General features: G+C 63.7%; 228 protein-coding genes, 7 pseudogenes and 1 riboswitch (2 of these 236 running past the window's edge). Of the genes and pseudogenes, 118 read left to right on the forward strand and 117 right to left on the reverse strand.

Annotated features, from left to right (window positions below; translation table 11 throughout):
* The 4 genes in view from V1293_RS29875 to V1293_RS29890 are tightly spaced (at most 47 nt apart) and all read right to left on the reverse strand, a layout consistent with a single transcriptional unit that may run on beyond the window.
* Nucleotides 1-215, reverse strand: the beginning of a protein-coding gene (locus tag V1293_RS29875) for a YbaK/EbsC family protein (RefSeq protein ID WP_334514566.1). It extends 271 nt beyond the left edge of the window; 215 of the gene's 486 nt are visible here — the first part of the coding sequence; it begins with the start codon at nt 213-215; its stop codon lies off the left edge, out of view.
* A gap of 1 nt (nt 216) precedes the next feature.
* Nucleotides 217-963 carry a haloacid dehalogenase type II gene (locus V1293_RS29880; protein WP_334514567.1) on the reverse strand — a complete coding sequence of 249 codons (747 nt, stop codon included), beginning with the start codon at nt 961-963 and terminating at the stop codon, nt 217-219.
* A 39-nt stretch (nt 964-1,002) separates the two neighbouring features.
* Nucleotides 1,003-1,797, reverse strand: a complete 795-nt coding sequence (locus V1293_RS29885; protein WP_334514569.1) for a dienelactone hydrolase family protein — start codon at nt 1,795-1,797, stop codon at nt 1,003-1,005.
* Nucleotides 1,798-1,844: 47 nt separating this feature from the next.
* Nucleotides 1,845-2,729: an amidohydrolase family protein gene (locus V1293_RS29890; RefSeq protein ID WP_334514571.1), complete on the reverse strand. Its 885-nt coding sequence runs from the start codon at nt 2,727-2,729 to the stop codon at nt 1,845-1,847.
* 106 nt (nt 2,730-2,835) lie between these two features.
* Here V1293_RS29890 and V1293_RS29895 point away from each other — a divergent pair, with 106 nt between their 5' ends.
* The 5 genes from V1293_RS29895 to V1293_RS29915 all read left to right on the forward strand — a co-directional run bounded on the left by V1293_RS29895 (nt 2,836) and on the right by V1293_RS29915 (nt 5,412).
* Nucleotides 2,836-3,330 carry a MaoC family dehydratase gene (locus V1293_RS29895; protein WP_334514573.1) on the forward strand — a complete coding sequence of 165 codons (495 nt, stop codon included), beginning with the start codon at nt 2,836-2,838 and terminating at the stop codon, nt 3,328-3,330.
* Nucleotides 3,327-3,776, forward strand: a complete 450-nt coding sequence (locus tag V1293_RS29900) for a MaoC family dehydratase (RefSeq protein WP_334514575.1) — start codon at nt 3,327-3,329, stop codon at nt 3,774-3,776. The genes V1293_RS29895 and V1293_RS29900 overlap by 4 nt, the downstream gene beginning before the upstream one ends.
* A 266-nt stretch (nt 3,777-4,042) precedes the next feature.
* A complete protein-coding gene (gene ykgO, locus V1293_RS29905; protein WP_002718645.1) occupies nt 4,043-4,168 on the forward strand; it encodes a type B 50S ribosomal protein L36 in 126 nt (41 codons plus the stop codon).
* 110 nt (nt 4,169-4,278) lie between these two features.
* Nucleotides 4,279-4,935 carry a tetratricopeptide repeat protein gene (locus V1293_RS29910; RefSeq protein WP_334514576.1) on the forward strand — a complete coding sequence of 219 codons (657 nt, stop codon included), beginning with the start codon at nt 4,279-4,281 and terminating at the stop codon, nt 4,933-4,935.
* Between the two features lie 201 nt (nt 4,936-5,136).
* A complete protein-coding gene (locus tag V1293_RS29915; RefSeq protein WP_334514578.1) occupies nt 5,137-5,412 on the forward strand; it encodes a hypothetical protein in 276 nt (91 codons plus the stop codon).
* 8 nt (nt 5,413-5,420) lie between these two features.
* Here V1293_RS29915 and V1293_RS29920 read toward each other — a convergent pair whose 3' ends face one another.
* A complete protein-coding gene (locus V1293_RS29920; RefSeq protein ID WP_108519921.1) occupies nt 5,421-5,600 on the reverse strand; it encodes a hypothetical protein in 180 nt (59 codons plus the stop codon).
* 262 nt (nt 5,601-5,862) lie between these two features.
* Here V1293_RS29920 and V1293_RS29925 point away from each other — a divergent pair, with 262 nt between their 5' ends.
* The gene (locus V1293_RS29925; protein ID WP_334514580.1) at nt 5,863-6,828 is read left to right on the forward strand and encodes an alpha/beta fold hydrolase; all 966 of its coding nucleotides are present in this window, start codon (nt 5,863-5,865) and stop codon (nt 6,826-6,828) included.
* A 188-nt stretch (nt 6,829-7,016) separates the two neighbouring features.
* Nucleotides 7,017-7,310 carry an antibiotic biosynthesis monooxygenase gene (locus tag V1293_RS29930; RefSeq protein ID WP_334514582.1) on the forward strand — a complete coding sequence of 98 codons (294 nt, stop codon included), beginning with the start codon at nt 7,017-7,019 and terminating at the stop codon, nt 7,308-7,310.
* Nucleotides 7,311-7,366: 56 nt separating this feature from the next.
* Here the strand turns inward: V1293_RS29930 and cycA are convergent, their stop codons facing one another.
* A complete protein-coding gene (gene cycA / locus V1293_RS29935; protein ID WP_334514584.1) occupies nt 7,367-7,759 on the reverse strand; it encodes a cytochrome c-550 CycA in 393 nt (130 codons plus the stop codon).
* Nucleotides 7,760-8,004: 245 nt separating this feature from the next.
* Here cycA and V1293_RS29940 point away from each other — a divergent pair, with 245 nt between their 5' ends.
* From V1293_RS29940 to V1293_RS29965, 6 genes are all read left to right on the forward strand, one after another.
* A complete protein-coding gene (locus V1293_RS29940) occupies nt 8,005-9,498 on the forward strand; it encodes an FAD-linked oxidase C-terminal domain-containing protein (RefSeq protein ID WP_334514585.1) in 1,494 nt (497 codons plus the stop codon).
* Between the two features lie 165 nt (nt 9,499-9,663).
* Nucleotides 9,664-10,902, forward strand: a complete 1,239-nt coding sequence (locus V1293_RS29945; protein WP_334514587.1) for an FAD-binding protein — start codon at nt 9,664-9,666, stop codon at nt 10,900-10,902.
* Nucleotides 10,899-12,221, forward strand: a complete 1,323-nt coding sequence (gene glcF, locus V1293_RS29950) for a glycolate oxidase subunit GlcF (RefSeq protein ID WP_334514590.1) — start codon at nt 10,899-10,901, stop codon at nt 12,219-12,221. The genes V1293_RS29945 and glcF overlap by 4 nt, the downstream gene beginning before the upstream one ends.
* A gap of 224 nt (nt 12,222-12,445) precedes the next feature.
* Complete coding sequence (locus V1293_RS29955; RefSeq protein ID WP_334514591.1) at nt 12,446-12,829, forward strand: histone; 384 nt, start codon at nt 12,446-12,448, stop codon at nt 12,827-12,829.
* 419 nt (nt 12,830-13,248) lie between these two features.
* Nucleotides 13,249-14,256: a TorF family putative porin gene (locus V1293_RS29960; protein WP_334514592.1), complete on the forward strand. Its 1,008-nt coding sequence runs from the start codon at nt 13,249-13,251 to the stop codon at nt 14,254-14,256.
* A gap of 67 nt (nt 14,257-14,323) precedes the next feature.
* Entirely contained in the window at nt 14,324-14,839 is a 516-nt protein-coding gene (locus V1293_RS29965; RefSeq protein ID WP_334514593.1) for an HPP family protein, read from the forward strand.
* A gap of 44 nt (nt 14,840-14,883) precedes the next feature.
* Here V1293_RS29965 and V1293_RS29970 read toward each other — a convergent pair whose 3' ends face one another.
* Nucleotides 14,884-16,629 carry an ABC transporter ATP-binding protein/permease gene (locus V1293_RS29970; protein WP_334514594.1) on the reverse strand — a complete coding sequence of 582 codons (1,746 nt, stop codon included), beginning with the start codon at nt 16,627-16,629 and terminating at the stop codon, nt 14,884-14,886.
* Nucleotides 16,630-16,928: 299 nt separating this feature from the next.
* Here V1293_RS29970 and V1293_RS29975 point away from each other — a divergent pair.
* The 3 genes and pseudogenes from V1293_RS29975 to V1293_RS29985 all read left to right on the forward strand — a co-directional run bounded on the left by V1293_RS29975 (nt 16,929) and on the right by V1293_RS29985 (nt 19,656).
* Nucleotides 16,929-18,593, forward strand: a pseudogene (locus V1293_RS29975) (L-lactate permease).
* Nucleotides 18,594-18,744: 151 nt separating this feature from the next.
* Nucleotides 18,745-19,161: an META domain-containing protein gene (locus V1293_RS29980; protein WP_442894300.1), complete on the forward strand. Its 417-nt coding sequence runs from the start codon at nt 18,745-18,747 to the stop codon at nt 19,159-19,161.
* A gap of 24 nt (nt 19,162-19,185) precedes the next feature.
* Nucleotides 19,186-19,656, forward strand: a complete 471-nt coding sequence (locus tag V1293_RS29985; protein ID WP_334514596.1) for a GNAT family N-acetyltransferase — start codon at nt 19,186-19,188, stop codon at nt 19,654-19,656.
* Between the two features lie 46 nt (nt 19,657-19,702).
* Here the strand turns inward: V1293_RS29985 and V1293_RS29990 are convergent, their stop codons facing one another.
* The 6 genes from V1293_RS29990 to V1293_RS30015 form a co-directional block, all read right to left on the reverse strand.
* The gene (locus V1293_RS29990; RefSeq protein WP_334514598.1) at nt 19,703-19,927 is read right to left on the reverse strand and encodes a hypothetical protein; all 225 of its coding nucleotides are present in this window, start codon (nt 19,925-19,927) and stop codon (nt 19,703-19,705) included.
* Between the two features lie 719 nt (nt 19,928-20,646).
* On the reverse strand, nt 20,647-21,651 hold the full coding sequence (locus V1293_RS29995) for a hypothetical protein (protein WP_334514600.1): 1,005 nt from the start codon (nt 21,649-21,651) through the stop codon (nt 20,647-20,649).
* Between the two features lie 29 nt (nt 21,652-21,680).
* Complete coding sequence (locus tag V1293_RS30000; protein WP_334514602.1) at nt 21,681-22,550, reverse strand: hypothetical protein; 870 nt, start codon at nt 22,548-22,550, stop codon at nt 21,681-21,683.
* A gap of 263 nt (nt 22,551-22,813) precedes the next feature.
* Nucleotides 22,814-24,013: a hypothetical protein gene (locus tag V1293_RS30005; protein WP_334514604.1), complete on the reverse strand. Its 1,200-nt coding sequence runs from the start codon at nt 24,011-24,013 to the stop codon at nt 22,814-22,816.
* Nucleotides 24,014-24,186: 173 nt separating this feature from the next.
* Nucleotides 24,187-25,833 (reverse strand): chaperonin GroEL, encoded by a 1,647-nt coding sequence (gene groL / locus V1293_RS30010; protein WP_334514606.1) that lies wholly within the window; start codon nt 25,831-25,833, stop codon nt 24,187-24,189.
* A gap of 306 nt (nt 25,834-26,139) precedes the next feature.
* On the reverse strand, nt 26,140-26,436 hold the full coding sequence (locus tag V1293_RS30015) for a co-chaperone GroES (RefSeq protein ID WP_334514608.1): 297 nt from the start codon (nt 26,434-26,436) through the stop codon (nt 26,140-26,142).
* 349 nt (nt 26,437-26,785) lie between these two features.
* Here V1293_RS30015 and V1293_RS30020 point away from each other — a divergent pair, with 349 nt between their 5' ends.
* Complete coding sequence (locus tag V1293_RS30020; protein ID WP_334514610.1) at nt 26,786-27,301, forward strand: hypothetical protein; 516 nt, start codon at nt 26,786-26,788, stop codon at nt 27,299-27,301.
* 50 nt (nt 27,302-27,351) lie between these two features.
* On the opposite strand, the gene V1293_RS30025 is transcribed toward V1293_RS30020, so the two are convergent.
* Together V1293_RS30025 and V1293_RS30030 are read right to left on the reverse strand one after the other, a co-directional pair.
* The gene (locus V1293_RS30025; RefSeq protein WP_334513204.1) at nt 27,352-28,350 is read right to left on the reverse strand and encodes an IS30 family transposase; all 999 of its coding nucleotides are present in this window, start codon (nt 28,348-28,350) and stop codon (nt 27,352-27,354) included.
* Nucleotides 28,351-28,576: 226 nt separating this feature from the next.
* Nucleotides 28,577-29,353, reverse strand: coding sequence for a protein phosphatase CheZ (locus tag V1293_RS30030; RefSeq protein ID WP_334514612.1), 777 nt, complete (start codon nt 29,351-29,353; stop codon nt 28,577-28,579).
* A 308-nt stretch (nt 29,354-29,661) separates the two neighbouring features.
* On the opposite strand from V1293_RS30030, the gene V1293_RS30035 reads away from it, so the two are divergent.
* Nucleotides 29,662-30,450: a L,D-transpeptidase gene (locus V1293_RS30035; RefSeq protein ID WP_334514614.1), complete on the forward strand. Its 789-nt coding sequence runs from the start codon at nt 29,662-29,664 to the stop codon at nt 30,448-30,450.
* A 214-nt stretch (nt 30,451-30,664) separates the two neighbouring features.
* On the opposite strand, the gene V1293_RS30040 is transcribed toward V1293_RS30035, so the two are convergent.
* From V1293_RS30040 to V1293_RS30065, 6 genes are all read right to left on the reverse strand, one after another.
* Nucleotides 30,665-31,495, reverse strand: coding sequence for a DUF2076 domain-containing protein (locus tag V1293_RS30040; protein WP_334514616.1), 831 nt, complete (start codon nt 31,493-31,495; stop codon nt 30,665-30,667).
* A 129-nt stretch (nt 31,496-31,624) separates the two neighbouring features.
* On the reverse strand, nt 31,625-32,467 hold the full coding sequence (locus V1293_RS30045; protein ID WP_334514618.1) for a ChbG/HpnK family deacetylase: 843 nt from the start codon (nt 32,465-32,467) through the stop codon (nt 31,625-31,627).
* Nucleotides 32,464-33,510, reverse strand: a complete 1,047-nt coding sequence (locus V1293_RS30050; RefSeq protein WP_334514619.1) for a glycosyltransferase family 2 protein — start codon at nt 33,508-33,510, stop codon at nt 32,464-32,466. The genes V1293_RS30045 and V1293_RS30050 overlap by 4 nt, the downstream gene beginning before the upstream one ends.
* A 75-nt stretch (nt 33,511-33,585) precedes the next feature.
* A complete protein-coding gene (hisG, locus tag V1293_RS30055; RefSeq protein ID WP_334514622.1) occupies nt 33,586-34,563 on the reverse strand; it encodes an ATP phosphoribosyltransferase in 978 nt (325 codons plus the stop codon).
* Nucleotides 34,560-35,738: an ATP phosphoribosyltransferase regulatory subunit gene (locus V1293_RS30060; RefSeq protein WP_334514626.1), complete on the reverse strand. Its 1,179-nt coding sequence runs from the start codon at nt 35,736-35,738 to the stop codon at nt 34,560-34,562. The genes hisG and V1293_RS30060 overlap by 4 nt, the downstream gene beginning before the upstream one ends.
* 149 nt (nt 35,739-35,887) lie before the next feature.
* The gene (locus V1293_RS30065; protein WP_334514627.1) at nt 35,888-36,655 is read right to left on the reverse strand and encodes a 16S rRNA (uracil(1498)-N(3))-methyltransferase; all 768 of its coding nucleotides are present in this window, start codon (nt 36,653-36,655) and stop codon (nt 35,888-35,890) included.
* A 203-nt stretch (nt 36,656-36,858) separates the two neighbouring features.
* Here V1293_RS30065 and V1293_RS30070 point away from each other — a divergent pair, with 203 nt between their 5' ends.
* Both V1293_RS30070 and ubiA read left to right on the forward strand, forming a co-directional pair.
* Complete coding sequence (locus V1293_RS30070; protein WP_334514629.1) at nt 36,859-37,515, forward strand: hypothetical protein; 657 nt, start codon at nt 36,859-36,861, stop codon at nt 37,513-37,515.
* Nucleotides 37,516-37,525: 10 nt separating this feature from the next.
* On the forward strand, nt 37,526-38,458 hold the full coding sequence (ubiA, locus tag V1293_RS30075) for a 4-hydroxybenzoate octaprenyltransferase (RefSeq protein WP_334514630.1): 933 nt from the start codon (nt 37,526-37,528) through the stop codon (nt 38,456-38,458).
* A gap of 189 nt (nt 38,459-38,647) precedes the next feature.
* Here ubiA and V1293_RS30080 read toward each other — a convergent pair whose 3' ends face one another.
* On the reverse strand, nt 38,648-39,175 hold the full coding sequence (locus tag V1293_RS30080) for a DUF6101 family protein (protein WP_334514633.1): 528 nt from the start codon (nt 39,173-39,175) through the stop codon (nt 38,648-38,650).
* A 287-nt stretch (nt 39,176-39,462) separates the two neighbouring features.
* On the opposite strand from V1293_RS30080, the gene V1293_RS30085 reads away from it, so the two are divergent.
* The 6 genes from V1293_RS30085 (at nt 39,463) to lpxK (ending at nt 45,036) form a co-directional block, all read left to right on the forward strand.
* On the forward strand, nt 39,463-40,863 hold the full coding sequence (locus V1293_RS30085; protein WP_334514635.1) for a TldD/PmbA family protein: 1,401 nt from the start codon (nt 39,463-39,465) through the stop codon (nt 40,861-40,863).
* Nucleotides 40,850-41,659, forward strand: coding sequence for an inositol monophosphatase family protein (locus V1293_RS30090; protein WP_334514638.1), 810 nt, complete (start codon nt 40,850-40,852; stop codon nt 41,657-41,659). The genes V1293_RS30085 and V1293_RS30090 overlap by 14 nt, the downstream gene beginning before the upstream one ends.
* Nucleotides 41,660-41,752: 93 nt before the next feature.
* On the forward strand, nt 41,753-42,001 hold the full coding sequence (locus tag V1293_RS30095) for a DUF4170 domain-containing protein (RefSeq protein WP_334514639.1): 249 nt from the start codon (nt 41,753-41,755) through the stop codon (nt 41,999-42,001).
* Nucleotides 42,002-42,013: 12 nt separating this feature from the next.
* Entirely contained in the window at nt 42,014-42,727 is a 714-nt protein-coding gene (locus tag V1293_RS30100; protein WP_334514641.1) for a lysophospholipid acyltransferase family protein, read from the forward strand.
* On the forward strand, nt 42,690-44,024 hold the full coding sequence (locus V1293_RS30105; protein WP_334514643.1) for a 3-deoxy-D-manno-octulosonic acid transferase: 1,335 nt from the start codon (nt 42,690-42,692) through the stop codon (nt 44,022-44,024). The genes V1293_RS30100 and V1293_RS30105 overlap by 38 nt, the downstream gene beginning before the upstream one ends.
* On the forward strand, nt 44,017-45,036 hold the full coding sequence (gene lpxK / locus V1293_RS30110; RefSeq protein WP_334514645.1) for a tetraacyldisaccharide 4'-kinase: 1,020 nt from the start codon (nt 44,017-44,019) through the stop codon (nt 45,034-45,036). Before V1293_RS30105 ends, lpxK begins: the two co-directional genes overlap by 8 nt.
* Here lpxK and V1293_RS30115 read toward each other — a convergent pair.
* Complete coding sequence (locus V1293_RS30115) at nt 45,033-45,260, reverse strand: DUF2093 domain-containing protein (protein ID WP_028351490.1); 228 nt, start codon at nt 45,258-45,260, stop codon at nt 45,033-45,035. The two genes, lpxK and V1293_RS30115, sit on opposite strands and share 4 nt — an antisense overlap.
* 187 nt (nt 45,261-45,447) lie before the next feature.
* Here V1293_RS30115 and V1293_RS30120 point away from each other — a divergent pair, with 187 nt between their 5' ends.
* Entirely contained in the window at nt 45,448-46,281 is an 834-nt protein-coding gene (locus tag V1293_RS30120; protein ID WP_334514648.1) for a dienelactone hydrolase family protein, read from the forward strand.
* 111 nt (nt 46,282-46,392) lie between these two features.
* On the opposite strand, the gene xseA is transcribed toward V1293_RS30120, so the two are convergent.
* Complete coding sequence (gene xseA / locus V1293_RS30125) at nt 46,393-48,015, reverse strand: exodeoxyribonuclease VII large subunit (protein WP_334514650.1); 1,623 nt, start codon at nt 48,013-48,015, stop codon at nt 46,393-46,395.
* Nucleotides 48,016-48,252: 237 nt separating this feature from the next.
* On the opposite strand from xseA, the gene V1293_RS30130 reads away from it, so the two are divergent.
* The 6 genes and pseudogenes from V1293_RS30130 (at nt 48,253) to purD (ending at nt 52,061) form a co-directional block, all read left to right on the forward strand.
* Nucleotides 48,253-49,146, forward strand: a complete 894-nt coding sequence (locus V1293_RS30130) for an alpha/beta hydrolase (RefSeq protein ID WP_334516975.1) — start codon at nt 48,253-48,255, stop codon at nt 49,144-49,146.
* A 10-nt stretch (nt 49,147-49,156) separates the two neighbouring features.
* A complete protein-coding gene (locus V1293_RS30135; protein WP_334514652.1) occupies nt 49,157-49,705 on the forward strand; it encodes a hypothetical protein in 549 nt (182 codons plus the stop codon).
* Between the two features lie 5 nt (nt 49,706-49,710).
* Nucleotides 49,711-50,013, forward strand: coding sequence for a winged helix-turn-helix domain-containing protein (locus V1293_RS30140; protein WP_334514654.1), 303 nt, complete (start codon nt 49,711-49,713; stop codon nt 50,011-50,013).
* 24 nt (nt 50,014-50,037) lie between these two features.
* Complete coding sequence (locus V1293_RS30145) at nt 50,038-50,586, forward strand: DUF6622 family protein (RefSeq protein ID WP_442894301.1); 549 nt, start codon at nt 50,038-50,040, stop codon at nt 50,584-50,586.
* Nucleotides 50,529-50,669: pseudogene (locus V1293_RS30150) on the forward strand (transcriptional regulator); the annotation flags it as partial. The gene V1293_RS30145 and the pseudogene V1293_RS30150, both read left to right, overlap by 58 nt.
* Before the next feature lie 108 nt (nt 50,670-50,777).
* Nucleotides 50,778-52,061, forward strand: a complete 1,284-nt coding sequence (gene purD, locus V1293_RS30155) for a phosphoribosylamine--glycine ligase (RefSeq protein ID WP_334514656.1) — start codon at nt 50,778-50,780, stop codon at nt 52,059-52,061.
* A gap of 127 nt (nt 52,062-52,188) precedes the next feature.
* Here the strand turns inward: purD and V1293_RS30160 are convergent, their stop codons facing one another.
* Together V1293_RS30160 and V1293_RS30165 are read right to left on the reverse strand one after the other, a co-directional pair.
* Nucleotides 52,189-53,421, reverse strand: a complete 1,233-nt coding sequence (locus tag V1293_RS30160; protein ID WP_334514658.1) for an acyl-CoA dehydrogenase family protein — start codon at nt 53,419-53,421, stop codon at nt 52,189-52,191.
* Nucleotides 53,422-53,550: 129 nt separating this feature from the next.
* Nucleotides 53,551-54,726 (reverse strand): IS481 family transposase, encoded by a 1,176-nt coding sequence (locus V1293_RS30165; RefSeq protein WP_334505689.1) that lies wholly within the window; start codon nt 54,724-54,726, stop codon nt 53,551-53,553.
* A gap of 239 nt (nt 54,727-54,965) precedes the next feature.
* Here V1293_RS30165 and V1293_RS30170 point away from each other — a divergent pair, with 239 nt between their 5' ends.
* Entirely contained in the window at nt 54,966-55,871 is a 906-nt protein-coding gene (locus tag V1293_RS30170) for an alpha/beta fold hydrolase (protein WP_334514661.1), read from the forward strand.
* A gap of 146 nt (nt 55,872-56,017) precedes the next feature.
* On the opposite strand, the gene V1293_RS30175 is transcribed toward V1293_RS30170, so the two are convergent.
* Nucleotides 56,018-56,464 carry a nucleoside deaminase gene (locus V1293_RS30175; protein WP_247517706.1) on the reverse strand — a complete coding sequence of 149 codons (447 nt, stop codon included), beginning with the start codon at nt 56,462-56,464 and terminating at the stop codon, nt 56,018-56,020.
* Nucleotides 56,465-56,629: 165 nt separating this feature from the next.
* Here V1293_RS30175 and V1293_RS30180 point away from each other — a divergent pair, with 165 nt between their 5' ends.
* Nucleotides 56,630-58,816 (forward strand): pseudouridine synthase, encoded by a 2,187-nt coding sequence (locus tag V1293_RS30180; RefSeq protein WP_334514663.1) that lies wholly within the window; start codon nt 56,630-56,632, stop codon nt 58,814-58,816.
* 7 nt (nt 58,817-58,823) lie between these two features.
* Nucleotides 58,824-59,387, forward strand: coding sequence for a 16S rRNA (guanine(966)-N(2))-methyltransferase RsmD (gene rsmD, locus V1293_RS30185; protein WP_334514665.1), 564 nt, complete (start codon nt 58,824-58,826; stop codon nt 59,385-59,387).
* A gap of 183 nt (nt 59,388-59,570) precedes the next feature.
* On the opposite strand, the gene mutL is transcribed toward rsmD, so the two are convergent.
* Nucleotides 59,571-61,382, reverse strand: a complete 1,812-nt coding sequence (gene mutL / locus V1293_RS30190) for a DNA mismatch repair endonuclease MutL (protein ID WP_334514667.1) — start codon at nt 61,380-61,382, stop codon at nt 59,571-59,573.
* Nucleotides 61,383-61,621: 239 nt separating this feature from the next.
* On the opposite strand from mutL, the gene V1293_RS30195 reads away from it, so the two are divergent.
* A complete protein-coding gene (locus V1293_RS30195) occupies nt 61,622-61,936 on the forward strand; it encodes a ribbon-helix-helix domain-containing protein (protein ID WP_334514669.1) in 315 nt (104 codons plus the stop codon).
* Between the two features lie 70 nt (nt 61,937-62,006).
* Here V1293_RS30195 and V1293_RS30200 read toward each other — a convergent pair whose 3' ends face one another.
* Genes V1293_RS30200 through V1293_RS30215 form a run of 4 tightly spaced genes read right to left on the reverse strand, consistent with a single transcriptional unit; the run spans nt 62,007 to nt 64,912 of the window.
* On the reverse strand, nt 62,007-63,575 hold the full coding sequence (locus V1293_RS30200) for a GMC family oxidoreductase (RefSeq protein ID WP_334514672.1): 1,569 nt from the start codon (nt 63,573-63,575) through the stop codon (nt 62,007-62,009).
* A 36-nt stretch (nt 63,576-63,611) separates the two neighbouring features.
* Nucleotides 63,612-64,160: a gluconate 2-dehydrogenase subunit 3 family protein gene (locus V1293_RS30205; protein WP_334514674.1), complete on the reverse strand. Its 549-nt coding sequence runs from the start codon at nt 64,158-64,160 to the stop codon at nt 63,612-63,614.
* Between the two features lie 35 nt (nt 64,161-64,195).
* On the reverse strand, nt 64,196-64,591 hold the full coding sequence (locus tag V1293_RS30210) for a VOC family protein (protein ID WP_334514676.1): 396 nt from the start codon (nt 64,589-64,591) through the stop codon (nt 64,196-64,198).
* Entirely contained in the window at nt 64,592-64,912 is a 321-nt protein-coding gene (locus tag V1293_RS30215) for a c-type cytochrome (protein WP_442894383.1), read from the reverse strand.
* A 572-nt stretch (nt 64,913-65,484) separates the two neighbouring features.
* Here V1293_RS30215 and V1293_RS30220 point away from each other — a divergent pair.
* From V1293_RS30220 to V1293_RS30230, 3 genes are all read left to right on the forward strand, one after another.
* Entirely contained in the window at nt 65,485-65,775 is a 291-nt protein-coding gene (locus V1293_RS30220; RefSeq protein ID WP_334514680.1) for a hypothetical protein, read from the forward strand.
* A gap of 194 nt (nt 65,776-65,969) precedes the next feature.
* Nucleotides 65,970-66,176: a YgaP family membrane protein gene (locus V1293_RS30225; protein ID WP_334514681.1), complete on the forward strand. Its 207-nt coding sequence runs from the start codon at nt 65,970-65,972 to the stop codon at nt 66,174-66,176.
* Nucleotides 66,173-66,706 (forward strand): RNA polymerase sigma factor, encoded by a 534-nt coding sequence (locus tag V1293_RS30230; RefSeq protein ID WP_334514682.1) that lies wholly within the window; start codon nt 66,173-66,175, stop codon nt 66,704-66,706. Before V1293_RS30225 ends, V1293_RS30230 begins: the two co-directional genes overlap by 4 nt.
* A 76-nt stretch (nt 66,707-66,782) precedes the next feature.
* Here V1293_RS30230 and arfB read toward each other — a convergent pair whose 3' ends face one another.
* The 8 genes and pseudogenes from arfB to V1293_RS30270 form a co-directional block, all read right to left on the reverse strand.
* A complete protein-coding gene (gene arfB, locus V1293_RS30235) occupies nt 66,783-67,202 on the reverse strand; it encodes an alternative ribosome rescue aminoacyl-tRNA hydrolase ArfB (protein WP_334514684.1) in 420 nt (139 codons plus the stop codon).
* A 180-nt stretch (nt 67,203-67,382) separates the two neighbouring features.
* Nucleotides 67,383-68,830 (reverse strand): annotated as a pseudogene (locus V1293_RS30240) (M16 family metallopeptidase).
* Nucleotides 68,752-70,143 (reverse strand): M16 family metallopeptidase, encoded by a 1,392-nt coding sequence (locus V1293_RS30245; RefSeq protein WP_442894302.1) that lies wholly within the window; start codon nt 70,141-70,143, stop codon nt 68,752-68,754. The pseudogene V1293_RS30240 and the gene V1293_RS30245 overlap by 79 nt, the downstream one beginning before the upstream one ends.
* Before the next feature lie 177 nt (nt 70,144-70,320).
* A complete protein-coding gene (locus V1293_RS30250; RefSeq protein WP_334514686.1) occupies nt 70,321-71,034 on the reverse strand; it encodes a hypothetical protein in 714 nt (237 codons plus the stop codon).
* 92 nt (nt 71,035-71,126) lie between these two features.
* The gene (lspA, locus tag V1293_RS30255; RefSeq protein WP_334514688.1) at nt 71,127-71,624 is read right to left on the reverse strand and encodes a signal peptidase II; all 498 of its coding nucleotides are present in this window, start codon (nt 71,622-71,624) and stop codon (nt 71,127-71,129) included.
* Between the two features lie 576 nt (nt 71,625-72,200).
* Nucleotides 72,201-75,185: pseudogene (gene ileS, locus V1293_RS30260) on the reverse strand (isoleucine--tRNA ligase); the annotation flags it as partial.
* A 195-nt stretch (nt 75,186-75,380) separates the two neighbouring features.
* The gene (locus V1293_RS30265; RefSeq protein ID WP_334516980.1) at nt 75,381-75,935 is read right to left on the reverse strand and encodes a sugar O-acetyltransferase; all 555 of its coding nucleotides are present in this window, start codon (nt 75,933-75,935) and stop codon (nt 75,381-75,383) included.
* On the reverse strand, nt 75,932-76,915 hold the full coding sequence (locus V1293_RS30270) for a bifunctional riboflavin kinase/FAD synthetase (protein ID WP_334514691.1): 984 nt from the start codon (nt 76,913-76,915) through the stop codon (nt 75,932-75,934). The genes V1293_RS30265 and V1293_RS30270 overlap by 4 nt, the downstream gene beginning before the upstream one ends.
* A gap of 240 nt (nt 76,916-77,155) precedes the next feature.
* Here V1293_RS30270 and V1293_RS30275 point away from each other — a divergent pair, with 240 nt between their 5' ends.
* Nucleotides 77,156-77,551, forward strand: a complete 396-nt coding sequence (locus V1293_RS30275; RefSeq protein ID WP_057835874.1) for a response regulator — start codon at nt 77,156-77,158, stop codon at nt 77,549-77,551.
* A gap of 173 nt (nt 77,552-77,724) precedes the next feature.
* Here the strand turns inward: V1293_RS30275 and V1293_RS30280 are convergent, their stop codons facing one another.
* The 8 genes from V1293_RS30280 to uvrC all read right to left on the reverse strand — a co-directional run bounded on the left by V1293_RS30280 (nt 77,725) and on the right by uvrC (nt 86,232).
* The gene (locus V1293_RS30280) at nt 77,725-78,579 is read right to left on the reverse strand and encodes a TIGR01459 family HAD-type hydrolase (protein ID WP_334514693.1); all 855 of its coding nucleotides are present in this window, start codon (nt 78,577-78,579) and stop codon (nt 77,725-77,727) included.
* A gap of 15 nt (nt 78,580-78,594) precedes the next feature.
* The gene (locus V1293_RS30285; protein WP_334514695.1) at nt 78,595-80,052 is read right to left on the reverse strand and encodes an EAL domain-containing protein; all 1,458 of its coding nucleotides are present in this window, start codon (nt 80,050-80,052) and stop codon (nt 78,595-78,597) included.
* Between the two features lie 256 nt (nt 80,053-80,308).
* Nucleotides 80,309-81,655: an aspartate aminotransferase family protein gene (locus tag V1293_RS30290; RefSeq protein ID WP_334514697.1), complete on the reverse strand. Its 1,347-nt coding sequence runs from the start codon at nt 81,653-81,655 to the stop codon at nt 80,309-80,311.
* A gap of 105 nt (nt 81,656-81,760) precedes the next feature.
* A complete protein-coding gene (gene prmB / locus V1293_RS30295; protein WP_334514699.1) occupies nt 81,761-82,726 on the reverse strand; it encodes a 50S ribosomal protein L3 N(5)-glutamine methyltransferase in 966 nt (321 codons plus the stop codon).
* The gene (locus V1293_RS30300) at nt 82,726-83,193 is read right to left on the reverse strand and encodes a molybdenum cofactor biosynthesis protein MoaE (protein WP_334514701.1); all 468 of its coding nucleotides are present in this window, start codon (nt 83,191-83,193) and stop codon (nt 82,726-82,728) included. The genes prmB and V1293_RS30300 overlap by 1 nt, the downstream gene beginning before the upstream one ends.
* 9 nt (nt 83,194-83,202) lie before the next feature.
* Nucleotides 83,203-83,454, reverse strand: coding sequence for a molybdopterin converting factor subunit 1 (moaD, locus tag V1293_RS30305; protein WP_334514702.1), 252 nt, complete (start codon nt 83,452-83,454; stop codon nt 83,203-83,205).
* The gene (pgsA, locus tag V1293_RS30310) at nt 83,451-84,065 is read right to left on the reverse strand and encodes a CDP-diacylglycerol--glycerol-3-phosphate 3-phosphatidyltransferase (protein ID WP_334514704.1); all 615 of its coding nucleotides are present in this window, start codon (nt 84,063-84,065) and stop codon (nt 83,451-83,453) included. The genes moaD and pgsA overlap by 4 nt, the downstream gene beginning before the upstream one ends.
* Before the next feature lie 100 nt (nt 84,066-84,165).
* Nucleotides 84,166-86,232, reverse strand: a complete 2,067-nt coding sequence (gene uvrC / locus V1293_RS30315; RefSeq protein WP_334514706.1) for an excinuclease ABC subunit UvrC — start codon at nt 86,230-86,232, stop codon at nt 84,166-84,168.
* 226 nt (nt 86,233-86,458) lie between these two features.
* Between uvrC and V1293_RS30320 the strand changes: the two genes are divergently transcribed.
* A complete protein-coding gene (locus tag V1293_RS30320) occupies nt 86,459-87,082 on the forward strand; it encodes an outer membrane protein (RefSeq protein WP_334514708.1) in 624 nt (207 codons plus the stop codon).
* A 177-nt stretch (nt 87,083-87,259) separates the two neighbouring features.
* Here the strand turns inward: V1293_RS30320 and V1293_RS30325 are convergent, their stop codons facing one another.
* Both V1293_RS30325 and V1293_RS30330 read right to left on the reverse strand, forming a co-directional pair.
* Nucleotides 87,260-87,475, reverse strand: a complete 216-nt coding sequence (locus V1293_RS30325; RefSeq protein ID WP_028350729.1) for a cold-shock protein — start codon at nt 87,473-87,475, stop codon at nt 87,260-87,262.
* Nucleotides 87,476-87,737: 262 nt separating this feature from the next.
* A complete protein-coding gene (locus V1293_RS30330) occupies nt 87,738-88,598 on the reverse strand; it encodes a 23S rRNA (adenine(2030)-N(6))-methyltransferase RlmJ (protein WP_334514710.1) in 861 nt (286 codons plus the stop codon).
* A gap of 159 nt (nt 88,599-88,757) precedes the next feature.
* On the opposite strand from V1293_RS30330, the gene V1293_RS30335 reads away from it, so the two are divergent.
* Nucleotides 88,758-89,924 carry a calcium-binding protein gene (locus V1293_RS30335; protein WP_334514712.1) on the forward strand — a complete coding sequence of 389 codons (1,167 nt, stop codon included), beginning with the start codon at nt 88,758-88,760 and terminating at the stop codon, nt 89,922-89,924.
* A 146-nt stretch (nt 89,925-90,070) separates the two neighbouring features.
* Here V1293_RS30335 and V1293_RS30340 read toward each other — a convergent pair whose 3' ends face one another.
* The gene (locus tag V1293_RS30340; RefSeq protein ID WP_334514714.1) at nt 90,071-90,751 is read right to left on the reverse strand and encodes a ribonuclease T2; all 681 of its coding nucleotides are present in this window, start codon (nt 90,749-90,751) and stop codon (nt 90,071-90,073) included.
* A 119-nt stretch (nt 90,752-90,870) separates the two neighbouring features.
* Complete coding sequence (locus V1293_RS30345) at nt 90,871-91,293, reverse strand: hypothetical protein (protein ID WP_334514715.1); 423 nt, start codon at nt 91,291-91,293, stop codon at nt 90,871-90,873.
* Between the two features lie 278 nt (nt 91,294-91,571).
* Between V1293_RS30345 and V1293_RS30350 the strand changes: the two genes are divergently transcribed.
* Nucleotides 91,572-91,892: a hypothetical protein gene (locus V1293_RS30350; protein WP_334514717.1), complete on the forward strand. Its 321-nt coding sequence runs from the start codon at nt 91,572-91,574 to the stop codon at nt 91,890-91,892.
* 109 nt (nt 91,893-92,001) lie between these two features.
* Nucleotides 92,002-92,535, forward strand: a complete 534-nt coding sequence (locus V1293_RS30355; RefSeq protein ID WP_334514718.1) for a DUF3617 domain-containing protein — start codon at nt 92,002-92,004, stop codon at nt 92,533-92,535.
* Between the two features lie 31 nt (nt 92,536-92,566).
* Here V1293_RS30355 and V1293_RS30360 read toward each other — a convergent pair whose 3' ends face one another.
* The 3 genes from V1293_RS30360 to V1293_RS30370 are packed head-to-tail and all read right to left on the reverse strand — an operon-like array spanning nt 92,567 to nt 95,255.
* A complete protein-coding gene (locus tag V1293_RS30360) occupies nt 92,567-93,955 on the reverse strand; it encodes an ATP-binding protein (protein ID WP_334514719.1) in 1,389 nt (462 codons plus the stop codon).
* An 8-nt stretch (nt 93,956-93,963) separates the two neighbouring features.
* Nucleotides 93,964-94,698: a response regulator transcription factor gene (locus V1293_RS30365; protein WP_334514721.1), complete on the reverse strand. Its 735-nt coding sequence runs from the start codon at nt 94,696-94,698 to the stop codon at nt 93,964-93,966.
* A gap of 2 nt (nt 94,699-94,700) precedes the next feature.
* Complete coding sequence (locus V1293_RS30370; RefSeq protein WP_334514722.1) at nt 94,701-95,255, reverse strand: MarR family winged helix-turn-helix transcriptional regulator; 555 nt, start codon at nt 95,253-95,255, stop codon at nt 94,701-94,703.
* Nucleotides 95,256-95,541: 286 nt separating this feature from the next.
* Here V1293_RS30370 and V1293_RS30375 point away from each other — a divergent pair, with 286 nt between their 5' ends.
* The 3 genes from V1293_RS30375 (at nt 95,542) to V1293_RS30385 (ending at nt 98,126) form a co-directional block, all read left to right on the forward strand.
* On the forward strand, nt 95,542-96,618 hold the full coding sequence (locus V1293_RS30375; protein WP_334514724.1) for a branched-chain amino acid aminotransferase: 1,077 nt from the start codon (nt 95,542-95,544) through the stop codon (nt 96,616-96,618).
* Between the two features lie 129 nt (nt 96,619-96,747).
* The gene (locus V1293_RS30380) at nt 96,748-97,638 is read left to right on the forward strand and encodes a branched-chain amino acid aminotransferase (protein ID WP_442894303.1); all 891 of its coding nucleotides are present in this window, start codon (nt 96,748-96,750) and stop codon (nt 97,636-97,638) included.
* A gap of 299 nt (nt 97,639-97,937) precedes the next feature.
* Nucleotides 97,938-98,126, forward strand: a complete 189-nt coding sequence (locus tag V1293_RS30385; protein ID WP_334514726.1) for a hypothetical protein — start codon at nt 97,938-97,940, stop codon at nt 98,124-98,126.
* A gap of 25 nt (nt 98,127-98,151) precedes the next feature.
* Here the strand turns inward: V1293_RS30385 and V1293_RS30390 are convergent, their stop codons facing one another.
* Nucleotides 98,152-98,370: a hypothetical protein gene (locus tag V1293_RS30390; protein WP_334514729.1), complete on the reverse strand. Its 219-nt coding sequence runs from the start codon at nt 98,368-98,370 to the stop codon at nt 98,152-98,154.
* A 233-nt stretch (nt 98,371-98,603) separates the two neighbouring features.
* Here V1293_RS30390 and hisS point away from each other — a divergent pair, with 233 nt between their 5' ends.
* The 3 genes from hisS to V1293_RS30405 all read left to right on the forward strand — a co-directional run bounded on the left by hisS (nt 98,604) and on the right by V1293_RS30405 (nt 100,952).
* Complete coding sequence (gene hisS / locus V1293_RS30395) at nt 98,604-100,076, forward strand: histidine--tRNA ligase (protein ID WP_334514731.1); 1,473 nt, start codon at nt 98,604-98,606, stop codon at nt 100,074-100,076.
* 125 nt (nt 100,077-100,201) lie between these two features.
* On the forward strand, nt 100,202-100,405 hold the full coding sequence (locus V1293_RS30400) for a tautomerase family protein (protein ID WP_025590867.1): 204 nt from the start codon (nt 100,202-100,204) through the stop codon (nt 100,403-100,405).
* A gap of 151 nt (nt 100,406-100,556) precedes the next feature.
* A complete protein-coding gene (locus V1293_RS30405) occupies nt 100,557-100,952 on the forward strand; it encodes a thioesterase family protein (RefSeq protein ID WP_334514732.1) in 396 nt (131 codons plus the stop codon).
* A 154-nt stretch (nt 100,953-101,106) separates the two neighbouring features.
* Here the strand turns inward: V1293_RS30405 and proC are convergent, their stop codons facing one another.
* The 3 genes from proC to V1293_RS30420 all read right to left on the reverse strand — a co-directional run bounded on the left by proC (nt 101,107) and on the right by V1293_RS30420 (nt 104,724).
* Nucleotides 101,107-101,928: a pyrroline-5-carboxylate reductase gene (proC, locus tag V1293_RS30410; protein WP_334514734.1), complete on the reverse strand. Its 822-nt coding sequence runs from the start codon at nt 101,926-101,928 to the stop codon at nt 101,107-101,109.
* A gap of 179 nt (nt 101,929-102,107) precedes the next feature.
* Nucleotides 102,108-102,608, reverse strand: coding sequence for a YbjN domain-containing protein (locus V1293_RS30415; protein ID WP_334514736.1), 501 nt, complete (start codon nt 102,606-102,608; stop codon nt 102,108-102,110).
* A 493-nt stretch (nt 102,609-103,101) separates the two neighbouring features.
* Nucleotides 103,102-104,724 (reverse strand): glycosyltransferase family 87 protein, encoded by a 1,623-nt coding sequence (locus V1293_RS30420; protein ID WP_334514737.1) that lies wholly within the window; start codon nt 104,722-104,724, stop codon nt 103,102-103,104.
* A gap of 178 nt (nt 104,725-104,902) precedes the next feature.
* Between V1293_RS30420 and V1293_RS30425 the strand changes: the two genes are divergently transcribed.
* Entirely contained in the window at nt 104,903-106,423 is a 1,521-nt protein-coding gene (locus V1293_RS30425; RefSeq protein ID WP_334514738.1) for a hypothetical protein, read from the forward strand.
* 15 nt (nt 106,424-106,438) lie between these two features.
* Here the strand turns inward: V1293_RS30425 and V1293_RS30430 are convergent, their stop codons facing one another.
* Both V1293_RS30430 and V1293_RS30435 read right to left on the reverse strand, forming a co-directional pair.
* Nucleotides 106,439-107,038, reverse strand: coding sequence for a class I SAM-dependent methyltransferase (locus V1293_RS30430; protein ID WP_334514740.1), 600 nt, complete (start codon nt 107,036-107,038; stop codon nt 106,439-106,441).
* Entirely contained in the window at nt 107,038-108,081 is a 1,044-nt protein-coding gene (locus V1293_RS30435) for a glycosyltransferase family 2 protein (RefSeq protein WP_442894384.1), read from the reverse strand. Before V1293_RS30435 ends, V1293_RS30430 begins: the two co-directional genes overlap by 1 nt.
* A 263-nt stretch (nt 108,082-108,344) precedes the next feature.
* Here V1293_RS30435 and V1293_RS30440 point away from each other — a divergent pair, with 263 nt between their 5' ends.
* Nucleotides 108,345-109,037, forward strand: coding sequence for a class I SAM-dependent methyltransferase (locus V1293_RS30440; RefSeq protein WP_334514744.1), 693 nt, complete (start codon nt 108,345-108,347; stop codon nt 109,035-109,037).
* A gap of 33 nt (nt 109,038-109,070) precedes the next feature.
* On the opposite strand, the gene V1293_RS30445 is transcribed toward V1293_RS30440, so the two are convergent.
* Nucleotides 109,071-110,051 carry a Bug family tripartite tricarboxylate transporter substrate binding protein gene (locus V1293_RS30445; RefSeq protein WP_334514746.1) on the reverse strand — a complete coding sequence of 327 codons (981 nt, stop codon included), beginning with the start codon at nt 110,049-110,051 and terminating at the stop codon, nt 109,071-109,073.
* Between the two features lie 186 nt (nt 110,052-110,237).
* Nucleotides 110,238-110,390: riboswitch (FMN riboswitch) on the forward strand.
* 78 nt (nt 110,391-110,468) lie between these two features.
* Here V1293_RS30445 and V1293_RS30450 point away from each other — a divergent pair.
* Both V1293_RS30450 and V1293_RS30455 read left to right on the forward strand, forming a co-directional pair.
* Entirely contained in the window at nt 110,469-111,053 is a 585-nt protein-coding gene (locus V1293_RS30450; protein ID WP_334514749.1) for a 6,7-dimethyl-8-ribityllumazine synthase, read from the forward strand.
* 133 nt (nt 111,054-111,186) lie between these two features.
* Nucleotides 111,187-111,996, forward strand: a complete 810-nt coding sequence (locus tag V1293_RS30455; protein ID WP_334514751.1) for an SDR family NAD(P)-dependent oxidoreductase — start codon at nt 111,187-111,189, stop codon at nt 111,994-111,996.
* Between the two features lie 108 nt (nt 111,997-112,104).
* Here the strand turns inward: V1293_RS30455 and V1293_RS30460 are convergent, their stop codons facing one another.
* From V1293_RS30460 to V1293_RS30485, 6 genes are all read right to left on the reverse strand, one after another.
* On the reverse strand, nt 112,105-113,058 hold the full coding sequence (locus tag V1293_RS30460; RefSeq protein WP_334516983.1) for a ribose-phosphate pyrophosphokinase: 954 nt from the start codon (nt 113,056-113,058) through the stop codon (nt 112,105-112,107).
* A 171-nt stretch (nt 113,059-113,229) separates the two neighbouring features.
* Nucleotides 113,230-113,847 (reverse strand): hypothetical protein, encoded by a 618-nt coding sequence (locus V1293_RS30465; protein ID WP_334514753.1) that lies wholly within the window; start codon nt 113,845-113,847, stop codon nt 113,230-113,232.
* A gap of 238 nt (nt 113,848-114,085) precedes the next feature.
* Nucleotides 114,086-114,853, reverse strand: coding sequence for a peptidoglycan editing factor PgeF (pgeF, locus tag V1293_RS30470; RefSeq protein ID WP_334514755.1), 768 nt, complete (start codon nt 114,851-114,853; stop codon nt 114,086-114,088).
* Nucleotides 114,850-115,977, reverse strand: a complete 1,128-nt coding sequence (locus tag V1293_RS30475) for a class I SAM-dependent methyltransferase (RefSeq protein WP_442894304.1) — start codon at nt 115,975-115,977, stop codon at nt 114,850-114,852. Before V1293_RS30475 ends, pgeF begins: the two co-directional genes overlap by 4 nt.
* Before the next feature lie 8 nt (nt 115,978-115,985).
* Nucleotides 115,986-116,831 (reverse strand): prolipoprotein diacylglyceryl transferase, encoded by an 846-nt coding sequence (gene lgt, locus V1293_RS30480; protein WP_334514757.1) that lies wholly within the window; start codon nt 116,829-116,831, stop codon nt 115,986-115,988.
* Nucleotides 116,832-116,843: 12 nt separating this feature from the next.
* Nucleotides 116,844-117,578 carry a dienelactone hydrolase family protein gene (locus tag V1293_RS30485; protein WP_334514758.1) on the reverse strand — a complete coding sequence of 245 codons (735 nt, stop codon included), beginning with the start codon at nt 117,576-117,578 and terminating at the stop codon, nt 116,844-116,846.
* 199 nt (nt 117,579-117,777) lie between these two features.
* Here V1293_RS30485 and V1293_RS30490 point away from each other — a divergent pair, with 199 nt between their 5' ends.
* The 4 genes from V1293_RS30490 (at nt 117,778) to ychF (ending at nt 120,912) form a co-directional block, all read left to right on the forward strand.
* Nucleotides 117,778-118,059: an accessory factor UbiK family protein gene (locus tag V1293_RS30490; RefSeq protein WP_334514761.1), complete on the forward strand. Its 282-nt coding sequence runs from the start codon at nt 117,778-117,780 to the stop codon at nt 118,057-118,059.
* 366 nt (nt 118,060-118,425) lie between these two features.
* Nucleotides 118,426-119,151 (forward strand): 50S ribosomal protein L25/general stress protein Ctc, encoded by a 726-nt coding sequence (locus tag V1293_RS30495; RefSeq protein ID WP_334514763.1) that lies wholly within the window; start codon nt 118,426-118,428, stop codon nt 119,149-119,151.
* 21 nt (nt 119,152-119,172) lie between these two features.
* On the forward strand, nt 119,173-119,787 hold the full coding sequence (pth, locus tag V1293_RS30500; protein WP_334514765.1) for an aminoacyl-tRNA hydrolase: 615 nt from the start codon (nt 119,173-119,175) through the stop codon (nt 119,785-119,787).
* 27 nt (nt 119,788-119,814) lie between these two features.
* On the forward strand, nt 119,815-120,912 hold the full coding sequence (gene ychF, locus V1293_RS30505; protein ID WP_334514767.1) for a redox-regulated ATPase YchF: 1,098 nt from the start codon (nt 119,815-119,817) through the stop codon (nt 120,910-120,912).
* Nucleotides 120,913-121,026: 114 nt separating this feature from the next.
* Here ychF and V1293_RS30510 read toward each other — a convergent pair whose 3' ends face one another.
* Complete coding sequence (locus V1293_RS30510; protein ID WP_025590606.1) at nt 121,027-121,320, reverse strand: DUF4282 domain-containing protein; 294 nt, start codon at nt 121,318-121,320, stop codon at nt 121,027-121,029.
* Nucleotides 121,321-121,523: 203 nt separating this feature from the next.
* Here V1293_RS30510 and V1293_RS30515 point away from each other — a divergent pair, with 203 nt between their 5' ends.
* The 3 genes from V1293_RS30515 (at nt 121,524) to V1293_RS30525 (ending at nt 122,792) form a co-directional block, all read left to right on the forward strand.
* Nucleotides 121,524-121,985, forward strand: coding sequence for a MaoC family dehydratase (locus V1293_RS30515; RefSeq protein WP_334514768.1), 462 nt, complete (start codon nt 121,524-121,526; stop codon nt 121,983-121,985).
* A 2-nt stretch (nt 121,986-121,987) separates the two neighbouring features.
* On the forward strand, nt 121,988-122,467 hold the full coding sequence (locus tag V1293_RS30520) for a MaoC family dehydratase (RefSeq protein WP_334514769.1): 480 nt from the start codon (nt 121,988-121,990) through the stop codon (nt 122,465-122,467).
* Between the two features lie 181 nt (nt 122,468-122,648).
* Entirely contained in the window at nt 122,649-122,792 is a 144-nt protein-coding gene (locus V1293_RS30525; RefSeq protein ID WP_212420990.1) for a hypothetical protein, read from the forward strand.
* A gap of 330 nt (nt 122,793-123,122) precedes the next feature.
* Here the strand turns inward: V1293_RS30525 and V1293_RS30530 are convergent, their stop codons facing one another.
* From V1293_RS30530 to V1293_RS30545, 4 genes are all read right to left on the reverse strand, one after another.
* Complete coding sequence (locus V1293_RS30530; RefSeq protein WP_334514771.1) at nt 123,123-123,539, reverse strand: hypothetical protein; 417 nt, start codon at nt 123,537-123,539, stop codon at nt 123,123-123,125.
* A 182-nt stretch (nt 123,540-123,721) separates the two neighbouring features.
* Complete coding sequence (locus V1293_RS30535) at nt 123,722-124,624, reverse strand: hypothetical protein (protein ID WP_334514773.1); 903 nt, start codon at nt 124,622-124,624, stop codon at nt 123,722-123,724.
* Nucleotides 124,625-124,904: 280 nt separating this feature from the next.
* A complete protein-coding gene (locus V1293_RS30540) occupies nt 124,905-125,354 on the reverse strand; it encodes a nuclear transport factor 2 family protein (RefSeq protein ID WP_334514775.1) in 450 nt (149 codons plus the stop codon).
* Nucleotides 125,355-125,436: 82 nt separating this feature from the next.
* Nucleotides 125,437-125,718, reverse strand: a complete 282-nt coding sequence (locus V1293_RS30545; RefSeq protein ID WP_334514777.1) for a hypothetical protein — start codon at nt 125,716-125,718, stop codon at nt 125,437-125,439.
* Nucleotides 125,719-125,838: 120 nt separating this feature from the next.
* On the opposite strand from V1293_RS30545, the gene V1293_RS30550 reads away from it, so the two are divergent.
* The 6 genes from V1293_RS30550 (at nt 125,839) to V1293_RS30575 (ending at nt 128,312) form a co-directional block, all read left to right on the forward strand.
* Complete coding sequence (locus V1293_RS30550; protein ID WP_334514780.1) at nt 125,839-126,018, forward strand: hypothetical protein; 180 nt, start codon at nt 125,839-125,841, stop codon at nt 126,016-126,018.
* Between the two features lie 682 nt (nt 126,019-126,700).
* Nucleotides 126,701-127,021 (forward strand): hypothetical protein, encoded by a 321-nt coding sequence (locus V1293_RS30555; protein WP_334514781.1) that lies wholly within the window; start codon nt 126,701-126,703, stop codon nt 127,019-127,021.
* Nucleotides 127,008-127,235, forward strand: a complete 228-nt coding sequence (locus V1293_RS30560; RefSeq protein ID WP_334514782.1) for a hypothetical protein — start codon at nt 127,008-127,010, stop codon at nt 127,233-127,235. The genes V1293_RS30555 and V1293_RS30560 overlap by 14 nt, the downstream gene beginning before the upstream one ends.
* A gap of 83 nt (nt 127,236-127,318) precedes the next feature.
* The gene (locus V1293_RS30565) at nt 127,319-127,537 is read left to right on the forward strand and encodes an SEC-C metal-binding domain-containing protein (RefSeq protein WP_334514783.1); all 219 of its coding nucleotides are present in this window, start codon (nt 127,319-127,321) and stop codon (nt 127,535-127,537) included.
* Nucleotides 127,538-127,717: 180 nt separating this feature from the next.
* Nucleotides 127,718-128,014 carry a type II toxin-antitoxin system RelE/ParE family toxin gene (locus V1293_RS30570; RefSeq protein ID WP_334514785.1) on the forward strand — a complete coding sequence of 99 codons (297 nt, stop codon included), beginning with the start codon at nt 127,718-127,720 and terminating at the stop codon, nt 128,012-128,014.
* A gap of 1 nt (nt 128,015) precedes the next feature.
* Complete coding sequence (locus V1293_RS30575) at nt 128,016-128,312, forward strand: addiction module antidote protein (RefSeq protein WP_334514788.1); 297 nt, start codon at nt 128,016-128,018, stop codon at nt 128,310-128,312.
* A 67-nt stretch (nt 128,313-128,379) separates the two neighbouring features.
* On the opposite strand, the gene V1293_RS30580 is transcribed toward V1293_RS30575, so the two are convergent.
* Nucleotides 128,380-129,402: a D-cysteine desulfhydrase family protein gene (locus V1293_RS30580; protein ID WP_334514790.1), complete on the reverse strand. Its 1,023-nt coding sequence runs from the start codon at nt 129,400-129,402 to the stop codon at nt 128,380-128,382.
* Between the two features lie 313 nt (nt 129,403-129,715).
* Here V1293_RS30580 and coaA point away from each other — a divergent pair.
* A pseudogene (gene coaA / locus V1293_RS30585) lies at nt 129,716-130,673 on the forward strand (type I pantothenate kinase).
* A gap of 173 nt (nt 130,674-130,846) precedes the next feature.
* On the opposite strand, the gene uvrB reads toward coaA, so the two are convergent.
* Nucleotides 130,847-133,855, reverse strand: coding sequence for an excinuclease ABC subunit UvrB (uvrB, locus tag V1293_RS30590; RefSeq protein ID WP_334516986.1), 3,009 nt, complete (start codon nt 133,853-133,855; stop codon nt 130,847-130,849).
* Nucleotides 133,856-134,051: 196 nt separating this feature from the next.
* Here uvrB and V1293_RS30595 point away from each other — a divergent pair, with 196 nt between their 5' ends.
* Nucleotides 134,052-135,473: a hypothetical protein gene (locus tag V1293_RS30595; RefSeq protein ID WP_334514792.1), complete on the forward strand. Its 1,422-nt coding sequence runs from the start codon at nt 134,052-134,054 to the stop codon at nt 135,471-135,473.
* 43 nt (nt 135,474-135,516) lie between these two features.
* Here V1293_RS30595 and V1293_RS30600 read toward each other — a convergent pair whose 3' ends face one another.
* The 4 genes from V1293_RS30600 to V1293_RS30615 all read right to left on the reverse strand — a co-directional run bounded on the left by V1293_RS30600 (nt 135,517) and on the right by V1293_RS30615 (nt 138,393).
* On the reverse strand, nt 135,517-135,702 hold the full coding sequence (locus tag V1293_RS30600; protein WP_334514794.1) for a hypothetical protein: 186 nt from the start codon (nt 135,700-135,702) through the stop codon (nt 135,517-135,519).
* A gap of 53 nt (nt 135,703-135,755) precedes the next feature.
* Nucleotides 135,756-135,968, reverse strand: coding sequence for a hypothetical protein (locus V1293_RS30605; protein ID WP_108522009.1), 213 nt, complete (start codon nt 135,966-135,968; stop codon nt 135,756-135,758).
* 279 nt (nt 135,969-136,247) lie between these two features.
* On the reverse strand, nt 136,248-137,498 hold the full coding sequence (locus tag V1293_RS30610; protein WP_334514795.1) for an NAD(P)-binding domain-containing protein: 1,251 nt from the start codon (nt 137,496-137,498) through the stop codon (nt 136,248-136,250).
* Nucleotides 137,488-138,393 carry a LysR substrate-binding domain-containing protein gene (locus tag V1293_RS30615; RefSeq protein ID WP_334514797.1) on the reverse strand — a complete coding sequence of 302 codons (906 nt, stop codon included), beginning with the start codon at nt 138,391-138,393 and terminating at the stop codon, nt 137,488-137,490. The genes V1293_RS30610 and V1293_RS30615 overlap by 11 nt, the downstream gene beginning before the upstream one ends.
* A gap of 341 nt (nt 138,394-138,734) precedes the next feature.
* Here V1293_RS30615 and V1293_RS30620 point away from each other — a divergent pair, with 341 nt between their 5' ends.
* From V1293_RS30620 to V1293_RS30635, 4 genes are all read left to right on the forward strand, one after another.
* Complete coding sequence (locus V1293_RS30620) at nt 138,735-139,496, forward strand: sulfite exporter TauE/SafE family protein (protein ID WP_334514799.1); 762 nt, start codon at nt 138,735-138,737, stop codon at nt 139,494-139,496.
* Between the two features lie 29 nt (nt 139,497-139,525).
* Nucleotides 139,526-139,762: a hypothetical protein gene (locus tag V1293_RS30625; protein ID WP_334514801.1), complete on the forward strand. Its 237-nt coding sequence runs from the start codon at nt 139,526-139,528 to the stop codon at nt 139,760-139,762.
* Nucleotides 139,763-139,885: 123 nt separating this feature from the next.
* Complete coding sequence (locus V1293_RS30630) at nt 139,886-140,593, forward strand: glutathione binding-like protein (RefSeq protein WP_334514803.1); 708 nt, start codon at nt 139,886-139,888, stop codon at nt 140,591-140,593.
* Between the two features lie 121 nt (nt 140,594-140,714).
* Complete coding sequence (locus V1293_RS30635) at nt 140,715-141,407, forward strand: glutathione S-transferase family protein (protein ID WP_334514805.1); 693 nt, start codon at nt 140,715-140,717, stop codon at nt 141,405-141,407.
* Nucleotides 141,408-141,464: 57 nt separating this feature from the next.
* On the opposite strand, the gene V1293_RS30640 is transcribed toward V1293_RS30635, so the two are convergent.
* A complete protein-coding gene (locus V1293_RS30640) occupies nt 141,465-142,313 on the reverse strand; it encodes a metal-dependent phosphohydrolase (protein WP_334514807.1) in 849 nt (282 codons plus the stop codon).
* A gap of 380 nt (nt 142,314-142,693) precedes the next feature.
* On the opposite strand from V1293_RS30640, the gene V1293_RS30645 reads away from it, so the two are divergent.
* A complete protein-coding gene (locus tag V1293_RS30645; RefSeq protein WP_334514809.1) occupies nt 142,694-142,870 on the forward strand; it encodes a hypothetical protein in 177 nt (58 codons plus the stop codon).
* 102 nt (nt 142,871-142,972) lie between these two features.
* On the opposite strand, the gene V1293_RS30650 is transcribed toward V1293_RS30645, so the two are convergent.
* From V1293_RS30650 to V1293_RS30660, 3 genes are all read right to left on the reverse strand, one after another.
* On the reverse strand, nt 142,973-144,313 hold the full coding sequence (locus tag V1293_RS30650; protein WP_334514811.1) for a serine hydrolase domain-containing protein: 1,341 nt from the start codon (nt 144,311-144,313) through the stop codon (nt 142,973-142,975).
* 92 nt (nt 144,314-144,405) lie between these two features.
* Nucleotides 144,406-145,074: an AraC family transcriptional regulator gene (locus V1293_RS30655; protein ID WP_334514814.1), complete on the reverse strand. Its 669-nt coding sequence runs from the start codon at nt 145,072-145,074 to the stop codon at nt 144,406-144,408.
* 540 nt (nt 145,075-145,614) lie between these two features.
* Nucleotides 145,615-146,406 (reverse strand): crotonase/enoyl-CoA hydratase family protein, encoded by a 792-nt coding sequence (locus tag V1293_RS30660; RefSeq protein WP_334514816.1) that lies wholly within the window; start codon nt 146,404-146,406, stop codon nt 145,615-145,617.
* A 90-nt stretch (nt 146,407-146,496) separates the two neighbouring features.
* On the opposite strand from V1293_RS30660, the gene V1293_RS30665 reads away from it, so the two are divergent.
* Complete coding sequence (locus V1293_RS30665; protein WP_334514817.1) at nt 146,497-147,096, forward strand: TetR/AcrR family transcriptional regulator; 600 nt, start codon at nt 146,497-146,499, stop codon at nt 147,094-147,096.
* 143 nt (nt 147,097-147,239) lie between these two features.
* On the opposite strand, the gene V1293_RS30670 is transcribed toward V1293_RS30665, so the two are convergent.
* Nucleotides 147,240-147,914: an HAD family hydrolase gene (locus tag V1293_RS30670; protein ID WP_334514819.1), complete on the reverse strand. Its 675-nt coding sequence runs from the start codon at nt 147,912-147,914 to the stop codon at nt 147,240-147,242.
* 302 nt (nt 147,915-148,216) lie between these two features.
* Here V1293_RS30670 and V1293_RS30680 point away from each other — a divergent pair, with 302 nt between their 5' ends.
* Nucleotides 148,217-149,779 (forward strand): DUF1800 domain-containing protein, encoded by a 1,563-nt coding sequence (locus V1293_RS30680; RefSeq protein ID WP_334514821.1) that lies wholly within the window; start codon nt 148,217-148,219, stop codon nt 149,777-149,779.
* Nucleotides 149,780-149,784: 5 nt separating this feature from the next.
* The gene (locus tag V1293_RS30685; protein WP_442894305.1) at nt 149,785-151,020 is read left to right on the forward strand and encodes a DUF1501 domain-containing protein; all 1,236 of its coding nucleotides are present in this window, start codon (nt 149,785-149,787) and stop codon (nt 151,018-151,020) included.
* Nucleotides 151,021-151,176: 156 nt separating this feature from the next.
* Here the strand turns inward: V1293_RS30685 and V1293_RS30690 are convergent, their stop codons facing one another.
* The 3 genes from V1293_RS30690 to V1293_RS30700 form a co-directional block, all read right to left on the reverse strand.
* Entirely contained in the window at nt 151,177-152,115 is a 939-nt protein-coding gene (locus V1293_RS30690) for an aldo/keto reductase (protein WP_334514825.1), read from the reverse strand.
* A gap of 287 nt (nt 152,116-152,402) precedes the next feature.
* Nucleotides 152,403-152,864, reverse strand: coding sequence for a GNAT family N-acetyltransferase (locus V1293_RS30695; protein ID WP_334514827.1), 462 nt, complete (start codon nt 152,862-152,864; stop codon nt 152,403-152,405).
* A 116-nt stretch (nt 152,865-152,980) separates the two neighbouring features.
* Nucleotides 152,981-153,793 (reverse strand): PAS-domain containing protein, encoded by an 813-nt coding sequence (locus tag V1293_RS30700; RefSeq protein WP_334514829.1) that lies wholly within the window; start codon nt 153,791-153,793, stop codon nt 152,981-152,983.
* A 199-nt stretch (nt 153,794-153,992) separates the two neighbouring features.
* On the opposite strand from V1293_RS30700, the gene V1293_RS30705 reads away from it, so the two are divergent.
* Complete coding sequence (locus V1293_RS30705) at nt 153,993-154,346, forward strand: DMT family protein (RefSeq protein ID WP_334514831.1); 354 nt, start codon at nt 153,993-153,995, stop codon at nt 154,344-154,346.
* A 42-nt stretch (nt 154,347-154,388) separates the two neighbouring features.
* On the opposite strand, the gene V1293_RS30710 is transcribed toward V1293_RS30705, so the two are convergent.
* The 4 genes from V1293_RS30710 to V1293_RS30725 all read right to left on the reverse strand — a co-directional run bounded on the left by V1293_RS30710 (nt 154,389) and on the right by V1293_RS30725 (nt 157,874).
* A complete protein-coding gene (locus V1293_RS30710; RefSeq protein WP_334514833.1) occupies nt 154,389-155,549 on the reverse strand; it encodes a PQQ-dependent sugar dehydrogenase in 1,161 nt (386 codons plus the stop codon).
* Nucleotides 155,550-155,614: 65 nt separating this feature from the next.
* Nucleotides 155,615-155,788, reverse strand: coding sequence for a hypothetical protein (locus tag V1293_RS30715; protein WP_334514834.1), 174 nt, complete (start codon nt 155,786-155,788; stop codon nt 155,615-155,617).
* Between the two features lie 206 nt (nt 155,789-155,994).
* Nucleotides 155,995-156,648, reverse strand: a complete 654-nt coding sequence (locus V1293_RS30720; RefSeq protein WP_334516988.1) for a glutathione S-transferase family protein — start codon at nt 156,646-156,648, stop codon at nt 155,995-155,997.
* Between the two features lie 212 nt (nt 156,649-156,860).
* Nucleotides 156,861-157,874, reverse strand: a complete 1,014-nt coding sequence (locus V1293_RS30725; RefSeq protein ID WP_334514837.1) for a phosphatase PAP2 family protein — start codon at nt 157,872-157,874, stop codon at nt 156,861-156,863.
* Between the two features lie 326 nt (nt 157,875-158,200).
* Between V1293_RS30725 and V1293_RS30730 the strand changes: the two genes are divergently transcribed.
* From V1293_RS30730 to V1293_RS30760, 7 genes are all read left to right on the forward strand, one after another.
* The gene (locus V1293_RS30730) at nt 158,201-159,403 is read left to right on the forward strand and encodes a pyridoxal phosphate-dependent aminotransferase (RefSeq protein WP_334514839.1); all 1,203 of its coding nucleotides are present in this window, start codon (nt 158,201-158,203) and stop codon (nt 159,401-159,403) included.
* Between the two features lie 234 nt (nt 159,404-159,637).
* Complete coding sequence (locus V1293_RS30735) at nt 159,638-160,153, forward strand: DUF992 domain-containing protein (protein ID WP_334514840.1); 516 nt, start codon at nt 159,638-159,640, stop codon at nt 160,151-160,153.
* Nucleotides 160,154-160,369: 216 nt separating this feature from the next.
* The gene (locus tag V1293_RS30740; RefSeq protein ID WP_334514842.1) at nt 160,370-160,852 is read left to right on the forward strand and encodes a DUF992 domain-containing protein; all 483 of its coding nucleotides are present in this window, start codon (nt 160,370-160,372) and stop codon (nt 160,850-160,852) included.
* A gap of 263 nt (nt 160,853-161,115) precedes the next feature.
* On the forward strand, nt 161,116-163,164 hold the full coding sequence (locus V1293_RS30745; protein WP_334514843.1) for an elongation factor G: 2,049 nt from the start codon (nt 161,116-161,118) through the stop codon (nt 163,162-163,164).
* A 144-nt stretch (nt 163,165-163,308) separates the two neighbouring features.
* Nucleotides 163,309-164,142: a shikimate dehydrogenase gene (locus tag V1293_RS30750; RefSeq protein ID WP_334514845.1), complete on the forward strand. Its 834-nt coding sequence runs from the start codon at nt 163,309-163,311 to the stop codon at nt 164,140-164,142.
* 86 nt (nt 164,143-164,228) lie between these two features.
* Nucleotides 164,229-164,855: a hypothetical protein gene (locus V1293_RS30755; protein ID WP_334514846.1), complete on the forward strand. Its 627-nt coding sequence runs from the start codon at nt 164,229-164,231 to the stop codon at nt 164,853-164,855.
* Nucleotides 164,856-165,076: 221 nt separating this feature from the next.
* Complete coding sequence (locus tag V1293_RS30760; RefSeq protein ID WP_442894306.1) at nt 165,077-165,703, forward strand: hypothetical protein; 627 nt, start codon at nt 165,077-165,079, stop codon at nt 165,701-165,703.
* A gap of 171 nt (nt 165,704-165,874) precedes the next feature.
* Here V1293_RS30760 and V1293_RS30765 read toward each other — a convergent pair whose 3' ends face one another.
* Nucleotides 165,875-167,011 (reverse strand): alpha-hydroxy acid oxidase, encoded by a 1,137-nt coding sequence (locus V1293_RS30765; RefSeq protein WP_334514847.1) that lies wholly within the window; start codon nt 167,009-167,011, stop codon nt 165,875-165,877.
* A 108-nt stretch (nt 167,012-167,119) separates the two neighbouring features.
* On the opposite strand from V1293_RS30765, the gene V1293_RS30770 reads away from it, so the two are divergent.
* The 11 genes from V1293_RS30770 (at nt 167,120) to V1293_RS30820 (ending at nt 179,061) form a co-directional block, all read left to right on the forward strand.
* A complete protein-coding gene (locus V1293_RS30770; protein WP_334514850.1) occupies nt 167,120-167,299 on the forward strand; it encodes a hypothetical protein in 180 nt (59 codons plus the stop codon).
* 214 nt (nt 167,300-167,513) lie between these two features.
* Nucleotides 167,514-168,860 (forward strand): phosphoglucosamine mutase, encoded by a 1,347-nt coding sequence (gene glmM, locus V1293_RS30775; protein ID WP_334516991.1) that lies wholly within the window; start codon nt 167,514-167,516, stop codon nt 168,858-168,860.
* Nucleotides 168,861-169,009: 149 nt separating this feature from the next.
* Complete coding sequence (locus tag V1293_RS30780) at nt 169,010-170,269, forward strand: MFS transporter (RefSeq protein WP_334514852.1); 1,260 nt, start codon at nt 169,010-169,012, stop codon at nt 170,267-170,269.
* 332 nt (nt 170,270-170,601) lie between these two features.
* A complete protein-coding gene (locus tag V1293_RS30785; RefSeq protein WP_334514854.1) occupies nt 170,602-171,438 on the forward strand; it encodes an outer membrane protein in 837 nt (278 codons plus the stop codon).
* A gap of 213 nt (nt 171,439-171,651) precedes the next feature.
* Entirely contained in the window at nt 171,652-172,476 is an 825-nt protein-coding gene (locus V1293_RS30790) for an outer membrane protein (protein ID WP_334514855.1), read from the forward strand.
* An 82-nt stretch (nt 172,477-172,558) separates the two neighbouring features.
* Nucleotides 172,559-173,149 carry a glutathione S-transferase family protein gene (locus V1293_RS30795; protein WP_334514857.1) on the forward strand — a complete coding sequence of 197 codons (591 nt, stop codon included), beginning with the start codon at nt 172,559-172,561 and terminating at the stop codon, nt 173,147-173,149.
* Nucleotides 173,150-173,166: 17 nt separating this feature from the next.
* Nucleotides 173,167-173,637, forward strand: a complete 471-nt coding sequence (locus V1293_RS30800) for a GNAT family N-acetyltransferase (RefSeq protein ID WP_334514859.1) — start codon at nt 173,167-173,169, stop codon at nt 173,635-173,637.
* A 258-nt stretch (nt 173,638-173,895) separates the two neighbouring features.
* Nucleotides 173,896-174,090, forward strand: coding sequence for a hypothetical protein (locus V1293_RS30805; RefSeq protein WP_334514861.1), 195 nt, complete (start codon nt 173,896-173,898; stop codon nt 174,088-174,090).
* Between the two features lie 79 nt (nt 174,091-174,169).
* Nucleotides 174,170-175,342 (forward strand): phosphoserine transaminase, encoded by a 1,173-nt coding sequence (locus V1293_RS30810; RefSeq protein ID WP_334514862.1) that lies wholly within the window; start codon nt 174,170-174,172, stop codon nt 175,340-175,342.
* A 266-nt stretch (nt 175,343-175,608) separates the two neighbouring features.
* Nucleotides 175,609-177,198: a phosphoglycerate dehydrogenase gene (gene serA / locus V1293_RS30815; protein ID WP_334514863.1), complete on the forward strand. Its 1,590-nt coding sequence runs from the start codon at nt 175,609-175,611 to the stop codon at nt 177,196-177,198.
* Nucleotides 177,199-177,375: 177 nt separating this feature from the next.
* On the forward strand, nt 177,376-179,061 hold the full coding sequence (locus V1293_RS30820) for a mucoidy inhibitor MuiA family protein (RefSeq protein ID WP_334514866.1): 1,686 nt from the start codon (nt 177,376-177,378) through the stop codon (nt 179,059-179,061).
* A gap of 258 nt (nt 179,062-179,319) precedes the next feature.
* Here V1293_RS30820 and V1293_RS30825 read toward each other — a convergent pair whose 3' ends face one another.
* The 4 genes from V1293_RS30825 to V1293_RS30840 are packed head-to-tail and all read right to left on the reverse strand — an operon-like array spanning nt 179,320 to nt 182,390.
* Nucleotides 179,320-180,126, reverse strand: a complete 807-nt coding sequence (locus V1293_RS30825; protein ID WP_334514867.1) for a heme ABC transporter ATP-binding protein — start codon at nt 180,124-180,126, stop codon at nt 179,320-179,322.
* Complete coding sequence (locus tag V1293_RS30830; RefSeq protein WP_334514868.1) at nt 180,123-181,214, reverse strand: FecCD family ABC transporter permease; 1,092 nt, start codon at nt 181,212-181,214, stop codon at nt 180,123-180,125. The genes V1293_RS30825 and V1293_RS30830 overlap by 4 nt, the downstream gene beginning before the upstream one ends.
* On the reverse strand, nt 181,211-182,164 hold the full coding sequence (locus V1293_RS30835) for a heme/hemin ABC transporter substrate-binding protein (protein ID WP_334514869.1): 954 nt from the start codon (nt 182,162-182,164) through the stop codon (nt 181,211-181,213). The genes V1293_RS30830 and V1293_RS30835 overlap by 4 nt, the downstream gene beginning before the upstream one ends.
* A 19-nt stretch (nt 182,165-182,183) precedes the next feature.
* Entirely contained in the window at nt 182,184-182,390 is a 207-nt protein-coding gene (locus V1293_RS30840) for a hemin uptake protein HemP (RefSeq protein ID WP_334514872.1), read from the reverse strand.
* Between the two features lie 323 nt (nt 182,391-182,713).
* On the opposite strand from V1293_RS30840, the gene V1293_RS30845 reads away from it, so the two are divergent.
* The 6 genes from V1293_RS30845 (at nt 182,714) to V1293_RS30870 (ending at nt 188,150) form a co-directional block, all read left to right on the forward strand.
* On the forward strand, nt 182,714-185,014 hold the full coding sequence (locus V1293_RS30845; protein ID WP_442894307.1) for a TonB-dependent hemoglobin/transferrin/lactoferrin family receptor: 2,301 nt from the start codon (nt 182,714-182,716) through the stop codon (nt 185,012-185,014).
* A gap of 128 nt (nt 185,015-185,142) precedes the next feature.
* The gene (locus tag V1293_RS30850) at nt 185,143-185,478 is read left to right on the forward strand and encodes an antibiotic biosynthesis monooxygenase family protein (protein WP_065753368.1); all 336 of its coding nucleotides are present in this window, start codon (nt 185,143-185,145) and stop codon (nt 185,476-185,478) included.
* 13 nt (nt 185,479-185,491) lie between these two features.
* Nucleotides 185,492-186,007, forward strand: coding sequence for a heme utilization cystosolic carrier protein HutX (gene hutX, locus V1293_RS30855; protein WP_334514881.1), 516 nt, complete (start codon nt 185,492-185,494; stop codon nt 186,005-186,007).
* A gap of 43 nt (nt 186,008-186,050) precedes the next feature.
* The gene (exbB, locus tag V1293_RS30860) at nt 186,051-186,854 is read left to right on the forward strand and encodes a tonB-system energizer ExbB (protein WP_334516993.1); all 804 of its coding nucleotides are present in this window, start codon (nt 186,051-186,053) and stop codon (nt 186,852-186,854) included.
* Nucleotides 186,855-186,871: 17 nt separating this feature from the next.
* Nucleotides 186,872-187,315, forward strand: coding sequence for a TonB system transport protein ExbD (gene exbD, locus V1293_RS30865; RefSeq protein ID WP_334514883.1), 444 nt, complete (start codon nt 186,872-186,874; stop codon nt 187,313-187,315).
* Between the two features lie 4 nt (nt 187,316-187,319).
* Complete coding sequence (locus V1293_RS30870; protein WP_334514885.1) at nt 187,320-188,150, forward strand: TonB family protein; 831 nt, start codon at nt 187,320-187,322, stop codon at nt 188,148-188,150.
* Between the two features lie 4 nt (nt 188,151-188,154).
* On the opposite strand, the pseudogene V1293_RS30875 reads toward V1293_RS30870, so the two are convergent.
* The 4 genes and pseudogenes from V1293_RS30875 to V1293_RS30890 form a co-directional block, all read right to left on the reverse strand.
* A pseudogene (locus tag V1293_RS30875) lies at nt 188,155-188,999 on the reverse strand (carbohydrate ABC transporter permease).
* 49 nt (nt 189,000-189,048) lie between these two features.
* Complete coding sequence (locus V1293_RS30880) at nt 189,049-190,005, reverse strand: carbohydrate ABC transporter permease (protein ID WP_334514888.1); 957 nt, start codon at nt 190,003-190,005, stop codon at nt 189,049-189,051.
* Nucleotides 190,006-190,153: 148 nt separating this feature from the next.
* Nucleotides 190,154-191,500 carry an ABC transporter substrate-binding protein gene (locus tag V1293_RS30885; RefSeq protein WP_334514889.1) on the reverse strand — a complete coding sequence of 449 codons (1,347 nt, stop codon included), beginning with the start codon at nt 191,498-191,500 and terminating at the stop codon, nt 190,154-190,156.
* 65 nt (nt 191,501-191,565) lie between these two features.
* Nucleotides 191,566-192,609 carry a C-terminal binding protein gene (locus tag V1293_RS30890; protein WP_334514891.1) on the reverse strand — a complete coding sequence of 348 codons (1,044 nt, stop codon included), beginning with the start codon at nt 192,607-192,609 and terminating at the stop codon, nt 191,566-191,568.
* Between the two features lie 252 nt (nt 192,610-192,861).
* Here V1293_RS30890 and V1293_RS30895 point away from each other — a divergent pair, with 252 nt between their 5' ends.
* Nucleotides 192,862-194,547 carry a methyl-accepting chemotaxis protein gene (locus V1293_RS30895; protein ID WP_334514893.1) on the forward strand — a complete coding sequence of 562 codons (1,686 nt, stop codon included), beginning with the start codon at nt 192,862-192,864 and terminating at the stop codon, nt 194,545-194,547.
* A 122-nt stretch (nt 194,548-194,669) separates the two neighbouring features.
* On the opposite strand, the gene V1293_RS30900 is transcribed toward V1293_RS30895, so the two are convergent.
* The 3 genes from V1293_RS30900 to V1293_RS30915 all read right to left on the reverse strand — a co-directional run bounded on the left by V1293_RS30900 (nt 194,670) and on the right by V1293_RS30915 (nt 197,639).
* Complete coding sequence (locus V1293_RS30900; RefSeq protein ID WP_442894308.1) at nt 194,670-195,647, reverse strand: Bug family tripartite tricarboxylate transporter substrate binding protein; 978 nt, start codon at nt 195,645-195,647, stop codon at nt 194,670-194,672.
* A 224-nt stretch (nt 195,648-195,871) separates the two neighbouring features.
* On the reverse strand, nt 195,872-196,810 hold the full coding sequence (locus V1293_RS30905) for a DMT family transporter (protein ID WP_334514894.1): 939 nt from the start codon (nt 196,808-196,810) through the stop codon (nt 195,872-195,874).
* A gap of 220 nt (nt 196,811-197,030) precedes the next feature.
* Nucleotides 197,031-197,639 (reverse strand): TetR/AcrR family transcriptional regulator, encoded by a 609-nt coding sequence (locus tag V1293_RS30915; protein ID WP_334514895.1) that lies wholly within the window; start codon nt 197,637-197,639, stop codon nt 197,031-197,033.
* A gap of 77 nt (nt 197,640-197,716) precedes the next feature.
* Here V1293_RS30915 and V1293_RS30920 point away from each other — a divergent pair, with 77 nt between their 5' ends.
* Complete coding sequence (locus V1293_RS30920) at nt 197,717-198,121, forward strand: hypothetical protein (protein WP_334514896.1); 405 nt, start codon at nt 197,717-197,719, stop codon at nt 198,119-198,121.
* 2 nt (nt 198,122-198,123) lie between these two features.
* On the opposite strand, the gene V1293_RS30925 is transcribed toward V1293_RS30920, so the two are convergent.
* The 3 genes from V1293_RS30925 to V1293_RS30935 form a co-directional block, all read right to left on the reverse strand.
* The gene (locus V1293_RS30925; RefSeq protein WP_334514898.1) at nt 198,124-199,128 is read right to left on the reverse strand and encodes a tripartite tricarboxylate transporter substrate binding protein; all 1,005 of its coding nucleotides are present in this window, start codon (nt 199,126-199,128) and stop codon (nt 198,124-198,126) included.
* Between the two features lie 62 nt (nt 199,129-199,190).
* Nucleotides 199,191-200,099 carry a VOC family protein gene (locus V1293_RS30930; protein WP_334514900.1) on the reverse strand — a complete coding sequence of 303 codons (909 nt, stop codon included), beginning with the start codon at nt 200,097-200,099 and terminating at the stop codon, nt 199,191-199,193.
* Between the two features lie 57 nt (nt 200,100-200,156).
* Nucleotides 200,157-201,152 carry a zinc-dependent alcohol dehydrogenase family protein gene (locus V1293_RS30935; RefSeq protein WP_334514902.1) on the reverse strand — a complete coding sequence of 332 codons (996 nt, stop codon included), beginning with the start codon at nt 201,150-201,152 and terminating at the stop codon, nt 200,157-200,159.
* 124 nt (nt 201,153-201,276) lie between these two features.
* On the opposite strand from V1293_RS30935, the gene V1293_RS30940 reads away from it, so the two are divergent.
* The 3 genes from V1293_RS30940 (at nt 201,277) to V1293_RS30950 (ending at nt 203,577) form a co-directional block, all read left to right on the forward strand.
* Nucleotides 201,277-201,978 (forward strand): FCD domain-containing protein, encoded by a 702-nt coding sequence (locus V1293_RS30940; RefSeq protein ID WP_334514903.1) that lies wholly within the window; start codon nt 201,277-201,279, stop codon nt 201,976-201,978.
* A 151-nt stretch (nt 201,979-202,129) separates the two neighbouring features.
* Complete coding sequence (locus V1293_RS30945) at nt 202,130-202,999, forward strand: fumarylacetoacetate hydrolase family protein (RefSeq protein ID WP_334514905.1); 870 nt, start codon at nt 202,130-202,132, stop codon at nt 202,997-202,999.
* On the forward strand, nt 202,996-203,577 hold the full coding sequence (locus tag V1293_RS30950) for an amino acid synthesis family protein (RefSeq protein ID WP_334514907.1): 582 nt from the start codon (nt 202,996-202,998) through the stop codon (nt 203,575-203,577). The genes V1293_RS30945 and V1293_RS30950 overlap by 4 nt, the downstream gene beginning before the upstream one ends.
* Before the next feature lie 4 nt (nt 203,578-203,581).
* On the opposite strand, the gene V1293_RS30955 is transcribed toward V1293_RS30950, so the two are convergent.
* The 3 genes from V1293_RS30955 to V1293_RS30965 form a co-directional block, all read right to left on the reverse strand.
* Entirely contained in the window at nt 203,582-204,808 is a 1,227-nt protein-coding gene (locus V1293_RS30955; RefSeq protein WP_442894309.1) for an alpha-hydroxy acid oxidase, read from the reverse strand.
* Between the two features lie 30 nt (nt 204,809-204,838).
* Nucleotides 204,839-205,654: an MlaD family protein gene (locus V1293_RS30960; protein WP_334514910.1), complete on the reverse strand. Its 816-nt coding sequence runs from the start codon at nt 205,652-205,654 to the stop codon at nt 204,839-204,841.
* 225 nt (nt 205,655-205,879) lie between these two features.
* Nucleotides 205,880-206,806 (reverse strand): DMT family transporter, encoded by a 927-nt coding sequence (locus V1293_RS30965; RefSeq protein WP_334514911.1) that lies wholly within the window; start codon nt 206,804-206,806, stop codon nt 205,880-205,882.
* Between the two features lie 96 nt (nt 206,807-206,902).
* Here V1293_RS30965 and V1293_RS30970 point away from each other — a divergent pair, with 96 nt between their 5' ends.
* Both V1293_RS30970 and V1293_RS30975 read left to right on the forward strand, forming a co-directional pair.
* Nucleotides 206,903-207,157 carry a hypothetical protein gene (locus V1293_RS30970; RefSeq protein ID WP_334514912.1) on the forward strand — a complete coding sequence of 85 codons (255 nt, stop codon included), beginning with the start codon at nt 206,903-206,905 and terminating at the stop codon, nt 207,155-207,157.
* A gap of 30 nt (nt 207,158-207,187) precedes the next feature.
* Nucleotides 207,188-207,364 (forward strand): hypothetical protein, encoded by a 177-nt coding sequence (locus V1293_RS30975; RefSeq protein ID WP_334514913.1) that lies wholly within the window; start codon nt 207,188-207,190, stop codon nt 207,362-207,364.
* A gap of 29 nt (nt 207,365-207,393) precedes the next feature.
* Here V1293_RS30975 and ybaK read toward each other — a convergent pair whose 3' ends face one another.
* Nucleotides 207,394-207,867 carry a Cys-tRNA(Pro) deacylase gene (ybaK, locus tag V1293_RS30980; RefSeq protein ID WP_334514914.1) on the reverse strand — a complete coding sequence of 158 codons (474 nt, stop codon included), beginning with the start codon at nt 207,865-207,867 and terminating at the stop codon, nt 207,394-207,396.
* Between the two features lie 340 nt (nt 207,868-208,207).
* Here ybaK and V1293_RS30985 point away from each other — a divergent pair, with 340 nt between their 5' ends.
* On the forward strand, nt 208,208-209,500 hold the full coding sequence (locus V1293_RS30985; RefSeq protein WP_334514916.1) for an adenylosuccinate synthase: 1,293 nt from the start codon (nt 208,208-208,210) through the stop codon (nt 209,498-209,500).
* A 37-nt stretch (nt 209,501-209,537) separates the two neighbouring features.
* On the forward strand, nt 209,538-211,163 hold the full coding sequence (locus V1293_RS30990; protein WP_334514917.1) for a hypothetical protein: 1,626 nt from the start codon (nt 209,538-209,540) through the stop codon (nt 211,161-211,163).
* A 185-nt stretch (nt 211,164-211,348) separates the two neighbouring features.
* On the opposite strand, the gene V1293_RS30995 is transcribed toward V1293_RS30990, so the two are convergent.
* Nucleotides 211,349-211,621, reverse strand: coding sequence for a hypothetical protein (locus tag V1293_RS30995; protein ID WP_334514919.1), 273 nt, complete (start codon nt 211,619-211,621; stop codon nt 211,349-211,351).
* Nucleotides 211,622-212,383: 762 nt separating this feature from the next.
* Between V1293_RS30995 and V1293_RS31000 the strand changes: the two genes are divergently transcribed.
* The 4 genes and pseudogenes from V1293_RS31000 (at nt 212,384) to V1293_RS31015 (ending at nt 215,178) form a co-directional block, all read left to right on the forward strand.
* Nucleotides 212,384-213,517, forward strand: a complete 1,134-nt coding sequence (locus V1293_RS31000) for a DUF2336 domain-containing protein (protein ID WP_334514920.1) — start codon at nt 212,384-212,386, stop codon at nt 213,515-213,517.
* Between the two features lie 213 nt (nt 213,518-213,730).
* Nucleotides 213,731-214,153: a DUF5413 family protein gene (locus V1293_RS31005; RefSeq protein WP_334514922.1), complete on the forward strand. Its 423-nt coding sequence runs from the start codon at nt 213,731-213,733 to the stop codon at nt 214,151-214,153.
* A 331-nt stretch (nt 214,154-214,484) separates the two neighbouring features.
* Nucleotides 214,485-214,607 (forward strand): annotated as a pseudogene (locus V1293_RS31010) (helix-turn-helix domain-containing protein); the annotation flags it as partial.
* A 34-nt stretch (nt 214,608-214,641) separates the two neighbouring features.
* Entirely contained in the window at nt 214,642-215,178 is a 537-nt protein-coding gene (locus tag V1293_RS31015; RefSeq protein WP_334514924.1) for a DUF4112 domain-containing protein, read from the forward strand.
* A gap of 82 nt (nt 215,179-215,260) precedes the next feature.
* Here V1293_RS31015 and V1293_RS31020 read toward each other — a convergent pair whose 3' ends face one another.
* From V1293_RS31020 to msrA, 5 genes are all read right to left on the reverse strand, one after another.
* Nucleotides 215,261-215,545: a hypothetical protein gene (locus V1293_RS31020; protein ID WP_212417802.1), complete on the reverse strand. Its 285-nt coding sequence runs from the start codon at nt 215,543-215,545 to the stop codon at nt 215,261-215,263.
* Nucleotides 215,546-215,770: 225 nt separating this feature from the next.
* The gene (locus V1293_RS31025) at nt 215,771-215,935 is read right to left on the reverse strand and encodes a DUF3309 family protein (RefSeq protein ID WP_334514926.1); all 165 of its coding nucleotides are present in this window, start codon (nt 215,933-215,935) and stop codon (nt 215,771-215,773) included.
* A gap of 255 nt (nt 215,936-216,190) precedes the next feature.
* Nucleotides 216,191-216,565 (reverse strand): hypothetical protein, encoded by a 375-nt coding sequence (locus tag V1293_RS31030; RefSeq protein ID WP_334514927.1) that lies wholly within the window; start codon nt 216,563-216,565, stop codon nt 216,191-216,193.
* A 123-nt stretch (nt 216,566-216,688) separates the two neighbouring features.
* Nucleotides 216,689-217,099: a peptide-methionine (R)-S-oxide reductase MsrB gene (msrB, locus tag V1293_RS31035; protein ID WP_247780755.1), complete on the reverse strand. Its 411-nt coding sequence runs from the start codon at nt 217,097-217,099 to the stop codon at nt 216,689-216,691.
* A gap of 107 nt (nt 217,100-217,206) precedes the next feature.
* Nucleotides 217,207-217,926, reverse strand: coding sequence for a peptide-methionine (S)-S-oxide reductase MsrA (msrA, locus tag V1293_RS31040; protein ID WP_334514928.1), 720 nt, complete (start codon nt 217,924-217,926; stop codon nt 217,207-217,209).
* Nucleotides 217,927-218,178: 252 nt separating this feature from the next.
* Here msrA and V1293_RS31045 point away from each other — a divergent pair, with 252 nt between their 5' ends.
* On the forward strand, nt 218,179-219,888 hold the full coding sequence (locus V1293_RS31045) for a caspase family protein (protein ID WP_334514930.1): 1,710 nt from the start codon (nt 218,179-218,181) through the stop codon (nt 219,886-219,888).
* Between the two features lie 142 nt (nt 219,889-220,030).
* Here the strand turns inward: V1293_RS31045 and V1293_RS31050 are convergent, their stop codons facing one another.
* Nucleotides 220,031-221,146, reverse strand: a complete 1,116-nt coding sequence (locus tag V1293_RS31050; protein ID WP_334514932.1) for an ATP-dependent DNA helicase — start codon at nt 221,144-221,146, stop codon at nt 220,031-220,033.
* 187 nt (nt 221,147-221,333) lie between these two features.
* Here V1293_RS31050 and V1293_RS31055 point away from each other — a divergent pair, with 187 nt between their 5' ends.
* On the forward strand, nt 221,334-222,213 hold the 5' portion of the coding sequence (locus V1293_RS31055; protein ID WP_334514934.1) for an LLM class flavin-dependent oxidoreductase. 329 nt of this gene lie beyond the right edge of the window; the window shows 880 of its 1,209 coding nt (coding positions 1-880); it begins with the start codon at nt 221,334-221,336; its stop codon lies beyond the right edge, outside the window.

Raw genomic sequence — 222,213 nt, forward strand, 5'->3', positions numbered from 1 at the left:
TTAACCTTCCTGTTGTCCATCCGCGAGGTGCCGGCGGCCACGATCAGCACCACGCGCTCGCCGATCCGCAAGCTCAGTGTTTTTGCGATCCGCGCTGGCTCGACGCCGTAAGCTTCAGCGGCGAGCGCGACGGTGGCGGAACTCATCTGGGATTCGATCACGGAGATATCGGGCGCCTTTTCTGCGAAGAAGGCGCGGACGGACTCAAGACTCATTTCAGGACCTTTGAGCAGACACCAGGGCGGGGAGCTCGGCGAGGCCGTGGATGCGGTGATCGGGCGTCACGCCGAGTTCATCCATCTGGGTACGCAACGCCCAAAACATCGTCAATGGCGGCAGCGTCTCGCTTTCGAGGCAGGCCAAGGCCATCGCTTCCGGCGTCACCCGCTCGATCCAGGCGACGTTGAGCCCGAACGCCTTGGCGCCGCAGGCGTCCCATGGATTGGCCGAGATGAACAGCACCTCGCTGGGCGGCACGTGCAGCACCTCCTCGATCAGCGCGTAGACTTCCGGACTGGGCTTGAAGATTTTCTTCGCGTCGACGCTGATGACCGCATCGAGCAGTTGGTCCAGCCCGCTGTTGCGCACCAGCGCGTTGAGCATATCGGGGCTGCCGTTGGACAGGATCGCGAGCTTGCGGTCCTTCATCGCCGAAAGCGTCGCGAGCGCGTCCGGATAGAGATCGAGATGCAGATATTTGTCGACGATGCGCGCAAAAGTGTCGTCGTCATATTGCAGCCCGAGGCTGCCGAGCGTGTAGGCCAGCGAGTCGCGCGTCACTTCGGAGAAATCCCGGTAGTGTCGCATCAGCGAGCGCAGCCAGGTGTATTCGAGCTGCTTGATGCGCCAGACCTGGGTAATGATTTCGCCATAGCCGGGAAACGCGTCCTCGGTAACGTCGGCCACCGACTGGACGTCGTAAAGCGTGCCATAGGCATCGAACACAACGGCTTTGATGGTCACTTGGCCTACTCCTTGTTGCCGATCGTCGTGTCGAGAAACTCATGCAGCGCCACGGCCGCTTGCTCTGCCGCCGACTGGTTGAATTCGAAATTGATGGCCCGAGAGGTCTCTCGGTGTCTTCAGGGCCGGTGCGTCGAAAGCGTGATAGGCGTCGGGATAGACGACGAGCTTGATCGGAATGTCGCGGTCCTTCCGGCGGGATATCCCCCAGCCGTCGCGTCCGGCCATCATGTTGCGGCACTCGTCCGCCGAATTCAAATCGTCGCGTTCGCCGATCAGGATCAGCGCGGGGACGGTCAGGTCGCCCTTTACATTCGCGCAAGGTGGGTAGAACGCAACCGCAGCTCGGAACTTGTCCGGCGAGGCTCGCTCGATCGTGCCGCGTTCGACCGCGCTGAGAATCGACAGGCCGCCCCACGCGAATCCGACTGCGGCAATGCGTGCGGGATCGATCGATGGATGCTGCGCCAGAAAGTGCAGGGCCCGGTAGGCGTCGACGTGGAAATCGTTCGTAGCGCTTTCACGGCAAGTCTTGATGCCGCGCGGACCAAAGCTGTCGACCGAAAGCGTTGCATAGCCCCAGGACGCGATCCGCTTGCCCCAACGTTCGTCGATGTGCCGCCAGTTTCCGTTGCAGCTATGCAGCAGGATGACCGCAGGCGAGGGGCCCGTCCCGGCCGAACGTCGCAGGTACCCCTGCAGCGGATGCGAACTCGCCAGCGGCGTTTCGAGTTCAACGGTGGTGCCGCCGGACTGAGATCGAGCCATCGGACATGCGAGCGCATGTCCGATCAGGAATGCACTGGTGAAGACGGCGATTTTGGCGAGCTTCATCACGCACCACTATCTTCGCTCTACGGCCAGCCCCCGGCGAAACCAACTTATATACCCAAAATCTTCCGTGCGTTGGCCTTCAATACTTTGGGCCGGATCTCCTCCCGAATGTCGAGCTTGGCAAAATCCGCCAGCCAGCGGTCGGGCGTGATCACCGGCCAGTCCGAGCCGAACAGCATCTTGTCCTGCAAAATGGAGTTGATGTAGCGCACCAGGATCGGCGGGAAATATTTCGGCGACCAGCCGGAGAGGTCGATATAGACGTTCGGCTTGTGGGTCGCGACCGACAGCGCCTCTTCCTGCCAGGGGAAGGATGGATGCGCGAGGATGATCTTGAGGTCGGGGAAATCCGCCGCCACGTCGTCCATGTACATCGGGTTGGAATATTTCAGCCGCATTCCCATGCCGCCGGGCATGCCGCTTCCGACGCCGGTCTGCCCGGTATGAAACAGCGCGATCGCGCCGCCGTCGTTGATCGCTTCATACAGCGGATAGGCCATGCGGTCGTTGGCGTAAAAACCCTGCATGGTCGGGTGGAATTTAAAGCCGCGAACGCCGTATTCCTCCATCAGCTTCCTCGCCTCGCGCACGCCAAGCTTGCCCTTGTGCGGATCGATCGAGACAAAGGGGATCAGGACGTCGAGATTGTCGGACGCGACTTCCAGCATTTCGTAATTGTTGTAGCGGCGGAAACCGGTCTCGCGCTCGGCGTCGACCGGGAAGATCACGGCGGCGATGTTCTTGGAGCGGTAATAGGCCGCGGTTTCCGGCACGGTCGGCGGATGCTTGTGCGGCGACTTGAAATAGTCGGCCATGCGCTCCTGGAAATCGTCATAGCCGTCGTCGCCATGCATGCCGCAGGGTTCTTCCGCATGGGTATGGATGTCGATCGCGACGACTTTCTCGATATCGGGCAGTTTGAGCTTGGGCATCTGGGTTTCCCGCCGGCTTGATTTTTGGGTCTGGAAAATTGATTATACTATATAACGAATTCCGCAAGGCGGCAGAAACAAAAGGCGGAAAATAAGGGAGTGGGACATGGCACAGGCCGAGGCCTTCGAGACCGATTTCTGGAAAGACGCCAATTTGCGCAAGGTCTGGGACGACATCGTCCCCGGCGAGCCGCGCAAGACCATTCCCTACACGCTGACCAGGGAAGCCATTGAGCTCTACTGCAAATCGGTCGGCGAGGATCACCCGATCTATTTCGACGAGGCCTTTGCCAAGACCACCCGCTACGGCGGGCTGATCGCGCCGCCCTCGATCCATATCCTCCTGATGTTCTCCTGCACGCCGGCCGATGACTGGATGCGCTCGCCGGGAACCGTCAATGCCGGACAGTCCTGGAGCTACAACATCCCGGCGCGGCCGGGCGACGTCATCACCCTGCAGGCCCGCGCGCTCGACAAGTTCATCAAGCGCGAGCGGCTGTTCGTGGTGCACGACAACGTCTTCTTCAACCAGAAGGGCGATGTAATCTGTTCCGGCCGCGGCTGGACGATTCGGCCGATGCGAGGGGAGCGCGATCAATGACTGCCACGTTCGACAATCTCTCCGCCGGCGACGTCATCGACGGCCCGAAATTCGCCGTCACACGCGAATCGATCCGCCTGTTCTGCGATGCTTCGCTCGACTACAACCCGCTGCATCTCGACGACGACTACATGAAGGGCAATTTCGGCAAGACCAATTTCGGCGGCATCATCATGCACGGCATGAACAATTTCGGGCTGATTTCGCGGATGATCACGGACTGGGCCTGCCCCGTTGGCGCGGTCCACCGCCGGCTGGAGACGCGGTGGGTCAAGCCGGTCCGGCCCGGCGATACCATCCAGCCCACAGGGATCATCAAGGCCAAGCAGACCACTGAAAAATCGCGCTGGGTTTTGATCGACGTGGTGGTGAAGAACCAGCTTGCGGAAAAGGTCGCGACCGGCGAGGCCCTGGTCGAATTCCCACGCGACCTGTTTTGCCAGTGATTCCGAGGCGTTCTGAGGGAAGCGGTGGCTTGACGGCGACGCCCCGCAGGCCGAACGCCAGGTATCAATTCACCCAACGTTAGGTCCGGAACGGGACAGATGGGCCCGAAAACGGGCCCATTCGGATTGACATCCGGTCCCGCCATGGCTTAGAAACCGCCCCGTCCCGGGCGGTTGGCCGCTTTCGGGATAAATCCCATTTTGCCACTTTCGGGTAGCTCAGGTTCGGCCTTCAACACGGCCTTTCAAAGCATCAGGATTGTCCCATGAAGGTCCGTAACTCGTTGAAATCGCTGCGTGGTCGCCACCGCAACAACCGTCTGGTCCGCCGCAAGGGCCGGGTTTACGTGATCAACAAGGTGCAGCGCCGCTTCAAGGCCCGCCAGGGTTAAGCCGCCAAGGTTTACGCCCAAGGCGCTGAGCCGGCTTTTTCTTTCTCGTTTCACAGGTCTTTGACGACGCGCCGCTTTGCGGCGCGATTTTGCGCGTCTAGACTTGCCGCATGGCTTTGAGATTCCCGAGCGCCCGCAACTGCCGGATCATGGTCCTCGCCGCGGTCCTGACGGCCGTGCCGGTGGCTGCTTTTGCCCAGAACAACGCGCAGGTCGTTCCCCCGCCGAAAGCCCAAAAGAAATTGCCGGAAGCGCCGAGCAAGCTTCCCAAGGTCGGAGCCGATCGCACCCGCGGGCTGGATTTCCTGTTCGGCGCACTGAAGGCCGCCCCCGATGAAGCCAGCGCCAAGCATGTCGAGGCGCGGATCTGGGCGCTGTGGATGCAGACCCCGAGCGACACGGCTGCGCTGTTGATGTTGCGCGCCAAGGCCGCGATGGAAGCGCAGAAGATCGATATCGCGCTGAAACTGCTCGATGCCGTCATCAAACTGCGCCCCGACTATGTCGAGGCATGGAACCGGCGCGCGACGCTGTATTACCTGAAGAACGACTACACCCATTCGCTGGAGGACATCCGGCAGGTGCTGATCCGCGAGCCCCGGCATTTCGGCGCGCTGGCAGGCCTTGGCATGATCATGCAGGACATCGGCGACGAAAGGCGCGCGCTCGAAGCGTTCCGCAAGGCGCTGGCCGTCAATCCGCACCTCGAGAAGGTGCCGGAGCTGGTCAAGACCCTCACCGAAAAGGTCGAAGGCCGCGATATCTGATTTCGAGCATGATCCGGTCCGAAGGGCCACGTCAGCGCAAAGCGGATACCGGTTTTCCTGAGGCAAATGCGAAGCATTTGTCCGAGATCAGGCTTGATCAAAAAGATCCCGGTTAACCCTGATTTCCGACCGCTTGCGTCAGGCAGGAACGTGGCGCTGCCAAAGCGCTATTATTGGCTGACTGCGTGACAGGAGTGAGCCATGAAATCATTGCCGCTGGCTGGCGCGATGATTGTCGCGACCGGAACCTGCGCTTTCGCGCAGGGCGGCTATTGGGTCGTAGGCGACCGCGCGACCAGCAAATGCGAGATCGTCACAAGCAACCCCGTCATTAACAGCCAGGTCGGTGGCAACGTCTATTTCGGAACCGGGCCGTACAAATCGATCGACGATGCCAAGCTGGCCCGTTCGACCATTCCCCAGTGCCCGATCATGCCGGAACCTCCTGCAGAAGCGCCGGATGAGGAGAAGCAATAGGCGCGGGTCTAGTGTATGGCGTTGCTGCCGCGCGCCATGCCGTCGAGACCTACCGCCGCGTAGAACTGCGCCAGTTCGGCCTCGAGTTGCTCGTTTACCCGCAGCAGAGCCTTGAGTGCGCCGCGGATATCGCCATTGCAACTTGCTACGATCTGATCGATGGCGGCTTCGCTTGCGTCGGAAATCATGGGTACTTCTCCGATTGTACGCTGGAACAATTTGTAGTGAGCGCCCTTGTTCCTGTGGATGTCGGGTACAATGCAGGCGCCCGGCTACCCCCCAATCAGGCACGCGCACACATGGCGAAAGTGGCAGCGGCACTGTACAAATTTGCTGATGGCAGCAGTATGACCCCGCTATCCACAGGTTCGAGGCCCTGTGGACAATCCCGAAACCCGCGCCGGTCCGGGCCGTAGCTCGCTGGTGCGCAAAATAGGCCGGAAGTTCTCGATGGCGATGGTGATTGTAGTGGCGGCGCTGGCGGTGCTGGCGCTGCTCACGCAAGTCGGCGTTTTTCGCGCGCAGCGCGCCCACCCAGCCCAGGGCAGGATGGTCGAGGTGGCGGGCGGGGCCCTCCACATCCTCGATATCGGCCCGCGCGATGCGGCCGGCCCGCCGATCGTGATGCTGCATGGCGCGAGTTCCAATCTCGAGGTGATGCGGCGGCCGGTCGGGGAACGGCTTGCCAGAAAGCACCGCGTGATCCTGATCGACCGTCCCGGGCATGGCTGGAGCACCCGCCTCCGGCTGGAGGATTCGACGCCCGAAATTCAGGGCCGGATGATCGGGGAGGCTTTGGCAAAGCTCGGAGTCGGCCAGGCGATCTTCGTGGTGCATTCCTGGGCGGGCGCCCTCGGCCTGCGCATGGCGCTGGATGAACCGCAAACTGTGGCGGGCCTCGTGATGTTGGCGCCGGTCGCCTATCCCTGGCCGGGCGGCGTCGGGCGATACAACAAGATCATCGCGACTCCGGTGATCGGCCCGCTGCTCGCCTATACAATCACGCTGCCGCTCGGCCATTTACTGGCCGAGCGCGGCGCGCGCGTCGTCTTCCTGCCGCAGACCATGCCGGAGGACTTTGTCAGGGACACTGCGACGCCGCTGCTGCTGCGACCGCGCGAATTTATCGCCAATGCGCGTGACTTCGTGACGTTGAAGGCGGCAGTGGCCGAGCAAGCGCCGCGCTATGCCGAGATCACGGCGCCGATCACGATCATCACGGGCGATGAATCCGACAAAACGGTCTCGACCCGCATCCATTCGCGACCGCTCGCTGCCGCTGCGCCGAATGCCAAGCTGATCGTGCTGCCCGGCGTCGGTCACATGATTCAGCAAGCGGCGCCCGATCTCGCGATCGCAGAAGTGGAGGCGATGATGGGCGCGATGACGCCGAGGGCGGCAGCGGCGGCCGAATGATGGGTACAGGAGCCCGGTATCTATCGACCCGCGTTTTTCCCGCGATCAGGGGCGACGGTAACGCCGCGCGTGGCCTGATGGCTCCGGATGGGATAAGATCGTTGCGCGCGGGATTCCGCTGCTCGTCCCGCCAGGGATGAACCCGACAAGTCGCGATATCGGGCAGCCGACCTTCGAGGGAGAGCGCCATGTACGCCGCCATTCGTCAGGGCAAGGCCAAGGCCGGCAAGGCCGAAGAGCTCATACGCAGGATCAAGGAAGGCGCTATACCGGTCATCAGCGGGGTCGAGGGTTTCATGGGCTATTACGTCGTCTATGCGCCCGACGACACCGTGATCGCGATCAGCCTGTTCAATAATTTTGCGGCGGCCGAAGAATCCAACAAGCGCGCGCTGGCGTGGATCGAGCACGATCTGGCGCCGCTGTTGACGGGTCCGGCCACCGCGATGGCCGGACCCGTGATCGTGCACACGTTGGCTTGATGAGTGCTCGCGTGGTCTCACCTTCCCCTTCAGGGGAGAGTGAAGAAACGCTGCTCTCACTTCGTCTTGCCGTCCTTGTCGAACGAGGAGACGTAGGCCCAGAGATCGTTGGACTCTTTCTCGTTCTTGATGCCGGCGAATACCATTTTGGTACCGGGAATCTTGCCCTTGGGATCCTTGATGTATTCGAGGAACACATCCTTGCCCCAGGTGATGCCGGAATTCTTGTTGGCGTCGGAATAGGAATAGCCCTCGACGGTGCCGGACTTGCGGCCGTCGAGCCCGTTCAGCACCGGGCCGACCTTGTTCTTGGCGCCTTCGCCGATCGCGTGGCAGGCCAGACATTTGTTGAACGAGGTCTTGCCGGCGGCAGCGTCCTGCGCCAGCGCGCCCGATGCCGCGGCCAGTGAGGTGACGACAACCAGCGCGCTCAAAGTCGATGTTTTCATGTGGTGCTCTTTGTTTCTTCCCAGGGAGAGAGGCGGATTTCTTGTGGCAGGCTCGCCCCAATCGGACAAGCCAAGAAACTTTGACAGGTTTCACCATTGCAGACTTGTCCCAGAGAGAACTGATCGCTTGAAGGATGGCAATCCAACCTTCGGATGGCCTACCCAAACCGTGGTAGACGTGCTTGATTTGCCACCACAATTCGTTATTCCGCGGGGCTTGAAGGAAGCGGCTTGGAGGGACACGCATGGCCATCATGATGCCGGCTGCCGATCACGCGGTTCTCAGCCGTCGCGGCGAAATTGTGACAGCGTTGCGCGCGATCGTGCCGGGTGAGGGCGTGATCGACAGCGCGGCCGAAATGCTGCCCTACGAGTCCGATGGCCTGATGGCCTACCGGCAGCCGCCGATGGTCGTGGTGCTGCCGGACACCACGGAGCAGGTCTCTCAAGTCCTGAAATACTGCTGCGAGCAGGGCATCAAGGTGGTGCCGCGCGGATCCGGCACCTCGTTGTCCGGCGGCGCGCTGCCGCTCGCCGATGCCGTGCTGCTGGGGCTCGGCAAGTTCAAGCGGATCCGCGAGATCGATTTCGACAACCGCGTGGTGGTGACCGAGCCCGGCGTCACCAACCTCGCGATCAGCCAGGCGGTGGCGCATGCCGGCTTCTATTATGCGCCCGATCCGTCGTCGCAGATCGCCTGCTCGATCGGCGGCAATGTCGCGGAGAATTCCGGCGGCGTGCATTGCCTGAAATACGGCATGACCACCAACAACGTGCTCGGCTGCGAGATCGTGCTGATGTCGGGCGAGATCCTGCGCATCGGCGGCAAGGCCGCGGAGAGCTCGGGCTACGACCTGATGGGCATCATCACCGGCTCCGAAGGCCTGCTCGGCGTCATCACCGAAATCACCGTACGGATCCTGCAGAAGCCGGAGACGGCCCGCGCCCTGATGGTCGGTTTCGCCGAGGTCGAGGCTGCCGGCGAATGCGTGGCACGGATCATCGGCAATGGCATCATCCCGGGCGGCATGGAGATGATGGACAAGCCCGCGATCCACGCCGCCGAAGCGTTCGTCCATGCCGGCTATCCGCTCGACGTCGAGGCGCTCCTGATCATCGAACTCGATGGTCCCAGCGTCGAGGTCGACGAACTGATCAAGCGCGTCGAGGCGATCGCGCAAGCCTGCGGCTCGACGACCTGCCAGATTTCGACGTCGGAGGCCGAGCGCAATCTGTTCTGGGCCGGCCGCAAGGCGGCATTCCCGGCGGTGGGCCGGATTTCGCCCGACTATCTCTGCATGGACGGCACCATTCCGCGCGGTGCGCTGCCGAAGGCGCTGGCGCGAATCCGCGACCTCTCGGCCAAATACGATCTGCGCATCGCCAACGTGTTTCACGCCGGCGATGGCAATCTGCACCCGCTGATCCTCTACGATGCCAACCAGCCCGGCGAGATCGAGCGGGCGGAGGCTTTCGGCGCCGATATCCTGCGCGCTTGCGTCGAATTCGGCGGCGTGCTGACCGGCGAACATGGCGTCGGCATCGAGAAGCGCGACCTGATGGGCGAGATGTTTTCGGAAGTAGACCTCAACCAGCAGCAGCGGCTGAAATGCGCCTTCGACGCGCAGGGCTTGCTCAATCCGGGTAAAGTGTTTCCGACGCTGCATCGCTGCGCCGAACTCGGCCGCATGCATGTGCATGGCGGCAAGCTGGCGTTTCCTGATTTGCCGAGATTTTGATGATGGCGCTTGCCAATTTTTCAACCGTCATACCCTGCGAAGGCGGGTATCCAGTACGCCGCGCCGTCGATTTTCGTCCTCGGCTCCTGCGATTACTGGATCGTTCGCTCCAGTGCGCAATTGCGCACAAGGCGGACGATGACGACAGAGTTCGGGGTTGAAAGCGTGGATACTCTCAAGGTACGTGACGCCAGGGATGTCGAAGAGGTGGTGCGCGCGGCGATCGCCGGCGAGCAGCCGCTCGAGATCATCGGCCATGGCACCAGGCGCGCGATCGGCCATCCGATGGCGACCAATGCCGTGCTTGATGTGTCTGATCTGAACGCGGTCACTTGCTATGAGCCGAACGAGCTGATCATCACGGTGCAGGCCGGCGCACCGCTCGCCGACGTGCAGTCGCTGATCGATTCCAAGAACCAGCAATTCGCCTTCGAGCCGATGGACACTTCTGCGCTGCTGGGCGTGTCGGGCAACGGCACCATCGGCGGCATGATCGGCGCGGGGCTCGCCGGTCCCCGCCGCATCAAGGCCGGCGGCGCGCGCGATCATCTGCTCGGCGCGCATGCGGTGTCCGGCTTCGGCGACAGTTTCAAGACCGGGGGCAGGGTGGTGAAGAACGTCACCGGCTACGATCTCTGCAAGCTGCTGACGGGATCGTGGGGCACGCTGGCCGTGATGACGGAGGTGACGCTGAAAGTGATGCCTAGACCTGAGAGCGAGCGTACGCTGGTGCTAAGCGGGCTGGACGATGTGAGCGCAAACCGGGCGATGACGGCGGCGCTGGGCTCGCCGTTCGACGTCTCGGGCGCGGCGCATTTGCCGAATTCGGCGTTTCGGCCCGCGACGGGCCAGCTCGCGGGTTTTTCGGCGCAGGGGCGAGCGGTCACGCTGCTGCGGCTTGAAGGCATTGCCGCCTCGGTGGCGGATCGCGCCAATTCGCTCGGCAAGACGCTCGCGCCATTCGGGTCCGTGGACATGCTGCAGGATGCGGCCTCGGCAACGGTCTGGGGTGCGATCCGCGACGTCGAGCCCTTCGCCGCCAGTGGCTCGCTCGGCGCGTGGCCGGTGTGGCGGATCGTCTGTCCGCCGGCTTCCGGCGGCGCGCTCGGCCAGGCGCTGGCGCGCGACACTGGGGGCGATGTGATCTATGATTGGGGCGGCGGCCTGATCTGGGCGGCGCTGCCGCCGAAACCGGACGCGCAGGCGGCCCTGGTGCGTCAGCGCGTCGAGGCGGCCGGCGGCCACGCGGCGCTGATCCGGGCGTCCGAGCAGACCAGGCGCAACGTCGACGTCTTCCACCCGCAGGCCGCTGGCATCGCCGCCCTGAGCCAGCGTGTGCGCAACAGCTTCGATCCCAAGATCATCCTCAACCGCGGCCGGATGCTGCTGATGACAGCGACATGAAAACCGAATTCTCGCTCGCCCAGCTCGCTGATCCTGATATCGCCGAAGCCGACAAGATCCTGCGCGCCTGCGTGCATTGCGGCTTCTGCACCGCGACCTGTCCGACCTATGTGCTGCTCGGCGACGAGCTCGATAGCCCGCGCGGGCGCATCTACCTGATCAAGGAGATGCTGGAAAAGGACAAGCCGCCGACGGCGGAGGTGGTCAAGCATATCGACCGCTGCCTGTCCTGCCTTGCCTGCATGACCACCTGTCCGTCGGGCGTGCACTACATGCACCTGGTCGATCAGGCGCGGGTCCGGATCGAACGGGATTTTTCGAGGCCGCTGACCGAACGGGCCCTGCGCGCGGTGCTGGCGCTGGTGCTGCCGCGGCCAAAGCTGTTTCGCGCCAGCATGATCATGGCGCGGCTCGCCCGGCCGTTTGCGGCCCTGCTGCCGGCGTCAAATGCGGCGGCGACGCCCGGCCTGTTGCGGCGGATCAAGGCGATGCTGGCGCTCGCGCCCAACAGCCTCCCGGCGCCGGGGGCCTCGGGCGGCAGCGTCTTTCCGGCCACGGGCGAGCGGCGCGGGCGGGTCGCGCTGCTGCAGGGCTGCGCCCAGCAGGTGCTGGCGCCACGCATCAACCAGGCCGCCATCAATCTCCTGACGCGCCATGGCATCGAGGTCGTCCTGGTCCGGGACGAGCAATGCTGCGGCGCGCTCACCCACCATCTCGGGCAGGATGGTGATGCGCTGGCGCGGGCCCGCGCCAACATCAATGTGTGGAAAAAGGAAGCGGAACAAGGCGGCCTCGACGCCATCCTGATTACGGCATCGGGCTGCGGCACCGTCATCAAGGACTATGGTTTCATGCTGCGCGAGGATCGCGATTTCGCTGGCCCCGCAGCGCAAATCTCCGCGCTGGCAAAGGATATCACGGAGTTTCTCGGCGGCATCGAACTCGCGCCAACGACGCAAAAAGGCGATGTCACAATCGCCTATCACTCCGCCTGTTCGCTGCAACATGGGCAGAAAATCACAGGCCTTCCGAAAGAATTGCTTTCCAAGAATGGATTCGTGGTGAAAGATGTACCCGAGAGCCATTTGTGTTGCGGTTCGGCGGGGACCTACAACATTCTCCAGCCCGACATTGCGAGCAGATTGCGCGATCGGAAGATCGCCAATATTGCGACAGTCAAACCGGACATGATCGCTGCGGGCAATATTGGGTGCATGGTGCAAATTGCCGGCGGTACGTCAGTTCCTGTGGTGCACACGATTGAGCTTCTCGATTGGGCGACAGGAGGTCCAAAGCCTGGATCGATCGGCCAGGATTGAATTGATCGATCGGCCTAACGGCGCGATCCGGAATGTCTGCCCCCGCGTGTGGATGGCGGGATCGGCATCCGGTTTCCTCGGGATAAACGCGAAGCGTTTGCCCGGAGATCGCGCCCGGACAAGGGATGGAGCGGGAGGGCACTTCGAAGAAGTGTCGTCCCGGTCTGGCCCACGGACTATTCGAAGCGCTCGACGGACATGGACAGCGGCAACAGGAGGACCAGATGGCGAAGAAGAGTAAGAAGGGCAAGAAGGCTAAAAAGGCCAAGAAGGCCAAGAAGGCCGTAGTGGCGAAGAAGAAGTCCGCCAAGAAGGCGTCGAAGAAGGCCGCGACGAAATCGGCGAAGAAGGCTGCCAGGAAGGGCGCAACGAAATCCGCCAAGAAGGCTGCCAAGAAGTCAAAGGCCGCCGCGCCGAAAAAGGCTGCAAAGAAGAGCCCGGCGAAGAAAAGGAAGGCGGCTGCCAAGTCCGCCGCTCCGAAGGCGGAGCCCGCGATGGCGGCGCCGGAGCCGGAGCCCGCGCCTGCACCGGCGTCGAGCTGGGCTACCCCGGAGCCGGCGACACCCTCATGGGGGTCCGGCTCGTCCAACGGCGGCGACCACAACTAGGACCACAACTAGACGGTCGCCCGCCCGGAGCAATTTTTCGGAGAGGCCGCAGCGTCCAGCGCTGCGGCCTTTTTTGTGCGCGCTGTCGCGGGGCGACCGGCGCCGTATTTTCACGGGGAGGTTGATTCGCAAAAAGAGCGTCCGCTGGTATGTCGCCGGTTCGGGCTTTTGCGGTTCTCCATGCTGTCGCCATGGCACGAAACCCGCAAAATTGTTGTGAGAATGCAACAGACGCGGAGAAGATTTATCGAAACGGCCAGAACGCCTAAAAAGGCGGCACATGCTTGCCTTTTTTGCTTCACGATCGTGACGCCGCAGACCACTCTGTGACCGCGTTAAGACATTTGGCCGCAGTCGGTTGTCGTTTGCCCTTGGGGGGCGCCGGAACGGGACTGTCAAGAAGGGTGATGGGGATCGTCATGAAGAAACTGGCTTTGTTAGCAACGGCGCTGGCATTGGTATCGGGTTCGGCTTTCGCTGCTGATCTGCGGGTGAAGGCTGTCAAGGCCCCGCCGCCGCCGGCCTTCGATCCCTGGGATATCGCCTTCGGCAGCGCGATCACCAACGACTACGTCTTCCGCGGTATCACCCAGTCCAACCACAAGCCGTCGGTCAGCGCCTATTTCGAGCCGCGCTACAACGTCACCAAGGACTTCCAGCTCTATGTCGGCCTGGGCGGTGCGAGCATCTCTTTCCCGAACCGTGCGGCGGCTGAAGTCGACGCTTACGGCGGCGCGCGCCTGACGGTTGGCCAATTTGCCTTCGACGTCGGCGCCTGGGGCTACCTCTATCCGGGCGGCACCTGCCACGCCGGTGTCCCCACCGATGCGGCTGGTGTTCCGCTCAGCGCCGAATGCCAGTTGAATGCGCTGGTCAACGGCAACTTCATCAAGAAAGACCTCAGCTTCTTCGAGGTCTACGGCAAGGTGAACTACACCTTCAACGACAACTTCTCGATGGGCGGCAACGTCTATTATACGCCGAGCTTCCTCAACAGCGGCGCCGAAGGCACCTACGCCTCGATCGTCGGCAAGGCGATTGCGCCGAGCACCTGGTTCGGCGCCAGCGGTATCGGCATGTATGTGTCGGGTGAGTTTGGCCGTCAGTGGCTGGGCACGTCAGACTCATTCTACGGCACCGCGCTGTTCCCGAACGGCATCAACTACGCCGACTACAACACCTGGAACGTCGGCATCGGCTTCACCTACAAGGTGTTCACGCTCGACTTCCGTTACTCCGACACCAACCTGTCGAAGGGTGATTGCAACGCCTTCACCAGCGACTTCTCAGCTCGCGGCAACCTCACGGTATCGTCGGGTACTTTCGTGACCCCGATCAATCCGTCGGGCGTCGGTTCGAACTGGTGCGGCGCGGCCGGTATCGTCAAGCTGTCGGCTGACCTGACCGCGATGACCAATCTGAAGTAAGATCTTCCTGTCGAAGACGAAGGGGCGGCAGAGCGATCTGCCGCCCCTTTTCTTTTGGGTGGCGCAGATGAAACGGGATTGGTGGTGGCGCGGGCTGCGGAATGCGATCTCCCGCAACGATCACCGCAGCGTCGTGGCGGGCGCGGTCGCCGGCCTCGGCGGCGCAATAGCCATCGGCGTGATGGAGCTGTGCTCGTTCGCCGCGCATTATCCGCTCGCGGTGATCCCGTTCGCCACCTCGATCGTGCTGGTGATCGGATCGCCGGACGTGGAGCCGGCGCAGCCGCGGGCTCTGATCGGCGGCCATCTGATATCGGCGCTGGTCGGCCTCGCCGTGCTGAAGCTGACCGGACCGCAAGCCTGGGCCGCGGCCGCCGCCGTCGGCCTTGCCATTCTGGCGATGTACGTAACCGGGACCTTTCACCCGCCGGCCGGCATCAACCCGCTGCTGGTGGTATCAGGCAATCTGCCGTGGACGTTCCTGCTGGCGCCGGTGCTGGCCGGCGCGGTGCTTTTGACCGCGTTCTCCTATCTCTGGCACCGCGGGGTGCGCCGTCAGCGATGGCCGCGGCGGTGGCTATAGATCCAGGAAATCGCGTACGCGGACGGAGCGAGCGGCCTGCAAGGCTACGACACTTTGGCATTCTCGCTGGCCTGCAGGACAAACCGATCGCCGTCACGCGTGAGCGCGACGTTGCGCTGGTGGAACGCATCGAGCGTCGAGCGGTGGCCGATCGAGACGATGGTGGTGGCCGGCAATTTCTCCTCGAGTAGACGATACAAGGCCTTCTCCGAGGGCTCATCGAGCGAGGCGGTAGCTTCATCGAGGAACAGGTACTGCGGCGCATGCAACAGCGCGCGCGCGATTCCAAGCCGCTGCTGTTCGCCGAGCGACAGCGTTCGATTCCAGTGCCCATGTTCGTCGGGCCGCGAGGCAAGATTGGGCAATCCCACCGCCTGAAGCGTGTCAGCGATTTGCATGGCCGTAAACGCACCCTCTTTGGCGGGGTATTCGACCGCGCCTTGTAGCGTTCCGACCGGGAAATACGGACGCTGCGGCAACATCATCAAGGTTGCTCCGGCCGGAACGGCGACGGAGCCGCCGCCGAACGGCCAGATGCCGGCAATCGCGCGGAACAGCGTCGATTTGCCGGAGCCCGACGGTCCCGTCATCAGCGTGCGCTCGCCTTTGCGGAAGCTGAACTTGCCTGCGTTCACCAGCGGCGTTCCATTGGGCAGGCGCAGCACCAGATTCTTGAGGCTGATGGCGCCATCGCCCTGCGTTGCGGTGACATGAATCCGATCGCTACGCTTGGCAAGATCTGTTGCCGCCGCAATACCGGCCTCGAAACCGTCGAGACGGTTCACCACGGCCTGCCATTCCGCCAATTGGCGATAGATGGTGACGAAGAACGATAGCGCGCCCTGAACGTTCGAAAACGCCGATGCGGTCTGCATCATGCCGCCGAGCTGGATCTTTTCCGCAAAGTAGGCCGGCGCCACCAGCACATAGGGAAAGATCACAGAGGCCTGATTGTAGCTCGCCGTGAACGCCGTTATCTTCTTGGTCCGGTTCATGATGGCGAGCCAGTTCTCGACCACACGTCCGAAGCGAACGAGCAAGCGTTCACGCTCAGCTTGTTCGCCTTGCAGCAGGGCGATCTGTTCGGAGTTTTCCCGTACGCGGACCAGGTTGAAGCGGAAGTCCGCTTCATATTGCTGCTGCTTGAAATCGATGCCCACCAGCGGCCAGCCGATCAGATGGGTTAGCACGGTGCCGAGCACCGAATAGATCAACGCGCCCCATACGAGGTAGCCGGGAATTACATATTCCTGGCCGAACAGGTGCAGCGGCGCGGCATTCGAAAGGCCCCACAGGATCGTGACAAAGGACGCGATCGTGACGATCGAGCTCAGCAGGCCAACGCCGATGTTGAGCGTGCGATCGACGAACAGCTTGACGTCGTCGGTCATGCGCTGGTCGGGGTTGTCGGCGGCGTCGCCCTGAAGCTGCATTCGGTAGTGGTTGGCCTGATGCAGCCAGTCACCGAGATATTGCGCGGTCATCCAGCGCCGCCAGCGGATCTGCAGCCATTGATTGAGGTAGAGCTGGTAGACCGCCAGCACGATAAAAACGGTGGCGAGAACGCTGAAATAGATAATCTCGCTGACGAAGCTGTCCCAGTTGCGGTCCTGCAGCGCGTTGTAGAAGCGGGCGTTCCACTGAGTGATCAGGACGTTGATGCCGACGATCGCAAGCTCAATAGCGATCACGGCGGCCAGCAGCATGCGTCCGGCCCATTTGTCCTCGGAATTGAAATATGGGGCGGAGATGCGCCATACGGTGGCGAGCGTCGAACGAAGATTTTTCACAGATTCACCGTCTCCGGAGGAAGGCCCACAAGGCCTTGAAGGGATGGAAGAATTACAAGCGTGCGACCAAGGTTTATGTGAATTCTAGCCTGCGGCAGCTTGTCGCAGCCACTGCTGAGAGCCTAGCATGGCCGGAACGGCGAGGGGCGCGGCAGCCATCGAACTTCGCGAGGTTGTGAGCGTTGGCGAGGCCAAGCACCCAACCTCGCCTTTGCAAGGCTGTTCCCCCAATCGCTCAACACGTGGCCGGCCCTCCACGCCGGCGGCCGCACTGAATAACAATGCCGGGAGAAACCGCAATGTGGGATCAAATCTATAATCCGCTTGGCAACGCCGCGCTGTCGACGATCGCCGCCGCCGTGCCTGTGGTCACGCTGCTGGTGCTGATCGCCAGCGGCAAGGTCAAGGCGCATCTCGCGGCCATCATCGCGCTGATCGTCGCCAATATTATCACGATCGCCATCTTCACCATGCCTGCCAACATGTCGATCCGCGCCTCGCTGCTTGGCGTCGTGATCGGCTTCTTTCCGATCGGTTGGATCGTGCTCAACGTCATCTTTCTCTACCGCATCACGGTCGAGACCGGCCGGTTCGAGCTGCTGCAGCGGGCGATCGGCGGCGTCACCACCGATCGCCGGCTGCAGCTGCTTTTGATCGCGTTCGCATTCGGCGCGTTCTTCGAAGGCGCATCGGGCTTCGGCACGCCGGTCGCGATCACCGGCGCCGTCCTGATCGGGCTCGGCTTCTCGCCGCTGGCGGCGTCAGGCCTGTCGCTGATCGCCAACACCGCGCCCGTCGCCTATGGCGCGCTCGGCACGCCGATCCAGGGGCTGGCGTCGGTGACCGGCCTCGATCCCTACGTCCTCGGCGCGATGGTCGGCCGGCAATTGCCGTTCTTCTCGCTGATCGTGCCGTTCTGGCTGATCTGGGCGTTCGCCGGCTGGCGCGGCATGATCACGATCTGGCCCGCCATTCTCGTCACCGGCGTCTCGTTCGCCGTTCCGCAATTCGTGATCTCGAACTACATCAATCCCTGGATCGTCGATATCGGCGCCTCGCTGATCTCGATGGGCTGCCTGATCCTGTTTCTCAAGGTGTAGCACCCCCGCGAGCTCTGGCTGTCGCCGGCGCTGCGCGGAAAAGATGAATCGGCTGCGACCATGGCGCCCGCCAAGCCGCTGGATACGGCCAAGCTCAGCCAGGCGCAGCTCTGGAGCGCGCTGCTGCCGTGGATCATCGTCTGCGTCGTGATGCTGGTCTGGGGCAGTGGCGCATTCAAGAACTGGGCGAATTCGATCTTCGTCTGGAAATATCAGGTGCCCGAGCTGCACAACATGATCAACAAGATGCCGCCGGTCGCCGCCAAGCCGACGCCCGAGGCCGCGCTGTTCGACTTCACCTATCTGTCCTTCACCGGGACGGGCATGCTGATCGCCGCCATCATCGCCGGCCTGCTGATGGGCTTCTCGCCCGCGAAGATGATCGGAGAATATGGCCGCACCATCAGGCTGTGCGCGATCTCGCTGATCACGATCTCCGCGATGCTCGCGATCGGCACGTTGACGCGGCTCTCCGGCGTCGACGCAACGCTCGGCCTCGCCTTTGCCGCCACCGGCGTGCTGTATCCCTTCTTCGGCACGCTGCTCGGCTGGCTCGGCGTGGCGTTGACAGGATCGGATACCGCTTCCAACGTGCTGTTCGGCAATCTGCAAAGGATCACTTCCGAGCAGCTCGGCCTGTCGCCGGTGCTGATGGCCGCCGCCAACTCTTCCGGCGGCGTCATGGGCAAGATGATCGACGCGCAATCGATCGTCGTCGCCTCGACCGCAACCAACTGGTACGGCCATGAAGGCTCGATCCTGCGTTACGTGTTTCTGCATTCGATCGTGCTGGCCTGCCTCGTCGGCGTGCTGGTGACGCTGCAGGCCTACGTCTATCCGTTCACGATGCTGGTGCTGAAATAGACGCCATCGACGGTCAGCCAACGATCCCCGCAGCCCGCCGCGGGGATTTTTTTGCCGGTGCGACCTTTGTGCTTCGAACCGGTCTAGCCAATGGCGGACTTGTTCAATAGAACAGCGCGCGGCGGTGGGGTCTAGTATTTCGAGAGGTTGCATGATTTCGTTCGCGAGCTTGTTTCGGCCGGGTGTCGCTTTGGTCTTGCTGATGACCGCCGCGTTGCATGTCAGCCCGGCTTTCGCCGATGACGGCTTTCCGTTCGGGACGGAAATGCAGCTCGACGTGAACCGCCAGCCCGGATCCAAGCGGATCCCCAATCTGGAGATCGGCGATGCCGGCGAGGTGGTGCTCGAACTCTGGTGCAAGGGCGGCAAGGGCCAGTTTTCGGTGGCGGGCAATACCGTGATCTTTGTCGCCGGCGCGATGGAAAACCGGCCCTGTCCGCCGGACCGGGCGCAGGCCGATGACGAGTTGATCGCGGCGCTGACGGAAGCGGGCACCTGGAAGCGTCAGGGCGATTTCGTGTCGTTCGTCGGCGCGAAGACGCTGCGGTTTCGTATCAATACGAACTAGCACTCGTCTGCAAAAGGGCCGAAGATGAGTAAGCCTGAGATCCGCATAGGGCCCGAAGATCCGAGGCAGGCGGACGTGAGGCGCATCTTCGCCGAATCAGGCGCATACCTGCAGGCGCTGTATCCATCCGAGAGCAATCACGCCGTGGACGTGGATGCACTCGCAGCACCCGACGCGGTCTTTCTCGCCGCGCGCCGTAACGGAGAACTTCTCGGATCGATCGCATTTCGGATCATCGCGCCTGGACACGCCGAAATAAAGCGCATGTTCGTGCGTGCGGAAGCCCGGGGCGCCGGGTTAGGTCGACGCTTGCTCCATGCACTGGAAGATGCTGCGCGGCAAAAGCACATCAGCCGTATCAGTCTGGAGACGGGCATAAAACAACCTGAGGCGGTCGGACTCTATCGCGCGTCTGGCTATCAAGACTGCCCGCCGTTCGGGACCTATACCTACGACCCGCTCAGCCTGTTCATGACCAAGCTTCTTCAGCCCTGAGGACGCGATGCATTGACCATCTGCAGGGGAGGGCGCTCTCGCTCGTTTACTGCGTCGCAATCAATCCGCTGGCGGTGGCAATGACCCAGCGGTTGCCCCAGCGCACGATGGACTCCACGCGTCCCAGTCCGGGAATTGTGTCGCCGCGTGCGGCCATCCGAATTCCGTCAGGACCTTCGAGCACGGCAGTGCCGTCCCTGACATCGACAACCGTCCAGCCGGGAATCGTTGCCGGCTTGGTTTCCGGCGCCGCCACCAGGGGCTGACGCATTGCGATCGCCGCGGCGGAAGGGCTTGCATTTGCCTGGGAGGCCGGGCTCGCAGACGGGCGTGCACCGCCCGGCAACACGGCGGATGGCTTGGGAATGCTTCCGACAATGGCGGGCGAGTCGGACGCGGATGCCGTCTTTCGAATGCCTTCCATCTTGCCGCTCGATCGGGCTTCAGAAATTCGCGGCGAGGGCGTTTCTTTTTGCGCAACTTCGACAAGACCGAGCTCGCTTGCGAATTGGGGCCAGTTCAGGCCGCCGGCCCATCCCAGCCCAAAGCTTGCCAGCACTGCTGCAGCGACCAGCAAGGCGGTGCGTGCTCGATCGCCAAATGGCTCCCGCACCATCAATACTTCGTCGCGATCAGGCTTGAAGAAATTCCAGGGGCTCGCGGGTTGCTCCGGCCGCTGGCCGCCAACCATATTCCCCGACCAAATCTCAAAGGTACTCGGCTCGCGGTCTTGCATGGCGTGACCCAGATTTCGACGAACCGATGATGTGCCTCTAAGCTGAATCGAATCTTAACAATCAAGCGGACTGTCGCAAAACGATGCCCGGTAGACAGGAGAGATGTCCGTCTTGGGTCATTTGCGTCGAACCATGCGCCATAACGGCAGGGGATTCCGCGCCGTTCGTCGGTGCGAAAGGCGCTGCGATTTCGCGTCAATACGAATAAGGGGGCAGACCCAGGCGGCGGTTGATAAGAAAGTCGTGGCTAAAGCTAAAAAGCCTTCCAATCGGAGGCTCGGTCCGGATCGCACTGGCTGACCTTCGTCTTCTTGCACACCTTCAGTGACGTGACCGGATGAATTTCCCACAGCGAGAAGCGCTTGGGCTGGCCCTGCATTGGATTATTCTCGTCTCCGTTGGCGAAGTGAAGATTGTCGTAGAACAGACCGCCTTCGATCAAGAGCACCTTCCCGTGCAACTGGTCGAGTTTGCTCGATGTCCAGTTCGCGGGCCGGTTCTGCGGGATCATCTCGACAACAACTCCCTCAAACTCGCTGCCGTCTTTTTTCTCCGTCACCGATATGTGAATGTCGTTGTTGGCTTGGCGTTTGAGGTTGCAGTTCACCGATTCGCCGGAGTTGGCGTGCGGCGTGCCCTCCGACAGAAACGCGACCAGGCGCACGCGCGATCCTTCGCCCACTGTGCCCTCGGTTGTCTCGATGCTCTTGATCTGGTCCCTCTCCGCGGGCGGAATCTCGACGCCTTGGTCCACCAGGTCCACGGCTGCGCTCTGCAACTGCGAGAAGGTGTCGAACGTCAGCGTGATTGGCGTTCCCGGTGGTGGAGCGGTTCTCTTCAATCGGTTGGCCAGGCCGTGAGCGCTGCCGGCTGCCGAACAGCCGGTCGGCTTGGTCGTGGTACAGGCGTTCAAGGTCTCCGGACTGACGCATGGCTGAGCGCTACCCTCGAGCGCAATGCTGGCCAGATCCGCTTCGGCGACCTTCCTGACGTCCGCCTCCAGCACCCAGCCGCTCGGGCCCTTCGGAATCATGACGCGCACGTACTTTCCTTTGCGACCGCCCATCACCCAGCGCAAGTCTGTGTTGGCGGCCACCGTCGTTGCCGCAGCCGCCTGCGCGTTCGGCGCGGTCTTGAGGGCGGTTTTCCTGGTCGTCGTCACTTTGCCGAAAACCGGGGTGTCCTCCAGTGCGACTACGGGTGACGTCACGAACAACGGCACGGTAACCAAGGCGGTAATCAAGAGGCGGCGTTTCATTCCGATATCCTCTTCCTGGCTGCAGGATTTCAGTTTGCTTCGGCGATTTTCTTGAGTTGCGCCCACAGATTGTCGGCATTCGCAACCCGGGCATGGTCGACCGCTGTCAGTTTCGGCTCTTCGACGCGAACTGTCTTGCGGAAGTCGGTTGCGGCGTTCAACCGCAGTCCGGCTCGCGAACCGCCCTTGATCACGGAATCGCGCCGATCGGACGAAACTCTGTCGGAAAATGCGCGCAGACTTTCGACTGCGAACGGGACCTCGCCCCTGTCGGCGATGGTCTTTTTCCTTCCGTCGACCTCGAGTTGAAACAGGCGGCGGGTCTGTGGATCGAACCACGACAGGTATCCGCCATCCAACACCTCGCGGGGGCCGCGCACCCGCCCCGAATAGCTGTAGCGGACGCCACTGCTCTTCACCGGGTCGAAATACTGCGGCGTATAGAAGTCGGAGACCATGACGGAATTCACGGAATAGGCGAATTTCGAGGCCTGGCAGGGATCGCACACCTCAATCAGGTACTCGACTCGACCCTGGCCGGATTTCAGCGAATCGCCCGCGCGCGTGAGCGTTCCCTGCGGGTCAACCAGCATTTCGAGCACTTCGTGGCTCATGAATACGGGCCAGTTCGTGGTCAAGGCTACCAGGGCGAAGGGTTGCTTGTTGTCATCGCGCTTATGCAGACCCGCGGCACCGCTTGGCAACTCGTCTTGCAGCAGCACGTGCCAATAACCAACGGGGACATCTTCCAATTTGTCGAAGGCATCGACGGTGGCCTCGATATTCCACATCGGACCGAAATCGCGCGAGACCTGCTTTTGAATGGCGGCAGCTACCGGCGCCAATTGCGCCAGTGTGACTTCCCTGGTGATGGAGACCAAAGCTATGTGAAGTAGCATGTGGTAGCAATTCCCCCGCAGGTAGCGTACGCTTGTTTTTCGCAAATATCCATACGGATGCTACGCGACGGAGGCAGCCACGAGCGATTGCGCGAACTGGAGCCTGATCCGGAAAAAACGGAAAGCCGGTTTTCCGAAAAGATGGTGCTCAAACGAGAATATGGCCGACCGGCATGATTGAACTCAGTCGAAGCATGCTCTTGTCGAAGCATGCTCGGGAGTGCGGCAAGCTCAGGCCCGGAACGACGATTGGGTCCGCCGCCCTACTTCCACACCGACTTGTCGGCGTCCCAGCGCTGGCCCTTGAACTCTTTTGCCAGCGCCTCGACGGAGCCATTGTCATCCTTCGGCTCGCCGCCTTCCTCGTCGCCGGTGGATTCTTCCGACAGGTTCAGCTTGGGGCCTGTGCCTTCATCCGCGGTCGTGATCACCGGGCTCGAGATCCACAGCATCAGCCGGTCAGACGCGCCCGGTTTGTCCGGCGAGACCAGCGCGGTGACTTCGATACTTTCGGTCAGCGCGAGCGGTGGATAGACCGGGCTCGGCCGCTTGAAGGTCAGTTTCAGTTTTCCGGTATTGGCGTTCCACTCGGTGCCCGCCGCCTTGGCGGCAAGCGTTTTGGCCAGCACGCCCGACGTTGCGGAAGCGATCTTGTCCTTGTTGATCTTGTCGCCGTCGCGCCATTCGGCCGCCGCAAAACGGATGGTGCGGTCCATCTCAACGCTGCCGCTGGTCCATCCCGCCGCGACCACGCCTGGCATCGATCTGGCCTTCGCGATCAGTGCAGCAGTGCGCTCCGGATCGGCCGTGAGGTTGATGGTCTGCTCGCCGGCGCGCAGCGCATCGCAGGAGATCGAAAGGCTCGAGAGCCCGACCTCGACGGCTTCGCCCTTCAGGCTTTTGAGGAAATCCAGCGCGGCGTCGAGCTTGACCCGTACGCCGAACGCCTCGGGCGAAACGTCGGTAAAATCCTTTGGCGCCGGGGTGATACCGTCGTCGCTGGTCTGGTTGTCCAAAAATTCCTTCTCGCTGAGATCGGAATTGTCGGTCGAGGTCACCTCCGTGACGGCCTGGCCGATCGTGATCTGGCCGCGGAATTCGAACGTGTCGCCGGTTGGCTTGCGCGCCAGCTTGACGGTGACCGGCAGCTTGTCACCAAGGCTCTGTGTGGTGCCGGTCAGGCTCTGGCCGTTGACGGCGAGGTTGGCGACGAAGCGATCCTTGCGGTCGGCGCCCTTTGCGGCGGGATAGCAGACGTCGAGCGTGGCCGCGGTGACGGTCTTGCCCTGCCGGGTTTCCTTCAGGATGACATCGGCGTTGCCGTCCATCAGGCCGTCGATGGCCGTGAAATAGCGCGTCTCGATGGCGCCGGGCGCCGTCTTGGACGGAAGTTTCATCTGGGCGAAAGCAAGGCTCGGGGAGATCGTGACGAGACCGAGCAGGAGAAGGAAGCGCGCGCGCATATGAAATTCCCTGAAACGATGGAATCGGCAGGGGTCGTAAGTAGCAAACCCCGGCCGCGTTTTCGAGCCAAGCGCGCCTTCTGAACTGATCGGGTCCGCACTATCGCCAAAAAGCCAAAAAAGAAGGCCGCCCGGAGGCGGCCTTCGATGGATTGATCGGAAAAAGCCGGGCTTTAGAAGCCCATGCCGCCCATTCCACCCATGCCGCCGCCACCGCCGGGCATCGGCGGGGCCGGTTCCCTCGGCAGTTCGGCGACCATGGCTTCGGTGGTCACCAAGAGGCCCGCGACCGACGAAGCGTCCTGCAGCGCGGTACGAACCACCTTGGCCGGGTCGATGATGCCCTTGTCGACCATGTCGACATATTCCTCGGTCTGGGCGTCGAAGCCGAAGGTCTCGGACTTGTTCTCCAGGATCTTGCCGACCACGATCGAGCCTTCGACACCGGCGTTTTCCGAGATCTGGCGAACCGGAGCTTCCAGCGCCTTCAGCACGATATTGATGCCGGCCTGGACGTCGGAATTGTCGTTGTTGATGCGGCCGACGGCCTTCTTGGCGCGCAGCAGCGCCACGCCGCCGCCCGGCACGATGCCTTCCTGGACGGCTGCACGGGTCGCGTTGAGGGCGTCCTCGACGCGGTCCTTCTTCTCCTTGACCTCGACTTCGGTCGCGCCGCCGACGCGGATCACCGCGACACCGCCGGCGAGCTTGGCCAGACGCTCCTGCAGCTTCTCGCGGTCGTAGTCCGAGGTGGTTTCCTCGATCTGCGCCTTGATCTGCGTGACGCGGGCTTCAATATCCTTCTTCTTGCCGGCGCCCTTGACGATCGTGGTGTTCTCCTTGTCGATCACCACCTTGCCGGCGCGGCCGAGCATGTTGATGGTGACGCTTTCGAGCTTCATGCCGAGTTCATCCGAGATCAGCTGACCGCCGGTCAGGATCGCGATGTCTTCCAGCATGGCCTTGCGGCGATCGCCGAAGCCCGGCGCCTTGACGGCGGCGACCTTCAGGCCGCCGCGCAGGCGGTTGACCACCAGCGTCGCCAGTGCCTCGCCCTCGACGTCCTCGGCGATGATCAAAAGCGGGCGGCCGGACTGCACCACGGCTTCCAGCACCGGCAGCATCGACTGCAGGCCCGAGAGCTTCTTCTCGTGCAAGAGCACGTAGACGTCCTCCAGCTCGGCGGTCATCTTCTCGGCGTTGGTGATGAAGTAGGGCGACAGATAGCCGCGGTCGAACTTCATGCCCTCGACGATGTCGACTTCGGTATCGAGCGACTTGTTCTCCTCGACCGTGATGACGCCTTCATTGCCGACCTTCTGCATCGCCTGGGCGATCATCTTGCCGATGGCGGTGTCGCCATTGGCCGAGATGGTGCCGACCTGGGCGACCTCGGAGGAGGCGGCGACCGGCTTGGCGCGCTTCTCGAGATCCTTGACGACGGCGTGGACCGCGATGTCGATGCCGCGCTTGAGGTCCATCGGGTTCATGCCGGCGGCAACCGCCTTGGCGCCTTCGCGCACGATCGCCTGCGCCAGCACGGTCGCCGTGGTGGTGCCGTCGCCGGCGGTGTCGTTGGTCTTCGAGGCGACTTCGCGCAGCATCTGCGCACCCATGTTCTCGAACTTGTCCTCAAGCTCGATTTCCTTGGCGACGGTGACGCCGTCCTTGGTGATGCGGGGTGCGCCAAAACTCTTTTCGATCACGACGTTGCGGCCCTTCGGACCGAGCGTCACCTTCACCGCGTTGGCGAGAACGTCGACGCCGCGCAGCATGCGGTCGCGGGCATCGCCGGAAAATTTAACGTCTTTGGCAGCCATTGTTTGGACTCCTGAATGAATGGATACGGTTGCTTGCCGCCTGTCATCGTCGGGTCTTCTTCCCCTCTCCCCTTGTGGGAGAGGGTGGATCGAATGAGCGATAGCTCATTCGAGACGGGTGAGGGGTCTGTCTCCGCGGATGGAGACCCCTCATCCGGCGCGCTTTGCGCGCCACCTTCTCCCACCCCAACTCGGGTTTACCCGAGTTGGGCATCTTAACTTGTCGAAGTCGGATAAATCCGACTTCGATGGGAGAAGGGAAGAAGTGACTGCGCCGACGGCGGTGGGCGGCGGCGAACGTTCGGCTTAAGCCAGCACGCCCATGATGTCGGACTCCTTCATGATCAGGAGTTCCTCGCCGTCGAGCTTGACTTCGGTGCCCGACCATTTGCCGAACAGCACGCGGTCGCCGACCTTGAGGTCGATCGGAATCAGCTTGCCGGCCTCGTCGCGGCCGCCCGGGCCCACGGCGGTGACTTCGCCCTGCGACGGCTTTTCCTTGGCGCTGTCGGGAATGATGATGCCGCCCTTGGTCTTCTCTTCGGCATCGATGCGCTTGACGACGACGCGGTCGTGCAGCGGACGGAATTTGGATTTGGCCATGACGTCTCCTCTTGAAGTTCCGTGGAAGGCGTGGTTTCAGGTCTGTGCCACGAAAATGGCTGATAATGCCGGCTATTCGACGCCGTCCCGGGCGGGACAGCACGACCTTAGCAATCGTTGTATTTGAGTGCTAAACGTGGGGCCGGGGAATATGGCTTGGCGCTGATCCTGTCAAGCAAACAAGGGGGGGTAAGGCCTTCTTGAGGCCAATATAGGATGGTCCCACGGAAGCCAAATCGGCGCAGCGGCGTAATTTTAACGGACGTCATTGCTCCGACAGGCTTTTTGCGGTTGGCTGCTTGACGGGAGCGGCCAAGGATTTGCCAAGGAATTTGCTCGGGGGAATACGATGATCAGCTCACGTAACGCGCGTACGGTTGCCAATCTGGCGATCGCATCGGCGCTCACGATCTTGCTGGCGGCGTGCAACAGCATGAGTCTGCCGTCGCTGTCGTCCAGTTCGGCGCCCGAGGCCGAACCCGGCGTGGCGCCCGATATGCCGGCCACCATCCGCTCCGACGAGATCGTCGGCCGCTGGGGCCTCGCCTCGTTCCAGAATCCCAACGACCGCGCCCGCACCGAAGCGGCGGCGCGCGGGCAGTGCAAGCAGCCCTATGTGATCGGCGCCGGCACCTCTGGCGGTGTTGTCATGCATCTGGCCGACCAGGCCACCCCGCAGGAACTGCGCCTCAAGGGCAGCCCGAGCGGCAAGAACTATATCGGTCCGCCCGGCCCGACGCCCGGTGAGCAGGACCGCGAGATCGTCTCGTTCGACGGTCGCGTGCTGATTACCCGCTTCATCGACAAGGATGCTTCGGTCCGTTACGGCAACATGGTCTATGTCCGCTGCGCGCCGCGGGCGTGAGGCAAACTGCATTCCCTTGCCGTCATGCCCCGCGAAGGCGGGGGATGGAGTCACGTTTGAAGTGCAACGATTGATTTGAGTGCGGAGAATGCCTCGGCGGGCGTCTTGAAGTCCAGGCATTTGCGTGGGGTATCGTTGAGGCGCTGAACGTGCCGCTTGAGGTCGGCTGCCGTGATGAGTTTGAGGTCAGTTTTGCGGGGCAGCAGGCGTCGTAAGCGCCCGATGGAGTTTTCCACGCCGCCTTTTTGCCAGGGACTATGGGGATCGCAGAAGAAGGTCTGGACGCCGAGGGTTTGGTGAAGCCTGTGATGCTCGGCGAATTCGTTCCCGTTGTCGAAGCTGACGGTTTTGCGCATTGCTTGGGGAAGTTTGCCGAGTTGACGGCCGATGGTCCGAGCGGTGCGGACAGCTTTTCGATCGAGTGGTCGGTGAACCATGTTGAAGCGGGTTTGCCGTTCGTGGAGAACAAGCAACCCTTGGCCACATCGGGCGAACAGCATGAAGTCGGCTTCCCAATGGCCCGGTGTCCCGCGGCCTTCGACCTCGGCGGGGCGTTCGGTGATCGAGCGCCGTTGTTTGATGAGGCTGGCGGGGCTGCGTCCTGGACGGTGCCCTCGTCTTCGTTTGCGGCGCGGCAGCAGGCGGTGCCAGCAATCCTTCTGAGCGGCACGATGATAGATGAAACGATAGATTGACTCATGGCTGATGATGACGCGACCATGTTCCAGCGCCAGCCGGCCAGCGATCTGCTCTGGGGAATGTCCCATCGCAAGGCGTTTGCCCACGCGGTTTCGCAGGTCCGGCTGGCGCGCCAGCTTGAAGCGGCCATCCCACCGTCGCCGACGCTCGGCCAATTGCTGAGCCCGGACAGGCTCGTAGCCCCCGGCCCAGACCTTGGTAGGCCGGGAATTGCGCCGCAGCTCCCGGCTGATCGTCGATGGCGCCCGGTCGAGCGCAGACGCAATTTCGTTTTGAGATTTACCGCCTGCATGCAGGCGGTAAATCTCAACGCGCTCTTCAAGGCTGAGCTGGCCATAACATTGTCCCATCGCCACAACACCCTAGCAGGTGTTGCACTTGTGTCGTGAGCCCAAGGGGCATCCAGTACGCCGCGGCTTCTCCGCTGAATCGCTGACGTCTCTGGAATACTGGATCGTCCGCCCCAGTGCGCAATTGCGCACAAGGCGGACGATGACAGTGGAGGACGGGCGACCCAAACAAAAAAACGCCGGCGTCTTGCCGGCGTTTCTGTTTATTCTGCGTTAACCAGTTCGATCAATCGAACAGGGCGTCGATGTCGTTCTGCGAGGCGTGACCGTCGTCGCCGTCCAGCTTCGGGCCGTTCAGCAGCTTGGCGTCGCCTTCGCGGGTATCGACGATCGGCGGGGCGTGCGCCTTGATGGCGTCGACGCCGCCCCAGATGTCCATCATCGCATTGATGTGCTGCTCGATGAACTTCATCGTGCTCATCACCTTGCTGATGCGCTGGCCCGTCAAGTCCTGGAAATTGCAGGCCTCGAAGATCGCGACGACGCGTTCCTGGATTTCCTCGCTGAGCAGCTTTTGCTGGTCGGGCGAGATGTTCTTGGACAATGCGGTGGCGGCCTGGTCGATCGCCTCGACGGCCTCGAGAATCTGCTGGGTGGCCTGTTCGGTGCCGCCGACGACGGCGCCGAGCTCGCCATTGACCTTGGCCATTTCCTGGCCGTCAAAGCTCTTGCCGTGCAGCGTGGCGATTTCGCGCTTGGTACGGTTGATGGCGTCGTGAATAAGGTCAAGCTCGACCTTGAGCTTCGCGCACTGCTCGATCTGGGCGCGATAGGTTTCCAGCAACGCGTGCGATTCGGCAATCTCGCGCGTGATCTCCGACTGCTCGGTCGAAGCGGCGGGGGTGTGGCCGAAGCCCGCCATCTGTACGCGGATCGCGCGCAACTCGGCCATGATCTCACGATGCATCGGACCGATCTCGCCGCCTTCGACGGCAGGCATGACAATTGGCGCGTCGCCCAGAAGGGCTTGTTCAATACGAAAACGTTTGCGATTGACCGACATGAGTTTTTCCCACCCCTTCACTTCCGTGTGTGTTCTAAACCGATGCGATTTAACGTGAGGTTCACGCCGGAACAGGTCGTGACAGCGGTTTGCCCGCGGCCGCACACCAACGATTAACCATGAGGGGGCGGCGTTCATGCAAAATAAACGCTACCTGACAAATCCGCGCGCGATCGCCGAAATGGTGAATCGAAACGGCTGATACGTTTACCAAACCGATTAGGTTTTGATTTGTATTGATCGCATGCAACGGCGTTCGTCGCGCCGTTGCCGCGAACCCGCAATGACGAACAGTACAGAGTACGTCGATGTCCGGAAAAATCTCCCTTGCGCTCCTCGCGAGCGCGTCTTGCCTTTGCTTCGCCAGTGAGGCCAGTGCGATCGACGCCTCGCAGATAACCGAACCCGCCGTGGTCTACGCCGGCCAGCCGGCGCCGGTGCGCATGGCTTCTGCCGAACGCTCCAACATGGGCGGCGGCTTCATCGAATTCCTGTTCGGCGATGCGCCGCAGGGCGGGCGCTATCAGCAACAGCCGGCCTATCAGCCGCAGCCCGATTACGGCTATGGCGGGCGGCGCGCGTTGCTGCCGCCGATGGATCCGCAGTCGATGCGCCGGGAGGAGGAGATGGCCGACCCCGCGCAGCATCCGCTCGATCCGAAATACGAAAAGCAGGTGGTCGAGTATCACGGCAAGGAAAGCCCGGGCACCATCGTGATCGACACCCCGAACAAGTTCCTGTTCCTGGTGCAGGGTGACGGCAAGGCGCTGCGCTACGGCGTCGGCGTCGGCCGGCCCGGCTTCACCTGGTCGGGCGTCAAGACCGTCTCCGCCAAGAAGGAATGGCCGGCCTGGACGCCGCCGCCGGAAATGCTGGCGCGTCGCCCCGATCTGCCGAGGTACATGGAAGGCGGCCCGCAAAATCCGCTCGGCGCGCGGGCGATGTATCTGGGTTCGTCGCTCTATCGCATCCACGGCTCCAACGAGCCCTGGACCATCGGCACCAACGTGTCGTCCGGCTGCATCCGGATGCGCAATGAAGACGTCATCGATCTCTACGGCCGCGTCGGCGTCGGCGCCAGGGTTGTGGTGATTTGATTTTTCCAGGATGGTCACGAAAACGGTGTCGTCCCTGCGAACGCAGGGACCCATAACCACCGATCTACGTCGCTGAAGAAGGTCGTCGACCAACGCGCTCTACAACTACGGCCGCGGAGTATGGGTCCCCTGCGTTCGCAGGGATGACGGCAAGGTGGAATCAAAACGGCCGCCCGATGAGGCGGCCGTTTGTCTTTTTCAACTCAGACGCCACTCATGCGTAATCGCTGCCGCCATCGCCATCGTCGCCGTCGAAGTCGTCGGAATCGTGGTCCGTGTCGTCATCATCATCCTGCGAGGCCTGATCGAAGAATCCCTGCCGCGAGCCGGAATCGTTATCGTTGTTGTCGGCGCGCCGGCTCGACGAACCGATGTCGTTGATCCCGGCATCGCGCGCCAGATCGCCGCCGGACTGGTCGCCCCACGGCCTGCGGTCTTCGACACCGCCGCTACGGCCTGCCGTGTCGCCGAACGCCTGGTGGTTGCCGCCGCCGCCCATCATCGAGCGGATGCTGCCGGCCAATAGCGATCCGCCGACCACGCCGGCCGCGGCTGCCGCCGCCGTTCCGAGGAACGAGCCGCCACCGCCGAACGCAGGCGGCTGTTGCTGCGCGCCGCCATAAGGCTGGCCGTAGGCCGGCTGCCCATATTGTCCGGGCGGCTGGCTCTGCTGTAGCACCTGTCCGGTGTTCCAGGTCGGACGTCCGCTGCCGGCCATGTCAGGCGCGCGAACGTTGGGCACGGAGCCTTGGTTTTGGCCATGCTGCTGGTTCTGCCCGAAGATCGCGTCACGCATCGAATCGAGGAAGCCGCCGGATTGATTTTGCTGACCCGCCGCCGCTTCCAATTCCTGGATGCGCATGTCGGCGCGCTTCAGCGCTTCGTCCTGCACCAGCGCGGTTTGCACCAGCGCATAGACCGCATTGGGCGCGTTGCGCAGGCCCTGCATAATCGCTGACATCGCGTCCGCATCGCGCGGGGCGTTCTCCAGCTTGGTGAGGCGGTCGAAAAGATCGTCAATCAGTTGGCGTTCTTGCGGTGTCATGGCCCTCTCCCTCGCGTCACATCGTCGTCAACGCGCGGGCAAGATGTAGGGCGGGCTTTGTGTCGCAAATAGTGGGTGGCCGAATTAAATTTTGGTATGCGACAAAACGCCGGGATTTGCCGAGTCTTATCAGCTCAATGTAACTTTATTCGCCGCCAGCAATGCCGGGAATCGATCGCTTGCGAGATACGCATGTTCCGCCTCGCGCTGGGTGGTGAGGGGGTCGAGACCCCTGAGCGTTTCGTCGACGAATCCAGGGTGGCACATCACCAGCCCGCCATCCGGCAATTCGGCAAGGAACTCATCCATCAGCACGGCGAAATCGGGTTCTTTCGAAAAATCATAGGCGCCGGCGAAGGCGGGATTGAACGCGATGCCGGCACGGGCGGCGCGCTTGCGGAATTGCGCGCTGAGGACGTCGAGCACCAGCGCCTTCGGCGCGCCGAGCAGCCCGGCCGGCGGCTTGCGGCGTCCGCCCTGGCGGACCCAGGCGGCGGGCGCGGCTTCCTTCACCGCGCGCAGGAAGGCGTCGCGCACCTGCGGAAACAGTTGCGCATGCTGGTGGCCGTCGACGAAATCGGGCGCGCGGCCGAACAGCTCCTTGAACGCCGCGAGCTGGGCCAAAACTTCGTCTTCGATCATTTCAGGGTCGAGCCGCCGCAGCAGGCCCGCGCGCAAGAGGTTCGGAAACGGTAGGAACAAGCCGCCATTGAGCGGCCGGAAGTGCATTGTCAGCGGACGAAACGGCGCGGTCAGCGTCGCGTGCAGCCCGATCGCGCAGCGCGGGCTGTTCGCTGCTGTGTCCTGCAACGCGGCTACCTCGGCGCGGCCGATCGCTGCGCCGACCACCATCACCGAGGTGGCGTTGAGGCGGCCGCGCGAGATCAAATCGCGGATGGCGCGGTTGACGCCATCGGCCAGCCCGTAATCGTCGGCGCATAGCCAGATGCGGCGCAGCGCAGCGTCGTTCATTCGGCGGCGGTCCGCTCAGCGGCGCTCGCCGTCGTCTCGCCATCGGCGCGTTTTTCGGAATGCTCGGCGACGAAGTAGATCGGACGCGCTTTCAGCTCGGAGAGGATCTTGCCGATATATTCGCCGACGATGCCGATCATGATGAGCTGCACGCCGCCGATCGTCATCAGGCCGATCACCAGCGAGGGATAGCCGGGGACCTGCTTGCCGGTGGTCCAGACCTCCCAGAGAATAGTCAGGCCGAACAGGAAGGCGCCGACGGCAAGCAGCACGCCGAACAGGCTCGCAAAGCGCAGCGGCGCCACCGAGAACGACGTCAATCCCTCGATGGACAGTCCCACCAGCCGGCCCGGGCTGAAAGTCGTGACGCCGTGCGCGCGCGGCGCCGGCTCGTAATCGACGCGGATTTGGCGGAAGCCGATCCAGCTCGCCAGTCCCTTGAAGAAGCGGTTGCGTTCGGGAAGTTGCCGCAGGGCTGCTGCGGCGCGCGGCGACAGCAGGCGGAAATCGCCAGCGTCCTCGGGGATCTTCTGCCGCGCGCCCCAGTTGATCAGCGCGTAGAAGCCGTGCACCGCCTGGCGGCGCAGGAACGATTCATTGTGGCGGTGTGCCTTTGCCGTATAGACGACGTCGTAGCCGTCATCGATCCAATGCGCGACCAGTTTTTCGACCAGGCTCGGTGGGTGCTGGCCGTCGCCGTCCATGAACAGCACCGCGCCGCGGCGGGCATGGTCGAGCCCCGCCATCAGGGCGGCTTCCTTGCCGAAATTGCGCGACAGCGACACCACCTGGACGTCGAGCGCATCAGCCGCAAGGCCGCGCGCAATCGCAAGCGTGGTATCGGCGCTGCCGTCGTCGACATAGACAACTTCGCTGGCGAGGCCGTAGCGCGCCTTGAGCGACCGGGCGAGGCCGATCAGCCGCTCGTGCAGCAGAGCGAGCCCCGCCGCCTCGTTGTACAGCGGCACAACGATCGACAGGCCTTGCGCCGCGGCGCTGGCCGTGGTCGTCGACAGGCGGGAAACGTCAGAGCCGAGCGTCATCGATCAGGTCCCAGATCATCCAACCGTATATGTTATCTGCTGCCACCTGTCGCAACGATGAACGAAACGGCAGGTTTATTGCCGCAAGAACGCCTCGAGCCTGGCAAATAACGGGTTTTCCCGGTCGAGCACATAGTCGAGCGAGGCGATCGACACCGTGTCGGCGCCGTGCTCGCGCAGAAAACTGCCGAGCGCGTAAAGCTGCATCGGTGGGCAGTGCAGCGTAATCATGCCCGACGAGGTCGGCCCGCCGAACGGCGCCACCACGCCAAAACGGTTATGCGCTTCCGCCAGCAGCGCATCGTTGCAGCCGGCGAAGCGTGTTCGCACCTCACGGTATTTGCTGGCGCGGGCGCGGGCAGCAATGTGGTCGAGGATGACGCGCGCCGTCTCGCGGGCATCAGTCGACCAGTCGGCATCGCGGGACGCCACGAGGTTGGCCTGGCTGCGCAGGATTACGCCGTCGTCCAGCACCTTGAGGCCATTGGCGGCAAGGGTGGCGCCTGTCGTGGTGATGTCGACGATCATTTCGGCGGTGCCGACGGCCGGTGCGCCCTCGGTGGCGCCGGCGCTCTCGACGATGCGGTAATCGACCACGCCGTGGGCGGCGAAGAAGTTGCGCGTCAAATTGATGTATTTGGTCGCGACCCGCATCCGCCGGTTATGCTTGGCGCGGAAGCCGGTGGTGACGTCGTCGAGATCGGCCATGGTGCGGACGTCGATCCAGGCCTGCGGCACCGCGACCACGACATTGGCGCTGCCGAAGCCGAGGCTGTCGATCAACAGCACGCGCTTGTCGGCATCGGGAATGCTTTCGCGCAACAGATCCTCGCCGGTGACGCCGAGATGCACCATGCCGCGTGAGAGCTGGAAAGCGATCTCGCTCGCGGAGAGATAGGCGATCTCGACATTGTCGAGGCCCGTGATGGTGCCGCGATAGTCGCGCGCGCCGCGCGGCTTCGCCAGCGAGAGCCCTGCGCGCGTGAAAAACGCCTCCGCGTTTTCCTGCAGGCGGCCCTTGGAGGGAACGGCGAGAACGAAGGGAGCGGTCATGCGGCGCTCCCTTGCGAGACGGGTTTTCCGAGTTGCGTCAGCGCCTCGATCCACACCGAGAAGCCGACCGCCGGGATTGGCGTGGGCGAACCGAGCTGCGTCATCAGGCCATCATAGCGTCCGCCCGCCACCAGCGGCTCGACGCCGTTGCCCCTGCCATTTCCCTTGGCGTGCAGCTCGAATTCGAAGCCGGTGTAGTAATCGAGCCCGCGGCCGAACGAGGTGGAAAACCGCGTCAGCTTGGTGTCGATGCCGCGCGCGGCCATGAAGCCGACGCGGCTTTCGAGCTGATCGATGGCGGCTGCGAGATCGAGCTTGGCCTCAGTGGCGAGCGCACGCAGTTGCGCGACCGATTCATCCGGGTCGCCCGATATCGCGAGGAAGCGCTTGATGATGGCAAGCGCGTCGCGCGGCAGCGCGCCGCCCTTCAGCGTCGATTGTTCAAGGAAGCGGTCGGCGATTTCGGCCACGGTGCGACCGCCGACATTGGTGGTGCCGGCGATCGACATCAGGTCGGTGACCAGCGCCAGCGCCGCCTTGCGGTCGGAGCCGGCGAGCGCCGCCAGCACGCCCTCATATTCGTTGCGGCCGGGCGCGGTGGCGAGCGTCAGCCGCTCGATGTCCTCGGTGAGGCTGACCTTGCGGTTGAAATCCTTGATCAGCCGCCGCCGCCACACCGGATAGAGATTGAGCGCGTCGATCAGCGCGGTGAAAAGCGCGACGTCGCCGGTGCGGATTTCGACGTCCTTCAATCCGAAGGCGGTGGTGGCTTCCAATGCCAGCGCCAGCATTTCCGCATCCGCCGCGGCGCGGTCCTGCCGGCCGAAGGATTCGATGCCGGCCTGCAGGAATTCGCTCGGCTGGCCGCCGTGATAGCGAAACACCGGCCCGAGATAGCTGAAACCTGCGGGCTGGCCGGCGCGCTCGGAGGCGAGATAGTCGCGCGCCACCGGAATGGTGAGGTCGGGGCGCAGGCACAGCTCCTCGCCGGAGGCGTCGGTGGTCAGGTAAAGGCTCTTGCGGATGTCCTCGCCGGAGAGGTCGAGGAACGGCTCCGCCGGCTGCAGGATGCCGGGGTGGGCCTGCACGTAGCCGCCTTGTGCAAACGACAACAGCAGCGCATCCGCCCAGGCGGCGGATCCGGCAGCACCTCTGATAGCGGCGGTCGCGGTCATTTCACGTCCAAATACCGGGAAAACCGGGTTCCAAGGGTTTTCGGGTTCCCCGGGGTTCCGGGGGGCCTCGTTGGCGGAGGCCTTAGCATGGCCGGGGCGGCGTTTCGACAGGCATTGGCCAACTGAATTAATGGGCGGTGGCTTAACGATTAGTCTTCCGTTGGCTGGCCCGGCTCCCGCCAGTCGCCCAGCGCGGCCTGCACCAGCGCCAGCGCGGCGACGCCTGCGGTATCCGCGCGCAGGATGCGGGGGCCCAAGGACAGCCGCAGCGTCCTGGGCTGCCGCAGCAGCAGCGCGCGTTCCTCTTCGGCGAATCCGCCTTCCGGTCCGATCAGGACGTCGATCCCCTCGGCTGCGGTTAGCCCCTGTTGCAGCGCCCCGATTGGATTGCCGATATCGGCCGCCTCGTCGCAGAACACCAGCAGGCGGCTGGTTTCACGCTTGTCGAGATAGCGGTCCAGCGCAACCGGCTCGGCAACCTCAGCCAAGGTCAGGATGCCGCATTGTTCGGCGGCCTCGATCACATTGGCGCGCATCCGCTCGCTGTTGACGCGCGAGACCTGGGTGTGCCGCGTCAGCACCGGCTGCAGCCTTGAGGCTCCCATCTCGACCGCCTTCTGCACCATGTAGTCGAGGCGAGCGTGCTTCAGCGGCGCAAAGACATAGGCAATATCGGGCAGGCGATCCTGCGGCCGCGTCCGCGCGACGATCGTCAGGCCGTCGGGCCGCTTGCGGCCCTCGATCTGCGCCTGCCATTCGCCGTCGCGGCCGTTGAACACCAGGATCGATTCACCGGCGGAGAGCCGCAGCACATTGCCCAGGTAATTGCTCTGGTTGCGCTCCAGCGCGACCTTTTCGCCCGGCCCCAGGGGAGCGTCGACGAACAGGCGAGGGGCGCGAAAATCGAGGTCAGGCATGGTAATGTTCCGTTTCCGGGCGCTTTTAGCCTAAAGCGCTAGAATCCGGAGGCTATTTTTGGCTTTCCAGCGGCCATGCGCCGTGCTGCTGCCCCAATCCACGGGTTGTTAAGCGTCGGCAGGAATCGTAAAAATGCCCGTTGCAAATCTGCTTCGTTTGGAAGACGCCCGGGCTGCCTGACCTCGCCGGAGAACCACCCTTGATGATCCGCCGCCTGATTGTGCCGCTGACCGCTGCCGTCGTGACCGTTCACGCGGGCCACGTCTTTGCGCAAGGCGCGTTTCCGGCGCCATTGCCCAACCAGAGCGCGGCACCCGCAAATGCTTCGCCGTTTCCGCCGGTGAATGGCGCTGCGCCGTCGGCCTCGGTCGGTGCCCCGTCGCCGTTCCCATCACAAGGTTCCGCCCCGGTGTCCAGCGGATTCAGTGGGCCGCCGCCTCAGGCCAGCGGTGGGGCAGACGGCTGCATGAAAGGTTTCGTTCCCCTGCGCGAGGAGGCCGAGAAGCGCGGCAAGCTGATCAAGGCCGCGAGCGACCGCAAGGCGCCGCCGGACGAGGCCTGCAAGCTGATAAAAAATTTCGGCCAGGCCGAAATGAAGATGATCGCATATGTCCAGACCAATTCGGCCAAATGCGGAATCCCGCCGCAGATCGCCGACCAGCTCAAGAACGGCCACAAGAACACCGAGAAGATGCAGAATCAGGTCTGTGCCGTCGCGGAGCAGGCGCGGGCACGTGGGCCGGCCGGTCCGAGCCTGAGCGAGGTGCTTGGCTCTTCGGCGGCGCTGCCCGAGGCGCAAACCGTGAAGAAGGGCGGCAGCACCTTCGATACGCTGAACGGCAACGTTCTCCAGCGATGACCCCGGCCCGATGAGCGACGCGACCACCCGCGTTGCCGATGCCACCGGCAACTGGGTCGATACGCGCGCGCCGTCCTGGTCGCGGCCCTATCTGCGGCTCTCCCGTTTCGACCGTCCGATCGGCTCGTGGCTGTTGCTGATGCCGTGCTGGTGGTCGGCGGCGCTGGCCGCCGGCGTCGCGCGCGACGTCTCGCAATTGCCGCTCGTGATCGTGCTGTTCTTGATCGGCGCCTTCGTCATGCGCGGGGCGGGGTGCGCGTGGAACGACATTACCGACCGCGATCTCGACGCCCGCGTCGAGCGGACGCGGTCGCGGCCCTTGCCGGCCGGACAGATCAGCGTGGTGCAGGCGTTTGCCTTCCTGGTCCTGCAGGCGCTGATCGGCTTGGCGGTGCTGCTGCAGTTCAACCGCTTCGCGATCATGACCGGCATCGCCTCGCTCGTCATCGTCGCGGTCTATCCCTTCATGAAGCGCATCACCTGGTGGCCGCAGGTCGTGCTGGGGCTGGCGTTCTCATGGGGCGCGCTGATGGGATTTGCCGTCACGCTCGGGCGGATCGATCTTACCGCGCTCGCGCTCTATGCCGGCTCGATCGCCTGGGTGATCGGCTACGACACGATCTACGCCCACCAGGACGCCGAGGACGACGCGCTGATCGGCATCAAGTCCACCGCACGCCTGTTCGGCGCACGCACCCATCGCGCGCTCGCGGTGTTTTATTCGCTTGCGGTGGTCTTGATCGGCGTGGCGCTGGTGCTGGGCGGCGCGCGCTGGCCGGCATGGATCGGGTTGATCGCGTTCGCCGCGCATCTCGCCTGGCAGATCAGGCGGCTGGACATCAGCGATCCCGCGCTATGCCGGCGCCTGTTCTATTCCAACCGCGATGCAGGGCTGCTGCTGTTCGCCGGATTGCTGGTTGATGCAGTGATGCGCGCGGGATGACGACGGAGCGTAGCCCGGAGAATGCTGTCGCACATTCAGCTGTCATCACCCGCCTTGTGCGCAATTGCGCACTGGGGCGGGTGATCCAGTATTCCAGAGACGTCAACGATTGAACCGAGAAGCCGCAGCGTGCTGGATGCCTCGCCTTCGCGGGGCATGACGACCGTTGTGCGGCGAGGCTTCAGGCCCTTAATCCCGCGCGATGATCTCGCGCTCGTCCCGGTGAACGGTGTCGGTATTGACCAGGTTACCGCCCCGGCGGCGGACCAGAAATTTCGGGCGGCGGGCGCGGATCGCGTTGTGACGGCGGCGGCGGGCGGCCGGTTCGCTGTGGTCATCTTCCGCCAATAGCGGCAGCGCGAAGATGTCGCTCCACATCTGCCAGGCGGTGGCGATCTCGTCGTGGTCGGAGCTCACGCACAAGGGAATGTTCAGCGAGGGATCGCGATGCGCCAGCACCAGCATCTGTGCGTCGTCGTCGAGACCGCGCAACGCGACGCCGAGAAAGTCGCTGACGCGGACGTTGATTGCCATCCGCATGCCCTTGACGGCACGGTGCAGCACCACGCGTTCGCGATGAAGTTCGATTTTTCGCACGCCGCCGTCTGCGCGGGTGTCGTGCGCATGGAAGCTGAGCGGCAGAGAAAGGGGGTCGAGCCGCAGTGCGCGGCTCGACCCGGCGGGATTGATCCCGCTTATTGCTGTTTGACGCCTCACGGCTCTCATCTCCCCGCCGGGATTATGTTCCCGGTCGATACGTGAGACCTTAGCCGAGCGATTTCCGTTTCGCCTTAAAAAGCCTGGTTAAGGAGAGGTCACCTGCCCTGGATCTCCTCGCATGATTGACAAGACCTTGGCACGCATGATTGACGAGACCTTGCACCAAAGCCGAAAATGTTTGGTATTCGGTGGCGCAAAATGCTTGAAATCCCTGTGAATCAGGCACATCTGGTGGGTCTGCCGATTTGCGCCCTAGCCCCCTTCAATTGTCAGGGATTTTGTTTGTGAACTCTTCACCATCCACCGCTTCGCCGCTTTCGCAGGCTTCCGCAACTTCCGACCTGTTCGACCAATCGGCGCTGTCGACGCTCGCGCAGCGACTGGTTGAGGCCGCCAAGCGCGCGGGCGCGGACGCCGCGGACGCGGTTGCAGTGCGCGGCGTCTCGCAAGGCGTCGAAGTTCGCGATGGCCGGGTTGAAGAGTCCGAGCGTTCCGAAGGCGATGACGTCGGATTGCGCGTATTGGTCGGACAACGCCAGGCCGTGGTCTCGACCAACGATATTTCCGGTGATGGCATCGGAAAGCTCGCCGAGCGGGCGGTCGCGATGGCCCGCGTCGCGCCCGACGACAAATATGTCGGTCTCGCCGATCCGTCGCTCCTGGCGCGCGAGTTCGCCGATCTCGATCTGCTCGACCGCGAAGTTCCCTCGACGGCCGAACTCGAACGCCGCGCCTGCGAGGCCGAAGCCGCGGGGCTTGCGGTCAAGGGCGTTACCAAATCAGGCGGCGCGTCCGCCTCGAGCGGCATCGGCGGCATGGTGCTGGTGACCTCGACGGGCTTCCACGGTTCCTACCTGCGCTCCAGCCACGGCGTCTCGATGACCGCGATATCGGGCGAAGGCACCGGCATGGAGCGCGATTACGATTTCACCTCGGCGCCGCACGCCTCCGACCTCGCTTCGCCCGAAAGCGTCGGCCGCAAGGCGGGCGAACGCACCGTGGCGCGGTCCAATCCGCGCAAGGTCGAAACCTGCAAGGTGCCGGTCGTGTACGATCCGCGGGTGTCGGCATCGCTGGTCGGCCATCTCGTCGGTGCCATCAACGGCGCCTCGATCGCGCGCAAGACCAGCTTTTTGAAAGACCGGATGGGCGAGCAACTGTTTTCGAAGAACATCCGCATCATCGACGATCCCTTGCGGGTGCGCGGCCTGCGGTCGCAGACCTTCGACGCCGAGGGCGTAAGAGTGAAGAAGCTCGCGCTCATCGACGAGGGGGTGTTGACCACCTGGCTGCTCGATTGCGCGACCGCGCGTGAACTCGGCTTGGTCACGACCGGGCATGCCCACCGCGGCGTCTCGTCCTCGCCGTCGCCGGGATCGTATAATCTGCACCTCGAGCCCGGCGAGATGACGCCGAAGCAGCTGATCTCCGACATCAAGCAGGGTTTTTACGTAACCGACCTGATCGGCTCCGGCGTCAACGGGGTGACCGGCGATTACAGCCGCGGCGCCTCCGGATTCTGGATCGAGAACGGCGAGATCACTTATCCCGTCAGCGAGGTTACGATCGCGGGTCACCTGCTGCCAATGTTCAAATCGCTCGTTGCCGCCAACGACCTGGAATTCCGCTACGGCGTCAACGCGCCGACGCTGCGCATCGAGGGGCTGACGCTTGGCGGACGCTGATATCGCCGACGTTGTCTGGGCGCGCGATGCCGCGCTGTTGCGGGACACCGTGCGCGAGGCCGGCGCGCTGGCCTTGTCGCTATTCCGCACCGAGCTGAAAAACTGGACCAAGGGCATCTCGTCGCCGGTCTCCGAGGCCGACATCGCCGTCAACGACCTCGTCGAGCGGCGGCTGCGCGCGGCGACGCCGGATTATGGCTGGCTGTCGGAAGAGAGCGTCGACGACGATTCCCGTCTCGGCAAGGAACTGGTCTGGATCGTCGACCCGATCGACGGCACCCGCGCCTATCTCGCCCATCGCGAAGACTGGTGCGTGAGCGTGGCGCTGGTCGCCGGCTCCTCGCCGGTGCTGGCGGCGGTGTTCGCTCCCGCCAGCGATGAATTCTTCTTCGCGGTCCGCGGCCAGGGCACCACGCGCAACGAAAGGCCGGTATCTGCGACGGCCGGCACGGAGCTCGATTTTTCCCGCATGGCCGGCCCGAAGCCGCTGGTGCAGCGGCTGAGTTCGTCACCGGATGAGATCACGCTGCATCCGCGGATCGGATCGCTGGCGCTTCGGCTGTGCCGGGTTGCCGACGGCAGCCTCGATGCCGCTTTTGCAGGCGGTCAGAGCCGCGACTGGGATCTTGCCGCGGCGAATTTGATCGTGCAGGAAGCGAATGGTAGAATGACTGCACTCTCGGGGGATGCGATTGAGTATAATCGCCGGGAGGTGGTGCACGGGGTGCTGGTGGCGGCGGGACAGGATCGACATGCGCGCATTGTCGAGCATTTCCGAAATCGTCCGCTGCCCTGAATCGGTCGAAATCCGTGCCACAATTCATCCCGTCCACGCCGCGATATCAGCTATCGCTCCTGCTTGCCGGGCATCTCGTTAGGAAAGACCATCATGTCAGATAGTGCCCCGCAGCAATTGCTGCACCTCGTCATCGGCGGCGAGCTGACCGATCTCGAACACACCACGTTCAAGGATCTCGACCAGGTCGATATCGTCGGCGTGTATCCCAATTACGCATCCGCACACGCGGCCTGGAAGGCGAAGGCGCAGCAGACCGTGGACAACGCCCACATGCGCTACTTCGTGGTTCACCTCCACCGGCTGCTCGATCCAGGTCAAGACACGAAGTCCTCCAGTTAAGAAGTCCTGCAGTTGAAACGGTTCCTCCGCGATTTGCTGCGCAGCAGCTGGGTTCAGCGCGCGCTGGGTGTGCTTGCGGCCGAATATCTGCGGCTGGTCTGGCTGACCAACCGCTTCAGCTACCACCCGGCCAAGGTTTATGAAATCGTCGAGCCGGAGATGCCGGCGATCTTCGCGTTCTGGCACGGCCAGCATTTCATGACGCCGTTCATCAAGACCAAGGAGAGCCACCGCGCCAAGGTCCTGATCTCGCGGCATCGCGACGGCGAATTCAACGCCATCGCCGCCGAGCGGCTCGGCATTGGAACCATCCGCGGCTCCGGCGATCACGGCGGCGCCTTTCACCGCAAGGGCGGCGTCGGCGCGTTCCGGGAGATGGTGCAGGCGCTTGAAGACAAGTGGAACGTCGCTACCACCGCCGACGTGCCGAAACGGGCGCGGGTCGTGGGGCTGGGCATTATCATGCTGGCGCGGGAGTCCGGGCGGCCGATCATGCCGTTTGCGATGGTGACCTCCAGGTTCATCCGGTTGAAGAACTGGGACTCTACCACCATCAATTTGCCATTCGGGCGCGGTGCCGTGGTAGGCATTGAACATGTCTACGTGCCCCCGGATGCCGATGCCGAGACTATGGAAAAGCTGCGTCTTCAGGTAGAATCTTATCTGAACGAAGCGACCCGTCGCGCCTATGCGGCGGTCGGGCGCCCGGAGGCCGCTCTTGGCTAATCCATTGCCGATGACGTTGCGCGTCTACCGGAAACTGTCGTCCGCGATGGTGCCGCTGTCGCCGGCGTTGATCAGCCGGCGGTTGAAACTCGGCAAGGAAGATCCCGCGCGCGTCGGCGAACGCCGCGGGCTGAGCGCCGATATCCGGCCTACCGGGCCGCTGGTGTGGATTCACGGCGCCAGCGTCGGCGAAGTGCTGGCGGCGGCGGCGCTGATCGAGCGGCTGCGGGCCTTGAACCTGCGCATCCTGCTGACCTCGGGCACGGTGACCTCGGCCGCGATCGTCGCCAAGCGCTTCCCCGCTGACGTCATCCATCAATACGTGCCGTATGATTCGCCGCGCTACGTGGCGCGGTTTCTCGATCACTGGCGGCCCTCGCTGGCGATGTTCATCGAGTCCGACCTGTGGCCGAACCTGATCCTGTCGAGCGCCGCGCGGCGGCTGCCGATGGTGCTGATCAACGGGCGGATGTCGCAGCGCTCGTTTCCGCGCTGGCGCCGGGTCGCAGGCACCATTTCGGCGCTGCTCGAAAAATTCGACGTCTGCCTGGCGCAGTCGCAGACCGATGCGGATCGCTTTGCCACGCTGGGCAGCCGCAACGTCGTGGTCACGGGAAACCTCAAGCTCGACGTTCCCGCCCCGCCGGCCGATGCCAACAAGCTGGATATGCTGATGTCGATGACGCGCGGCCGCCCGGTCGTGGTCGCAGCCTCGACGCATCCCGGCGAAGAAGAGATCCTGACGGAAACGCACCGGACGCTCGCCGGATTCTTCCCAAAGCTCCTGACCGTGATCGTGCCGCGGCATCCCGATCGCGGCGAGGCCATCGCGCGCATGATCGCAGCTTCCGGCCTCAATCCGACCCTGCGCTCGCACGAGGACTTGCCCACCGCCACGACCGATATCTATGTCGCCGACACCATGGGCGAACTGGGCTTGTTCTACCGGCTGGCGCCGATCGTGTTCATGGGTGGTTCGCTGGTCGAGCATGGCGGGCAGAATCCGATCGAGGCGATCAAGCTCGGCGCGTCGGTCATTCACGGCCCCCACGTCTTCAATTTCACCGATGTCTATGAAGCCCTCGATGCCGCCGGCGGCGCGCGGCGGGCCGATACGCAGGAAGCGCTGGTCAAGCAGTTCGGGCAGATGCTCGCCGATCCCAAGGCGCGCGAAGCCGTGCTGACCGCATCCGAGCGTGTGGTCGGCCAGCTCGGCGGCGCGCTGGAGCGCACGCTCTCCGCGCTCGAGCCGTATCTGCTGCAGTTGCGGATCGAGATGGGAGCCTCCAATGCGTGAGCCGGGCTTCTGGCACGGCCCGGCCTCGCTCAATTCGCATCTCCTGAAACCGCTCGCCGCACTGTATGGCGCCGTCGCCGCACAGCGCCTGAAACGCAAGGGATTGAATGCAGGCATTCCGGTGCTCTGCGTCGGCAATTATCACGTCGGCGGCGCCGGCAAGACGCCGACCGTGCTGGCGCTGGCGAAGCTGCTGCGCGAGCTCGGCGAGATGCCCGTCGTGCTCAGCCGCGGCTATGGCGGGAAGCTAGCCGGTCCGGTCGGGGTCGATCGCACCAGGCATACGGCGTCCGATATCGGCGACGAGCCCTTGATGCTGGCGGGCGCGCTGCCGGTCGTGGTGTCACGCAGGCGCGCGGACGGTGTGCCGCTGGCGCGCGCGCAAGGCGCGACCGTAATCCTGATGGACGACGGTTTTCAGAGCCCGGCGGTCGTCAAGGATGCGTCGTTGATCGTGATCGATAGCGAACGCGGATTAGGCAATGGACAGGTATTTCCCGCCGGCCCCCTGCGTGCGCCGTTGCGGCCGCAACTGGCGCGCACCGACGCGCTCATCATCGTCGGCAACGGCAATGCTGCCCAGTCGGTTGCGGCCGCGATCGCGGCGCAGGGCAAGCCGGTGTTGTCAGCGTATCTGAAGCCGGACGAGGCGCAGGTCGCGCAGCTTCGGGGCCGGCGCGTGCTGGCGTTTGCCGGCATCGGCGACCCCACGCGATTCTTCAACACGCTTCGCGCCAGCGGCATCGAAGTGGCCGGGCAGCGCGCCTTCGCCGATCACCATGCGTATTCGCAAGGCGAGATCGAAAGCCTGATCGCCGAGGCCAGACGCGATGGGCTTATCTTGGTGACGACGGAAAAGGATCTGGCGCGCTTGCGGCATGGCGAGAGCCTGCCGGATTGGGCGAGAGAGATCGTGCCGTTCGCGGTAACGCTCGAATTCGACGACGCGGCGCTGCTGCGCAAGTTCGTATCGGCGCGTCTGTTCAAGGCGCGCGAGCGGCAGGCCGGCTAACCCTGCGTCTTCAGCGCGCCGGGAAAGTGCCGCTGCAACACGGCGCCCGGGACCGAATAGGCTTCCTGCAGGTCGACGCTCCAGTACTTCAATTCGTCGAGCGGGATCCGCACGTCGGTGATGGCGCAGCGCACATAGGTTCCGGGCGAGATCACGCGGAAATCGCCATCCAGATATTGCACCTGCGCTTCGCCGTGGCCCGAGGGACCGAATTTATTGAGCACCGTCAAACTCTCCGATCGGCCGGCCCACGCGGGCTGGCCTTAAGTACATTTTCCAGATTCGATCTATCATAAATAGGTCGTACTGTCCGCCCCGGAAACTGACCTACTTGTGATGATTTTGTGCCCGCCTGCATGATAGCGTGAATTTTACCGTGCCCGCAGCGTCATACCGATCCGACAGAGACCGATGCGCCTGTTGTCAGCAACGCTATTCCTGACGCTCCTTGCTGCGGCCTGCACGGCCGGTGCCGCGCCGTTGCCGGCCCCGCGCCAGGTCGATATCCCGGCGAGCGGGCTGACCCTGCATGCCCAGCTCTACAAGCCTGAGGGGGACGGCCCGTTTCCCACCGTGATCGCACTGCATGGCTGCGGCGGATTGGGCGGGCAGTCCGAGCCGGTGCAGCCGCGCTACCGCGACTGGGCGGAGCAGCTGTTGAAGACCGGCCATGCGGTGCTGCTGCCGGACAGTTACGGTTCGCGCGAGTTCGGCCCGCAATGCCGCGTCAAGGAGCGTCGTGTGCTCGCCCGCCGCGAGCGGGTGGCCGATGTCAATGCGTCGCGGAAATGGCTGTTACAGCAGCCTTGGGCCGCGCGTGACCGGATCAGCCTGATTGGATGGGCGAACGGCGCCAGCGCCGTGCTGTGGGCGGTGCGCCCGCAATCTTCAGTGCGCGGTATCGAGCCGGATTTTCGCTCGGCTATCGCATTCTATCCGGATTGCCGGATCTCGTCCGGTCTCGGCTGGAGCACGCGGGTGCCGACGCTGCTGCTGATCGGCGCGCAGGACGACGTCAGTTCGCCAACGGCCTGCCGCCAGGTGGTGGAGGGGGCCCGCGGCCGCAGCGCGCTGGCGCAGATCGTGGTCTATCCCGGCGCATCCCACGATTTCGACCGCGCCAACCTTCCGCTGCGGGCGATCGCAGGCTCTGACGCCGCATTGCCTGAACGCGGGCATATCGGCACCGATGCGGACGCGCGCAAGGACGCGCAGCGGCGCGTCGCGGAGTGGCTGGCGCGCTGAGTTGAGTTCGTCATGGCCGGGCTTGTCCCGGCCATCCACGTATTGGTCGCCCTCAAGAAGGACGTGGATGCCCGGGACAAGCCCGGGCATGACGGCGAGAGGGTGAAATTCCTAAAACAGGCTGCCCTGATCAACCGGCTTCGCCACGCGCTTCGGCGCTGCCGGCTTTGCTTCGCGCGACGGAGTTGTTGGCGCGCTCTGGGGCGAAGGTGTCGCCTGCGGCCGATCTGCATCCGCGGTGGCGCCGACGCGGCCGTCGGCGAATTCGATCGACAGGTGCGCACTCGGTCCGACCGCGGCGGCGGCGTGCACCGCGTGCCCCTGTGCATCGCGCACCAGGGCAAAGCCGCGGGCGAGCACACCGCGATAGGACAGCGCCGACAACAATTGGCCGCTATGGGCGACGCGGGCGTCGAAACGCTGCAGAGCGGTCAGCAGCGCGCGGCGGGCGCGCTCGGCCAGCCGTTGCGCGCGCTCGCGATCACGCGCGATCGCATTGCGCTGGGCCTGGGCGTTGGAGAGCTTTGAGGCCTTCAGCCTGACCTCGAGCCCGGCAAAGCGGTCCCGCCGGTTGCGGAGCAGCGCGCGGGCGGACAGCCGGATGCGTTCGCCCGACACCGTGAGGCGGTGATTGGCTTGGGCAACCTGTCCGCGCAAGACCTTCAGCGTCAGGCCGGCGCTCAGATGCGAAAAGCGGCGGTGATGGGCGTGCGTATTGGCCTTCAATCCGCGGGGCAGGGCAGCGCCGAGATGATCCAGCCGCTGCCGGGGGATCGCCAGCAGTTCGCTTAAGCTTGGCAGCGCACGGGCGGCAGCGCGCAATTCGTTGCGGCGGCTCTCCTGGCCGCGCTGCCAGCACACCATCGTGCGCCGGGCGAGACTCTCGACCTCGGCGAACAACTCGCTGCGCACCGGGACCGCCATTTCGGCCGCCGCCGTCGGCGTCGGGGCGCGCTTGTCGGCGGCGAAATCGATCAGCGTGATATCGGTCTCGTGGCCGACGGCCGAGATCAACGGGATGATGCTGTCGGCGGCAGCGCGGACCACGATCTCCTCGTTGAACGACCACAGATCCTCCAGCGAGCCGCCGCCGCGCGCGACGATCAACAGATCCGGCCGCGGAATCTTTCCCGTCTCGGGCAGCGCATTGAAGCCGCGGATGGCCGCGGCCACCTGTTCGGCCGAGCCCTCGCCCTGCACCTTGACCGGCCACACCAGCACGTAGCGGGGGAAACGGTCCTGCAGCCGATGCAGGATGTCCCGGATCACGGCGCCGGTCGGCGAGGTGACGACGCCGATCACCTCCGGCAGCCAGGGCAGCAATTGCTTGCGCGCCTCGTCGAACAGCCCCTCTGCGGCGAGCTTCTTCTTGCGCTCCTCCATCAGCGCCATCAGCGCGCCAATGCCGGCGGGCTCCAGCGCCTCGATGACGATCTGGTATTTCGACGAGCCCGGATAGGTCGTGAGCTTGCCGGTGGCGATGACCTCGAGCCCTTCCTGCGGCTTGAACCGCATCCGGGCGTGGGCGAATTTCCAGATCACCGCCTCGATCTTGGCGCTCTCGTCCTTCAGCGCGAAATAGCAGTGGCCGGAGGAGTGCGGCCCGCGGAAGCCGGAGATTTCGCCGCGGACGCGGACATGCCCATAGGCGTCCTCCACCGTCCGTTTCAGGGCGGAGGACAGTTCCGAGACGGTGAATTCGGGCGCGTTGATCAGGTTTTCGGCAGCAGGCATCGGCAACTGATTCGGGTTTTTGGCTTAGCGCATCAACGTAGGGATTTCAGCCGTCAGCGCCAATCAAGCATTGCGCGGCTATATACTCTGTAATACAGAGTTCTCCATGAGATTGAGTCCTGCTAACCAGAGGTTTGCGCAATGACGGTCACCATAGTCTCAGGTGCCCTTAAGGCCGTTGTCTGGGCGCTTGCGGCGATCGGTTTGGCGACACTGGTGCTGGCGGGGTTGATCGCGGTGCCGGTATCCCGTCCGCCGGCCCTGGCGTTCATCTCAGATACCGTGCGCGCCGGTGACCGCGAGGGCATTCCGCCCTTGCTCTACTTTCAGGCACGGGACGGGTCGAATATTGCCTACCGGCATTATGCGCCGCCCGCGCCGATCGGCCGCGCGGCGGTGCTGATCCACGGCTCGTCAGGCTCGAGTCTCGCGGTACATCCGCTCGCGAAGATGCTCTCGGCCCGCGGCGTCGAGAGCTTCGTGCCTGATATTCGTGGGCACGGTGCGTCCGGCACGCGCGGCGATATCGGCTATATCGGCCAACTCGAAGACGACCTGGCGGACCTCGTCGATCACATCCGCGCTACCGGTTCGAAGGCACCGCTGACGCTGGTCGGCCATTCCTCCGGCGGTGGATTTGCACTGCGGGTGGCGGGTTCTCCGCTGCAGCAGCTTTTCACGCGCACTGTCCTGCTATCGCCATATCTCGGTAACAAGGCGTCGTCGAGCAGAGAAAACGCGGGTGGATGGGCAAGTCCGGATATGCCGCGAATCGTCGCTTTGTATGTTCTGCGTCGCATCGGCATCGAGTGCTGCAAGCAACTGCCGGTGATCGCGTTCGCGGTGCCCGCCAAGACGACCCGCATCCTCACCGCCGAATATTCTTTCCGGCTGCTGTCAAACTTCGGCGCACACCGTGACTATCGCGCCGATCTACAGGGTGCCAAAGGATCTCTCACGCTGATCGCCGGCGCCAATGAAGAACTGATGTTCGCAAACAAGTATGATGATGCGGTCAAGGGGACCGCTGCGAATATCGATGTCAAGATACTGGAGAGCGCCAATCACATGGATGTCGTTAGCACCGCGGCGGCCACATCCGTCATTGCTGACGATATCGCAAGCCGGTGAGGCCCGCATCATGATCGACAGCCATCAGGCGAGTTCCGCGCTTGCCGACATCACGGAAATCGGCCGCCGGGTGCGGCAGTCGCTGTTCTACCAGCGCGCCAGTTCGATGCTGATGCTGTGGGGCGCCGTGACCTTCATCGGCTATTCGCTGTCGTTCGGTGTACCATCGGCGGCTCGCTTGATATGGATCGCGGCCTTCATCGTCGGCATTGGCGGATCGGTCGCGGTCGGCGCCCTGACTAGGAAACGCGACGGTATCAACACGTTCGACGCCAGGAAGCTGGCGGCCTTCCTGGTATTCACTGCGTTCGGATGCATGTGGATCGTTGTCGGGCACTTCACCGGCCGCCAGATCGGTGCGTTCTGGACGACCTACTTCATGCTGCCGTATATCCTGGTGGGATTGTGGGTGGGCTGGGCCCTTGTCGCCATTGGATCAACCGTCATGACGTTGACGCTGATCGGATATTTTTTCTCCGGCGGCTGGTTCGATCTGTGGATGGCGCTGGTCAACGGCATCGGCCTTGTGATCGGCGGTTTCTGGATGCGCCGGAGCTAAGAGCGATGGCTGAGCTCGACGACATCATCCACCAGCCACTGCGGCTGCGGATCATGGCGGCGCTCATCGCGCTGCCGGATGCGCAGGGGCTTGACTTCACCCGGCTGAAGAAACTCACCGGTGCCACCGACGGCAATCTCGGCGCCCACATCGAAACGCTGGCGAAGGCAAGTTACGTCGCCGTGACGAAAGCCTTCGTTGGCAAGAAGCCGCAGACCACGGTGACCGCCACCGCCGCCGGGCGCGGCGCCTTCGCCCGCCACGTGGCAACGCTGCGCGAGATCATCGCGGCACACCCACCTGAATGAAACCGAGGAACCAGGGAGCCTGACTTGCGGACCGTCACTGCCATCATCATCAACACGCCACCATGGGTGTTCGCGCTGCTGGCCCTGCTAATATGGCAAGGATGCATGGCCCTGCGGCCAAGGTCGCTGCCGCTGCTGCGAATGCTGATCGTGCCCGCGGTGTTTTTCCTGATGGGCCTTTCCCGGCTGGCGCTGGGCGGAAAATCGATCGACTTGCTGTTGGTCTGGGTGGCCAGTGCGGCCGTGTTTGCGGCGTTGGCACTGTACACAGGGCCGCGGTCCGTGACGGTCGATAGCGAAACCGGCCGTATCCTGCGCCCCGGTAGCGCGGTTCCTTTGGTTCGCAACCTCACAGTCTTCGTGCTGCAATACGCCGTCGCGGTGGTGACGGCGATGAAACTGGAAGCCTATTGGGATGTGGTCACGACCGGTCAGGCGGTGTCAGGTGGCTGTGCCGGCTATTTCCTGGGCTGGACCATCGCGCTGCTGCGCAGTTATCGGGCGCGCATCGCTGCGCCGGCTACGTGGCGGTGGAAAAGGCCTTTGTCGGCAAGAAGCCACAGACCACGGTGACCGCGACCGCCGCCGGGCGGGGTGCTTTTGCCCGCCATGTCGCGATGCTGCAGGAAATCATCGCCGCCGCGGGCGGCAAATAGCGCCGAAACACCTCTGCACAACGGCTATTCTGCCAGTCGGTCCCCTTGCGGCGAGGGGGCGTTTTGTGCGACCGAAGCCGCATCTCATCCCCGCATCTGGCTCTTGTCATGAACATTCTTCTGCTCGGTTCCGGCGGCCGCGAACACGCTCTCGCATGGAAGATCGCCGCTTCCCCGCTGCTGACCAAGCTGTGGTGCGCGCCGGGCAATGCCGGGATCGCGCGGGAAGCCGAGTGCGTGGCGCTCGACATTGCCAATCATCCTGCGGTGATCGATTTCTGCCAGCGCAACGCTGTCGATCTGGTCGTGGTCGGCCCGGAGACGCCGCTCGCCGCCGGGATCGTCGACGACCTCGCGCAAGCCGGCATCAAGGCGTTCGGGCCAGGCAAGCAGGCGGCGCAGCTCGAGGGATCCAAGGGTTTCACCAAGGCGCTCTGCACCGAATTCAACATTCCGACCGGTGCGTATGGCCGCTTCACCACCGCTGACGATGCGCTGGCTTATGCGCGCGCGCAGGGCGCGCCAATCGTGGTCAAGGCCGATGGGCTGGCCGCCGGCAAGGGCGTCGTCGTCGCGAAGACTCTGGCCGAGGCCGAGGCGGCCATCGCCATGATGTTCGACGGCGCGTTCGGTTCGGCCGGCACTGAAGTCGTGATCGAGGAATTTCTGGCAGGCCGCGAGATCAGCTTCTTCGCGCTGTGCGACGGCGAAACCGCGATCCCGCTCGCCTCCGCGCAGGACCACAAGCGCGTGTTCGATCACGACGAGGGACCGAACACCGGCGGCATGGGCGCCTATTCGCCGACGCCGTTCGTGACGGCCGAAATTCACGACCAGATCATGGCGCGGATCATCCTGCCGACGGTTGCGGGCATGAAGGCGCGCGGCACGCCGTTTCGCGGCGTGCTTTATGCGGGTGTGATGCTGACGGAGCAGGGGCCGAAGCTTTTCGAATACAATGTCCGCTTCGGCGATCCCGAATGCCAGGTGCTGATGCTGCGGATGATGTCCGACATCGTGCCGGCGTTTCTGGCGTCCTGTGACGGAGAACTGAAACATTTCGACCTGCGCTGGTTTCCCGATCCGGCGCTGACGGTGGTGATGGCGGCGAAGGGGTATCCCGGCGACTACCAGAAGGGCACACGCATCGACGGCCTCGATGACGCCGCCGGAATCGAAGGCGTCGAAATCTTCCATGCCGGCACGGCGGCGAAGGACGGCGCCATTCTCGCCAATGGCGGGCGCGTGTTGAACGTCTGCGCGACGGGGAAGACGGTGCTGGAGGCGCAGCAGCGTGCCTATCAGGCCGTCGACCGCATCAAATGGTCTGATGGTTTCTGCCGCCGCGACATCGCTTGGCAGGCGGTGGAAGCGGAGAGGGCGAAGGGCTAGGCGCTCGCGCGCGCCGCGTTTTCCGCTCGTCATGCCCGGGCTTGACCCGGGCATCCATCATTCTTCGCAAGAGTTCTTCGAGGGATGGATTGCCGGGTCAAGCCCGGCAATGACACCTTTGATGCCGCTACAGCAAATCCCCGCCCACTGCGCTCGCCGTCGTGCCGTGCTCGCGGAACGCCTTGATGACGTTCTTGCCGATCTTCCACTTGTGCACCTCGTCCGGGCCGTCGACCAGCCGCTGCGCGCGCACCTGCGTGTACCATTTGGCCAACGGCGTATCCTGGCTGAAGCCGAGCGCGCCGTGGAGCTGGATCGCGGTGTCGATCACCTTGTGTACCATATGCGCATGGAAGATTTTTGCGATCGAGTTCTCCTGCCTGATATCGAGGCCCTTTTCCGCCTTGTAGGCGATGTGCAGCAGCATCAGGCGGCCGATGTAGAGTTGCTCGGCACAGTCCGCGAGCATGAACTGGACGGCTTGCCGGTCGGCGAGCAACTGGCCGAAGGTCGAACGCCTGGTGATGTGGGCGACGGCCATGTCGAGCGCGCGTTGCGCCTTGGCGACGTTGTGCATGCCATGGCGCAGGCGGCCATAGGCGAGACGGTGCTGGCCCATGGCAAAACCGTTGCCCTCGCCGCCGACCAGATTGTCGGCCGGCACTTTCAGGTCCCTGATCTCGATTTCGGAGTGGCCGCCGTGGATCACATCGTCATGCGGTCCCTCGATCGCCATGTTGGCGACATTGCGCTTGATCTTGTAGCCGGGGTTCGGCAGCTCGACGAGGAAGGTCGAGTACTGCTTGTGCCGCGGCGCGTTCGGATCGGTCTTGGCCATCACAAGCGCCATGTCAGCCACGCTGGCCGAGGACGAGAACCACTTCTCGCCGTTGAGGATGTAGTTCTCGTTGCCGTCCTTCACCGCCGTGGTCTGCATGCCGGTGGCGTCGGCGCCGGCGGCCTTTTCGGTCATCGAGAAGCAGATCCGCTTGTCGCCGTTGAGCAGGGGCTTGAGGAACTTCTCCTTCTGATATTCCGTGCCGTGGGCGAGGATCGTCATCATCGAGGCGTCGTCCGGCCCTTGCGTGTTCATCGACAGCGCGCCCAGCATGCTCTCGCCGAGCTCCATCTGCACCAGCGCGTTCGCCAGCGGACCGAGGCCCATGCCGCCATATTCCTTCGGCACCCATGGGCACCACAGGCCGCGCGCGCGGGCCTTGGCCCGCAGCGGACCGAGTACTTCGGCGAGCGGCTTGGTATCGAGTTCCTTCTCCGCGGGGATGCATTCGTCGTGCACCCATTGGCGGACTTTCTCGCGGATTGCCTTGGCCTCAGCCGGGATTTCGAAATCGATCGACATCGGTTTGTTTCCTCGCTTTTTGTTCCTGTTGGTCGGGCTTGAGGAATGGCTTAAACCTGCGGTCTGCCAGCGGCAACGGCAAACAAAGTTTGAAGCAATGACGCACAGCCGTCATACCCCGCGCAGTGTTTAGTCCGGAGACATGGCTGACACCTGTTCGGACACATCACTGACAGGTTGGTCATTGGTCAAGTCGATCGATGCGACCTGCCAACTGGCAAAGAAGATACCGTAGTGGCCGTCGCGATCGAGCGGGCGGATGGCAAGGCGCTCGCCGACGAAGGCTTTCGGAACTTTCCAGAACTGTCCCTTGAAAGAGATGTAGCTTCGGGTCGGCGAGACGGTCCGAACCGTCTCGCCGAGGTCGTATTGCACCTCCGGAATACGGGCCGGCATCGCACGTGAACTCGGCCGAAAGCGGTCGGCGGGGACGCTCATATCGAGGCCTTGGTGAGGCCGCTCCAGATTGTAGACCATGCGCCAGGCGTCGAGGGCGCGCTGGACCTCCGGCAGGGTGCGGAAGGGGCGCATGGCAAACACTTCGGCGTTGAGGGTGCGATGGAAGCGCTCGTTCTTGCCGCGGCCCTGCGGGTGGCACGGTCTGGCATGCACCACCCTGATGCCGAGCTTGAGCAGCCACACCTTCAGCCCGGTCCAGCGACCGCCGGACGTATCACCCCAAGGTGAGCCGTTATCGATATAGAAGGCCTCCGGCAGGCCATAGCGGCGGAACGTGGCCGTCAGATGCTCCTGCACCGTGGGACGCTGCTCGTTCTCACACGCCTTCAGGCACGGGACATAGCGCGAATGATCGTCGATCACCGTCAGCGGATGGCATCGCGTCCCGTTGGCGAGTGGCATGTGGCCCTTGAAGTCCATCTGCCACAACTGATTGGGAGCTTCCTTCTCGAAGCGATGGCCTGGATTGGGCGGCGCATTCTCGCTCGGCTTGATCCGGTCGTTCCGACACAGGATCCGATGCACGGTGGACGGCACTGGCACAGCCTGCCCATTGCGCTTCAGGCAATGGGCGATCTTGCGTGCTCCCCAAGCAGGATGCTTGTCGCGCACAGTTACGACCCGCGCCTCCACGGCAGCGGCGCTGCGCTTGGGCATCCGCTTCGGACGACGGGACTGATCCGAAAGCTCCCGATCGCCGGCCTGCCATCGCCTCAGCCATTTGTAGCCCACATCAGGACTGATCCCGAACCGCCGGCAGAGCTCCCGGCGGTTCGCTCCTTCCTGCAAGGCAAGTCGCACGAACTCGCGTCGCTGATCCATTACTGACACCTCGCTCCACGGCATGGACGGCTCCCGAATCGACCAATCCAGCCAATTTTGATGTGTCAGCTATGTCTCCGAACACCCGTCAGTGATCTGTCCGGGCTAAACAGCAGGCGGGGGATCCAGTACGCCGCGGCGGCTGTTGTTGATCGCGACGCTGGTGTTTACTGGATCATCCGCTGGAGCCTGTCATCGGGCGCGCATTCGCGCGACCCGTTGGCGGATGATGACAGACTGCGGATGACGAGAGAGTGTGACCCATGCCCGATCTTGCCGATCTGTTTCCCGGATACGCGTCCGAATGGATCAACACCTCGTCGGGCCGCATCTTTGCCCGCGTCGGAGGCAAGGGTCCGCCGCTGTTGCTGCTGCACGGATTTTCCTCGACACATGTGATGTGGCACCCGGTCGCGCCGCAACTGGCCGACAGGTTCACGCTGATCATCGCCGACCTGCCGGGCTATGGCTGGTCGGATATGCCCCGCAGCGACGAGAACCACACGCCCTACACCAAGCGCGCGATGGCAAGTGCGATGGTGGAGGCGATGGAGCAACTCGGCCATGTGCATTTCGCGCTCGCCGGCCACGACCGCGGCGGGCGCGTGTCGTACCGGTTGGCGCTCGATCATCCCGGCCGGTTGTCGAAGCTCGCCGTGCTCGATATCGCGCCGACCTATGATTACTGGGAGAAATTGAACCGGCTCTCGGCGCTGAAGATCTACCATTGGGCGTTTCTGGCGCAGCCTTATCCGCTGCCGGAGACGCTGATCTCGGGTCATGGAGAGTTTTTCCTCAAGGAGAAGATGGCGAGCCAGACCAAAAGCAAGACGCTCGACGCCATCGATGCGCGCGCGCTGGAGCATTACCTGGCGCCGTTCCGCGATCCCTCTCGTATTCACGCGATGTGCGAAGACTACCGCGCGGGCGCCTATGCCGATTACGAGATCGACAAGGTCGATTTCGATGCCGGCAAGAAGATCACGGTTCCGATGCTGGCGCTGTGGGGCGATGCCGGGGTTGCGAGTGCCGCAACGACGCCGCTCGATACGTGGAAGAAATGGGCGACGAATGTATCGGGTGCGCCGGTGGATTCCGGGCATTTTCTGACGGAGGAGAATCCGGACGTGACGGCGAAGTTGCTTAGAGAGTTTTTCCTGGATGCGTGAGAAATCTCGCCGCACATGAAGCTCGTCATACCCGCGCAGGCGGGTATCCAGTACGCCGCGGCTTCTCGGTCAATCCCTGCCGTCTCTGGAATACTGGATCATCCGCTTTCGCGGATGATGACAGCGGAGTTTGGGGCGCGACCCGCTTACCGCCTCACCTTGAAAAACTCCTTGAGCAGCGTCGCCGCCTCCGTCTCCCCGACCGCCGAATAAACCTCCGGCACGTGGTGGCAGGTCGGCTGGGCAAAAAACCGCACGCCGGAATCCACCGCGCCGCCCTTGGGATCGGCGGCGCCGTAATAGAGCCGGCGGATCCGGGCAAACGAGATCGCGCCGGCGCACATCGTGCAGGGCTCCAGCGTGACGTAGAGGTCGCAATCGACCAGCCGCTCGGTGCCGATGGCCTCGGCCGCCTGCCGGATCGCCAGGATTTCGGCATGCGCCGTCGGATCGCGGTCGGTCAGCGTCCGGTTGCCGGCCGTGGCGATGACCTCGTAACCCCTGACGATCACGCATCCGATCGGAACTTCGCCGGCTTTTCCGGCGTTTTCGGCGGTTTTCAGCGCCAAATCCATGAAAGAAGGGACAGTCATGCCTCGTATCATCGGAAGAAACCTGCTACTAGCTGCGCCTTCAGCAAACGTGGATGCCGGTTTTGCGTGAGAATGCGCCTTGAGCGAAGCGCGCGCGCGTTGCCGCTTTGACAGCCTATCCGCATCCGCCTGATAGCCATTTTACCTGCACCTGAGAGACCATTCATGCCCCGCGATAACGACAAAAACAATGATTCTCGCGGCCGGCGTGACCGGCCGTCCGGCGGTAAAGGCCGCTCCGGGGCGGCGAGGGGGCCTGAAAAGAAGCTCGCCAAGCGCGGGTTTGCCGGGAAGGACGACGGCGAGCGGCGTCCCTATGCCGGAAAGTCCGACAGTGCGAGGTCGTTTGGCAAGAAGCCTTATGCGGGTGGGGGCAAGCCCTACGCCGGCAAGCGCGACCGCGACGACGATCGTCCGCCGCGGCGCGATTTCGGCGACGCGCCGCGCCCGCGCGGCGATCGGCCGTTTACCCGGGATCGCAATCGCGACTCCGGGGATCGCAATCGCGACTCCGGGGATCGCAAGAGCGACTCTGGGGACCGCGGACCGCGTAAGGATTTTCGCCCGCGCGATGATGGCGGCGAGAGGCGTTCGTTCAAGCCGCGCGGCGACCGGCCGAATTTTAATCGCGACGACCGGCCTCCGCGCCGTGATCGCGACGACGCTCGCCCGGCGGGACGTTTCTCCGATCGGAAATTTGGCGACAAGAAGCCTTATACCCCGCGAGAAGGCGGCGGCGAGAAGCGGCCCTATACGCCGCGTGGCGAAGGTTTTCGTAAAGACGGCGACCGTCCGCGTGGCGATCGGCCCTTCAGTGCCCGGCCGTCGCGCGATGGCGATCGCCCCCGTGGCGACCGGCCCGAGAGAAAATTTGGCGGTGACAAGAAGTTCTCGCGCGGTGCTGCGGATCGCAAGAGCGACCGCGGCGATCGCGGCCCGCGCAAGAATTTTGGCGCCGACCGCGGCGACGCAAAACCGTGGCAGAAGCGTGAGGATCGCGGCGAGCGTGACTCCCGTCCCGCCCGTGACGGCGCGCGCAATTTCGACAAGCCGCGCTTTGACCGGCCGCGCGACGACCGCGGCGGCGAGGAGCGTCCGCGCTTTTCGCGTTCGCGTGAAGATCGCCCGAAATTCGATCGTCCCCGCCGGGATCGCGAGAGCGACCCTGGGAGGCCGGCCGGCCGCACCGACTGGCAGGAGCATCCGCGCAGCGAAGGCGACCGCCCGCGCCGCGACAATGAGGACGACAGCAGGATCTTTGCAAAGCGCCCCGCCTTTGGCGGCCGCGGCGCCTATCGCGAGCGCAAGCCTGAATTCGACAGGCGCGCGCCGCAGCCGCCGCGCGTCAAGAAATCCGGCGAGCGCATCGCCAAGGTGGTTTCCCGCGCCGGCCTCGCCTCGCGCCGCGACGCCGAGGAATGGATCACGCAGGGCCGCGTCACCGTCAACGGCCGCGTGATCAATTCGCCGGCGCTCGACGTCACTGCCAACGACGTGGTCGCGGTCGACGGCAAGATATTGCCGCCGCGCGAGCGCACGCGGCTGTTCATGTATCACAAGCCGCGCGGCCTGATGACCACGCATGCCGACCCCGAGGGGCGGCCGACGGTGTTCGACAATCTGCCGGAAGGATTGCCGCGGCTGATCTCGATCGGCCGGCTCGACTTCAACACTGAGGGGCTGCTGCTGCTGACCAATGACGGCGGGCTCGCGCGCGCGCTCGAACTGCCCGATACCGGCTGGCTGCGGCGCTATCGCGTCCGCGCCCATGGCGAGGTTACGCAGGCGCAGCTCGATGAACTCAAGAAGGGCGTCGAGGTCGACGGTGTCAAATACGGCTCGATCGATGCGACGCTGGAGCGCGACCAGGGCGCCAATGTCTGGCTGGTGTTTGCGATCCGCGAAGGCAAGAACCGCGAGGTGCGCAACGTCATGGCCCATCTCGGCCTCGAGGTGAACCGGCTGATCCGCGTCTCCTACGGCCCGTTCCAGCTCGGCGAACTCGCCGAGGGCGAGGTCGAGGAGGTCAAGACGCGGGTGCTGCGCGAGCAGCTTGGCGAGAAGATCGCAACGCTCGCCGGTGCCGATTTCAACCGGCCGATGCCCGGTGAAAAGTCTGACGAAAAATCCGACGACGATGAGACTGAAGCCCCGCGCGGCAAAAAACAGTTCAAGCCGGCTGGAAAAAGCGCGCTGATCGCCGACCGCAAGGGCCGCCGCGTGCTGGTGCAGCGTACCGGCAGCGAGGAGGCCCGCGCTCGCAACGAGGAAGAGGCCAATGGCTACGGCCCGCCGCGCCGCGCCAAGCGCGGCTATCACGGCAAGCGCGATTTGACGCCGCGGGACGAGTAGCTGGGCGATGCGTGTCGTCGGCGGACGATTGAAGGGCCGCAACCTGGCCTCGCCATCCTCGCAGGCGATCCGCCCGACGGCGGACCGGTTGCGCGAGTCCGTGTTCAATATCCTGATCCACGCCTATGACGATCCGATCGAAGGCGCGCGTGTGCTCGACCTGTTTGCGGGAACCGGCGCGCTCGGCATCGAAGCGGTATCGCGCGGCGCCGGCTTCACGCTGTTCGTCGACAATGGCGCCGAGGCCCGCGCGCTGTTGCGCAACAATGTCGAGGCGCTCGGCCTTGGCGGCGTGACAAAAGTCTATCGGCGCGATGCCACCAATCTCGGTCCGGCGCATCCAATGGAGCCATTCTCGCTGGCCTTCCTCGATCCGCCCTATGGCAAGGGACTTGCGGAGCAGGCGCTGGCCTCGCTGCGCGATGGCGGCTGGCTGACGGCGGGCGCGTTGCTGGTGGTGGAGGAGGCGAAGGCTGCGGCGTTTGCGGCGCCCGACGGTTTCGAGGAACTGGAGCGGCGGGCGTATGACGATACGGAGTTCGTGTTTTTGCGTGCCGGTGTCCAACCCTGAACCGTCATGCTCCGCCAACGGGTCGGCCGAACGGCCGCCCGATGACAGGCTCCGGCGGGGCATCCAGTACGCCGCGGCTTCTCGTCTGAATTGTTGATGTCTCTGGAATACTGGATCGCCCGCCCCAGTGCGCAATTGCGCACAAGGCGGGCGATGACGGTTGAATGTGCGGAAACGCTGTCCTTACCTTCTCCCGAACAGCTTCTCGATATCGCTCAACTTCAACTCCACATAGGTCGGGCGGCCGTGGTTGCACTGGCCGGAATTCGGCGTGTCTTCCATCTCACGCAGCAGCGCGTTCATCTCTTCCGGCTTGAGGCGTCTCCCGGCGCGGACCGAGCCGTGGCAGGCCATGGTGGCGGCGACATGCATTAAACGTCTCTCCAACGGCAGCGCCTCGTCCCATTCGGCCATGTGCTCGGCGAGATCGCGCAGCAGGCCCGCCGCATTGGCTTTGCCGAGCAGCGACGGCGTCTCGCGCACCGCGACCGCGCCAGGGCCGAAAGAATCGATCGCGAGCCCGAAGGAGCAGAGTTCCTCGGCGCGGTCCAGCAGCTTCTCGACCGTCGCCTCATCGAGTTCGACAATCTCGGGGATCAAGAGAATCTGCCGCTGCACGCCGTTCTTCGCCAGCGATGCCTTCAGCTTCTCATAGACAATGCGCTCATGCGCGGCGTGCTGGTCCACCACGATCAGTCCATCGCGGGTCTGCGACACGATATAGGTTTCGTGGATCTGTGTGCGCGCTGCGCCCAGCGGCCGGTCGAGCAAGTCGGCCGCGGGCTGTGCCTCGAAGCGCACGTCGGCGGTCGGCGCGCCGACATCGAAGGCGGCCTGTCCCGCTTCGGCGAGCACAGACGCCGCCGTGCCGCCAAACGAAGGCACGGGGTTCACCGGATAGGCCGGCGAGCTTCGCCAGTCCCAGTTGGTGGGGCGCGGCGCAAAGGAGGGACGGAACGCCGACAGCGCCGCGCCGTCGGTATTGGCGGCGGTGCGCCGGCCTTCGCGGGCGAGACCGTCTTTCAGCGCGTGCACGATCAGCGCGCGGACGAGGCCGGCGTTGCGAAACCGCACCTCGGTCTTGGCCGGATGCACGTTGGCGTCAACCTCCTGCGGCTCCAGCGTCACGAACAGCGCCACGACGGGATGACGGTCGCGCGGCAGATAATCGGAATAGGCCGCGCGCACCGCGCCCAGGATCAGCTTGTCGCGCACCGGGCGGCCGTTGACGAAGAGATATTGTCCGAGCGCGTTGGCCCGCGTCAGCGAGGGAGCGGCGGCAAAGCCCTCGACCACGACGCCTTCGCGCTCGGACCGCACTTCGATGGCGCTGGAACGGAAATCGCTTCCCAGGATATCGCCGAGCCGCGTCAGCCGCCCCGCCGCGCCGGGCAGCGCGGCGGCCCAGGTCACCGGCGCGCGTTCCTCGCCGGCCAATGTGAAGGCGATATCGGGCCGCGCCATTGCGAGGCGCCGCACCACTTCGCGGATCGCTTCGGCTTCGGTGCGGTCGGTCTTGAGGAATTTCAGCCGCGCCGGCGTCGCATAAAAGAGATCGCTGACCTCGACGCGGGTGCCTTGCGACAACGCCGCCGGCATGATCGCCGATTTCACGCCGCCTTCGACTGACAGCGACCAGGCGTGCGGCTCGCTGGCGTGGCGCGTGGTAATGCCGAGCTTCGCCACCGCGCCGATCGAGGGCAGGGCCTCGCCACGAAAGCCCAGCGTGCGAATGCGCAGCAAATCCTCGTCGTCAAGCTTGGAGGTGGCATGGCGGTCGACGGCGAGCGCAAGGTCGCCATGGGGCATGCCGCTGCCATCATCGGTGATACCGATCCGCCGCCTGCCGCCGCCATCGGTGAAAATGTCGACGCGGCTGGCACCGGCATCGATGGCGTTTTCGACCAGTTCCTTCACCACGCTCGCGGGACGTTCCACCACCTCGCCGGCGGCGATGCGGTTGATAACCTGTTCGGGGAGTTGGCGGACGGGCATGGGACGGGGGCTTGAGCGTCGATTCGAAGGCTGAACCGCTATTGTAGGCGCCCGGGGCGGCAAATGCATGGGAAGAAGCCGAAGCCATGCCCGGCTGGGGATGAAATAAGACTATCGCCTTGAAGATGCTCAGATTCGCTCTCGGCGGGTCGCTGCGGCTCGGGGTTGGACTTGGGATTGTGAGGTCGCTTTCGCCGGTATATCGTTTAGAAAAATTATAATCTGACGGGAGGGACGCCATGTGCCATTTGTTCGCGCACCAGCCTCAACGCGACTATGAATCGCAGACCCGATCGCTGCGGATGGGCGGCCATTCCACCTCGATCCGGCTGGAAATGTCGTTCTGGGACACGCTGGAGGAGATCGCGGCGAAGGAGGGGATGAGCCTGGCAAAGTTCCTTACCACGCTGCACGACGAGGTCCTCGACCACCATGGCGAGGTCAAGAATTTTGCCTCGCTGTTGCGCTGCTCCTGCCTGATCTATCGCGCCAAGAGCGCTGTCGTGCCGGAATTTCGTGACAGCGCCCCTGCCATTCTGGACGCGGCCGAATAGAGTTTCGTGCGCTGGTCAAAGCAAAGCGGCTCTGTCCCATTCCGGACAGAGCCGCTTCATTTTTGCGAGCCTAGATTTCCTTGCGCTGCATCGCGCCGGCGATGTGGTCCGCCTGCCGGATCGCCAGCGAGACGATCGTCAGTGTTGGATTGCAGGCGGCGCCACTGGTGAACTGGCTGCCGTCGGAGATGAACAGGTTCTTGACGTCGTGGGCCTGGCCGAATTTGTTCACCACGCCATCCCTGGGCCTCTCGCTCATCCGGTTCGTGCCGAGGTTATGCGTGCTCGGATAGGGCGGCGTCGGATAGGTCACGGTGGCGCCGACGGCCTCGTAGACGGCGGCACCCTGCTTGTAGGCATGATTGCGCATCGCGACGTCGTTGGGATGATCGTCGAAATGCACGCTCGCCACTGGCATGCCGAACTTGTCCTTGGCCTTCGGATCCAGCGTGATGCGGTTGGTTTCCTGCGGCATATCCTCGCCGACCAGCCACATGCCGGCCATGCGCGGATAGGACTCCATCGCGCTGGTGAAGGAGCGTCCCCACGCACCGGGGTTCAGGAACGCCGCCATGAACGGCACGCCGATCGACAGCGTCTCCATCTCATAGCCGCCGACGAAGCCGCGTTTGGCGTCGTTCTTCGCTTCGTCGCGGATGATGCCGGCCATGGTGGTGCCGCGATACATGTGCACCGACTTCTCGAACGCCGCGTACACGCTGCCGGTCATGTGCCGCATATAATTGCGGCCGACCTGCCCGGAGGAGTTGGCAAGACCGTCCGGGAACAGGCTCGAGGCGCTGTTGAGCAATAGCCGCGGGCTCTCGATCGAGTTGCCCGCCACCGCCACCACGCGCGCCTTCTGGCGCTGCATCGCGCCGCTCTGGTCGGCATAGACCACGCCGGTCACCTTGCCGGACGCGTCGTGCTCGATCTTGATCACCATGCTGTTGGGGCGTACCTCGAGATTGCCGGTCGCCTCGCCCCTGGGGATCTCGGTATAGAGCGTCGACCATTTCGCACCCGACTTGCAGCCCTGGAAGCAGAAGCCGATCTGCTGGCAGGCGCCGCGCCCGTCGCGTGGCGCGCTGTTGATCGCCATGTTGCCGGTGTGCACGGTCTTGTAGCCGAGCTTCTTTGCACCTGCTTCCATTACCTTGAAATTGTTGTTGCCGGGCAGCCCCGCAATGCCGTTGGTACGGGTGACACCCATCTTGTCCTCGGCCTTGGCGTACCACGGCTCCATTTCGGCGAGCGTGATCGGCCAATCCTGCAGATTGGCGCCCGGGATGCTGCCGTAGGTGCTCTTGACCTTGAACTCGTGCTCATCGAAGCGCAGCGACGCGCCGGCCCAGTGAGTTGTCGAACCGCCGACCGCCTTGACGATCCAGGCCGGCAGGTTGGCGAAGTCCTTGGCGACACGCCAGCTTCCGGATGTCGTGCGCATGTCCGACCAGGCGAGCTGGGCAAAGCTCTCCCATTCATCGTTGACGAAATCCTGCATCTCGATGCGCGATCCGGCTTCAAGGATAACGACCTTGACGCCTTTTTGCGCAAGCTCATTGCCGAGCGTTCCGCCGCCCGCGCCGGAGCCGACGATCACGACTACGCCGCTGTCATTCAGATCGAATTTTGCCATGTTGAATTCCTCCCTGACTGTTCGTTGCCTGTGGCCTTAAGCCTTCGGGAGCCAGTCGATGTCGGCGAAGCCGCGCTGGATGTAGCCGCCGTGCTCGGCGGAGGAGCCCTCGTAGCCGAACTTCGGCCAAACCTCTTTCTGGTTGTAGAGGGAGACGACGAGGTCGCCGCGGATCTTTTGGAAGAAGACGGTCTGCTCGATGCGCTGCAGCAGCGCGACGCGATCATTTTCCCACGCCACCTGGGCGTAAGGCACCTTGTGACGATCATTGGCTTCCTGATCCAGACGCGCGACGCCGTCATTGATCAGCGCCTTTGTGGCGGGATCTTTCGCCGCCTTGCCGTCCCACGGCTTGATCGCGGCGATGTAGTAGCTGTCGCCCAGGAAGTCGTGCGGATAGATGTCGCGCGCGACCTTCACCAGCGTCTTGAGCGTCGCCGGCGTCAGCGTGGTGGCGTCGTCGGCCCAGGCGTCGCTGACAGTCAGGCCAGTGCTGGTCGCGATCGCGACGGTCGGCACCGCCGTGGCCGCGCCCTTCAGGAAGATGCGGCGATCATATTTGCTTCGACGATCGACTTCTCTCATGGGTGTGTCCTCCATTAAACGTTTGTTGATTGCGATTAACCGAAGCGGCCGCCTCGCTGGATCACTTCGATCTTGTAACCGTCGGGGTCGGCGACGAAGAAGAAGCGTGCCAGCGTCTTGCCGTCATGCTTGAAGTCACGCAGTGGCCCGGGCGCAAGATCTTCGCGCGCGAATCTCGCGTGTTCGGCGTCGACATCATCGACGACGACCGCAAGATGGCCGTAGCCGTCGCCCAGCGAATAGGGCTCCTTGCGATCGAAATTGACGGTCAGTTCGACCTCGAACGGCGAGGACGGATGACGCAGATAGATCAACGCGAAATCCGCAAACTTGAGATGGTCGGCGACCTCGAGTCCGAAGGCGCGTGCGTAGAAGTCCAGCGACTTCGCCTCGTCGAACACGCGGATCATCGAGTGAACGGGTTTTGCCATTCAGTTCAGCTCCCTCAGATAGGCGATGATGGCGGCGCGGGTCTCCGCCTTGGGCTGGCGGTAGGCCATGTTGGAGCCCGGGACCATCGCCTGCGGATCGGCGAGATAGGTATCAAGCCTGGCGTCGTCCCAGACGAAGTCGGCCTTGGCGAAGCCGGCGGAATAGCGAAAGCCGTCCGCCTTGCCCGCCGGCTTGCCGACGATCTTGAACAGCGACGGCCCCTGGCGGGTCGGGTCGGACAGGTTGGTGGTATGGCAGGTCGCGCATTGCTGCTTGAACAGCGTCGTCCCATCCGGTGGCTTGGCGGCGGGCAGTGGCATCTGTGCACCGGCCATCGTCACGACAAGCAGCGCGGCGCAAAATCCCAGCCCGATTGCCCGTGTCGTGCGCAGCTTCGTCATGTGCTTCACCATTGGCGTGCGCAGACTGTAGGTCGCGGAAAATAGGCGGTGGTAGTAGCGGGCTGTTTCACGACAGAACAAAGCGGTCGGGCTCCAGGCCGGCCTCTCAATCTTCAGACCGCAGGTGCGAAAGCCTGACCGCCCGCGAACCGAAACCCGTGCCCGGCGGATGGCGTGAGAGCGTTTGACGGTCACGCCAAACCAGGGAGCGCGGTCCGGCCGCATCGCTGATAGCGTGTCACAGGACGATTTTGGCGGAACTTTCATGAACGGATCCACGCAGGGTTCCCGCCGCCGTATATGCGGTCTGCGTGTGGCCAAGGATTCGCAAAATTACCCCGAAATCCCTGCACGATTACCACATCGCGCGGCTTGCATGGCGGGCGCGCCGTTCGCGGATAACGACTGATCCGGCGATGAGCATGTTCGGGTTGTGAACGGTGCCTGAAGAAACCGAACTGTTCTTCGTCAACAAAACCTTGGAGAATTGGATGAAGCTAGTGAAAACCTCGGCGATCGCGGTTGCAATCTCGGCCCTGCTTGCCGGCCCTGTATTGGCGCAAGGCGCCTCATCCGACACGCAGATCCGCGGCGGTGCAAAGGGCACGACCCAGATGCAGGGCGGCGCGTCAGGCAGCATGGACGAGGACGCCACTGCGCCGGCGGGCGCCGCCAACCAGAGGGCCGGCGCGAAGAGCGGGACGAAGGGCACTGTCGGAGCCGGCAGCGGCACGCCCAAGACGACCGGCGGGGCGACTACCCCTCCAGCGACCGGCAAATAGACGCTCCCCGGAGGACACCCGTCTCCTCCACCGGGGTTGCCCTCCAAACAGAACTCCGGCCGCGATAGCGGCCGGAGTTTTTTTGTGCATTTTTTTGTGCCTTGGCCCGAGTTCCGCGAACCGAAAGCCCGACTGGACGGCTCTATCTGACGAGAACGCGATGAAGTTCTCTCGCTGAAATCAAAGGAGCTGTTATGTTTTACCGCAAGAATTTGCCGGGCTGGGAGCGGGCGATGCGGACGATCGGGGGCGTTGTGATGATCGCGTACGGGCTGCTCGGCATGCCCGGTACGATGGCCGGCTATTTGATCGCGGGCACCGGCGTGGTCGCGATTCTAACCGGCTTTTTCGGCTTTTGCCCGATGTGCGCGATGATCGGCCGGAGGCTTCCTTCGCCATGACCGCGCTGGCCGGTGCGGGGCGTTGCGACCCCTCGCTGATCGAGGCCGCGCGCGGCGGCGACGCCGATGCGCTGGCCTCGCTGATCGCGGTAGCCCAGCCCGACATCCGCCGCTATGCCGCGCGCAATTGCCGCGCGGCCGATATAGATGACGCGGTTCAGGAAACGCTCTTGCTGCTGTACCGCCGGGTCGGCACGCTGCGCGCGGTGACGTCGCTCTCGGCCTGGCTGTTTGCGGTGGCGCGCCGTGCCTGTCTTCGCCTGCTGCGCCGGACGGCGGGAACGGCGGACGCTTCGGCCGACGATGCGGAAATGCGTCTGGCGCATCTTAGGCCCGAAGAAATTCGCATCGACCTTTCCCGCGCCATCCAGTCGCTGCCCGATCACTACCGCGAGGTGATCCTGCTGCGCGATATCGAGGAATTGTCGATCGACGAGATCGTGGGCGTTCTTGGGCTGACGCGCGAGAGCGTCAAGGCGCGCATTCATCGCGCGCGATTGATGATCCGGGAATATCTGATCCGGGACTGATGGAGAGCGTTTTCAAGCGAAGTGGATACCGGTTCGCGTCAAGAAAACGCGTCAATCAAAAGATTGGCGGCAGCCCTTAATCGTCGAAGCGCGCGGTGTTGCGCTTCGCCTTGACGTCGCTGCGGCGCTTCTTGCCTTCCAGCCGCCGCTGCTTCGATCCGAAGGTCGGCTTGGTCGCTCGCCGCGGCGTGGGGCGGATCATGGCTTCGCGCAGCATTTCGAGCAGGCGGTCGATGGCGTCGGCGCGGTTGCGCTCCTGGGTGCGGAAGCGCTGGGCGTGGATCACGATCACGCCTTCCTTGGTCATGCGCTGGCCGGCAATCCGGTTCAGCCGCAGGGCTGCGTCCTCCGGCAGCGTGACCCTGCGCGTATCGAAGCGGAGCTGGGCTGCTGTCGCGAGCTTGTTGACGTTCTGCCCGCCCGGGCCGGAGGCGCGGACGAAGCCGATCTCGATGTCGCTGTCGTCGATCGTGAGGTCGCGGGAAACCCGCAGCATGGCGTTCACCAAAGTCGTCGTGCCCGGGCAGTAGCGCGAAGCGCGCCTTCGCGCTAGATGTCCCGGGCATCCACGTTCTCATAGCACAGCATCATGAAAGACGTGGATGGCCGGGCACAGGCGAGCGGAAGCGACGCCGTCCTTCGGACGGCTAGGCCCGGCCATGACGGAGAAAATGCGTCAGTTCGCCTTTGGCGGCGCCACCACCGGCTGGGCGGCGGCCTGCGGGGCGCGGCCGACGATGACGGTCAGCAGGCCCTGGCCCCACAGCTTCTGCGCGGCCTTTTTGGCATCGTCGAGCGTCACGGCGTCGACGAGGGCGTTGCGCTTTTCGATGTAGTCGATCGGCAGCTTGTCGAGCTGGTACTGCAGCAGCGCCTGCGCGAGCTTGGAGGAGGTATCGAGCGCCAGCATCTGCGAGCCCTTCAGGTAGGACTTGGCCTCGTCCAGCTCCTTCTGGGTCGGGCCTTCCTCGGCGATGCGGCGGATTTCCTTCTCGATGGCGTCGACGGTTTCGCCGGCGCGGTCGGCGCGGGTGCCGGTGTTGCCGATGAAGAGCGCGGAGCGATCCATCCAGAGCAGCGATTCATAGACCGAATAGGCGAGGCCGCGCTTTTCGCGCACCTCCTTGTAGAGCCGCGACGACAATCCGCCGCCGCCCAGGATGTGGTTCACGACATAGGCGGCCATGAAATCCGGATCGTGCCGGCGAATGCCGGGGCCGCCGAACGTCACCACGGTCTGCGGCACGTCGAGCGGCACAAACGCGCGCTGCGGCGGCTTGGTGGCCTCGACCTCGGCGATCTGCGTCAGGCTGGCCTTGGCCGGCAGTCCGCCGAATGTCTGGTCCAGCAGCTTGCCGAGCGTGTCGGCGTCGACATCGCCGACCACGGCGATGCGCAAGTTATCCTTGGCGATGATGCGGCGGACGTAATCCTTCATGTCGGCGACGTCGATCTTCGGCACGCTGTCGAGCGTGCCGTTGGCCTGCCTGCCATAGGGATGATCGCCGAAGGCCACTTCAAGGAATTTGCGGCTCGCCAGCGAGGTCGGGTTGGTGGTGTCGCGCCGCAGCCCGGAGAGCACCTGCGCGCGAATGCGCTCGACGTCGGTGGCGTCGAAATGCGGCGAGGTCAGCGCCAGATGCAGGAGGCCAAAGGCCTCGTCCTTGTTGTCCTTGAGCATGCGCAGCGAGCCGCGGAAATAATCCCGGGTCGACGAGAAGCTCAGTTCGATAGCGCGGCGCTCGAGGCGCTCGTGAAAGGTTTTGGAATCGAGATCGCCGGAGCCCTCGTCGAGCAGGCCGGCGACCATGTTGCCGACGCCGGACTTGCCTGATGGGTCCTGGGCGGCGCGCCGCCGCCGAAGGCATATTCCATCGCGATCAGGGGCACGGTGGCGTCCTGCACGAACCACGCCTCGATGCCGCCAGGCGAGACCAGCCGCTGGATCTTTGCCGCGGCGTGCGACGGCGTCGCCGCCAGCAACACCAGCACGGCGCCGGCGATCAGGCCGGATGCGAGGCGCTGCGCGCCAATCGAAAAACGGATCACGAGCGCTTCTCCTCGCGTTTCGGCGCGGCATCCTTGATCAGGTAGCCGGTCACCGAGCGTTTGTTGTCGAGCCATTTCTGCGCGGCGTCGCGCACCTGTTCGGCAGTGACGGCGCGAATCCGGTCCGGCCAGCTCCTGATGTCGTCGATCGAAAGCCCCGTGGTCAGCGCGCCGCCATACCAGCGCGCCAGCGTGGCCTGATTGTCCTGGGCGTAGATCGCTTCCGCAATCAACTGGGTCTTGACCCTCTCGAGATCCTCGGCGCGGGCGGGATTCTGGATGACGTCGGCAATCACGCCGTCGATCGCCTGCTCTACTTGCGAAAACTCGACGCCGGGCTTTGGCGAAACCGAGATCGAGAACTGCGAGGGATCCAGCGAAGTGCCCTGGTACCCGGCGCCGGCGCTGATCGCGAGCGGACGGTCGATCACCAGCGCGCGGTAGAGATAGGAGTTGGAGCCGCCGCCCATCAATTGTGCCAGCACGTCGAGCGCGGGGCCTTCGCCGGCTGCAGCCGTCGTGGAGGAGGGGACGAGATAATAGCGCCGCAGGCTGGTCTGCTCGACGCGCGGATCGGACAGCGTCACCGTGCGCGGCGCGGCAGGCACCGGCTCCTGCGGACGGACGCGATGCGCTGATATCGCGGGCTGCGCCGGAATGCCGCCATAGGCCTTTTCCACCATCGGGCGGACTTCCTTGGCGTCGACATCGCCCGCGATCACCAGGATCGCGTTGTTCGGCGCGTAGAAACGCTTGTAGAACGCCAGCGCATCCTCGCGGTCGAGCTTCTCGATCTCCTGGCGCCAGCCGATGATCGGCCGGCCATAGGGATGGTTGAGATACAGCGCCGCCATGATCTGCTCGGTCAGCCGCGCGTCCGGATTGTTGGCGACGCGCATGTTGAACTCTTCCAGCACGACGTCGCGCTCGGGAAGTACATTCTCATCCTTGAGGATGAGGCCGGTCATGCGGTCGGCCTCGAACTCCATCATTTTCGCCAGCTGCTCGCGCGGCACGCGCTGGAAATAGCCGGTGTAGTCGAGTGAGGTGAAGGCGTTTTCGTTGCCGCCGATCCGCAGCACGGTCTGGGAGAATTCACCGGCGGGGTGTTTGGCCGTGCCCTTGAACATCAGATGTTCGAGGAAGTGCGCCAGTCCCGATTTGCCCGGCGTCTCGTCGGCGGAGCCTACCTTGTACCAGATCATCTGCGTGACGACGGGGGTGCGGTGATCCGGGATCACGACCACCTGCAGGCCGTTGTCGAGGGTGAAGCTGGCGGGACGCTCCGACGTGACCGTGGTCTGGGCGAATGTGCTGCCGGCAGAGAAAGCGAACGTCGAGATGAAGGCTGCAACGAGAGCGGCGGCAAAACGGTGTGAGGACATCATGACCTATCTGGCGCGCATGCCGCAAAGCTGGTGACCGGTCCTGCGACAGGAATTCGCGCAAACGTTAGAAGTAACCCGACAAAACCGTTCGGGATCAAGCCGCGGCATCGTACACCGCGCCGGCACCAGCAATCGTCACGAAGGCGAGAGATCAGCTTAACTAATCGCCATACTTAACTAATCGCCATACTTGCCCTTGGCCGGGTTGTATTCCTTGTTGAGCGATTCCTTCGGCCCGGTGCCGTAGGCATAATTCGGCGACGGCGTCTGGTAGCCGGGCGGAGGCTGGGTCAGCGAATCCCGCGTCGGCTCTTCCTTGAACGGGGCCGTCTCGGTCTTGTTGCCGCCGAACAGGCCACTGAAGCCGCCGCTATAGCCGAGCTGCGAAGGGCTCAGGATTGGATTGTTGTTCGAGGTGCCGGGTTGCACCGGATCGTTGTCCTTGCGCGAGGGCGCCGCGGTCTTGCCCACCGCGAGTTCGGCCGGTGTCAGGATGCGGGCCGCTTCGCGCGGGTCCTTGTTCTCTTTCTTGCGCGCCGCGATCGCTGCCTTGCGGCGCTGCTCGTCGGGATCCTTTGGCCAGTTCGGCGCCTTCACTTCGGCCGCGGTCCCAGCCGGCGGCGGCAAATCGAGCTTGGGGGGAACCACCAGCGGGGAACGCTCGCGGTACTCGATGCCGCGGTTTTCCATGTTGGTGCCGCCGATGCCGCGCATGATGCCTTCGATGATCTTTTCCTCGAAGGTCTTGTCGTCCTCGTCCTCGTCATCAGCCGCGCGCAACGGTCCGGCGGCCATCACGAGGCCAACGCCGAGGGCAATGGCAGCAAACCGCAGGGCCCGGCTCAGCGAGCTGGTCTGCAGCATCCAAAAGCGGGCTTCGGTCTCGCGCATCGCGCTGTTCCCATTCACAATTTCTGCAACACGCGGGGGCCGGCTTAAGGGGCGTGATGGCTCCATACCGCAGGGGTTCGTATCGGCTGGGATCAGGGCGCTTTTGCGGCGGGTACCCCCAGGAACGAGTCATACAATAGGCCCGCTACCCCGGCAACAATGGCCACATCCGCCAGGTTAAACACGTACCAATTGAAGGTTTTTTCCCCGATCTCGATATGGAACAGGGCGAAATCGACCACCGCGCCATAGAGGAAGCGGTCGATGCCGTTGCCGACCGCGCCGCCGATGATCAGACCGAGCGCCAGCGTCGCCAGCAGCGTGCTGGAGCGCGCCATCCAGATCCCCAGCACGATCACGGCGATCGCCTTGACCGCTATCAGCGCGACCTGGGCGAGCTGGTTGTCGGTCTGGAACCAGCCAAAACTGATCCCGACGTTCCAGGCCAGCACCAGGTCGAAGAACGGCGTGACCCTGACCACGCCGCGCCGGGCAAGGTCGAATGTGTAGAGCAGCCAGAGCTTTGAGGCCTGATCGATCACCAGCGTCGCGATCGCGGCAAGGGCGCCGGCGCGGAGGTGAGGGGTCACGGGGCGTTCCTTGCCGGACACTTATCTGGCCTTCTTTTTCTTCTTTTTTGACCTGGTCGCCGGCGGCTTCTTTGCCGGCTTCCTGGTCGTCTTTTTCTTCTTTGCCTTCTTGGCAGCCATCTTTGTGGCCGCCTTCTTGGCCCCCTTCGCTGCCGAAGCGGTCTTTTTAGATTTGGCAGCCTTCTTGGCCTTGGCTTTCCTGGCTACGGCTTTCTCTACCGCGGCTTTCTTAGTCTTGGCCTTGTTGGCTTTGGCCTTTTTGGCATTGGGCTTTTTGGTATTGGGTTTCCTGGCTTCGGCTTCAATGGCCTTCTCGGCTTCGACAGTCTTCTTGGCTGCGGCGACCTTGGCGACCTGTTTGGTTTTGACCGGTCGTTTGGCTTCCTCAGCCTCCGAGCTTTCCGAAGTCTTCCTGGCCCTGACTTTCTTGTCGGGCTTAGCAGCCGTGACGTTTTCCGAACCGGCTTGCTCAGGCGTTTCCTTTAATACCTGCGCTTGCTCGACGGGTTGCGTATCGATCAATCCGACAGGCTCGGCGGGCGCTTCGACGGCTTCAACCGGCTTCTCGCCTTCGGCAAGCGCCTTCCACTCGCGCAAGGCCTGCGCATCGCGCGGGGAGACGTCGGGATACTCGGCGTCTTCACCGACGGTCGGCAGGATCTTCCACGACCGGGCGCATTTGGTGCCCACGGCCTTTTCGACCACGACGGCGACACCGGGTACGTCGGCGAGGGTGAACGCGCCGGCCGGCGCGTCGTCGTTGGTCGCCATCGCGTTCGAGGTGATGCAGACTTCGGCGAGGTCGACGTCGAACAGCGTGTTGAAGATGTTCTTGTCCGACACATAGACCAAGGGCGAAGCCTCGAGCGAGGAGCCGATGTTCTTGGCGGCGCGTTCGAGCTCGAGCGCACCGGTGACCACGCGCCTGACGTCGCGGATGGTTTCCCACTTCGCGGCGAGTGCGTCGTCGCGGAATTGGTCGAAGCCTTCCGGGAACAGCGTCAGGTGCACCGAGGCTTCCGCATTCGGCCGGTACATCCGCCAAGCCTCCTCGCAGGTGAAGCTGAGCACCGGCGCCAGCCAGCGCAGGATCGCATCGCAGATGATGTCGATGGCGGTCAGCGCCGCCTTGCGCGTGACCGAGGACGGCGGATCGCAATACAGCGCGTCCTTGCGGATATCGAAATAGAACGCCGACAATTCGGTGTTCATGAACGCCGCAAGCGTCGCGACCACCGTCTTGTAGTCGAACTCGGCATAGGCCTGGCGCACGATGGAAGCGCGTTTCGCCAGCTCGTGCAGCATCAAGCGTTCCAGCTCGGGCATGTCGGCGTGCGCGACCGCGTCGGCCGGATCGAAATGATGCAGCGTGCCGAGCATCCAGCGGATCGAGTTGCGCAGCTTGCGGTAGGTCTCGATGGTGTTCTTGAGGATCTCGGGGCCGATGCGCTGGTCGTCGGCATAGTCGGTGGCGCAGACCCAGAGGCGGAGGATATCCGCGCCCGAATCCTTCATCACCTTCTGCGGCTCGACGGTGTTGCCGAGCGACTTCGACATCTTGCGGCCGTTCTCGTCCAGCGTGAAGCCGTGGGTGAGCACCACGTCATACGGCGCGCGGCCGCGGGTGCCGGCGCTTTCCAGCAGCGAGGAATGAAACCAGCCGCGATGCTGGTCGCTGCCTTCGAGATACATGACCGTATCATCGCCGCCGTCGATCTTGCGGACGATGTTGCCAAGCGTTGGGAAATTCTGGCGGTCTTCCAGCACGAAGGCGTGGGTGGAGCCGGAATCGAACCAGACGTCGCAGATATCGTCGACCTTCTTCCAGTCCTCAGTTGATCGCGACCCCAGAAAGCGCTCGCGCGCGCCGTCCATGTACCAGGCGTCGGCGCCTTCCTCCGTGAAGGCTTCGACAATGCGCTGATTGACGATCTCGTCCTGCAGGATCTCGGCGGAGCCGTCGCCGTTCTCGCGCACGAACACGGCGATCGGCACGCCCCAGGCGCGCTGGCGCGAGATCACCCAGTCCGGCCGGCCTGCGATCATGCCGTTGATGCGGTTTTGTCCGGCCGGAGGCACCCATTGCGTCACCGAGATCGCATGCAGCGCGCGGGCGCGCAGCGTGTCGCCCGATCTAGTCTTGCCGCCTTCGGCGATGTCCTTGTCCATCGCAATGAACCATTGCGGCGTGTTGCGGAAGATCACCGGCTTCTTCGAGCGCCAGGAATGCGGATATTGATGCTTGAGCCGGCCGCGCGCCAGCAGCTTGCCGGCCTCTACCAGCGCCTTGATGACGGCCTCGTTGGCGTCGCCCTTCTCGCCCTTGTCGTTGATGACGCGCTTGCCCTCAAAGCCCGGCGCATGATCGGTATAGGCGCCGTTCTCGTCGACCGTGTAGGGGATCACGGGGTGGATGCCGCGGGCCTCCAGCTCGCGCACGTTCGCGATCCAGGCATCGAAGTCCTCGCGGCCGTGACCCGGTGCGGTATGGACGAAGCCGGTGCCGGTGTCGTCGGTGACGTGGTCGCCGGCGATTAGCGGCACCGTGAATTCATATCCGCCGGCGAAACCTCGTAGCGGGTGAGCGCATTCCACCGCATCGAGCGTGTCGCCCGGCAGGTCGCGCACCTTCTCATAGGCGGTGACACGCGCCTGTTTGAATACTTCTTCTGCGAGCGCATCCGCGAGGATCAGGAGATCGCCGGTCTTTGCCCAATTGTCTGATGGCGCATCGGTGACCTTGTAAAGACCGTAGGCGATCTTCGGCGAGAACGAGATGGCGCGGTTGCCGGGCAGCGTCCACGGGGTCGTGGTCCAGATCACGACGGAAGCCTCGGCCAGCACGCCATGCGCCGGCGAGGTGACCGGAAACTTCACCCACACCATGTCGGAGGTGTAGTCCTCGTATTCGACCTCGGCTTCGGCCAGCGCGGTTTTCTCGACCACGCTCCACATCACGGGCTTGGAGCCGCGATAGAGCGTGCCGTTGGCGGCGAACTTCATCAGCTCGCGCGCGATCTGGGCTTCGGCCGGATAGCTCATGGTGGCGTAGGGATGAGCCCAGTCGCCGATGATGCCGAGCCGCTTGAATTCCTCGCGCTGGACGTTGAGCCAGTGCGTCGCATAGGCGCGGCACTCTTTCCGGAACGCCACCATCGCGGTGGAGTCGCGGAAGTCCGGCTTCGGCTTGCCCCTGGAGCGGTAGTTCTCTTCCTCGATCTTCCACTCGATCGGCAGGCCGTGACAGTCCCAGCCCGGCACGTAGTTGGAATCGAAGCCGAGCATCTGCTGGCTTTTGGTGACGACGTCCTTGAGGATCTTGTTGAGGGCGTGGCCGATATGGATGTTGCCGTTGGCGTAGGGCGGGCCGTCATGCAGCACGAATTTGGCGCGGCCGGCGGCGTCCTTTCGCAGCTTTTCGTAGAGGTCGATCTCGTTCCAGTATTTGAGGATTTCCGGCTCGCGCTGCGGCAGGCCGGCGCGCATCGGGAATTCCGTCTGCGGCAGGAACAAGGTTTTGGAATAGTCGGCAGCTTCGGACTTTTGCGGATTTTGGGACATGAACGCTCTGGTTTGGCTCGAAGACGGCGCTGAAACGCGGGGAATAGCGGATGAACAGGAAAATCCCGGTCTTGCGCCGAGCAAAACGCTCAAGCGGAAGCCGGGCCGCTAATGCTGATGGTGCGCCGCGCAAACATGGGGGCTTTCCATAGCAGCCAGAAGGGAGAAGCGCAAAGGCCGGGGGCGGTCGTCCCGTCAGGCCTGCCGCGGCCGGGCCGGGTTTCCAGCAACTGTGATGCCCGCGCCGACATCGCGCGTGACCATGCTGCCGGCGCCGATGACAGCGCCGTCGCCGATCGTGACGCCGGGCAGGATGATGGCGCCGCCGCCGATCCAGACGTCGCTACCGATCCGCACCGGGCGGCCGAATTCAAGGCCGGTCCGCCGCGTCTCGGCGTCGCGCGGGTGGTCGGCGGCATAGATTTGCGTCGCGGGCCCGATCTGGGTGCGGTCGCCGATAACAACTTCGACGACGTCGAGGATGACGCAGTTGAAATTGAGAAAGACTTCGTCGCCGAGCCGGATGTTGTAGCCATAGTCGCAAAAGAACGGCGGACGGATCACGGCACCGGTGCCGACACGGCCGAAATGGGTCGACAGCAGCCCGTGGCGCTCCGCCACAGGCGCGGCCATGGCCGCATTGTAGCGCGCGAGCCAAGCCTTGTTGGCAGCGGCATCCGCCTGCAGTTCCGGGTCGCCGGGGCGATAGAGTTCGCCGGCCAGCATTTTTTGTTTTTCGGTCTTGCTCAGCCGATGACTCCAAGCTTCGGAAACGCGTCGGGCGCGGCGGCCAGGGCCGCGCGGGCCCGGGCGCTGTCGTCGTCCATTTGCCTGATCAGCGCGTCGATTGAGTCGAACTTAAGTTCGTCACGGATGAAGCTGATGAAGGCGACGTCGAGCACGGTGTCATAAAGGTCGCCCTTGAAGTCGAACAGGAACACTTCCAGGAGCGGTGCGCCGTTATCAAAAGTCGGGCGTCGGCCGAAGCTCGCGACCGCATCGAAGCGCGCTTGATCCTTTCCCTGGCCGCGGCCGACCCGCACCGCATAGATGCCGTGCTTGAGGCTGCAATTCTTGTCGAGGCGGATATTGGCTGTCGGGTAGCCGAGATCGCGGCCGCGCTTCTCGCCATGGATCACCTCGCCGCTCACGAACCATGGCCCGCCCAGCATGGCGGTGGCTTCGTCGATCTGGCCCTCGGCCAGCGCCATGCGGATCGCGCTGGAGGACACCGGACGCTCCTCGATATCGACATGGGCCTGGACGTCGACCTCGATGCCGAGCCGCGGCCCCTCGCTGACCAGGAGGCTCGGCGAGCCGGAGCGGCCCTTGCCGAAATGAAAGTCATAGCCGACTGCAATGCCGCTGACGCCGAGGCGTCCAATCAGGTCATGGTGAATGAAATCTTGCGCCGAGGTTCCGGCGCGGGTCTTGTCGAAGGTCATCACGACCGCGCCGTCGAGCCCGGTCCCGGCCAGCAGCCGCAGCTTGTTGGCCTCGTCGGACAGGCGGAATTGCGGGCTGTTCGGGCTGAAAAAGCTGCGCGGATGCGGCTCGAAGGTGACGGCAAATGTCGGCCTGCCATGGGCGCGGCCCATCCGCAAAGCGGCGTCGATCACGGCCCGGTGGCCCAGATGGACGCCGTCGAAATTGCCCATGGCGACCACGGCCCCGCGGGGGATCTTGGCGGCAGGGGTGTTGTCTCGGATAACGGTAAAACCAGTTGTCATTTCAGGGATTCTGCACGGATTCTTCAGGGATTCTTCAGGGATTCTTGGGTCGGGACGCGGCCGGACCGTGACGCGGCGCTGCCTTCGAAGTCAAGCGGGCGCGGTCGTATCAAAACGGCCTCAATCCGCCTTTTCCCGATTAACGGGCTGTTTAACGCCTGCTGCTAGTGGTGGGGGAAGGACTGCGGGTCGCGCAGGCCTGCCGATTATTTGTGGCGTAAGCGTTGAGTGGGGGAAAAGATGGCGGTTGATTTGTCCATGCCGGTTCTGGTGGTTGATGACTACAGCACCATGATCCGCATCATCCGAAATCTTCTGAAGCAGCTCGGCTTCGACAACATCGACGATGCCAGCGACGGCTCGGCGGCACTGAACAAGATGCGCGGCAAGAAATACGGGCTCGTGATCTCCGACTGGAACATGGAGCCGATGACCGGCTACGACCTGCTCAAGGAAGTCCGCGCCGACCCCAACCTCGCCACCACGCCCTTCATCATGATCACGGCGGAATCCAAGACCGAGAACGTGATCGCCGCCAAGAAGGCCGGCGTGAACAATTACATCGTCAAGCCGTTCAACGCGGCGACGCTGAAGACCAAGATCGAGGCGGTCTTCCCGGACATGGCGACGGCGTAAGGCGCCTGGTCTCCAGCTCGCTCCAATTCTCGTGATGCCCGGCCCAATCCCGGGCATGCTGCGCTCTCATGAGTCCACGCCCTACCAGGTCTTGCGTTTTCGGATGATGTAAGGTCCATTCCTACTTTGCATGGGGTTGTTTTCGCAATTTTGAGTCCGGTGCAGCGATGCACCTACCACCGCAGCTCGCGCATCAGCGCGCGGGGTGGATGTCCGAACAGCTCTTTCACCGAGGCCGGGTCGAGCTGGTCGATGCCCTCGAATTCCTCGGAATGGATGCCGCGGGTCAGGAAAAGACAATCGATTCCGAAACCGAGCGCGCCGGTGAGATCGGTCCGCACCGAATCTCCGATCGCCAGCACGCGATCGAGCGGGGTCGGCTGGCCGCGGCGTTCGGCGGCGAGCGCCATGGCGCGTTCATAGATCGGCCGATGCGGCTTGCCGTAGAAGATCACCTCGCCGCCCAGTTCGCGATAGAGCTCGGCGATCGCGCCCGCGCAATAGATCAGGCGGTCGCCGCGTTCGACGACGATGTCGGGGTTGGCGCAGACCAGCGGAAGCTTGTGTTCGCGCGCCAGCAGCATCATCGCGCGATAGTCTTCCGCCGATTCGGTTTCGTCGTCGAACAGGCCGGTGCAGACGATGTAGTCGGCCTGCTCCAGCGGCGCCATCACGGCATCGAGCCCGCGATGGATCGACGAATCCCGATCCGGACCGATCCAGAACATCTTCTTGCCGGGATGGTCGGCGACGAAATTCCGGGTCAGGTCGCCGGAACTGACGATGGCGTCGTAGGTTTCGTCGGCGACGCCGAGCTTGCGCAACTGGCGCTGCACGGAATCGGCCGGCCGCGGCGCGTTGGTGATCAGGATGACGGTGCCGCCGCGCTGGCGGTAGGTGTGCAGCGCCTCGCAGGCTTCGGGAAAGGACTCGAGCCCGTTATGCACCACGCCCCAGATGTCGGAGAGGATGACCTCCACGCCGTCCACGAGGTCGCTCAGCCTCTCCGCAAAATGCAATGAGGTCATGAGTTTGGAAGCCTGTTAGCCGGGTCCCGCGGCGCGGCGCGCCAGCGCGGCATTGCCGGTCGCCCGCATCGGGGACTCTGCGGCCGGGCCGGCGATGGGAACGGTGTTGCTGGAGCCATTGGGAGTGCCGGATTCCTTGTTCGCTGTCGCCCCGCCGGTAGCAGATGCCCCCTCGGGCCGCAACGGCCGCGGCGGCGCAAACAGGAAGCCCTGCCCAAACCGCACGTCATAGTCGAGCAGGTCCACCACCGCGCGCTCGCCCTCGATCTTCTCGGCGATCAGGTCGATGCCGAAGCGGCCGAGCAGGTCGGATAGGTCGGAAGGGTGGATGTCCGAGGTCGAGCTCTGCTTGGGATCGAGCAGCAATGCCGCCGGCACCTTGATGAAACGGACGCCACGGTCGGCGAGGTCGCGTGGCTCGATCCGCAAGTCGGTGACGTGATCGATCGAGAAGCGGTACCCGCGCTGCGACAGCGCGGCGAGATTCTCGATTTCGGTCGGGCCGAGGTGGCGGAACGCCGCCTGCTTGAATTCGAGCACGAAGGACGGCGCCAGCGCCCGATTGGCCTCGAGGAAGTCGAGGCATTGCGCGAAATTGACGGGGTTGCCGAGCGTCGCCGCCGAGACGTTGCAGAACACGCCGACGTCCTTGTTGCGCACCATCAGGCGCCGCAGCACCTGGATACAGCGCAACATCACCATGTGATCGATCCTGCCGATCAGCCCGCCGGCTTCGGCGGTGGGGATGAAATCGTCGGCGACGAGAATCTGGTCCTTGTCGTCGCGCAGCCGCGTCACCGCCTCGTAGAAGCGCACCTTGCGCTGCGGCAGCGTCACCATCGGCTGCAGGTAGATATCGAGCCTGCTTTCCTCGACGGCGTTTTTCACCGCGGCAAGCAGCTGTGGCTGGTTGCGCGAGGGCGGGGTGGCTTCCGCTGAAGGCGCCGGCTTTGCAGCAGCAACCGGCGCGGGCCTGGCGGCAGGCGCCGCTGGCTCGGGGGTGATTGCCGGCTCTACCTGCGGTTCGGAATGCGGCCTGCCCGACGGGGCGGGGGGCGCGGCCGCGCCCGAGGCCAGCAGATCCTCATGGCTCGCCACCGAGATGGCCAGTTGCTTGACCAGTCCGCCGAGCTCGTTGATCTCGCCGAGGACGGCCTGGATGCGGTCGGAGCCTGCAGAGTTCGCCGACACCATCCGGCCCTCGACCGCGGCGAGCCGGCGGCCGAATTCGGCGACCTGGCGGGCGAGGTCGGCGGTGCCGCGGGAAAGATCGGCGATCTGGCCGCCGACGTCGGAGCGGTCGCGCAACCGCATCGACACGGCGTTGTAGAGGATCAGGAAGGTCAGCGCGGTGAGCGCCACAATCGCGGAGTCGGTGCCGCTGAAGCCGGCCACCGCATGCAGGACGAGGCCGAGGGAGGCTGCAACCAGCACCATGCAGATGGCGATGAAAATGGTCGAAATGCGAATCATGTTGCGCGCTGCGCCCTCAGGTCTGAACTGTCCTCACCCCGGGAAAACACGGATGTTTCAGACACGTTCCGATATTGCCCGCCCTAAGCGCAGCAACCTTAGCATCAATGTTGATTCGCAGAGCTAGTGTTCTTTGCCGGAACCGGAAATGCAGCGCCGGTCAGTCGCGTGTCCCTGCCCTTATGCGCAATTGCGCATCGGGAGCCGTGGCCCGTGAGGTGGGCCCCGGCGCAAGGCCGGGGCACGAGAGCGATGGTTACGCCGTCGCGCGGATCACCTTGGTGACCTTTTCGATGATCTCGCCGATCTGGTCTTCGGTGATGATCAGGGGCGGGGTCAGGCACAGCGTGTCGCCGGCAATCCGCAGCATCAAATCATTGTCGTGGAAGGCGCTGTTGAGCCCGGCGAAGCCGCGCTTGCCCGGCGCGTCTGCGGCCGGCGCGAGATCGATGCCGGCGGTGAGGCCGACAGTGCGGATATCCACGACGCCGGGCTCGTTCCGCAGCGACATCACCGCGTCGGCGAATTTCGGCTCGAGCCCATGCGCGCGCTCGAACAGCTTTTCGTCGCGGTAGATGTCGAGCGTGGCGAGACCCGCCGCGCAGGCCAGCGGATGGGCCGAGTAGGTGTAGCCATGGGCCAGTTCGACCGCATGTTCCGGGCCGTTCATGAAGGCGTCGTGAATGGTGTCGCGCACCAATACGCCGCCCATCGGCGCCGCGCCATTGGTGATGCCCTTGGCGAAGGTCAGCATGTCGGGCACCACGCCATAGCGTTCGGCGGCAAAGGCGAAGCCGAGCCGGCCAAAGCCGGTGATGACCTCGTCGAAGATCAGGAGGATGCCGTGCTTCTGGGTGATCTCGCGCAGCCGCTTGAGATAGTCCTTCGGCGCCGGCAGCACGCCGGTTGACCCCGCCATCGGCTCGACGATCACGGCCGCGACGGTGTTGGCGCCATGGAGGTTGACGATGCGTTCGAGCTCGTCGGCGAAATGCGCGCCATAGTCGGGTTCGCCCTTGCTGAAGGCTTGCTTCTCGCGGTCATAGGTCGCCGGCAAATGGTCGACGCCGGTCAGCAGCGAGCCGAACATCTTGCGATTGCCGACGATGCCGCCGACGGAGGTGCCGCCAAAACCGACGCCGTGATAGCCGCGCTCACGGCCGATCAGGCGGATGCGGCTGCCCTGGCCGTTGATCTGGTGATAGGCGAGCGCGATCTTGAGCGCGGTGTCAGCTGCCTCCGAGCCGGAATTGCAGAAGAACACGTGGTCGAGGCCTGCGGGCGCCAGCTCCGCGATGCGGCTGGCAAGTTCGAAGGCCTGCGGGATGCCGAACTGGAACGGCGGCGCATAGTCCAGCGCCTCGGCCTGCTTGGCGATCGCCGACGAAATCTGGGTGCGGCCGTGGCCGGCATTGGTGCACCACATTCCGGAGGCGCCGTCGATGATCTTGCGGCCGTCGACGGTGAAGTAATGCATGTCCTTGGCGCCGGCGAGCAGCCGCGGGTTCTTCTTGAACGCCCGGTTCGCGGTGAACGGCATCCAGTGCGCGGCGAGGTCGTTCGGAACCGCGACGGGGGTGGGACGGGGGCTCTTGTCCAGCATGGGCGGCCTCTTTTCGGTTTGGGGTGCGGGCTGCCGCCAAGTTATCAGCTTCGCCGGAAGACGGGAACGCCAACAGGCCGTGATATTTCCGCGCAATATGCCGGATCAAAGATCGGCGGCGGCGATCCAGAACACCTCGCCCTCGGAATCCTCGGTATCGAGCCAGAGCAGCGGCAGTTGGGGATAGGCGGCTTCGAGCTGCGGGCGGCATCGGCCGATCTCGCATAACAGCCCGCCCTGCGGCGTCAGGTGCGCTTCTGCCTCGTCGAGGATGCGCCTGACAATGTCGAGCCCGTCGGCGCCGCCATCGAAGGCAAGCTTCGGCTCGGCGCGGCACTCGCGCGGCAGGCCGGCCAGGCCTTCCGCATCGACATAGGGCGGATTGGAAATGATCAGGTCGTAGCGCTTGTCGTCCAGCGGCTTGAACAGATCGCCACGGTACAGCGTGAGCCTGTTCTCCAGCCCGTAGTCCCGGACATTGCGCGCGGCGACTTCGAGCGCATCCTTTGAAATATCCACCGCGTCGATTTCCGCATTCGGAAAATTCCGGCTGGCCAGGATGGCAAGGCAGCCCGAGCCGGTGCAGAGGTCGAGCACGCTTTCCACCGCGCCCGGGTCCGAGATCAGCGAGCCGGCCTCCTCATCGCCGTCGCCGCCGAAATGCTGCTCCAGCAATTCGCCGATGAACGAGCGCGGCACGATGGTGCGCTCGTCGACATAGAACGGCAGGCCGCGCATGTAGATCTTGTTGACGAGGTAGGCCGTGGGTTTTCGCGTGGTGACGCGGCGCGCGATCAGATCGAGGATCTTTCGGCCTTCGGCGGCGGTGATGCGCGCGGTGGCGAATGCCTCGAACTGGTCGGGGTGCAGATGCAGCGCCTCGCAGACCAGGAAGGCGGCTTCCGCCACCGGATCGGTGGTGCCGTGCGCGAATACCAGCCTGGCTTCGACGAAGCGGCTGACGGCATATCGGACGAAATCGAGCAGTGTCAGCAATTCGCCCGCGCCGACCTTGGGAAATTTCGATGAGCCAGCGCTGCGCATCGCCGCCGGTTTTGCGCGCTTGGCCATCAGGATTTGGTCCAGCGCGCGGCGGCGGCATCGTCATGGTCGTGCGCCTCGACCCAACTCGTGCCTTTTTCGCTTTCCTCGCGCTTCCAGAACGGCGCGTTGGTCTTGAGGTAGTCCATCAGGAATTCCGCCGCCTCGAATGCTGCCTGGCGATGCGCCGACGCCGTCACCACCAGCACGATGTTCTCGCCCGGCGCGATGCGGCCGAACCGGTGAATGATGGTGAGGCCCTGCAACGGCCAGCGCGACAGCGCCTCGTCGGCGTGGCGCCCGATCTCGGCCTCCGCCATGCCGGGATAATGCTCGAGCGTCAGCGCGGCGATCGGCTCGCCGTTCTCGCTGCCGCGACAGATGCCGCTGAACGAGACGACGGCGCCGACATCGGTGCGGCCTTTGCTCAGCGCCGCGATCTCCTGCGCGACGTCGAAATCGGCTTGCTGAATGCGGATGGTCGCGGTGACGGACATCGGGTGGGTTCAACCGCCGGTCATCGGCGGGAAGAATGCAATCTCGCGGGCGCCAGCGATCGCAGCGTCCGGCTTGACATGGGCGTGGTCGATCGCGGCGCGGATCACCTTCGGCTTTTCGAAGGCGTAGGCGTAAGCCTCGCCGCGGCCGGACAGCCAGCCGATCAAATCGTCCACCGTGCGCACATCGGCCGGCGGCTCGACGGTTTCCTCCGCGACGCCGACCCGCTCGCGTACCCAGGCGAAATATTTCACCTTCATCCCTCATCCTCCTTGATGAGGTGATGGATGCCGGCGCGGAAATAATCCCAGCCGGTGTAGATGGTGAAGATGGCCGACATCCACAGTAGCGCGATTCCGATCAGGGTCGTCGCGGCCAAAAGCTGCTCGCCGGCTTCGCCAGCGATCAGGAAGCCGATCGCGACCAGCTGGATCGTGGTCTTCCATTTTGCGAGCTTGGTCACGGGCACGCTGACCCGCAGTGCCGCCAGATATTCCCTCAAGCCTGAGACCAGGATTTCGCGGCACAGGATCACGATGGCAGCCCACAGCGTCCAGCCATGGATGCTGCTGTCGGCTGCCAGCATCAAGAGGCAGGACGCCACCAGCAGCTTGTCGGCGATCGGGTCGAGCATGCGGCCAAAAGCGGATTGCTGGTCCCAGATTCGCGCATAGTAGCCATCGAGGTAGTCGGTCACCGCGGCGGCAATAAACACAGCCAGGGCCACCCAGCGCAGCCACAGCGGGCCGTCCAGGATGGACTGGGCGAAAACGCAGCCGACCACCACCGGAATGGCGGCAATACGGGCGTAAGTCAGGATATTCGGTATGGACAGGGTTTTGCCCTGTCCCCTGGTTGTTGCGATGTTCATCCGTCTTACCAATACCGCTGGAGCGTGAAGGTCAACCGTGCGGACCTGGATCATCTGTCGCAGGCGACGCCCAAATGACAAGCCTTCGACTCGAAATCCCTTAACCCGGCTGTGCATGGAAAAACTCGAAAATCTTGCGGGCGCTTTCGGCGCTGACGCCCGGAACCTTGCCGAGGTCCGTGATCGATGCCCGCTCGATCTCCTTCAGCGTTCCGAAGTGATGCAGCAAGGCACGTTTGCGTGACGGGCCGATGCCCGGGATTTCCTGCAGGCCGGCTTCCCGGATGTCTTTCTTCCGCAGCTTGCGGTGCGAGCCGATCACAAAGCGATGCGCCTCGTCGCGCAGCCGCTGGATGAAATACAGCACGGGATCGCGCGGTTCGAGCTTGATGGCTTCGCGGCCCGGCATGAACAGGGTTTCGCGCCCGGCATCGCGGTCCGGGCCTTTTGCAACGGCCATCAGCGAGACCTGGGTAAGTCCGAGACCCTCGAAAATCTCCCTGACGGCGTTGAGCTGGCCGCGGCCGCCGTCGATGATGACGAGGTCGGGCCATTGCGGAAACGAATCATCGTCGGCCTTGGCCTTGACGGCATCGCCCTCCGGCGGTTTCAGCAGCCGCTTGAAGCGCCGTTCCAGCACCTCACGCATCATCGCGTAGTCGTCGCCAGGCGTCAGTCCCTCGGACTTGATGTTGAACTTGCGGTACTGGTTTTTGATAAAGCCATCCGGGCCCGCCACGATCATCGCGCCGACGGCATTGGTACCCTGGATATGGCTGTTGTCGTAGACCTCGATGCGCTTCGGCACCTGCGGCAGTGCGAGCGTGGTGGCCATCCCCTCCAGCAGCCGGCTCTGCGTCGCCGTATCGGCGAGCTTGCGGCCAAGCGCCTCGCGCGCGTTGGTCAGCGCATGCGTGACCAATTCCTTTTTCTCGCCGCGCTTCGGCATCGAGACTTCGACCTTGTATCCGGCCTTCACGCAAAGGGCGTCGGCAAGTAATGCTGACTCCTCGATCTCATGCGACAGCAGGATGAGTTTTGGCGGCGGCTTGTCGTCGTAGAATTGCGCGAGGAACGAGGCCAGCACTTCCTCCGGCGTGAACGACTTCTCCGCGCGCGGAAAATAGGCGCGGTTGCCCCAGTTCTGGCCGGTGCGGAAGAAGAACACTTCCACGCAGGAATAGCCGCCTTCCTGATGGATGGCGAACACGTCGGCTTCTTCCACCGTGCGCGGATTGATGCCCTGCTGCGACTGGATCGCCGACAGCGCGGCGAGGCGATCGCGATACAGCGCCGCGGTCTCGAACTCGAGCTCGTTGGATGCCTTCTCCATCTCGCCGGCGAGCAGCTCCTTCACCGCATGGCTGCGGCCGGACAGGAAATCGGTCGCCTCGCGCACCAGCTCGCTATAGCCGGGGAAGTCGATCTCGCGGGTGCAGGGGCCCGAGCAGCGGCGGATCTGATAGAGCAGGCACGGCCGGGTGCGGCTTTCGAAAAAGCCATCGGTGCAGGAGCGGATCAGGAAGGCGCGCTGCAGCGCCGTGATGGTGCGGTTGACGGCGCCGGCGGATGCGAACGGCCCGAAATATCGCCCGGGCCTGGTTTGGGCGCCGCGATGTTTGAGTATCTGCGGCGCCCAGTGGTCGCCTGATATCAGGATGTAGGGAAACGACTTGTCGTCGCGCAGTTGCACGTTGAAGCGCGGCCGCAGCTGCTTGATCAAATTGGCTTCCAGCAGCAGCGCTTCGGTCTCGGTCGTGGTGGAAACGATCTCGACCGTTACGGTCGCGGCGATCATGCGCAGGATGCGCGCCGGCAGCGGGGCATTGACGCGGGCGTAGGACGACAGCCGCTTGCGGACGTTCTTCGCCTTGCCGACGTACAGCACGTCGCTTCCGGCATTGAGCATGCGGTAGACCCCGGGTGAGGTCGGCGCCAGCCGCACCGCGTTTTCGATGGCCGCGTGGCCGACCGCCAGCGGGCCCTCGGCAATCGCCTCGGCCGATTCCTCGGGGGCCTCCGGCAGGCGCGCCTCGTCGTCCTCCTCGGCGGCGGATGTCGCGGGATCGACGTCAGCGGCGATCAGGTCCTGCGGCGGCAGATCCGGCTGGGAACCCCGGCGCTCTTTCCGCGGGGGCTCCGGATGGTCGGTAGAATCGTGATCCATGGGGGTAAATTAGGCGCTGCAAGGCAGCATCGCCAGCGCCGCGGCGCATCTTGCCGGGAAGGAGCGCCGGTAACGCATTATTAAGAATGATGAGCGGGCGGTAAACCCGGCTTAACAACCCTTTAACTTAAAGCTCTCGATAAATCTTACTGGAAAAAAGTGGAGTTCCGTAACCAGGCCGGTCTCTCGCCGGGCGTGGTCGCGGCAGTTGCGTGGAGTGGCGTGAATGAGCAGGTTTGCGTGGGGCGCGCTGGCGCTGATCGCTGCGGGCTGGACCATGTCGGCACGGGCGGCCGACCTCTACGGATCGGGCGCGCCCTTGACAGCCACCCAGACGCTGTACCGTCCCGATAGCTGGGCCGGTCCCTATCTCGGCGCCAACATCGGCTATGCCTGGGGTTCGGTCGCAAACAACCCGGCCAAGCCGTCCGGTTTCGTCGGCGGCGTCCAGGCCGGCTATAATTGGCAGAACGGGCAGTGGGTGTTCGGTCTCGAAGCCGACATCCAGGCGACCGGCGCAGAAGAAACATTTGCCCCGTGGAAATTTTCCAATCCCTGGTTCGGCACGGTTCGCGGCCGCGCCGGTTACACGCTCAACAACGTGCTGCTCTTCGGCACGGGCGGTATCGCCTTCGGCGAACTGCGCGCCACCACCTTCGGCCTGTCGGAATCCCATACCAATGCGGGCTGGACGCTCGGCGCCGGCGCCGAGATGGGCTTCGCCCCGAGCTGGAGCGCCAAGGTCGAATATCTCTATGTCGATCTCGCCAACAGCAACTTCGTCATTACAGGCGCGTCGAACGGTTACCGGTTCGGCTTGATCCGGGCCGGCTTGAACTATCGCTTCTGAGAACAAAGAAACCGTCTGATATCACCTCCCGGCGGCAGCAAGTCGCCGGGATTTTTTTGTCTTCAGGCCGGGGTTACGCGCGCGGACGCCACGCGCCTCAACGCTCTCGGCAGCGATGCCGCGCCCAGCGCATCTTCACAGCCAAAAATTCAGTCCGCGTCCAACGCGAGCATCAGTTCACGACGAAATTACCAGGTTGACCGCCTTGGGGCCTTTGCCCTTCTTGTCCGGTTCGACCTCGAACGTAATGCGCTGTCCTTCCGTCAAATCCTTCAATCCGGCCCGTTCGACGGCGGTAATGTGCACGAACACATCGCGTCCGCCATCATCGGGCTTGATGAAGCCGTAGCCGCGTTCTCCATTGAAGAACTTGACTGTTCCAGTCATGGCCATCGGGAAACTCCTCCCCCGTATTGCTCTGCCGCTACGCACACCTCGCGTATCGGCCGACCGGACATTCGCTGCCGGAAGCTTGGCCACCTGAGCCGATCGGGTTAATGCTGCCGACCGACCTGGATTTTATTCGGCCTTGATCACTCCGCCGCAACCATTCGCGGAAGCGGAACGTAAAGCCAGTCCCAAAACCGCCTGAGCATAATACGGTTTCGCGTAAATTGCCTACGGCTCAATCGCACTTTTCAGAGGTAGTACCCCTTCAGGGTTTGGGCGTCTCGAGCCTGAAACGGCCGGCTCCGCCCTGGCCGAGCGGTTTTTCGAGTTCGGGCAGAATTGTCTTCAGTTCGCCCGCCAGCGTCCACGGCGGATTGACGATCAGGAGCCCGGTGGAGGCGAGGGGACCGCCCGACGCCTGGGGCGCAACGGAAAACTCGAGCCGCAGGCATTTTCCGGCCGGCTTGCTGGTGGCGGCAGCGGCCGCGACAAGCCGCGCCAGGGTGTCGGTGGTCCGCCGGCTCTTCACCGGATACCAGATCAGGTAGCTGCCGGTCGGCCATTTCGCATAGGCTTCGGCGAATCCGTCGGCCAGCCGCTCGAATTCGTCCTTTTGCTCGAACGAGGGGTCGATCAGCACCAGGCCGCGCCGCTCGTTGGGCGGCACGAAGGCCGGCAACGCCATCCAGCCGTCGAGATCGACCACCCGGGCCTGGCTGTCGCGGCGCAGCGCATCGATCAATTGCCTGCGGGAGCCGGGCTCGATTTCGCAGGCCGTGAGACGGTCCTGCGGCCGCAGCAGCGCGCGGGCGATCAGCGGCGATCCGGGATAGGCCTCAAGCCTGCCCGGCGCGTTGAATGCCCTGACGATATCGAGATATGGGGCAACCAGCGGCAGCGTGTTTTCCGAAAACCGCGCCTGCAGCACCCGCGCAATGCCGGTCAGCCATTCGCCGCCGCGGCGCGCTTCTTCGCCTGTGAGATCGTAGCGCCCGGCGCCGGCATGGGTGTCGATGACGCGAAACGGAGCCTGCTTTTCCTGCAGATAGGTCAACATGCGGACCAGCACGATGTGCTTGATGACATCGGCAAAGCCGCCGGCGTGAAAGGCGTGTCGGTAGTTCATGGGAGAGGGGTTACGACATCGGAGCGCGGAAAGTAACCCATATCGTCGAAGACGCGAGCGGCGGATGACATATCGAGTTGACGAGGCAGCCCATCCGCTAACGTTCTATTTAAGGGTGTATGGGTATTCCAGTGCTCCTGGGAAAGAAGGAAGTGCCTCATGAGTGTGATTGCCGCCGCCTACTCGTACACCTCTTTGTCGATTTCGCAGACCGGCACCGGGGCAGCGGATGCAGGCACCAAGGGCAGCACGGCAAGCGTATACAGCCGGACATCGTCATCGGCGCCGGATGCCTCGGTCACCACGGTCAGCATCTCGTACCACGCCAAGATGTTGCTGGCGCGGGCGTCGGCAGAACAATCCGTCGTCGATCAGCTGCAGGCACAGCTCGATGCCTTTGGCACCGGCGGGTCGGCGGCGCTTCGCGGCGACGATGCCAGCGACGGGTTGTCGGGCGGCATGGATCTGTTCGAGATTATCACCGGAGCCAGTGACGACAGCATCCACGTTGATGCCAGCAATGCCACGATCGATGCCGGCGCGGGCGACGATGTGGTCATTGCCAATGGCCAGGCCAACGTCGTCGCCGGCGAGGGCGACGATATCGTCTTTACCTATGGTCATTCGACCGTGGATGGCGGCGCCGGGAATGATCATATCCGCACGTACGATCATTCAACGGCCACCGGCGGTGAGGGCGACGATATCGTCAGCACCTACGCGTATTCGAACGTTTCGGGTGGTAACGGAAACGACATACTCACGACCTACGACAATTCCACCCTTGATGGCGGCGCCGGCGACGACAGCCTCCACGCCTACGACCACGCCAACCTGAGCGGCGGCGCGGGCAGCGATATCATCGACGCCTATGACCATGCGGTTGTCGACGCCGGTACCGGTAACGACAGTGTCCACACATACTCACATGCAACTGTCTCAGCCGGCGACGGCGACGACCACGTGCGGACCAATGATTATTCCGTCGTCGATGGTGGCGCTGGCGACGATGTGATCCAGGTCGGTGGATCTTCGACCGTGACGGGCGGCGCCGGTGACGATCACATCTGGGTAACGGGTGATAATTCCACGATCAATTTTGCCAAGGGGGACGGCAACGATGTCGTTCGTATCGACAACGGCAGCGGCAGCGTTGATTTCTCGATCAGTGGTTATTCGCTGAATGATGTTATCGTCACCCAGCAGTACGGCAGGACCACTGTAAACTTCAAGGGCTCGAACGATTCCCTTGTTTTCGATCACGGCCGCAATGGATCGGCACGACTGAGCTTCGCCGATCATAGCAGCGGGGATATTCACGCCTGACGCCGCTTTGGCGTGGAGGGTCCCGGCCATCCACGTGCCTTGCAGACGACAATAAAGCCGTGGATGACCGGGAACGCAGACAACTCTGGGCAGTCTGCGCAGGGACGGGCCGCCATGCCTGGGGCATGCATGGCGGAAGAGGATCTTCAGCCGCCCCGCACCGGCGGCATCACCACTTCGTCGCGGCGGCAGGCGCGGCGGTCGGTTTCCTCGCAGGCGCGGAATTGCATGTCCTTGCTCAGGCAGACCCGCACCTCGCTCAGGCGTCGGCCGGAGCAGGTCACCGAAATCGCCGCACTGCTCAGGCCCGGGTTGACCTTGATGAAGGCCGCCTCGAGATCGCCGGGGGCGATGGTCTTCTGCTCCGACAATTGCAGGAATTCCTCGGGGATCTTCACCGCCGCGCGCGCCTTGCGGATGCTCTCGAAATAGGCCCGTGGGCCAAGGCCCGAACAGGTGCCGTGCTTGTCCCACTCGTTGAAGATCAGGCCGGGCGCCGGCATCAGGTCCAGCATCGAGGTCATGATGTTGCGATCGAGCCGCGGCGAGGGCCGCTGGCAATATTCGGGAAAGCCGCGCTCATATTGCGGCCACAGGCCGTGGACCACGAAGGAATAAGGCCGTTCGCACTGGGCCTGCGCGCGCCCGCTATTGCCGCGCTCGGCCGCCGCCTCGCAGAACGAGGGCGACCAGGAAAGAGCCAGGACGTAAAAATCGAACTCGCCCGGGGCGTTCTGCCGGCGGTCCTGCGCGGACGCCACTCCGGCGGAGACGACAACAAGCGCCAGCGAAATCAGAAGCCGCGAAATAACGACGGATCGGTGCATCGAACGCCCCCTCTACTCGATTACCGGGAGCCTAGCAGGGAGCCAGAACATTTCAAGAACAAAATTAGATAATCGCAGGCGCCAGCCGCGGGGCTGTCCAATCGGCGCTGATCAGGGAATCAGGGCCGGGCAGCCCGGCAGCCCGGGCTATACGCCCAGTTGCGGTCAAGCCCGGTCACGCACCATTCGACGCCCTGTCCAAAGCCGGCAAAACCGCCATCCTCGATGATCGAGTAGTGCACGGTGCGCATCTTGCCGTCGCTTAGCATCACGTCACCGCTGCAATAACGGCGCGGAATGTTGTCGGACTGCCAGGGCCGAAACGCGGTTTCGTGGATCCGGCCGTAAGCGGTGATGGTCAGCGCCGAATTCCAGAACTTGCCTTCCTTCTCCCGGAACTGCGACGTGATCGTCGTCAGCGCCCGCTCGCATTCGGCGACGCGACCGTCATACTTCGGGCCGAACAGCCCGAAATTCAGCTCCAAGGGGTTGGCGGCCTGGGCGGCATGGCCGAAGGCCAGCAGGGCGAGCGCCGCCGTCATGGGGCCAAGTGCTCTGGGGCCAAGTGCTCTGGGGCCAAGTGCTCTGGGGCCAAGCGCTCTGAGGCCAAGAGTTCTGGGGCCAAGTGCTCTCAAGGATTTGAACAGGTTGCGCATGGGGAATCCGCCGGTAAACCAAGCATGAACGGTGCCGCGAAGCCCTGACGAGGTCAAGTGCAGCGCGGCAACACCTGACGGCCAAGTCCGCCTCGTGCTGCAACCATTCTTTTCACGGCCATCGGCGCACACTATGGTGGGCTCCGAGCGAAATGGAGTCTGCGATGCGAAGAATTGTGGCCGCGTGCCTGATTGCCATGTGCCTGATAGTCATGGGCGGGATGCTGGCGGGGGCGCCGGCGCAGGCGCAGTGGTTGGACATCGACACGGTGCCGGCATTCAAGGGCAATGACACCGGCGGCATCATCGCCTATCCGCTCGCGATGCAGGCCGATGCCCGCCAGCTCGCCGTCGACCACTGCGCCCGCTACGGCAAGGTGGTGAAATTCCTCGGCGTGCAGCCCAATTACGGCGGCTACGTTTCCTTTGCCTGCCGCTGGGTGCCCTATGGCGCCGCCGAGCGGCCGCTGCGCACGCTTTACTGAGCGCGTCCGCTTCCTGATTTTCCGGCTGGACATGTTTTTGCCACGCGAGGCGTGTGTTCACTTCGCGCGCGCACGATATCGTGTGCAAGAATTCAGCGGGAGCCTACGCATGCGACGACTGCTTCTAGTGTCTTGTTCGGCCGTTGGTCTGCTTGCCCTGTTGCCGGTCAGCGGCGCCATCGCCGTGGAGTTGCCGGTGCGCAAGGCCGGACTGTGGGAGATGAAGGTGCTGGGCGGCGGGACAGTGCCCGAGATGACCATGCAGCAATGCACGGACGAGACCACGGACAAGGACATGAGCACCGCCATGTCGCCGGTGGCCAAGGAGATCTGCGCGAAGCAGGACATCCAGAAGACGGCGACCGGCTATGTCACCGATTCCGTCTGCGGCGTCGCCGGCATGACGATCACGTCAAAGGCCGAGATCAACGGCGATTTCAATTCCGCCTACACCGTGAAATCGACTTCGCACACCGAGGGTGGCATGGGCGGCGCTCCGCGCGACAGCACCTCGACGATCGAGGCCAAGTGGATTGGCGCCTGCAAAAGCGATCAGAAGCCCGGCGACATCATGATGCCTGGCGGCATGAAGATGAACATCAAGGACATGCAAAAGCTGAAGGCGCTGATCCCGAAGAAGTAGGGGAAGTAACGAGGCTGCAGAATCTCTCGCTCTATACCGGCACCCTTACCACCGCCCTCAATCCGCCCATCGGGCTGTCGCCAAGCGTGATGTCGCCGCCATGCGAGCGGGCGATGTCGCGGGCGATGGCCAGCCCCAGGCCCGTGCCGCCCTCGTCCTGGTTGCGGGCATCATCGAGCCGCAGGAATGGCTTGAACACTTCCTCGCGCATATTGGCGGGAATGCCCGGGCCGTCGTCGTCGACCGTCACCGTCAGATAGCGGTGATCGCGGTGGCCGGTGATCGAAACCGTGCTGGCGTGGCGCGCGGCGTTGGAGACGAGGTTGGCGACGCAGCGCTTGAACGATGCCGGCTTCACCGTCACGACCGGCAGGCCGTGGAACGTCACCGTCGCGGTATGGCCGTGGCGCTCGGCGTCGCTGCGCAGGTCTTCCAGCGCCATCGCCATATCGGTCGGCTGCGCGATCTCGCCGCTATCGCCGCGCGCAAAGGAGAGATAGGCCTCCAGCATGCCGGCCATTTCGTCGACGTCCTTGCGCATGCCGTCGACCTCGGGACTGTCGCCGATCAGCGCAAGCTCGAGCTTGAAGCGGGTCAGGATGGTGCGCAGGTCGTGGCTGACGCCGGCCAGCATCGCGGTGCGCTGCTCGATCGAGCGCTCGACGCGCGCCTTCATTTCCAAAAATGCCTGCGCCGCGCGCCGCACCTCACGCGCGCCGCGCGGGCGGAAATTCGGCTCCTCGCGGCCCTTGCCGAAACTTTCGGCGGCGTCCGCCAGCCGCAGGATTGGCCTGATCTGGTTGCGCAGGAACAATACCGCGACGATCAGCAGGATCGAGGACGTGCCGAGCATCCAGAAGATGAAGATCTCCGAATTGGAGGCGTAGGCCCTGCTGCGCTGCGCGAACACCCGCATCACGGAATCGTCGAGCTGGATGCGGATCTCGACCAGATTGGAATTGCCGACGGTGTCGACCCAGAACGGACGGCTGATCTGGCGGCTGATCTGCCCCGAGAGGGACTGGTCGAGCAGCGAGAAGAACGGCTTTGGCCCCGGTGAAGGCATGTCGCCCCGGGGAAGGAAATCGACCACCAGTCCCAGCCGTTCCTGCGCGATGCGCTTGAGCTGCGCGCGGTCTTTGTCCTGTGGGTAAGTCTTGTAGATGTCGATCAGGCCCGCGATATCCTGCACCACGGCGGCCGACAAATGCCTCGTTACCGTGTTCCAGTGCCGCTCCATGAACACGAACGCCACCACCGTCTGCAGCATCACCATCGGTACGATCATGATCAGCAGCGCGCGGGCGTAGAGCCCGGTCGGCATCCAGCTCTTGAACGCGTTGCCCATCCAGCCATTGGCCCGGGAGACGCGTTGCGATGCATTGCGGATGAATGTCAGGCCGGTGTCGAGCGTACTCATGGGTTGGCTCAGGGCGACGCGACCAGGCGATAGCCGATGCCGCGCACCGCCTGCAGGAACAGCGGATTGGCGGGATCGCGCTCGATCTTGCGCCGCAGGCGGTTGATCTGCACGTCGACCGCGCGCTCGTTCACCGTGCCGCCGCCGGTCAGCGCCGCGCGCGGCACGGTTTCGCCGGGAGCGACCGCCAGAATGCGCAGCATTTCGCGCTCGCGGTCGGTCAGGTGAATGATCTCCTCGCCCTGGCGCAGTTCGCCGCGTTCGAGATGAAACACGTAAGGGCCGAACGCGATCTGCTCCAGCGCCTCCACCGGCGGCGGCGCGCTGCGCTTGAGGATATTGCCGATCCGCAAGACCAGTTCGCGCGGCTCGAATGGTTTTGCGACATAGTCGTCGGCGCCGATCTGCAGGCCCTCGATCCGCGCCTCCGCCTCATGGCGCGCCGTCAGCATGATGATCGGCACCGAGGAGGAGGCGCGAATGAAGCGGGCCAGATCGAAGCCGGTTTCGCCGGGCATCATGATGTCGAGGATCAGGAGATCGAAATGCAGGCCGAGCAGTTTTGCGCGCGCGTCGCCCGCGCTCGACGCGGTGGTGACGCGATAACCTTCGCCGGACAGAAACCGCGACAACAGGTCGCGGATACGGCGGTCGTCGTCGACCAGCAGCAGATGCGGGGCGTCGTCGGCCAGTTGCTGCGTTGCGCGCGCGGTGGCTGTCGCGATGCTTGCTCCTTGCGCCACGGTCACTCCCTTGGCTTCTTGCTGCCGGTCCCGAAGATCGCCTCTAACACCTTGTCGGGGTCGTCGCGATCGATCATCGCGCGCAGGAACTGGCTGATAACAGCGACGCCTTCGGGATTGATGTCCCGGAGCGCGCTTGTGATGCGATCGGTCTGCAGCCCTGCGAGCTTTCCCACCAAGGCTTCGCCCTTGGGGGTGGCGTAAAGAAGGCGCTGCCGGCGGTCGTTATTGCCAGTCTTCTGGATGATGTAGCCCTCGTCGAGCAACTGCTTGAGCACCCGGCCAAGCGACTGCTTGGTGATCCGCAACACGTCCAGCAGGTCGGCGACCTTGAGGCCGGGATAGCGGTAGACGAAATGCATCACCCGGTGATGGGCGCGGCCGAACCCGAAAGCCTCGAGCTCATGGTCGGCATCGCCCACGAAGTCGCGGTAGGCGAAGAACAACAATTCGATGATGTCCCAGCGCAACTCGCCCGCCCGCGGGGCAGGCGAAGTGCCGGCGGCGCCTTGCGAATCGGGGTTGGCCGGGCCCTTTGAGAAATTTATGTCAGTCATGTTGACATATCTTGGGTTCAATGTTACAAAACTGCCAGCCACGACGAAACTTTAAGTCGTTTCGAACTTGGTGACGTGTCAGGCAGCCGGAAAAGCCAGCGATGGCGGCAACGGCCGCAAATGAACTACCGTGCGATTGTCGAGCGGCATTTCGGCAAACATACTGGACTTCGGCATTCCGCAAAAGCATGTCCTCAGTCCAGACCTATTAAGCCAGCAGGCCCGGAGAGGCCGGCCGGCGCCAGAAATTGCGCCGATTCCGACAGCAAGGGCGGGAAGCAAGGGAATGAGCTTGAAATTCGAAATCCAGCCGGCAGCGAATCCGACTCCTGAGAAGGAGCGCACGGCAAAGCTCGTGGACCCCGGCTTCGGCCGGATTTTCACCGATCACATGGCGATCGTCCGCTACAACCAGGCCAAGGGCTGGCATGACGCGCGCGTCGAAGCCCGCGCGAATTTCTCGCTCGATCCGGCCGCGGCCGTCCTGCACTACGCGCAGGAGATTTTCGAAGGCCTCAAGGCTTACAAGCGCGACAATGGCGTGAACCTGTTCCGCCCCGACGCCAACGCAACGCGCTTCAGGAATTCGGCGGAGCGCATGGCGATGGCGCCGCTGCCCGAGGCTGTGTTCATCGAGGCGGTCGAGCAGCTCGTGCGCATCGACAGCGCCTGGATCCCGGGCGGCGAGGGCAGTCTCTATTTGCGGCCCTTCATGATCGCGAGCGAGGTCTTCCTCGGGGTGAAGCCGTCAGCGGAGTACATCTTCGCCGTCATCGCCTCGCCGGTCGGCTCCTATTTCAAGGGCGGGCCTGCGCCAGTGTCGATCTGGGTGTCGGAGAACTACACGCGCGCCGCGGTCGGCGGCACCGGCGCCGTCAAGTGCGGCGGCAATTATGCCGCGAGCCTGCGCGCGCAGGCCGAGGCCATCGAGCGCGGCTGCGATCAGGTGGTTTTCCTCGATGCGGTCGAGCGCCGCTACATCGAGGAGCTCGGCGGCATGAACGTCTTCTTCGTGTTCGACGACGGTTCGCTCTCGACGCCGCCGCTCGGCACCATCCTGCCGGGCATCACCCGCGATTCGATCATTGCGCTGGCCAGGGATTCCGGCACGCGCGTGCGCGAGGAGGCCTACACCATCGACCAGTGGCGCACGGACGCCGCCAGCGGAAAGCTGAAAGAGGCCTTTGCCTGCGGCACGGCCGCCGTCATCTCGCCGATCGGCAAGGTGCGTTCGGCGAGTGGCGAGTTTCTGATCTCTGGTGGCGTAGCCGGCCCGGTTGCCATGGGGCTGCGCAAGAAGCTGGTCGACATCCAGTACGGTCGCGCTGAAGACCCGCACGACTGGATCAGAAAGGTCCTGTGACCGGCGGCGGAGTTATCCCGCCGCTTCCGTAGACAGATCACTTGAGCGCCGGGGGTGCGCGCGTCTCGTTGAGCCGCGCGAGGGCTGATGTGCGGCCAATTGAAGCAGTGTCAATCCGGGAGAGAAATCATGGGAGTTTCGTTCGACAAGATCGATGGCGTCATCTGGTACGACGGGAAGCTGGTGCCGTGGGCCGACGCCAACGTGCACATTCTCACTCACGGCCTGCATTACGCGAGCTGCGTGTTCGAGGGTGAGCGCGCCTATGGCGGCAGGGCCTTCAAGAGCACCGAGCATTCCGAGCGGCTGAAGAACTCGGCCAACATCCTCGACTTCGAGATTCCCTGGTCGGTCGCCGAGATCGACGCCGCAAAACAGCTCGTGATCGACAGTAACAGCCTGCCCGACGCCTATCTCCGCCCGATCGCCTGGCGCGGCTCGGAGATGATGGGGGTCTCGGCGCCGGCCAACACCATCCATCTCGCCATCGCCGCCTGGGACTGGCCGAGCTATTTCAATCCGGCCGAAAAGCTGATGGGCATCCGGATCGGCATGGCCGAATACCGCCGGCCCGACCCGGCGACGATTCCGGCGATGGCCGAGGCGTCCGGTCTTTACATGATTTGCACCATCTCCAAGCATAAGGCGGAGCGCCAAGGCTATGCCGATGCGATGATGCTGGATTGGCAGGGGCGGGTGGCCGAATGCACCGGCGCCAACATCTTCTTCATCAAGGACGGCAAGATCCACACGCCGATCGCCGACTGCTTCCTCGCCGGCATCACCCGCGCCACCGCGATCGACCTCGCGAAGCGCCGCGGCATCGAGGTGATCGAACGCCGCATCATGCCGGAGGAACTTTCTGATTTCACCGAGTGCTTCATCACCGGCACCGCGGCGGAGGTGACGCCGGTGTCCGAGATTGCGAACTGGAAGTTCACGCCCGGCAAGATCTCCGCGCAGTTGATGGCCGACTACACCGCCGAAGTGCGGCCCAAGGGTAAGGCCGTGGCTGCCTAAGGCCCGGCTTCTTCCCTGGATGGATCTCTCTTCCCTCTCCGGTTGTGGGATCGAGACGAGCGAAGCTCGCTCTTGGGGTGGCGCCTCACGAAGGTTGTTGAACGTGATAGAGGAACTCGGCTGGTCGGAGCCGCGTTGGTGATGCCGAACGAAGCATTCCCAGCCGGCAGCAGCATCCGCGACGCCGCGCTGCACAACCTGATCGGAGCGAGCTGGTTTTCAGGCGAAAGGCGAAGCCATCATGGCCACGATCTTGGAGCGCTCGGGAAACGGGCGGACAAGAGGAACACGGAGGGCGCATGAGAAACATCGTGAACGAAGACGGCGAGATCATCGCCAAGGCAACGAAAGACGGTACACTGGTCGGCGGCTACCACCGCATCATAATGGCGGGCAGCCTCTGTCAAAAACTGTTCTGGCAAGATACCGGCGAACCTGTGAAGCTTGACGCCTTAATGCATCCAAGTTCTCATCGACGTATAGCTTGATGCGCTCGCCGCGTTAGCGAACGGCTTACTTCTTTTCGTCCTTCGGGGCCGGCGCGTTGTCCTTGTCCCTTTTGATATTGCCCTTGGTGGCGCTCATGCCGGTGGTGTCCATCGAACCATCTGGCTTGGCGCCGCTCGTCGTTCCGGGCTTCTCCATGCCGGTCTGCGGAGCGGGGCCGGTGTTCTGGGCAAAGGCCGAGCCACACAACAGCGTAAGAGCGGTGACGGTGATAAGCTTCTTCATAGCTCTCTCCTTTGGAGACGTGCAAATAATTCGGCGCGCAAGGTGTGGTTCCTGGATTGGCGGCGGCGGCGTGTCCCTTTTGGGTCTCGCTATGGCCGGGCTTGTCCCGGGCATCCACGTCTTGGCGGCAAGGAAAGTGTCCTTCGGACGGCTATGCCCGGCCATGACGAGGTCTGCTGTTGGCCGTGCGACACGGTTGCCCGGCCGCGTCTTGGCTGGTACCAACGCCGCTCATGGCTGAAAAACCCAAAAAACCCCAAAAACTGAAGGCCCGCCTGCCGCGCGGGCTGGAAGATCGCGGCCCGGCGGCGATTGCCGCCACGCGCCAGATGGTCGAGAAAATCCGCGACGTCTACGAGCGCTACGGCTTCGAGCCGGTGGAAACCCCGGCGATGGAGTTCACCGACGCGCTCGGAAAATTCCTGCCCGACCAGGACCGGCCGAACGAGGGCGTGTTCTCGTTCCAGGACGACGACGAGCAGTGGATCTCGCTGCGCTACGACCTGACGGCGCCGCTGGCGCGCTATGTCGCGGAAAATTTCGATCACCTGCCGAAGCCGTATCGCAGCTACCGCGCCGGCTATGTCTACCGCAACGAGAAGCCAGGTCCCGGCCGCTTCCGCCAGTTCATGCAGTTCGACGCCGACACGGTGGGCTCGGCCTCGCCCGCGGCGGACGCCGAGATGTGCATGATGGCGGCCGATACGATGGAAGCGCTCGGTATTCCCCGCGGCAGCTATCTGGTGAAGGTGAATAACCGCAAGGTGCTGGATGGGGTGCGCGATGCGCTCGGCATCGCGGATGATGGGCAATGGCTGACGGTGATGCGTGCAATCGACAAACTCGATCGTCTCGGGATTTTCGGCGTCCAGCAATTGCTGGGTGACGGCCGCAAGGACGAGTCGGGCGATTTTACAAAGGGTGCGGGCCTGAAGCCCGATGACATCGCATTGATCGTCGGCGCGATCGAACAGGGCGCACAGATCGACGCGCGGCTGCGCGACAGCAAGATTGGGCAGGAAGGCCGCGACGAACTCGACGCGATCGGAAAGCTTGTTACGGCATCGGGCTACGGGCCGGATCAAATTGTGATCGATCCATCTGTCGTGCGCGGTCTCGAATATTATACCGGTCCCGTTTACGAGGTCGAACTCACGCTCGAAACCAAGGACGAAAAAGGCCGTCCCGTGCGCTTCGGCTCGGTCGGCGGCGGCGGGCGTTACGACGGCCTCGTCTCGCGCTTTCGTGGCGAGCCGGTGCCGGCGACGGGATTTTCGATCGGCGTGTCGCGGCTGCAGGCCGCGCTGACGATGCTTGGAAAGGTCGACACCAAGCCGGCATTTGGCCCCGTAGTAGTCACGGTGTTCGGAGGAGAAATCGCTGACTATCAAAAGATGGTCGCTGCTCTTCGCAATGCGAATATCCGCGCCGAGCTGTATCTTGGAAATCCAAAACACAGCATTGGCCAGCAAATGAAATATGCCGACAGGCGAAACGCGCCATGCGCGATCGTTCAGGGGTCGGACGAAAGGGCGAATGGCAAGATCCAGATCAAGGATCTGATCCTTGGTGCGGGGCTTACCGAGATCAAGGATCGCGAAGAATATTTGAAGAAACAGGCCGAGGCTCAATACGAGGTCGACCAAGACAAGCTCGTCGATGCCGTGCGCGAGGTGCTGGCTCGCCATGATGTGAGGTGGGGATAGCTATTCGCCCAAGCCGTCATGCCCGGGCTTGTCCCGGGCATCCACGTCTTGTTTGATAGCCGAGTTCGTGGATGGCCGGGACAAGCCCGGCCATGACGACAAGAAACGATAACGAGGAGACAACAATGCCTGAGATTACCGTGAGCATGGCCGCCGGCCGTACCGACGAACAGAAGGCCGGCATGATGCGCGACATCACCCAGGCGCTGGTCAAGAACCTCGGCGTCGATGCCGATGCGGTGGTGATCCAGATCAACGAAGCGCCGCTGGCCCACAAGATGAAGGGCGGCAAGACGTTTGTGGAGCGCGCGGCGGCGGCGAAGAAGTAGCTATCCCGTCGTCCCTGCGAACGCAGGGACCCATAACCACCGGCGTTAGTTGTTGGACAAAGCTGGAGCTCCAGCGTGCTGCAACAATGGCGATTTGTGGTTATGGGTCCCGGCTCAAGGCCGGGACGACAGCGGTTTTGCGGAAACATCCATGGACGCACGCGACTTCATCAAAATCGGCATGAGTGCGGAGCGGACGCTGGTCGTGCCAGCCGAGCGCACGGTCGGGCATTTCGTGCCCGGCATGCCGATGGTCTATGCGACGCCGATGATGATCCTGGAAATGGAGATGGCATCCAGCGACGCCATCAGGGACCATCTTCAGCCCGGCTGGATCACGGTCGGCACCGAAGTCGATATCCGCCATCTCGGCGCGTCGCTGGTCGGCGCGACCGTGCGTGTCACGGGAAAAGTCATAGCGGTGGAGCGCCGCGTGATCCGCTTCGAGGTCGAAGCCTTCGAGGGCCAGCGCAAGATCGGCGACGGCCGCCACGCCCGCGGCCTTGTCAATGTCGAGATGTTTAGCAAGCGGCTGGCGGGGAAGTAGCGGCTTGCCCGGAGCCGTAGGGTGGGCAAAGGCGCGCTTGCGCCGGGCCCACCATGCAGCACTGTGCTCGCAATGGTGGCACGCGGAGCCTGTCATCGGGCGCGCGTTCGCGCGGCCCGGTGGCTTTGCCCACCCTACGGCTCTTCAACGAAACTTACTTCGCCAGTTCCTTCGATCGCTTCGTTGCTGCGGCGATCGCGCGGATCATCAGCGGCTGCATTCCGTCCTGGCCCATCAGCACTTCCAGCGCGGCCGCCGTGGTGCCGCCCGGCGAGGTGACGTTCTGGCGCAGCGTCGCGGACGGAAGGTCCGAGCGATGCAGCAGTTCGCCGGAGCCTGCGACGGTTTCGCGCGCGAGTTTTGTGGCAAGTTCCGCCGGCAGGCCGGCCTCGACGCCGGCGCGCGCCAGTTCTTCGGCGAGCAGGAACACATAGGCGGGGCCGGAGCCGGACACCGCGGTCACCGCATCCATCAGGCTTTCGTCGTCGACCCATTCGACCGAGCCGGTGGCGCGCAGCAGCGCGTCGGCGGTGGCGCGCTGCGCGGCGCTGACATTCTTCGCCGCGACCGCAACCGTGATGCCGCGGCCGATCGCGGCCGGCGTGTTCGGCATGGCGCGAACCACCATGCCGCCGCAGACCGCTTCCAGCACAGCTATGGGCGTGCCCGCCATGATCGAGACGACCAGCGTGCTCGGTCCGACGAACTGCTTCAGCGCCGGACCCGCTTCGCGGAACATCTGCGGCTTCACCGCGACCACCAGCGTATCGGCCGTGCCGGCATCCTTTGGATTGAGACGGACGCCCTTGGCGGCGAGCGCCTTGATGTCGTCGGCCGGGAAGGGCTCGACCACCACCACGCGGTTGGCGTCGAGGCCGCCGGCCAGCCATCCGGTCAGCATCGCGCCGCCCATCTTGCCGGCGCCGGCGAGTGCAATGGTGCCGCGGAGATTTTGAAGTGCGTTGTCGGTACTCATAGGCGTCACCACAAGTGCAGACGTCGTCCCCGCGAACGCGGGGACCCATAACCACAGGCGGTTCTAGTGGATCGAGATATCCGCAACAAGCGCCGTCCTGCACAATTGTCGTCACGGAGTATGGGTCCCTGCGTTCGCAGGGACGACATCGCGTGCGCGGAAGCGCCGCAGCGAACTAACTACGCCTCGCCCTCGGTATCGAACATCGCCGCGCTCATCGCCTCCGGGGCGGTCTTCCCGGCCCAGACCACGAACTGGAACGCCGGGTAATAGCGCTCGCAGGCATGGATGGCGCCGGCCAGCATGGCCTCGCATTGCGCGGTCGAGGCGGTCAGCCCGCCCGGCAGCACCAGCGCCTGCCGGTACATGATCATGCCGGTATGGGTCCAGATGTCGAAATGGCCGACCCATAATTGCTCGTTGACCGCCGCGATCAGCCGCTGCACTTCGGCGCGGCGCGCAGGCGGAATCTTCATGTCGAAGGCGGAGGCCAAATGCAGGGCCTCGATCTCCGCCATCCAGGTGAAGGAGAGCTGATAGTCGGTCCAGTTGCCCTTGGAGACGATGGTGACTTCGTCTTCGCCGGAGCGCTCGAACGCCCAGTTGTTCTCGGCGGCAATGTCCTCGACCGCCGCGAGCGGGTTGTTCCGGGAATCGATAATGCCTTCGAGGAGGGACATGCCGTCTCGACCTTGTTTTTGAATTCTTGTGATACGCACGTGGACCACGGCGCGCGTTGAACTGCGTCGCCGTCGGCTGCAATTCTCCCGATCGCTGATCCTCCCGGGGCTGCCGAGGCTCAAGTGATGTGATTTGCGGAATCCGCGCAACTGACCCCTGAGTCCGTCCACAGGCCAAAGCGGCGTTGTTCACAGCAGATCGCGGCCACAGTTATTAATTTGAGAACAAACCGGAATCGGATTCGAGCGCCGCGGAGTCCGGCGGCCGCAGAAATCGGGCCAGTCTGCCACAATGGTTAATTTTTTCCTAATTTTCCCGGGATGACCTCGCATCCCGGCGCCGGCACGCCAGCATTTGCCAAAGGCGGAGTTGGTTCCTTGCGCGAAAATGTGCGCCGGGCGGGATAGGTCGCGTGCCTCTCAAAAGGCTCTTCGACTTCGAGCCGCTAGCAGATCAACAGGCGGCCTGAGGCATCCGCCAAACCGCTCCGCTCTACAGTTTCTCGCGCGCAACCAGCGGACACGCCTCGACGGCTGTCCCCAGCCACGCGCCTTCGATTTCGACGCAGGAGCGGGAAGCATCGAGGCGCATGCCATATCGCTCCAGCAATGGCTCGCGGATCGGCTTGCCGCGCCTGTGCAATTCCCATGCGCCGCCCGGCAGCGGATTTTTCAAGGCGGTGCGAATGCGGCGGTCGAACTCGCCATCGGGCATGATGGGCAAGGCAATGTCGGCGATCTGATAGAACCGCGACTGCGGCGGCAGAAGCGGGGCGACATAGGCCAGCGGCTTGTCGAGAAGAAGATAGACAGCGGGCTGCTCGAGGGATTTCGAGATACTCGGATTATACGGATTGGACCAGGGGCGGCGGAACCAGTCTCCCGGTTGCGACCACAGTGCAGCCGCCAGGGCTACGGCAAGCATCGCCGCATTCGCCCGCACCGGAGAGGTGCCGATCGCGGCAGATCCGGGCGTGGCGGCGATGCTGCGATGGATCAGCAGGACGATCAGGGGCGCACACAACAGTTCCAGCACGATCGCGTAGCGCTGGATCGAAAACACCGCGAGCCATGTCGCGTAGGAGACGGCGAAGAACAGCAGGAACTGAGTATCGCGGCGCGTGAAGATATCGGTGCGTGTGATGAGGCTTCTGCCGATGCCGAGCACGATCAACACGGTTGCGACCGCAAACCGGGCGTCGCGGAACGGATATTCCGAGCTCCTGTTGTCGCCGACTAGCCAGTAGAAGGGATACGCCAGGGCGTCCAGCATGCCGCGCGGCAGGAATTGCCAGTCCATGATGTTCGTCGGGACCAATTCCGGGGACTGGAACACGGCGTTGAAGAGCGGGAAGATCGGATTGCCCATCTCGCGCCAGAGCATCAGTCCCCACGCGCCACCTGTCGCCAGCGCACCGGCCGCGCCGCCCACTCCGAGGCAGAACGTTGCCATCAGCGGCCTGCTGGCGACGAGCACGGCGGCGGCGGCGCCGAGCGCATAGACGACATTGGTCAACTTCAGCCCGACGGCGGCGCCGATCAGTACCCCGGCGAGAATGTAACGTCCGTGACGTCCTTCCGCCGACAGGATCAGGATGCAGCCTGCAAGGATCGGCAGCGCGGTGAGGATGTCGGAGAAGCTCGTGCCCACTTCCGAAAGCGTCATCGGCCCGACCGCGGCAATCAGGATCGACGCCCCGATCGCGCTCGCTGTCGCCGCTTCCTTCAAGAGCACGCGAACAAGGAAATAGATCAGCAGCAGATTGAGGCCGTGCACCGCGCCGAGGATCATCAGGCCGTAGGGCAGCGGCAGCAGATGGCGCAGATAATAGACCGGGAAATAGACGATCGGATTGAAATAAGTCTGGAAGCCGGCGGGCAAGGCATCGATGCCGTAGCGGCCGGTGACGAGGGCCCAGACATTATACTCGTGGTAGTTCTGCCAGTCCCAGTTGACGTCCTCGCCGGCAAACCAGGTGTAGATCGCGCCGGCCAGGAGCGAGCCGAGCGCGATGGCCGTCGGCACCAGGACGCTGGTTCGAACAATCGGTGTTTGCCAGGCCCGGCGCGCGGGCCTTCCTGCATCCGTGCCGGCAACATCAGCGGCGTGTGTCACGCTTGTTCCCTGTGCATCGCCCGGGCGGTCCGGAGTTGGGCACGATAGACACCTCTAGGACGCCGGCTTTAAGGATTCATGAATGTTTCGCCATGCATCGACACGCCCCAGACCGTCCGCAAATCGCGCGTTAACGCTCACTCGCTAGCGTCGCACAGCTTCCCAGCAGGATGGGCCCATGACCTCGGAATTCTCAGCCGCCCCCCTCCGCTCGCCGTCAGGGTCGGCGGCGCAGGAAGGGCTGGCGCCGATGCCGTTGCTTCTGATCGGCGTCGTCTTCGCCATCGCCATCGGGCTCAGGCAGGTCGTTCCCCTGAACACCGATGTGAGCTGGCTGATCGTCGTCTGCGAACGCATGCTGGATGGGCAACGGCTCTATCGCGATATCATCGAGATCAATCCGCCGATGGCGGCCTTTGCCTATTTGCCGGGTGTCGCGCTGGCGCGCGTTCTCGGCGTCGATCCGCGGCATGTGATCGATGCCCAGCTTCTGCTGCTGGCCGCAGCCTCCCTGTTCGCGGTGTCGCGCATCCTGCGTCTGTCGCCGGCGACGGCCCCGTTGAAATCGGGAGCGCTTGCCGTCTGGGCTGCGGCCGTCGTGACGATCCTGCCGATGCACGTCTTCGCTCAGCGCGAACATATCGCCATGCTCACCTTTCTTCCCGCGCTCGCCGTCTACGCGCTGCGCAGCGACCGCGAACCATTGCCGCCATGGGCAATCCTGATTGCAGGCGCAGGCGCTGGCATCACGCTGGCCTTCAAGCCGTTCTTCACGGTGCCGGCGGCCTTGTGCATCCTGTTCGCCGCGATCCGTTCGCGCTCATGGCGCGTGCTGTTTGCGCCGGAGAACATCATCGCGGCGGCGTTGGTGATAACGGTCAGTGTCAGCACGTACATCTTCTATCCCGAGTATTTCACGGTCACCTACCCGTTGGTCCGCGACACCTATCTGTCGTGGTCGATGCCGGCCTCGGTTATCTTCCTCAACGACGCCACGCTGGCTTTCGCGATCGCGATGGTGTCGGTGCTGCTGGCGCGGCAGAAGCGCACGCCTGACTCTCTGTTGCTGGTGACCGCTCTCGCATCGATCGGATTTGCCGTCTCGTTCTTCCTGCAGCGGCGCGGCTGGGCCTATCACTCCTATCCGATGGTCGCGGTAGCCTTGCTTGCGATGGGCTATGCGCTGACGGGGGCGGCGAACACCGCACCGCGCTCGCGCCGTCTTGAAATTGCTTCGGCGTTCATGCTGGCCGTGACCTTTGTTGTCGGCATGCTCTGGTTCAACGTCACCGTCTATGTCGGCCCGGTCAGGCAAGCGGTCGAAGGTCTCATGCCGCATGCGCGGATACTGGTACTAAGCGGCGAGGCCGCCATTGGTCACCCGCTGGTGCGGGATATCAACGGCGTCTGGGTTTCCCGCCAGGAGAATCTCTGGATCCGCGAGTTCGTGCGGCTGACGCGCGAAAGGACCTTTGTCGATGCGGCCACCGACGCCAAGCTGAACGATTATCTGGCGCTGGAGCGCAAATGGCTGATCGAGGATTTCAAAAGGCTGCCGCCTGACCTCGTCCTGGTCGACAATCTGCGCAATGATTGGGGCGCCTGGGCGCGCGCCGACGCTGAAGTGTCGCAGCTCCTCAAGCCCTACACGCTCGTGCGTTCGGTCGACGGGATCGACATCCTGCGCCGGAACGAATAGCCGGCTTGGCGGCAGCTATTTCTGCGAGACGCCGATGATGAACGTGTAAGGCACGCGCGAATAGTCGTCGCGAATGGCGAGGTTCACTTTTCCGAACGCGCGCCGAAGCACCTGATCGTAGCCATCCCGGTCGCGGACGAATTCGCCACGGTCGTTGTCGAGCAGCCATTTGGCGATGCGCGACTGGCCCTCGCGGTAGCAGCCGTCGAGCGTGAACAGCACGCCGTCACTCCTGAGGACATCGCGGATGTCGGCGAGCGTGGCCTGCAGGCCGTCATCGGCGATATGATGCAGCACGCCGTTCATCATGACGACGTCGGCGCTGGCGAATTCGCGGGCGGCCGCCGCATCGAAATGACGGCAGTGAAACGTGCCGAGATGGCCGAACGCGCGCCGCGCATAGGCGATATAGGCCTCGTCGATGTCGAAGCCGGTATATTCGATATCATCAGGCAGATGGCGCAGGATATGGCCGGGCCCGCATCCGATATCGATCACCCGCATTCCCGGCCGCAGCGTCAGGTAGTCGGCGATCGCCTTGACGCGGGCGCCGAAGAATCCGCCGGCGTTCTGGTAGGCTTGGTAGAGCGCGGGATGGCTCAGGAGCGCTTTCATCAGGAGGCCTCGTCGTAGGCGTGGATGCTTGCCTTCGGTCCCGATTGGGCCAGCAGGGTTGTGAACGCCGTCTTTTCCATTTCGCCCTCACCGTCGGCCGCGCGGTGCGGCAGCCGTCCGCGCCGGTGGATGTGCGAGATCACGAACAGCGGGCGGTTCTTCGACTGGATATAGATCCGGCCGACATACTCTCCGATCAGCCCGAGAACGAGGAGCTGGACCGAGGAGATCATCACGACCAAAAGCGTCAGACTGGTCCATCCGGGCACGGTGCCGGAAAGGATCCAGCTGATGACGGCGCCGATGCCGACAAAGGTGAGGACGGTAGTCAGGAGCGCGCCGACATAGGTCGCGATCCGCAGCGGCACCATCGAGAAGCTGATCAGCGCGTCCGCCGCAAAGCCGATCATCTTCGCCAGCGGATATTTGGTGGTGCCGGCATAACGCGGATTGCGGTCGTATTCATAGGCGACCTGCTTGTAGCCAAGCCATGCCACCATCCCGCGAATGAAGCGGTCATGCTCCGGCATCTGCACGAGCTGGTCGGAAATGCGCCGGCTCATCAGCCGGAAATCGCCGGTATCCACCGGGATATGGACCCGCGTGATCCGGGCGAGCAGGCGATAGAAAGCCTCGGCCGATTTCTTCTTGAAGCGGGTTTCGCCGGCGCGGCTGCGTCGCAGACCGTAGACGACGTCGGCGCTTTCGCGCGCCATCATCTCGTACATCGGCGTCAGCAGTTCCGGCGGGTCCTGCAGGTCGGCATCGATGACAAGCACGAGGTCGCCGCGCACGGTGGAAAGTCCCGCCGTTAGCGCCAGTTGATGCCCGTGGTTGCGGGCGAGCCGGACGGCTACGACGTTGCGGTCTTCCGCCGAGAGTTCGTTGATCAGCTTCCAGGTGTTGTCAGTCGAGCCGTCATCGACCAGGATCAGCTCGAACCGCTGGCCGCACAGCGCGCGCGCGGCGGCCGTCATCTGATGGTGGAATTCGCGCAAGCCCTCCTCTTCGTTGTAACAGGGTACAACGATGGACAGAAACATCTTGCCGGGGCGCGGCGTCCCGTCCTGAATTTCCATGGGTTTGGCAGCCTGTCCGGCAATGAAATTGGTTCGACTCGCTGCCTGCGATAATCGATGAAGCCCGGTTAATTGTTCATCAATTTTTAGACCGGCCGGGATACGATTCGTCGAGGCCGACCCCGGCTAACTTAATCAAATGTTTAGGTGCTATCTAAACGTTGTGTCACGAAGCAATACTGCCCTCTCGGCGGGCCGGCGTCATTTACGGAACCTGGATCTCTGACATGGACAAGGCCGAGTTCGATCGCTTCGCCGACGCCTATTACGACCAGCATCGCGAGAACGTTGCGGTCACCGGCGAGGGCCCGGAATATTTCGCCGAATACAAGATCAGGCAGCTCCGGCAGATCGTCGAACGCGAGCAAATCGGTGTGTCGCGGATCTGCGACTTCGGCTCGGGCATCGGCAATTCCATTCCGTTCTTCCGAAAATACTTTCCGGATGCAGCGCTGACATCGTCAGACGTGTCGGAACGCAGCCTCACGCTGGGCAAACAGCGCTACCCCGGCGGCAACTACGTTCTCATCGAGGACAGCCGCATCCCCTGCGAATCCGGCGCGTTCGATGTCGCATTCTCGGCCTGCGTGTTCCATCACATCCCCCACGAGGAGCATGTGACGTGGCTGAAGGAGCTGCACCGGATCACGCGACCGGGCGGCCTGATCGCGATCTTCGAGCACAATCCGCTGAACCCGCTCACGGTTCATGCCGTGAATACCTGTCCGTTCGACGAGAACGCCAGGCTGATTTTTGCGCGCAGTCTGGCGAAGCGATTGAGCGCCGCGGGATGGGCGTCGCCCCGCATTCAATACAATCTGTTTTTTCCGCGCGCTCTGGCCCGGCTGCGCCCGTTCGAAGCCAGCCTCGGCTGGCTTCCGCTCGGCGCGCAATACATGGCCTTCGCGCGCAAGGCGTAGCCGGCAAGACGTAGCAGAAAACAGCGGAAGGCCTCACTCCGGCTTGAGGCCACCCGCGCGCACCACCTTGCCCCACTTCTCGGTTTCGTCGGCGATCAGCCTGCCGAAATCGGCCGGTGAGCCCGGCATCGGGTCGCCGCCGATGGCGGCAAGCCTTGCTTTCATGCCGCCGTCGGCAATCGCCGCATTGATTTCCCTGTTGAGCTTTTCGACGATCTCGGCCGGCGTGTTTTTCGGCGCGGCGAAACCGTACCATTGGCTGGCTTCATAACCCGGTACGGAATCGCCCACCGTCGGAATCTCCGGCAGCTCCGCCATGCGCGCGGCTGTCGTCACCGCGAGCGCGCGCAGCTTGCCGGTCTTGATGTGATCGGCAGTTCCCGGCGCGGCGGCGAACAGAATCTGCACCTGGCCGCCGAGCAGATCCGATAGTGCCGGGCCCTGGCCGCGATAGGGGACGTGCACCATGTCGACGCCGGTTATCATCTTGAACAGTTCGCCCGCCATATGCGGCGCGCTGCCGCTGCCGGCCGAGGCCATGTTGACCTTGCCGGGATTGGCTTTGGCGTAAGCGATGAATTCGGGAAGCGTCTGCGCCGGCACCGAGGGGTGGACCAGCACCACCATCGGCACGCGGATCACGCCGGCGACAGGCGCGATGTCGCGGACGAAATTGAAGCTGAGTTTCTCGTAGAGCGAGGCGTTGACCGCGTTCGGGACGGTCGCCAGCAGCAGCGTATATCCGTCGGGCGCGGCGTTCACGACCGCCTCGGTGCCGATATTGCCGCCGGCGCCGGTGCGGTTCTCGACCACGAAAGGCTGCCCGAGATGATCGGCCAGCCACTGGCCGATCAGGCGCGCGGTGATGTCGACGCCGCCGCCGGCGGCGAAGCCCGCGACGATTTTCGTCGGCCGCGTCGGATAATCGAGCGCGGCGGCCAGCCGCGGCAAGGCGGGTGCAGCAATGAGTGCGCCGGCGAGTTTGAGGAAATTCCGTCGTAGAAGAAGTTTCATGTTGAGCGTCCCCCTGTTGGCAGCAAACTATCCCAATTGCCGCGGCCAGCGTAGGGCCGTCCGCCGATCAGGCCGGTGCGCTCTGTTCCGGCGGCATGGGGACATGCCGATTCCCCATGTCAAAGGTGCTTGCTGACGCGTCGGCCTTTCGTCATATTTCGCGACAGGTCGTCCATTCCGGGCGGCCGATGTTCTCAGGGCGGGGTGAAAATCCCCACCGGCGGTAAGGGTGACGTAGCCCAAGCCCGCGAGCGCCTTCTTCTCTCCCGAGAAGAAGGGTCAGCAGATTCGGTGCGATTCCGAAGCCGACGGTTATAGTCCGGATGAAAGAGAACGGTTTGCGGCGGCCTTCGCGCGTTTGCGCGTGGGCTGACGTCGTTCCGTATGCCCTGATTCTGGTCCTGAAAGAGGAAAGCCATGAATCAGATGTTGCAAGAGCCTGAAGTCCAATCCCCACCCCAAACTGTCGAAATGAGCCACGTCCCTGACGTGCCCGAGCGTCCGCCGGCGCCGATGCACCCGCGTTTCGTCAAGCCGCAGCGCATAGCCTTCGTGCAGTCGTCGTGGCACCGCGACGTAGTCGAGGAATGCCGCATCGCGTTCCTCGAGGAGATCGAGGCGCGCCATATCACGCGCGCGCAGGTCGATCTGTTCGAAGTGCCGGGTTCGTTCGAGATACCCTTGCATGCGCAACTGCTGGCCAAGACGCGGCGCTACACCGCGATCGTGGCCGCCGGCCTCGTGGTCGATGGCGGCATCTACCGCCACGAATTCGTCGCCGACACCGTGATCAAGGCGTTGATGGACGTGCAGCTCAAGACCGAGGTGCCGGTATTCTCCGCGGTGCTGACGCCGCAGCAATTCCACGAAAGCGCCGTGCATCACGACTTCTTCCGCAAGCATTTCGTCATCAAGGGCATCGAGGTCGCGGAAGCCTGCGCCAACACGCTGCATAGTTTGGAAAGACTGCGCGGACAGGTGGCGGCAGGGATCGGGGGGTAACCGATCCCGTCATTGCGAGCGAAGCAATCCGGCCATGCAGGATTGCTTCGTACGCACGGAAGAATTTCGCTCGGTCGTACCATGGCTCTCGGCTACGCTGCCGCTGTCGTTCGCAGCACCGGAGCAAGAAGCCATGGCTGGACAAGACCCTTCCGATTGGCTCGGCCTGTCAGGCCGTGTCTGCGTGGTGACCGGCGGCGGTGGCGGGATCGGCCGCGCCACGGCTCTCAGTTTCGCCAAGGCCGGCGCCCGTGTCGCCGTGATCGATCTCGATGAGCGCGGCCTCGAGGTGACGCGCGCCGAGCTCGGCAAGGTCGGCGCAGGCCATGTCATTGCCCGCTGCGATACTTCGAGCGTCGAGAGCGTCACCGCGGTGTCCGCGACGATCGAAAAATCGCTGGCGCCATGCGACGTGCTGGTCAACACCGCGGCCGTGCTACGTCCCGGTGCGCTCGACAGCCTGTCCCTTGCCGAATGGAACGCGGTTCTCTCCGTCAACCTGACCGGCTATTTCGTTTGCGCGCAGGTGTTCGGCCGGCAGATGCGTACGCTGGGCCGCGGCAGCCTGGTTCACGTGGCGTCCATTGCCGGCAGCAATGCGCAGGGGCAGAGCGGCGCCTACAGTGTCAGCAAAGCCGGTGTGATCATGTTGTCGCGGCAGCTTGCCAACGAATGGGGGCCGCATGGCATCCGCAGCAATGTCGTCAGTCCCGGAATGGTGATCACGCCGATGAGCCAGTCGTTTTACGATACGCCTGGAGTGACCGAGCGACGTTCCGCCGTGGTGCCGATGCGGCGGGTCGGCATGCCGCAGGACATGGCGGACGCGATCCTGTTCCTGGCGAGCGATCGCGCGGCCTATGTCAATGGCGACGAGATCATGGTCGATGGCGGCTACGCCAATATGCTGATGAATTTGGTGCCGCGGCCTGGATTTGAGTGAGAAGCTGTAGGTAGGCAAAGCGCAGCGTGCCCACCATCTATCCCGACGCGTCATCGTGAATGGTGGGCACGCTTGCGCTTTGCCCACCCTACGAACTTCGAACCTGCCTCAGTCGAACAGGCTCGACACCGATTCTTCCGACGCAGTGCGGCTGATCGCTTCCGCGATCAGCGGCGCGATCGACAGCGTGCGGATATTGCCGGCCTTGCTGACCGCGTCCGTCGGCAAGATCGAGTCGGTGATGACGAGCTCTTTCAGCTTGGAGCCTGCGATGCGGGCGGCCGCCCCGCCCGACAGCACACCGTGGCTAATATAGGCGTAGACATCCTTGGCGCCATTGGCGAGCAGTGCGTCGGCGGCGTTCACCAGCGTGCCGCCGGAATCGACGATGTCGTCGACCAGGATGCAGGTGTAACCGGCGCAGTCGCCGATCACGTTCATCACTTCGGACTCACCGGCGCGCTCGCGGCGCTTGTCGATGATGGCAAGCGGGGTGTTGAGGCGCTTGGCGAGGCCGCGCGCGCGGACCACGCCGCCGACGTCGGGCGATACCACCATGACATTGGCGAGGTCGAAGCGCTCCTTGATGTCGCGCACCATCACCGGCGAGGCGTAGAGATTGTCGGTCGGGATGTCGAAGAAGCCCTGGATCTGAGCGGCGTGAAGATCGAGCGTCATGACGCGGTCGACGCCGGCGTGGGTGATCAGGTTCGCCACCAGCTTGGCGGAAATCGGCGCGCGCGAGCCGACCTTGCGGTCCTGCCGGGCGTAGCCGAAGTAGGGGATCACAGCGGTGATGCGGCGGGCGGACGAACGGCGCAGCGCATCGGTGATGATCAGCAGTTCCATCAGATGGTCGTTGGCCGGAAACGACGTCGACTGGATGATGAAGGCATCCGAGCCGCGCACGTTCTCGAGGATTTCGACGAAAATCTCGTTGTCGGCAAAGCGGCGGACGCTGGCCTTGGCCAGCGGCAGGTTCAGCCAATTGGCGATTTCCAGGGCCAGCGCCGGATTGGAATTGCCGGCGACCAGCTTGATCGAGCCGTTCTTGGCCGCCATCGACGCTTCTCCTCGCGCCTTGCTGGATACGACGTTCAGCATATCGAGAAATCCTCGGAACCGGCGCTTTTGATGGGCGAGGAGATATCAGGCAGTTGGCTTGGCTGGCAACCCATCACCCCGGTTTTCCCGGCGAAAAATGGGCCGTTACCGGACTATTTCGGGGCTGCTTTATTGGGCGCTGTAGCCCAGCGCCACGACGCCGGCCGCATCCTGGGCGGGTGCCGTGTCTGCTGCACTCGCAACTGCCGGACCGCCTCTCGCCGTGCCCGGGACCGGCGCGGCATCCGGAGTTCCGTTGATCATGCCCGAGAGGCCGCTGAGGCCGGCCTGCGCAATCTTCCGCAATACGAGGTCGTCGGCCGCCGCCCAGGCGTCGCGTCCGGCCTTGCCGGCCGCTTCTTCGCCGGAAAGCCGCAGCGCGCGCTGCTGGTTGTTGTCGTAGACGTCCCAGACCCAGGCGATCACGGTCTTGCCGCGCACCACCTGCGCCGAGAGATAGCTGCGCACGCGGTAGGAAGCCCCGCCCTCGCGGGAGACGATCGACAGGTTGCGCAGCTTCGATTCGCTGTCGAGCACGCTGACCATCCGGTCGAACACCTGCGGCGGCGGGCCGTCGATCGATTCGAACGCCACGGTCGAACCGCTGCCCGCTGAAGCCATCGCGTACGAGCCGCTGTTGGCGCCGCCGCCGGCGCAGCCGCCGAGCGCCGAGGCGACAGCAAATAGCACCGCGGCGAACATGGCGCGCGGGGCTTTCAGGCACGAAGCTATCGGGGCATCCCTCATTGCTCCCTGCGATATCGTTAAAATGTGTTAAGGTCTAGGGCAGCAGGTGCACCGGCTCGCCAAAAAGATTGCGTCCGGCCCATCCCGACTCACCTTCTTGTTGCCAGAATTCTTCAACCCGGCAGGCATGATCCATGCGAGCCTTTGTTCTCGGCGGCTATGGCGCGATCGCCGACCATTTGCGCGTTGCCGATGCCGGCCGCGCACGGCAAGGTCGTGTTGCAGGTGAAGTAGGGAATTACTCTGCGTCCAATGCGATCGCGTGGACGTGGCGGCCGTAATCCGGCTCCTTCCGGTGCACCGAGCGTCGGTAGCTGTAGAAGCGCTCGTCGGAATAGGTGTCGACGCCGATGTCGTCGATCATCAGCACGCCGGCATTCTCCAACCGCATGCGGATGAAGCCGGCGAGATCGAACATGGCATGGCCTGATCGAACCGAGGGAATGAAGAATACGGCATTCTCCGCGTCGGCATCCAGAAAACGTTCGACGAATTCACTGCCGACTTCATAGGAGTGCTGGCGGATCAGCGGGCCGATGGCGGCGACGATGCCGGAGCGGTCGGCGCCGAGTTTCTCCATCGCCTCGATAGTGGATTCCAGCACGCCGGTCAGCGCGCCCTTCCAGCCGGCGTGCGCCGCGCCGATCACGCGCGCGGCTGCATCGGCAAACAGGATCGGGCCGCAATCCGCGGCGGTGACGCCGATCGCGATGCCTTCCGTGCGTGTGACGAGCGCGTCGGCGCGCGGCTTGTCGCCCTGCCATGGTCCGGTCGCCACCACGACGTCGGGCGAATGGATCTGGTGCGCGCTGAGCAGGCGCTCGGGCGCAACGCCCATTTGCTCGGCCATCCGGCGGCGATTTTCCGCGACACTGGCCGGGTCGTCATTGGAGCCGAGTCCGCCATTGAGGCTTTGGTAAATTCCGCTGGATATCCCGCCCTCGCGGGTGAAGAACGCGTGGTGCAGCCCGGGAATGGCTGCGAGCAGCGACGATCCGAACGTCATGCTGTTTCATCTCCAGGCGCCGGCGGTTCGTCGCTGAGGCCCGCGACCGAGGTGAGGTTGGGTTCGGTGACCGCAAGCACCTTGAACATCGATCCCATGCCGCCGCGGCCGCTGTCGGTCAGGCGCTTCAGCGCAGCGGAAATATCGGCGGAAACCTCCGGCGTGGTTTTTCCCATTAGCGTGACGGCGCGTGTCTCGATGCCGAGCCGCTTGAGGAATTCGCCTTGCGTCACCGGACCATGAACCCGCGCGCCGACGTCTTCCGCCGCGCGCGCCAGCGCCTGGAAATCGACATGGGCGGTGACGTCGGCCTGGCCCGGATTCTTCAGGGGGTCGGCAAAGCTGTGGCGGGCGATCGCCTGGAAGGTATCGCCGGCATCGCTGCGCAGATGGCCATAATCGATGATCAGCGCCGCGCCGTCCTGATCGCGCACCCGCGCCGCGATCTTCATCATCTCATTGTCCGGCCGCCATTCGAACACGGCGCCGATAGGGGCCGCCCGCACCAGCGGCGGCAGCAACACCTCGAAGCGCGGCATCGGATCGGCTGCGGCTGCGAATACCAGCTTGCCATCGGGATCGAGGTCGACCACACGCTCGTGCCAGCCGGTCTCGCGCTTGACCACCTGGTGGATCGGCAGCACGTCGAAATATTCGTTGGCGAGAATGACCGCGGGGCCCTCCGGCACGTCGTCGATGCTGTCATGCCAGCTGATGTTGCGCGCGCCTGATAGCGTCGCCCGCTGTCTCTCGCGGAGCACCGGATTGACCTCGACGAGATGGATGTGGAGCGATTGATAGAGTGGCGGCAGCACCCGGACCGCGCGGAGCGCATCCGCCATCATGGTGCCGCGGCCGGGGCCGAGTTCGACCAGCCGCAGCATCGGCGGCGACCCGATCGCCTTCCACACCGAAGCCGTCCACAGACCGAGCAGCTCGCCGAACATCTGGCTGACCTCGGGCGCGGTGGTGAAATCGCCCTCGCGGCCCAATGGATCGCGCGACACGTAATAGCCGTGCTCGGGATGCACCAGGCACAGCTCCATGTATCGCCAGACCGGCATCGGTCCTGACGATCTGATGAGCTTGTGGATCTCCGCCTGCAACGGTGAGAATTCGGTCACGGCCTGCCTTAAATCGACCTCTGTATATGCTCCGGCGCCTTGCGGCGCCATGCCATCATGATCAGGATGGCGCCGGCAATGATCATTGGTACCGACAACAGCATACCCATGGTCAATCCGCCCCACAAAAATCCGAGCTGCGGGTCCGGTTCGCGGAAAAATTCGCTGGTAATGCGCGCCAGTGCGTAGATCGCGATAAAACTGCCGAGGATCAGGCCCGGCCGCTTCAGCGCGCCCATCCGCACCATGACCGCCAGGATCGCAAACAGCAGGACGCCCTCGAGCGCCGCTTCGTAGAGCTGGCTTGGGTGGCGGAAAAGTTGAAACGGGTCATCGGGAAAGACCATTCTCCAGGGCACGCTGGCATCCGCCTCACGCCCCCACAATTCGCCCTTGATGAAGTTGGCGAGCCGCCCGAGCAATATTCCGATCGGAGCGACCGCGGTCGTGATGTCGCCAAGCGACAGGATGGAGATATTGTTCTTGAGCGCAAACAGCATCACCGCGGCGACGCAGCCGAGGAAGCCGCCGTGAAAGGACATGCCGCCTTCCCATAATTTGAGAATGGCGGCCGGATGCTGGACGAAGAAGGGAAGGTTGTAGAACAGCACGTAGCCGGTACGGCCGCCGAGGATGATGCCGAGGGTGACCCAGAGGATGAAGTCGTCGAGTTGCACCGGCGCGATCGGCGCCGGCCCGCCCCACAATTTCTCGCTCCTGATCAGCGCGCGCGCATATATCCATCCAAGCACGATGCCGCAAATATAGGCCAGCGCATACCATCGGATCGCGAGCGGTCCGATCGAGATGGCGACGGGATCGATTGCCGGAAAGGTGATGGTGAGAAATTGCATCCGGTGCGATGCCTACGGCACGAGGTTACGGCGATAGAGCGCCAGCAGCCGCTCCCAGTGCCGCTCGGCGGCGTCGCGGTGGTAGACCGGACGCTTCGGGAAGGCAAAACCGTGATGGGTGCCGGGGTAGATCTCGACCTCGTTGTTCGATCCCTTCATGCCGGCCGCGACCTTGTCGATGATCTCCTGCGGCGCATAGATGTCGGTCTCGGCGCAGGCGAAGTAGAGTTCGGCCTTGGTCTTCGACGCGGCCAGATGCGGGCTGTCGGGCTGGTCGGTCGCGAGGTGGGTGCCGTAGATCGAAGCCGCCGCCTTCACACGATCCGGAAAATGCGTCGCCGCATTGACCGCGTAGCGGCCGCTCATGCAGTAGCCGACGGTGCCGACCATTTTCGTGTTCGCCGCTTCTTGCGTCTCGGCATAGGCGAGCAGCGCCTTGGTGTCCTCCATTACCATCGGGATGTTGATGGAGTTCATGAAGCCGAACATTCGCTTGCGCTCGGGCGCTTCCGGATCCGGCGGGATCGGCCCCAGCTCCATGACGCCGGAGCGGTAATACATATTCGGCAGCATCACGTAGTAACCTGACGTGCCGAGCCGCCGCGCCATGTCGCGCAGTTCCTCGCGGATCGCCGGCGCGTCCATGTAGAAGATGACAACCGGATACGGTCCGCCGCGCTCGGGATGGGTGATGAAGGTCGTGGTCTTGCCGTCCTTGGTCGCAATATCGATCTGCTGGTCGATCATGGGCGTTTCTTTTTGCGTTGTGATTCTGGTTGCTGGTGAAGCGCTTGATACGATTGCAAGGAAACCGGGGCATGACAAGGCAAAGGGGCATCACGTTGGCCTTGAACGGCGCACTTGAACCTTGCCCTTGAACCTTGCCTTTGGGATCGCCATTGTGATGTCGGTGACGATCAATTTGCAGCGACCGGAGCGCTTTAAGATGACCCAGACCAGCAATCGGTTTTTCGACGAGATCGGCCGTTTGATGAACGACGCCGCCGGCGCTGCCCAAGGCGTCAAGCGCGAGGTCGATACGGTCATGCGCAACCAGGCCGAACGCATCCTGCGCGACCTCGACCTCGTCAAGCGCGAGGAGTTCGACGCGGTCAAGGACATGGCCCGCCTGGCGCGCGAGGAGAACGAGGCGCTGAAGGGCCGGATTGCTGCGCTGGAAGCCAAGCTCGGCATTTCGCCGGCCGCGCCGGATGTCGGCGCGGTCTGAAGACGGACGGGTAGGGGATTTGCCCTCCCCTGGAGGGGTCGAGACGAGCGCAGCTCGCTCTTGGGTCGACGCGACCAAAGGGAGCGGCGGGGTGGGGTTGACGGTCTCTCCCCATGGAACGCTGCCCGAGTTGAGAGATCACCCCACCCCGTCTCGCATCTTGCGATGCGAGCCGACCCTCCCCCTCCAGGCCCCCCCAGGGGAGGGTGAAACCGCAGAAAAATCCCTTCATTTCCTTGTCATTTCGCGCCTTTGGGGCTAAAAGCCCGCCACGTCCGCAGCCCCCGCACCCCTGGAGGCTTGCTGTGGGACGCCAACGGGCCGCGATGCGGCCTTTAACTTTTTAGAAAACAAGGACTTAACACGATGGCGACCGTCAAGGAATTGAAGGCGACCGCGCGTCCGCAGAGCGGCAAGGGGGCCGCCCGGGCAGAGCGTCGCGCCGGGAGAGTGCCCGGAGTGATCTACGGCAACAACCAGCCCCCCGTGACCATTTCGGTCGACGACAAGGAACTGCGCCAGCGCATCCTGGCCGGCCGTTTCCTGACCACGCTCTTCGACATCGATCTCGAGGGCAAGAAGCACCGCGTGATTCCGCGCGACTTCCACCTCGATCCGGTGAAGGACTTCCCGCTCCATGTTGACTTCCTGCGGCTCGGCGAAGGCGCGACCATCCGCGTCAGCGTCCCCCTGCACGTCGTGAACGGCGAAACCTCGCCCGGCGTCAAGCGCGGCGGCACCGTCAACATCGTCACCCACACCATCGATCTCGAATGCTCGGTCGAAAATATTCCGCAGTACATCGACGCGGATGTCGGGGCGCTGGAAATCAGCCACTCGCTGCATCTGTCCGAGATCAAGCTGCCGGCCGGCGTGAAGTCGCTGTCGCGTGAGGACGCGACGCTGGTGACCATCGTGCCGCCGTCCGGCTACGCCGAAGAACAGAAGGCTGCGGCGGCTGCCGCGGCTGCAGGCACCGCTGCTCCGGCGGCGGGTGCTGCGGCGCCGGCTGCTGCTGCCGCGCCTGCGGCGGGTGCTGCGGCTCCGGCGGCTGGCGCGAAAGCGCCGGCTGGCGGCGACAAGAAGAAGTAAGCAGCGGCGGGATGCCGCGTCATGCGCCTGTTTGTCGGTCTCGGTAACCCCGGTTCGAAATACGCGAACAACCGGCACAACATCGGGTTCATGGCCGTCGATGAAATTGCGCGGCGTCACGGTTTCGCACCGTGGCGCCGCCGTTTTCAGGGCGAGGCTTCCGATGGCACGCTCGATGGTGAAAAGGTCGTTCTGCTTCGGCCGACCACTTTCATGAACGAGTCCGGGCGCGCGGTTCAGGAAGCCGCGAACTTCTTCAAGCTCGGCGCCTCCGACATCACCGTGTTTCAGGACGAACTCGAACTGCCGGCGGCGAAAGTCAGGGTCAAGATCGGCGGCGGCATCGCCGGTCATAACGGGCTGCGCTCGATCTCCTCGCATATCGGCAACGACTACCGCCGGGTGCGGCTCGGGATCGGTCATCCCGGCATCAAGGAGCTGGTGCACAGCCACGTGCTGTCGGATTTTGCCAAGAGCGATCGGCCGTGGGTGGAAGCCTTGTGCGCGGCGGTGGCCGACAATGCGGGGCTGCTGGCGGCGGGTAAGGATTCGACGTTCCAGAACAAGGTTCATCTGGCGCTGCAGGCCAAGGGAATTTTCGACAAGGGCGATGGTGACGCCAAAGGCGGCAACTGACATCGCGAACGGACTTCAGGACGTATTATGGGATTCAAATGCGGTATCGTTGGCCTGCCCAATGTCGGCAAGTCGACGCTGTTCAACGCGCTGACCGAGACGGCAGCGGCGCAGGCGGCGAATTATCCGTTCTGCACCATCGAGCCGAATGTCGGCGAGGTGGCGGTGCCTGATCCCAGGCTCGACAAGCTGTCTGATATCGCAGGCTCCGCGCAGATCATCCCGACGCGACTGACCTTCGTTGATATCGCAGGCCTCGTCCGCGGCGCCTCCAAGGGCGAAGGCCTCGGCAACCAGTTTCTCGCCACCATCCGCGAGGTCGACGCGGTCGCGCATGTGGTGCGGTGTTTTGAAGACTCCGACATCACCCATGTCGAAGGCAAGATCGCCCCGCTGGCCGACATCGAGACCATCGAAACCGAGCTGATGCTCGCCGACCTCGACAGCCTTGAAAAGCGCGTCGACAACCTCGCCAAGAAGGCCAAGGGCAACGACAAGGACGCCAAGGAGGCGCTCGACCTCGTCAACCGCGCGCTGGTGCTGCTGCGCGACGGCAAGCCGGCGCGCTTTCTTGAGCGCAAGCCGGAGGAAGAGCGCGCGTTCAATATGCTGGGCCTGCTGACGTCGAAGCCGGTGCTCTATGTCTGCAATGTCGAGGAAGGCTCGGCCAAAGACGGCAACAGCTTCTCCAAGCAAGTGTTCGAGCACGCCAAGAAGGAAGGCGCGGTCGCCGTGGTGATCTCGGCCAAAATCGAATCCGAGATCGCGACCCTGTCACGCGAGGAGCGCGCCGAGTTTTTGGAGACGCTGGGTCTCGAAGAGGCCGGCCTCGACCGCCTGATCCGCGCCGGCTACCAGCTGCTCGACCTCATCACCTATTTCACCGTGGGTCCGAAGGAGGCCCGCGCCTGGACCATCCACCGCGGCACCAAGGCGCCCGCGTCGGCCGGCGTGATCCATACCGATTTCGAAAAGGGCTTTATCCGGGCCGAGACCATCGCCTATGCCGATTACGTCGCGCTGAACGGCGAAGCCGGCGCCCGCGACGCCGGCAAGCTGCGGCTGGAAGGCAAGGAATATGTCGTCGCCGACGGCGACGTGATGCATTTCAGGTTTAATAACTGATTGGCTTGGTCATTCCGGGATGGTGCGTAAGCACCAGACCTCAGGTGCGCAATTGCGCACCGGGGAATCTCGAGATTCCGGGTTCGATGCTGCGCATCGCCCGGAATGACGACCTCACCGCATCTGCCCCTGATCCCGGATCGCGCCGAGATGCTCGTTGATGCGGAAGACGATCAGGATGAATTCCGCGGCGATGCGCGAAAACACCACGCCGACCACGACACCGGCGATCGACGACAGCAACAGGATGAACCCGCCAAACGGGCTGATCGCCATCGCGGCAAGTGCCGAAAAGATCCCGGACAGGCCGAACAGAACGATCAAGCCGATGACCAGCCAGTAGAAAGTCTTGATGATCGTGGGTGTGATAAAGCGGTCCCACTGAAACAGATCCTGAAAATCGAGCATCGATGGTTCTCCGGCGAGTCAAAAACCTGGTCCCAGATGGCACAGGGCTAGCCCCGAAAATTGCTTCGGGCAAGTCAGGGTGAGTGCCGGCAACGGTACTCGCCCCTGGCGAACGAGCCATGCGGGTGGACGGGTTGAGATTGCCGCAAATAACGGCCACATTCAGGCTTCCCCGCCGCAATCCTCAAGCCAATCCCCGATATATGACAACGTTGATCTTCGAAGACTTCACGCCCGGCCATTTCGGCACGTTCGGACCGCGCCACGTCACGCGCGAGGAGATTTTGGCCTTTGCCGCCGAATTCGACCCGCAGCCGATGCATCTGGACGAAAAGGCCGCCAACGCGTCGATGCTGAAGGGGCTGTCCGGTTCGGGCTGGCATCTCGGCTCGCTCATGATGCGGATGCTGTTTGACGGCTTTATCGGCCGCACCGCCTCGCTCGGCTCGCCCGGCGTCAACGAGATGCGCTGGATGGCGCCACTCCGGCCGGGCGACGACCTGACGCTGGATGTCGACGTCGCGGAGGCCAGGATTTCGAAGAGCCGTCCCGAAACCGGCATCGTGACCTTCAAGGGTACGATCCGCAATGCGGCTGGCGTGGTGCTGTGCGAGATGGAGTCGCCGATCATCGTGCGCCGGTGTACTGAGGCGGGGGCGAAGTAGCGATGCGTTTCTTCGAGGACATCGAGATCGGCGCGCGGCGCGAGTTTGGCTCGTTCACCTTCACTCCCGACGACATCACGAGGTTTGCCACGCAGTTCGATCCGCAGCGCTTTCACCTCGACGAGGAGGAAGGCCGGAAATCCCTGTTCGGAGGACTGGCCGCATCGGGCTGGCACGTCGCCGCGGTCTGCATGAAGCTGCTGGTCGCCGACGGCAAGCGGTTGACGGCGGAGGCCGTCGCCCGCGGCGAGGAGGTCGCGGTGTGGGGGCCGTCGCCTGGCTTTCGCGAATTGCGCTGGATCAAGCCGGTGCTGGCCGGCGACACCATCCGCTTTTCCAACCAGGTCGAAACCAAGCGAACTTCGGAGAAGCGCCCGGAATGGGGCATCCTGCAGGCCCGCAACACCGGCGCCAACCAGCGCGGCGAGATGGTGTTCTCGTTCCTTGCAACGGCCTTCGTGCCGCGACGGAACATAGGCTGAGGGAAGCCTGCTCTCACCGAGTCTTGCCCGGCCATGACGAGGGCGGGCGCCGGAACATGGTTAGCGAATTGTGCCGTTAGCTCCTCGTAATCCATGACTCCACGGAACGGATTTTTTGCTAACGCATTTTGAACGTTCTGCCTGCCAAATGCGTCTCAGGGGAAGTACCGAGGGGATGATTATGGCAGATCGCAGCAGCCTGAAATTCGTCGGCTTTGTCTTTGCAACCGTCACGCTGGCGGTGATGCTGACCGCCGGCATGGTGGTGAAATCCTATGCCGACGGTGTCTACACGATCGAGGACACCGCGTTCGTCCGCCAGTAGCCAGCGGATCGGATCGCCATGAGCGCTGAAGAAGTTTCAGCGGCTCCAGATCAGCGTCATCGCCACGACCGCAAGCGTCAGCAGTCCGACGAAGCGGATCACGATCGTGCCCATGCTATGCGACGATTGCCGCAGCGGCATTGAATTCATGTTGTCTGGCTGGACGTTTTGCATCGCAGGTAGTGTCCCCAAAAGGTGCCTGCCGCCACGTGACGACATCCGTCCTTGGACGCGACCGTGTTTATAAAGTTCAGATCGAACACAGCCAAACAAAACCGCCGCGCTCCCGTACGGAACGCGGCGGAGTGTTAGATTTTTGCAACGATCGGATCAGGCGTTGCGCAGGCCGTCCGCAGCGCGCTTCCACTGCGTGACGTTGTCGGCGATCATGCGCGTCGACTTCATCGCGGCCTGGCTGAGCTGGGCATAGCCCGAAATCTCGCGCTGGACGCGCTGGCCTTCGGCATGCAGCAGGTCGCGGAGGCTTTCGAGTTCGGAAATCAGCTTCTCGATTTCTGCAAGCGAGGTGCCGGCGACGCGCTGGATCAGCGAATTGACGTTGTTGACGGTGGCTTCGGCATTGGCGTCGAGCGGCGCGGTCTCCGCGGCGACCGCCGGCCGGCGCAGATAGGCTATGTCGTTGCGAACGAATTCGCGGATGCCGGCTTCGACTTCGGATACGGCGGCGAGATCGTTGTCGACTTCCGGGGTTTCATCAATCTGTTCCGGACGAATGGTGGCGTTCATCGGCAATTCCTCTGTTTCGCTTTCAGGCGAGCGCGGACGTCCCCCGCACGACGAAGTGGAGCAGGTCCATCTGTGCTGCCGATTTTGGCCGCATCTTGTCCAATCTGCGGCGATGATGGATCATTCTCAGGCGTTAACCCTAAGGGGCTGAAAACCCCTCCAAAATCGGCTGATCTTGCCCCTTACCAGCTGCGTTTGAACCCTGCGCTGAGGCTTTTGTTGGCGGCGCCGGACGGGGTTTCGCCGATCGAGCCGGAAATAGTGACGCCGTCGAACAGCTTCTGCTCGGCGCCGACCTTGCGCAGCCATTTGTCGTCCGACGTCGACAGGGTCTGGCCGGCGATCAGGCTGGTGCCGGTGTCGGCAATGCTGAGCTTTGCCGACTGGTCGGTCTCGTAGCTGCGCGCCGGATGGCTGACGATGCCGGGCACCGGCACGATGCCCTGCTGGATCAGGTTGTAGTCGTTCTTCAGGGTCACCGAATATTGCTCGCTGAGCGGCAGCGATTTGCTCAGGGAGGTGCCGAGCTTGCTCTGCTCGGATCCGGGATCGACGCGGGCTTCGACTGAGGTCTTGTCCCAGATCGAGGCGACGCCGGGGGCCGTGATCGCCGCCCAGGCGGTACCGGACGATTGCGGCAGGCTGCCGCCATTGGCGAGTTTTTCCGAGAGCAGTTCGGACGTCGTCGCCGTGCCCTGCCGTGCGACCGTCATGTCGGCGCCGATGCGCGTATCCCAGAACGGCGTGATGGATTGCTTGACCGACACCGCGGAGGTGCCGTTCGCCCTTTCATTGGCGGACCACGCGGCATCCACGCTGGCGGCGGCTTTCGACGCGCCGTTTCCCTTCGGCGCAGGACCGGTCAGGGTCGACGCATCGACATTGAGCAGGCTCCAGTCGAGCTTGCTGACGTCGATGTCCTTCATGATGTCGACGTCGTTGACATCAGGAGCCGCCTCGGTCTCTTCCGCCGCTGGCATGTCCGTATCGTCGTCCGTCGGCGGCGTTTGTGCCGCTGCCGCCAGCATTGAAGCCAAACCAACGCCGGCCGCCAGCACTGGCAGCCGCGCCCAGCCAAATCGCATTTTGGGAATCATTGCCCGCCCGCATTCCAAGTCGCGCCCAGAATGCGTTCGCTCTGTTGCGAAATTATGGCGAGTGCAGCGAAGGCGGGCCTATACCGCCATCCGCGGCAGGTGAATCGGATAGCCCACGGTCTGCTCGACCAGATCGAAGGTGTCGACCAGCACGTGGAAGTTGGTCAGGCGGCCGGCTGCGGCGCGTCGGCGTGCACCTCAGATGTGCAATGGCGCATCCGAGGGGTCTGCCCTGCGCCGCGTCTCGGAATGACGGGGGCCGCAATCGCTAGATCGGATTCGGCCGCCTGCCGGTCAGGATCGCGGCGATATCGCGCTCGAGCAACTGCTGGACCAGGTCGAAGGTGTCGATGACTTCCCTGATATGGCTGATCTTGCCGCCGCGCAGCGTGTAGAAGCCGGCGATGTCGAACTGCACCATGCGCTGATTGATGTTCTTGCGGAAGAACACGCGGATAAAGGCGGCCACCTTGTCGCCTTCGGTGACCAGGGTCGGCACCTCGCAGCGCAGTTCGGAATAGCGGGCGCGCACCGCATTCCACATCTCGCGCATTTCGGCCTTGCCGCGGCGGTGGCCCATATGGGGCAGGATATCGATCGGCGCATTGGCGAGGAATTCGATGTCGTCGGAGCAGCGCTCCAGTGCGGCTTCGATGTCGCCGGAATACAGGACGTTGAGGAAATCCAGCACGTGCTGACGATTTGATCCCTCGGTCATTCCCCCATCCTACCTTTGCTCGATCGGCTCTTGCCGAACCCATTGTGAACGGAACGGCACAGCTATCAATCAGCAAAAGGATTTAAACTTTCTGAAAGTATGTTTCTGAAGGTATTCTGACGCGGCCGCCGCGAAGAAGGTTCAAGCCGCCGGCCTTGCCGCTGCGATACCTTTGGCCCGGCTTGCAGGCCGAGCCCTTGATGTTGCCGGCATCGCAGAATGTCGCGAGCAATGGCCGGTCCCCCTTTGGAGCCTTGTCCCTGGCTTGCGCGAAAGCCGGTCCGCTCAACGGCAGGCCGCCGAGTGGCAGCAGGATGACCGCGCCGATGCCTTCAAGACGATCTCCCGTTGTGAGCTGCCGCATCTGCACTAAACCGGTTTTTGCGGGCGGCGACAATGCATGCCGCCATTGCGTGCCATCGTTCCCGCGGAACGATCTCGCCGCGGCCAGCGTTGACTCTTTCTGTTGCTAACGGAGACCATGATGACGAAAACCGTTCCGCCCATCCCCCCGGACAACCAGAGCCACAAGGGCCCCGGCAGCGCGCCCAGCGTTCCCCTCGACACCACCAAGGGCCACCGCGACGACGAGAAGAACAACATCCGCGAACAGGCCGAGCACGGCAATCTGACACAGAACACCAGCAACCGCCGGTCAGGGTGAGGGGGCGGAGGTCACCCGCATCGTCGTCCCTGCGAACGCAGGGACACATAGCCACCGGCGGCAGTTTTGCGAAAGGCGTTTGCCACGCTGCCCTATCGAGAGATCACGCGGTATGGGTCCCTGCGTTCGCAGGGACGACATCGAATGTGCCGCGCGCACGTTTTCGAATTTCAAACAGCCGTCACCCGCTAAGGTGATAAAAGACACGCCTTCGCATTCTCGCGGCGCGAAGCGCCCGACGTGATGCGATCGGCGATGCCCTCACGAAAATTCAGAGGGCGCAGGGAAAGCCGGGTGCCCTCAGCACCCGCGATCGTGCGCAAAAATGCACACGGGTGACCGCAAGGTGCGCCGGAACACCCGGCCTTCCCTGCGCAATGGTTTTACGGCTTATAGCGCGCTCTCCCTGGAGACGAATTCCTCTTGCCTCCATCGCTGACGAATTGACGATCCGCCGGAGCCCGGTTGGGCCCGACAAATCTCCGCCAGCTTTGCGCGGGGTCGAGACGAGCGAAGCTCGCTCTTAGAGGTCGGCGCGAAGCGCCGGGTGAGGGGCTTTCACCATGTGCTCCCATGCTTCAGGCAGCGAGCGTGATCCCCATCACGGCATAGCCTCTCCCGATTTTTCATTCTCCCGGCCATCAGCGTCCTGCAGGGTTTTCCGTCGTTCGCCGCCGCGGCCTTGCTGCTGAAACTCGCCCGCCACGACATCGCCGGCGGCGTGGTGTTGTTCGTCGTGCTGACCTCGGTGCTCCACGGCCTGTTCACGCCCTGGCTCGCGCCGAAGTTTCCGAAGTTTTTCAGGCATGGCTACGAGCCGCTGTTCTTCAACGCTGGCCTGTCGTTCGCCGAGAAGATCGCGAACTGTACTTCCGGAACGATGAAGCCTGTGATAGCAAAGTCGCGCGTGGCGAAGGGCCGCGTTCCAGCCAACGCAGGTGGGTCATGCGCCGGCATCGCAATAACCTCGCCTGCGCTCAGCGTCTCGCATGAACGGCGGTAGTCCTTCCCATCGGACATCCATATCACCCGCGGACCTGCGCGACCTGAAGACATTCTGGGGCGTGATCTTCGCAGGCATCTTCCTGTTTTTCGTCTGGTTGTTTGTGAAGAGCATCATCAGGACGCGCGGCATCAGGTACAACTGGTTCACCGTTTTATCGTTGTTTTTTACGATGGGGCTTGCTCTGTATGTGATTTTCTTCGTTCAGCCTTGAGGATGCGGTCCCTCTGGCCAAGGAAGCGTGGCGTGTGCTAGCTACGCCGCGCGGCGATCGGCCGCGTTTCAAACAACGGAGGTGTGCCATGCGCAAGCATCGCGATTTCGAAAACCTCCCCTGCTTTCAGCATCTCGCGTAAGCGGCGGAAGTCCTTCCCCTCGGAAACCCATGTCAAGCGTGGACGGCGCGTCGTTCATGGCGGCGTCGAGCTGACCGAAAAGCTCGGTCGCAACGACCTGTGTCCATGCGGCTCCGGACGCAGGTTTCAAAGCCTGCTGCATGAAGTCCGGCGCGTATGACGGGGCAAACCGGGATTATTACTTTTAGGGAGTAGCCGCTCGTTGGCGGTGATCTCGCCATGCGTCATGCCCCGATGCGCAATTGCGCATCTGAGGCCGCCGCGGAGGCGGCGTGCCCGGAATCCATCAGCGTGCAGGCCTCTCGTTGACAAAAATGGATCTGTAGCGTATACGCTACAGATGCCTATGATCAAGAGAACGGATGAATTCTCAAGCTGGCTTAGGGACCTGCGAGACATTCGAGCCCGGGCGAAGGTGCTTGCCAGGATCGATCGTCTCAGCCTCGGTAATCCCGGCGACGTTGCCCCGGTTGGCGATGGGATTAGCGAGATGAGGATACATTACGGACCGGGGTACAGGGTTTACTATATTCAGCGCGGTGAGGAGATCGTCGTTCTGCTTTGTGGCGGAGACAAGGGTTCACAGGCTTCGGACATCAAGGCGGCCAAGAAATTGGCGAGTGAGTTGGAGGACTGAAATGGCCAAGGCAAAACCGTTCGATGCAGCCGAATATCTCGACAGTCCCGAGATGATCGCAGCCTACATCAACGAAGCTCTCGAATCCGAAGACGCAGCTGCCATTGCTGTTGCCATCGGTACGGTCGCGCGCGCGCGGGGAATGAGTGCGGTGGCAGAAAAAGCCGGACTCTCGCGTGAGAATTTGTACCGGGCGCTTGGAGGAGAAGCGAAGCCGGAATTCGGCACCGTCATCAAGGTGCTTCACGCGCTCGGCTTCGATTTGGTCGCCCAACCACAGGGATCGAAGGCGGCATAAACAGCTCTCGCGAGTTTCCGAGTTTGCAATCAAGCCGCCCCATCCTTGATGACTTTGGCCCCCCATCTCAAATCCCAAGCGCGCTCTGATAGGCAAACAGCGCCGGTGCGCCGCCGGTGTGCAGGAAGATGACATCCTCGTCGTTGCGCCAGCGCCCTTGGCGGATCAGGGCGATCAGGCCCGCGAGGCCCTTGCCCGAATAGACGGGATCGAGTGGAAGCGCCTCGAGCTGGCCGGCAAGGCGGATCGCTTCGATGGTGGCTTCGTGCGGGATCCCGTAGGCCGGTCCCGCATGGCCCGCGACGACTTCCACGCTTGCTTCGTCGAAGGAAATATCAAGCAGGTCGGACGCCTCGCGCGCGAACGCCACGACATCGGCGCGCACCCGCGCGGGCTCGGCGTCGATATCGATCCCGACGATCCCTGTGTTCGGCATGGCCACGGCGGCACCGGCGACGAGACCAGCCTGCGTGCCGGCGCTGCCGGTGCAGTGCACGATCGCGGTTGGCGCAAAACCCAGTTGCGCGGCCTGCGGCTCGATCTCGGCAATCGTCGTGGCATAGGCGACGGCGCCCAGCGCATTCGAGACGCCGTAGGGCACGAAGTAGGGCCTGTGGCCCTTCGCCTGGAGATCGCCGACGAGCGTGCGAATGGCGGCGTTGCGGTCGCCGGTCCATGGCACGTCATGGAGCTGCGCGCCGAACAGCCGATTGAGAAACGCGTTGCCCGAGGTCTTGTATTCCGGCGTCGGCGGTTCGAGCCGGCCGTGGTAGACGGCAAGATGGCAGGCGAGGCCGAGTTTGGCCGCCACCGCCGCAACCTGCCGCTGGCTGTTCGATTGCACGACGCCGCCCGAGACGATCGTATCGGCGCCGCTCGAAATTGCCTCGTGCAGGACGTAGTCGAGCTTGCGCAACTTGTTGCCGCCAAAGCCGAGCCCTGTCGTATCCTCGCGCTTGACCCACAGCCGCGGGCCGCCGAGATGCGCCGTCAGCCGCTTCATCGGCTCGAGCGGGGTCGGCAGATTTGCAAGACCCAGGCGAGGAAAGGCGGCGAGTCGGTCGGATAACGGCCTGCGATTAGTTTGCATCGGTCTGTCCGTCTGACTCACAGCAATGGCCCAACGGCCGCCACTATAGCCCCATTCTCGCTTCCTTGCGTCGAAGTCCGGAATATGAAAATTCGCTCATGGCCGCGTCTCCTCGGTTGATGAGGAGGCCATTTTCCGAACGGAAGAGCTCTCAACGTGGTCCGCTTCGGTCACCTTGAGACCTGAGGTCGTCGGGTTGCGCGGTCCAGAACGCCGCTTTTCGCCCAAAGCGGACTATCGGGGGCTGACAAGCGTCATCGCGGCGGATAAGTTCTCCACGGGTATGCGCCCCAAGAATTTGAGGGACGGCGACATGGATATCCGCGCTCCCGACCAGAGATATAATCCTTACCGCATCTTTTCACGAGAGCAGTGGGCCGAGCTGCGCAACGACACGCCGATGACGCTGGAGCCCGGCGAATTCTCGCAGCTGCGTTCGATGCATGACCGCCTCGACCTCAAGGAGGTCGAGGAAATCTATCTGCCGCTCTCGCGCCTGTTGTCGATCTATGTCGATGCCGCGCAGCGGCTCTATTACGCGCAGCGCCAGTTTCTCGGTATCCGCGACCGCAAAGTGCCCTACATCATCGGTATCGCCGGCTCGGCTGCGGTGGGTAAATCGACCTCCGCGCGCGTCCTGCAGGCGCTGCTCGCACGATGGTCGCCGCGGCCCAAAGTCGATCTGGTGACAACCGATGGCTTTCTCTATCCCAAAGCGGTGCTGGAGCGCGAAGGGCTGATGCAGAAGAAGGGATTTCCGGAGAGCTACGATCGCGCGCGGTTGTTGTCGTTCCTGAGCGACATCAAAGCCGGGCGAAGCCGGGTGCGGGCGTCGGTCTATTCGCACTTGACCTACGACATCGTTCCGAACCAGTGGCAGGAGGTCGATCAGCCCGACATCCTTATTGTCGAGGGGTGTGAATGTCCTGCAGACCGCCCCGTTGCCGCGCGACGGCAAGGCAGTGCCCGTCGTCTCCGACTTTTTCGACTTCTCCGTTTACATCGACGCGGACGTGTCGGTGCTGCGCGATTGGTACGTGCAGCGCTTTCTGACCTTCCGCGACACCGCGTTCCACGATCCAAGGTCCTACTTCCACCGTTATTCGCTGCTGCCGGACGATGAAGCGATCGCCACCGCAACGGCGATCTGGGAGCGAACAAATCTCGCCAATCTCGAGGAAAACATCCTGCCGACGCGGCCGCGCGCGACGCTGATCCTCACCAAGGGCGCCGATCACCTCATCGAGACGGTGGCGCTGCGACGGCTTTAGCGCCGACGCACTGGCCGTTTCCACAGACCGAGATCGTCGCCACGCAAGGCTAAGTCTGGGTTCGTGCCATTTCGCTGCTGGGCAACAACGACGTCGCTTTGGGAGAGAAGCGGACATCGACTTAGGTGGGTGATGCGACCGGATTGATGGGTACACGTCCGGCGGAACAGCAGCTATCTCTTCTTCCACCCGCCGCGATGTCCCGGCGCGCCGCCGCTGGAGCGCGGGGCAGGGCCGAATTCCGGGCCGGACTGGCGGGAGTCGGTGGGCTGGAAGATTTTGCTGCCGCTCGCGGGCTCCGGCTTGCGCGGTTTGGCGCCGGTGGGGCGATAGGGCAGGGATTCCGGGCCGTGCATTTCGTCCAGGTGGGGTTTGTGGACTTTTGAACCGCCACGACTCGCGGAGGGATGCCCCTCACCCCGACCCTCTAAGAGCGAGCTTCGCTCGTCTCGACCTCGTGAAGGACGGGGAGAGGGGGAAGCGGGAGCGCCGCTGCGGCTGGCTTTGAGGGCCGACTGCACACCCTTCTTCTTCATCGCGCTGACGGGGAGGTTCGCGGCCTCGCCGTATTTCTTCGTCCCCGCATAGGCGCCGGCCTTTCCTTGCACGGCGCGCTGTTTGGCGGTGGGGTCGTCGACCACCGCCATCTCCGTCGCGCGGAGGCGTTTGACTTCGTCGCGGAGTCTCGCGGCTTCCTCGAAGTTCAGATCGGCGGCGGCTTCGCGCATGCGGGTTTCGAGGTCGGAGAGGACCGCCTCGAAATTGTGGCCGATGCTGATGACATCGTCGGCCATGCCGCCGTCGCCGATTTCGACCAGCACGTGGTCGCGCTCGTAGACAGAATTCATGATATCGCCGATCGACTTCTTGATGCTCTCCGGCGTGATGCCGTGCGCCGTGTTGTACTCGACCTGCTTCTCGCGGCGGCGGTCGGTTTCGGCGATGGCGCGCTCCATCGAGCCGGTCATCTGGTCGGCGTAGAGGATCACCTTGCCGTCGACGTTGCGCGCGGCGCGGCCGATGGTCTGGATCAGCGAGGTTTCGCTGCGCAGAAACCCTTCTTTGTCGGCGTCGAGGATCGCGACCAGCGCGCATTCGGGAATGTCGAGGCCCTCGCGCAGCAAATTGATGCCGACCAGCGCGTCGAACGCGCCAAGGCGCAGGTCGCGGATGATCTCGATGCGCTCGATGGTGTCGATGTCAGAGTGCATGTAGCGCACGCGGATGCCCTGCTCATGCAGGTATTCCGTGAGGTCTTCCGCCATCCGCTTTGTCAGCACCGTGACCAGCGAGCGGTAGCCGGCTGCTGCGGTGGCGCGGACTTCGCCGACGAGATCGTCCACTTGCGTGCGCGCCGGGCGGATGTGGACGGGCGGATCGATCAGTCCGGTCGGGCGAATGACCTGCTCGACGAACACGCCGCCGCTTTCGTTCAATTCCCAGCCGCTCGGGGTCGCCGACACCGCGACCGATTGCGGGCGCATCATGTCCCATTCCTCGAACCGCAGCGGACGGTTGTCCATGCAGGAAGGCAAACGAAAACCGTATTCAGCCAAGGTCGCCTTGCGGCGGAAGTCGCCGCGGAACATGCCGCCGATCTGGGGGACGGTGACATGGCTCTCGTCGGCGAAAACAAGCGCGTTGTCGGGCACGTATTCGAACAGCGTCGGCGGCGGCTCGCCGGGTCGGCGTCCCGTGAGGTAGCGCGAATAGTTTTCGATGCCGGCGCAACTGCCTGTGGCTTCCATCATTTCGAGATCGAAGGTGGTGCGCTGCTCCAGCCGCTGCGCTTCCAGCAGGCGGCCCTGGTTGTTGAGCTCGTCGAGCCGCAGTTTCAGTTCACTCTTGATTGATTTGATCGCCTGCACCAGCGTCGGGCGCGGCGTCACATAGTGCGAATTGGCGTAGATCTTGATGAATTCGAGGTCGTCCTGCTTGTGGCCGGTGAGCGGATCGAACTCTTCGATATTTTCAACGGTGTCGCCGAACAGGTTCACGCGCCAGGCGCGGTCTTCATAGTGCGCCGGGAAGATGTCGATGACGTCGCCGCGCACGCGAAAAGTGCCGCGGGTGAAATCGGCTTGGGTGCGCTTGTATTGCAAGGCGACGAGGTCGGCGATCAACTGCCGCTGGTCGATGCGCTCGCCCTTCTTCAGCGCAAAGGTCATCGCGGTATAGGTCTCGACCGAGCCGATACCGTAGATGCACGACACCGACGCCACGATGATGACATCGTCGCGCTCCAGCAGCGCGCGCGTCGCCGAGTGGCGCATGCGGTCGATCTGCTCGTTGATGGACGAGTCTTTTTCGATGTAGGTGTCGGTGCGCGGGACGTAGGCCTCGGGCTGGTAATAGTCGTAATAGCTGACGAAATATTCCACCGCGTTATCGGGAAAGAAACTCTTGAACTCGCCATAGAGCTGGGCGGCCAGCGTCTTGTTCGGCGCCAGGATGATGGCTGGGCGTTGCGTCGCCTCGATCACCTTGGCCATGGTGTAGGTTTTTCCCGAGCCGGTGACGCCGAGCAGCACCTGGGTGCGGTCGTTGCGGTTGATGCCCTCGACCAGCTCGGCTATCGCGGTCGGCTGATCGCCCTTCGGCTCGTATTCGGACTTGATCTCGAAGCGCACGCCGCCTTCGGATTTTTCCGGGCGCGGCGGGCGGTGCGGCGTCCAGACCTTAAGCTGGCCGCCGTCGCCCTTGAATTCCGGGCGGCCGTCGCGGATCAGGTTCTCCAGCGCCTCGGCGGTGGCCTTGACGCCGAGCGCCTCCATCTTGTTGCGCGGCGGGCGGGCCAGCGCCTCGTCGTCGTCCTCCGCGGTCGGCAGGCCGAGCTGCCGCGCGAGTTCAGGATCGAGCGTGGGGATGGTCGCCGACGTGCCGTAATTGGCTTGCGGGGCCTCCGCAATGCCTTGTCCGGCATCGCGTTTGGCGACGTCATCGCTCGTCCCTTTGGTCGAAGCGCGCGCGCGATGCGCCGCCGCCTCGCCGCCGGCGCGGCGGTCCCACGAATTGTCCGGCGGCGGCTGCAGGCCGGTGCCCGATCCCATGCCGGCGTCGCCGCGGTTGATCGCGGGATTGAGCAGTTCGGCCAGCGCCGGCCCGATCGGTTGCACGTCCGGCCGATGCGCCTTGGATTTCGGGGTTTTGGATTTTTTTGGAACTTCGGGGGTCTTCACCATGCCGCCAATATGGGACTGCGGCAGGCCGCTGAAAAGGCCGAAATCGTCAACCCATCTTGTCGATCCCGCCACAAACGCAGCGACGCCGGAACTGCTGCCAACCGCTGACATCAGCGGTGCAGAAGCGCGCGAGCGGCGTTGACCGCAAAAAACATCCTGTGATTGAATGTCGACGGGGAAACTGGAGGGGGAGTCAATGCAGCTTATTGAAGCCGCGCTGGCGTTCGCGATCACGATGCTCGCGCTGTCGCTGGTGGTCTCGTCATTTGTTGAAATCATTCACCGCATTTTCTCGATGCGCGAAGCCGGGCTGAAGCACGTGCTCAGGCAGATGTTCGACCAGGTGTTGGCGAAACACGTTGTCGGCGCATCCCTGGAACAGACCGGGAGCGCGGAGGCTGACAGGAAAGCCGCTGAAGCGGCCATCACTGCCGCGCGTGACGCCTTTGTCGCGCGGATGAGCGCCAACCGCGCGCCGATGGGCGCGGCTCCGAGAGCGACCGCGACACATCAAGCTGAAAATGCCGGTGGCGAGCAGGGCTTGCTTGATCGTTGGAAGAGCTGGGTGACCTATCCCTGGAATCGCCTGGTTCATTTTTGGGAGCACTCGGTTCGTCTTTGGAACGGCCGCGCGCTCGCCGCGATGACGCCTGCCGAGTTCATGGAACGGCTGGGCAGCATGGAAGTGGGGCACGCGATCGCCAAGGCGAACATCGACGCCAAGAAGGCTGCCGAAGACGCCGGCGCCACGGCGGCGGAAGCGGCCCATGTCGTGCTCAAGGATGTCGCGCAAAAGTTCGAGGCGTTCGGCAAGGAAGCCAGCGTCTATTTCGAGGGCCGCGCCCGGTTGCTTTCCGTGGTAGTGGCGATGGCGCTGGCTTTCCTGGCTCATGTCGATGCGATCGATTTGTTCAAGACCTATCTGCGCGATCCGAACGCGCGCGCCAAGGTGATCGAGCAATCCGGGGCGGTGACCGCGCAGCACAAGGCCGCCACGGACGCCGCCGAGGCGGTGAAGAAGATCGTGCCGGATGCGAACGCCGCGCCGCCCGATGTGAAGGCGCAGCTGGAGAAGATCAAGCAGGACTGGACGGAGGCGATCGGTAAGGTCGACGCGACGGTCAAGCAATATGCTGATCTTGGCGTTCCGCTCGGGTGGACCGATGAACGCATCAAGGCGGCGGAGATGTGGCGGTTGCTCTGGACCTGCACCAAGCTGAGTGATGGCGACACGGAGCGATTTGGAACCTGGCGGCAGACCTGCAGGTCGGATGAAGAGGACAGCAAGACCAAGCAGGAGTTGGCCGAGCCGCGGAACAGCGGCAAAGAACTGAATTACACCAAACACCGTAAGGTTTGGTTGCAGGTTCCGACGGTGTTGAGCGCCTGGTTCTACCTCTTTCTGGGCGGCCTCCTGATCGGGCTCGGCGCGCCCTTCTGGTATGACGCCGTCGTCGGCCTGACCAACATCCGCAACGGCGCGCGTGGGACGACGTCTGCCGACGCGCAGATGCGCGCAGCCGTTGTCGCCCCGGGGGCCGGCACGACACAGCCGGTGACGCCGGTGGATGCCTTCAGGGTGTCGCACGCCGCGCAACCGAAGCCGAAGGAAGGGTGATCGGGAATGGCGCGCCCGCCGCGATGGCGGCGGGGGCTGCGCCCTACGCCGTCAGCGGGGCGGTCGAGGGTTTGACGATATCCAGATGAATCCCGCCGCAGCGGGTGCATCGCATGGTCCAGTATTCGGCGCCGGCGCGGCCGGGGATGACGCGCAGCACCGCGAGCGAGGCGCAGCAATCCGGACAGTTCGAGAGCACAGGCGTCGCCTGCAGGGTCTGTTCGGGCAAGGGCAGCGAGAGTCGGCCAGCCAGCGGATAGCCGGCAGTTCCGCTCGCTGCGATTACGGGTTCGCGAACCGCGGCTTGAAACGATCGATATGGGCTTTTGCGTCCGCGATCGCCGCTTCCGGATCCGACCACGCGAAACCGACTTCGAGGGTCGGAAACGCCATTCCATCGATCACCACCGGCTCCTGGTCGGCCCGTTGAATCCTGGCGTGCCATAGCCCTCTCCCTGCCTCGAACGACTGAATTTCAAAGCCGCCATAGATCATGGCGCGTCTCCCGGATTGTCCCATGGCACGACAGAAGCACGGCTGGGGCAGGGGTTTTGTGAACGGGTTCACATGTCCGGTGATTTTTGCGGGTGGCGTTCTCCGGATGCGGCGCTTCCGCTCCCTCTCCCCGTCCTCCACGGGGTCGAGACGAGCGAAGCTCGCTCTTAGAGGGTCGGGGTGAGGGGCTGTCTCCGCGAGTGAGCTCTATCGATAGACCTGTACCCCCTCACCCGCCGCGCGGAGAGCGCGGCGACCTCCCCGCAAGCGGGGGCGAGGTTAGAGGAGCCGCGCCACCTCGGCACGCCGTCCCCCCCGCGCCAGAATATGATCCGCGAGCACCACGGCGTCGTCGCCGACGCCCGACAGGAACGAGGAGTTCATTTTCGACAGCCATTGCAGGCCGAGGAAATACAGGCCCGGCACCGCCGAGATGCCGTTGCGATGGACCGCTTCGCCGCGCGCGTCCAGCACCGGCAGATCGATCCAGCCGAAATCGACGCCGTAGCCGGTGGCCCAGATCACTGCGGAGATGCCTTCCGCGGCGAGGTCGAGATGCGTGAGCGGGGCGGTGACGCAAGGCGGGTCGGCGAACGTCGCGCGGGCGTCGGGGTCTTCGGGCAGCTCCATGCGGCGCCGTTTCACATACGCGTCGACCGTATCGAGGAAGGTGGTGTAGACGAGATCGCCATTGGCCATGCTTTCGGCAAGGCCGGGTGCGATCTCGATCACGCCGGCATGCGCCGCCTCGATGCGCCCCACCAGGATCATGCCGTCGGCGGCGAAGTTGCGGAAATCGATGGTGCGGCCGCCATAGGCGCCCGAAATGACAGGGCCCAGGCGGGCGGGCCCACGCTCCTCCGGCGTGACCTGATCGAGGCGCATCTCGGCGAGCCACCAGATCAGGTCGCGGCCGCGGTAGCGGCGCGGCAGGCGGCGGTGCCGTCCAACCGATAGGTAGACGCGGCGGCCGGCCTGCAGCAGTTCCTCGGCAATCTGCGCGCCCGACGCGCCGGCGCCGGCCACCAGCACCGCGCCCGGCGGAAGCTGCTCGGGATTTTTGTAGTCGGCGGCATGGACCTGAAACACCGAATGACCGCCCAGCAGGTCCGGGACAAGGTTGCGCTGATAGGGGCCGGTGGCGACGACGACATTGTCCGCCGCGATCGTGCCGTGAGTGGTTTCGGCGATGAAACCTGCGCCGTCACGCTGCGACAGCCGCGTCACGCTGGCGCCGCACCGGATCGGCGGCGCGACGAAGGCGGCATAGTCGTCGATGTATCGGATGATGTCGTCCGTGTTGGCAAAGGCATCCGGATCGCCGTGCGGAAACGGAAAGTCCGGCAATCCCACCGACCAGTTGGGAAACTGGAATTTCAGCCCGTCCCAGCGTTCGCTGCGCCAGCGTTCGGCGATCCGGTGGCGCTCGAGCACGAGGTGCGAAAGCCCGCGCTGCTTCAGCCGGTGGCTCATCACGAGGCCGGCCTGGCCGCCGCCGATCACCAGCGTCTCGATCTTTTCATCCGGCATGTCTATGGCCCCTGCGGCGTGTGGCGGGCTCCGCCGCGGCGCGGACAATCCAGCGCCGGAACGCAGCGAAATCGCGCTGCCCGGCGCTGAAGCCGCGATAGACCAGATACCAGCGCATGCCTTTCGGCACGCTTAACGCAAATGGCGCGACCAGCCGGCCGGCGGTGAGGTCGTCGTCGATATAGGGGCGGATGCCCATGGCGATGCCGAGGCCGTCGACGGCGGCCTGCAGCGCCTGGCCGTAAAACTCGAACTCCGGCCCGCGGGCGGTGATTCGGGCCGTGCCGGCGGCCTCGAGCCATGACGGCCAATCGTCGGGGGAATGCGCAACCCGCAGCAGCGCCGGCCCCTTCAGGTCGCCGGGGCGTTTGAGCCCGTTCGCAAGGCGCGGCGCGCACACCGGCAGCAGGTCGGCGGCGAATAACGGTTCGGCGATCAGGCCGGGCCATTCGCCGTCGCCGAGCTTGATGCCGCAGCTCCAGTCCTCGCCGAACGGCACCGCGGCGCCGCCGGTGGTGATGCGGACGTCGATATCCGGCTCTTCTTTACGGAAATCCGCCAGCCGCGGGATCAGCCATTTCATCGCAAAGGTGGGACCGACCCCGATGGTCAGCACGCGCACGCTGGAGGGGGCGGTGACCTGCGCGGTCAGGCTCGCCAGCGCGTCGAAGATCGGGCTCAGCCCGCTCTGATAGGCGCGGCCCGCCGCCGTGGTGACGAGGCGGTTGGCCTTGCGCTCGAACAGCGCTACCCCCAGCCGCTCTTCCAGCAGGTGCACCATCCGGCTGACCGCGGCGGCGGATACGTTGAGCTCGGCGCCGGCGGCGGCAAAACTGCCCGTCCTGGCTGCGGCCTCGAATGCCTTGATACCGTTGAGAAAGAGCAGCCGCCGCACATAACCCTCAGGAAAACTGATGCCAGGGCAAGATAACTCAGTTTGCGCCAATGCCACAAGCGAGGCACAAGAATGCACAAGAATAGAGGTAGGGTTGAATCGGTGCGGCAGGCGCTTCTCAACCTCGCCCCGCTCTTTTGCGGGGAGAGGTCGGCGCGAAGCGCTCCGGGTGAGGGGCTCTCTCCGCGAGTCCGACTGTTACCGAGTTTGCGGATGCAGCCCCTCATCCCGACCTTCTAAGAGCGAGCTTCGCTCGTCTCGACCCCGTGAAGTACGGGGAGAAGGGGAAGAGGTCCGCGCCGGTGCCTTAATCTGAGCCCCGCTGATGCAGGAGACTTTTCGTGACGCCCCTGATGATCGCAGCCCTCGGTGCGTTGATGGTCGCGACAGCGTTCCTGTCGGGCCTGTTCGGCATGGCTGGCGGAATGATCCTGATCGGCGTGCTGTTGATGCTGATGCCGCTGCCATCAGCGATGGTGCTGCATGCGATCACGCAGATGGCCTCGAACGGCTGGCGCGCCTTTCTGTGGCGGGCGCATATCCGCTGGCGGCCCGTGTTCGTCTATCTGATCGGCTGTGCGCTGGCGCTCGGCGTCTGGTCGATCGCCCGTTACGTGCCGGACAAGCCCATTGCCTTGCTGTTGCTCGGGGCGACGCCGTTCATGGCGCGGCTGATGCCGAAGAACCTCAAGCCCAATCCCGACAGCATCGCGCAGGGCTCGTTCTATGGCTTCATCTGCATGGGGCTGATGCTGATGACCGGCGTTTCCGGTCCGCTGATGGACACGTTCTTTCTCGGCGGCAATTTCGGCCGCCGCGAGGTGGTCGCCACCAAGGCCACCTGCCAGGTCGCCAGCCATCTGACAAAACTGATCTATTTCGGCGGCATCGTCGACCAGGCGGCGACGCTCGATCCGGTGCTGGCGGCGGTCGCCATCGCCGCCTCGATGCTCGGCACCACGCTGGCGCGGCGCATCCTGGAAGCGATGAGCGACGCGCAGTTCCGCACCTGGGCCAACCGGTTGATCACGACGGTCGCGGGTTACTATATCCTTTACGGCGGCTGGCTGTTGTTCACGCGCACCAGCGCGATGGCGTTTTGAGTTCGACCGCTTCTGGCGCGGAGGCGCTGATGACCGAGACAACAGACGCACTGGTGCTTGATCTCGTCGAATGGATCGGCCGCGAGCCGCGGCTTTATTCCGACGTGATCGAGACGTGGCGCACCTCATGCCCGCGCCTGACCATCTGGGAGGACGCGGTCGATCGCGGCTATGTCACGCGCCAGCCGGCGGCCGGGCAGGGCGTGCGCGTCGCGATTACCGAGAGCGGCGCCAAATTCCTGCGCGAGCACGGCCGCGGCGCCTGACGCATCAATCACATTCGCGCGCGTGGGGCCGGCGCCAATTGACTTGAGCGTGTGATCCGCTCAAATTCATGCAGTCGCATCTTTCTTGCGAAAACAACAATCTAGCGCACAGCAGGATCGCCCATGATCGACCTTCACTACTGGACCACGCCGAACGGCCACAAGATCACGATGTTCCTCGAAGAGACCGGGCTTCCCTGCAAGATCTTCCCGGTCAACATCGGCAAGGGCGAACAGTTCAAGCCGGAGTTTCTGGCGATCGCGCCCAACAACCGCATTCCCGCGATGGTCGACCATGAGCCAAAGGGCGGGGGAAAGCCGATCTCGATCTTCGAGTCCGGCGCGATGCTGATGTATCTCGCCGAGAAGACCGGAAAGTTTTTGCCGTCGGATCTCTATGGCCGCTATGACGCGATCCAGTGGACGTTCTGGCAGATGGGCAACCTCGGGCCGATGGCCGGCCAGAACCATCACTTCAGAAATTACGCGGTAGAGAAGATCAAATACGCCATCGACCGCTACGTCAACGAGACCAACCGGCTCTACGGCGTGCTCAACAAGCGCCTCTCCGACCGCGAATTCATCGCCGGCGACTATTCGATCGCCGACATGGCGAGCTATCCCTGGATCGTCCCTTACAAGAACCAGGAGCAGAACATCGACGACTTCCCGCATCTGAAGCGCTGGCTGGAAACCATCCGCGCCCGGCCCGCGACGGAGCGCGCCTATGCCAAGGCGAAAGAGGTCAATCCGAATTTCGGCCAGCCCGTCAACCGCACCGAGGAGGAGCGCAGGATCCTGTTCGGGCAGACGGCGGCGGTGGTGCGATAGGGTGAGGCAGAGAGCCGCAAACTCATCTCGTCATACGCGGGGCTTGACCCGCGTATCCATCTTCTCGAATGATGGATTGCCGGGTCAAGCCCGGCAATGACGGCGGATGCGGAGCTACGACATGCCCCTCAAACTCTACGAACTCGTCGGCACCGATGCATCCCGCCCGTTCAGCCCGTTCTGCTGGCGAACGCGGATGGCGCTGGCGCACAAGGGGCTGTCGGCGGAAACGATCCCGTGGTGCTTCACTGAGAAGGGCGCGATCGCGCCGCATGGCTCCGAGAAGGTGCCGGTGCTGCTCGACGGCGATCATGCCGTCGTCGATTCCTGGACGATTGCAAATTATCTCGAAGACAAATATCCGGACCGGCCGTCGCTGTTCGGCGGCGAGGGCGGCCGCGCCATGGCGCGGATGCTGAACTGGTGGGGCGACGGCGTGATCGGCGGCATGTTTCCGCTCATCATCGCCGACATTCCGCTCAACCTGAAGCCGGAGGACGCAGCCTATTTCCGCAGAAGCCGCGAGGCGCGTTTCGGCAAGCCGCTGGAAGAGATCATGGCCGGCCGCGACAAGGCGGTCGAAGGCTTTCGCAAGTCGCTCGATCCGCTGCGGCTGACATTGCGGACGCAGCCCTTCCTCGGCGGCACTGCGGCGAACTATGCGGACTATATCGTGTTCGGCGCGTTCCAGTGGGCGCGGGTGGTCAGTCCGTTCAAGCTGCTGATGGAAGACGATCCGGTCTATGCCTGGCGCGAGCGGCTGTTCGATGCGTTCGATGGCATGGCGCGGAAGTCGCCAAGCTATCACGGCTAACACTGGCGGCCGACGCTCCGTCCACGCGGCGTTATGCGACAAGCCGGCAGGGCACGATCACGGCTGCGGGCCGGACAAGTTCATTTCACGCTCGGCCCGGAAAACATTGCTGTGCAGGTTTGCGATCCATTGCCGTCCGCTAGACGTGACATTGAGATAGCGTATCGCGGTCTGGATCTGCGGAGCGACGTTGTTCCAGTAGAACTGCGGATATTTGTAAACAACGTCTGCCGGCGTCTCGTAGCCGAGCGTTTTGTTCATGCCGACTTCTTCAAATTCGTAGAACAGGGCATTCGCTTTCTTCAGGTAGTTGGGGTCGCCGAGTTGCCCGATGAGGTCGGCCGCGCGCAGCAACAGGCCCTCTTCTTCGATCAACTCGTCGTTTGACGATGAAGCAACATAGGGAAATCGCGTATACTCGATTGCCCTGGCGATCCGGCTCGCATCAACTTCTTCGGTAGCGTCGAGCCGCTCGAAGACGAACAGCTTCGAGCGGTCCACATGGTAGGGCGCCAGCGCGGCATCGGATGAACCGCGTGGCAGGCGAATGGTACGGCCGCCGAGATCTGCGACATAGGAGTCCCCGTCATCCCCCTGGACAATTCCGCGAACGTATCCGATGTCGTGGGTGAGGCACGCCAGGATGAAATTGGTGTAATCGTCCGGCGTCGTCGTCCGCAGCATCGTCCGGCCCATGAGGATGTCGTGGCCGGCAAGGGTCACGAGCATGGTGTGTTCGATGTTGTGATACAGGGCGTCGCTGTTGCCGATGCACTCTAATGTGAGCCTGGCTGCATAGGGGAGATATTCAGCCAGCCGGGCTTGGGAGGAGCCAAACCTGCTCCTGGTATCCGAAGCCAGAAACGACCCCAAGGCGTGCGCCACCAGTTCCGGGATTGTGATCATCTGAACACCGCGTCATTTGTGCGACGTTGGCGCCGGGATGATAGCACATCGCCTTTCTTTCCGGTGGCCAATGTCTGCTCTGCGCCACCGGAAAGCGTAACCCAGCGTCTCTCGTCCGCGGGTGCAACTCAAGGCGCGCCCGTTGATCGGCCGTGTGAGCCGGACGCTGGTTGAGGTGCCTCTATCCGATACCCGACCAGGAGGCCTTGCCCCCCCAGGAATGATGATGTTTGCCGATGCAAATTGGCAGGCAATGATTGCCGCACCGCGCGCCCTATCGCCGAGGCTGTAAATTAGTTCTAGAGGATAACGATGTTAGCTTTGACTTAAAATGAAGGCGTAAGCTTATCCCATTGCTAGCCGTTAGGGGGAGGCGTGTTATGACCGACCTTGAAGCCAAATTGGAGCGATTTGAAACTCTCGCTGCCGAATGCGAATTGATTGGCAAGTTGACGACGGATGGGGCGAAGCGCGAGCTGTACCTGCGTCTCGGCTTGCACTACCGCGAACTGGCGGACGACCTGCGGACGCTGATTGCGACCAAAGACGCCGCTTAGCGTGCGGACTGACTGACGCGCAGCCGCAGCCGTGTTGATGGGATGCAGCGAGCCGACCTCTGGCCGCGCTGTGGCGTCAGGACGTTCGGAAAGCTGGGCCGGTCATCGTCCAAGCTGCCCGAGCACGCCGAACCACAATGCAAGCGGCTCGGCATAGGAGGCCGGGTCCGACGGTTTCCTGCGAACGGCGGTGTGCACCATGACGAGCTTGGAGGCTGGATCGACCAGGATGGTCTGACCCCGGATTCCGAACAGCGCAAACCTCCGCTGCTCGCCAGGGAAAATCCACACTTGGTAACCGTAACCAAAGTAGGGGTTGGCTATTCCCGGAGCGAGATAGCCATCCGCCGGCTTCACTGTCGTGGCGTCCAACACCCACTGCCGTGGAATCAATTGGCGCCCTTCCCATGCGCCGTCATGTGCCAGCAGCCGTCCCAGTCGCGCGTAGTCGCGCAAGGTCGCGTTGAAGCAGCAGAAGGCGATCTCCTGCCCCGTGCCATCGATCGCCCAGGCCGCGTCGGCCTCGGCGCCGATCGCGTCCCAGATCCGGTCGTGAAGATAGTCCGCAACCGGCTCACCGGTGGCAGACCGCAACACCAGGCCCAGGATCTCGGTCTCGACGCTGGCGTAGTGCCATCTGGTTCCCGGCGGAACCGCGCGCGTGTTGAACTGCGCGACGCTGGCGACGGGATCCCTTCCGGGCTCACCGAACAGGTCGCGCCCGAGCCGTGCGACGTCGTCCTGCCCATCATAGATTTCCGAGAAGGCAACGCCTGACGACATGTGCAGGAGGTCCCGGACAGACGTCTTTCCATATTCCGCGTTGGCCAGGCCGGGAACATAGGCCGAGACGGGATCGTCGATCGATTTTATTTTGCCTTCGGAGACGGCAATGCCGATCAGCATCGCCGTGATCGTCTTGGCCATGGACTGCGAGAGGAGGCGGTCGCGATCGGTGCGTGCATATTGATAGTGCTCGTACAGGATGGTGTCGTCTTTCGCGATCAAGAGGCCCGTGGTCGGGTTGTGGCTGAGATAGTCGGCGATCGAGCGCCGTTCCGGCCCGAATGTGTAGGAGATCACAGGCTCCGGCGCCCGCTTGAACAGCCAGGGCGTGGTCGCGCGCCGGACCTGGCGCGAGGGAAACATTTCGCCGAAATGGCTGTAGGTGCCGACGAGATTTTCGAGCTGACTTGCGGTCGCCCGGGTACCAACCGGAAAACCCGCCGCAGCGCCGTAGGCGGCCGCGTCGGGGCCAGTATCCGAAAACACAGGTCCTGGCGCAGCCACAGCGTTGTTCCCCGCGCCGGCCATGCCTTGCGCGTGTGCCGATGACATCAAGCCGGCCATGACAAGATTGAGCGACACCAAGAGAGAACGTAGGCCGAGCGACGTATCCGGGGCTCCGAACGCTACCGGGGACGACATCGAAATCCTGATCACCTGCATTCTCCCGCTATGGTATTGCCATCGGAAAGTTTGGCGGATCGATCGCGTGTTGGCTTGTCGAATTTTGAAATCGCCTGGTCGAATTGTCAGATCGATGGATCAATCCCTGACTCGTCGTTCCCGGCATGCCGTCTGGCGAGTGCCGAGCGCCGAAATTCGGTCGGTGTCAGCCCGGTGTCCGCCTTGAACGCGCGGTTAAATGGCGTAATGGACTGGAATCCGGCATCCAGGGCGATCGTCAGCACCGGCACGTCCATCTGATCGGGATCATCAAGCGCCGCCTTGGCCTCGTCGATGCGATAGCGATTGAGGAACGCATTGAAGTTGCGGTGCCCCAGCCCCTCAATGATCAACGCCCGCATACGATGTTCGGGCAGCCCGAGCTTGACTGCCAGCAGCCCGATCGTCAGTCCTTCCTGCCGGTAGACACGCTCTATCGTCATCACGCGTTCGATCTGCTTCAGCCAGGGCTGGTTTGGCGGGAAGACACCGATGCGCGCCGCCGCCTCTCTTTTTCGCGTGGCTTCCCGAACCGGGCCGGCGGCGCTGGCCAGGGCGGGCTGGCCCATGAATTCCGGGAACGAGGTCCACACGCCGAGCAGCACCACGACGCCAAGGCTGAACGCATAGCTGAAACTCAGGGATCGCAACGGAATTGCAGCAAGGCCCGAAACCGCATTGACCATGACAAACGCCGTCATCGCCAAGAGGAAGGCGATCAGCAGCCGGCGACGCCCCGGCCACCAGATCCGCACGCCAGACCGGCAGGGTCTGCGCAGCAGCCAGAAGGGCGAACATGATCGAGACCAGCGCGAACATGCGGCCGCTGATCAGGCTGATCATCGGCGAGGTCGCCCATCCGCAATAGGCGAAGAGCCCGAGGCCGGCGACAAGCGCCCAGATCGCCATGTGGTGCGGCTGCAAGGCGAAACTGTCGTTGAAGACCGCGAGTGCCCACAGCCACAAGATGACCGGTGAGCCCGTATAAAGGATTACAAGCGGCGCGTTCCAACAGGATCCCAGCGGAAAGAACGGCGCCGTCGAAATGGCATAGGCGGCGGCGCCAGTGCCCAGCGCGACGCGCAACGCCGTGAGCGCGCGGACCGGCCGATCGCGCAGCAGCAGCAGCGCACAAATCACGAGAACCAGCCCAACCGCCGCGCCACGGAAACCGAAATCAAGTGCCGTCCACGCCATAACGACCCGCCCCCTGCCGTTGTCCCGGAGTTCTCGTATCCGTCGTCAGCATAGCGCCTCCGATCTCTCGGATGAAGCGGTGTATGGTGGCACTGACGTCAATGGCCGGAATAGCTCGGCCGCCGGCGCTCGATCCAGGCATTGATGCCTTCGCCGAGATCGCTGGTCGGCACCAGCGCGGCGAACTGCTCGCTCTCGACCTGCAGCCCTTCGGCGATGCCCATGTTCAGCCCGCGGGTGACCGCCGTGATGATGCTGCCGATTGCGAGCGGCGAATGCCGCACGATGCGTTCGGCCAGTTCGCGCGCGGCCGGCAGCAGCCCGTCATGCGGCACCACCCGATTGACCAGCCCGATCTCCAGCGCCCGTTGCGGCGAGAACGGATCGCCCGTCAGTAGCAGCTCCAGCGCGCGCTTGCGCCCGGCGAGGCGCGGCAGCCGCTGCGTTCCGCCGAAGGTCGGCGGCATGCCCAGATTGATCTCCGGCTTGGCGAAGCGCGCGCGCTCGCTGGCGATGGCCAGATGCACGGCCTCGGTGATCTCGCATCCACCGCCGAACGCCAGCCCGTTGATTGCCGCGATGACAGGTTTCCTGAAGGCTTCGAGCCGTGCGGTCATCGCCTGGCCGCGCCGGACGAAGTCACGGATGGCCGTATCGCGACCGTGCCGGACGCTGCCGGAGAATTCGTGGATATCGGCGCCGGCGGAGAACGCGCGGTCACCCGCGCCGGTCAGGATCACCGCGCGCACGCCGTCGTCGGTCTCGATCCCGTCCAGCGCCGCCATCAGGCGGTCGATCAGATCGTAGTTCAGCGCATTGAGCTTGTCAGGACGGTTGAGCGTGACCAGCGCGATCCCGTCAGTGATTTCGAGCAGCACGGCGTCGGACATCTGGGTCTCTCCGGAAGTGTCGGTAACTTGCGGGCACCCTAGAAGGCGGCTCCCGTTGTGTATATTCACTGGTTAGTATACATACGGGCCATGGCACGATCCGGCATCCCGACGCGTGAGCGCATTATTTCGGCGGCGAACGCGTTGTTCTACAATGACGGTATCAGGGGCGTCAGCGTCGATGCGGTGGCGGCGAAGGCCGGCGTCACCAAGCGCACGCTGTATTATCATTTCAAGAGCAAGGACGATCTCGTCGCGGCGTACCTTGCCGCGCGCGATCAGCCCAATCTCGCGCTGTTCCGGCAATGGTTTTCGGAGACCAAGGGCGGCTTGCCTGCGAAGGTCGAAGCGATCTTTCTCAACCTCGCGCGCTCCGCGCGGCATCCGAAATGGAGGGGATGCGGATTCCTGCGCACCTCGGCCGAACTCGCCAACATGCCCGGCCATCCCGCGATCAAGATCGGGGCCGCGCACAAGAAGAAGTTCGAGGAATGGCTGCGTGCAACCTTCGAGGCGGAGGGCACTGCCGGTCCCTTGCGGCTCGCGCGGCAAGTCCTGCTGCTGCTCGATGGATCGTTCGCGGTCGTGCTGCTGCACCGTGATCCCAGCTATATGGAAACGGCGGGTGAGGCGGCGCATGCGTTGATCGAGGCTGCGCTTCCCGTGCGGGGGAAGCGGCGAGCGCGGTAGGTCCCCCGTCATTGCGAGGAGCCAGCGGGTCGCGCGAATGCGCGCCCGATGACAGGCTCCACGACGAAGCAATCCACTCTCACGACAAACGGAAAGATGGATTGCTTCGCTTCGCTCGCAATGACGGCTATGACGAGCGGCGTTCAAACCCCGCCGCGCTCGCGCAGCACCTCGAGCACTGCGCCGAGATCCGGCACGATAGCGGCGCATCGCGCGCGCGACTCGTCGGTCGGCGTCACCATGTCAGGCACCATGATCGTAATGGCGCCGGCGGCGAGGGCGGCGGTCACGCCGTGATTGGAATCCTCCACCGCCACGCAAACTTCCGGCTTCAGGCCGAACCGCTCTGCCGCCAGAAGATAGAGATCGGGACTCGGCTTGCCGCGGGTCACGTCGTCGCGGGTCAGGAGCGTTTCGAAGCGGTGGCGAATACCGGCAAGCCGCAGATGCGTGTCCGCCGTGCGCAGCGATGATGAGGTGACGATCGCCATCGGGCATTCGGCCGCCTGCAGCGCATCCAGCAGTTCGACCGCGCCGCTCTTGAGCGGCAGGCCTGCGCGGAGAATTGCATCGCGGTTGCTGACGAAAGCCCGGCTGATCTCCGCAAGCGGAAAGTTTTCGCCGTAGCGCGCGTGCAGCATGGCCTCGCAGTCCGGCCCCGGCAGGCCGACCATCGCCTGGCACAGCGTCACGGCGTCGTCGGTGTAGCCATGCGCATGCAGCGCCGCGACCAGGCTGTCGAAATAAACCCGCTCGGTGTCGAGCAGCGTGCCGTCCATGTCGAGCAGGACGGCGCTGACATTCCATTTCCCGGTCACGTCACACTCGCACCTGGATGTTGCTCCGCGAGTTTGCGCAGGCAACCCGGACAGAGACAGTCGCTGCCGTCCACTGGCATCGGCACGCGGAACGTCTCGTCGGAACACCAGCATGGCCCCGACAGGCTGCAACTGAATTCGGTTCCGCAAGCAGCGCAGGCGAGGCGGCGCGTGGGCTGATTTTCCAAACGATTTGTCATCAACGAGGCCGCATCCTGACGCGGAATTAATCCCGGGTTCATGCCGAAGCGCGTTATACTCGGGCGCCACTATACGCCCGCGAAACATCCAAGGGAAATCCGATGGCCCGCGATTCGCAATCAGCCCTTGTTGCGCTCAATCGCTTCGGACTGGGCGCGCGGGGCGGAGCCTCCGGCGATTTTCTCAATGCGGCATCCGATCCGCGCGGCTTCGTCAAGGCAGAACTCGCCCGTCCCAACGGCGTGCTGCTCGAAGTGCCCGGATTGCAGTCGACGGCGGCGCTCGGCAAGGCCGTGTTCGACTATCAGTTCGAGATTCAGCAGGCCCGCGATGCCGCCGCCAAGCAGGCGGCGCCTGCGACCGAAGGCCAACCGCCGGCGGATGCGAAGGCGCAGCGCCGAAACTTTTCGCTCAACAGCATCGCCATGGATATGGCGCCGAGAGAACCGCCAAAGGAAGCGCCGGTGAAGCCACCGGAAAATCGCAATACGGCCGTGGCGCCCACTGAAGCGATGCGGCCGAATGCGCCAAAACCGCCGCCGGCACCGCTCAACATCATCCAGAAAACCTTTCGTGCCGAGGCGCTGGCGCGGCTGCAACGGGCCGTCATGGTCGATTGCGGATTTACCGAGCGGCTGGTGGTGTTCTGGTCCAATCATTTCTGCATCTCCGCCAACAAGGGCGGGCCGGCGCGGATGTGGGCCGGCTCGTTCGAGCGCGAGGCGATCCGGCCCTACGTGCTCGGGCGTTTCGGCGACATGCTGAAGTCGGTCGAGCAGCATCCGGCGATGCTGTTCTTTCTCGACAACCAGCAATCGCTGGGCCCGGATTCGCGCGCCGGGAAAAACCGCAACCGCGGACTGAACGAAAATCTCGCGCGCGAAATCCTGGAACTGCATACGCTCGGCGTTGGCGGCGGCTATTCGCAGGACGACGTGACGTCGCTGGCGAACATCATCACGGGTTGGACCTATGCGGGAAGGCTCGGCCAGTTGGGCGCGCCCGGGTCCTTCGTGTTCAATGCCAATGCGCATCAGCCGGGCGCGCAGCGGGTGATGGGAAAAATCTACGACGCGTCAGGCGTGGCGCAGGGCGAGGCGGTGCTGGCGGACATTGCGCGGCATCCGTCCACCGCGAAATTCATTGCTACCAAATTCGCGCGGCACTTCGTGGCCGACGATCCGCCACCGGCCCTGGTGGCGCGGCTCGCCGATGTCTTCACGCGAACCGACGGCGATCTCAAGGCGCTGGCGACGGCGGTGGTGGATTCCGACGAGGCCTGGAACGCGCCGCTCTCCAAGATGCGCTCGCCTTACGAATTCCTGGTCGCGAGCGGCCGGTTGCTGGCGCAGATCCCGAACGATCCCGGCCGCTATCTCGGCGGTCTCAATACGTTGGGCCAGCCGCTGTGGGCGCCCGCCGGGCCGAACGGTTTTCCCGACAGCAACGCGGCCTGGGCGGCGCCGGAAGGCATCAAGCTGCGGCTCGATATATCGGCGCAGATCGCCTCGCGGCTCGCCGACGGCGTCGATCCGCGCGATCTGCTCGAACTGGTTGCCGCGGACGCGGCGTCATCGGAGACGCGGAAAACCATCGAGCGCGCGGAATCGCGGCAGCAGGCGCTGGCGCTGTTGCTGATGTCGCCGGAATTCCAGAGGAGATGACGTCGATGGAAACGACAATGGATTGCTGCGAAGGCTTGAGATCGTCGGTGATTCCGCGGCGTGGCGTGTTGCTCGGCGGCGCGTCCTTTGCGGCATGGGCCTACTTGCCGAAATTCGCGCGTGCCGCCGATGGCCGCGATCCGCGGCTGGTGGTCGTGATCCTGCGCGGCGCGCTGGATGGGCTCGCCACCGTCGCGCCGATTGGCGATCCTGATTATGCCGGCCTGCATGGTTCGATCGCGCTGTCGTCGAGCGGGCCGAACGCGGCGGTGGGGCTCGACGATTTCTTTTCGCTGCATCCGGCGATGCCGGAATTTGCGCGGATGTATCGCGAGAAGAAGGCGGCCGTGGTTCACGCGGTGGCGACGTCCTACCGCGACCGCTCGCATTTCGACGGGCAGGACGTGCTCGAAAGCGGTTTTGCCGGTCCCGGCCGGGTGCAGTCCGGCTGGCTCAACCGCGCGCTGGAAGGCCTGCCGAAAGGCGAGCGGGTGACGAGCGCGCTGGCGGTCGGCCCGACCACGCCGCTGGTGCTGCGCGGCGCGGCGCCCACCGTCGGCTGGGCGCCGGTGGCGCTGCCGCAGGCTGCGGAAGATACTGCGATGCGGCTCGTCGAACTTTATCAACACCGCGATCCCGCGCTGGCGAGCGCGTTGAAGCAGGGCCTCGCGCTCGACAAGGCCGCGCAAGGCGACGACATGAAGCCAAAACCCGGCACCAATGGCGCCGGCGCGATGCGGCTGGTGGCGCGTGGCGCCGCCAAGCTGATGGCCGCCGACGATGGCCCCCGCATCGGCGCGCTCGCGTTCGACGGCTGGGACACCCATGCGAACGAAGGCGGACCTGTGGGGCGGCTGGCGCAACTGCTCGGCGGCCTCGACGGCGCATTGGCGGAATTCGAAACCGGGCTGGGCGCGCGCTGGCGCGACACCGTGATCGTGGTCGCCACCGAATTCGGCCGCACCGCGCGCATCAACGGCACGCAGGGCACCGATCACGGCACCGGCACCATCGCGCTGCTCGCCGGCGGCGCAGTGAAAGGCGGGCGCGTGATCACGGACTGGCCGGGGCTGAAGCCCGCCAATCTCTATCAGGGCCGCGATCTCGCGCCCACCACCGATCTGCGCGCGGTGATGAAGGGCGTGCTGAAGGATCAGTTCGGGCTGGCGGAGAAAGTGCTGGCGGAGAGCGTGTTTCCGGACAGCAGTGCCGTGAAGCCGATGCAGGGATTGGTGGGGTAGGGAGCTAACCCACCCACGGTGTTGTCCCGGCCTTGAGCCGGGACCCATAACCACCGCAGAGAATTGTTGGAGCGCGCTGGAGCTTCAGCGCGGCGTAACCGCAAACATTTGTGGTTATGGGTCCCTGCGTTCGCAGGGACGACACCGAACAAGGACTTACTTCGTAATCTGATCGACCTCCGCCATCTCCTCCGCGCTCAGCGTCCAGCCGATCGCCTTCACGTTCTGCTCGACCTGTTCGACACGCGTCGCGCCGGCGATGACGCTGGCGACTTGCGGGCGCTGGGCGAGCCAGGAGAAGGCGAGTTCGAGCATGGTGTGGCCGCGGGCTTGCGCGAACGCCTGCAGCTTTTCGACGATGTCCTCATTGCGCGCGGTGACGTAGCGGTCCTTCAGCGCCGGCGCCTTGGCGAAGCGGGTGTCGTCGGGGGCGGCGGCGCCGCGCCTGTATTTGCCGGTGAGAAGCCCGCTCGCCAGCGGGAAGAACGGCAGCAGGCCGAGTTTGTATTCCGTTGCCGCGGGCAGCAGATCCTTTTCGATGCCGCGCACCACCAGGCTGTATTCGTCCTGGCAGGAGACGAAGCGGCTGACATTCATCTGCCGCGCCATCAGTTCCGCCTCCGCGATGCGCCAGGCCGGAAAATTCGAATTGCCGATGTAGCGGACCTTGCCCTGGCGGACGAGATCGTCGAGCGCGCGGAGCGTCTCTTCCATCGGCGTCAAGGGATCGTAATCATGCTGCTGGTAGAGATCGATGTAGTCGGTCTTCAGCCGCGTCAGGCTGGCCTCGACCGCGGACATGATGTAGCGGCGCGAGGCGCCCTGCCTGGTGCCGTCGGTTGCCATCGGCTTGGAATATTTCGTCGCCAGCACGATGTCCTTGCGGCGGTCGCCGAGCACGGTGCCGAGCACGGTCTCGGAGCCGCCCATGCCGGCATAGATGTCGGCGGTGTCGAACAGGGTGATGCCGAGGTCGATGGCCTTGTGGATGACCTTGCGCGAAGTTTCCAGATCGGTGCGCTGGCCAAAGTTGTTGCAGCCGAGGCCGACGGCGGAAACGCGCAGGCCGGAGCCGCCGAGGTTGCGAATTTGCATGGATCGATCCTGTGGGAAGCAGGCGGGAGAGAGGGGCCGGCATTGTGGCCCGCGCGGTCTGGCGCCGCAAGCAGCGGGGCTATCGGCCGGCACGCTTGGCAGCCATGCGGCACAAAAAGATGCGGCCCCGGTCAGACGCGGCGACTGACGGGGGCCGCTTGGGGCGCGTGATCTGAGACGGGGGGCCTGATCAGACGCAGCCGCAACCTATCCGGGCTTTGTTACGTCGCGGTGACATCAAGACTTATCCACAGGCCGCCCGATGGGGCCGCCTTCACAAAACCGTGTCAGAACAGCTTGCGGTAAACGATGAAGCCGGAACGCTCCGCCACCTTGTCGTACAGCTGCATCGCGGTGTGGTTGGTCTCGTGCGTCTGCCAATAGACGCGGGAAGATCCCGCGAGCTTCGCCTGTTCGTACACGCCGTTGATCAAGGCGCGGCCGACGCCCTTGCCGCGCGCCGCCGCCCTGGTGAACAGATCCTGCAGATAGCAGTTCGGCTCGATCATGGTCGTAGAGCGGTGAAACAGATAATGCGTCAGCCCGAGCAGTTCGCCGCCGCTCTCGGCGACCAGCGCATGCACCGGCTCATAGGCATCGAAGAAGCGCGCCCACGTCATCGCCGTGATCTCGGGCGCAAGCGCGGTCGGGCCCGAGCGGCCGTAGAAGGCGTTGTAGCCGTCCCACAGTGGAAGCCATTGCGCGTAGTCCTGACGGGTGACGAAGCGGATGGTGAGGTCGCCGGACATGCGGGATTCCGTCTCTAGCGGGGTGGCGCGTCAAGGACGCGCAGGAGGGGTGTCCGTTCTTACTACAGATAGCGCAGGAGAGGATCAATGTCGCAAGCGCGCTTGCGTTGCCGCCGCTATTCCGCGGCACCGAGGTCGTGGGCAAGGCTGCGATAGCTGCCGCGCAACGCGCGATAGTAGTCGGCGCTGCCGGGATCGTCGCTGTGGCGAACGAGGTCGGTGACCGGCGTATAGCTCAGCATGCGCCCGCCATCGGGCAGGGCCGTGCAGGTGAAGCGCAGCACCTGCCCGTCGGCGAGATCGATGTTGATCGGGGTGGAATCGCCGGTCCGTATCATCTCGGTGCGCTTGGCGATGAACGCGCTCAGCTCGTCCTCGGGCAGTTGCCAGGCGCCGGTGTCGCGGCCGTGATACATCAGCGCGATGAAGGGCGGCTTGCTGTCGGCCTGCGCGTCGGACAGCTTGAAGTAATCGCGGAAGGCGCGGTTGATGAATTCGGCGCGGGTATCGGAATCGAGCAGCACGATGCCGATATCGACTTGATCGAGCGCGGCCGACAGCCGTTCGGAAGTGGCATGATGCTTCTTCTCCCACGCGAACGCACCGACCCATTTCTGCCTGAGAAGCCCGGTGATGAGCGCGGTGCCGCCGGCGGTCGCCGCCAGCAGCAGCATGCGCGCCAGGTCCGACATGTCGTAACCGGGCGCGGCGCGGTGGTTGAGGAAGAACAGCGCGGACGACGCCACCGCAATGACGGCGCTGGCCATGCCGGAGACGATGCCGCTGACGGACGAGGCAAGCGCGACGATGCAGACGAACAATGGCGCAGGGTTGGGGACGGGAACGAAATGCCGGTCGACCAGGAAGGCGAGCAGCGCCGTCGCTGTCGTGAGAGCCGGACCGGAGATTGCGCGCCAGTTGAACTGCATGCCATTCTCGCACTTGCCGGGAATAAGACGCAAGCATGCCTGATTGTTGCGATTGTGCACGCCTTTCTGCCGCCAGTCTTAAGAGAACGTTGCGCGGATGCGGCGGACTTTCGCATTTTTGAAATCAAATGATATCGAGTTAAGGAACGGGTACCGCACCCGACGATTGAGCGGCGCGACATTTTGCAAGAGGACATCGATGCCCACTGTTTCCCCGACGTTGTTGCCGGTCCTGATGCTGTTTGCCTCCAACATCTTCATGACCTTTGCCTGGTATGGCCATCTGAAATTCAAGGAGAGCCCGCTGCCGATGGTCGTGCTGGCGAGCTGGGGCATCGCCTTCGTCGAATACTGGCTGGCGGTGCCGGCCAACCGCTGGGGCAGTGCGGTGTATTCCGCGGCGCAGCTCAAGACCATGCAGGAGGTGATCACGCTGGTGGTGTTTGCCTGCTTCTCGGTGCTCTATCTGAAGCAGCCGCTGGGATGGAATCACGCGCTCGGCTTTGCCTGCATCGCCTTTGGCGCGTTTTTGATTTTCCACAAATGGGCGTGAGTTAGTTGCGCCCGGTGATGGCGCGGCAGTGCTCGGCGAGGATCACTTCGCGGCCGGCGCCACCCGCAATACCCGTCCGTTCGAACTATCCGTCAGCAGCCACAGCGCGCCGTCCGGCCCCTGGCGGACGTCCCTGATACGCTCGTGCAGGTTTTGCAAAAGGCGTTCCTCCGAGGTGACAGCGTTGCCGTTCAGCGTCAGCCGCACCAGCATCGCGCCGCGCAGCGCGCCGGTGAACAGGCTGCCGTTCCATTTCGGAAACAGCTTTCCGGTATAGAACGCCATGCCTGATGGCGCGATCGACGGCACCCAGTATTTGAGCGGCTGCTCCATGCCTTCCTTGGCGGTAGTGTCGTGGATCCTGGCGCCGGAGTAATCGATGCCGTAGCCGATCACCGGCCAGCCGTAATTTTTGCCCTTGCCGATCAAATTGACCTCGTCGCCGCCGCGCGGACCGTGCTCGATTTCCCAAAGCTCGCCGGAGGTGGGATGGATCGCGAGCGCCTGCACGTTGCGGTGCCCGTAGCTCCAGATCTCCGGTTTGGCGTCAGTGCGGCCCGCGAACGGATTGCCTGATGGCACCGAACCATCGGGCGCGATCCGGATCAGTTTGCCGAGATGGTTGCCTAGATTCTGCGCTTGGTCCCGGTAAGTGAAATGATCGCCCAGGGCTACGAACAGATTGCTGTCCTCGGCCTGCGCGATGCGGCAGCCGTAATGATTGCCTGATGACAGCGGCCCTTGCTGGCGGAAGATGATCTTGACGTCGTCGAGGCGGCCGTTGCTGTCGTTGAGTTTTGCGCGGGCGACCGTGGTGCGCCCGCCACCGTCGGTTCGTTCGGCAAAGCAGAAATAGATGGTCTTGTTCTGCGCAAATGAGTTGTCGACGACGACATCGAGCAGGCCGCCCTGGCCGGACGCCCAGACCTCGGGAACGCCGTTCAGCGGCGGCGAGATCTGTCCTTCGGCCGAAACGATGCGCATGCGGCCCGGACGCTCGGTCACCAGCATCTTGCCGTCGGGCAGGAACGCCAGCGCCCAGGGATTAGCGAGGCCTCGGGCGATGGTGCGAACCTCGAGTTCGCCCGCCGACGAACCAAATGCTTGCTCCTGGCCACGCGTGCCGGTGGCGATCAGGAACGAGACGGCAAGCAGGATCGCCACCGCCAACGCGGCGGTCACGAGGCCGACAGGTGTTTTCATGCTCGTCCAATCGCGATGCCGATCATCGCGCGTTCGCTAATGATGCAAACAAAAAGCCGCAACCATTACGGAAAGGGCATCGCGACCGTGGCCTTGATCGATAGCACCGTCAGGGTGACCACGAGGCAAAGCGATAGCGTGCCGATCGCGAGAGAAGTGGCGATGGCACCAAGCAATCGGGAAGAAGCGACGGGCGCTCGGCTGCTCTCGAAGCCGACCGCGCCGGATGACCGCATCATTGGCCTAAATCCTTGTAACGCGGGACGAATCACCCGCGACTCACGCGACGTCAGGAAAATCTTGCAATGATCACCGGCAACATTGCGGCGCCCGGACGCTGAAAATGGCGGAATCGCGGCAAAGGTTAATGTTATGCCCGCTATTTTTAACCTTTGGCGGCGTGCTCGCGCGAAAGTGAGGAGGCCGGCGGCTGGCGTGGCAGCGGTTATGCGCCGGCGGCGATGCCGGCCTGGTCGTCGACCTCGGCCTCCGGCCGCCAGTCCATGGTGACGAAGCCGGGGGTCTGCTCGACCCGCCGCAGCCAGGCGCGGATGGCGGGGAAGGTTGCCAGATCGTAGTCGCAGCGGTCGGCGACATGGGTGTAGCCGTACAGCGCGATATCGGCGACCGTCAGTTGCCCTGCGGCGAAATAGGCGCAGCTCTTGAGATGGTTTTCCATCACCTGAAGCGCGGCGTAGCCGCGTTCCATCCAGTCCTCCAGCGCATGCGTCTGCAGGTCGCGGCCGCCCTTGACCAGCGACAGCCAGAAATAGGCGGCGCCGATATTAGGCTCGAGCGCATGCTGCTCGAAGAACATCCATTGCAGCGCTTCGGCGCGTTCGACCCGTGACTCCGGGGCCAGCGAAGTGCCGCCGCAGACATACCAGAGGATGGCGTTGGACTCGGCGAGATAGCGTCCCTCGGCGACTTCCAAGAGCGGAACTTGTCCGCTGGGATTCTTCGCCAGAAAATCGGGCGTGCGGCTTTCACCGCGCAGAATGTCCACCTCGATTGCTTGATAGGGTGCGTTGAGCAGCGCCAGCGCAAGGCGGACCTTGTAGCTGTTGCCGGAGCGCTGCATCGAATAGAGCTTGTACATCGTCCTGGATTTCATCCCGATCGAGAAGGCACGCACGCCGCGGTTGCGCGCCCGCGCTGTCAGCGGTTCGCACCGCAACGCGGCTAAACAATGATGCCGATACGAATGCGTCGCAAGGCCCGCGGAATGGAAAAAGTCGAAAACTCTACCGCACTGCACGCGTGCAGCATGGCATGCCATGACACGGCGATCACATGGTCGGGAGCGGATGATCAGACCGATTCAAGCCTGCGCGATGCCGCCGCCGTTTCCGGCGTGGACATCGCTTCCGGCACGATCGAGGGTGGATCTGGAATTGTTGCGAGATGATTCTGCATCAAATCCACGTTGGCCGCAAAGAGGCGTGCAACGGCAACCCAGCACGCCGCCGCAATCAGCATTCCCGCGATCACGTCCACCAGGTAGTGGCTTCCATAGGCGGGGGTGGCAATCAGCATCAAGCCGTTCAGGCCAATTGCGATCCATCGCACGACGCTTATCTGCCAGAGCGCTGTGGCGAACAGGATGCCGAGCGCAGCGTGCAGACTCGGAAACGTGATGATCCCTTCCGAGTTCAATCCGTAGACGGTGTGCAGCGTGCCGTCGCGCAGTCCGAGGAAGACCGGCCAACTGGTCGACGAGACGGGCAGGAAGCCGTTTGCCGCAGCCGGCTGGATATCAAGAAAGAGCCACGGCCCTGCTGCGGGATACACGGCTGATATCGCGATGGTGACCAGTGTCGTGCCAACGAGCGCGGCGACGAAAGTGCCGAGCCGGTCGAGCTGCCCGGCTATTCCGAGCGCCAGTATCGTCGTCACGGTTTGCAGCGCGAAGCTGAAATAGGCAAACTGCAGGAAGTGTTGCAGTTCGGGGCGCAATGCGATGAACGTCATCATCTGCACCCAGTCGAAATGCAAATGGCGGTCCCAGGCGTCGAACATCGCGTCCTGCAGCGGAAATCTCGCCGCCGCCGCGATGTAGGACAACGGCGCGGCAACTGCGGCGAAGCCGATGATCTGCGCCGTCGACGAAAAAATGGCGCCGAGCCGTGGTTCTCCCCGGACGGACCGGTAGAACCACCCGCCGAGCGTGAGCAGCACGGCCGTGATAATCGGGGCGAGGAAAGAGCGCCACCCGATCTCGAAAGAGGTCCACAGCGTAAAGCCCACGATCCCGATCGCGATGACGCCAATCGTCATCCAGATCGCGGCTTCGGCCCGCGGCAACTGCTTGTGCGTGGTCCTCATCGTCGGTGTTCCCACGCGCTTCCCCGCACGCCTGACCAAAGCGCGGCGGTCTCCACAGGACGGCCCACCCGCGCGGGCCTGTTCCCGGTCGCCTGCAATTCGCCGGATCGCAAGCCTTGCCAGATATGAGTCATTTCACCGCGGAATTTTACGAATATTGCGCCGATATTGCTCCGACCGTACCGAGCCCGCTTTAACGTTCCCTAAAGTTCGCCGTTATTTGGCCAAGCTTCTTGCGATGCAGCGCCCTGCGCCTTAGGGTGCGCTGATCCCATCAGAAAGAGTCGTGCCATCCTTCGAGTCACGACGTTTGCCAGGAGATGATGATGCCCTTCCTGTCCGCCTCGCTCGCCCGTGTGAAGCCGTCCGCGACGATCGCGGTGACGGATAAAGCACGCGCGCTGAAAGCGGCGGGCCGCAACGTCATCGGCCTTGGCGCCGGCGAGCCGGATTTCGACACGCCCGCCAACATCAAGCTGGCGGCGATCCGCGCCATCGAGGCCGGCAAGACCAAGTACACCGACGTCGGCGGCATTCCCGAGCTGAAGGAAGCCATCATCGCAAAATTCCAGCGCGAGAACGGCCTGACCTACAAGCCGAACCAGGTCATCGTCGGCACCGGCGGCAAGCAGGTGCTCTACAACGCGCTGATGGCGACCCTCAATCCCGGCGACGAGGTCATCATTCCCGCGCCGTACTGGGTCAGCTATCCCGAGATGGTGGCGCTGGCCGGCGGCGAGTCGGTGCCGGTTGTGTGCCCGGCGTCGAGTGGCTTCAAGCTGCGGCCAGAGGATCTCGAAAAGGCGATCACGCCGAAGACCAAGTGGATCATCCTGTGCTCGCCGTCGAACCCGACCGGCGCCGCCTACACGCGCACCGAGCTGAAGGCCATCACCGACGTGCTGGTGAAGCATCCGCATGTCTGGGTGATGACCGACGACATGTACGAGCACCTGGTCTATGACGACTTCCAGTTCGCAACGCCCGCGCAGGTCGAGCCGAAACTGTACGAGCGCACGCTGACGGTGAACGGCGTGTCGAAGGCCTATTGCATGACCGGCTGGCGCATCGGCTATGCCGGCGGCCCTGCCGACCTGATCAAGGCGATGGCGACGATCCAGTCGCAGTCGACCTCGAACCCGTCGTCGATCGCGCAGTGGGCTTCGGTGGAAGCGCTGAACGGTCCGCAGGACTTCATCCCCGTGCACAACAAGGTGTTCAAGGAGCGCCGCGATCTCGTGGTGTCGATGCTGAACCAGGCCAAGGGCATCGAATGCCCGCGGCCCGAAGGCGCGTTCTACGTCTATCCGTCCTGCGCCGGCACCATCGGCAAGACCTCGCCGTCAGGCAAGGTGATCGCCAATGACGAGGATTTCGTCACCGAGCTTTTGGAGAGCGAAGGCGTCGCCGTCGTGCAGGGTTCGGCATTCGGCCTTGGACCGGCGTTCCGGATTTCGTATGCGACCAAAACCTCAGACCTCGAAGACGCCTGCAAGCGCATCCAGCGCTTCTGCGGCAATTTGAGATAAGAAGCGTTTTCGAGCGAAGCCTGTCCCGCACTTGATGCGGGATAGGTTTCGGTTTCTGTCCAAGAAATCGCGTCAAAAAAGCGGCCGTCAAATCACATCGCGCGTGAACGGCGATGTTTGACCGCTTCTTGTCGAAGTGCCATGTTTTTCAGGGAAGCGCCATGTTTTCGACACGACGCTTCCATCCTGTCCGCTCCGCTAAATTTGTTCATCAACTTGCGGAGACTGGGACACATGCGACTCCTGACACTGACACTCGCCATGGCGGCACTGATTGCGCCGATCGCAAGCGCCAACGCGGCGCCGCCGGTTCGCGCCGGCATTTTGCAATGCCAGGGCGGCCAGAATGTCGGCTTCGTGGTCGGCTCGGTGACCAGCCTCGAATGCGTGTTCCGCAGCGAAGGCCGCCGGCCTGAACCCTATATCGCCAAGGTGCAGCGCATCGGCCTCGATCTCGGCGTGACCGAGCAGACCCAGTTGTCCTGGGCGGTCAACGCGCCGAACAGCCGGCTCGGGCGCGGCGAACTCGCCGGCAGCTATGGCGGCGTCGGCGCCAATGCATCGATCGGCGTTGGCGGCGGCGGCAACTTCCTGGTTGGCGGTCCCGCCAACGCCTATGCGCTGCAGCCGATCAGCGTGCAGGGACAGACCGGGCTGAATGTCGCCGCCGGTATCGCCGGCCTCGAACTGCAGCCGTTCTACGGTAATGGTCCGCGACGGCACGTCCGCCGCCATCGTCACCGCGGCTGAGCATGACGCGTTAAGGAAAAGGCCCGCGCGAGCGGGCCTTTTTTGTTGGTGTCATTTGCGGGTGGGATGCTCGGCATCGCTGCGGAATAATGCTTGGCGCTTCTACCAATCTGGCACGGCCTGTGATGTTGTGGCATAGAACGGCGAGCGCCGCGGGGCACGGCGTTGTTCTTGATACTCTGCTCGCATCACAGTTTTTCAGCCGGAGATTTCTTCATGCGTCGTTCTCTCATTCTCGCCGCTGCCGCGCTCGCCGCGCTGGCTTCGTCGATCGGCGGCGCCAATGCGCAGCAGGTGCAGCGCGTGCAGGTCGGTGTGCTGGAGTGCCGCGGCGGCGCCAGCGTCGGCTTCGTCGTTGGCTCCGTCACCAATCTCGGCTGCGTGCTGCGCGCCGAAGGGATGCCGGAAGACCGCTACATCGCCACCATCCGGAAAGTCGGGCTCGACCTCGGCATCACCCAGGAATCCGCGCTGGCCTGGGGCGTGTTCGCACCTGTAGCCCGCCTCGGGCCGGGCGGCCTTTCCGGCGATTATGTCGGCGCGCAGGGCAGTGCCACGCTCGGCGTCGGTGTCGGCGGCAACGTGCTGGTCGGCGGCTCCGCCAATTCGATCGCGCTGCAGCCGCTCAGCGTGCAGGGCCAGGTCGGCGTTAGCGTCGCTGCCGGATTGGAGAGCCTGGAACTGCGGCCGGGGCGGTAGTTAACGCTGCTCCTCGTCATTGCGAGGGGCCAACGGGTCGCGCGAATGGGCGCCGATGACAGACTCCGCGACGAAGCAATCCAGGGTTTTACCTGAGCTAAGACTTTGGATTGCTTCGCTTCGCTCGCAATGACGACGTTTGGCCTCTTGAGTCGCACGCCGCACTGCAGCGAATTTTTCCCGCTTGCCAAAACCTCGGGACAGGCGGAGCATCAGAAGTCGCCGACCCAATCATGGGCCGAGCTCCAAACAAGGAGGCGGCAATGGGACAAGACGTCAGAAGTCCCCGCGGCCCACGGTGCATTGCACTGGTGGGCCCTTTCCAGAGCGGTAAAACCACACTTTTGGAGGCGATATTGGCGCGAACGGGCGCCATTAAAAATGCCGGCAGCGTCGACGCCGGAACTTCGGTCGGCGATTCCAGCCCCGAGGCGCGGAATCACAAGATGGGCGTGGGCCTCTCCGCTGCCACGACCAGTTTCATGGGCGACAGTTACACCTTTATCGATTGTCCCGGCTCGATCGAGTTCGTGCATGACATGCGCGCCGCGTTGCCCGCGGTCGATGCCGCGGTCGTGGTCTGCGAGGCGGACGAGAAGAAGCTGCCGCAACTGCAGATCATCCTGCGCGAGCTCGAGGATCTCGGCATTCCGCGCTTTCTGTTTTTGAACAAGATCGATCGCGCCAACAAGCGCATCCGCGAAACGCTGGCGACGTTGCAGCCGGCCTCGCGCATGCCGCTGGTGCTGCGGCAGATCCCGATCTGGAACGGCGAGTTGATCGAAGGTTTTGTCGATCTCGCGCTGGAGCGCGCCTTTGTTTATCGCGAGCACAAGCCCTCCGAAGTCATGGCGCTGGAAGGCGGCAATCTCGACCGCGAGAAGGAAGCGCGCTTCTCGATGCTGGAAAAGCTCGCCGATCACGACGACGCGCTGATGGAGCAGTTGCTGGAGGACATCCAGCCGCCGCGTGACGCGGTGTTCGACGATCTCGCCCGCGAATTGCGCGAAGGCCTGATCTGCCCGGTGCTGCTCGGCTCGGCGGCGCGCGAGAACGGCGTGTTGCGGCTGATGAAGGCGCTGCGGCACGAAGCGCCCGGCGTGACCGAGACGGCAAAGCGCCTCGGCGTATCCGCGCAAAAGGAAGCGCTGGCCTATGTGTTCAAGACCCTGCATCTGCAGCACGGCGGCAAGCTTTCGTTGACGCGGCTGCTTGCCGGCCGCCTCGACGACGGCGCGACGCTGCAATCCTCCTCCGGCGAGACCGGGCGCGTGTCCGGAATACTCGGGATCAACGGCGGCCACGACAGCAAGCGCGCCGCGGCCGAGGCCGGAGACACGATCGCCCTCGGCAAGCTCGACGCGATCAAGACCGGCGACTCGCTATCGAGCGGCAAGACTGCGCCGCCGGCGCTGGTCCACGTCGAGCCGACGCCGCCGGTGCTGGCGTTGTCGCTCGCGGCGACCGACCGCAAGGACGACGTCAAGCTCGGACAGGCGCTGCTGCGGCTGAACGAGGAGGACCCGTCGCTGACGATGATCCAGAACCAGCAGACCCACGACATCGTGCTGTGGGGACAGGGCGAGATGCATCTGCGCGTCGCGCTCGAGCGGCTCAAGGACCGCTTCGGCGTCAACGTCAAATCGCAACCGCCCGCGATCGGCTATCAGGAGACCATCCGCAAATCGATCACCCAGCGCGGCCGCCACAAGAAGCAATCCGGCGGCCATGGCCAGTTCGGCGACGTGGTGCTGGAGATCAAGCCGATGCCGCGCGGCTCAGGCTTCGAATTCCACGAAAAGGTCGTGGGCGGTGCGGTGCCGCGCAACTACATCGGCGCGGTGGAGGAGGGCGTGGTCGACAGCCTCGTGCGGGGCCCGCTCGGCTTCCCGGTCATCGATCTTCACGTCACGCTGACGGACGGCTCCTATCACAGCGTCGATTCCTCCGATCTCGCGTTCCGCACCGCGGCGCGGATCGGCATGAGCGAGGCGCTGCCGCAGTGCCAGCCGGTGCTGCTGGAGCCGATTCACATGGTGGAAATCGTTTGCCCGACGGAGGCGACGGCGAAGATCAACGCCATCCTGTCGGCGCGGCGCGGCCAGATCCTGGGCTTCGACACCCGCGACAACTGGCCGGGATGGGACTGCGTCCGCGCCACCATGCCGGAAGCGGAGATCGGCGACCTGATCGTGGAATTGCGCTCGGCCACCGCCGGCGCCGGCAGCTTTACGAGGCAGTTCGACCGCATGGCCGAAGTCTCCGGCCGAGCCGCCGACCAGATCATCGCCGCGCACCGCGTCGCGGCGTAGCTGTGCGGCCTCCCTCTCCCCGTTCTTCACGGGGAGAGCGAGAACACCGGCCGCGTGCTTGACACGGCTGGCGGTACACGAAATGGATCGCCTTCCAAGAATTTTGGAAGGAAACCATGCCTGTCTGCTCCACCGAGACCGATCGTGCCTAACCCCCCCGCCGCCTGCCTGATCGGATGGCCGGCCGCGCATTCGCGCTCGCCGCTGATCCATCATTACTGGCTGCGGACGCTCGGCATCGAGGGCGGCTATGTCATTGAGGCGGTGCCGCCCGACGAGTTCAAGGATTTCTTGTTTCGGCTGTCGCTGCGAGGCTTTGTCGGCGCCAATGTCACCATTCCGCACAAGGAGCGGGCGCTTGCGCTGTCGAAGCCGGATGAGCGGGCGCGCGCGGTCGGCGCGGCCAATACGCTGTGGTTCGCCGATGGCGAGTTGTGCTCGACCAATACCGACGTTGAGGGCTTTATCAACAATCTCGATGCCTGCGCTGATGGATGGGACACATGCGATGAAGCGCTGGTGCTCGGCGCCGGCGGCTCGTCGCGCGCGGTGGTTTTCGGCCTGCTCGATCGTGGCGTTAAGCGGGTGCATCTCGCCAATCGCACCATCGAGCGCGCCCGATCGTTGGCGGATCAGTTCGGCGCGAGCGTGTTGCCCGTGGCATGGGACGCGCTCGGCGATCTGCTGCCGCGCGCCGGGCTGCTGGTGAATACGACCTCGCTCGGCATGAAGGGCCAGCCGCCGCTCGAAATCGATGTCGGGCGGTTGCCGTCAAGCGCCGTCGTCGCTGATCTCGTATACGTGCCGCTCGATACGCCGTTGCTTGCCGCCGCACGCGCGCGGGGCCTGAAGACCGCCGACGGGCTCGGCATGCTGCTGCACCAGGCGGTGCGCGGCTTCGAATTGTGGTTCGGCCGGCGCCCCGAGGTGACGGCGGAACTTCGCGCGCTGGTCGAAGCCGATCTCACAAATACATGATCGGCCGATCGCGAAGACTTGAGCCGGAATTTTTTTGAAACGCCGGGGTCAATGGCTACGTCAGGACCGCCACCGGAGACTCCAGCATGTCCGTCAGTCGCTTTCAGTTCGTTCGCTTGCTTGCCGCCGTTGCGATGGTTGCGGGCTCCACGCTTTACGCCATCGCCCAGCAGCCGCCTACGCCGGCGCGCGTTCGCGGCACCATCGAGGCCGTCGATGGCGACGTGCTGGCCGTCAAGTCGCGTGGCGGCGAGGATGTCAAGCTGCATATGACCGGCGACATCAACATCGTCGGGATCAGCAAAATCGCGCTGTCCGATATCAAGGTCGGTTCCTTCATCGGCACCACCACGGTGCCGGGGCCGGACGGCGGCCAGAATGCGGTCGAGGTGCATGTGTTTCCGGAAGCCATGCGCGGCACCGGCGAGGGCTCGCGGCCCTATGATCTGCGTCCCAACTCCACCATGACCAACGCTACGGTGGCGGATTCGGTGGTCGGCAATGACGGTCACACCCTGATGATCAAATACCGGGGCGGCGAGAAGAAAGTCGTGGTCTCCCCGGAGACGCCGGTCGTGACCTACGTTCCCGCCGACAAGTCCGACCTCAAACCGGGCGCCAAGGTGATCGCCTTCATGAAGAAGCTGCCGGACGGCTCGCTCGAGACCAGCCGGGTCAGCGTCGGCCGCGACGGGCTGACCCCGCCGATGTGACGCGAAGCGTCATTCCGGGGCGATGCAAAGCATCGAACCCCAATGTGCAATTGCACATTGTGGAATCTCGAGATTCCCCGATGCGCAATTGCGCATCTGAGGTCTGGTCCTTCGGACCATCCCGGAATGACGAACCGGGTAACGAGCGTAAGAGCGGAATAGCACCTCCCGTGCGGTGTTTGCGTTGAGTTGGGCGCCAAATACACCTCGGGAGGGATACGATGCCAAAATCTTCTTCATGGCCGCGGATGCTCGCGGCGTCGCTGACCTTTGTCACCCTGCTTGGATCGGCGGCGTGGGTGCAGCAGCCGCCGACGGTCCGCATTCGCGGCACCATCGAGGCCGTAGACCTGCCCATGCTGTCGATCAAGTCACGCGAGGGCACCGACATGAGGGTGCGCGTCACCGACAATGTCGCGGTGTTCGGCGTGGCCAAGACCGAACTCTCGGAGATCAAGGAAGGCTCCTATATCGGCGTCACCGCGATGCCGGAGCCGGACGGCACCCAGAAGGCGGTCGCGGTGCATATCTTCCCGGAGAACCAGCGCGGTGCGGCCGAAGGTTTCAGGCCCTGGGATCAGCGTCCGAACTCGACCATGACCAACGCCACCGTCGCGCAGACGGTGAAGGGCACCGACGGTCAGAACATTCTGGTCAAATACAAGGACGGCGAAAAGAAAGTCGTGGTGCCGGACGGGACGCCGATCGTCACCTTCGTCGCCGGCGACAAGTCCGAGCTGAAGCCGGGCGCGAAGATCATCATCTTCGGCGCGGTGAAGAAGGACGACGGCACGCTAGAAGCCAACCGCGTCAATGTCGGCCGCGACGGGATTACACCGCCGATGTGATCGTCCGCAAATCTCTCAACGGTCGTCCCCGCGAACGCGGGGACCCATAACCACAGTTGTTTATTGCAGATGGAAGGCGTCTACTACATCGCCTAACCGAAGGGCCGCGGCGTATGGATCCCCGCGTTCGCGGGGACGACCCGTTGTGGGATTTGTGCCTAATAGGCGCCCTCACACCGCCAGCACGTTGTCGTCGATCTCGGCGATCGTGTTGACGCCGCACAATCCCATCGTCGTGAGCATTTCCTTGGCGAGGATGTCGAGCGCCTTGGCGACGCCGGCCTGTCCGCCGGCCCCCAGCCCATAGGCATAGGCGCGGCCGATCATGCAGGATTTGGCGCCGAGCGCGAGCGCGCGTACCACGTCCATGCCGGTGCGGATGCCGCCGTCGAACATGATCTCCATCTTCGAGCCGACCGCGTCGACGATTTCAGGCAGCACCTCGATCGACGACGGTGCGCCGTCGAGCTGACGGCCGCCATGGTTGGAAACCACCAGCGCCTGTGCGCCGGTTTTAGCAGCGAGCTCGGCGTCCTCGACGTCCAGAATGCCTTTCAGGATCAGCTTGCCCGGCCAGATCGAGCGGATCCAGTCGATGTCCTTCCAGTTCAGCGAAGTGTCGAACTGCGATGCGGTCCATTCCGACAGCTTGGTGAGGTCCTCGGTGCCTTTGACGTGGCCGACGATGTTGCCGAAGCTGCGGCGCTTGCCGCGCAGCACGCCGGCAACCCATGACGGCTTGCTGGCGAAGTCGAGCAGTTTCGACAGCGACCATTCCGGCGGCACCGACATGCCGTTCTTGATGTCCTGGTGGCGCTGCCCGATCACCTGCAAATCGACCGTCAACACCAGTGCGCTGCACTTCGCAGCGATCGCGCGCTCGATCAGCGACTTGATGAAGCCGCGGTCCTTCATCACGTAGAGCTGGAACCAGAAAGGCTTGTCGACGCTGGCGGCGATATCCTCGATCGAGCAGATCGACATCGTGCTCTGGGTGAAGGGAATGCCGGCGGCCTGGGCAGCGCGGCAGGCGTAAATCTCGCCGTCGCCATGCTGCATGCCGAGCAGGCCGACCGGCGCCAGGATCAGCGGCATTGTGGCCGGCTCGCCCAGGATCGTGGTGGAGAGATCGCGCTTGGAGACGTCGACCAGGACGCGCTGGCGGAACTTGATCTGCTGCAAATCCTCGGTATTGGCGCGCAGCGTGTCCTCGGTGTAGGAGCCGCGGTCGGCGTAGTCGAAAAACGCCTTGGGAACCCGGCGCTTGTGCAGCTGGCGCAGATCCTCAATGCAGGTGATGTGCTTCATGGACGTCCCGGCCCTTCTTGAACTTCTTCGCTGCGTTGTCATCTAGCATGGTTGGATGGCGAGCCAAATCGCATCTCTTGGGCGGTGCCATTCCCGGGAGGACATCCCATGACCGGACCGCGCACCGTTGCCCCCGCCAAAACCGGCTCGGCCGATCGCGAGGAAAAGCGCCGGCTCGACGATGCCCTGGCGGAGGGGCTGGAAGAGACCTTTCCAGCGTCCGACCCCGTCAATGTCACCCAGCCAGCCCCGACAAAGGGCGATCGGCACGTCAAGCGGGGCGATTGAGCCGGCAGGGCCCGATGGGCGGTCTGGCGTGAATACTGAAATATAACAAATAGTTATATTGCGTTATGACCGGTAATGGTCGTAATGATTCATCATATTTTTTGAAGCCATTTTAGCGGGCGAGGGATTATAACCCAGCACGCTACCATGGAGGCATTCGGGGATTCGTGGCCTTGCATGGCCTTGAAGAAGACCCGGAATGGCTGGGGGTCACATGAGCCGCAAATATTTCGGTACCGATGGAATTCGGGGCCGCGCCAACGGGTTGATCACGCCGGAGCTCGCGCTCAAGGTGGGGCAGGCGGCTGGTCTGGTGTTCCAGCGCGGCGACCATCGCCACCGCGTCGTGATCGGCAAGGACACCCGGCTCTCCGGCTACATGATCGAGTACGCCATGGTGGCCGGCTTCACCTCGGTCGGCATGGATGTGCTGCTGCTCGGCCCGATGCCGACGCCGGCGGTCGCGATGCTGACCAAGTCGATGCGCGCCGATCTCGGCGTGATGATTTCAGCTTCCCACAACCTGTTCGAGGACAACGGCATCAAGCTGTTCGGCCCGCAGGGCTTCAAACTGTCCGACGATGTCGAAAAGCAGATCGAGCAGTTGCTCGATGAGCCGATCGACCGTCGCCTTGCGCAGAGCGCCAGCCTCGGGCGCGCCCGCCGCATCGACGGCGTCCATGACCGTTACATCGAATTCGCCAAGCGCACGCTGCCGCGCGAGCTCTCGCTCGACGGCCTGCGCGTGGTGGTCGATTGCGCGCATGGCGCGGCCTACAAGGTGGTGCCGGAAGCACTGTGGGAACTGGGCGCCGACGTCATTGCGATCGGCGTCGAGCCTGATGGCTTCAACATCAACAAGGAATGCGGTTCGACCTCGCCGGAAGCGCTGGCGAAAAAGGTGCGCGAGATGCGCGCCGACATCGGCATCGCGCTCGACGGCGACGCCGATCGCGTCATCCTGGTCGACGAGCGCGGGCATGTGGTCGACGGCGACCAGTTGCTCGCGGTGATCGCGCAAAGCTGGAAGGAAGATGGCCGTCTCGCCAAGCCCGGCATCGTCGCCACCGTGATGTCGAATCTCGGGCTCGAGCGCTTCCTCGAAAGCCAGGGCCTCGGGATGGTGCGCACGCCGGTCGGCGATCGCTACGTGCTCGAGCAGATGCTGACGCAGGGCTACAATCTCGGCGGCGAACCTTCGGGCCATATCATTCTCTCCGACTACGCCACCACAGGCGACGGCTTCGTCGCCGCGCTGCAGGTGCTGGCCGTGGTGCAAAAACTTCGCCGTCCGGTGTCGGAAGTCTGCCACCGTTTCGATCCGCTGCCGCAGATCCTGAAGAACGTGCGTTATCGCTCAGGCAAGCCGCTCGACCACGCCGAGGTGAAATCGGCGATCCTGGACGGCGAGAATCGCCTCAACGGCCACGGCCGGCTCCTGGTCCGCTCGTCCGGTACCGAGCCCGTGATCCGCGTGATGGGCGAGGGCGACGACCGCATCCTGGTCGAGGACGTCGTCGATCAGATTGTCACCGCGCTCGGTCACGCCGCGGCGGCATAAGCGCGTTTTATTTTGACGGCGCAGGATCGCTGATCGGTGGTGCGGCAACGCATCGCAGCCATAAGCTATTGATGCTGGTCGCGACGATGGCCCGGCCGTAGAACACACGAGACATTGCCTGTCTCGCGATTCTTTTCGGGAATGCGCCCTTGAACAAGCCCGTCATCGTCTCGGAGGAAACGGCGACCGCGCCGGCGGTCGTGCTGGACGCAACGCCAGGCCTCGCCGCCAAGGCAGTCGCGGCCGGGCCGGCCTATGTCGTGCTGACCGGCATCAGCTTCTCGCATTTCCTCAACGACACCATGCAATCGTTGATTGCCTCGGTCTATCCGATCCTGAAGGATGCTTACGCGCTGGACTACGGGCAGATCGGCATGATCACGCTGGCGTTCCAGTTCACTGCGTCGCTGCTGCAGCCTTTGGTCGGGCATTTCACCGACAAGAAGGCGCAGCCGTTCTCGCTTGCGATCGGCATGGGTTTTACGTTTTTCGGATTGCTGCTGCTCAGCGTCGCGCATCTCTATCCCATCATCCTGATCGCAGCCGCCCTGGTCGGCCTCGGCTCGGCGGTGTTCCATCCGGAGTCGGCGCGGATCGCGCGTCTCGCCTCGGGCGGGCGTTATGGCTTTGCGCAATCGGTGTTTCAGCTCGGCGGCAGTTTTGGCACGTCGATGGGGCCGGTGCTGGCGGCGCTGATCGTGGTGCCGTTCGGCCAGCCCTCGATCGCCTGGTTTTCATCGATCGCGTTTCTGGCGATCGTGATCCTGTGGCGGATCGGCGTCTGGTACAAGCCGCAGATCGTGACGAAGAAATCGGCCGTGGTGGAACGTCATCCGGACCTGCCGGATTCGCGGCGCGTGAAAATTGCGCTCGCGGTGCTGGTCGCGCTGCTGTTCTCGAAACAGCTCTACGTGTCGAGCCTGTCGAGCTATTACATCTTCTATCTGATCGACAAGTTTCAGGTCTCGACGCAGGCCGCCCAGCTCTATCTCTTCATCTTCCTTGCCGCCAACGCTGCGGGTGCGTTCTTCGGCGGGCCGCTCGGCGATCGCTTCGGCCGCAAATACATCATCTGGTTCTCCATCCTTGGGGCACTGCCGTTCACGCTGGCGCTGCCCTATGCCGGCCTTGCCGCAAGCGCCGTGCTGACAGTTTTCATCGGCCTCATCCTCTCGTCGGCGACGTCGTCGATCATCGTGTTCGCACAGGAGCTGATGCCGCATCGCTTCGGGATGATCTCCGGGGTGTTCTTCGGCGTCGCCTTCGGCATCGGCGGACTTGGCGCCGCCGTGCTCGGCAAGCTCGCCGATCACACCGGGATTGCCTTTGTCTATCACCTCTGCGCGTTCCTGCCCGCGCTCGGCCTGCTCGCGGTGTTCCTGCCGAAGATGCCGAAGCACGTACGTTGAAGCACGCATATTTGAGGCACACGCGCTGAGCGCGGCCTGCTGGCTCTCGTGAGGCGAGGGCGCGTCGGCCGCATCAACAAAGTCTTAACGGCGCTGCGGCGAGCGGATTTCGCTCAACACATCGTTAGGATGTATGGCGGTTTCGGCGTTTTTCCCTTGTTGCAAATGCATCATGCCTCGCGTTGCAAGCAGCGCTGCGAAAGAAAGTCAGAGATTGTCAACCTTAAAAATTAGGGTTAAGCGCCGCTTAAGCATTTAATGCCATCGTCCGTCCGTGAGTTTTTGAAGTGGGGCTCTTTGCAGGCAGCCTCACCGGACAAAGGACGAAGCCCATGCGTAGCGTTAAGTCTTTCATTGCCGCCGGTGCGGCCACATTATTGTCCCAGGCGGCGTTTGCTGCCGACATGGCGATTGCGCCTCCTCCGGCATATGCGCCGGCTCCGGTGGTCGAGGATTTTGGCGGCTGGTATCTGCGCGGCGACATCGGCTTCAGCAACCAGCGCGTCGATCGTCTCAACAATCTGCTCGACCGCAACAACACTTCGTCAGTTCAGACCCTGAACTTCAGCAGCGCGGGCATCTTCGGCCTCGGCGTCGGTTACAAGGTCAACAACTGGTTCCGCGCCGACATCACCGGTGAATATCGCGGCAACTCAAATTTCTTCGGCACCGACCGCATCACCTATGTGGGCGGCGTCGGCACCGATACCTACCACGCCACCAAGAACGAGTGGGTCGTTCTCGCCAACGCCTATGTCGATCTCGGCACCTGGTGGTGCATCACCCCGTTCATCGGCGCCGGCGTCGGCGGCGCGCGGGTTGCGATCAACGGCTTCACCGATCAGGGCATCGCGCTGAATGGCGGCGTTGGTCCCGCATTGCCGGGTCTCGCCTTCGGCGACAACGTGTCGAAATGGAATTTTGCCTGGGCGGCCCATGCCGGCCTCGCCTACAAGGTCACGCCGAACTTCACCGTCGAACTCGCCTATCGCTATCTCGATATGGGCGATGGTCTGACGGGCGACCTCCGCACCTTCGATGGCGTCAACGCCTTCAACAACCCGATGACCTTCAAGCACATCACTTCGCATGACCTGAAGCTCGGCGTGCGCTGGGATCTGACCAGCCCGCAGGTTTACGCGCCGCCGCCGCTGATCCGCAAAGGTTAATCACGACTTCTATTCGTTAACGGTTGCCGAACGGCGCGGGAGTTTCCCGCGCCGTTTTGCTTTTGGCGCATGCCGATGCGGATGCAGCGGCTGACGAAAAATGTTTGCCGGCTTTCCGACAAGATCTCGCCAATTGGATGCCGCGAGAACGATTGGTTAAGGTTAACAGGCGATGATCGACGCAAGTTTCAGAGTGTCTGATGGAGCGTTGCGATGCGTCGATTGTTGCTGGTGGCTGTGATGTGCGGAGCGGCGAGCGTCGCCTCGGCGGCCGATATGCCGGACTTGCCGTTTCTCCGAGGCAGCTTCACCGAAGGGCTGAGCACCAGCACGGTGAACTGGCAAGGTTTCTATGTCGGTGGTCAGGGCGGTTATGGTTCATCCGACGCAAAGTTCTCCGGCTCGAATGCGACCATGCTTGCCGCCCTGCTGGACCATAACGTCATCGAGCAGATGCAGGTTTCGCAATGGAATCTCGGCCTCGGAGGGCGATCGGCGCGCTCGTCGGCGTTCGGCGCCTTCGCTGGATATAATTCGCAATGGGACGACGTCGTCATCGGCCTCGAAGTAAGTTACATGCACGGCTCGTTCGGGGGAGCGTCTCGCGCGACCAAGGAACTCGTCAGCGGCTCGGCGTTGTCCGACGGCTTCTTCCACGACGTTGCCGTCGATTCATCGGCATCAATTTCGATTTCGGACATGGCGACCTTCCGTGCGCGCGCCGCTTACGCGTGGGGCTGCTTTCTGCCCTACATGTACGGCGGATTCGCGCTCGGCAAAGCCGACATCGCACGTTCGGTCACCGTCCGTGATGCTGTCAGCCTCACGATAAACGGGCCTTTCACGTCACTGGCAACATTGAACGCCACGGATGCCGTTCATAATCACCTGATCTACGGTTACACGGCGGGCCTTGGCGTCGACGTCAATCTGGTCGGCGGTCTCTTCATGCGTGCGGAGTGGGAGTATATCCGCTTCACATCCCAGATTGACACCAACATCAATACCGTACGCGCCGGCCTCGGCTACAAATTCTGATCCCGCTGCCGTCGCATCGATCCCGTCGCCGTTGACAGATCTGCCGCCGCCTGTTGCAGTGCCGCCGTAACGAGGGCGGCGCATGAAGGTCTACGGCGATACCAATTCCGGCAATTGCCTGAAGGTGAAGTGGGTGTGCGATCATCTCGCGCTGCCCTACACCTGGATAGCGGTCGACACCCTCAAGGGTGAGACGCGCACCCCGGAGTTTCTCAAGCTCAATGGCGCCGGCCAGGTGCCGACGATCGAACTCGACGACGGACGCACGCTGGCGCAATCCAACGCCATCATCCGCTATCTCGCCCGCGGCTCCCATCTCATCCCGCAGGATGCTTACACGCAGGCCAAGATGGACGAATGGCTGTTCTGGGAACAGTACAGCCATGAGCCGTACATCGCCGTATGCCGCTTCCAGATGTTCTATCTGAAGAAGCCGGCCTCCGACCTCGATCCCGAGAAGGTCAAGCGCGGCTATGCGGCGCTGGCGCGGATGGAGCACCAGCTTGCCATCACGCCGTTTTTGGCCGGCGACGCCGTCACGCTGGCCGACATATCGCTGCTGGCCTATACCCGCGTAGCGCATGAAGGCGGCTTTCACCTCGACGGCTACGCCGCGGTGCGCCGCTGGATCGGCGCGACTGAAAAATTCCTCGGCCTGCCGCCGGCGCGCTGACTTCACTGGAAATCGTCATGTCTGCCATCTCAGAGGTCACCATCCGCCCCGCGCGCCGCGAGGACGTCGGCACCATCGTCGCCATGCTGGCGGACGATCCGCTCGGCGGCGCCCGTGAGCGGATCGAAAGCCCGCTGCCGCAATCCTATTTCGCGGCGTTCGAGCAGCTCGCACGCGATCCGAATATTCTCCTCGTCGTCGCCGAGGACGGCGAGGGCGCCGTAGTCGGCTGCCTGCAGCTCTGCATCCTGCCGGGACTGAGCTCGCAGGGCGCCTCGCGCGGCCTGATCGAGGATGTCCGCGTCGCCAGCCATTGCCGCAGCCGCGGCATCGGCGAGCAGATGGTGCAGTGGGCGGTTGTGGAAGCACGCGCGCGGGGATGCAGATTGGTCGAACTGCTGACTCATCACACCCGTGTCGATGCGCAGCGGTTTTACGAGCGGCTCGGCTTTGCGCGCAGCCATGTCGGCATGACCTTGCGATTTTGATCGCCATCGCGTTTTCGAGCAAAGCATGCCCTTGGACCTGATCCGGGATGGAATCCGGTTTGCGTAAAGAAAACGCGTCAGAACAAAGGTCAGCCAACTGCGGTTGAAGCGTATTTGCGACGAATGCCTGAGGTAGCCGTCATTGTGCGATCCGGTTAACAACCGATAAACTACGCGTGCGTCCGTGATTTTACGGACCGGAACGTCTCCGCTATGCCAGCGTCTCCCATGGGGCTTTGGGCAGCTTGGGGATTTCCGATGAGAAAATATTCGATTGTCCGGATCGGAAGCGAATATGTCGTGCAGGCCGGAAAGACCAGCATTTTGAAGGTCTCGAGCCGACGGCAGGCGGCCAAGCTGGTCACCGATGCCGCCGAACTTCTGCAGCAGGAGCCGGCGTCTTCCGAGGGCGAAGAGCCATCAATCGGGCGTGAAGCGCCCGAAGTTTCTTGACGATCGGGCGCGATTCCCTTAATGACCGCCGCGGGACACCTCCCCCCAACGGGAGGCTTACTATCTGGAAGGATAGATTATGACCGTAGCGAAGCCCGCTTCGCGGCCGAACGTGCCGCATTTTTCCTCCGGCCCCTGCGCCAAGCGCCCCGGCTGGAATCCCCAAAATCTCAAGGATGCTGCCCTCGGCCGTTCGCATCGCGCGAAGATTGGCAAGGCCAAGCTCAAGCTCGCGATCGAACTGACGCGTGAAGTGCTTGAAGTGCCGGCCGACTACAAGATCGGCATCGTGCCGGCGTCCGATACCGGCGCGGTCGAAATGGCGCTGTGGTCGCTGCTCGGCGCGCGGCCCGTCACCACGATCGCCTGGGAATCTTTCGGCGAGGGCTGGGTCAGCGACATCGTCAAGGAATTGAAGCTGAAGGACGTCACCAAGCTGCATGCCGGCTATGGCGATCTTCCCGACCTCTCCAAGGCCGATCCCGCTTCCGACATCGTCTTCACCTGGAACGGCACCACCTCGGGCGTGCGTGTGCCGAACGCCGACTGGATCAGCGCGACCCGCGAAGGCCTTACGATCTGCGACGCCACGTCGGCCGCTTTCGCGCAAGCACTCGATTTTGCAAAACTCGATGTGGTGACATTCTCCTGGCAGAAGGCGCTGGGCGGCGAAGCCGCGCATGGCATGCTGATCCTCTCGCCGCGTGCGGTGGAGCGGCTTGAGACCTACAAGCCGGCCTGGCCGCTGCCGAAAATTTTCCGCCTGACCAAGGGCGGCAAGCTCAACCAGGGCATCTTCGAGGGCGAGACCATCAACACGCCGTCGATGCTGTGCGTCGAGGACTATCTCGATGCGCTGAACTGGGCGAAATCGATCGGCGGCCTGAAAGCCCTGATCGCGCGCGCCGACGCCAACACCAAGGTGCTGTCGGACTGGAAGGCGAAGACGCCGTGGATCGATTTCCTGGCAAAGGATTCCGCGATCCGTTCCAACACCTCGGTGTGCCTGAAGTTCACAGATCCCGCGATCACTTCGCTCAACGCGGACGCGCAGGCGGAGTTCTCGAAAAAGCTGGTCGCGCTGGTTGAGAAGGAAGGCGCCGGTTACGATTTTGCGTATTACCGCGATGCGCCGGCAGGCTTGCGGATCTGGTGCGGCGCCACCGTGGAAGCCTCCGATGTCGCGCTGCTGACGCAGTGGATCGACTGGGCGTTCGCCGAGACCAGGGCCGCGCTGCCGAAGGCGGCTTAGCTTTCTTTTTGCCTCTCCCCATTCTTACGGGGAGAGCATAGGCCGGCCTTCGGCGGCCGTCCTTTGAGAAGAACGCCGAAGCCAAGCTTCGGCTATCGCATCGCGCCGGGTGAGGGGCTCTCTCCGCGCGCACCTCGCCTGTGGCTGCCCCTCACGCCGACCCTCTCCCCGTAAGAACGGGGAGAGGGAGAAGAAATCGTTCCGAGACTTTCACCATTTCGGCCTTCAAGGCCGGCCTTCCGTAGAGAAGGCCAAGGATCACACCAATGACAAAACCCAAAGTTCTCATTTCCGACGCGCTCTCTCCGGCCGCCGTGCAAATCTTCAAAGACCGCGGCGTCGAGGTCGACTTCCAGCCCAACCTCGGCAAGGACAAGGACAAGCTCGCCGAGATCATCGGCAATTACGACGGCCTTGCGATCCGCTCCGCGACGAAAGCGACCGCGAAGATCATCGAGAAAGCAAAGAAGCTGAAGGTGATCGGCCGCGCCGGCATCGGCGTCGACAACGTCGAAATACCGGCGGCCACCGCCAAGGGCATCATCGTGATGAACACGCCGTTCGGCAATTCGATCACGACTGCCGAGCACGCGATTACGCTGATGCTGGCGCTGGCGCGCGAAATTCCGCAGGCCGACGCCTCGACGCAGGCCGGCAAGTGGGAGAAGAACCGCTTCATGGGCGTCGAGATCACCGGCAAGACGCTGGGCGTGGTCGGCTGCGGCAATATCGGCTCGATCGCCGCCGACCGCGCGCTCGGCCTGAAAATGAAGGTGGTCGCGTTCGATCCGTTCCTGTCGCCGGAGCGCGCCAAGGATATCGGCGTCGAGAAGGTCGAACTCGACGAACTGCTCAAGCGCGCCGATTTCATCACGCTGCACACGCCGCTCACCGAGAAGACGAGGAACATCATCGACGCGGCCGCGCTCGCCAAGACGAAGAAGGGCGTGCGCATCATCAACTGCGCGCGCGGCGGCCTGGTCGACGAGCAGGCGCTGCTCGACGCGCTCAATTCCAAGCATGTCGCGGGCGCCGCCTTCGACGTGTTCGTCGAGGAGCCCGCCACCAAGAACGTGCTGTTCGGCCATCCCAACGTGATCTGCACCCCTCATCTCGGCGCCTCCACCACGGAAGCGCAGGAGAACGTGGCGCTGCAGGTCGCCGAGCAGATGTCCGACTATCTCCTGACCGGCGCGATCTCGAACGCGGTGAACTTCCCCTCGATCACGGCGGAGGAAGCGCCAAAGCTGAAGCCGTTCATCGAGCTCGCCGAAAAGCTCGGCTCGTTCGCGGGCCAGCTCACCGAGAGCGGGATTTTGAAAGTCCAGATCACCTATGAGGGCCACGTCGCCGAGATGAAGATCAAGGCGATCACTTCGGCGGTGCTGTCGGGCCTGCTGCGGCCGATGCTCGGCGAGGTCAATGTGGTCTCCGCGCCCGTCGTCGCCAAAGAGCGCGGCATGGTGGTCGACGAGATCGTGCGCGCAGCGCAGAGCGACTACGAAAGCCTGATCACGGTTACCGTCGTGACCGAGCGGCAGGAACGCTCGGTGTCCGGCACGGTCTATCACGACGGCAAGCCGCGGCTGGTCGACATCAAGGGCATCCGGGTCGATGCCGAGTTCGGCAAGTCGATGATCTATGTCACCAACGAGGACAAGCCCGGCTTCATCGGCAGCTTCGCCGGCCTGCTCGGCGCGGCCCAGATCAACATCGCCACCTTCCATCTCGGCCGCACCAAGCAGGGCGGCGACGCCATCGCGCTGGTCGAGATCGACGGGCCGGTGCCCGCTGACGTGCTCGCCAAGGTGCAGGCTCTGCCGCAGGTGAAGCAGGCCAAGGCGCTGGTGTTCTAGCTGCACGCCGTCCTATTCCCGTCAGGGAGGGATTACCCACTCTTTGCCGCGGCCCCGCCGCGGCGAAGCCGCATGGAAACCTCAATCGAACCGGTTCCTCTCTCGCTGCGTCTCATGACCGGGAGTGGTGGGCGTTGTTGCGCGTCGCCATTCGGCGAACGGTTCAGGAGGGTATCCATGCGATTGATTGCGAACGTTTTTTCGACGACGAGCCTCGTCTTGCTCACGGCGTTGGCTGCGGGTGAGGTGCGGGCGGCCGACGTCGCCGCCAGTTCGGCGGTCGACGCCGTTACCGTCTATCCCGATAGCGCAAGCGTCACGCGGATCATCTCGCTCGATCTGCCGGCGGGCGAGAATTTCGCTGTTCTCAAGGATTTTCCGCTCACGCTGGATCCGTCATCCCTGAGGGTCGAGGGCGAGGCGGGCGCAAAACTCACCATCGGCGCGATCGACGCAAAACCGCCGCGCGCGGCGCCGCCGGTCAACCTGCCCGAACTCGACAAGCGCATCGAGGCGCTGAAGGACGAGCGGGTCAACTTGCAGGGTGCGATCGATGCGGCGACCGCGCGGCGCAAATTCGCGGAGCGATTTGCGGATACGTCTCCGGCCGGAATCGGCGACAAGGGTGAGGCGCGGCCGATCGCGGAGTGGCGCGCGGCCTTTGCCGCGGTCGGCGAGGAGATCGCCAACGCCGATGCCGCCATTCGCGATGCCGAGCGTAAGCAGCGCGAGCTCGATCGCGAAATCGCGCGTCTCGAACAGGACCGGGCGCAAAAGCCGCCGAGCAGACTGGAAGTCAGGATCGAACTCGCGGCAGCCGCCGCGACGAAAGCGACGTTGCGTGTCACCTATGCGGTGCGCAACGCGCGCTGGACGCCGCTCTACGACGCCCGTCTCGACACCGGCGGCAAGGACCGCAAGCCCGCGCTCGAACTGGTGCGCCGCGCCGAAATCACCCAAAACACTGGCGAGGACTGGTCCAACGTCGCGCTCAGCGTCTCGACGGTGCGTACCGCGCGCGGCGGCAGCGCACCCGATCTGAAATCGCTCGTCGTTCAATATCCGCAAGTGCCGCGCCCGATGGCCGTGGGCTCCACATTGGATTATGCAATGCCCTCGGCTGCGCCAGCCCCGGAAAGGTCGAGGCAGATCCGCGCTAGCGGGGGGAAAAGCGAAGAGCCCGTGATGGAGAAGGCGGCCGAGCAGCAGGCCGCGGCCGATGTCAGCGGCTTCCAGGTGGTGTTCAGGATTCCCGGCCGCGTCAGCCTCGGCGCCAGCGAAGGCGCCAAGAGCCTGCGTGTTTCCACCGCCACCATCGCACCCGATCTCACCGTACGCGCGGCGCCGGTGCTGGATCCGACCGCATTCCTCGAAGCGAGCTTCAAGCAGACCGAGGACGCGCCATTGCTGCCCGGCCGGGTCGCGATCTACCGCGACGGCGTCTTCGTCGGCCGCGGGCAGATGGCCGCGGCGAGCAGGGACGAAACCGTGCGGCTCGGCTTCGGCGCCGACGACAAGATCAAGATCGAACGCACCGTCCTCAAGCGCAACGAGGGATCGGCCGGCCTGATCGTGACGACGTCGAAGACCGACGAGCGCGCGTTCAAGACCGCCGTGCGCAACGGCCATGATTTCCCGCTTCGGATCGCGATCGAGGATCAGCTACCGATCAGCGAGAACGAGGATATCGTGGTCGAGATGTTGCCGTCGACGACGGCTCCGACCGCCAGCAACATCCGCGACAGGCGCGGCGTGCTGGAATGGGCTTTTGAGGCCAAGCCCGGCCAGGTCAGGGAAATCAACTTCGCCTGGCGGATACGCTGGCCCAAGGACAAAGGCGTCGTGATGGCGCCGGCGGGGTGAGTGCCGCCCTCTATTTATATGCACGGCCTGCTGTCGCGGATCGACTCTCCCTCTCCCCGTTCTTCACGGGACAGGGCGGGGTGAGGGGCTGTCTCGGCGGACTCAATCAGCGGCGATGACGCGGATGTGGCGTCGATCATGTTGAAGTCGCCGATGGCGTTGCCGTTCTGCTCGAACACGTAACTCCAGTAGCGGCGGTTACAATTGGCTGACGGTTCCGTGGCGAATCTGTAACGCCGTTGGATAAGGGTTGCGGCGTTATGCCGTCGGCGCGCCGGTGGGCCGCATGGTTTGCGGCAGCAGGAACGGTACGCCCTGATCGGTGTAGTCGATCCTGACGTCGACCTCGAAGATGCGACGGATGGTCTCCGTCGTGATCGCGTCAGCGCGGCCGCCGTCGACGGCGAGCTTGCCGCGATGCAGCAGCACGATCCGGTCGGCGAAGCGCATTGCCAGATTGAGATCGTGCAGCACGGCGATCACAGCCGTGCCGTTCTGTGCACGCCGCTTTGCTGTTTCCACCAGGTCGATCTGGTGGCGCATGTCGAGGCTGGAGGTCGGCTCGTCCAGCAGCAGCAGGCCGGGGCCGTGCTGTTGTTCGCCGCAGGCGAGCTGCACCAGCACGCGGGCGAAATGCGCGCGTTGCTGCTCGCCGCCGGATAGCGTCGGCAATTGCCGGTGACTGAAATGCGCCAGATCGACTTCGCCGAGCGCGGCATCAACCAGCCGCTGCGCGGCGGCGCGGCCGGTATCGCCCGCGCCCATATGGACGATTTCCTCGACCGTGAACGGGAAGGTGACGTTGACATGCTGCGACAGCATCGCGCGGTGATGGGCGAGAACGCGCGGCGCATAGAGGTGGATGTAGCGCTGCTTCAGTTTGATCTGCCCGCGCGTCGGGCGGAGATCGCCGGACAGCATCCGCAGCAGCGTCGATTTGCCGGCGCCGTTGGGGCCGACGATCGCGACCATCTCGCCGGCCTTGATGCGCAGATCGATGCCGTCGACCAGCGTGGCGCCGCCGACCATCATCGAGACCGCCTGTGCCTCGAGGATGGCGGTCATAGCGAAACCAGCCCGCGCTGGCGCAGCAGCATGCCCAGGAAGAACGGTGCGCCGATCGCCGCCGTCAGGATGCCGATCGGCATTTCCGCGGGCGCCACGATGGTGCGGGCCAGTGTATCCGCGCCCACCATCAGCACGGCGCCCAACAGCATCGAGGCCGGCAGCAGCAGCCGGTGCGCCGGTCCGATCACCAGCCGCAGCAGATGCGGCACCACGATGCCGACAAAGCCGACCACGCCGCAGACCGAAACCGCAACCCCCGTCATCGCCGACACCAGCACGATCGAAATCCGCTTCAGCCGCTCGACATCGACGCCGCTGTGAAACGCCTCGGCCTCACCCAGTACAAGCACATCGAGCCCGCGCGCGATCGAGACGCAGGCGGTCAAGGCGAGCGCCAGCACCGGCGCCAGCGTGGCGAGCTTGGGCCAGGTTGCGCCGCTCAGCGAGCCCAGCATCCAGAACGTGATGTCGCGCAACTGGCGATCGTCGGCGATGAACACCAGAAGCCCGACGCCTGCATTGGCGATGGCGGCAATCGCAATGCCGGCCAGCAGGAAAATCGCGATCGAGGTGCGACCCGAACGGCTCGCGATCGAATAAAGGATGATCGTCGTCACCAGTGAGCCCGCGAAGGCCGCAATCGGCAGCAACTGGTTTTGCATGAAATGAAGGCTTTGGCCGATCTGGCTGTCGGTAATGACGATCGCCGCGGCGGCTGCAAATGCGCCGCCGGAGGAAACGCCGACCAGCGCGGGGTCGGCGAGCGGGTTGCGAAACAGCCCCTGCATGATCGCCCCCGATGCGGCGAGCAGGGCGCCAACCATCGCTGCGGCGGCGATCCGCGGAATCCGGATCGACCACAGCACCAGCTGGTCGCGCGCGAGCGTTGGACTGGCTGAAGCGTCCGCCCACAGGCCGAGTGCGGCAGGCAGCCGCGCCAGCGGAATTCCGGCGGCGCCCATCGTGAGCGCGACCAGCGCCGCACCGGCAAGCGCGGCGAAGAGACAAATGAGGGTCAGGGAGGCGGGCGGACGCAACGCATAGCCGCTGCGGCGCTTCGCGCCTGCATCAGTGAGAGCGGTCATTGCCGGCAATCGGCGGTGAGTGCCGCTGGCTTGAACTTCTCCGCCTGCGGTGCGAGCGCCGGATAGAGCTTGACCGAGAGATCGCGCGCCGCCGCCGCCGTGCGCGGACCGAAGCCGAGCAGATAGAGGCCTTCCATGGAGATAAAGGTCTTGTTGGCCGCGACCGGGGTTAGCGCGAAGGCGGGATGAACGTACACGGCTTCCGCGTCCACCGAGTCTTTGCCGCGCTGGATCGAGAGCACCACGTCGGGTTTGGCCGCGACGATCGCCTCGTCATTGATGATCTTGTAGCCGTCATAGCCGTCGATGGCGTTGACGCCGCCGGCGAGTGCGATGATCTCGTTCGCAGCCGTCTTGTGGCCGGCGGCCATCGCCCGGCCGTTCAGCAGCGACATCACGAACATCACGCGGACCGGCTTGGTCACCTTGGAGCGCAGCTCGCGCAGTTGGGCCAGATCGCCGGCGACCGCCGCCGTCAGGCATTCCGCACGCTTGTCCGCGCCCATGGCGTGACCGACCAGCTTGATTTTGTCGATCAGCCCCTGCTCGGAAAACGTTTCCGGCACCAGCACCAGCGGCACCTTGGCTGCCTCCAGCACGTCCATGGTTTCCTTTGGTCCGGATCCCTGCACCGCCAGCACCAGCGAGGGATTGAGCCCGAGAACACCCTCGGCCGAAAGCTGGCGCATGTAGCCGACGTTCGGCTTGTCGCGCAGCGCCGCGGGCGGATAGAAGCTGGTGGAGTCCACGCCGGTCAGCCTGTCCTCAAAACCCAGCGCGTAGAGGATTTCGGTAATCGCGCCGCCGATCGAGACGATCCGCGCGGGGTCTGCGATCGTGACGTCGCGGTTACGGGCATCATGCACCGTAATGCCCGCGGCGAGCGCAACGCCACCGAGCAGGAAACAGCCTGCGGCGGCCGACAATGCGAGCGTGCGACAAAATGTCATTGCCGGTTCACCTGGTGGGTCACTTGGTCAGGATCAGCTTGTTCTGCGACGTCAGCCGCAGACGATAGTTGTCCTCGCCATGCGCGATGATGATCTCGCGCTCGGTCGCGAACAGTTCGCGGCTGTCGATTCGGCTGCCGTTCATGGTGAGAAGGCGCGTCGCAGACGGCGGATTTTCGGCGTGTTTTCCGGCGCCTCCGACATTATCTCCTGAAGGTGCCGCCATAATTGCTGTTGTGTCCCCGATGTTCCCGACCAGCTGCTTGTATAATTTGATCGACGCGCAATCCAACTGCTGCACTTTACAATCGATATAAAGTGCGCCGTGTCATTATTGACCGGTTCCGCAACGCGGCGTAACCAAGATGAACGCGATACGAGCGGGGGTGCCCGGTCGCGAAAATTGTTAGCCAGCAAGCAGCCGCTCATCACCAGCGGCGCCCGCCAGCCAAACCCAAGACACAAATAACAGGTTGGGGCAGTATGGCTTTCGGGGCTAGGCATTCGCGCGCCTTGGTTTTAGGCGCGTCGGCATTTTCGTTCGCATTGATGTCGTCAGGCGCAGCGTTCACGCAGGCGCTCGAAGCGGAGGCGGTCACGCGCTCTGCCGAACAGAAGAAACAGAAGCAGGCCAAGCGCCAGCAAGCCAAGCCGCGGCAGGATACGCAGGCAACGGCGCCGGCGATGAATGCGCGGGCGCAGATCGGAGCCGCGCCGGTGCAATCGCTCGATACGATCACGGTGGCTGCCTCGAAAACCGAGGAGCGCGCGATCGATGCGCTGGCGCCGGTCAGCGTGGTGACGCTGGAGCAGATCCAGGGCCTGCAGCCGAACCGGCTGTCCGATATTTTCTACAACGTGCCCGGCGTGTCGTTTCAGGAGCGCGGCGACGATCCCGCGACTGTCATCAACATCCGCGGCCTGCAGGATTTCGGCCGTGTCGCGGTCGTCGTCGACGGCGCGCGGCAGAACTACCAGCGCACCGGCCATAACGCCAACGGCTCGTTCTTCCTCGATCCCGAACTGGTCGGCGGCGTCGACGTGGTGCGCGGCCCGACCGCGAACATCTACGGCTCCGGCGCCATCGGCGGCGTGGTCTCGTTCCGCACCAAGGACATTAACGACGTCGTGCGCCCCGGTGAGCGCTGGGGCGTCGACATGACCGGCTCCGGCGGCACCAACACTGCTCGCGGTCTCGGCTCGATCTTCGGCGGCGTGCGCGCCGATCCCAATGTCGATGTTTTCGGCGGCGCGGTCTATCGCACGCAAGGCAATTACAAGGACGGCAACGGCACCGAGATCGGCAATACCGGCAACGAGATCGCGGCCGGTTTGATGAAAGTCACGGTGCGCCCTGCCGACGGACACGAGATCAAGCTCGGCGGTATCTTCCAGGATTACCAATACAGCATCGGCCAGTTCAACCGCGGGCCGACGAGCGGGGCACTGCGCGCGCTGAACCAGGGATCGTCGGTCTATGCGTCAGACGCCAAGAACTACACGGGAACGCTGACCTGGAAATACAGCAAGCCGGACGACAATCTCTGGGACTGGAATATGTCGCTCTACGGCAATCGTACCGACAACGACCAGACCAAGACATATCATTACAGCACCAGCGGGGCGACCTATTGCGGCACCGGCAATGCCGGCAACAACATTTCGGGCTGCGTCGGCGACAAGCGGGGCTATGTGCTCGATACGCTCGGCATCGACGTCAACAATACGACGAGGTTCAATGTCGGCGACTGGCGCAACGCGGTCACACTCGGGGTCGACGCGTTTCAGGACGATGTGAGAACCAGCGATAGCCGGGGCAATTCCAACATCACCACGCCCGGCGGCCTGCGCACCGTTTCCGGCGGATTCGCGCAGTTGAAGCAGAACTATTCCACCTGGTTCGAGGCCGTCAGCGCGATCCGCTACGACCGCTACGATCTGCATTCGCCGACCGTGGCCACGGGTGGTGGCGGCGATCGGTTTTCGCCGAAGATCACCATCGGCGTGACGCCGGTGGCAGGCTTTACGCCCTATGTCAGCTACGCCGAAGGTTATCGTGCGCCCTCGATCACCGAGACGCTGATTGCGGGCGCCCATGCGGATGGCGGCGGCGGTGCTTTGTTCCCCTGCCCGAACGGCACCAGCGGTCTGTTCTGTTTCCTGCCCAACCCCAACCTGCGGCCCGAGGTCGGCAAGAACAAGGAAGCAGGCATCAACCTGAAGTACAATGATATCTTCACGTCCGAAGACAGCTTCCGCGGCAAGTTCAACGTGTTCCGCAACGACGTTTCAGATTACATCGATCTCGTCGGATCGACGCCGATCCCGCCGGTGCTTGTTCCGTTCCCGGGACTTTTCAGCCAGTTCTATCAGTACCAGAACATCGCGCAGGCCCGGATCGAAGGTGTCGAGGCCGAGACGATGTATGATGCGGGCCTGTGGTATGTCGGCGTCGCCGGGCACCTGATCCGCGGCAAGAACGTCGTCACCAATATCGGGCTTTCGACCATCACGCCGCGCAAGATCACTACGACCGGCGGCGTGCGGCTGCTCGACCGCAGGCTGATCCTGGCGGCGCAGTGGTCCTCGTTCGGCGCCAACAACGACGTGCCGGCCGGCTATCTGCCCTCGACCGGGTATGAACTGGTCAATCTGTACCTGACCTGGAACGCGACCAAGGACATCGTCTTCTCGGCATCGATCGACAATCTGTTGAACCAGTATTACCGGCCCTATGCCATCCCCGGCAGTTCGACCGACGGCACCACGCAGAACGACGTGTTGTGGTCGAGCCCCGGACCGGGCAGGGTCTACAAGGCCGGCTTGAAGATCCATTTTGGCGGAGCATAGTTCGACGAGCTGACAAGCCAATCAAGTTGCACCGGGCCGCGCTGATGCTCCAGCGCGGCTGCGGTGCATCCATGTTTCCAACCAACTCAAACGGTACGCCAGGCGCAACCCAGCAAGGAGATTTTGAAATGTTTATCGCAATGAACCGGTTCCAGGTGAAGATTGGCTCTGAAGCGGCCTTCGAGACCGTCTGGCGCACCCGCGAATCCTACCTCAGCAGCATGGCCGGCTTCGTCGAGTTTCATCTGCTCAAGGGACCCGTCGCCGAGGATCACACGCTGTATTCCTCGCATACAGTCTGGGTCGACAAGGCGGCATTCGAAGCCTGGACCAAATCGGACGAGTTCCGCCGGGCGCACGCCCGCGCCGACAACAAGACCGGCGAAAGCCTTTACCTCGGCCATCCCAAGTTCGAAGGTTTCGAGGTGATCCTGAGCGAGCGCAAATCCAGCGCAGCCGCGTAACGGGGAGGGTGCCATGTTGAGCACGGAGCTTGCCGGCCTCAAGGCGCATATGGCGGAAAATCCGGGCGCGGTGATCGAGGACGTGGCGCGCGAACGCAAGGTCACGCCGCGCGCCGTGCTCGAGGCGCTGCCGGAAACGATGGTGCGCCTCGGTCCCGGCAGCGAATTCGCCGCCGCGATGGCCGACATCGCGCAATGGGGCGAGGTGACGCTGATCGTCCATACCGATGATGCGATCTTCGAATTCACCGGCAGCGTGCCCGCGGGCGAGATCGGCCGCGGCTATTTCAATCTGATGCAGCCGAAGGGATTGCACGGCCACCTCCGCCATGAGCGTTGCGCGGCCATCGCTTTCGTCGAGCGGCCCTTCATGGGCAAGTCGTCAGCCTTCATCGCGTTCGTCAATGTCGACGGGGGCATCATGTTCAAGGTGTTCGTCGGCCGCGACGAGACGCGCGCGCTGCGCGGCGACCAGTTGCAGCGCTTTCACGCGTTGGCCGAAAGGATCGCGTCGGCTGGTGCGGCCTAGCCAGTCGGCATTGTCAGTCCGGGAGATGACCATGCAGCCAGGAATGCAGTCAGGTGTGTGCGACTTCTTGATCCGATTGAGTTCGAAGGCAGCTGTCTTGGCGGTCGTTGCCATTGCCGCGTTACCGGGCGCGGCGTTCGCCGCCACCGACGTCGCGCTGCTGCCGCGCAACCTGTCGCCCTGGAACATGTTCGTGAATGCGGACGTCGTGGTGCAGGCGGTCATGGTGGGCTTAGCCTTCGCCTCGCTGGTGACGTGGACGGTCTGGCTTGCCAAGACCATTGAAGTCCGCCGCAAGACCGCGACCGCCAGGCGGCGGCTGAGCCTGCTGGAAACCGATACGGTGCTGGCCAAGGCCGAACAGGAAACCCGCGGCGGCAGCGATGCCGTGGCGCAGATCATCCAGTCCGCCGCGCGCGAGGCCTCTCTCTCCGGCGGTCATTTCGACGACGGCCTCAAGGAGCGGGTGGCGCTGCGGCTGGAGCGGGTCGAGGCGGCGATGTCGCGGCAGATCGCGCGTGGCACCGGCGTGCTCGCCACCATCGGCGCCACCGCGCCGTTCGTCGGCCTGTTCGGAACGGTCTGGGGCATCATGAATTCGTTCATCGGCATTTCCGAAGCCCACACCACCAATCTCGCCGTCGTCGCGCCGGGCATTGCCGAGGCGTTGCTCGCGACTGCGCTCGGTCTCGTGGCGGCGATCCCGGCGGTCGTGATCTACAACCATCTTACCCGCACCATTGCGGCCCACCGCGCGCTGCTCGGCGACGCCTCGGCGATGGTGCTGCTTCTGATCAGCCGCGAAGGCGACCGCGGCGCGTTCCGCCTGGCGCGCGCCGCCGAGTAAACGACGGAGTGTGAGCGATGGGAGCGAAGCTCGGTCAGGCAATCGGCGGACGGGCGCGCGGTAGCGGCGACGATCTTGTCGAGTCTCACGAGATCAACGTCACGCCGTTCATCGACGTGATGCTGGTACTCCTGATCATCTTCATGGTCGCCGCCCCGCTCGCAACCGTCGACCTCGGCGTCGATCTCCCGGCGAGCGCCGTCGAGCCACAGCCGCGCCCGGACAAGCCGGTGTTCGTCACGGTGAAGCCGGATCTTTCGGTCGCGGTCGGCGAAGAGGTGATCGCGCGCGACACGCTGACCGCCACGCTTGATGGCGCTACGCATGGCAAGAAGGACGAGCGCATCTATCTGCGCGCCGACAAGGCCGTCAGCTATGGCGACCTGATGGAGGTGATGAACCTGTTGCGCAACGCCGGCTATCTCAAGATCGCGCTGGTCGGCCTCGACGGCCGGAGCTAGCGCCGTGAAGAACGCGTTCGCTCTGCATGATATCTCCGACCAGGCCGGCGTCCGGCGCTGGGGCGCCTCTGCGTTCGCGATTGCGGCCGCGCATGCGGCGCTGATCGCGTTGGCGTTGAACTGGTACACCCAGCGGCCGGTGCCCGGCGTTTCCCTGCCGGCGATCATGGTGGACATGGCGCCGGCTTCCTCTGCACCGCAACCGACGCAAATGGATCTTGCGCCAGGACCCTTCATGCAGCAGGCCGATGCTTCGCCGCCGGAGCCCGCGGCTGCGGAAGCCGTGCAGGAGCAGATTGCGCCGACCCCGCCGCAGGAGAAGCCGGAAGTCATAGCCCCGCCGGAGCAGAAGGTGGAAATGAAGCCGGCGACGGACCCCGCCAAGCCGGCTCCGGAGGCCAAGCCGTCGCCGGTGAAGCCGAAAGTGGTTCGCCCCGACGCGAAAAAACCGACCGACGCGCCGCCTGCGCCGCGAACGACGGCCTCGCCCAAGGCCGAGCGCCAGGCGCCGGCCGCGTCCGCCGCCAACGCCGGCGCATCGGCCGCGGCGCTTGCTTCCTACCGGCAGATGGTGGCCTCCCATCTGCAACGCTTCAAGCAATACCCGCCCGCCGCCAAGGCCGCGGGCCAGCAGGGCACCGCGCGGGTCAGTTTCACGCTCAGCCGAAGCGGCGGGGTGCTTTCCGTCGGCCTCGGCGGCTCGTCAGGCCATTCGGCGCTGGATGCCGAGACGCTGGCGATGGTGCGCCGCGCCCAGCCGTTTCCCGCATTCCCTGCTGACGTAAAGCAGGCCTCGATGCCGTTTAGCGCGCCGGTGGCGTTCTATATAAGGTAGCGCCTCATTCCTTCACCGCGCCGGTCAGCGACGAGACGTAGTAATCCACGAACAGCGAATAAAACAGCGCGACCGGCAGCGAGCCGAGCAGTGAGCCCGCCATCAGCGCGCCCCACTGGTAGACGTCGCCGGTGACGAGTTCGGTCAGGATCGCGACCGGCACCGTCTTGTTGGCGCCGCTCTGGATGAAGGCGAGTGCATAGATGAACTCGTTCCACGACAGCGTGAAGGAGAAGATGCCGGCCGAGATCAGGCCAGGCACGGCGAGCGGCAGCGTGATCCGCCGCAGGATCTGCAGCCGTGTGGCGCCATCGACCAGCGCGCATTCCTCCAGCTCATACGGGATCGACTTGAAATAGCCGATCAGGAGCCAGGTGCAGAACGGCACCAGGAAGGTCGGATACACCAGAGGATCAGCGCCATCGGTGAGTCGAACAGGCCGAACTGCACGATCACGGTCGCCAGCGGAATGAACAGGATCGAGGGCGGCACCAGATAGGCGAGATAGATGCCGAGCCCCACGTAAGGGCTGCCGCGGAAGCGCAGGCGCTCGATCGCGTAAGCCGCAAGCGTACTCGCAAACAGCGACAGGAACGTGGAGCCGATCGCCACGAACATCGTGGTCCTCAGCCAGGTCGGGTAGGCGGTATTGAACAGCAAATGCTTGATATGGGCGAGCGTCGGCGAGGAGATCCAGAACGGATTGTGCTCCCTGTAGTTCAGAAGCTCGGCGTTCGGCTTGAACGAGGTGATGGCCATCCAGTAGAACGGGAACAGCAGGATCAGCACAAAGCAAGACAGCGGCAGGTAGATCATCATCACCCGCCGCGCCCGCGAATCCCACGCCATAGTGTCCGGCGTGGCGCTGCCGACATTGGTCGATTGCTGGGCGACTGCGTCAGTCATTGGCTTCTCCCTGCTGCCATTTGCGGCGCGCGAGGCCGAAGTAGCTGAACAATGTCGCGAACACCAGGAACGGGATCATCGACACCGCGATCGCCGCACCTTCGCCGAGCTCGCCGCCGGCGATGCCGCGCTGGAACGCCAGCGTCGCGAGCAGATGGGTGGAGTTGACCGGCCCGCCGCGGGTGATGGCGTAGACGAGCTGGAAATCGGTAAAGGTGAAGATGATCGAGAACGTCATCACGATCGCGAGGATCGGCATCATCATCGGGAAGGTGATGTAGCGGAAGCGCTGCCAGGCGCTGGCCCCGTCCAGCATCGCCGCCTCATAGAGCGATGGCGAAATCGTCTGCAGGCCTGCCAACAGCGAGATCGCCACGAAGGGAATGCCGCGCCAGATGTTGGCCACGATCAGCGAGAAGCGCGCCGGCCAGGGCGTGCCGAGGAAATCGATATTGGTCGAGCGGATATGCAGCACGTCGACCAAGAGATAGGAGATGATCGAGAACTGCGGATCGTAGATCCACCAGAACGCCAGCGCCGACAGCACCGTCGGCACGATCCACGGCAGCAGCACGATGGCGCGCAACAGGCTCTTGAGCGGGAAGTGGTTGTTGAGCAGCAGCGCCAGCCAGAAGCCGAGCGCGAATTTCCCGATGGTCGCGACCCCTGTGTAGAAGATGCTGTAGAACACCGCGTTCCACCACAAGGGATCCTTGAGCAGATACTGGAAATTCTCCAGGCCGATAAAGACGCCGCGCTGGCCGATCGTGGTGTCGGTGAAGGCGAGCCAGACGCCCAGGCCCAGCGGATAGGTGAGGAACACCGTCAACAGCCCGATCGCGGGTGCAAGGCACATCACGATCAGGAACGGCTTGTAGTCGAACAGGCGTGCGATCCAGCCCGGTTGCCGGAGCGCCACGCGGTGCGATGGTAGAGTCGTTACAGACATTGATTATTCATCCCGGTGCTTCGCGCGTCACCACCGTCATTGCCTGCGACAAACGCGAAGCGTTTGTGCAAGGGAGCGAAGCAACGAAGCAATCCATCTGTCCCCGGCGGCACGATGGATTGCTTCGCTTCGCTCGCAATGACGTTCCCTACCGGCCCTGCCGCCGGAAATATCGCTTGCAGCGCTGCTCCGCTTCCGCGGCCGCAGTCTCCGGGGTCGAGGCACCTGTCGCAACCGCCGCGCACATCTGTATCAGCACGTAATCGGCGCCGACGGCGCCGGTTGCCGTCGAGATCGGCCCCTTGTAGCCGTCGTAATAGGTGCTGTTCATGGTGTCCTTGAAGATCTTGACCTTCGGATCTTCGGACCAAACCTTGGCTTCGGCGTAGGCGGCAAGCGGCTGCGACCAATAGCCGGAGTTGGCATTGAGCCACGGCTCGTACTGGTCCTTTTCCAGCATGTACTGCAGGAATGCCTTTGCGGCGTTGGGATACTGGCTGTGCTTGAACAGCATCGCGTTCAGCGTCAGGCCCGCCATCGGCGAGATCTTGGCGAGGCCCTTCGGCAGCAGCTGGTGCTCGCTGTCTTCGGCGATCGCGCGGGTCGCCGGATCGTTCTTCAGCGAGAAATACAGCGAGACGCCGTTGGCGGTCAGCGAGATTTCCTGCGAGGAATAGGCGCGGTTGTTGCTGACGTCGTTCCACGACGGCGTGCCGGCGATGAAGGTCGGGTACAGTTCCTTGACCCAGTTCAGCGCGGCGATGGTCTCCTTGCTGTTGATGACGATGTTGCCTTCCTCGTCGAGCAGGGCGGCGTTGTGCGACCACAGCACCCAGTTGGCGAAGCCGTTTCCGTCGCCCCTGGCGTTGCCCAGCGCGAAGCCGGCCGGCTTGCCGGCCTTTTGCAGCTTGCGGCACAGATCCAGGATTCCGGCATGGTCTTCCGGGACCTTGTCGAAGCCGACCGATTGCAGAATTGATTTGCGGTAGATCAAGGGGCCGGCGCTGGCGCCGAACGGCAATCCGATCCAGGCGTCGCTCTTATTGCGCTTGCCGTATTTCTGCGCCAGCGGCTGCCAGCCGCCATAGCGCTTGCCGAGATAGTCGGCCACGTCGGTCAGCTCGACCAGCTTGTCGACATAGATGTGCGGCGCGTCCGAGAAGCCGATGATGACGTCGGGGCCGGCGCCGGAATTCGACGTCACCGCGGTCTGCTGGTTGATGTCTTCCCAGCCGACGAAGTCGACCTTGACCTCGACGCCGGTCTCCTTGGTGAATTTGGCTGCATTGGCGCGGAACACGTCCTCATCAGCCTGCACGAAGCGCACCGGGCGCAGCATGCGCAGGCTCGCGCCTTTCTCAATCGCAAGCTTGGGCGCCGGGACGTCGGCAGCCTTGATGCCGGATGCGGTTTGCGCCGAAGCGCCGGTCACGGCGATCGCAGCCGCGGATGCGCCCAAAGCCAACGCGTCGCGACGGGTGATGTCGTTCCTCATGGTGCTCTCCCTGTGCGGGTTCCCGGCGTTGAATCGCCGGTGATCCCTGTCGTTCGACACCGTCTCTAGCTGTTCGGGCCGCGATCCATGCTGACGGGCTGCCAGCGTCGGAGCGCGGTGTCTTGCAGCACCGACGGATTGACGCAGCTTACCGGCCACATCCCCTGCAGGACCAGTGACAATTCGTAGCCCACGCGGCGCTTGCGCGCCTCGTCAAAACGTGCCGATGCCGAGGCCACATGCGCGGTCAGGGTGACGTTTTCCATCGAAAGCATCGGGTTGTTGTGGGACGGCGGCTCCTTTTCCAGCACGTCCAGCGCCGCATGCGCGATCCAGCCCTCCTGCAGCGCCTTGATCAGCGCTTCCTCGTCCACGGTGGCGCCGCGGCCGGTATTGATGAAGACGGCGGATTTTTTCATCTGGCGGAAATGCTTCTCGGTGAGCATGTGGTGCACCTCGGGCCGGGCCGGCGCATGCATCGAGACGAAATCCGACTGCGACAGCACCTCGTTCAGCGTCGCCGGCATCACGCCGTGATCGTACAACAGCGTTTCCTGGATGAAGGGATCGTAGGCCATCATGCGCAAGCCAAAGGGCGCCGCGCGCTTGGCGACCGCGCGCGCCACCCGGCCGAACGAGATGAAGCCCAGCGTCTGGCCCATCAGCCGCGGGATCTTCAAGAGCGCCGGACGTCCCTCCGACCAGCGGCCGGTGCGCACCATCTTGTCCTGCTCGACCAGCCTCCGGAACCCGGCCAGCAGCAGCATCATGGCGTGGTCGGCGACCTCCTCGATGAAGGTGTCGGGGATGTTGGTGACGGGAATGCCGCGGGCGGTGGCGGCCTTGACGTCGACGGAGTCGACGCCGACGCTGCCGAGCGTGATCACCTTGCAGTTTTCGAGCGCATCGATGACCGCTTTGGTGATCGGCATGCCCTTGGCGTAGATCGCGTCCGCGGTCTTTGCAGCGGCGATGAATTCCGCCTCGTTCGCTGGCGCCTCGATGATTTCGGCCCCGATCGGGTCGAGCGCTTCCTTTTCATAGTCGTAGCCGCCGCCGGCGACCGTGAAGCTCGCGCCTTTCGGCGTCACCACCCTGTATTTCGGCATTTCCTGCTCCCGATTTTATTCCTCGGTGTTGGTTTAAGGCGGCGGGCGCCGCCCTTTTCTTTTACGCGACTTCATCTTTTACGCGACCAAGCCGCTCCCTGCTACAATCGCCAGTTGCTGCCCGGATCGGGAGTAGCAGTTTTCGGGCGGATTTCCGCTGGCCTTCGTAACCAAGCGCTAAAGGGTCTCACGATATTGTGCGCCAAATCAATCGGCCAATCGCGTGCCACGCGCCTATTTCCGGAGATCCCCGTGAAGCTCACCAATCTCAAGATCACCCCCAAGCTCGGCATTCTGGTGGGAGTGACCTTGCTAGGGCTCTGCGTCGCCGGCGTGCTCGCGGGGTATCTGATGCAGCGTGAGATGCTGAATGCGCGGGTCGAGCAGACCAGGGCGATCGTCGACATGGCGCGCAACATGGCGTTGGGCTTGCAGAAGCAGGTTGCCGCGGGGCAGATGACCAAGGAGGCGGCGATCGCCGAATTCAGCAAGCGCGGCAATACGCTGACTTTCGACAACGGCAACGGCTACGTGTTCGCCTATACGATGGATGGCGTTGCGGTGCTGGCGCCGGTTCCCTCGCAGATCGGCCAGAACCGCATGGACATCGACACGGGCGGCAGAAAACTCGTGCGCGAACTGCGCGATGGCATCGCGGCCAATGGCGAAATCATGCTGCGCTACGAATTCCGCAAACCGGGCGAGGAAGCGCTGATCCGCAAATTCTCCTACGCGGTTCCGATCCCCGGCTGGAACATGTTCGTCGGCACCGGCGCCTATCTCGACGATCTCGACACCAAGATGAAGCCGATCGCGGCCGTGCTCGGCCTCGCCATTCTCGGCATCGCGCTGATTGCCGGCAGCATCGCCTGGATGATCGGCCGCAGCATTTCCAAGCCGCTCGTTCAGCTCGGCAGCCGCATGCAGGACCTCGCCGAGGGCCGTCTCGACGGCGAAATTCCCGGTATCGGCCGCGGCGACGAAATCGGTGCGATGGCCAAGACCGTCCAGATTTTCCAGGACAATGCGGTGCGCATCCGCGGGCTTGAACAGAAGGAAGCCCAGGTGCAGGCTCGCGCCGAGGCCGAACGGCGGGCAGCGATGGAAAGCATCGCCAGCGACTTCGAACGCAGCGTGACCGGCATCGTCCGCTCGGTGTCGACGGCGGCCGCCGGCATGCAGAGCACCGCCCAGTCCATGACAGCTACCGCCAGTGACGCCAGCGCGCGGGCTGCGACCGTCGGCGCCGCGTCGCAGCGTTCGTCCGACAATGTCGGCACGGTCGCATCCGCCGCCGAAGAGCTCTCCAGCTCGGTGACCGAGATTTCCCGTCAGGTGGCGCGCTCCAGCGAGATCGCCAGCAAGGCGGTCAGCGACGCCGAACGCACCAACGCCACCGTCGGCGCGCTCTCGACCGGCGCCGAGAAGATCGGCGAGGTGGTCAAGCTGATCCACTCGATCGCAGCCCAGACCAATCTGCTCGCGCTCAACGCCACCATCGAGGCGGCGCGCGCCGGCGATTCTGGCCGCGGTTTTGCGGTGGTGGCGTCGGAAGTGAAGGCGCTCGCCAACCAGACCGCGCAGGCGACCGAGGAAATCTCGTCGCAGGTCGCGGCCATGCAGGCTTCCACCAGCGAAGCCGTGGCCTCGATCGGCGGCATCACCGAAACCATCGGGCAGATGAGCGAGATCACGGTCTCGATCTCGACCGCCGTCGAGCAGCAGGGCGGCGCCACCCGCGAGATCGCCCGCAACATTCAGTCGGTGGCGGCCGGGTCGAACGAGATCTCCACCCATATCGGCGGTGTCACCACGGCGGCGGCGGCGACCGGCCAGGCGGCGTCCGAGGTGCTGGCGAACGCCCGCGAACTCGACACCCAGTCCGGCATGCTGCGCAACGCGGTCGACGAGTTCCTGGTCAAGGTGCGGGCGGCCTGAGTATCAGCCAAGCCGACATGCCCGGGCTTGTCCCGGGCATCCACGTCTTTCTTTTTCGGTGGACGCCAAGAGCGTGGATGGCCGGGTCAAGCCCGGCCATGACGGAGAGAGCGAACGCGTTCTTACTGCTTCTCGATCCCCGCTTCCGTGATCAGCTTCTCCCAAACCTTGAGCTGCTCCTTCACGAAGGCGTCGAACTCTTCCGGCGTGCCGGAGAATGCTTCCATGCCGCGCTCAGCAAGCTGGCCCTTGATGTCGGGCCGTTCGACCACCTTGCGGATTTCCGCGTTCAGCCTGGTGACGACGTCCTTGGGCATATTGGCCGGGCCGAAATAGCCCTGCCATGAGGTGATATCAAAACCCTTCACCGTATCGTCCATGGTCGGAAGATCGGGCAACAGCGCCGAACGCTTCTTGGTCGTGACCGCCAGCGCCTTCAGCGCCTTGGCGTTGACGTGGGGCAGGCCGGTCGGAACGTCGATGAACATCATCGAGACGCGGCCGGCGATCAGGTCGGTCAGCGCCGGCGGCGAGCTCTTGTAGGGAACGTGCAGCAGGTCGATGCCGGCAAGTCGGGCAAAGGTCGCGCCCGCGACGATCGCCGCTGAGCTGCCGCTGGCATAGGAGTATTTGCCCGGCTCCTTCTTGGCGAGCGCGATCAGATCGGCCACGGAATTGGCCGGAATCTCCGGATGGATCACCAGCATGAAGGGCAGGTCGCCGGTCCGCGCGATCGGGGTGAAATCCTTGACCGGATCGTAGGTCATGTTCTTCAAGAGATACGGATTGGCCGAATGCGACGTGTTCGTCGTCACGAACAGCGTGTAGCCGTCGGGCGCGGAGCGCGCGACATAGCTCGCCGCGATTGAACCGTTAGCGCCCGCCTTGTTGTCGATCACCGTGCTGACGCCGAGGGCTGTACCGAGTTCTTTCCCGATCAGGCGCGTCGTGGTGTCGGTGCCGCTGCCGGCGGCGAACGGCAGCACCAGCGTGATGTTGCGGCTCGGGTAGGGCGTCTGCGCGGCAGCCGTGGCGATCATCGCCAGCACGAGGGGAGCCACTGCGGCGGCGTGCCGGTACCGTTTCCATAACGCGAACATTTAGTCGTTTCCTCGTTTGTTCTTATGATGAATTGGCCGGCACGCTAGCCTGCCCGGGGACAAAGTGGAAGCCCGGTAAAGCGTACGCCGCATGCCTGCGGAATGCGTGCCCCGGGCGGAGTGCGGCACGAAGTGACGCGCTGCTGAACCGGGGCCCATATGGGTCCCGGCTCTGCGGAGCAGCGCTGAAGTGGCGCTGCACCGCGTCCGGGACACGTAAGCTCTCAAGCCTTCTTCGCCGACGCCCGCCTGGAGGCGATCACCACGCCGGCCAGCACCAGCGCATAGCCCACCAGATGGAATAACCGCAATTGCTCGCCGAGCAGCAGGATCGCCATGGCCGAGCCGAACACCGGCACTAGATGGAAGAACGGCGCAGCGCGGTTGGGCCCGATCAGCGCCAGCCCGCGGTTGAAGAACAGATAGGCCAGCGTCGAGGGAAAGATCACGGCATAGCCCAGCGTCGCCATCGAGATCATGTCGAATTTCAGCGTGACGCCGGTCGAATATTCCCAGATCGAGAACGGCACCAGCATCAGCGCGCCGCAGCAGGTGGTGAATGAAATCAGCGACAGCGCGTGCGTTACCGGGCGGCGCGGGATCAGCGCCGAATACAATGCGAACGACACCAGGGAACTTGCAAACATCAGGTCGCCGCGGTTGAAGCTGATGCTGGCGAGCGCGCCAAAATCGCCGCGCAGGATGATGGTCAAGACGCCCGCGAGCGAAATGGTGATGCCGGCGAGCTGCGCGCCGGTGAGGCGGATGCCGAACAGCGCCAGCGACCACAGCGCGACAAACAGCGGCCCCGACGACTGGATCAGAAGCGCGTTCAGCGCCTCGGTATATTGCAGGGCCCAGTAGGAGATCGCATTGTTGTAGGCGAATCCGACGAACGACAGAAACAGCATCATCGGCAGATGCGCGCGCAGCACCGGCCAATCCTGCTTCAGGTGCGGCCAGGCAAAGGGCAGCAGGATCAGAAAGGTGCCGATCCAGCGGACGCAGGACAGCGTCAACGGCGGCACGTGGCCCGCGACATGGCGCGCCAGCACGATGTTGCCGGCCCAGAACAGCGAGGTCAGGGTCAGCAGCAGATAAGGCTGGTTGTTCAGCCACCGGACCGGATCGAGGGCAGGCGGCGCTGGTGCGGGCTGGGTCATGATCGCGAGTCGAGATAGGCCGGATTTTCCGCCGCGCGACAAGTCCTGCGCATGCAATGCTACAATGTCCCAAGATTGTCGCGAGTTACATCGATGGCTGTGGACTTGCTGAACGTGAAGGGCCTGCGGGAGCTCGATCCATCGGCGCCGGTCGTGATGGTGAACCTGATGCGCTTCCGCGAGCGTTCGCTCGACGGCAATGGATCGGGCTGGTACGGCGCTAGCGCGACAGCGGATCAACCGCCGCGCGGCAGGCCGTTTGCGCCAGATGGCAGATCTCGCTGGTCGGCCGCCCCCGGTCGAGCATCGCAAACATCGGGTAGCTCGTCAGCGCAAAGATCATGTCGACGGCTTCCTCGCGCGCGCGGCGCGATGCGGTCCTCGCAGCGATGCGTCCGACCAGCATCCTGACCAGCTTTCGCCGCCGCTCGTTGCGTTCGAGCAGCGCCTCTGCAAATTCGGGATCGGTGGCCATCGCCTCGTGGAGGCGGCCAATGGCGGCGTCCCTGGCCCAGAAGCCGCAGAAGATTTCGACCACGCGATCCAGCGCCATCAGCAGATCCGGCATCGCCATGGCATCGGCGATTTCATGAAGCCCGCCCTGGCGGGCGATGTCGTCGAACACAGCTTCGAGCAGGCCGCGCCGTGATCCGAACTGATTGTAGACGGTAAGCCGCGTCACGCCGGCTGCCTTCGCCACTGTGTCCAGCGAAAACCGCGCGATGCTCGCATCCTCGCGCAGCAATCTTGCCGCGGCTTCGATGACGCGATCGCGCTTCTCCGCAGCGGCTTCTGACCGCACGGAACTCACATAGGCGCGCTTTTTCATTCACTCGCCATCCTTTTGACGAATTGACTATACATTTTGTATATCTAATTTCAACATCCGATCTGAAAGCGAGCCCCATGCAGATCCCACTCATCATAACCCTGTCCCTTCACGTGTTGTCATCGGTGTTCTGGGCTGGATCGAGCTTTACGCTGGCGCGAACCGGTGGCGCCGGCGGCGAGCAGTTGATCGGGCCGCAGATGGGCGCCGCCGGTGTCACGATCCTGACCGGCGCCTATCTCGGACACTCCGTTCATGCCGGCATGTTCGGTACGGCCGAGCAAATCCTGGCGGTCGGGGCGCTCGCCGCGCTGGTTGCCGCCGCCGTTCAGGGCGCGATCGGCGGCCGCGCGATCCGAAGTTTACGCAACGGCAAGGCCGATGAGGCTGAGGCGCGCTCGCGCATCGCCGCGGCCCAGCGCATCGCGGCCTTGTTGCTTGCGGTGACGGCGGTGTGCATGGGCGCGGCGCGTTATGCGTGAGGTCAGATGCGCGGAATGCCGGCGTCGTTTATCACTTTCGACCATTTGTCGGTTTCGGAAGTTATCAGCGCGCGCATTTCCTCCGGCGTGCTGCCGCGGACCTCGCCGCCGGTCGCCGTCTCCAGCGCCGCCTTTGTGGCGGGGTCGGCCAGCATCGACTGGATCTCCGCGTTCAGCCGTTTCACGATGTCCGGCGGCGTGCCCTTCGGAACCAGCAGCCCGGCCCAGGTCCGCACGTCGAAACCTTTGACGCCGGCTTCCTGCGCGGACGGCACGTTCGGCAGCAGCTTCGTGCGTGTGGGCGAGGTGACCGCGAGGCCGCGAATGGCGCCGCTTTCGATTTGGCCCGCGAGCAGCACGGTGGTTCCGACGATCAAGGGAACGTCTCCGGCGAGCAGAGAGGTGACGGTCAGTGAGTCACCGCGATAGGGGACGTGGACCATCCTGGTGCCCGCGGTTACGTTCAGGAGTTCGCCGGCGAGATGATGCGTGCTGCCAAAGCCGACCGAGCCGTAGCTGAGCCCGTCGGGCTTGGCTTTCGCCATCGCAATCAGGTCCGCCAGCGTCTTCGCCTGATGGTCGGCGCGAACCGCGATCACCAGCGCGTAATACACCATTGTCGATAGCATCTCGAAGCTGTCGACGGGGCTATAGGCGAGCGACTTGTACAGCGCGCCCGAGATCGCGTGCGCGCCGGTGACGAGACCGATCGTGTAACCGTCCGGCGCCGACTTCGCGACGGCGTCGGCGGCAAGGTTGCCGCCCGCGCCCGGCTTGGCTTCCACCAGCACCGGCTGTCCCAGCCGCTTGGAAAGGCCGTCGGAGACGATGCGCGCCATGGTGTCGGCGGCGCCGCCCGCCGCAAAGCCGTGCAGCAGCCGGATCGGCCTGCTCGGGTAGCTTTGCGCTGTGACGGAGGGCGCGAGGCACGCCAGACTTACCGCCGCGACTGCGATGTAACGCAGGGCGCACCATCGTCCGCGCAGGACGTTCAACGATCGAGCCATCTTGTTTCATCCCTGAAGTTTTGATTTTGACGTCAGTTTCGGCTGTCGGTGTCGAGGCGCGATTACTTCACCCCGCGCATCGCCGGAGAAAATTCGCTGGCTTCCTTGGCCGGGCCGACGCCCCAGACGTCGCGCGGCAATCCTGCCCAGGTCTTCGGCCGCTGCGGACGATCGCGATGCCAGGGACGCGGCTCGAAATAGCCGAGCTCTTCGTCAAGCATCAGGTCCATGCTGTAGTAGAGCTCGATCAGATGGCGATCGGGATTGTGGTGATAGACCGCCACGTTGTGACCGGGCCCGTGCCGTACCGGTCCCCAGAGAATCTGAAACCGATTGCGTCCGAGCAGATCGCAGGCCTGATGCATGTGCGAGGCGTCGCGCAATTCGAACGCCAGATGGTGGATGCGCGCCTCTGTACCGCGTGCAAAATTCATCGCGTGATGTTCGGGGCCGCAACGCATGAAGACGAAATTCTCCTCGATCCGGTCGGAGACGCGGAAGCCGAGAACGTCGCCGAAGAATTTTGCGGCCCGTTCCGGGTCGGGCGTATAGAGCGCGACGTGACCGAGCTTGGCGACCGCCAGGCCGCGGACGGGTTCGACCGGCTTGCAGAAATCCCACCGGGAGAACAACTCGATCTGAAGCCCGTCCGGATCGTTGAAGACCAGCGTCTTCGGTATTCCGGGCGCCGTGTCGCTCCTGACCTCCGACTTGATATGGAGGCTCGCCAGCGACTTCTGCAGGTCGGAGAGATCGAGTCCGGGAGCAACCTCGTAGGCAGTGGCGGTCACGCGCGAGGCCGAGCCGTGCTCAAGAACGAGCGTGAGTTCATCGGACTCCGTTCCGAGATTAACCCGGCGGTCGTCCCGCCCGATCACGGCGAGCCCGATGATGGATCGATAGTAATCGAGTTGCGCCTCGACGTTCGGGCTCGCAAAGGTGACGTGTCGCAGTCGCTTGACCTTAATCATCTCGTGGCCCTCTTTAAATCCGGCGAACTCTCTGGCGGTGCGGGCGTCCGGCCCGTCTCAATCCGGTGTCATCACGATCTTGCCGAATGCCGCACCGGAATCGAGCAGTTCATGCGCGGCGCGCACTTCCGAGAGCTTGAAGCGCTTGAAGATCGACGGGCGGATGGCGCCATCGGCGAGATAGCCGATCATCTTGCGCATGATTTCGCGCCGGCCTTCGCGGTCGTGATCATAGATGTGAAAGGAAAAGCAGCGGATCGCCGGGCAGATATCGAGATACTTCCGCATCTCGCCCATCAGGTTTTCGGTCGGCAGACCGGCAAACGCATTGTAGGAGACGATGGTGCCCCATTTATCGAGCGCGCCGAGATAGGAATAGAACTCCGGGCCGCAGACGTGATCGAGCACGAGGCTGACGCCGCGTCCGCCGGTCAGGGCGCGGGTGCGGACGACGACGTCCTCGTCGCGATAGAAGATCACCTCATCTGCGCCCATGGTTCGCGCGTAGGCGGCCTTCTCCCGCGTGCTGACGGTTCCGATCACCTTCATCCCGGCGAGTTTTGCAAGCTGGACGAGGGACGTGCCGACGCCTCCGGCTGCGCCAATGACAAGGACCGAATGCGCCGGCGTGCTGGAGCCGCAATTGTTCAATAGCGCCCAGGCGACCTGATAATTGGGCAGGCAAACGGCGTCCTCGAACGCGACGTTTTCGGGCAGGGTGTGCACGGCGTCCGCGGGCGCAGAGACGTACTCGGCGTAGCAGCCGCCGCGCTGGGCAAGGTCGCGCGCGCTCAGAAGCACCCGCTGGCCGACGGAGACCTCGGTAACCTGCGAGCCTATGGCTTCGATCTCTCCGGCGAGGTCGTTGCCGGGATTGGCCGGCAGCGCCGGCATCCATTTGTAGACGCCGCTGCGGATCAGCTTGTCGGGCTGGCCGACGCCGAAGGCCCTGGCGCGGATCAGGACCTCCCGCTCGCCTGGCGCCGGTGTGGGCGCGTCGGTGTAGTCGAGCGCCTCCGGGCCTCCGGGGCGATGCACCAATACCGTTTTCATCCGAGCGCCCCCTCTCTTGTCTTGGTCGAATGAGCTATTTTCGAAAATATCTCCTATTGCGAAAATTATTGCAACGGGATTCTTTTGGGCTAGGATCGCGGGCTTCCAGGTGGCGAGAGAATCAATGACGACGACGGCCCTCAAGGCGCGCAAGGAGTTCGGGAAGACGCTCGCCGCCGACATTGCACACCGGCTGCGCAACGAGATCGTCACCGGTCAGCTCAAGCCGGACGAATCGCTGAAATTCGACGCATTGCGGCTGTCGTTCGGCGCCAGCTTCACGACCCTGCGCGAAGCGCTGACACTGCTGGCGGCGGAAGGCCTGGTCGTCGCCGAGGAACAGCGGGGCTACAAGGTCGCGCCGGTCACACTGGATGATCTGTCGGATCTCACGCATGCGCGCATCCTGATCGAGGTCGATCTGATCCGGCGGTCCATCGAGAATGGCGATGATGACTGGGAGATAAGGGTTATTTCATCCCTGCATCGGCTCGCCAAGATCGAGGAGCGGGCGCCTGAAAACTACCCCGTCAACGTGGAATGGAAATCGGCGCATCGCCAGTTCCATGAGGCGCTGGTGTCGGCATCGGGCTCGCCGACACTGCTTGCCGTGCGAAATTCCCTGTTCGATCGCGCCGAGCGCTACCGCAATCTGTCGGCACTGTTCCGGCCGCATCCGCGCGACAAGACCGGTGAGCACCGGGCCTTGATGCAGGCCGCCATAAGCCGCAACGCCGAGCAGGCCTGCAGTCTGATACGCACGCACATCCAGACCACCTCCGACAACGTGGCGAAATACGCCTCCGGCGTGATCGGCTCCCGCTGACCGCATAGCCGGCGGCCGAAGCCGGCCCATTCGCAACAAAAGCCAGGCTGAGGTCGCTCATGCAGCGAATTTCGGTTGCGTTCGTTTAAATTTTCGAAAATAGTGACTTTAAGCGAAATTTAGCGCCACCAATGAGAAGGATACCTGTTGCATGCGGCTGCTTTCATTTCTGAACGACGGCAGGGAGACCTGGGGAGCGATCGCCGGCGACGGCGTGGTCGATCTCGGCAGCAAACTCCCTTACGCCACGCTGCAGGACTTCATCGCCAGCGGCGATTTCCAAAAGCGCGATCATATCGTCGCAGGCTTCAAGCCGGACCTGAAGCTGTCCGACATCAAGTACCTTCCAGTTATTCCCCGCCCCGAGAAAATCGTTTGCGCCGTGCGCAACTATCTCGACCATCATCAGGAAGCGGTTGCCTTCGGCATGCAGCGGGAGCTCACGGCGTTTCCGCCGATCTTCCTGCGGGTCTGGCGCTCTCAGGTCGGCCACAACGCACCGGTCATTCGCCCCAAAGTATCGACCCATCTGGATTGGGAGGGCGAGCTTGCCGTGATCATCGGCAAGCCGGGCCGCCATATTTCCGAGGCCGATGCCATGCAGCACGTCGCCGGTTACTCGATCTACAACGATGTCAGCGTGCGCGATTATCAGCGGCACGCCCAGCAGATCGCAGCCGGCAAAAATTTCGTCGGCACGGGACCGTTCGGGCCCTGGATGGTGACGACGGACGAGTTGCCCGATCCGACCAAACTGAAGCTCGAGACCCGCGTCAACGGCAACGTCGTTCAGAAATCGGACACCTCGTTCCTGATCTTCTCGATTCCGCGGCTGATCAACTACGCCTCCGAGATTTTCGACCTCATGCCGGGCGACGTCATTGCCACGGGCACGCCGGCAGGCGTCGGTTTTACGCGCAAGCCGCCGATGTTCCTGGTGCCGGGCGACGTCGTCGAAGTCGAAGTGGAGAAGATCGGCGTGCTGCGAAATCCCGTTGTCGATGAGAGCGCACAATCGTGACGGCTTACGATATCCGCAAGACGCAGGTCTCGATCGAGGAAATCTGGCACGAGCGCGGGCCGCGCCGGGCGCAGCCGCTCTTGGTCGGGACCGTGCTCGCCGTCATCAACAATCCCTATGCCGGCCGCTATGAGCCGGACCTGATGCCGTTTCAGGCCGATTTGCGCGATCTCGGCCGCCAACTGGCGAGAACGCTGTGCGAACGGCTGGGCGGCAAGGACACCATCGAAGCCTATGGCAAGGGCGCGATCGTCGGCGGTGACGGCGAACTCGAGCACGGCGCGGTCTGGCACGAGGCCGGTGGTGCGGCGGTCCGCGAAGTGATCGCGCAGGCCAAGGCGATCGTTCCCGCGGCCAAGACCATTGGCGCGCTTGGCACTAGGCTGATGGTGCCGCTCGGCCACATCGAGGCGGCCTATGTCCGCAGCCATTTCGGCACCGCCGAGATGACGATCTGGGACGCGCCGCGGCGCGACGAAATCGTGTTCGGGCTTGCCATGGCGACCGGCGGCCGCACGCACGCGCGGATCGGCGGGCTTTCGGTCGACGCGATTTCAGTGCACGACGGGCAACGATAGCGCCTCAGAACTTCCTCACCAGATCCGGCGTGATCTCGCTGATCGAGCGAATACCTGATAGCGCGAGGTCGCGGTCGATCTCGGCTTTGAGCAGCGTGATCGCGCGCTGCACGCCGGCTTCGCCGCCGGCAATCGCCGCATAGAGGAACGGACGGCCGATCCAGACGAAATGCGCGCCGAGCGCCAGCGCCTTGATCACGTCGGTGCCGCGGCGGATGCCGCCGTCGACCATGACCGTCATGCCCTTTGCCTCCGCCGCGATCTCCGGCAGCGTACGCAGGCCCGACATCGTGTAGTCGAGCTGGCGGCCGCCATGGTTGGACAGCATCACGCCGTCGACGCCGCTCTCGCGCGCGATGCGCGCATCCGCCGGCGAGACCAGGCCCTTGACGACGAGCTTGCCTTTCCACTTCTTGCGGATCAATTCGACATGCTTCCAGGCGAGCTGGTCGCGGGCGCCGATATTGCGCATCAGGTTTTTCGCCAGCACCGGCGGGCCGCGCTTGGCATCCATGTTCTCGAAATGCGGCATGCCGTGGTTCATGATCGTGCGCGCCCAGGTGCCGAACAGCCAGTGCGGATGGGTGACCGTGTCCCAGAACACGCGCGGCGTGATCGCGAGCGGCACCTGAAAGCCGTTGCGGATGTTGTTCTCGCGGTTCGGCGGCACCGGCACATCGGCGGTGACGACGAAGGTGTCGTAGCCCGCCGCCGCCACGCGATCGACCAGCGGCTCGATCCGCTCCGGCAGGCCGGCAAGATAGGCCTGATACCACGCCGCCTGGTTGGCGGCGCGCACATCCTCCAGTGTGATCAGCGACGACGCGCTGAGAATCATCGGCACGTTCTCGGCCTGCGCCGCCTTCGTCAGCGCGATATCGCCGCGATAGGCTGATAGCGCCGAAGAGCCCATCGGCGGAATGCCGAACGGCGAAGCATAGGTCTTGCCGAACAGGGTGGTGGTCTGGTCGCGGCCGGAGACGTCGTTGAGCACGCGCGGCACAAAACCGTATTCGTCGAGGGCCTTGCGGTTGTCGCGCATCGCCGCGTCGGTCTCGGCGCCGCCGGAGATGTAGCCGTAGAGGAATTTTGGAAGCCGGCGCCGCGCGACAGCCTCGAAATCGTCGAGCGCGAGATATTTTTGTAAAGCCCGCGGCACCGTGCTCTCGGTGCGGGTCACGGTTGCGGGCGGCGCTGTCAGGCTTGCGGATTTGTCGAGCACGTCGGGCATTCCATTTTTTTGGTTGTTGTGAGGAGCAGGTTAGCGCCGGGGGGGCGGCCCGCCGAATTTCTGGCCCGCCTTGTTGACGGACGCGCTGACCTCGCCGAGCATTTTTCGCGTGTCGGCGATCAATTGCCCGGATTTCTTGTCGAAACTTTCGATCAGCTCGCGCATCGAGATCACGGTCGGCAGCAATTCGCCGCCATATTTGTCGCTGGCGAGGCCGCCGAAAAAGTCCTTGGTCTTGGTCAGCGCGCCGTCGACGGCGTCGACGCTATTTTCGGCGGTTGCGATGATGCTGGTGATCTTCTCGCCGTCACCGGACAGGGAGGCCGTGAACGTCTCGAAATTCCGCAGCGTATCCTTGACCGCCACCTCGTTGTCGGCGATCACCCGGTCGACGTTGCGCAGCGCCACGCGGATTTTTTCCTGGGTGTTGAGCGTCCCTTCCGGATCGGCGGTCAATTCCGGAATGCCGTCCGCGCCCTTTGGCGGCGGCGCTGCCTCGTCCGATCCACCCGTGAAGGAGATCGCCGCAATCCCTGTCAGTCCCTGAAATTCGAGGCCGACTTGCGTGTCGCTTTTCACCGGCGTGTTGCCGTCGATCATGGCCAGCGCCACGACGCGGCGCGGATGGTCGAGCTTCAGCGACACCACCTCGCCGACCCGGATGCCGGCAAAATTCACGCTGCCGCCCCTGCGCAGGCCGGAAGCCGAACCTTCGAAGATTACCCGGAACGGCACCTTCTGCTTGGCGCTGACGAACTTCTGGTAGCCAAGAAACCCGCCCAGCGATCCCCCGATCAGGGCCAGGGTCAGGGTGCCGATCATCAGATTGCTGGCGCGAACCTTCATCGAGATGCCTTAAGCGATGCAGGCCCAAGAGATAGCGGATTTGCCACGGCAAGTCACCGCGCGCTCTTTTAACCTCGCCCCGCTTGCGGGGAGAGGTCGGAATTCGAGCGACGCTCGTATTCCGGGTGAGGGGGTACAGGTCTATCAATTAACGCAGCGCTCGTGGAGAGAGCCCCTCACCCCGACCCTCTCCCCGTAAGAACGGGGAGAGGGAGAAGGAGGCTCCTACGCGGACTCCCTTCGCGACGCCACAAACACCCCGGTTAGCACCAGCGCAAAGCCGATGAAGTGGAACGCCTGCGGGTGCTCGCCGAGAAAGGCGATCGACATGATGGTTCCGAACACCGGCACCACGTGGAAGAACGGCGCGGCGCGGTTGGCGCCGATCAGCTGCACGCCGCGATTGAAGCAGAGATAGGCGATCGTCGAGGGAAACACCGCGACATAGAACAGCGTCAGCAGATTGGCCGTATCGATCTGCATCGGCGGCCGCGCGAACAGCTCCCAGACGAACAGCGGGATCAGGCAGGCCGCGCCGGCGCCGAAGGTAAAGGCGACGAACGACAGGCCGTGGATATTTGGGCGTTTCAGCGACAGCACCGAATAGATCCCGAAGATCGCCAGCGCCACGATGAAGATCAGGTCGCCGATGTTGAAGTCGATGCCGGACAGTTTGGTGAGGTCGCCATGCATCAGGATGATCAGCACGCCGGCCATCGACAGCATAACGCCCGCGGCTTGCGCCAGCGTCAGCCGGACGCCCAGCAGCAGCAGTGACCACACCGCGACCACCAGCGGGCCTGCCGACTGCAACAACAGCGTGTTCAGCGCCTGGGTGTGCTCGAGCGCCCAGTATTGCAGCGTATTGAACGCGCCGATGCCGGTGATGGAGAGCAGGATCATGATACCAAGGCGGCTGCGGATCGCGGCCCAGTCGCGGACCAGATGCTTCCAGGCAAATGGCAGGATGATCAGGAATGCGAACGACCAGCGCAGGAACGAAAGCGTCACCGGCGCGATGTGGCCGGCCGCCAGCCTGCCTACGATGGCGTTGCCGGCCCAGCACAGCGCGGTGATGCTGAGCAGCAGATAAGGCTGGTTGGCGAGCCAGTTCCCGGATCGGGCGGATGAAGTCTGTTCGGATGCCGTCATTTTGGGATAAGGCCCGGTTCATGGCGCCGCGGCCCGCCCGGCGGATGTCGCCGGGCCGGAATCTGGCCCGGCCCCCGCCACAGACACGGATTTGCGGTGCTCATCAATGGCGCAGGACGCATCGCGACCATGCAGCCCGCCTTAATCTGTTCCTTGTCTGTTGTTTGGGGTTGCCAGCGGGCAGGCGAATATGCAATCAAAGGACGATTGATTCATGCGACCCAACCTTGGTTTGTTTTCCGGGCGCATGCAGTGGGTTATTCCGGGTTAATTTCAGTACAGGGCGTTCGTTCGATCGCTGGGACCACGGATTTGCAGGCGGCGCTGCGCAGCAGCTTCGTCTGTCCGTGAGGCGAATTTCTAGAGAGATGGGTCATTCCGTTGAGCAATCTGATCTCGGCCGAAGAAGCCGAAGCCGAAACACGTCTCCAGTTTGCAGTTCGCGCCAATTCGATTCTGGCGTTCATCGAATGCGATGAGGAGCAGCGCCCGAAACTGCGCAAGGCCATCATCGAGGCGATGCTATGGGCGCAGACGCAGCCCACGCTGACCAGCTAGCGGCTTGCCGAAGCAAACGCCAAGGCCGCTCACGCCACCAGTGCGCGCGCGATCGCGCCCGCCGCCTTCACGGCGTCTTGGGGAGCGAGTTCGACTTGCAAGCCGCGCTGGCCGCCATTGAGGAACACGCTTGCATGGCCGAGCGCGGCTTCCTCGATCGCGACCGGCACGCGCTTCTTCTGCCCGAACGGCGAGATGCCGCCGACATGGTAGCCGGTCAGCCGTTCGGCATCCGCCGGCCGCATCATCTTCGCCGCCTTGGCACCGAAGGCGCTCGCAAGCTTTTTCATGCTGACTTCACAGTCCGACGGCACCACGGCGCAGACCGGCTTGCCGTCGGCCTCGGCCATCAGCGTCTTGAGCACGCGCGCAGGCGCAACGCCGAGCGCTTCCGCCGCCTGCAGCCCGATGCTGGCCGCATCCGGGTCGTAGTCGTAGGCATGCAGGGTGAATTTCACGCCCAGCTTTTCCAGCGCCTGCGTTGCACGGGTGGTTTTCGACATGGCCTTTCCGTCATTGCCGGATGTTAATGGGGTCTCTCGCCCGGCGGTCAGGAATTTTACGGGGATATCAATGGGTTGGATCGGTTCTAAGACCCCCCTAAAACCGCCTTCTTGCTTGCCTAGAGCACCCGCTTCCTTTATCCGGTGGGGCTGCCTCGCACGCGAACGGCCCCGGCCGTGATTTTGGCTGGGCAACCTATAGCGTTTTCGAGCGAAGTGGAGACCGGTTCGCGTGAAGAAAACGCGTCAGAACTAAAGGGCGCATGATCCGGAAATGTAGAGACCGGTTTTCCGGAAAGGTCATGCTGGGACCATCAGATTTGCAGGGAACACTTTAGAAATGGCCAATGTTGTCGTCGTCGGCGCCCAATGGGGCGACGAGGGGAAGGGCAAGATCGTCGACTGGTTGTCGGAGCAGGCCGATATCGTCGTGCGCTTCCAGGGCGGCCACAATGCCGGCCATACGCTTGTCATCAATGGCGAGACCTACAAGCTGGCGCTGCTGCCCTCCGGCGTGCTGCGGCCCTCGAAGCTGGCCGTCATCGGCAATGGCGTGGTGTTCGATCCCCAGGCCTTCCTCGACGAGGTTGCAAAGCTGAAGGGCCAGGGCGTCGCCATCAGCCCGGACAACCTGCGCGTCGCCGAGAACGTCACGCTGATCCTGCCGCTGCACCGCGAGCTCGATGCGCTGCGCGAATCCTCCAACGCAGGCACTGCGATCGGCACCACCCGCCGCGGCATCGGCCCCGCCTATGAGGACAAGGTCGGCCGCCGCGCCATCCGCCTGATGGACTTAGCCGACCTCGACACGCTGCCGCACAAGATCGACCGTCTGCTGGCGCATCACAACGCGCTGCGCCGCGGGCTCAACCTCGAAGAATTCGACGGCAACGACATCCTCAAGGAACTCACGGCGCTGGCACCGAAGCTGTTGCCCTACGCCGAAACCGTCTGGCGGCTGCTCGACATCAAACGCCGCGAGGGCAAGCGCATTTTGTTCGAGGGCGCGCAAGGCGCGCTTCTGGATGTGGATCACGGCACCTATCCCTACGTCACCTCGTCCAACACGGTGGCGGCGCAGGCGGCGACCGGCACCGGCATGGGCCCCGGCGCGGTCGGCTATGTGCTCGGCATCTGCAAGGCCTATACGACCCGCGTGGGCCAGGGCCCGTTCCCGACCGAACTCAACAACGAGATCGGCGAGGAGATCGGCCGCCGCGGCAAGGAGTTCGGCGTCAACACCGGCCGCAAGCGCCGCTGCGGCTGGTTCGATGCCGTGTTGGTGCGCCAGACCGTCCGCACCTGCGGTATCACCGGGCTGGCACTTACGAAACTCGACATTCTCGACGGCTTCGACACCATCGAGGTCTGCACCGGCTACATGCTGGACGGCAAGGAAATCGACCATCTGCCGGCGGGCGAGGGCGCCCAGGCCCGGGTGGTGCCTGTTTATGAGACGATCGAAGGCTGGAAAGAGCCGACGGCCAACGCCCGTTCCTGGGCAGATCTGCCGGCCCAGGCGATCAAATATGTCCGCCGGGTCGAGGAACTCGTGGGTTGTCCGATTGCATTGCTTTCCACCAGCCCCGAACGCGAGGATACTATCCTGGTACAGAACCCGTTCGAGGCTTAACGGGGTGTTACGGCCGGGGCAGAAGTATTGAAGAGAAATGGCTGATTATTACCCGCTGATCGCACGCGCCATCGCCGGCCTGGACCCCAATGCTCCAGGCGAGAGCCGGCGTGCGCTCTATGAGCGGGCTCGCACCGCGCTGATCGCGCAATTGCGCAGCGTTCAACCGCCGCTTTCCGAATCCGAAATCACCCGCGAGCGGCTGTCGCTGGAAGAGGCTGTACGCAAGGTCGAATCGGAAGCCGCCCAGCGCGCGCGCGAGGCAAGCCGGCCCGGTGGCGGCGGCAGCGGTGCCGCGCGCGGCGGTGACGCTTTCCGCCGCGCCAATGCCCGACCGCAGGAATCCGCAGGCCCTCCAGGTGCGCCGCCCGGTGCGATGCGCCAGCGTCCGCCTTCTCAAGCCCCCTCGCGCGAGGCCCGTCCGCCGCTTGGCCAGGATGAACAGCGCCCGCCGCGCAATCTGCGCGCCGATGCGCCGCCACCCGGCGCGCCGCGCCCGCAGCCGCCGCAGATTCCGATGCAGGATGCCGGGCTCCCGCCGCCGCCCCCTCGCCCCCGCCGCGGCCCCGACAACGGCGCGCCGCCGCTGCCGCAGCCGCCCGGCATGCGCGGCTTCCGCGACATCGCCGCCGACGCCGACGATCTCGGCCGCGCCGCGGCGCAAGCCAACCGTGCCGCGCGAAAAACCTATGCCAACGTGCCGTCGCCCTCGCCGGAGTTCGACCGGCTCGAGCCGAGCATGGAAAACCGCGGCGCCGATCCCGATGCGCCCTATTCGTATGACGAATCGCTGGAGGAGGCCGACCGTTACGCGCCGCAGCCGTCGCAGCCGCAGCCGCCGTCGCGTGAGCGCTCGCGGCTCTCGCAGGATCGCGACCGCGAGCCGAAGAAGCGCGCCCGCGCCGCGGGGGTGTTTCCGTTCAAGAGCGCGATTGCGGTCGGCATCGTGCTCATTCTGGTCGGCGCCGGCATCCTGTGGGGCAAGTCGGTCGTCACGACCGTGAGCGGCCTGTTCAAGTCCTCGCCTGTGGTGGAAGCGCCGAAGGATCCGGCCGCGCCCCAATCGCGTCCAAAAATCCCCGATCGCGTCGGCCAGCCCTCGCCGAGCGAGAATGTGGCGCCGGTGGCGCAGCGCGTCGTGCTGTATGACGAGGACCCGTCCGATCCCAAGGGCAAGCAATATGTCGGCTCGGTGATCTGGCGCACCGAACCGATCAAGGCGAGCGGCAACCAGAAGCCCGATGTCGCCGTGCGCGCCGACATCGAAATTCCCGACCGCAAGTTCAAGATGACGATGTCGTTTCGCCGTAACACCGACTCGTCGCTGCCGGCGAGCCACACCGCGGAACTGACCTTCATCCTGCCGCAGGATTTCTCCGGCGGCGGCGTCGGCAACGTGCCGGGCATTTTGATGAAGTCCAACGAGCAGGCGCGCGGCACGCCGCTGGCAGGCCTTGCCGTGAAAGTCACCGACGGCTTCTTCCTGGTCGGCCTCTCCAACGTCGATTCCGACCGCGCCCGCAATTTGCAGCTCCTGAAGGAGCGTTCCTGGTTCGACGTGCCCTTGGTCTATGTCAACCAGCGCCGCGCCATCATCGCAATCGAAAAGGGCGGCCCCGGCGAACGCGCGTTCAATGACGCGTTCGCGATGTGGGGCGAGTAGCTGTGGGGCGAGCAGCTGGAGCGCCGCAGATGCGCGCTCAAGCCTGAGCTGATCTCTACTGAGCCAGGAAATCGATAGCTAATCGATCGCTGCGCGGATAGCGACCGAGTCCAACAAGACGGCCTCGGCATTGCACATTCATCCGGCTGAGGCCGTTTGCGTCCGTCTTCGAGCGCAGCGGCCTGTCACTCGGCTGCTGCGGCGGCTCGCTTCCGCGCGGCGTGTTCGCGCTCCATCACGGCACGGCAACCTGGACTGACATGCGCGCGGTTCCTGGCCATGCAGGCGGTGATTCTCTGGACATTGGGAACTTCATGGCCGCATAGCCGCATGGCGTCGCCGGTGCACATCTGCTGCGCCTCCGACGAGAAGGCGAGGCTCGGAGTTACGGAAAGCGCCGTCGCCGCAACGGCGATGGCGACGAGAAATGCTACTCTGCTTGTACGATGGAAAGTCATCGATGCGTTCCCCAAGGTTGCGCGCGGTGCTGGCCGCTGTTCACTGGGAGCGCTGCACGCGGTTTGCGCTGCCGCACGCGTCATCCATCACCCGGCGGTCACCCGGTGTGGTTGCTCGAATTCTGCCGATGTTCGAATCAAAAGTGCTGCGCCGCTCCGCCGCGAATTATGCGCTAATGCTGCGAAGCTGCAATGGCTCGCGTCAACACTTCCCTAACTGTTGCGTGCACGCCACGTCGATCGAAGCGAACAGACTGCGTCTCCGTCCTCGACCGCGATCGAACAGACCCGCTCGGGCGATCGCGTCTTCAATGGCATGTTTGCGGCGTGGGGAAGTAAAGCCTCCGTCCCGCCCCGTAACATCCTGCGCGGTCGCCACCGCACGCTCCGTGGTGCGGCTTCCGTGACCCCGCAATATCCCTGAGGCCTCCGGAAGCGGGGGTGGTCGGCCCGGTTGCCGCAGCCGGCCGGGTTCGCCTTCCGCGCTGCAAAACTCAGTATAATTGCGGAAAATCCCGGCACCGAAACAACCACCCGTTAGGGAAGCCTGAGTACGATAGGCGGCTATTGCTCGCACCCGCCTTATTGCTTTCGTTGGAGTGAAAAGGCTGCCGAAACCGGCCTTTCGAATGGCGCTCAAATGCTTGTTCATTCCGCTGCCGATGGATCCACGAAGACCCCGGCCATCCGCGCGATGGGGCGGCTGCTGGAAGCGTTCCGAACCGTGGGGTTGAAGGCGACCGGTGCGGAGGTGGGATAGCCATGCCTGCCGCTTCGTCGGATCTGCGCAAAGAATTGAACGGCGCCGAAGAGGATGGACCCGAGCACGATGCCCGGATTTTCGGGGAGGTGACCGACCTGTTCCTGTCCAATGTCGGCCGCCTCGGTGATTCCCAGATCGCCGCGGTCGATGGCGTCCTCGCCCACCTGATCGCGCGGGTGGAAGCAGCGACCGTGATCCAGCTCAGCGAGGCCCTCGCCGGCATCGACCGCGCCCCGCGACAGACGATCCGCCAGCTTGCGTTCCACGAACAGCCCCAGGTGGCCGCGCCGGTTCTGAGAAGCTCCAGCTGTTTGTCGGAAGCCGACCTTCTCGAAATCGTCAAAAGCCGCAGCCAGCAGCATCTGCTGGCGATCTGCGATCGAAAGACGCTTAACGAAGCGCTGACGGACGCGCTGATGAGATTTGGCGACGTCAATATCTCCAACGCGCTCGCCCGGAATACGGGGGCGCGTTTTTCCGAATGCGGCTACGCGACGCTGGTGGGGCGGGCGGAGCGTGACGAGGGGCTGGCGGAAAAGCTCGGCGTTCGCCTGGACATTCCCGGCAGCCTGCTGCGCGAGCTCATCGGCAAGGTTGCCGACGTGGTTCGCGCGCGCTTCTTGACGGCGCCGCGACCTGTCGTGCGGGGGAAAACCCAGGGTTCTGCGGCGGCCGCCGGACAGGGCGGCGCGGCCCGGAAGGCGATCGACTACACCCAGGCGCAAAGCGAGGTCGTTGCGCTCAATCGCACCGGCAAGCTGAATGATTCAATCGTCAACCGGTTCGCGGTGAGGGGCGAATACACCCACGTGGTCGCAGCCCTTGCCTTGAAGGCCGACGTCAAGGTCGAGGCGATCGAACCCCTGCTCGAACCCGACCGGGTGTATGGGCTGATCGTCGCCTGCAAGGCCGCCCGGCTGAGCTGGTCGACGACGACGATGATCGTGCGCAACCGGCCCAATTGCCCGCCATCCACCGACCGGGAACTCGAACAATGCGTGGCGGTGTTTGAGTCCTTGCTGCTGTCGGTGGCGCAATGGACCATTCGATTTGGGTCGGATCGGATTCTTGCAAAGAAGAACGAGCCTGCAGCGGCGCCGACGGCGGGCAAGAAGGTGAGCCAGCCTGCTTGACGTCGGGTTCGCAGACGCGCGAAGGTTGCATCGAAGGCCGTTGGAAAGCTCCCGGCCCCTTGACTCCATCCTGACTGGATTTGAAATTGCGTGCGACAGGGCTCTGATGAGAAGCCGGATCATGTCCGGTTACGGAAGTGCGCTGTTGGTCCGACGGTGAGTCTTCTTTCTCGATACATGTTTCTCGATACATGGCTCAACGCAGAGGTCGCCATGAAACGCTATCTGATCTTCGGCACTATCGGCCCGCTCGTCGGCGGGTTTTTGATGCTGTTCGCGACGACGGTGGCCTCGGGCTACTGGAAGGATACCAACTGGTCGGAGATCGGAAAATTCCTCGGCGCGTTCTTCAGGACGCTGCAGTACAGCTATCTGTTCGGTATCGTGCCGGCGCTGATGGTCGGCGCCATCGACGACATTCTCTATCACATCAAGCGGATTTCTCCCGTGGCGCGGACGCTGATCCTGGGCGCCATCGGCTTTGCCGCCGCCTCGTTGCTCTATGGCTCGCGCGGTCCGGATACCGGCGTGATGCAGTTTGTGCTCTACGGCATCGTCGGCATGGTGCCTGCGATGCTGTCGTCCTGGCTGACGCACAGATATGCTGAAACGCCGCAGGCGGCGCATTCGACGTAACGCTTCGATACGGAAATCGTAGGGTGGGCAAAGGCGCGTTAGCGACGTGCCCACCATCCATCGCACGCGAAATCGTGAAGCCGCGTTCAGTTCGTAGATCCGGATGAGCGAGTACGACGGTTGGAAATTGTTCGCGCGTCAACAAAAACGGCGGACCTTTCGGCCCGCCGTTCATGCGCATGTGATTGCAGTACGCTTACGTTACTGAAAGCCCCGAGCCCGCTCCAACCGCGGTTGAAGCTTGAACTATAGATTTTTTTCGCGGCCGATCTATCCGGGAAATGCCGGGGTCGGGGCGGCGGGCTGCCGACCGCGCCTCACGTCCCGTCGGCGCGGCAGCGGCGACATCGCCTTCGCATGCGGCTTCAACGATCTGTCCTGCTTCAACCGCTGCTTCCGCCGCCGCTTCGGCCTGACGCCGACGCGGGGGCGCCGATACGCAGTGATAATTTGACGCAACTTGTACCTCGCATTCGCGTTCCCATGTGATGACCATGTCAAACGACGATATCTACACACCGCCGCATTCACGTTCCGGGCCATCTTCCCGGACACGCGCGTCCGGGCGCGGCCCGGTCATCGACCAGGAGGGGCGCGAAATCCCCGAGCCGAACCTGCACACGCAGTTCGAAGGTTTCCGGTTCGATTTCGGCCATTCCGCCGCCAATCCGTTCGGCGATCTGACGCGCGAGCAGCGGCTGGCGCGGCTCGATGCCATCGCCAAACTGCTCGATGTCGCCTTCATCGTGCCCGGCACCAAAATCCGCTACGGCATCGACGGGCTGATCGGCCTGATCCCCGTGGTCGGCGACATCATCACGACGGCGATTTCGCTGTGGGTGGTGCGCGAGGCGCGGGCGCTCGGCGCGCCCTGGCACATTACGGCGCGGATGCTCGGCAATGTCGCGGTTGACGGCGTGGTCGGCCTGGTGCCGGTCGCGGGCGACGCCTTCGACGTCATGTTCCGCGCCAACGTCCGCAACGTGCGCATGCTCAAGCGCTGGCTCGACAAGCAGCCGCGCTGACGCATGACGCTGGAAAATATGTCGCCAAAAAACATGCCCTCGGAGATGTTCCGAGGGCAGTCCATTTATCGATGGCGGAATGTCAGGCCGCGTCGGCCTTGTCTTCGGCGCTGGCGGGCGCACGCGGACGGCGCGGCAGCGGGAAGGCTTCGCTTTCATAGAGCGAGCGGATGCCGCTCTGGTCGAAGCGTGCTTCCTCGACCTGCAGATAGGCGCCATTCAGCGAGTCCGCCGGCAGCTCCTCGATCGCGAAGCGAACTGCTTCGGCCGCGGTGCCAAAACGCCGATAGGCAAACCCGGCCCGCTTCTTCTTGCGGATCGCGGCGGGAAACAGTTCGGCGGCGGTGTTGTAGCTGAAGGGACGCATGGACGGTGACCTCAATCTTTTTCGGCTCTTGCGTGTGAGCAATGGGGATTGGATGACGGTGGGCCACTATGGCGGGGCCGCGCCGTGCACGTCATTTCGGTCCCTAATATAAGCTTCTTTGACAAAAATGCGACCCCTGAGGCTCGACATCGGGGGTGATGATGAATCCGCGCATGGCTGCGGGGAACACAAATTTAATCAAGTTTTTTCAATGACTTAAGTGGCTCAAATCTTGCCGAGCAGCATCAGGATCAGCAGCACGACCAAAATCACCCCAATCAGCCCCATGCCGGAATGGCCACGGCCGTAGCCATAGCCCCTGATGCGGCCGGAGAAGCCGCCCAGGAGGAGGATGACCAGGATGATGAGGAGTACCGTGCCAAGCGTCATAACGCGCTCCCCCGAGGGCGGTGCGGGGCCACGAAAACGCTCCCGCGGCCCGGATCAAAGCATATTCCGGGCTGCGAGTCCTTGGTCGATCCACCGAAAGGGGTGGGCGCAGATGGGCGTGTCGTCATTCCGGGGCGATGCGCAACATCGAACTCTGGTGCGCAATTGCGCACCTAAGAATCTCGAGATTCCCAGGTGCGCAATTGCGCACCATAGCTCGCATCTTCGATGCGCCCCGAAATGACGACTGCGTCGTCATTTCTTCGTCTCGTCGATCGGCAGCACCTTCAGCGGCGTCGCATAGGGTTCGACGCGAAGGCTGTCGCTGGCGATCAGGCCGATCTTGTGCAGCGGCGCCTGCTCGAGATCGCCGCCGGCCGACTTGTGCACCGCGTATCGCCACACGCTCATCGAGCCCTTGGCGACCAGCATCTTGGCAATGCCGCCGGCGTTCTGGCCTTCGATCTGGGCAAGATCGCCCTCGCTGATCCCGATCACGATCTCGTCCCTGGCGGTGATGATTTTGAACAGGGAGACCTTGTCGGCGGCAAAGGCAGGCTGGATCACGACGCTCTCCATAATGAGGGCGGCAAGCCCTGGACCGCACAGCAGACGTTTGGAAATGTGCATTTCGAAATTTTCCTTGAGTTTGCGCGCCGGGCAAGCCGGGAAGAAGCGTCCCACCAAACAGAAACCCCGCGCGACCAGCTCTTGGTCGCGCGGGGCGTGGAACAAGTTCGACCGTTGTCGAAACTATTTCGGCTGCAGCTTCAGGGCCGCCGAGTTGATGCAGTAGCGCAGGCCGGTCGGGCCGGGGCCATCGGGGAAGACGTGGCCGAGATGGCCGTTGCATTTCGAGCACAAGACTTCAGTGCGGATCATGCCGTGGCTGACATCGCGCTCCTCGTCGACATGGCTGTCCACGGCGGGCGCGGTGAAGCTCGGCCAGCCGCAGCCGGAGTCGAACTTGGCATCGGATTCGAACAGCGTCTGGCCACAGCCGGCGCAGGTATAGGTGCCCTTGCGGTGCTCGTGCTCATATTCGCCGGAGAATGGCCGCTCGGTCGCCTTCTCGCGCAGCACGGCGTACTGCATCGGCGATAATTCCTTGCGCCACTCGGCCTCGCTCTTGACGACCTTGCCGGATGTTTTGGTGTCGGACATTCAGCCTCCTTCGGTTAGATCGTCATTGCGAGCGAAGCGAAGCAATCCATACCTCTGCACGGGAAAGATGGATTGTTTCGTCGCTTCGCTCCTCGCAATGACGAATATCAGTTGGTAGCCTTCGCGTTGCTCACCAGCGTCGGCTTCTCGATGTAGTTCTCCGTGAAGATCTTCTTCAGGTTCTCGACCTTCGGGATGTCGTTGAAGGCAATATAGGGCTGGTTCGGGTGCAGCGTCAGGTAGTCCTGGTGATAGTCCTCCGCCGCATAGAACGCCTGCAGCGGGCCGACCTTGGTCACGATCGGCTTCTTGTAGACCTTGGCGGCGTTGAGCTGGGCGATATAGGCCTCGGCCACCTTCTTCTGCTCGTCATTGGCGGTGAAGATCGCCGAACGATATTGCGTGCCGGTGTCCGGGCCCTGGCGGTTCAATTGCGTCGGGTCGTGCACGACGGAGAAGAAGATCTGCAGGATCTTGCCGTAGCTGATCTTCTTCGGATCGTACTTGATCTCGACCGCCTCGGCGTGGCCGGTCGTGCCGGTGCCGATCATGGTGTAGTTCGCGGTCATCTTGCTGCCGCCGGAATAGCCGGACACCGCGTTGAGCACGCCGGCGGTGTGCTGGTACACGCCCTGAACGCCCCAGAAGCAGCCGCCCGCGATCACGGCGGTCTGGATGCCGTCGGCGGCCTGAACGTCGAGGGCGGGCGGGGGAATGATGACGGCTTCCTCGGAGGCGCGCGAGGGGCTGATGGTAACCGCGGCGATGGCCAGCGCGCCGATGGCGGCAGCGCACAGCGACAGGCGGCTGAGATGGCGAGGGGACATGGTTTCCTCTTTCGGCAATGGTTGGGGGCAGTCTAGAGCGGGATCGGCGTTTCGCAATCGGCTCAATTCTCTCCGATGCCCAAGATACGGCGCGGCTTGCGGATTGTTACGGCGTGCGCCACACGAGTTCGTGAATAAGGCCATCTGCCCAAGCATTTAGAGGGGATGCTTGACCGGTGTGGGCCTCCCTTTCCACAATGAACCGCCGGTCGCGCGCCGCGACCAAAATCCATGTGCCGGAGCGTTCTGCCGATGTTGCGGGCCTTGTTGCTGGGTCTCGTCATGCTTGTTGCCGCCAGCCCCGCGCGGGCCGCCGGCGATGTCGAAACCTGCCGGAATGCCACGGCGGAACCCACAGCACGCCTCGCGGCCTGCGAGAGCGTGATCGCCGACGACAAGATCACCGGCCCCTCCCGGGCCGCCGCCTTCTGGTTTCGCGGCGACAGCCTGATGAAGAAGCGCGACTACGATGGCGCAATCGCGGCCTTCACCGCTTCCCACGAGATCGCGCCCCAGAATATCAACGTCATCAATGCGCGCGGCATCGCCTACAGTTACAAGGGCGACGACGAGCGTGCGCTCGCCGACTACGATCTGTGCCTGCAACTGCGTCCGACTTACGGCAGTGCCTATAATAACCGCGGCCTGATCTTCATGCGCAGGGGCGAGCTGCAGCGCGCGCTCGATGAATTCAACCTGGCGGTCAAACACGTCTTCAACGATCAGAGCCGCTTTCTCCACCACTACAACCGGGCCCGCGTCGAGGGCTTGCTCAAGCTGTACGACGCCTCGCTCGCCGATTACGCCGAAGCGCAGAAGGTCAATCCCGATGGCCCGCAGGTTCCGGCCTACCGGTGCATTACCTACACCAGCATGGGCAAGTTCGATGAAGCGCTCGCCGACTGCAACGCGGCGTTGGCGAAGGCGCCGAACCAGATCTACACGCTGACAAGCCGCGCCAACGCCTATCTCGGCAAGGGCAATCTCGACGCCGCACTCGACAATTACAACCAGGTGCTCAAGACCAATCCGAACTACGTCCGCGCCTATGTCGGCCGCGGGCAGCTTTACGAGAAGCGCCGCAACCCTGCCGCCGCACGTGCCGACTATCGATCGGCGGCCAACGCCGTGGCGGCGCGGCGCGAGGACATCGACACCACGCTCGCGCGCCGTGTCGCCAAGGAGCGGCTGGAAGCGCTGCTGGGCACGGCGGCGCCTGCTCCGGCGGGCAAGACCACGCCATCAGCGCCGGCGGGGCCGCGCAAGGTCGCGCTGATCGTCGGCAATGGCGCCTACAGGAATGTTGCCCCGCTGGATAATCCGCCGCGCGACGCCAAACTGCTAGCGTCGACCTTTCGCGAGCTCGGCTTTGCCACGGTCACGCTGGCGCCCGATCTCTCCCGGGACAAATTCTTCGCCACCCTGCACGAATTCGGCATGGAGGCCGAAAAGGCGGACTGGGCTGTCGTCTATTATGCCGGTCACGGCATGGAAATCGGCGGCGTGAATTATCTGATTCCGGTCGATGCCAGGCTGAAGGCCGACAGTGACGCGGAGACGCAGGCGGTGGCGCTGGAGCAGGTGATCGCATCCGTGGCGGGCGCACGGAAACTGCGGCTGGTGATGCTCGACGCCTGCCGCGACAATCCCTTTGAAAAGACCATGCAGCGGACGATTGCGCTGAAGCTCGTCAACCGCGGCTTCTCCAACATCGAGCCGGAAGCCGGCTTCATGGTGGTCTATGCCGCCAAGCACGGCGAGACCGCGCTCGACGGTGATTCCCTCAACAGCCCGTTCGCCACGGTGCTCGCGCGCGTCATCAAGGAACCGAGGATCGAAGTGCGAAAGCTGTTCGATATCGTCCGCGACGATGTCTGGAAGGCCACCAACCGCACGCAGCAGCCGTTCACCTACGGCTCATTGCCCGGCCGCGAGGATTTTTATTTCGTGGCGGGGAAGTGACGCGCCAGCGTCATTCCGGGATGGTGCGCAGCACCAGACCTCAGATGCGCAATTGCGCATCGGGGAATCTCGAGATTCCACAATGTGCAATTGCACATTGGGGTTCGATGCCTCGCATCGCCCCGGAATGACGGCTATGCCGTCACACCACCACGCTCAGCCGCTTCGCCGCTCGCGTGATGCCGGTGTAGAGCCACCGTGCCCGGCTGTCCTGGAACGCAAAGCTCTCGTCGAACAGCACCACGTCGTCCCATTGCGAACCCTGCGACTTGTGCACGGTGAGCACGTAGCCGTAGTCGAATTCGTCATAGGGCTTGCGCTGCTCCCACGGGATCGCCTCGATGCCGCCCTCGAAGCAGTCGTGGCGCACCGAAACCTTGGTGACCTTGTGGCCGAACTCTTCGTCGGGCGAGAGCCGCATGGTCAGGATTTTTGATTTCGCTCGCGGCTGGGTGCGCGACTTCACCCGCCACAGCCCGCCGTTGAACAGGCCCTTCTTGCGGTTGTTGCGCAGGCAGACCAGCTTGTCGCCGGCCACCGGCAAGGGATCCTCGATGTTCTGCTTCTGGCGCACCCGCATGTTGTAGGCGCGGCGGGTGTTGTTGCGTCCGACCAGCACCTGGTCGGCGCTCATCACACGATCCGGGTCGAGCTCGCTACGCAGCACCACCTCGCTCTCGCCGTGGCGGCCGATTTCGAGTTCGCGGCCCTCGCGGATATCCATCGACATCCGCACGATCGGATCGTCCTGCGCCTGGCGATGCACCTCGGTCAGCATCGCGTCGGGCTCGCAGTCCGTGAAGAAGCCGCCGCCCTGGATCGGCGGCAACTGCGCGGGATCGCCGAGCACCAGCAGGGGGCAGTCGAACGACATCAGGTCGCGGCCAAGTTCTGCATCCACCATCGAACATTCGTCGATCACGATCAGCTTTGCCTTGGAAGCGGGCGCATCGTCCCACAGCTCAAAGCTCGGCTGCTCGACGCCGGATTCCTTGGCGCGATAGATCAGCGAGTGAATGGTGGAGGCGTTGTCGCAACCCTTGTTGCGCATCACCAGCGCGGCCTTGCCGGTGAAGGCAGCATATTTCACCTCGCCATCGACGCCTTCGGCGATGTGGCGCGCCAGTGTGGTCTTGCCGGTGCCGGCATAGCCGAACAGGCGAAACACCGGCGGCGTGCCGCCCGTGCCGGGCTTGGCCTTCAGCCAGTCGGCAACGGCCTTCAGCGCGGAATCCTGATGCGGCGTGAACGTGGTCATGGGGTCCAGATGGAGTGCAGAGCGGGCGGTGAGGCCGCGACTCAACGGAAGCGTAAAGCTAACCATTCGCGCGTTCCATGCAAGGCTGCTTCCGCGTCACGGAATCGCTGTTTCGCGGCCGAGGCTGGACTTGGAGCGGATGGCGAATACACTGACCGAAAACAACAAGCGGTCGTTGGGAGGCGTCATGAAATTCGGCATCTTTTACGAGCTGCAACTGCCGCGCCCCTGGGAAGAGGGCGACGAGCTCCGGCTCTACCAGAACGCGCTGACCCAACTCGAGACCGCCGACCGGCTCGGCTATGACCACGCCTGGGTTGTCGAACATCATTTCCTGGAAGAATACTCCCACTCGCCCGCGCCGGAATCCTTTCTCGCCGCGGCCAGCCAGCGGACCAGGAACATCCGGCTCGGCCACGGCATTTTCCAGCTCACGACAAATCATCCCGCTCGGGTCGCCGAGCGGGTTGCGGTGCTCGATCTCCTGAGCAACGGCCGCTGCGAGTTCGGCATGGGCGAGAGCGCCTCCATCACCGAACTGACGCCGTTCGGCCGTGACATGGAAACCAAGCGCGAGGTGTTCGAGGAGGCGGTACAGGCGATCTTCCCGATGTTCACGAAAGTGGGCACCGAGCATCACGGCAAGCATTTCGACATTCCCCTGCGCAACGTGGTGCCCAAACCCGTGCAGAAGCCGCATCCGCCGCTGTGGATGGCGTGCTCGCAACTGCCGACCATCGAGCGCGCCGGCGAGAACGGCTTTGGCGCGCTCGGCTTCCAGTTCGTCAGCGCGGACGCCGCGCATGCCTGGGTGCATGCCTATTACAACGCGATCACCAAGCGCTTGAAGAAGCTCGCCGATTACGAGATCAACCCGAACATGGCGCTGGTCTCGTTCTTCATGTGCGCCAGGACCGACGAGGAAGCCCGCGCCCGCGCCGACGGCGCCACCTTCTTCCAGTTCGCGCTGCGCTATTACGGCGCCGCGCAGAACCGGCAGCGCCCCGCGCCCGGCACGGTCAATATGTGGGATGAGTACAACAAGTGGAAGCGCGACAACCCGGGAG

The organism is Bradyrhizobium sp. AZCC 1693 (assembly GCF_036924745.1).
GTDB lineage: Bacteria > Pseudomonadota > Alphaproteobacteria > Rhizobiales > Xanthobacteraceae > Bradyrhizobium.

Excerpts from the sequence above, each read along its gene's own strand:
- V1293_RS29885 (WP_334514569.1), bottom strand. The coding sequence starts at position 1,797 with ATGAAGCTCGCCAAAATCGCCGTCTTCACCAGTGCATTCCTGATCGGA.
- V1293_RS29890 (WP_334514571.1), bottom strand. The coding sequence starts at position 2,729 with ATGCCCAAGCTCAAACTGCCCGATATCGAGAAAGTCGTCGCGATCGAC.
- V1293_RS29895 (WP_334514573.1), top strand. The coding sequence starts at position 2,836 with ATGGCACAGGCCGAGGCCTTCGAGACCGATTTCTGGAAAGACGCCAAT.
- V1293_RS29900 (WP_334514575.1), top strand. The coding sequence starts at position 3,327 with ATGACTGCCACGTTCGACAATCTCTCCGCCGGCGACGTCATCGACGGC.
- ykgO (WP_002718645.1), top strand. The coding sequence starts at position 4,043 with ATGAAGGTCCGTAACTCGTTGAAATCGCTGCGTGGTCGCCACCGCAAC.
- V1293_RS29910 (WP_334514576.1), top strand. The coding sequence starts at position 4,279 with ATGGCTTTGAGATTCCCGAGCGCCCGCAACTGCCGGATCATGGTCCTC.
- V1293_RS29915 (WP_334514578.1), top strand. The coding sequence starts at position 5,137 with ATGAAATCATTGCCGCTGGCTGGCGCGATGATTGTCGCGACCGGAACC.
- V1293_RS29920 (WP_108519921.1), bottom strand. The coding sequence starts at position 5,600 with ATGATTTCCGACGCAAGCGAAGCCGCCATCGATCAGATCGTAGCAAGT.
- V1293_RS29925 (WP_334514580.1), top strand. The coding sequence starts at position 5,863 with ATGGCGATGGTGATTGTAGTGGCGGCGCTGGCGGTGCTGGCGCTGCTC.
- V1293_RS29930 (WP_334514582.1), top strand. The coding sequence starts at position 7,017 with ATGTACGCCGCCATTCGTCAGGGCAAGGCCAAGGCCGGCAAGGCCGAA.
- cycA (WP_334514584.1), bottom strand. The coding sequence starts at position 7,759 with ATGAAAACATCGACTTTGAGCGCGCTGGTTGTCGTCACCTCACTGGCC.
- V1293_RS29940 (WP_334514585.1), top strand. The coding sequence starts at position 8,005 with ATGGCCATCATGATGCCGGCTGCCGATCACGCGGTTCTCAGCCGTCGC.
- glcF (WP_334514590.1), top strand. The coding sequence starts at position 10,899 with ATGAAAACCGAATTCTCGCTCGCCCAGCTCGCTGATCCTGATATCGCC.
- V1293_RS29955 (WP_334514591.1), top strand. The coding sequence starts at position 12,446 with ATGGCGAAGAAGAGTAAGAAGGGCAAGAAGGCTAAAAAGGCCAAGAAG.
- V1293_RS29960 (WP_334514592.1), top strand. The coding sequence starts at position 13,249 with ATGAAGAAACTGGCTTTGTTAGCAACGGCGCTGGCATTGGTATCGGGT.
- V1293_RS29965 (WP_334514593.1), top strand. The coding sequence starts at position 14,324 with ATGAAACGGGATTGGTGGTGGCGCGGGCTGCGGAATGCGATCTCCCGC.
- V1293_RS29980 (WP_442894300.1), top strand. The coding sequence starts at position 18,745 with ATGATTTCGTTCGCGAGCTTGTTTCGGCCGGGTGTCGCTTTGGTCTTG.
- V1293_RS29985 (WP_334514596.1), top strand. The coding sequence starts at position 19,186 with ATGAGTAAGCCTGAGATCCGCATAGGGCCCGAAGATCCGAGGCAGGCG.
- V1293_RS29990 (WP_334514598.1), bottom strand. The coding sequence starts at position 19,927 with ATGCGTCAGCCCCTGGTGGCGGCGCCGGAAACCAAGCCGGCAACGATT.
- V1293_RS29995 (WP_334514600.1), bottom strand. The coding sequence starts at position 21,651 with ATGAAACGCCGCCTCTTGATTACCGCCTTGGTTACCGTGCCGTTGTTC.
- V1293_RS30000 (WP_334514602.1), bottom strand. The coding sequence starts at position 22,550 with ATGCTACTTCACATAGCTTTGGTCTCCATCACCAGGGAAGTCACACTG.
- V1293_RS30005 (WP_334514604.1), bottom strand. The coding sequence starts at position 24,013 with ATGCGCGCGCGCTTCCTTCTCCTGCTCGGTCTCGTCACGATCTCCCCG.
- groL (WP_334514606.1), bottom strand. The coding sequence starts at position 25,833 with ATGGCTGCCAAAGACGTTAAATTTTCCGGCGATGCCCGCGACCGCATG.
- V1293_RS30015 (WP_334514608.1), bottom strand. The coding sequence starts at position 26,436 with ATGGCCAAATCCAAATTCCGTCCGCTGCACGACCGCGTCGTCGTCAAG.
- V1293_RS30020 (WP_334514610.1), top strand. The coding sequence starts at position 26,786 with ATGATCAGCTCACGTAACGCGCGTACGGTTGCCAATCTGGCGATCGCA.
- V1293_RS30025 (WP_334513204.1), bottom strand. The coding sequence starts at position 28,350 with ATGGGACAATGTTATGGCCAGCTCAGCCTTGAAGAGCGCGTTGAGATT.
- V1293_RS30030 (WP_334514612.1), bottom strand. The coding sequence starts at position 29,353 with ATGTCGGTCAATCGCAAACGTTTTCGTATTGAACAAGCCCTTCTGGGC.
- V1293_RS30035 (WP_334514614.1), top strand. The coding sequence starts at position 29,662 with ATGTCCGGAAAAATCTCCCTTGCGCTCCTCGCGAGCGCGTCTTGCCTT.
- V1293_RS30040 (WP_334514616.1), bottom strand. The coding sequence starts at position 31,495 with ATGACACCGCAAGAACGCCAACTGATTGACGATCTTTTCGACCGCCTC.
- V1293_RS30045 (WP_334514618.1), bottom strand. The coding sequence starts at position 32,467 with ATGAACGACGCTGCGCTGCGCCGCATCTGGCTATGCGCCGACGATTAC.
- V1293_RS30050 (WP_334514619.1), bottom strand. The coding sequence starts at position 33,510 with ATGACGCTCGGCTCTGACGTTTCCCGCCTGTCGACGACCACGGCCAGC.
- hisG (WP_334514622.1), bottom strand. The coding sequence starts at position 34,563 with ATGACCGCTCCCTTCGTTCTCGCCGTTCCCTCCAAGGGCCGCCTGCAG.
- V1293_RS30060 (WP_334514626.1), bottom strand. The coding sequence starts at position 35,738 with ATGACCGCGACCGCCGCTATCAGAGGTGCTGCCGGATCCGCCGCCTGG.
- V1293_RS30065 (WP_334514627.1), bottom strand. The coding sequence starts at position 36,655 with ATGCCTGACCTCGATTTTCGCGCCCCTCGCCTGTTCGTCGACGCTCCC.
- V1293_RS30070 (WP_334514629.1), top strand. The coding sequence starts at position 36,859 with ATGATCCGCCGCCTGATTGTGCCGCTGACCGCTGCCGTCGTGACCGTT.
- ubiA (WP_334514630.1), top strand. The coding sequence starts at position 37,526 with ATGAGCGACGCGACCACCCGCGTTGCCGATGCCACCGGCAACTGGGTC.
- V1293_RS30095 (WP_334514639.1), top strand. The coding sequence starts at position 41,753 with ATGTCAGATAGTGCCCCGCAGCAATTGCTGCACCTCGTCATCGGCGGC.
- V1293_RS30105 (WP_334514643.1), top strand. The coding sequence starts at position 42,690 with ATGCGGCGGTCGGGCGCCCGGAGGCCGCTCTTGGCTAATCCATTGCCG.
- lpxK (WP_334514645.1), top strand. The coding sequence starts at position 44,017 with ATGCGTGAGCCGGGCTTCTGGCACGGCCCGGCCTCGCTCAATTCGCAT.
- V1293_RS30120 (WP_334514648.1), top strand. The coding sequence starts at position 45,448 with ATGCGCCTGTTGTCAGCAACGCTATTCCTGACGCTCCTTGCTGCGGCC.
- xseA (WP_334514650.1), bottom strand. The coding sequence starts at position 48,015 with ATGCCTGCTGCCGAAAACCTGATCAACGCGCCCGAATTCACCGTCTCG.
- V1293_RS30135 (WP_334514652.1), top strand. The coding sequence starts at position 49,157 with ATGATCGACAGCCATCAGGCGAGTTCCGCGCTTGCCGACATCACGGAA.
- V1293_RS30140 (WP_334514654.1), top strand. The coding sequence starts at position 49,711 with ATGGCTGAGCTCGACGACATCATCCACCAGCCACTGCGGCTGCGGATC.
- purD (WP_334514656.1), top strand. The coding sequence starts at position 50,778 with ATGAACATTCTTCTGCTCGGTTCCGGCGGCCGCGAACACGCTCTCGCA.
- V1293_RS30160 (WP_334514658.1), bottom strand. The coding sequence starts at position 53,421 with ATGTCGATCGATTTCGAAATCCCGGCTGAGGCCAAGGCAATCCGCGAG.
- V1293_RS30165 (WP_334505689.1), bottom strand. The coding sequence starts at position 54,726 with ATGCCGTGGAGCGAGGTGTCAGTAATGGATCAGCGACGCGAGTTCGTG.
- V1293_RS30170 (WP_334514661.1), top strand. The coding sequence starts at position 54,966 with ATGCCCGATCTTGCCGATCTGTTTCCCGGATACGCGTCCGAATGGATC.
- V1293_RS30175 (WP_247517706.1), bottom strand. The coding sequence starts at position 56,464 with ATGACTGTCCCTTCTTTCATGGATTTGGCGCTGAAAACCGCCGAAAAC.
- V1293_RS30180 (WP_334514663.1), top strand. The coding sequence starts at position 56,630 with ATGCCCCGCGATAACGACAAAAACAATGATTCTCGCGGCCGGCGTGAC.
- rsmD (WP_334514665.1), top strand. The coding sequence starts at position 58,824 with ATGCGTGTCGTCGGCGGACGATTGAAGGGCCGCAACCTGGCCTCGCCA.
- mutL (WP_334514667.1), bottom strand. The coding sequence starts at position 61,382 with ATGCCCGTCCGCCAACTCCCCGAACAGGTTATCAACCGCATCGCCGCC.
- V1293_RS30195 (WP_334514669.1), top strand. The coding sequence starts at position 61,622 with ATGTGCCATTTGTTCGCGCACCAGCCTCAACGCGACTATGAATCGCAG.
- V1293_RS30200 (WP_334514672.1), bottom strand. The coding sequence starts at position 63,575 with ATGGCAAAATTCGATCTGAATGACAGCGGCGTAGTCGTGATCGTCGGC.
- V1293_RS30205 (WP_334514674.1), bottom strand. The coding sequence starts at position 64,160 with ATGAGAGAAGTCGATCGTCGAAGCAAATATGATCGCCGCATCTTCCTG.
- V1293_RS30210 (WP_334514676.1), bottom strand. The coding sequence starts at position 64,591 with ATGGCAAAACCCGTTCACTCGATGATCCGCGTGTTCGACGAGGCGAAG.
- V1293_RS30215 (WP_442894383.1), bottom strand. The coding sequence starts at position 64,912 with ATGCCACTGCCCGCCGCCAAGCCACCGGATGGGACGACGCTGTTCAAG.
- V1293_RS30220 (WP_334514680.1), top strand. The coding sequence starts at position 65,485 with ATGAAGCTAGTGAAAACCTCGGCGATCGCGGTTGCAATCTCGGCCCTG.
- V1293_RS30225 (WP_334514681.1), top strand. The coding sequence starts at position 65,970 with ATGTTTTACCGCAAGAATTTGCCGGGCTGGGAGCGGGCGATGCGGACG.
- V1293_RS30230 (WP_334514682.1), top strand. The coding sequence starts at position 66,173 with ATGACCGCGCTGGCCGGTGCGGGGCGTTGCGACCCCTCGCTGATCGAG.
- arfB (WP_334514684.1), bottom strand. The coding sequence starts at position 67,202 with ATGCTGCGGGTTTCCCGCGACCTCACGATCGACGACAGCGACATCGAG.
- V1293_RS30245 (WP_442894302.1), bottom strand. The coding sequence starts at position 70,143 with ATGATGTCCTCACACCGTTTTGCCGCCGCTCTCGTTGCAGCCTTCATC.
- V1293_RS30250 (WP_334514686.1), bottom strand. The coding sequence starts at position 71,034 with ATGCGCGAGACCGAAGCCCGCTTTTGGATGCTGCAGACCAGCTCGCTG.
- V1293_RS30270 (WP_334514691.1), bottom strand. The coding sequence starts at position 76,915 with ATGACAACTGGTTTTACCGTTATCCGAGACAACACCCCTGCCGCCAAG.
- V1293_RS30275 (WP_057835874.1), top strand. The coding sequence starts at position 77,156 with ATGGCGGTTGATTTGTCCATGCCGGTTCTGGTGGTTGATGACTACAGC.
- V1293_RS30280 (WP_334514693.1), bottom strand. The coding sequence starts at position 78,579 with ATGACCTCATTGCATTTTGCGGAGAGGCTGAGCGACCTCGTGGACGGC.
- V1293_RS30285 (WP_334514695.1), bottom strand. The coding sequence starts at position 80,052 with ATGATTCGCATTTCGACCATTTTCATCGCCATCTGCATGGTGCTGGTT.
- V1293_RS30290 (WP_334514697.1), bottom strand. The coding sequence starts at position 81,655 with ATGCTGGACAAGAGCCCCCGTCCCACCCCCGTCGCGGTTCCGAACGAC.
- prmB (WP_334514699.1), bottom strand. The coding sequence starts at position 82,726 with ATGGCCAAGCGCGCAAAACCGGCGGCGATGCGCAGCGCTGGCTCATCG.
- V1293_RS30300 (WP_334514701.1), bottom strand. The coding sequence starts at position 83,193 with ATGTCCGTCACCGCGACCATCCGCATTCAGCAAGCCGATTTCGACGTC.
- moaD (WP_334514702.1), bottom strand. The coding sequence starts at position 83,454 with ATGAAGGTGAAATATTTCGCCTGGGTACGCGAGCGGGTCGGCGTCGCG.
- pgsA (WP_334514704.1), bottom strand. The coding sequence starts at position 84,065 with ATGAACATCGCAACAACCAGGGGACAGGGCAAAACCCTGTCCATACCG.
- uvrC (WP_334514706.1), bottom strand. The coding sequence starts at position 86,232 with ATGGATCACGATTCTACCGACCATCCGGAGCCCCCGCGGAAAGAGCGC.
- V1293_RS30320 (WP_334514708.1), top strand. The coding sequence starts at position 86,459 with ATGAGCAGGTTTGCGTGGGGCGCGCTGGCGCTGATCGCTGCGGGCTGG.
- V1293_RS30325 (WP_028350729.1), bottom strand. The coding sequence starts at position 87,475 with ATGGCCATGACTGGAACAGTCAAGTTCTTCAATGGAGAACGCGGCTAC.
- V1293_RS30330 (WP_334514710.1), bottom strand. The coding sequence starts at position 88,598 with ATGAACTACCGACACGCCTTTCACGCCGGCGGCTTTGCCGATGTCATC.
- V1293_RS30335 (WP_334514712.1), top strand. The coding sequence starts at position 88,758 with ATGAGTGTGATTGCCGCCGCCTACTCGTACACCTCTTTGTCGATTTCG.
- V1293_RS30340 (WP_334514714.1), bottom strand. The coding sequence starts at position 90,751 with ATGCACCGATCCGTCGTTATTTCGCGGCTTCTGATTTCGCTGGCGCTT.
- V1293_RS30345 (WP_334514715.1), bottom strand. The coding sequence starts at position 91,293 with ATGACGGCGGCGCTCGCCCTGCTGGCCTTCGGCCATGCCGCCCAGGCC.
- V1293_RS30350 (WP_334514717.1), top strand. The coding sequence starts at position 91,572 with ATGCGAAGAATTGTGGCCGCGTGCCTGATTGCCATGTGCCTGATAGTC.
- V1293_RS30355 (WP_334514718.1), top strand. The coding sequence starts at position 92,002 with ATGCGACGACTGCTTCTAGTGTCTTGTTCGGCCGTTGGTCTGCTTGCC.
- V1293_RS30360 (WP_334514719.1), bottom strand. The coding sequence starts at position 93,955 with ATGAGTACGCTCGACACCGGCCTGACATTCATCCGCAATGCATCGCAA.
- V1293_RS30370 (WP_334514722.1), bottom strand. The coding sequence starts at position 95,255 with ATGACTGACATAAATTTCTCAAAGGGCCCGGCCAACCCCGATTCGCAA.
- V1293_RS30375 (WP_334514724.1), top strand. The coding sequence starts at position 95,542 with ATGAGCTTGAAATTCGAAATCCAGCCGGCAGCGAATCCGACTCCTGAG.
- V1293_RS30380 (WP_442894303.1), top strand. The coding sequence starts at position 96,748 with ATGGGAGTTTCGTTCGACAAGATCGATGGCGTCATCTGGTACGACGGG.
- V1293_RS30385 (WP_334514726.1), top strand. The coding sequence starts at position 97,938 with ATGAGAAACATCGTGAACGAAGACGGCGAGATCATCGCCAAGGCAACG.
- V1293_RS30390 (WP_334514729.1), bottom strand. The coding sequence starts at position 98,370 with ATGAAGAAGCTTATCACCGTCACCGCTCTTACGCTGTTGTGTGGCTCG.
- hisS (WP_334514731.1), top strand. The coding sequence starts at position 98,604 with ATGGCTGAAAAACCCAAAAAACCCCAAAAACTGAAGGCCCGCCTGCCG.
- V1293_RS30400 (WP_025590867.1), top strand. The coding sequence starts at position 100,202 with ATGCCTGAGATTACCGTGAGCATGGCCGCCGGCCGTACCGACGAACAG.
- V1293_RS30405 (WP_334514732.1), top strand. The coding sequence starts at position 100,557 with ATGGACGCACGCGACTTCATCAAAATCGGCATGAGTGCGGAGCGGACG.
- proC (WP_334514734.1), bottom strand. The coding sequence starts at position 101,928 with ATGAGTACCGACAACGCACTTCAAAATCTCCGCGGCACCATTGCACTC.
- V1293_RS30415 (WP_334514736.1), bottom strand. The coding sequence starts at position 102,608 with ATGTCCCTCCTCGAAGGCATTATCGATTCCCGGAACAACCCGCTCGCG.
- V1293_RS30425 (WP_334514738.1), top strand. The coding sequence starts at position 104,903 with ATGACCTCGGAATTCTCAGCCGCCCCCCTCCGCTCGCCGTCAGGGTCG.
- V1293_RS30430 (WP_334514740.1), bottom strand. The coding sequence starts at position 107,038 with ATGAAAGCGCTCCTGAGCCATCCCGCGCTCTACCAAGCCTACCAGAAC.
- V1293_RS30435 (WP_442894384.1), bottom strand. The coding sequence starts at position 108,081 with ATGTTTCTGTCCATCGTTGTACCCTGTTACAACGAAGAGGAGGGCTTG.
- V1293_RS30440 (WP_334514744.1), top strand. The coding sequence starts at position 108,345 with ATGGACAAGGCCGAGTTCGATCGCTTCGCCGACGCCTATTACGACCAG.
- V1293_RS30445 (WP_334514746.1), bottom strand. The coding sequence starts at position 110,051 with ATGAAACTTCTTCTACGACGGAATTTCCTCAAACTCGCCGGCGCACTC.
- V1293_RS30450 (WP_334514749.1), top strand. The coding sequence starts at position 110,469 with ATGAATCAGATGTTGCAAGAGCCTGAAGTCCAATCCCCACCCCAAACT.
- V1293_RS30455 (WP_334514751.1), top strand. The coding sequence starts at position 111,187 with ATGGCTGGACAAGACCCTTCCGATTGGCTCGGCCTGTCAGGCCGTGTC.
- V1293_RS30460 (WP_334516983.1), bottom strand. The coding sequence starts at position 113,058 with ATGGCGGCCAAGAACGGCTCGATCAAGCTGGTCGCCGGCAATTCCAAT.
- V1293_RS30465 (WP_334514753.1), bottom strand. The coding sequence starts at position 113,847 with ATGAGGGATGCCCCGATAGCTTCGTGCCTGAAAGCCCCGCGCGCCATG.
- pgeF (WP_334514755.1), bottom strand. The coding sequence starts at position 114,853 with ATGACGTTCGGATCGTCGCTGCTCGCAGCCATTCCCGGGCTGCACCAC.
- lgt (WP_334514757.1), bottom strand. The coding sequence starts at position 116,831 with ATGCAATTTCTCACCATCACCTTTCCGGCAATCGATCCCGTCGCCATC.
- V1293_RS30485 (WP_334514758.1), bottom strand. The coding sequence starts at position 117,578 with ATGATCGACCAGCAGATCGATATTGCGACCAAGGACGGCAAGACCACG.
- V1293_RS30490 (WP_334514761.1), top strand. The coding sequence starts at position 117,778 with ATGACCCAGACCAGCAATCGGTTTTTCGACGAGATCGGCCGTTTGATG.
- V1293_RS30495 (WP_334514763.1), top strand. The coding sequence starts at position 118,426 with ATGGCGACCGTCAAGGAATTGAAGGCGACCGCGCGTCCGCAGAGCGGC.
- pth (WP_334514765.1), top strand. The coding sequence starts at position 119,173 with ATGCGCCTGTTTGTCGGTCTCGGTAACCCCGGTTCGAAATACGCGAAC.
- ychF (WP_334514767.1), top strand. The coding sequence starts at position 119,815 with ATGGGATTCAAATGCGGTATCGTTGGCCTGCCCAATGTCGGCAAGTCG.
- V1293_RS30510 (WP_025590606.1), bottom strand. The coding sequence starts at position 121,320 with ATGCTCGATTTTCAGGATCTGTTTCAGTGGGACCGCTTTATCACACCC.
- V1293_RS30515 (WP_334514768.1), top strand. The coding sequence starts at position 121,524 with ATGACAACGTTGATCTTCGAAGACTTCACGCCCGGCCATTTCGGCACG.
- V1293_RS30520 (WP_334514769.1), top strand. The coding sequence starts at position 121,988 with ATGCGTTTCTTCGAGGACATCGAGATCGGCGCGCGGCGCGAGTTTGGC.
- V1293_RS30525 (WP_212420990.1), top strand. The coding sequence starts at position 122,649 with ATGGCAGATCGCAGCAGCCTGAAATTCGTCGGCTTTGTCTTTGCAACC.
- V1293_RS30530 (WP_334514771.1), bottom strand. The coding sequence starts at position 123,539 with ATGAACGCCACCATTCGTCCGGAACAGATTGATGAAACCCCGGAAGTC.
- V1293_RS30535 (WP_334514773.1), bottom strand. The coding sequence starts at position 124,624 with ATGCGATTTGGCTGGGCGCGGCTGCCAGTGCTGGCGGCCGGCGTTGGT.
- V1293_RS30540 (WP_334514775.1), bottom strand. The coding sequence starts at position 125,354 with ATGACCGAGGGATCAAATCGTCAGCACGTGCTGGATTTCCTCAACGTC.
- V1293_RS30545 (WP_334514777.1), bottom strand. The coding sequence starts at position 125,718 with ATGCGGCAGCTCACAACGGGAGATCGTCTTGAAGGCATCGGCGCGGTC.
- V1293_RS30550 (WP_334514780.1), top strand. The coding sequence starts at position 125,839 with ATGACGAAAACCGTTCCGCCCATCCCCCCGGACAACCAGAGCCACAAG.
- V1293_RS30560 (WP_334514782.1), top strand. The coding sequence starts at position 127,008 with ATGAACGGCGGTAGTCCTTCCCATCGGACATCCATATCACCCGCGGAC.
- V1293_RS30570 (WP_334514785.1), top strand. The coding sequence starts at position 127,718 with ATGCCTATGATCAAGAGAACGGATGAATTCTCAAGCTGGCTTAGGGAC.
- V1293_RS30575 (WP_334514788.1), top strand. The coding sequence starts at position 128,016 with ATGGCCAAGGCAAAACCGTTCGATGCAGCCGAATATCTCGACAGTCCC.
- V1293_RS30580 (WP_334514790.1), bottom strand. The coding sequence starts at position 129,402 with ATGCAAACTAATCGCAGGCCGTTATCCGACCGACTCGCCGCCTTTCCT.
- uvrB (WP_334516986.1), bottom strand. The coding sequence starts at position 133,855 with ATGGTGAAGACCCCCGAAGTTCCAAAAAAATCCAAAACCCCGAAATCC.
- V1293_RS30595 (WP_334514792.1), top strand. The coding sequence starts at position 134,052 with ATGCAGCTTATTGAAGCCGCGCTGGCGTTCGCGATCACGATGCTCGCG.
- V1293_RS30605 (WP_108522009.1), bottom strand. The coding sequence starts at position 135,968 with ATGATCTATGGCGGCTTTGAAATTCAGTCGTTCGAGGCAGGGAGAGGG.
- V1293_RS30610 (WP_334514795.1), bottom strand. The coding sequence starts at position 137,498 with ATGCCGGATGAAAAGATCGAGACGCTGGTGATCGGCGGCGGCCAGGCC.
- V1293_RS30625 (WP_334514801.1), top strand. The coding sequence starts at position 139,526 with ATGACCGAGACAACAGACGCACTGGTGCTTGATCTCGTCGAATGGATC.
- V1293_RS30630 (WP_334514803.1), top strand. The coding sequence starts at position 139,886 with ATGATCGACCTTCACTACTGGACCACGCCGAACGGCCACAAGATCACG.
- V1293_RS30635 (WP_334514805.1), top strand. The coding sequence starts at position 140,715 with ATGCCCCTCAAACTCTACGAACTCGTCGGCACCGATGCATCCCGCCCG.
- V1293_RS30640 (WP_334514807.1), bottom strand. The coding sequence starts at position 142,313 with ATGATCACAATCCCGGAACTGGTGGCGCACGCCTTGGGGTCGTTTCTG.
- V1293_RS30645 (WP_334514809.1), top strand. The coding sequence starts at position 142,694 with ATGACCGACCTTGAAGCCAAATTGGAGCGATTTGAAACTCTCGCTGCC.
- V1293_RS30660 (WP_334514816.1), bottom strand. The coding sequence starts at position 146,406 with ATGTCCGACGCCGTGCTGCTCGAAATCACTGACGGGATCGCGCTGGTC.
- V1293_RS30665 (WP_334514817.1), top strand. The coding sequence starts at position 146,497 with ATGGCACGATCCGGCATCCCGACGCGTGAGCGCATTATTTCGGCGGCG.
- V1293_RS30680 (WP_334514821.1), top strand. The coding sequence starts at position 148,217 with ATGGCCCGCGATTCGCAATCAGCCCTTGTTGCGCTCAATCGCTTCGGA.
- V1293_RS30685 (WP_442894305.1), top strand. The coding sequence starts at position 149,785 with ATGGAAACGACAATGGATTGCTGCGAAGGCTTGAGATCGTCGGTGATT.
- V1293_RS30690 (WP_334514825.1), bottom strand. The coding sequence starts at position 152,115 with ATGCAAATTCGCAACCTCGGCGGCTCCGGCCTGCGCGTTTCCGCCGTC.
- V1293_RS30695 (WP_334514827.1), bottom strand. The coding sequence starts at position 152,864 with ATGTCCGGCGACCTCACCATCCGCTTCGTCACCCGTCAGGACTACGCG.
- V1293_RS30700 (WP_334514829.1), bottom strand. The coding sequence starts at position 153,793 with ATGCAGTTCAACTGGCGCGCAATCTCCGGTCCGGCTCTCACGACAGCG.
- V1293_RS30705 (WP_334514831.1), top strand. The coding sequence starts at position 153,993 with ATGCCCACTGTTTCCCCGACGTTGTTGCCGGTCCTGATGCTGTTTGCC.
- V1293_RS30710 (WP_334514833.1), bottom strand. The coding sequence starts at position 155,549 with ATGAAAACACCTGTCGGCCTCGTGACCGCCGCGTTGGCGGTGGCGATC.
- V1293_RS30715 (WP_334514834.1), bottom strand. The coding sequence starts at position 155,788 with ATGATGCGGTCATCCGGCGCGGTCGGCTTCGAGAGCAGCCGAGCGCCC.
- V1293_RS30720 (WP_334516988.1), bottom strand. The coding sequence starts at position 156,648 with ATGTACAAGCTCTATTCGATGCAGCGCTCCGGCAACAGCTACAAGGTC.
- V1293_RS30725 (WP_334514837.1), bottom strand. The coding sequence starts at position 157,874 with ATGAGGACCACGCACAAGCAGTTGCCGCGGGCCGAAGCCGCGATCTGG.
- V1293_RS30730 (WP_334514839.1), top strand. The coding sequence starts at position 158,201 with ATGCCCTTCCTGTCCGCCTCGCTCGCCCGTGTGAAGCCGTCCGCGACG.
- V1293_RS30735 (WP_334514840.1), top strand. The coding sequence starts at position 159,638 with ATGCGACTCCTGACACTGACACTCGCCATGGCGGCACTGATTGCGCCG.
- V1293_RS30740 (WP_334514842.1), top strand. The coding sequence starts at position 160,370 with ATGCGTCGTTCTCTCATTCTCGCCGCTGCCGCGCTCGCCGCGCTGGCT.
- V1293_RS30745 (WP_334514843.1), top strand. The coding sequence starts at position 161,116 with ATGGGACAAGACGTCAGAAGTCCCCGCGGCCCACGGTGCATTGCACTG.
- V1293_RS30755 (WP_334514846.1), top strand. The coding sequence starts at position 164,229 with ATGTCCGTCAGTCGCTTTCAGTTCGTTCGCTTGCTTGCCGCCGTTGCG.
- V1293_RS30760 (WP_442894306.1), top strand. The coding sequence starts at position 165,077 with ATGCCAAAATCTTCTTCATGGCCGCGGATGCTCGCGGCGTCGCTGACC.
- V1293_RS30765 (WP_334514847.1), bottom strand. The coding sequence starts at position 167,011 with ATGAAGCACATCACCTGCATTGAGGATCTGCGCCAGCTGCACAAGCGC.
- V1293_RS30770 (WP_334514850.1), top strand. The coding sequence starts at position 167,120 with ATGACCGGACCGCGCACCGTTGCCCCCGCCAAAACCGGCTCGGCCGAT.
- glmM (WP_334516991.1), top strand. The coding sequence starts at position 167,514 with ATGAGCCGCAAATATTTCGGTACCGATGGAATTCGGGGCCGCGCCAAC.
- V1293_RS30785 (WP_334514854.1), top strand. The coding sequence starts at position 170,602 with ATGCGTAGCGTTAAGTCTTTCATTGCCGCCGGTGCGGCCACATTATTG.
- V1293_RS30790 (WP_334514855.1), top strand. The coding sequence starts at position 171,652 with ATGCGTCGATTGTTGCTGGTGGCTGTGATGTGCGGAGCGGCGAGCGTC.
- V1293_RS30795 (WP_334514857.1), top strand. The coding sequence starts at position 172,559 with ATGAAGGTCTACGGCGATACCAATTCCGGCAATTGCCTGAAGGTGAAG.
- V1293_RS30800 (WP_334514859.1), top strand. The coding sequence starts at position 173,167 with ATGTCTGCCATCTCAGAGGTCACCATCCGCCCCGCGCGCCGCGAGGAC.
- V1293_RS30805 (WP_334514861.1), top strand. The coding sequence starts at position 173,896 with ATGAGAAAATATTCGATTGTCCGGATCGGAAGCGAATATGTCGTGCAG.
- V1293_RS30810 (WP_334514862.1), top strand. The coding sequence starts at position 174,170 with ATGACCGTAGCGAAGCCCGCTTCGCGGCCGAACGTGCCGCATTTTTCC.
- serA (WP_334514863.1), top strand. The coding sequence starts at position 175,609 with ATGACAAAACCCAAAGTTCTCATTTCCGACGCGCTCTCTCCGGCCGCC.
- V1293_RS30820 (WP_334514866.1), top strand. The coding sequence starts at position 177,376 with ATGCGATTGATTGCGAACGTTTTTTCGACGACGAGCCTCGTCTTGCTC.
- V1293_RS30825 (WP_334514867.1), bottom strand. The coding sequence starts at position 180,126 with ATGACCGCCATCCTCGAGGCACAGGCGGTCTCGATGATGGTCGGCGGC.
- V1293_RS30830 (WP_334514868.1), bottom strand. The coding sequence starts at position 181,214 with ATGACCGCTCTCACTGATGCAGGCGCGAAGCGCCGCAGCGGCTATGCG.
- V1293_RS30835 (WP_334514869.1), bottom strand. The coding sequence starts at position 182,164 with ATGACATTTTGTCGCACGCTCGCATTGTCGGCCGCCGCAGGCTGTTTC.
- V1293_RS30840 (WP_334514872.1), bottom strand. The coding sequence starts at position 182,390 with ATGGCGGCACCTTCAGGAGATAATGTCGGAGGCGCCGGAAAACACGCC.
- V1293_RS30845 (WP_442894307.1), top strand. The coding sequence starts at position 182,714 with ATGTCGTCAGGCGCAGCGTTCACGCAGGCGCTCGAAGCGGAGGCGGTC.
- V1293_RS30850 (WP_065753368.1), top strand. The coding sequence starts at position 185,143 with ATGTTTATCGCAATGAACCGGTTCCAGGTGAAGATTGGCTCTGAAGCG.
- hutX (WP_334514881.1), top strand. The coding sequence starts at position 185,492 with ATGTTGAGCACGGAGCTTGCCGGCCTCAAGGCGCATATGGCGGAAAAT.
- exbB (WP_334516993.1), top strand. The coding sequence starts at position 186,051 with ATGCAGTCAGGTGTGTGCGACTTCTTGATCCGATTGAGTTCGAAGGCA.
- exbD (WP_334514883.1), top strand. The coding sequence starts at position 186,872 with ATGGGAGCGAAGCTCGGTCAGGCAATCGGCGGACGGGCGCGCGGTAGC.
- V1293_RS30880 (WP_334514888.1), bottom strand. The coding sequence starts at position 190,005 with ATGTCTGTAACGACTCTACCATCGCACCGCGTGGCGCTCCGGCAACCG.
- V1293_RS30885 (WP_334514889.1), bottom strand. The coding sequence starts at position 191,500 with ATGAGGAACGACATCACCCGTCGCGACGCGTTGGCTTTGGGCGCATCC.
- V1293_RS30890 (WP_334514891.1), bottom strand. The coding sequence starts at position 192,609 with ATGCCGAAATACAGGGTGGTGACGCCGAAAGGCGCGAGCTTCACGGTC.
- V1293_RS30900 (WP_442894308.1), bottom strand. The coding sequence starts at position 195,647 with ATGTTCGCGTTATGGAAACGGTACCGGCACGCCGCCGCAGTGGCTCCC.
- V1293_RS30905 (WP_334514894.1), bottom strand. The coding sequence starts at position 196,810 with ATGACCCAGCCCGCACCAGCGCCGCCTGCCCTCGATCCGGTCCGGTGG.
- V1293_RS30915 (WP_334514895.1), bottom strand. The coding sequence starts at position 197,639 with ATGAAAAAGCGCGCCTATGTGAGTTCCGTGCGGTCAGAAGCCGCTGCG.
- V1293_RS30920 (WP_334514896.1), top strand. The coding sequence starts at position 197,717 with ATGCAGATCCCACTCATCATAACCCTGTCCCTTCACGTGTTGTCATCG.
- V1293_RS30925 (WP_334514898.1), bottom strand. The coding sequence starts at position 199,128 with ATGGCTCGATCGTTGAACGTCCTGCGCGGACGATGGTGCGCCCTGCGT.
- V1293_RS30930 (WP_334514900.1), bottom strand. The coding sequence starts at position 200,099 with ATGATTAAGGTCAAGCGACTGCGACACGTCACCTTTGCGAGCCCGAAC.
- V1293_RS30935 (WP_334514902.1), bottom strand. The coding sequence starts at position 201,152 with ATGAAAACGGTATTGGTGCATCGCCCCGGAGGCCCGGAGGCGCTCGAC.
- V1293_RS30940 (WP_334514903.1), top strand. The coding sequence starts at position 201,277 with ATGACGACGACGGCCCTCAAGGCGCGCAAGGAGTTCGGGAAGACGCTC.
- V1293_RS30945 (WP_334514905.1), top strand. The coding sequence starts at position 202,130 with ATGCGGCTGCTTTCATTTCTGAACGACGGCAGGGAGACCTGGGGAGCG.
- V1293_RS30955 (WP_442894309.1), bottom strand. The coding sequence starts at position 204,808 with ATGCCCGACGTGCTCGACAAATCCGCAAGCCTGACAGCGCCGCCCGCA.
- V1293_RS30960 (WP_334514910.1), bottom strand. The coding sequence starts at position 205,654 with ATGAAGGTTCGCGCCAGCAATCTGATGATCGGCACCCTGACCCTGGCC.
- V1293_RS30965 (WP_334514911.1), bottom strand. The coding sequence starts at position 206,806 with ATGACGGCATCCGAACAGACTTCATCCGCCCGATCCGGGAACTGGCTC.
- ybaK (WP_334514914.1), bottom strand. The coding sequence starts at position 207,867 with ATGTCGAAAACCACCCGTGCAACGCAGGCGCTGGAAAAGCTGGGCGTG.
- V1293_RS30985 (WP_334514916.1), top strand. The coding sequence starts at position 208,208 with ATGGCCAATGTTGTCGTCGTCGGCGCCCAATGGGGCGACGAGGGGAAG.
- V1293_RS30990 (WP_334514917.1), top strand. The coding sequence starts at position 209,538 with ATGGCTGATTATTACCCGCTGATCGCACGCGCCATCGCCGGCCTGGAC.
- V1293_RS30995 (WP_334514919.1), bottom strand. The coding sequence starts at position 211,621 with ATGACTTTCCATCGTACAAGCAGAGTAGCATTTCTCGTCGCCATCGCC.
- V1293_RS31000 (WP_334514920.1), top strand. The coding sequence starts at position 212,384 with ATGCCTGCCGCTTCGTCGGATCTGCGCAAAGAATTGAACGGCGCCGAA.
- V1293_RS31005 (WP_334514922.1), top strand. The coding sequence starts at position 213,731 with ATGAAACGCTATCTGATCTTCGGCACTATCGGCCCGCTCGTCGGCGGG.
- V1293_RS31015 (WP_334514924.1), top strand. The coding sequence starts at position 214,642 with ATGACCATGTCAAACGACGATATCTACACACCGCCGCATTCACGTTCC.
- V1293_RS31020 (WP_212417802.1), bottom strand. The coding sequence starts at position 215,545 with ATGCGTCCCTTCAGCTACAACACCGCCGCCGAACTGTTTCCCGCCGCG.
- V1293_RS31025 (WP_334514926.1), bottom strand. The coding sequence starts at position 215,935 with ATGACGCTTGGCACGGTACTCCTCATCATCCTGGTCATCCTCCTCCTG.
- V1293_RS31030 (WP_334514927.1), bottom strand. The coding sequence starts at position 216,565 with ATGCACATTTCCAAACGTCTGCTGTGCGGTCCAGGGCTTGCCGCCCTC.
- msrB (WP_247780755.1), bottom strand. The coding sequence starts at position 217,099 with ATGTCCGACACCAAAACATCCGGCAAGGTCGTCAAGAGCGAGGCCGAG.
- msrA (WP_334514928.1), bottom strand. The coding sequence starts at position 217,926 with ATGTCCCCTCGCCATCTCAGCCGCCTGTCGCTGTGCGCTGCCGCCATC.
- V1293_RS31045 (WP_334514930.1), top strand. The coding sequence starts at position 218,179 with ATGTTGCGGGCCTTGTTGCTGGGTCTCGTCATGCTTGTTGCCGCCAGC.
- V1293_RS31050 (WP_334514932.1), bottom strand. The coding sequence starts at position 221,146 with ATGACCACGTTCACGCCGCATCAGGATTCCGCGCTGAAGGCCGTTGCC.